At 70.8% G+C, this 197,666-nt stretch carries 168 protein-coding genes, 5 tRNA genes, 1 pseudogene and 1 riboswitch; of the genes and pseudogenes, 120 read left to right on the top strand and 54 right to left on the bottom strand.

Annotation, left to right across the window (positions count from 1 at the left end):
* The coding region (locus AB0F04_RS26435; protein ID WP_362045222.1) for a nitrate- and nitrite sensing domain-containing protein at positions 1 to 2,872 on the bottom strand (2,872 nt) is incomplete at its 3' end.
* Positions 2,873 to 3,473: 601 nt separating this feature from the next.
* Here AB0F04_RS26435 and AB0F04_RS26430 point away from each other — a divergent pair.
* The 9 genes from AB0F04_RS26430 (at position 3,474) to AB0F04_RS26390 (ending at position 7,670) form a co-directional block, all read left to right on the top strand.
* Positions 3,474 to 3,665, top strand: a complete 192-nt coding sequence (locus AB0F04_RS26430) for a hypothetical protein (RefSeq protein WP_344458990.1) — start codon at positions 3,474 to 3,476, stop codon at positions 3,663 to 3,665.
* Positions 3,666 to 3,858: 193 nt separating this feature from the next.
* Positions 3,859 to 4,635 carry a fumarylacetoacetate hydrolase family protein gene (locus AB0F04_RS26425; RefSeq protein ID WP_362045219.1) on the top strand — a complete coding sequence of 259 codons (777 nt, stop codon included), beginning with the start codon at positions 3,859 to 3,861 and terminating at the stop codon, positions 4,633 to 4,635.
* Positions 4,628 to 6,112, top strand: coding sequence for a glutamate--tRNA ligase (gltX, locus tag AB0F04_RS26420; RefSeq protein WP_362045216.1), 1,485 nt, complete (start codon positions 4,628 to 4,630; stop codon positions 6,110 to 6,112). The genes AB0F04_RS26425 and gltX overlap by 8 nt, the downstream gene beginning before the upstream one ends.
* A gap of 257 nt (positions 6,113 to 6,369) precedes the next feature.
* Positions 6,370 to 7,101, top strand: coding sequence for an HAD family hydrolase (locus tag AB0F04_RS26415; RefSeq protein WP_362045213.1), 732 nt, complete (start codon positions 6,370 to 6,372; stop codon positions 7,099 to 7,101).
* Positions 7,102 to 7,191: 90 nt separating this feature from the next.
* Positions 7,192 to 7,263, top strand: a tRNA-Gln gene (locus tag AB0F04_RS26410).
* A gap of 21 nt (positions 7,264 to 7,284) precedes the next feature.
* Positions 7,285 to 7,357: transfer RNA gene (locus AB0F04_RS26405), tRNA-Glu, on the top strand.
* Positions 7,358 to 7,404: 47 nt separating this feature from the next.
* A tRNA-Glu gene (locus AB0F04_RS26400) sits at positions 7,405 to 7,477 on the top strand.
* A gap of 20 nt (positions 7,478 to 7,497) precedes the next feature.
* Positions 7,498 to 7,569 (top strand) — tRNA-Gln (locus AB0F04_RS26395).
* 28 nt (positions 7,570 to 7,597) lie between these two features.
* A tRNA-Glu gene (locus tag AB0F04_RS26390) sits at positions 7,598 to 7,670 on the top strand.
* Between the two features lie 188 nt (positions 7,671 to 7,858).
* On the opposite strand, the gene ndgR is transcribed toward AB0F04_RS26390, so the two are convergent.
* Complete coding sequence (gene ndgR / locus AB0F04_RS26385) at positions 7,859 to 8,575, bottom strand: IclR family transcriptional regulator NdgR (RefSeq protein WP_003993203.1); 717 nt, start codon at positions 8,573 to 8,575, stop codon at positions 7,859 to 7,861.
* Positions 8,576 to 8,770: 195 nt separating this feature from the next.
* Between ndgR and leuC the strand changes: the two genes are divergently transcribed.
* From leuC to AB0F04_RS26365, 4 genes are all read left to right on the top strand, one after another.
* On the top strand, positions 8,771 to 10,201 hold the full coding sequence (leuC, locus tag AB0F04_RS26380) for a 3-isopropylmalate dehydratase large subunit (protein ID WP_362045210.1): 1,431 nt from the start codon (positions 8,771 to 8,773) through the stop codon (positions 10,199 to 10,201).
* Positions 10,202 to 10,207: 6 nt separating this feature from the next.
* The gene (gene leuD, locus AB0F04_RS26375) at positions 10,208 to 10,801 is read left to right on the top strand and encodes a 3-isopropylmalate dehydratase small subunit (protein ID WP_362045207.1); all 594 of its coding nucleotides are present in this window, start codon (positions 10,208 to 10,210) and stop codon (positions 10,799 to 10,801) included.
* Positions 10,802 to 11,078: 277 nt separating this feature from the next.
* Positions 11,079 to 11,309 (top strand): hypothetical protein, encoded by a 231-nt coding sequence (locus tag AB0F04_RS26370; RefSeq protein ID WP_053668772.1) that lies wholly within the window; start codon positions 11,079 to 11,081, stop codon positions 11,307 to 11,309.
* A gap of 135 nt (positions 11,310 to 11,444) precedes the next feature.
* On the top strand, positions 11,445 to 12,083 hold the full coding sequence (locus tag AB0F04_RS26365) for an HU family DNA-binding protein (protein ID WP_362045203.1): 639 nt from the start codon (positions 11,445 to 11,447) through the stop codon (positions 12,081 to 12,083).
* A 71-nt stretch (positions 12,084 to 12,154) separates the two neighbouring features.
* Here the strand turns inward: AB0F04_RS26365 and AB0F04_RS26360 are convergent, their stop codons facing one another.
* Together AB0F04_RS26360 and cofC are read right to left on the bottom strand one after the other, a co-directional pair.
* Positions 12,155 to 12,358: a hypothetical protein gene (locus tag AB0F04_RS26360; protein ID WP_184908503.1), complete on the bottom strand. Its 204-nt coding sequence runs from the start codon at positions 12,356 to 12,358 to the stop codon at positions 12,155 to 12,157.
* A 9-nt stretch (positions 12,359 to 12,367) separates the two neighbouring features.
* The gene (gene cofC, locus AB0F04_RS26355) at positions 12,368 to 13,006 is read right to left on the bottom strand and encodes a 2-phospho-L-lactate guanylyltransferase (protein ID WP_362045200.1); all 639 of its coding nucleotides are present in this window, start codon (positions 13,004 to 13,006) and stop codon (positions 12,368 to 12,370) included.
* Positions 13,007 to 13,164: 158 nt separating this feature from the next.
* On the opposite strand from cofC, the gene AB0F04_RS26350 reads away from it, so the two are divergent.
* The 3 genes from AB0F04_RS26350 to AB0F04_RS26340 are packed head-to-tail and all read left to right on the top strand — an operon-like array spanning position 13,165 to position 16,180.
* Positions 13,165 to 13,956 (top strand): lysophospholipid acyltransferase family protein, encoded by a 792-nt coding sequence (locus AB0F04_RS26350; RefSeq protein WP_362045197.1) that lies wholly within the window; start codon positions 13,165 to 13,167, stop codon positions 13,954 to 13,956.
* Positions 13,953 to 14,963 carry an NAD(P)H-dependent glycerol-3-phosphate dehydrogenase gene (locus AB0F04_RS26345; protein WP_362045194.1) on the top strand — a complete coding sequence of 337 codons (1,011 nt, stop codon included), beginning with the start codon at positions 13,953 to 13,955 and terminating at the stop codon, positions 14,961 to 14,963. Before AB0F04_RS26350 ends, AB0F04_RS26345 begins: the two co-directional genes overlap by 4 nt.
* A 59-nt stretch (positions 14,964 to 15,022) precedes the next feature.
* Positions 15,023 to 16,180, top strand: coding sequence for a D-alanine--D-alanine ligase family protein (locus AB0F04_RS26340; protein ID WP_362045191.1), 1,158 nt, complete (start codon positions 15,023 to 15,025; stop codon positions 16,178 to 16,180).
* Between the two features lie 81 nt (positions 16,181 to 16,261).
* Here AB0F04_RS26340 and AB0F04_RS26335 read toward each other — a convergent pair whose 3' ends face one another.
* Positions 16,262 to 16,780, bottom strand: coding sequence for a DUF3515 domain-containing protein (locus AB0F04_RS26335; protein WP_362045188.1), 519 nt, complete (start codon positions 16,778 to 16,780; stop codon positions 16,262 to 16,264).
* 20 nt (positions 16,781 to 16,800) lie between these two features.
* Positions 16,801 to 17,034: an Lrp/AsnC ligand binding domain-containing protein gene (locus AB0F04_RS26330; protein ID WP_029384521.1), complete on the bottom strand. Its 234-nt coding sequence runs from the start codon at positions 17,032 to 17,034 to the stop codon at positions 16,801 to 16,803.
* Positions 17,035 to 17,240: 206 nt separating this feature from the next.
* On the opposite strand from AB0F04_RS26330, the gene AB0F04_RS26325 reads away from it, so the two are divergent.
* A complete protein-coding gene (locus AB0F04_RS26325; RefSeq protein WP_362045185.1) occupies positions 17,241 to 18,206 on the top strand; it encodes a thiamine-phosphate kinase in 966 nt (321 codons plus the stop codon).
* Complete coding sequence (gene thiD, locus AB0F04_RS26320; RefSeq protein WP_362045182.1) at positions 18,203 to 19,000, top strand: bifunctional hydroxymethylpyrimidine kinase/phosphomethylpyrimidine kinase; 798 nt, start codon at positions 18,203 to 18,205, stop codon at positions 18,998 to 19,000. The genes AB0F04_RS26325 and thiD overlap by 4 nt, the downstream gene beginning before the upstream one ends.
* Positions 19,001 to 19,167: 167 nt before the next feature.
* Here the strand turns inward: thiD and rpmB are convergent, their stop codons facing one another.
* Positions 19,168 to 19,353: a 50S ribosomal protein L28 gene (gene rpmB / locus AB0F04_RS26315; protein WP_004924906.1), complete on the bottom strand. Its 186-nt coding sequence runs from the start codon at positions 19,351 to 19,353 to the stop codon at positions 19,168 to 19,170.
* 268 nt (positions 19,354 to 19,621) lie between these two features.
* Here rpmB and AB0F04_RS26310 point away from each other — a divergent pair, with 268 nt between their 5' ends.
* A complete protein-coding gene (locus AB0F04_RS26310; protein WP_362045179.1) occupies positions 19,622 to 21,361 on the top strand; it encodes a DAK2 domain-containing protein in 1,740 nt (579 codons plus the stop codon).
* Positions 21,362 to 21,371: 10 nt separating this feature from the next.
* Here AB0F04_RS26310 and AB0F04_RS26305 read toward each other — a convergent pair whose 3' ends face one another.
* Both AB0F04_RS26305 and AB0F04_RS26300 read right to left on the bottom strand, forming a co-directional pair.
* Positions 21,372 to 24,314 carry a tetratricopeptide repeat protein gene (locus AB0F04_RS26305; protein ID WP_362045177.1) on the bottom strand — a complete coding sequence of 981 codons (2,943 nt, stop codon included), beginning with the start codon at positions 24,312 to 24,314 and terminating at the stop codon, positions 21,372 to 21,374.
* Positions 24,311 to 26,149 carry an HSP90 family protein gene (locus AB0F04_RS26300; RefSeq protein WP_362045530.1) on the bottom strand — a complete coding sequence of 613 codons (1,839 nt, stop codon included), beginning with the start codon at positions 26,147 to 26,149 and terminating at the stop codon, positions 24,311 to 24,313. Before AB0F04_RS26300 ends, AB0F04_RS26305 begins: the two co-directional genes overlap by 4 nt.
* 187 nt (positions 26,150 to 26,336) lie before the next feature.
* On the opposite strand from AB0F04_RS26300, the gene AB0F04_RS26295 reads away from it, so the two are divergent.
* The 8 genes from AB0F04_RS26295 (at position 26,337) to mutM (ending at position 34,706) form a co-directional block, all read left to right on the top strand.
* Positions 26,337 to 29,570 carry a helicase-related protein gene (locus tag AB0F04_RS26295; RefSeq protein WP_362045175.1) on the top strand — a complete coding sequence of 1,078 codons (3,234 nt, stop codon included), beginning with the start codon at positions 26,337 to 26,339 and terminating at the stop codon, positions 29,568 to 29,570.
* 82 nt (positions 29,571 to 29,652) lie between these two features.
* The gene (gene rsmD, locus AB0F04_RS26290; protein ID WP_362045172.1) at positions 29,653 to 30,240 is read left to right on the top strand and encodes a 16S rRNA (guanine(966)-N(2))-methyltransferase RsmD; all 588 of its coding nucleotides are present in this window, start codon (positions 29,653 to 29,655) and stop codon (positions 30,238 to 30,240) included.
* 26 nt (positions 30,241 to 30,266) lie between these two features.
* A complete protein-coding gene (gene coaD, locus AB0F04_RS26285) occupies positions 30,267 to 30,746 on the top strand; it encodes a pantetheine-phosphate adenylyltransferase (protein WP_362045527.1) in 480 nt (159 codons plus the stop codon).
* Between the two features lie 99 nt (positions 30,747 to 30,845).
* The gene (locus tag AB0F04_RS26280; RefSeq protein ID WP_362045170.1) at positions 30,846 to 31,931 is read left to right on the top strand and encodes an ATP synthase F0 subunit B; all 1,086 of its coding nucleotides are present in this window, start codon (positions 30,846 to 30,848) and stop codon (positions 31,929 to 31,931) included.
* Positions 31,932 to 32,060: 129 nt separating this feature from the next.
* A complete protein-coding gene (locus AB0F04_RS26275; RefSeq protein WP_362045167.1) occupies positions 32,061 to 32,711 on the top strand; it encodes a YceD family protein in 651 nt (216 codons plus the stop codon).
* Between the two features lie 2 nt (positions 32,712 to 32,713).
* Entirely contained in the window at positions 32,714 to 32,887 is a 174-nt protein-coding gene (gene rpmF / locus AB0F04_RS26270) for a 50S ribosomal protein L32 (RefSeq protein WP_003951102.1), read from the top strand.
* A gap of 7 nt (positions 32,888 to 32,894) precedes the next feature.
* Positions 32,895 to 33,743, top strand: coding sequence for a ribonuclease III (gene rnc / locus AB0F04_RS26265; protein WP_362045164.1), 849 nt, complete (start codon positions 32,895 to 32,897; stop codon positions 33,741 to 33,743).
* A gap of 102 nt (positions 33,744 to 33,845) precedes the next feature.
* Entirely contained in the window at positions 33,846 to 34,706 is an 861-nt protein-coding gene (gene mutM, locus AB0F04_RS26260; RefSeq protein WP_362045161.1) for a bifunctional DNA-formamidopyrimidine glycosylase/DNA-(apurinic or apyrimidinic site) lyase, read from the top strand.
* Here the strand turns inward: mutM and AB0F04_RS26255 are convergent.
* Positions 34,696 to 35,094 (bottom strand): helix-turn-helix domain-containing protein, encoded by a 399-nt coding sequence (locus AB0F04_RS26255; RefSeq protein ID WP_362045158.1) that lies wholly within the window; start codon positions 35,092 to 35,094, stop codon positions 34,696 to 34,698. The two genes, mutM and AB0F04_RS26255, sit on opposite strands and share 11 nt — an antisense overlap.
* A 105-nt stretch (positions 35,095 to 35,199) precedes the next feature.
* The gene (locus tag AB0F04_RS26250; protein ID WP_362045155.1) at positions 35,200 to 36,342 is read right to left on the bottom strand and encodes a CAP domain-containing protein; all 1,143 of its coding nucleotides are present in this window, start codon (positions 36,340 to 36,342) and stop codon (positions 35,200 to 35,202) included.
* A 161-nt stretch (positions 36,343 to 36,503) separates the two neighbouring features.
* Here AB0F04_RS26250 and AB0F04_RS26245 point away from each other — a divergent pair, with 161 nt between their 5' ends.
* From AB0F04_RS26245 to AB0F04_RS26230, 4 genes are all read left to right on the top strand, one after another.
* Positions 36,504 to 36,785: an acylphosphatase gene (locus AB0F04_RS26245; protein WP_031108009.1), complete on the top strand. Its 282-nt coding sequence runs from the start codon at positions 36,504 to 36,506 to the stop codon at positions 36,783 to 36,785.
* 378 nt (positions 36,786 to 37,163) lie between these two features.
* Entirely contained in the window at positions 37,164 to 37,367 is a 204-nt protein-coding gene (locus AB0F04_RS26240) for a hypothetical protein (RefSeq protein WP_030852030.1), read from the top strand.
* Between the two features lie 212 nt (positions 37,368 to 37,579).
* On the top strand, positions 37,580 to 41,158 hold the full coding sequence (smc, locus tag AB0F04_RS26235) for a chromosome segregation protein SMC (protein ID WP_362045152.1): 3,579 nt from the start codon (positions 37,580 to 37,582) through the stop codon (positions 41,156 to 41,158).
* A 223-nt stretch (positions 41,159 to 41,381) separates the two neighbouring features.
* Positions 41,382 to 42,800, top strand: coding sequence for a sugar porter family MFS transporter (locus tag AB0F04_RS26230; protein WP_362045149.1), 1,419 nt, complete (start codon positions 41,382 to 41,384; stop codon positions 42,798 to 42,800).
* A 108-nt stretch (positions 42,801 to 42,908) separates the two neighbouring features.
* On the opposite strand, the gene AB0F04_RS26225 is transcribed toward AB0F04_RS26230, so the two are convergent.
* Entirely contained in the window at positions 42,909 to 43,880 is a 972-nt protein-coding gene (locus tag AB0F04_RS26225; protein ID WP_362045146.1) for an LLM class flavin-dependent oxidoreductase, read from the bottom strand.
* Positions 43,881 to 44,031: 151 nt separating this feature from the next.
* On the opposite strand from AB0F04_RS26225, the gene ftsY reads away from it, so the two are divergent.
* Positions 44,032 to 45,231: a signal recognition particle-docking protein FtsY gene (gene ftsY / locus AB0F04_RS26220; protein WP_355834917.1), complete on the top strand. Its 1,200-nt coding sequence runs from the start codon at positions 44,032 to 44,034 to the stop codon at positions 45,229 to 45,231.
* A gap of 128 nt (positions 45,232 to 45,359) precedes the next feature.
* On the opposite strand, the gene AB0F04_RS26215 is transcribed toward ftsY, so the two are convergent.
* Positions 45,360 to 46,022, bottom strand: coding sequence for a bifunctional DNA primase/polymerase (locus AB0F04_RS26215; protein ID WP_362045143.1), 663 nt, complete (start codon positions 46,020 to 46,022; stop codon positions 45,360 to 45,362).
* 444 nt (positions 46,023 to 46,466) lie between these two features.
* Between AB0F04_RS26215 and AB0F04_RS26210 the strand changes: the two genes are divergently transcribed.
* The 5 genes from AB0F04_RS26210 to ffh all read left to right on the top strand — a co-directional run bounded on the left by AB0F04_RS26210 (position 46,467) and on the right by ffh (position 54,148).
* On the top strand, positions 46,467 to 47,963 hold the full coding sequence (locus tag AB0F04_RS26210; RefSeq protein ID WP_362045140.1) for a hypothetical protein: 1,497 nt from the start codon (positions 46,467 to 46,469) through the stop codon (positions 47,961 to 47,963).
* Between the two features lie 338 nt (positions 47,964 to 48,301).
* Positions 48,302 to 49,642 carry an ammonium transporter gene (locus tag AB0F04_RS26205; protein ID WP_362045137.1) on the top strand — a complete coding sequence of 447 codons (1,341 nt, stop codon included), beginning with the start codon at positions 48,302 to 48,304 and terminating at the stop codon, positions 49,640 to 49,642.
* Positions 49,639 to 49,977, top strand: coding sequence for a P-II family nitrogen regulator (locus AB0F04_RS26200; RefSeq protein WP_030231663.1), 339 nt, complete (start codon positions 49,639 to 49,641; stop codon positions 49,975 to 49,977). The genes AB0F04_RS26205 and AB0F04_RS26200 overlap by 4 nt, the downstream gene beginning before the upstream one ends.
* Before the next feature lie 37 nt (positions 49,978 to 50,014).
* Positions 50,015 to 52,516 carry a [protein-PII] uridylyltransferase gene (locus AB0F04_RS26195; protein ID WP_362045134.1) on the top strand — a complete coding sequence of 834 codons (2,502 nt, stop codon included), beginning with the start codon at positions 50,015 to 50,017 and terminating at the stop codon, positions 52,514 to 52,516.
* A gap of 81 nt (positions 52,517 to 52,597) precedes the next feature.
* A complete protein-coding gene (gene ffh / locus AB0F04_RS26190; RefSeq protein ID WP_053668744.1) occupies positions 52,598 to 54,148 on the top strand; it encodes a signal recognition particle protein in 1,551 nt (516 codons plus the stop codon).
* 78 nt (positions 54,149 to 54,226) lie between these two features.
* On the opposite strand, the gene AB0F04_RS26185 is transcribed toward ffh, so the two are convergent.
* Together AB0F04_RS26185 and AB0F04_RS26180 are read right to left on the bottom strand one after the other, a co-directional pair.
* Positions 54,227 to 54,829 carry a hypothetical protein gene (locus tag AB0F04_RS26185; protein WP_362045130.1) on the bottom strand — a complete coding sequence of 201 codons (603 nt, stop codon included), beginning with the start codon at positions 54,827 to 54,829 and terminating at the stop codon, positions 54,227 to 54,229.
* Positions 54,830 to 54,966: 137 nt separating this feature from the next.
* Positions 54,967 to 55,821: a methyltransferase domain-containing protein gene (locus AB0F04_RS26180; protein WP_362045128.1), complete on the bottom strand. Its 855-nt coding sequence runs from the start codon at positions 55,819 to 55,821 to the stop codon at positions 54,967 to 54,969.
* A gap of 199 nt (positions 55,822 to 56,020) precedes the next feature.
* On the opposite strand from AB0F04_RS26180, the gene proS reads away from it, so the two are divergent.
* The 18 genes from proS (at position 56,021) to AB0F04_RS26090 (ending at position 70,602) form a co-directional block, all read left to right on the top strand.
* Positions 56,021 to 57,436 (top strand): proline--tRNA ligase, encoded by a 1,416-nt coding sequence (gene proS, locus AB0F04_RS26175; RefSeq protein ID WP_362045125.1) that lies wholly within the window; start codon positions 56,021 to 56,023, stop codon positions 57,434 to 57,436.
* Positions 57,437 to 57,686: 250 nt separating this feature from the next.
* A complete protein-coding gene (locus tag AB0F04_RS26170) occupies positions 57,687 to 58,289 on the top strand; it encodes a hypothetical protein (protein WP_104781425.1) in 603 nt (200 codons plus the stop codon).
* 294 nt (positions 58,290 to 58,583) lie between these two features.
* Positions 58,584 to 59,000 (top strand): 30S ribosomal protein S16, encoded by a 417-nt coding sequence (gene rpsP, locus AB0F04_RS26165; RefSeq protein ID WP_030852064.1) that lies wholly within the window; start codon positions 58,584 to 58,586, stop codon positions 58,998 to 59,000.
* 2 nt (positions 59,001 to 59,002) lie between these two features.
* Entirely contained in the window at positions 59,003 to 59,242 is a 240-nt protein-coding gene (locus tag AB0F04_RS26160) for an RNA-binding protein (RefSeq protein WP_003973401.1), read from the top strand.
* Positions 59,243 to 59,326: 84 nt separating this feature from the next.
* Positions 59,327 to 59,869 (top strand): ribosome maturation factor RimM, encoded by a 543-nt coding sequence (gene rimM / locus AB0F04_RS26155; RefSeq protein ID WP_362045121.1) that lies wholly within the window; start codon positions 59,327 to 59,329, stop codon positions 59,867 to 59,869.
* Positions 59,869 to 60,702 carry a tRNA (guanosine(37)-N1)-methyltransferase TrmD gene (gene trmD / locus AB0F04_RS26150; protein WP_362045118.1) on the top strand — a complete coding sequence of 278 codons (834 nt, stop codon included), beginning with the start codon at positions 59,869 to 59,871 and terminating at the stop codon, positions 60,700 to 60,702. The genes rimM and trmD overlap by 1 nt, the downstream gene beginning before the upstream one ends.
* Before the next feature lie 134 nt (positions 60,703 to 60,836).
* Complete coding sequence (rplS, locus tag AB0F04_RS26145) at positions 60,837 to 61,187, top strand: 50S ribosomal protein L19 (protein WP_053668736.1); 351 nt, start codon at positions 60,837 to 60,839, stop codon at positions 61,185 to 61,187.
* Between the two features lie 45 nt (positions 61,188 to 61,232).
* A complete protein-coding gene (lepB, locus tag AB0F04_RS26140) occupies positions 61,233 to 61,955 on the top strand; it encodes a signal peptidase I (RefSeq protein ID WP_362045115.1) in 723 nt (240 codons plus the stop codon).
* Positions 61,948 to 63,042 (top strand): signal peptidase I, encoded by a 1,095-nt coding sequence (gene lepB, locus AB0F04_RS26135; RefSeq protein ID WP_362045112.1) that lies wholly within the window; start codon positions 61,948 to 61,950, stop codon positions 63,040 to 63,042. The genes lepB (AB0F04_RS26140) and lepB (AB0F04_RS26135) overlap by 8 nt, the downstream gene beginning before the upstream one ends.
* Complete coding sequence (gene lepB / locus AB0F04_RS26130) at positions 62,930 to 63,799, top strand: signal peptidase I (protein WP_362045109.1); 870 nt, start codon at positions 62,930 to 62,932, stop codon at positions 63,797 to 63,799. The genes lepB (AB0F04_RS26135) and lepB (AB0F04_RS26130) overlap by 113 nt, the downstream gene beginning before the upstream one ends.
* A 114-nt stretch (positions 63,800 to 63,913) precedes the next feature.
* A complete protein-coding gene (lepB, locus tag AB0F04_RS26125) occupies positions 63,914 to 64,696 on the top strand; it encodes a signal peptidase I (RefSeq protein WP_362045106.1) in 783 nt (260 codons plus the stop codon).
* Positions 64,686 to 65,210 carry an NUDIX hydrolase gene (locus AB0F04_RS26120; RefSeq protein WP_362045104.1) on the top strand — a complete coding sequence of 175 codons (525 nt, stop codon included), beginning with the start codon at positions 64,686 to 64,688 and terminating at the stop codon, positions 65,208 to 65,210. The genes lepB (AB0F04_RS26125) and AB0F04_RS26120 overlap by 11 nt, the downstream gene beginning before the upstream one ends.
* 56 nt (positions 65,211 to 65,266) lie before the next feature.
* The gene (locus AB0F04_RS26115) at positions 65,267 to 65,575 is read left to right on the top strand and encodes a DUF2469 domain-containing protein (protein WP_003993268.1); all 309 of its coding nucleotides are present in this window, start codon (positions 65,267 to 65,269) and stop codon (positions 65,573 to 65,575) included.
* Positions 65,576 to 65,651: 76 nt separating this feature from the next.
* Entirely contained in the window at positions 65,652 to 66,053 is a 402-nt protein-coding gene (locus AB0F04_RS26110) for a YraN family protein (protein WP_362045101.1), read from the top strand.
* Complete coding sequence (locus AB0F04_RS26105; RefSeq protein ID WP_362045098.1) at positions 66,054 to 67,679, top strand: YifB family Mg chelatase-like AAA ATPase; 1,626 nt, start codon at positions 66,054 to 66,056, stop codon at positions 67,677 to 67,679. It abuts the gene before it with no gap.
* The gene (dprA, locus tag AB0F04_RS26100) at positions 67,676 to 68,836 is read left to right on the top strand and encodes a DNA-processing protein DprA (RefSeq protein ID WP_362045095.1); all 1,161 of its coding nucleotides are present in this window, start codon (positions 67,676 to 67,678) and stop codon (positions 68,834 to 68,836) included. The genes AB0F04_RS26105 and dprA overlap by 4 nt, the downstream gene beginning before the upstream one ends.
* 272 nt (positions 68,837 to 69,108) lie before the next feature.
* Complete coding sequence (whiG, locus tag AB0F04_RS26095) at positions 69,109 to 69,951, top strand: RNA polymerase sigma factor WhiG (RefSeq protein WP_190902793.1); 843 nt, start codon at positions 69,109 to 69,111, stop codon at positions 69,949 to 69,951.
* 93 nt (positions 69,952 to 70,044) lie between these two features.
* On the top strand, positions 70,045 to 70,602 hold the full coding sequence (locus AB0F04_RS26090) for a helix-turn-helix domain-containing protein (protein WP_362045524.1): 558 nt from the start codon (positions 70,045 to 70,047) through the stop codon (positions 70,600 to 70,602).
* Positions 70,603 to 70,736: 134 nt separating this feature from the next.
* Here AB0F04_RS26090 and AB0F04_RS26085 read toward each other — a convergent pair whose 3' ends face one another.
* A complete protein-coding gene (locus tag AB0F04_RS26085; protein ID WP_362045093.1) occupies positions 70,737 to 71,306 on the bottom strand; it encodes a M23 family metallopeptidase in 570 nt (189 codons plus the stop codon).
* A 274-nt stretch (positions 71,307 to 71,580) separates the two neighbouring features.
* Between AB0F04_RS26085 and rpsB the strand changes: the two genes are divergently transcribed.
* From rpsB to AB0F04_RS26055, 6 genes are all read left to right on the top strand, one after another.
* Positions 71,581 to 72,480: a 30S ribosomal protein S2 gene (rpsB, locus tag AB0F04_RS26080; protein ID WP_362045091.1), complete on the top strand. Its 900-nt coding sequence runs from the start codon at positions 71,581 to 71,583 to the stop codon at positions 72,478 to 72,480.
* 176 nt (positions 72,481 to 72,656) lie between these two features.
* Entirely contained in the window at positions 72,657 to 73,493 is an 837-nt protein-coding gene (gene tsf / locus AB0F04_RS26075; protein WP_362045089.1) for a translation elongation factor Ts, read from the top strand.
* A gap of 184 nt (positions 73,494 to 73,677) precedes the next feature.
* Positions 73,678 to 74,436 carry a UMP kinase gene (gene pyrH / locus AB0F04_RS26070; protein WP_053668723.1) on the top strand — a complete coding sequence of 253 codons (759 nt, stop codon included), beginning with the start codon at positions 73,678 to 73,680 and terminating at the stop codon, positions 74,434 to 74,436.
* Positions 74,437 to 74,600: 164 nt separating this feature from the next.
* Complete coding sequence (gene frr / locus AB0F04_RS26065) at positions 74,601 to 75,158, top strand: ribosome recycling factor (protein ID WP_053668722.1); 558 nt, start codon at positions 74,601 to 74,603, stop codon at positions 75,156 to 75,158.
* Positions 75,158 to 76,285 (top strand): phosphatidate cytidylyltransferase, encoded by a 1,128-nt coding sequence (locus AB0F04_RS26060; protein ID WP_362045086.1) that lies wholly within the window; start codon positions 75,158 to 75,160, stop codon positions 76,283 to 76,285. The genes frr and AB0F04_RS26060 overlap by 1 nt, the downstream gene beginning before the upstream one ends.
* Before the next feature lie 116 nt (positions 76,286 to 76,401).
* Complete coding sequence (locus AB0F04_RS26055) at positions 76,402 to 76,851, top strand: SRPBCC family protein (protein WP_362045085.1); 450 nt, start codon at positions 76,402 to 76,404, stop codon at positions 76,849 to 76,851.
* A gap of 27 nt (positions 76,852 to 76,878) precedes the next feature.
* Here AB0F04_RS26055 and AB0F04_RS26050 read toward each other — a convergent pair whose 3' ends face one another.
* Together AB0F04_RS26050 and AB0F04_RS26045 are read right to left on the bottom strand one after the other, a co-directional pair.
* On the bottom strand, positions 76,879 to 77,052 hold the full coding sequence (locus AB0F04_RS26050) for a hypothetical protein (protein WP_362045083.1): 174 nt from the start codon (positions 77,050 to 77,052) through the stop codon (positions 76,879 to 76,881).
* Between the two features lie 97 nt (positions 77,053 to 77,149).
* Complete coding sequence (locus AB0F04_RS26045; RefSeq protein WP_362045081.1) at positions 77,150 to 77,338, bottom strand: hypothetical protein; 189 nt, start codon at positions 77,336 to 77,338, stop codon at positions 77,150 to 77,152.
* Positions 77,339 to 77,703: 365 nt separating this feature from the next.
* Between AB0F04_RS26045 and rlmN the strand changes: the two genes are divergently transcribed.
* The 5 genes from rlmN (at position 77,704) to AB0F04_RS26020 (ending at position 83,585) form a co-directional block, all read left to right on the top strand.
* A complete protein-coding gene (gene rlmN / locus AB0F04_RS26040) occupies positions 77,704 to 78,810 on the top strand; it encodes a 23S rRNA (adenine(2503)-C(2))-methyltransferase RlmN (RefSeq protein WP_362045079.1) in 1,107 nt (368 codons plus the stop codon).
* Positions 78,811 to 78,834: 24 nt separating this feature from the next.
* Positions 78,835 to 78,941: riboswitch (TPP riboswitch) on the top strand.
* A gap of 124 nt (positions 78,942 to 79,065) precedes the next feature.
* Positions 79,066 to 80,103, top strand: a complete 1,038-nt coding sequence (locus tag AB0F04_RS26035) for a thiamine ABC transporter substrate-binding protein (protein WP_362045521.1) — start codon at positions 79,066 to 79,068, stop codon at positions 80,101 to 80,103.
* Complete coding sequence (locus AB0F04_RS26030) at positions 80,079 to 81,743, top strand: iron ABC transporter permease (RefSeq protein ID WP_362045077.1); 1,665 nt, start codon at positions 80,079 to 80,081, stop codon at positions 81,741 to 81,743. Before AB0F04_RS26035 ends, AB0F04_RS26030 begins: the two co-directional genes overlap by 25 nt.
* A complete protein-coding gene (locus tag AB0F04_RS26025) occupies positions 81,744 to 82,763 on the top strand; it encodes an ABC transporter ATP-binding protein (protein ID WP_362045075.1) in 1,020 nt (339 codons plus the stop codon). It begins immediately after the preceding gene.
* A gap of 24 nt (positions 82,764 to 82,787) precedes the next feature.
* Entirely contained in the window at positions 82,788 to 83,585 is a 798-nt protein-coding gene (locus AB0F04_RS26020) for a maleylpyruvate isomerase family mycothiol-dependent enzyme (RefSeq protein WP_362045073.1), read from the top strand.
* Between the two features lie 60 nt (positions 83,586 to 83,645).
* Here the strand turns inward: AB0F04_RS26020 and AB0F04_RS26015 are convergent, their stop codons facing one another.
* From AB0F04_RS26015 to AB0F04_RS25985, 7 genes are all read right to left on the bottom strand, one after another.
* The gene (locus tag AB0F04_RS26015) at positions 83,646 to 84,350 is read right to left on the bottom strand and encodes an LAETG motif-containing sortase-dependent surface protein (protein ID WP_362045071.1); all 705 of its coding nucleotides are present in this window, start codon (positions 84,348 to 84,350) and stop codon (positions 83,646 to 83,648) included.
* Positions 84,351 to 84,496: 146 nt separating this feature from the next.
* Positions 84,497 to 85,618 (bottom strand): LOG family protein, encoded by a 1,122-nt coding sequence (locus AB0F04_RS26010; protein ID WP_362045070.1) that lies wholly within the window; start codon positions 85,616 to 85,618, stop codon positions 84,497 to 84,499.
* Between the two features lie 24 nt (positions 85,619 to 85,642).
* On the bottom strand, positions 85,643 to 86,050 hold the full coding sequence (locus AB0F04_RS26005; RefSeq protein WP_362045066.1) for a VOC family protein: 408 nt from the start codon (positions 86,048 to 86,050) through the stop codon (positions 85,643 to 85,645).
* Between the two features lie 116 nt (positions 86,051 to 86,166).
* Positions 86,167 to 87,810 carry a hypothetical protein gene (locus AB0F04_RS26000; protein WP_362045064.1) on the bottom strand — a complete coding sequence of 548 codons (1,644 nt, stop codon included), beginning with the start codon at positions 87,808 to 87,810 and terminating at the stop codon, positions 86,167 to 86,169.
* Complete coding sequence (locus AB0F04_RS25995) at positions 87,792 to 88,541, bottom strand: ATP-binding cassette domain-containing protein (protein ID WP_362045062.1); 750 nt, start codon at positions 88,539 to 88,541, stop codon at positions 87,792 to 87,794. Before AB0F04_RS25995 ends, AB0F04_RS26000 begins: the two co-directional genes overlap by 19 nt.
* Positions 88,542 to 88,747: 206 nt before the next feature.
* Positions 88,748 to 90,115, bottom strand: coding sequence for an aspartate aminotransferase family protein (locus tag AB0F04_RS25990; protein ID WP_362045518.1), 1,368 nt, complete (start codon positions 90,113 to 90,115; stop codon positions 88,748 to 88,750).
* 13 nt (positions 90,116 to 90,128) lie between these two features.
* The gene (locus AB0F04_RS25985) at positions 90,129 to 90,668 is read right to left on the bottom strand and encodes an Lrp/AsnC family transcriptional regulator (RefSeq protein ID WP_053668710.1); all 540 of its coding nucleotides are present in this window, start codon (positions 90,666 to 90,668) and stop codon (positions 90,129 to 90,131) included.
* A gap of 164 nt (positions 90,669 to 90,832) precedes the next feature.
* Between AB0F04_RS25985 and AB0F04_RS25980 the strand changes: the two genes are divergently transcribed.
* On the top strand, positions 90,833 to 92,272 hold the full coding sequence (locus AB0F04_RS25980) for a gamma-aminobutyraldehyde dehydrogenase (protein ID WP_362045060.1): 1,440 nt from the start codon (positions 90,833 to 90,835) through the stop codon (positions 92,270 to 92,272).
* Between the two features lie 118 nt (positions 92,273 to 92,390).
* Positions 92,391 to 92,936: a hypothetical protein gene (locus AB0F04_RS25975; RefSeq protein WP_362045059.1), complete on the top strand. Its 546-nt coding sequence runs from the start codon at positions 92,391 to 92,393 to the stop codon at positions 92,934 to 92,936.
* A 50-nt stretch (positions 92,937 to 92,986) separates the two neighbouring features.
* Here AB0F04_RS25975 and AB0F04_RS25970 read toward each other — a convergent pair whose 3' ends face one another.
* Together AB0F04_RS25970 and AB0F04_RS25965 are read right to left on the bottom strand one after the other, a co-directional pair.
* A complete protein-coding gene (locus AB0F04_RS25970; protein ID WP_362045058.1) occupies positions 92,987 to 93,724 on the bottom strand; it encodes a glycerophosphodiester phosphodiesterase in 738 nt (245 codons plus the stop codon).
* Positions 93,709 to 94,770, bottom strand: a complete 1,062-nt coding sequence (locus tag AB0F04_RS25965; protein ID WP_362045057.1) for an adenosine deaminase — start codon at positions 94,768 to 94,770, stop codon at positions 93,709 to 93,711. The genes AB0F04_RS25970 and AB0F04_RS25965 overlap by 16 nt, the downstream gene beginning before the upstream one ends.
* 218 nt (positions 94,771 to 94,988) lie before the next feature.
* Between AB0F04_RS25965 and AB0F04_RS25960 the strand changes: the two genes are divergently transcribed.
* Complete coding sequence (locus AB0F04_RS25960) at positions 94,989 to 95,666, top strand: DUF4190 domain-containing protein (protein WP_362045056.1); 678 nt, start codon at positions 94,989 to 94,991, stop codon at positions 95,664 to 95,666.
* A 68-nt stretch (positions 95,667 to 95,734) separates the two neighbouring features.
* The gene (locus AB0F04_RS25955; protein ID WP_362045054.1) at positions 95,735 to 96,211 is read left to right on the top strand and encodes a DUF4190 domain-containing protein; all 477 of its coding nucleotides are present in this window, start codon (positions 95,735 to 95,737) and stop codon (positions 96,209 to 96,211) included.
* Between the two features lie 101 nt (positions 96,212 to 96,312).
* Here the strand turns inward: AB0F04_RS25955 and AB0F04_RS25950 are convergent, their stop codons facing one another.
* Complete coding sequence (locus AB0F04_RS25950) at positions 96,313 to 96,888, bottom strand: NADAR family protein (protein ID WP_362045052.1); 576 nt, start codon at positions 96,886 to 96,888, stop codon at positions 96,313 to 96,315.
* A gap of 199 nt (positions 96,889 to 97,087) precedes the next feature.
* Here AB0F04_RS25950 and AB0F04_RS25945 point away from each other — a divergent pair, with 199 nt between their 5' ends.
* The 7 genes from AB0F04_RS25945 (at position 97,088) to AB0F04_RS25915 (ending at position 104,917) form a co-directional block, all read left to right on the top strand.
* A complete protein-coding gene (locus tag AB0F04_RS25945; RefSeq protein ID WP_362045050.1) occupies positions 97,088 to 98,632 on the top strand; it encodes a gamma-aminobutyraldehyde dehydrogenase in 1,545 nt (514 codons plus the stop codon).
* 105 nt (positions 98,633 to 98,737) lie between these two features.
* Complete coding sequence (locus AB0F04_RS25940) at positions 98,738 to 99,985, top strand: spermidine/putrescine ABC transporter substrate-binding protein (RefSeq protein WP_362045048.1); 1,248 nt, start codon at positions 98,738 to 98,740, stop codon at positions 99,983 to 99,985.
* 5 nt (positions 99,986 to 99,990) lie between these two features.
* Complete coding sequence (locus AB0F04_RS25935) at positions 99,991 to 101,136, top strand: ABC transporter ATP-binding protein (RefSeq protein ID WP_362045516.1); 1,146 nt, start codon at positions 99,991 to 99,993, stop codon at positions 101,134 to 101,136.
* On the top strand, positions 101,136 to 102,065 hold the full coding sequence (locus tag AB0F04_RS25930; RefSeq protein WP_362045046.1) for an ABC transporter permease: 930 nt from the start codon (positions 101,136 to 101,138) through the stop codon (positions 102,063 to 102,065). The genes AB0F04_RS25935 and AB0F04_RS25930 overlap by 1 nt, the downstream gene beginning before the upstream one ends.
* On the top strand, positions 102,066 to 102,866 hold the full coding sequence (locus AB0F04_RS25925) for an ABC transporter permease (protein ID WP_362045044.1): 801 nt from the start codon (positions 102,066 to 102,068) through the stop codon (positions 102,864 to 102,866).
* An 18-nt stretch (positions 102,867 to 102,884) separates the two neighbouring features.
* Positions 102,885 to 104,303 (top strand): FAD-dependent oxidoreductase, encoded by a 1,419-nt coding sequence (locus tag AB0F04_RS25920; RefSeq protein WP_362045042.1) that lies wholly within the window; start codon positions 102,885 to 102,887, stop codon positions 104,301 to 104,303.
* Between the two features lie 143 nt (positions 104,304 to 104,446).
* Positions 104,447 to 104,917 (top strand): hypothetical protein, encoded by a 471-nt coding sequence (locus tag AB0F04_RS25915; protein WP_362045040.1) that lies wholly within the window; start codon positions 104,447 to 104,449, stop codon positions 104,915 to 104,917.
* On the opposite strand, the gene AB0F04_RS25910 is transcribed toward AB0F04_RS25915, so the two are convergent.
* Together AB0F04_RS25910 and gabT are read right to left on the bottom strand one after the other, a co-directional pair.
* Positions 104,899 to 105,570: a phosphatase PAP2 family protein gene (locus AB0F04_RS25910; protein ID WP_362045038.1), complete on the bottom strand. Its 672-nt coding sequence runs from the start codon at positions 105,568 to 105,570 to the stop codon at positions 104,899 to 104,901. The genes AB0F04_RS25915 and AB0F04_RS25910 overlap by 19 nt on opposite strands.
* A 408-nt stretch (positions 105,571 to 105,978) precedes the next feature.
* Positions 105,979 to 107,313 carry a 4-aminobutyrate--2-oxoglutarate transaminase gene (gene gabT / locus AB0F04_RS25905; RefSeq protein WP_362045036.1) on the bottom strand — a complete coding sequence of 445 codons (1,335 nt, stop codon included), beginning with the start codon at positions 107,311 to 107,313 and terminating at the stop codon, positions 105,979 to 105,981.
* Positions 107,314 to 107,564: 251 nt separating this feature from the next.
* Here gabT and AB0F04_RS25900 point away from each other — a divergent pair, with 251 nt between their 5' ends.
* From AB0F04_RS25900 to AB0F04_RS25890, 3 genes are all read left to right on the top strand, one after another.
* Complete coding sequence (locus tag AB0F04_RS25900) at positions 107,565 to 109,700, top strand: ATP-binding protein (protein ID WP_362045035.1); 2,136 nt, start codon at positions 107,565 to 107,567, stop codon at positions 109,698 to 109,700.
* A 119-nt stretch (positions 109,701 to 109,819) separates the two neighbouring features.
* Positions 109,820 to 111,493 carry a PucR family transcriptional regulator gene (locus tag AB0F04_RS25895; protein WP_362045033.1) on the top strand — a complete coding sequence of 558 codons (1,674 nt, stop codon included), beginning with the start codon at positions 109,820 to 109,822 and terminating at the stop codon, positions 111,491 to 111,493.
* A 248-nt stretch (positions 111,494 to 111,741) separates the two neighbouring features.
* Positions 111,742 to 113,187: an aldehyde dehydrogenase family protein gene (locus AB0F04_RS25890; protein WP_362045031.1), complete on the top strand. Its 1,446-nt coding sequence runs from the start codon at positions 111,742 to 111,744 to the stop codon at positions 113,185 to 113,187.
* A gap of 120 nt (positions 113,188 to 113,307) precedes the next feature.
* Here AB0F04_RS25890 and AB0F04_RS25885 read toward each other — a convergent pair whose 3' ends face one another.
* Positions 113,308 to 116,145, bottom strand: a complete 2,838-nt coding sequence (locus tag AB0F04_RS25885; protein ID WP_362045029.1) for a glycoside hydrolase family 3 C-terminal domain-containing protein — start codon at positions 116,143 to 116,145, stop codon at positions 113,308 to 113,310.
* Between the two features lie 321 nt (positions 116,146 to 116,466).
* Between AB0F04_RS25885 and AB0F04_RS25880 the strand changes: the two genes are divergently transcribed.
* The 7 genes from AB0F04_RS25880 to AB0F04_RS25850 all read left to right on the top strand — a co-directional run bounded on the left by AB0F04_RS25880 (position 116,467) and on the right by AB0F04_RS25850 (position 125,956).
* Entirely contained in the window at positions 116,467 to 118,158 is a 1,692-nt protein-coding gene (locus AB0F04_RS25880) for an extracellular solute-binding protein (RefSeq protein ID WP_362045027.1), read from the top strand.
* Between the two features lie 27 nt (positions 118,159 to 118,185).
* Positions 118,186 to 119,220 carry an ABC transporter permease subunit gene (locus AB0F04_RS25875; protein ID WP_362045025.1) on the top strand — a complete coding sequence of 345 codons (1,035 nt, stop codon included), beginning with the start codon at positions 118,186 to 118,188 and terminating at the stop codon, positions 119,218 to 119,220.
* A complete protein-coding gene (locus AB0F04_RS25870; RefSeq protein WP_362045023.1) occupies positions 119,217 to 120,152 on the top strand; it encodes a carbohydrate ABC transporter permease in 936 nt (311 codons plus the stop codon). The genes AB0F04_RS25875 and AB0F04_RS25870 overlap by 4 nt, the downstream gene beginning before the upstream one ends.
* Before the next feature lie 113 nt (positions 120,153 to 120,265).
* Complete coding sequence (locus AB0F04_RS25865) at positions 120,266 to 122,473, top strand: 1,4-beta-glucanase (RefSeq protein ID WP_362045021.1); 2,208 nt, start codon at positions 120,266 to 120,268, stop codon at positions 122,471 to 122,473.
* Positions 122,470 to 124,536, top strand: coding sequence for a beta-galactosidase (locus tag AB0F04_RS25860; RefSeq protein WP_362045019.1), 2,067 nt, complete (start codon positions 122,470 to 122,472; stop codon positions 124,534 to 124,536). Before AB0F04_RS25865 ends, AB0F04_RS25860 begins: the two co-directional genes overlap by 4 nt.
* Before the next feature lie 53 nt (positions 124,537 to 124,589).
* Complete coding sequence (locus tag AB0F04_RS25855) at positions 124,590 to 125,303, top strand: hypothetical protein (protein ID WP_362045017.1); 714 nt, start codon at positions 124,590 to 124,592, stop codon at positions 125,301 to 125,303.
* A gap of 35 nt (positions 125,304 to 125,338) precedes the next feature.
* Positions 125,339 to 125,956 carry a chorismate mutase gene (locus AB0F04_RS25850; RefSeq protein WP_362045015.1) on the top strand — a complete coding sequence of 206 codons (618 nt, stop codon included), beginning with the start codon at positions 125,339 to 125,341 and terminating at the stop codon, positions 125,954 to 125,956.
* Between the two features lie 57 nt (positions 125,957 to 126,013).
* Here AB0F04_RS25850 and AB0F04_RS25845 read toward each other — a convergent pair whose 3' ends face one another.
* Both AB0F04_RS25845 and AB0F04_RS25840 read right to left on the bottom strand, forming a co-directional pair.
* Positions 126,014 to 128,056: a glycoside hydrolase family 31 protein gene (locus AB0F04_RS25845; RefSeq protein ID WP_362045013.1), complete on the bottom strand. Its 2,043-nt coding sequence runs from the start codon at positions 128,054 to 128,056 to the stop codon at positions 126,014 to 126,016.
* 98 nt (positions 128,057 to 128,154) lie between these two features.
* Positions 128,155 to 129,168, bottom strand: a complete 1,014-nt coding sequence (locus AB0F04_RS25840) for a LacI family DNA-binding transcriptional regulator (protein ID WP_362045011.1) — start codon at positions 129,166 to 129,168, stop codon at positions 128,155 to 128,157.
* A 349-nt stretch (positions 129,169 to 129,517) separates the two neighbouring features.
* Here AB0F04_RS25840 and AB0F04_RS25835 point away from each other — a divergent pair, with 349 nt between their 5' ends.
* The 7 genes from AB0F04_RS25835 to AB0F04_RS25805 all read left to right on the top strand — a co-directional run bounded on the left by AB0F04_RS25835 (position 129,518) and on the right by AB0F04_RS25805 (position 138,892).
* Positions 129,518 to 131,458, top strand: a complete 1,941-nt coding sequence (locus tag AB0F04_RS25835; protein WP_362045009.1) for an acyl-CoA dehydrogenase family protein — start codon at positions 129,518 to 129,520, stop codon at positions 131,456 to 131,458.
* 96 nt (positions 131,459 to 131,554) lie between these two features.
* A complete protein-coding gene (dxr, locus tag AB0F04_RS25830; RefSeq protein WP_362045007.1) occupies positions 131,555 to 132,811 on the top strand; it encodes a 1-deoxy-D-xylulose-5-phosphate reductoisomerase in 1,257 nt (418 codons plus the stop codon).
* Positions 132,812 to 132,819: 8 nt separating this feature from the next.
* The gene (locus tag AB0F04_RS25825; RefSeq protein ID WP_362045513.1) at positions 132,820 to 134,112 is read left to right on the top strand and encodes a site-2 protease family protein; all 1,293 of its coding nucleotides are present in this window, start codon (positions 132,820 to 132,822) and stop codon (positions 134,110 to 134,112) included.
* 168 nt (positions 134,113 to 134,280) lie between these two features.
* Positions 134,281 to 135,438 (top strand): flavodoxin-dependent (E)-4-hydroxy-3-methylbut-2-enyl-diphosphate synthase, encoded by a 1,158-nt coding sequence (gene ispG / locus AB0F04_RS25820; RefSeq protein WP_362045005.1) that lies wholly within the window; start codon positions 134,281 to 134,283, stop codon positions 135,436 to 135,438.
* Positions 135,439 to 135,615: 177 nt separating this feature from the next.
* Positions 135,616 to 136,464, top strand: coding sequence for a GNAT family N-acetyltransferase (locus AB0F04_RS25815; protein ID WP_362045003.1), 849 nt, complete (start codon positions 135,616 to 135,618; stop codon positions 136,462 to 136,464).
* 89 nt (positions 136,465 to 136,553) lie between these two features.
* The gene (locus AB0F04_RS25810) at positions 136,554 to 137,084 is read left to right on the top strand and encodes a GNAT family N-acetyltransferase (RefSeq protein ID WP_362045001.1); all 531 of its coding nucleotides are present in this window, start codon (positions 136,554 to 136,556) and stop codon (positions 137,082 to 137,084) included.
* A 107-nt stretch (positions 137,085 to 137,191) separates the two neighbouring features.
* Positions 137,192 to 138,892 carry a proline--tRNA ligase gene (locus tag AB0F04_RS25805; protein ID WP_362044999.1) on the top strand — a complete coding sequence of 567 codons (1,701 nt, stop codon included), beginning with the start codon at positions 137,192 to 137,194 and terminating at the stop codon, positions 138,890 to 138,892.
* A gap of 70 nt (positions 138,893 to 138,962) precedes the next feature.
* On the opposite strand, the gene AB0F04_RS25800 is transcribed toward AB0F04_RS25805, so the two are convergent.
* Genes AB0F04_RS25800 through AB0F04_RS25790 form a run of 3 tightly spaced genes read right to left on the bottom strand, consistent with a single transcriptional unit; the run spans position 138,963 to position 140,905 of the window.
* Positions 138,963 to 139,862, bottom strand: coding sequence for an aminoglycoside phosphotransferase family protein (locus tag AB0F04_RS25800; protein WP_362044997.1), 900 nt, complete (start codon positions 139,860 to 139,862; stop codon positions 138,963 to 138,965).
* Between the two features lie 48 nt (positions 139,863 to 139,910).
* Positions 139,911 to 140,375 (bottom strand): ferritin-like domain-containing protein, encoded by a 465-nt coding sequence (locus AB0F04_RS25795; RefSeq protein ID WP_362044995.1) that lies wholly within the window; start codon positions 140,373 to 140,375, stop codon positions 139,911 to 139,913.
* Positions 140,372 to 140,905: a hypothetical protein gene (locus tag AB0F04_RS25790; RefSeq protein WP_362044993.1), complete on the bottom strand. Its 534-nt coding sequence runs from the start codon at positions 140,903 to 140,905 to the stop codon at positions 140,372 to 140,374. Before AB0F04_RS25790 ends, AB0F04_RS25795 begins: the two co-directional genes overlap by 4 nt.
* Positions 140,906 to 141,131: 226 nt before the next feature.
* Here AB0F04_RS25790 and rimP point away from each other — a divergent pair, with 226 nt between their 5' ends.
* From rimP to AB0F04_RS25745, 9 genes are all read left to right on the top strand, one after another.
* A complete protein-coding gene (gene rimP / locus AB0F04_RS25785; RefSeq protein WP_362044991.1) occupies positions 141,132 to 141,629 on the top strand; it encodes a ribosome maturation factor RimP in 498 nt (165 codons plus the stop codon).
* Between the two features lie 2 nt (positions 141,630 to 141,631).
* Positions 141,632 to 142,630: a transcription termination factor NusA gene (gene nusA / locus AB0F04_RS25780; protein ID WP_362044989.1), complete on the top strand. Its 999-nt coding sequence runs from the start codon at positions 141,632 to 141,634 to the stop codon at positions 142,628 to 142,630.
* A gap of 102 nt (positions 142,631 to 142,732) precedes the next feature.
* Positions 142,733 to 143,029 carry a YlxR family protein gene (locus tag AB0F04_RS25775; RefSeq protein WP_362044987.1) on the top strand — a complete coding sequence of 99 codons (297 nt, stop codon included), beginning with the start codon at positions 142,733 to 142,735 and terminating at the stop codon, positions 143,027 to 143,029.
* A gap of 145 nt (positions 143,030 to 143,174) precedes the next feature.
* Positions 143,175 to 146,294 carry a translation initiation factor IF-2 gene (infB, locus tag AB0F04_RS25770; protein WP_362044985.1) on the top strand — a complete coding sequence of 1,040 codons (3,120 nt, stop codon included), beginning with the start codon at positions 143,175 to 143,177 and terminating at the stop codon, positions 146,292 to 146,294.
* 133 nt (positions 146,295 to 146,427) lie between these two features.
* A complete protein-coding gene (locus AB0F04_RS25765; protein ID WP_030853207.1) occupies positions 146,428 to 146,721 on the top strand; it encodes a DUF503 domain-containing protein in 294 nt (97 codons plus the stop codon).
* A 32-nt stretch (positions 146,722 to 146,753) separates the two neighbouring features.
* Complete coding sequence (gene rbfA / locus AB0F04_RS25760; protein ID WP_053668669.1) at positions 146,754 to 147,206, top strand: 30S ribosome-binding factor RbfA; 453 nt, start codon at positions 146,754 to 146,756, stop codon at positions 147,204 to 147,206.
* On the top strand, positions 147,203 to 148,108 hold the full coding sequence (gene truB, locus AB0F04_RS25755; protein WP_362044983.1) for a tRNA pseudouridine(55) synthase TruB: 906 nt from the start codon (positions 147,203 to 147,205) through the stop codon (positions 148,106 to 148,108). Before rbfA ends, truB begins: the two co-directional genes overlap by 4 nt.
* A gap of 254 nt (positions 148,109 to 148,362) precedes the next feature.
* Positions 148,363 to 151,890, top strand: coding sequence for a trypsin-like peptidase domain-containing protein (locus tag AB0F04_RS25750; RefSeq protein ID WP_362044982.1), 3,528 nt, complete (start codon positions 148,363 to 148,365; stop codon positions 151,888 to 151,890).
* A gap of 170 nt (positions 151,891 to 152,060) precedes the next feature.
* Positions 152,061 to 153,014, top strand: coding sequence for a bifunctional riboflavin kinase/FAD synthetase (locus tag AB0F04_RS25745; protein ID WP_362044980.1), 954 nt, complete (start codon positions 152,061 to 152,063; stop codon positions 153,012 to 153,014).
* Here the strand turns inward: AB0F04_RS25745 and AB0F04_RS25740 are convergent.
* The 8 genes from AB0F04_RS25740 to eccE all read right to left on the bottom strand — a co-directional run bounded on the left by AB0F04_RS25740 (position 153,011) and on the right by eccE (position 165,756).
* Positions 153,011 to 154,084, bottom strand: a complete 1,074-nt coding sequence (locus AB0F04_RS25740; protein ID WP_362044978.1) for an ABC transporter ATP-binding protein — start codon at positions 154,082 to 154,084, stop codon at positions 153,011 to 153,013. The genes AB0F04_RS25745 and AB0F04_RS25740 overlap by 4 nt on opposite strands.
* The gene (locus tag AB0F04_RS25735) at positions 154,081 to 155,133 is read right to left on the bottom strand and encodes an ABC transporter ATP-binding protein (protein ID WP_362044976.1); all 1,053 of its coding nucleotides are present in this window, start codon (positions 155,131 to 155,133) and stop codon (positions 154,081 to 154,083) included. The genes AB0F04_RS25740 and AB0F04_RS25735 overlap by 4 nt, the downstream gene beginning before the upstream one ends.
* On the bottom strand, positions 155,130 to 156,044 hold the full coding sequence (locus AB0F04_RS25730; protein WP_362044974.1) for an ABC transporter permease: 915 nt from the start codon (positions 156,042 to 156,044) through the stop codon (positions 155,130 to 155,132). Before AB0F04_RS25730 ends, AB0F04_RS25735 begins: the two co-directional genes overlap by 4 nt.
* Positions 156,041 to 157,090: an ABC transporter permease gene (locus tag AB0F04_RS25725; protein ID WP_362044972.1), complete on the bottom strand. Its 1,050-nt coding sequence runs from the start codon at positions 157,088 to 157,090 to the stop codon at positions 156,041 to 156,043. Before AB0F04_RS25725 ends, AB0F04_RS25730 begins: the two co-directional genes overlap by 4 nt.
* Before the next feature lie 18 nt (positions 157,091 to 157,108).
* Positions 157,109 to 158,962, bottom strand: coding sequence for an ABC transporter substrate-binding protein (locus tag AB0F04_RS25720; protein WP_362044970.1), 1,854 nt, complete (start codon positions 158,960 to 158,962; stop codon positions 157,109 to 157,111).
* 295 nt (positions 158,963 to 159,257) lie between these two features.
* The gene (locus tag AB0F04_RS25715; RefSeq protein ID WP_362044968.1) at positions 159,258 to 163,352 is read right to left on the bottom strand and encodes an SCO5717 family growth-regulating ATPase; all 4,095 of its coding nucleotides are present in this window, start codon (positions 163,350 to 163,352) and stop codon (positions 159,258 to 159,260) included.
* A gap of 302 nt (positions 163,353 to 163,654) precedes the next feature.
* A complete protein-coding gene (locus tag AB0F04_RS25710) occupies positions 163,655 to 164,443 on the bottom strand; it encodes a hypothetical protein (protein WP_362044966.1) in 789 nt (262 codons plus the stop codon).
* Entirely contained in the window at positions 164,440 to 165,756 is a 1,317-nt protein-coding gene (gene eccE, locus AB0F04_RS25705) for a type VII secretion protein EccE (protein ID WP_362044964.1), read from the bottom strand. The genes AB0F04_RS25710 and eccE overlap by 4 nt, the downstream gene beginning before the upstream one ends.
* Positions 165,757 to 165,954: 198 nt before the next feature.
* On the opposite strand from eccE, the gene eccB reads away from it, so the two are divergent.
* The 8 genes from eccB (at position 165,955) to AB0F04_RS25665 (ending at position 173,758) form a co-directional block, all read left to right on the top strand.
* The gene (gene eccB / locus AB0F04_RS25700) at positions 165,955 to 167,481 is read left to right on the top strand and encodes a type VII secretion protein EccB (RefSeq protein WP_362044962.1); all 1,527 of its coding nucleotides are present in this window, start codon (positions 165,955 to 165,957) and stop codon (positions 167,479 to 167,481) included.
* Positions 167,482 to 167,501: 20 nt separating this feature from the next.
* Positions 167,502 to 168,764, top strand: coding sequence for a type VII secretion-associated serine protease mycosin (gene mycP, locus AB0F04_RS25695; protein ID WP_362045510.1), 1,263 nt, complete (start codon positions 167,502 to 167,504; stop codon positions 168,762 to 168,764).
* On the top strand, positions 168,752 to 169,363 hold the full coding sequence (locus tag AB0F04_RS25690) for a hypothetical protein (protein ID WP_362044960.1): 612 nt from the start codon (positions 168,752 to 168,754) through the stop codon (positions 169,361 to 169,363). The genes mycP and AB0F04_RS25690 overlap by 13 nt, the downstream gene beginning before the upstream one ends.
* A gap of 163 nt (positions 169,364 to 169,526) precedes the next feature.
* Positions 169,527 to 169,979, top strand: a complete 453-nt coding sequence (locus AB0F04_RS25685) for a hypothetical protein (protein WP_362044958.1) — start codon at positions 169,527 to 169,529, stop codon at positions 169,977 to 169,979.
* Positions 169,979 to 171,658 carry a hypothetical protein gene (locus tag AB0F04_RS25680; RefSeq protein ID WP_362044956.1) on the top strand — a complete coding sequence of 560 codons (1,680 nt, stop codon included), beginning with the start codon at positions 169,979 to 169,981 and terminating at the stop codon, positions 171,656 to 171,658. Before AB0F04_RS25685 ends, AB0F04_RS25680 begins: the two co-directional genes overlap by 1 nt.
* Positions 171,659 to 171,852: 194 nt before the next feature.
* Complete coding sequence (locus tag AB0F04_RS25675; protein ID WP_362045507.1) at positions 171,853 to 172,950, top strand: S8 family serine peptidase; 1,098 nt, start codon at positions 171,853 to 171,855, stop codon at positions 172,948 to 172,950.
* Positions 172,951 to 173,045: 95 nt separating this feature from the next.
* Entirely contained in the window at positions 173,046 to 173,384 is a 339-nt protein-coding gene (locus AB0F04_RS25670) for a WXG100 family type VII secretion target (RefSeq protein ID WP_362044954.1), read from the top strand.
* Between the two features lie 71 nt (positions 173,385 to 173,455).
* Entirely contained in the window at positions 173,456 to 173,758 is a 303-nt protein-coding gene (locus tag AB0F04_RS25665) for a WXG100 family type VII secretion target (RefSeq protein WP_361924034.1), read from the top strand.
* 501 nt (positions 173,759 to 174,259) lie between these two features.
* On the opposite strand, the gene AB0F04_RS25660 is transcribed toward AB0F04_RS25665, so the two are convergent.
* From AB0F04_RS25660 to eccCa, 7 genes and pseudogenes are all read right to left on the bottom strand, one after another.
* Entirely contained in the window at positions 174,260 to 174,997 is a 738-nt protein-coding gene (locus AB0F04_RS25660) for a hypothetical protein (RefSeq protein ID WP_362044952.1), read from the bottom strand.
* 188 nt (positions 174,998 to 175,185) lie between these two features.
* Positions 175,186 to 176,059, bottom strand: a pseudogene (locus AB0F04_RS25655) (IS5 family transposase).
* Positions 176,060 to 176,771: 712 nt separating this feature from the next.
* On the bottom strand, positions 176,772 to 177,449 hold the full coding sequence (locus tag AB0F04_RS25650; protein ID WP_362044950.1) for a hypothetical protein: 678 nt from the start codon (positions 177,447 to 177,449) through the stop codon (positions 176,772 to 176,774).
* The gene (locus tag AB0F04_RS25645) at positions 177,442 to 179,616 is read right to left on the bottom strand and encodes a hypothetical protein (protein ID WP_362044948.1); all 2,175 of its coding nucleotides are present in this window, start codon (positions 179,614 to 179,616) and stop codon (positions 177,442 to 177,444) included. Before AB0F04_RS25645 ends, AB0F04_RS25650 begins: the two co-directional genes overlap by 8 nt.
* A 5-nt stretch (positions 179,617 to 179,621) precedes the next feature.
* Positions 179,622 to 180,071, bottom strand: a complete 450-nt coding sequence (locus AB0F04_RS25640; RefSeq protein ID WP_362044946.1) for a hypothetical protein — start codon at positions 180,069 to 180,071, stop codon at positions 179,622 to 179,624.
* Between the two features lie 85 nt (positions 180,072 to 180,156).
* Positions 180,157 to 180,387, bottom strand: a complete 231-nt coding sequence (locus AB0F04_RS25635) for a hypothetical protein (RefSeq protein ID WP_362044944.1) — start codon at positions 180,385 to 180,387, stop codon at positions 180,157 to 180,159.
* A 20-nt stretch (positions 180,388 to 180,407) separates the two neighbouring features.
* Positions 180,408 to 184,379 carry a type VII secretion protein EccCa gene (gene eccCa / locus AB0F04_RS25630; protein WP_362044942.1) on the bottom strand — a complete coding sequence of 1,324 codons (3,972 nt, stop codon included), beginning with the start codon at positions 184,377 to 184,379 and terminating at the stop codon, positions 180,408 to 180,410.
* Positions 184,380 to 184,694: 315 nt separating this feature from the next.
* Here eccCa and eccD point away from each other — a divergent pair, with 315 nt between their 5' ends.
* Complete coding sequence (gene eccD, locus AB0F04_RS25625; protein WP_362045504.1) at positions 184,695 to 186,200, top strand: type VII secretion integral membrane protein EccD; 1,506 nt, start codon at positions 184,695 to 184,697, stop codon at positions 186,198 to 186,200.
* A 267-nt stretch (positions 186,201 to 186,467) separates the two neighbouring features.
* Here eccD and AB0F04_RS25620 read toward each other — a convergent pair whose 3' ends face one another.
* Positions 186,468 to 186,761, bottom strand: a complete 294-nt coding sequence (locus AB0F04_RS25620) for a DUF397 domain-containing protein (protein WP_351641746.1) — start codon at positions 186,759 to 186,761, stop codon at positions 186,468 to 186,470.
* 268 nt (positions 186,762 to 187,029) lie between these two features.
* Between AB0F04_RS25620 and rpsO the strand changes: the two genes are divergently transcribed.
* From rpsO to AB0F04_RS25595, 5 genes are all read left to right on the top strand, one after another.
* Positions 187,030 to 187,317, top strand: a complete 288-nt coding sequence (rpsO, locus tag AB0F04_RS25615; RefSeq protein WP_053668643.1) for a 30S ribosomal protein S15 — start codon at positions 187,030 to 187,032, stop codon at positions 187,315 to 187,317.
* 289 nt (positions 187,318 to 187,606) lie between these two features.
* Entirely contained in the window at positions 187,607 to 189,823 is a 2,217-nt protein-coding gene (locus AB0F04_RS25610; RefSeq protein ID WP_362044940.1) for a polyribonucleotide nucleotidyltransferase, read from the top strand.
* Positions 189,820 to 191,199: a pitrilysin family protein gene (locus AB0F04_RS25605; protein WP_362044938.1), complete on the top strand. Its 1,380-nt coding sequence runs from the start codon at positions 189,820 to 189,822 to the stop codon at positions 191,197 to 191,199. Before AB0F04_RS25610 ends, AB0F04_RS25605 begins: the two co-directional genes overlap by 4 nt.
* Before the next feature lie 28 nt (positions 191,200 to 191,227).
* The gene (gene dapB / locus AB0F04_RS25600) at positions 191,228 to 191,980 is read left to right on the top strand and encodes a 4-hydroxy-tetrahydrodipicolinate reductase (protein WP_362044936.1); all 753 of its coding nucleotides are present in this window, start codon (positions 191,228 to 191,230) and stop codon (positions 191,978 to 191,980) included.
* A 13-nt stretch (positions 191,981 to 191,993) separates the two neighbouring features.
* Complete coding sequence (locus tag AB0F04_RS25595; RefSeq protein ID WP_362044934.1) at positions 191,994 to 192,449, top strand: hypothetical protein; 456 nt, start codon at positions 191,994 to 191,996, stop codon at positions 192,447 to 192,449.
* Positions 192,450 to 192,522: 73 nt separating this feature from the next.
* Here the strand turns inward: AB0F04_RS25595 and AB0F04_RS25590 are convergent, their stop codons facing one another.
* Positions 192,523 to 193,077, bottom strand: coding sequence for a hypothetical protein (locus AB0F04_RS25590; RefSeq protein ID WP_362044932.1), 555 nt, complete (start codon positions 193,075 to 193,077; stop codon positions 192,523 to 192,525).
* 112 nt (positions 193,078 to 193,189) lie between these two features.
* A complete protein-coding gene (locus tag AB0F04_RS25585; protein ID WP_362045501.1) occupies positions 193,190 to 193,429 on the bottom strand; it encodes a hypothetical protein in 240 nt (79 codons plus the stop codon).
* 176 nt (positions 193,430 to 193,605) lie between these two features.
* Here AB0F04_RS25585 and thyX point away from each other — a divergent pair, with 176 nt between their 5' ends.
* The 3 genes from thyX (at position 193,606) to AB0F04_RS25570 (ending at position 197,295) form a co-directional block, all read left to right on the top strand.
* A complete protein-coding gene (gene thyX / locus AB0F04_RS25580; RefSeq protein WP_362044930.1) occupies positions 193,606 to 194,346 on the top strand; it encodes an FAD-dependent thymidylate synthase in 741 nt (246 codons plus the stop codon).
* 212 nt (positions 194,347 to 194,558) lie between these two features.
* A complete protein-coding gene (gene dapA / locus AB0F04_RS25575; protein WP_053668635.1) occupies positions 194,559 to 195,458 on the top strand; it encodes a 4-hydroxy-tetrahydrodipicolinate synthase in 900 nt (299 codons plus the stop codon).
* Between the two features lie 151 nt (positions 195,459 to 195,609).
* A complete protein-coding gene (locus AB0F04_RS25570) occupies positions 195,610 to 197,295 on the top strand; it encodes a ribonuclease J (protein WP_362044928.1) in 1,686 nt (561 codons plus the stop codon).
* The last annotated feature ends 371 nt before the right edge of the window (positions 197,296 to 197,666 follow it).

The raw sequence follows: 197,666 nt of genomic DNA, 5'->3' as shown, positions 1-197,666 counted from the left end.
GGCCCCCCCGCGGCCGGCCCGCCCGCGGGCCCGGCGCCCCCCCCCCGGGCGGGCGGGGGGCCCGCGGCAGCGACGACGTACGGGACAGGTCGGGCTCCTCGTGCCCGCGCGGGGCGTCCATCGAGGCGCGCGGCGCCGGCGGCTGGGCGTTCTCGTCGCTCCAGCTCGGCACGCGCGGCTGCGCGTCACCGCCGGGCAGTTCGGCACGCGGTCCGCCGCGCGGCGGCAGCTGCGGCCTGCGGCCCGTGCCCTGCTCGGGGTCGCCGCCCTGCTTCTTGCGGCTCCGGCCGCCGCCGAAGGCGTCCTGGCCCTGCGGCCCGTTGGTGCCGGCCGCCTGCAGACCCTGCGGGGCGCCCGGCGCCTGCTGGCCGAACCCGGTGCCCGCGGGAGCGGGACGGCCCTGCGAGGAACCACCCTGCTCGAACGACGAGGTCCCCGGACCCTGCGGTCCGCGCGCTCCACCCGGCGCTCCCGGACGGCCACCGTCCGCGTCGCGCCCGGGCAGCGCGGCCCGCGGACCCTGACCGGCAGCGAGCCGGCCGCCACCGGAGACACCGCCACCGAAGGCACCGCCGGACGCACCGGCGCCGAGGGCACCGCCGCCCTGGCCCGCCCCGGCGGCACGCCGGGCCGCGGCCGCACCGGCGGCGGCCTGCGCGGCGGCGGGACCACCACCGACGGGAGGCTGACCGGCCTGCTTGGGCTGGGGCTTCCTGCCGCCCTGGGCGACATCGACGGGCAGCATGACCAGCGCGGTCGTGCCACCGGAGTCGGACGGGCGCAGCTGGATGCGGATGCCGTGCCGCTGGGACAGCCGGCCGACCACGAACAGACCCATGCGGCGGGAGACGGAGACGTCCACCGTCGGGGGAGAGGCGAGCCGCTCGTTGATCGCCGCCAGGTCCTCCGGCGACAGACCGATACCGGTGTCGTGGATCTCGATGAGAACCCGGCCGTCGGGCAGCGCGTGACCGGTGACCTTGACCTTGGTCTGCGGCGAGGAGAAGGAGGTCGCGTTCTCGAGCAGCTCGGCGAGCAGGTGCACGAGGTCGTTGACCACGCGGCCGGCCACTTCGGTGGTGGGCACCGAGGCCAGCTCGATGCGCTCGTACTGCTCCACCTCGGACGCGGCGGCGCGGAGCACGTCGACCAGCGGGACCGGACGGGTCCAGCGGCGGCCGGGCTCCTCACCCGCGAGGACGAGGAGGTTCTCACCGTTACGGCGCATGCGCGTGGCGAGGTGGTCGAGCTTGAACAGCGAGGACAGCTGGTCCGGGTCGGCCTCGCGGGACTCCAGCTCGGAGATCAGCGACAGCTGGCGCTGGATCAGACCCTGGGAGCGGCGCGAGAGGTTGGTGAACATCGCGTTGACGTTGCCCCGCAGCAGGGCCTGCTCGGCGGCGAGGCGGACCGCCTCGCGGTGCACGTCGTCGAAGGCCGCGGCCACCCGGCCGATCTCGTCGCGGGAGTGCACACCGACCGACTCCACGGACGTGTCGACGTCCTGCGGGTCGGACTCGGAGAGCTGCTTGACCAGCTCGGGCAGACGGTCGGAGGCGACCTTGGTCGCGGTGTCCTCCAGGCGGCGCAGCGAGCGGATCATGGACCGCGCCACGACGAAGGCGCCGACCAGCGACACACCGAGCACGATCAGGATCAGGGCACCGGAGATGATCGCGTCGCGCTCGGTGGCGCTGCGCAGCTCGCGGGCCTTCTGCTCCATCTCCTCGAGCAGCGTGTGCTCGATGTTCTTCATCTGCTGGATCTTGGTGGAGCTGTCGTCCAGCCAGTCGCGGTAGGACCGCTTGTCCTGCTGGGCGAGACCGCTCGCGGACTTCAGGGCGCGGCCGGCGTAGGTGTCGGTCGCCTTGATCGTCGAGTTGCCGCCGTCCTCGATCGGCTTGAGCAGCTCGGCGGCGGCGTCCTCGCCGTAGATGCTCTTGAAGCTGCGGATCTCGGAGTCCTGGCTCTCCAGGGCCGACTCGGCGTAGAGCCGGTCGTTCGGCGAGAGCTTGCCGGTCGTGGTGTTGCTCGCGGGCAGTGCCGCGGCGAGGGCCGCGCGCTGGATCGAGGAGTACTCCTTGGCGGAGGAGAACGCCGCGAGCGCACGCGTGCGCTGGATCATGTCCGGGTTGCTGGTCGCCTCGGCCATGTCCTGGGAGAGGTCGATCAGGTTCTCGATCAGACGGTGGTACGCCTCGATCGTCTGCGTGGAGTTGTCCTCGGAGGCGTAGGCGCCCTTGCGGATCTGCTCCAGGTCGCCGAGCTCGCCGGCGAGCTGGACGAGGTACTCGCGGACGCCCTTGAGGTTGCCGTCCTTGCTGGCGCCGTCGATCTCCTCGGAGCTGTCGAGGAAGTTCTTCCTCGCCCGGTCGGTCTTCTCGCGAAGTCCCTTGACCGTGAAGTCGCTCGCCTTGCCGCCGTGCGCCAGCGGGCCCGCCGACTGGTCGCGCTCCTCCTGGAGCGCGGCCGACAGCTCGGTGGCCTGCTTGGTCATGTCGGTCAGCAGCTTCATGTTGTCGAGCTGCTGGATGTCGTCCATGGACTGGTCGATACGCAGCGCGCCCAGCGAGGTGGCCGCGACCACCGGGAGGGCGAGCAGCGACACCAGTCGCGTGGAGATGCGCCAGTTGCGCAGGGCTATTCGCGACCCCGGGCCGGTCGGGCCCGCCGGCGGCTTCAGCGCCGGGGAAGAACCCGCGGCCCCCGACGGCGCCGATGCACCGGCGCGCGCGGAGCGCTCACCGCCGTCACCTGCCGGGCCCTGGTTCTGGGCGTGCTGGGGCGCGGGGCCGCCTTTCACGGGGCCAGTCCCGCCGTGCGGCTCCGGCTCCGCCGAAGCGCTGCCATCCCTCTTGAAACGTCCCTGCACTAGCGTCGCAACCTCTGGACCAGGCACCCCGTCGCCTGAACGGCGGGGCACGGTGTCGGCGTTCTGGGGACGCCCTGAAAACGCCCCCGTGGTGGTCGTGAGTGACCGGCGCCGGCTTCCCCTTCTCACCGCCACTCGGCGCGTCTGTGCGCCCCCTGTGCGCCGGCTCGATCCTGCGGCGGTCCGTGAGATTCCAGCACAGCACAGGATCTCCAACAAGGCCCGTAGGCCGAGCCGTGATGTAGGTGACACCACGTGAGTGACGGATCACCGGTCGTAGAAAGCGAGTTCGCCCATTCCGGGCATAAGCCCGCGAGTCGACAGGCCATGCCCGGTGTCCCAGTCGCCATGATCAGCAGCGGAATGATGGCTTCAGTAAGCCAATGTCCGTTTCGTTGGGGTGGACCGAGAGTCCGAATTGACCGATTCGCCCTCTGATTCGTGAGAAAACTCACATGCCGATCATGATCCCTGCGCGACAGGGCCGGGGAATCGGATGTTTAGCCTGACGCTTTACAGCGATGGCACAACCGACAACCCGCGCCCGTACGGGGGTTCAGCACCCCCCGGGCGCCCGTCACAGGACAGGGTCAAGTAAACAGTGAAGACGACGACGATGTTCCACAAGATCGCCAACCCGCGACGCACGACGCTGGCACACCTGAACGACGCCGACGAACTGCAGACGCCGGAGCAGCCGGAGCACCCCGTCGAACTGCCGGCCCAGACCGCAAACCCCAAGCGCACCGTCCTCATGGAGATCCCCGTCGCGGCCGCCGCGGCCGCGGAGTGACACCACCCAGTACGCGTGCCGGCCGCCGGATGCTCACGGCGGCGGGACCGGATTTCCGAAAGGGCGCCCTGTGACGGGGCGCCCTTTCGCACGTGACGGGGCGCCCCCTCGTCATACGCGGGGCGAGTCCGCCTCCCCGCGTTAGCCTGGACCGTCAGACTCCAGCCGCTTCAGTCAAGGGGCCAAGCAACCCGTGCGCATCGCCAGGTTCTCCATCGACGGGAACGTCGCCTTCGGCGCCATCGAGGGCGACAAGCAGGACGAACTCGTCCTGAACATCATCAAGGGCATCCCGTTCGCGGACTTCGAGCTCTCCGGCACGAAGGTGCCGGTCGGCAAGGTCAGGCTGCTGCCGCCGGTGCTCCCCAACAAGGTCGTGGCCTTCGGCCGCAACTACGCGGAGCACGCGCGCGAGCTGGGCAACGAGGTGCCCGACGCCCCCTTCGCCTTCTTCAAGCCCTCCACCTCGGTGATCGGCCCCGGTGACGAGATCCAGTACCCCTCCTTCTCCGAGGAGGTGCACCACGAGGCCGAGCTGGCCGTGGTCATCGGCCGGATGTGCCGCGAGGTCCCGCGCGAGCGCGTCAAGGACGTGATCTTCGGCTACACCTGCGCCAACGACGTCACCGCCCGCGACGTGCAGAAGCGCGAGAAGCAGTGGGCCCGGGCCAAGGGCTTCGACAGCTCCTGCCCGCTCGGCCCCTGGGTGGAGACGGACCTGGACGCGAGCGACCTCACCATCCAGCTCACGGTCAACGGCCAGCAGCGCCAGCTCGGCCGCACCAGCGAGATGATCCACTCCGTCGAGGACCTGATCGTCAACATCTCCGAGGCCATGACGCTGCTCCCCGGCGACGTGATCCTCACGGGCACCCCGGCTGGGGTCGGCCCCCTCAACGTCGGCGACGAGGTCGCCGTCACCATCGAAGGCATCGGCACTCTCACCAACAAGGTTGTCAAGCGTGGCTAGCGCATCCGGCTCCCCCGTACGCGTCCGTTTCTGCCCCTCGCCCACCGGTAACCCCCACGTGGGCCTGGTCCGCACCGCCCTGTTCAACTGGGCGTTCGCCAAGCACCACCAGGGCACCCTGGTCTTCCGCATCGAGGACACCGACGCGGCCCGCGACTCCGAGGAGTCGTACACCCAGCTGCTCGACTCGATGCGCTGGCTGGGCTTCGACTGGGACGAGGGGCCCGAGGTCGGCGGCCCGCACGCGCCGTACCGCCAGTCGCAGCGCATGGACCTCTACAAGGACGTCGCGCAGAAGCTGCTCGACGCCGGCCACGCCTACCGCTGCTACTGCTCCCAGGACGAGCTGGACACCCGCCGCGAGGCCGCCCGCGCCGCCGGCAAGCCCTCCGGCTACGACGGCCACTGCCGCGAGCTGACCGCCGCCCGGGTCGAGGAGTACCGGGCGCAGGGCCGCGAGCCCATCGTCCGCTTCCGGATGCCCGACGAGACGATCACCTTCACCGACCTGGTCCGCGGCGAACTGACCTTCACCCCGGAGAACGTCCCGGACTACGGCATCGTCCGCGCCAACGGCGCCCCGCTGTACACCCTGGTCAACCCCGTCGACGACGCCCTGATGGAGATCACCCACGTCCTGCGCGGCGAGGACCTCCTCTCCTCCACCCCCCGCCAGATCGCCCTGTACAAGGCGCTGATCGAGCTGGGCATCGCCCAGGAGATCCCGTCCTTCGGCCACCTGCCGTACGTGATGGGCGAGGGCAACAAGAAGCTCTCCAAGCGCGACCCGCAGTCCTCCCTCAACCTCTACCGGGAGCGCGGCTTCCTCCCCGAGGGCCTGCTCAACTACCTCTCCCTGCTCGGCTGGTCTCTCTCGGCCGACCAGGACGTGTTCTCGATCGACGAGATGACCGCGGCCTTCGAGATCTCCGACGTGCAGCCCAACCCGGCGCGCTTCGACCTCAAGAAGTGCGAGGCGATCAACGGCGACCACATCCGCATGCTGGATGTGAAGGACTTCACGGAGCGCTGCCGCCCCTGGCTCCAGGCGCCGTTCGCCCCCTGGGCCCCGGAGGCCTTCGACGAGGCCAAGTGGCAGGCCATCGCGCCGCACGCGCAGACCCGCCTCAAGGTCCTGTCGGAGATCACCGACAACGTCGACTTCCTGTTCCTTCCGGAGCCGGCCGAGGACGAGGCCTCCTGGACGAAGGCCATGAAGGAGGGCTCGGACGCCCTGCTGCGCACGGCCCGCGAGAAGCTCGAGGCCGCCGACTGGACCTCGGCCGAGTCGCTCAAGGAGGCCGTCCTGGCCGCCGGCGAGGCTCACGGCCTCAAGCTCGGCAAGGCCCAGGCCCCCGTCCGCGTCGCCGTCACCGGCCGCACGGTCGGCCTGCCGCTCTTCGAGTCCCTGGAGGTCCTCGGCAAGGAGACCACCCTGGCCCGGATCGACGCGGCGCTGGCGAAGCTGGCCGCGTAGAGCGGAGCACCACACGGTGAGGGCGGCGTCCGGTCCCGGACGCCGCCCTCACCGCGTCCGCCCGCCCGCCCGTCGCCCGGGGGCGGGCCAACTCCCGTCCTCCGTCGCGCAGAGCGCGCCGTGGCCGTCGTCCGGGCGCGTGTCGTCATCAGTGGCAGCGGGCGAGCGGACCGCGTGCGTGACGGGGCGGCGCACCTCACCCTCACCGGCACCATGACCCCGGGCTGAGCCGGGGACGCGGTGGGTACGGTCGGAGCATGAGCATCCAAGCCGTGGTCTGGGACGTCGACGACACCCTCTTCGACTACACCACCGCCGACCGCCTCGGCATGCGCGCCCACCTCACCGCGGAGGGCCTGCTCGACGGCTACGCCAGCGTCGAGCAGGCCATCGAGCGGTGGCGGGAGATCACCCACCTGCAGTGGGCCCGCTTCTCGGCCGGCGAAGCCTCCTTCGAGGAACAGCGGCGCGACCGCGTACGGGTGTTCCTGGACCGGGACCTCACCGACGCCGAGGCCGACGCGTGGTTCCAGCGGTACGTCACCCACTACGAGGCGGTCTGGGCCCTCTTCCCGGATGTCCTGCCCGTCCTCGACGCCCTCTCGGCGAGCCACCGGCACGCCGTGCTCTCCAACTCCAGCCTCCACGTCCAGGACCGCAAGCTGCGCGCCCTCGGCGTCCACGACCGCTTCGAGACCATCCTGTGCGCAGCCGAGCTCGGCGTCTCCAAGCCCGAGGCCGGCGCGTTCCTCGCGGCCTGCGACTTCCTCGGGCTGCCGCCGCACCGGGTCGCCTACGTCGGCGATCACCCGGAGATCGACGGACGGGGCGCCGCCGAGGCGGGACTGCTGTCGGTGTGGATCGACCGCGGCGGCCTGTACGCCACGATCGACCCGCCCGTCGGGCCGCACCGCATCGCGTCCCTGGGCGAACTGCCGTCGCTGCTCGGCTCGGATAGTCGTTTTGGAGCCCCGTCCACCTTCGGGTAATGTTCTTCCTGCGCCGCGGGGAGCGGGCCGGAAGGCCGGAATCCCAGGCGCACAGCTAGAACACGAACCCCCTGGGGGCTTGCGTTCCAGTGGCCTATGGTGTAATTGGCAGCACGACTGATTCTGGTTCAGTTAGTCTTGGTTCGAGTCCAGGTAGGCCAGCTCGCAGAGCTCATCTGCATCGCCCCCGTTGTGTAGCGGCCTAGCACGCTGCCCTCTCAAGGCAGTAGCGCCGGTTCGAATCCGGTCGGGGGTACTGGTTCCGAAGATCGGCAGATCGACGATCATCTCGGGACTGCTAGGGCCCCCGTTGTGTAGCGGCCTAGCACGCCGCCCTCTCAAGGCGGTAGCGCCGGTTCGAATCCGGTCGGGGGTACTGTCTGGTCTAAACCACATTGGTCTATGGTGTAATTGGCAGCACGACTGATTCTGGTTCAGTTAGTCTTGGTTCGAGTCCAGGTAGACCAGCTCGGACCTGCGGAAACGCAGGCTCCACGCCCCCGTTGTGTAGCGGCCTAGCACGCCGCCCTCTCAAGGCGGTAGCGCCGGTTCGAATCCGGTCGGGGGTACATCGGCGAAAGGCCCTCCACTGCTGTGGGGGGCCTTTCACGTACGTACCTTCTTGGGGGCGCGGGGAACTGCGCGATCAACCGCGACGTGCCGGCACTCGACAGCAAAACCGCACGTCCCACGGCGAGTAGTCGGGGAAAGCCTGCCGCGGCGTTGAGGCGAGCCTCCCCGAAACTCCCCGTGTCGATCAGCCGGTACGCCGCAACGCCTCGGAGAGGCGCCCCGCGGCGTCGATCACAGCCTGCGCATGCATCCGCCCCGGGTGCCGGGTCAGCCGCTCGATCGGCCCGGACACCGACACAGCGGCCACCACCCGGTTCGACGGCCCCCGCACCGGCGCGGACACGGACGCGACGCCCGGCTCCCGCTCGCCGATCGACTGGGCCCAGCCCCGCCGCCGCACACCCGACAGCGCCGTCGCCGTGAAGCGCGCCCCCTGCAGACCGCGGTGCAGCCGCTCGGGCTCCTCCCAGGCCATCAGGATCTGGGCCGAGGAGCCGGCCTTCATCGTGAGCGTGGAACCGACCGGGACCGTGTCCCGAAGGCCGGACAGGCGCTCCGCCGCGGCGACGCAGATGCGCATGTCGCCCTGACGGCGATAGAGCTGTGCGCTCTCGCCCGTGATGTCCCGGAGGTGGGTGAGCACCGGTCCTGCGGTGGCGAGGAGACGGTCCTCGCCCGCGGCCGCGGCAAGCTCGGCCAGGCGAGGGCCGAGAATGAAACGACCCTGCATGTCGCGCGCCACCATGCGGTGGTGCTCCAGGGCCACGGCCAGGCGGTGGGCCGTGGGTCGTGCCAGTCCGGTGGCACCGACCAACCCCGCGAGGGTGGCCGGACCGGACTCCAGAGCGCTCAGGACGAGGGCCGCCTTGTCCAGAACGCCGACGCCGCTACTGTTGTCCATGAAACGATACTCGCGTCTCACTCTGTGAAACGCAAGTTCAATTTTCCGTGGAACGCGCCACCCTGGAATCACGAAGTCACAACGGCCCGTGACGTAAGGGCCTGGTGGTGCGTGCTCGGGTTCAGGGGTACGGGCACTGCCTCCTCAAGATCTCTAGTTGGGTCGGCGGACCGTCGCCGGCCGGAGGGAACAGCGATGGGTAGGACACTCGCGGAGAAAGTCTGGGACGACCATGTCGTCCGGCGCGCGGAGGGCGAGCCCGACCTTCTCTTCATCGATCTGCACCTGCTGCACGAGGTGACCAGCCCGCAGGCCTTCGACGGTCTGCGCAAGAGCGGCCGCACGGTGCGGCGTCTGGACCTCACCATCGCCACCGAGGACCACAACACCCCCACCCTGGACATCGACAAGCCGATCGCGGACCCGGTCTCGCGGGTGCAGCTGGAGACGCTGCGCAAGAACGCCGCCGAGTTCGGCGTGCGTCTGCACCCGCTGGGCGACGTCGAGCAGGGCGTCGTGCACGTGGTGGGCCCGCAGCTGGGTCTGACCCAGCCGGGCACCACCGTGGTGTGCGGTGACTCCCACACCTCCACGCACGGTGCCTTCGGCGCGCTGGCGTTCGGCATCGGCACCTCCCAGGTGGAGCACGTGCTGGCCACCCAGACGCTGCCGATGTCCCGCCCGAAGACCATGGCGATCACCGTCGACGGCGAACTGCCCGACGGCGTCACCGCCAAGGACCTGATCCTGGCGATCATCGCGAAGATCGGCACCGGCGGCGGCCAGGGCTACGTCCTGGAGTACCGCGGCGAGGCCATCGAGAAGCTGTCGATGGAAGCCCGCATGACCATCTGCAACATGTCGATCGAGGCCGGCGCCCGCGCGGGCATGATCGCCCCGGACGAGACCACCTTCGCCTACCTCCAGGGCCGTCCGCACGCTCCCGAGGGCGAGGACTGGGACGCGGCCGTCGCGTACTGGAAGACGCTCAGGACCGACGAGGACGCCGAGTTCGACGCCGAGGTGGTCATCGACGCCGCCGAACTGTCGCCGTTCGTCACCTGGGGCACCAACCCCGGGCAGGGCGCACCGCTTTCGGCGTCCGTCCCCGATCCTGCTTCGTACGAAGACGCATCGGAGCGCTACGCCGCCGAAAAGGCCCTGGAGTACATGGGGTTGGAGGCCGGGCAGCCGCTGCGCTCCATCACCGTGGACACCGTCTTCGTAGGCTCCTGCACCAACGGCCGCATCGAGGACCTGCGCGCCGCCGCCGAGCTGCTGAAGGGCCGCAAAGTCGCCGACGGCGTACGGATGCTGGTCGTCCCGGGCTCCGCGCGGGTGGGTCTGCAGGCCGTCTCCGAGGGCCTGGACGTGGTGTTCAAGGAGGCCGGCGCCGAGTGGCGGCACGCGGGCTGCTCGATGTGCCTGGGCATGAACCCCGACCAGCTCGCCCCCGGTGAGCGCTCCGCGTCCACCTCCAACCGCAACTTCGAGGGCCGGCAGGGCAAGGGCGGACGCACCCACCTGGTCTCGCCCCAGGTCGCGGCCGCCACCGCCGTCCTCGGTCACCTGGCCTCCCCGGCCGACCTGTCCGACGCCGCAACCCGCACGCCCGCTGGAGTCTGATCAGTCATGGAAGCCTTCACCACCCACACCGGCCGGGCCGTCCCGCTGCGCCGCTCCAACGTGGACACCGACCAGATCATCCCCGCCCACTGGCTCAAGAAGGTCACGCGCGACGGGTTCGAGGACGGGCTGTTCGAGGCCTGGCGCAAGGACGCATCGTTCGTGCTCAACCAGCCCGAGCGCAAGGGCGCGACCGTCCTGGTCGCCGGCCCCGACTTCGGCACCGGCTCCTCGCGTGAGCACGCCGTCTGGGCACTGCAGAACTACGGCTTCAAGGCCGTGATCTCCTCCCGCTTCGCCGACATCTTCCGCGGCAACTCGCTCAAGAACGGCCTGCTCACGGTCGTTCTGGAGCAGGGGACCGTGGACGCGCTGTGGGAGCTCACCGAGAAGGACCCGCAGGCGGAGATCACCGTCGACCTCCAGGCTCGCGAAGTGCGCGCCGAGGGCATCACCGCCGCCTTCGAGCTGGACGAGAACTCCCGCTGGCGGCTGCTGAACGGCCTCGACGACATCTCGATCACCCTGCAGAACGAGGCGGACATCGCCGCCTACGAGGCCAAGCGCCCCGCCTTCAAACCGCGCACCCTCCCGGTCTGACCCCGGGCACGGTCCGCCGCCTGAGAGCAAGGCGACTTTCGGCCAGAGCAACATCCCCTCTGTACCCCCGATCAGCCCGATCGGGGGTACAGCCGTGTCTGCACCCGAACGGCCCTGCCCACCCGCAGTTCGGCTGCCAACTTCCCGCGTTAAGCCCGTGGTTGCTGGGGTAAGCGAGGGGTACAGCCGTGACTTCCACGTGTGCCGGGAAGGCCGTTAGAGGCGGCAGTTGTCCCCTGCGCAGGCGACAACTCGCCCCAGATGGCACAATCTGTGCATGGAACACGACGGCCAACTCGAGCTCTATGCGGCAGTCGCGGACCAACTCAAGGAAGCGCACACAAGGGTGCGCGCACTGCAAGTCCCGGAGGGCGTACGGATGGCGCTGACCCGGAAGCTGCTGGTCATTACGGCCGCGGCCAAGCACGATCTCGCCGACGCGGCAAGGCGGCTTGAGCGGTTCAATACGGACCTCGACGAGGGACGTCTCCCCGTCGAGGAACGCTGAGCCTCTCGGCACCGTCGAGTCCGCTGCGGCACAAGGGTGATAAGCCCGTTTCGTGTTTGATTTGCGGTATATATCTGCCTAACGTGCGAAAAGCTTGAACACTTTCGTTCTGGCGATGTCTCCGAAGGGGAAGACGTGAACAAGGCGCAGCTCGTAGAAGCGATTGCCGACAAGATGGGCGGCCGTCAGCAGGCCGCCGACGCTGTCGACCATGTACTGGACGCCATCGTCCGAGCGGTCGTCTCGGGTGAGCGGGTCTCGGTCACCGGCTTCGGTTCGTTCGAGAAGGTCGACCGCCCGGCCCGGTACGCCCGTAACCCCCAGACGGGCGAGAGGGTTCGGGTCAAGAAGACCTCCGTTCCGCGCTTCCGCGCCGGTCAGGGCTTCAAGGACCTGGTCAGCGGCTCGAAGAAGCTGCCTCGTGGCGGTGAGGTCTCCGTCAAGAAGGCGCCGAAGGGCAGCCTGAGCGGCGGTGCCGGCGCGACGGTCAAGAAGGCCGCCGCGAAGAAGGCGACCACCAAGTCGGCCGCCGCCAAGAAGACCACCGCCAAGAAGACGACGGCGAAGAAGGCCACGACGAAGACCGCGGCGGCGAAGAAGACCACCGCGAAGAAGGCGCCCGCCAAGACCACGGCGGCGTCCAAGACCACCGCCGCGAAGAAGACCACCGCGAAGAAGGCCCCGGCGAAGAAGGCCACGGCCAAGAAGGCGCCCGCCAAGAAGTCGACGGCGCGCAAGACCACCGCCAAGAAGACCACCGCCCGCAAGAAGTAAGGGCAACGGGGTACTCACGCGCCGGGCCGGACTCCGCACGGAGTCCGGCCCGCGGCGTGTTCAGCCCGTGGTCAAAGGGTCTGCAGGGTCACCAGAGTGATCCGGAGCGCCTCCCGCGCCCCTTCCACCTCGATGCGTACCCGCTGGCCCGGGCGCAGCAGTCTGAGGCCACCCGCGTCGAACGCGGCCGCGTCGAAGGGCACCGGGGTGCCGTCGTCCAGGAGCACCTGCCCGCTGCGGCTTTCGGGGTCGTACGTGTACGCGGTCGCCTGCATGTCCGCAGCCTACTGCCCGGGTATCAGCAACCGCGCGGCGGCCGCGGCCGTATGAGGACCGACCCCCAGGGCCAGCGCGCTGCGCAGGTCGTCGCCGGTGTCCACGTCCTGGCGTACGGAATCGACCGCGGTCAGGGGCAGTTCCACGGCCCCGGATGCGCGGTGCCGGGCCCGGGAGTCCGTGCCGAAAGCGGGGCGCAATTCCCGGCCCGGGGCGGCGGACAGCAGGGTCGTTCCGATTGCGGCCGCGTCCGGGAGAAATGCGCGCGGGAATTCGGCGGCGGCATCCAGTACCCGGGACAATTCCGCTGGGCGCAGGGCCGGCAGATCGGCGTTCAGTGCGGCCACCGCCCGGGCCGGGCGGGCGGACCGTACGGCCCGCGTCGCGTGTGCGAGGGCGGCGTTGAGGCCGCCGCCCGGCTCGTCGGGGATGATCGCGGCGCCCAGCGCGGCCAGCTCGCGGCCCGCCCGGAGATCGTCCGTGACGACTGCCACATCTCCCACCCCGGGGCAGGCCAGCGCGGCCGCCACCGTGTCCTGGGCGAAGGCCAGCGCCAGGTCCGGCCGCAGCCCCTCGTCCGCGGTGTCCGCCAGCCTGCTCTTGGCCTGGGCCAGGGGCTTCAGGGGTACGACCAGGGTCCACTGCACGGGTGTTCCGTCCTCCTCTTGTCGCGCTCATTGTCACCCGGGGCCTCCGGCGGGCGGCGTGCCGGGGCGTACGGTGTTCTCGACAGACCGGCGGCCTGGGGCGACACTTGTGCGGCCCCCCGTGGCCCCGGCTTCAGGCCCTAGAGGAAGGTGTCCGCGTGCCCCGCCGCAGAATCGGCTTCTGGTACCGCTTCGCCGCGGTGATCTGCAAACCGCCGCTGGTGGTTCTGCTCAGGCGGGACTGGCGTGGAATGGAGCACATTCCGGCCGAGGGCGGATTTATCACCGCGGTGAACCACAATTCGCACGTCGACCCCTTCGCTTACGCACACTTTCAGTACAACACCGGGCGCGTCCCGCGATTCCTCGCGAAGAGCGGGCTTTTCAAGAAGGGATTCGTCGGAGCAGCGATGCGGGGCACCGGGCAGATCCCCGTCTACCGCGAGAGCACGGACGCGCTGAGCGCCTTCCGGGCCGCGATCGACGCCGTGGACCGCGGGGAATGCGTGGCCTTCTACCCGGAGGGCACCCTCACGCGCGACCCGGACGGCTGGCCCATGACCGCCAAGACCGGGGCCGCGCGCGTCGCCCTGCAGACCAAGTGCCCGGTCATCCCCGTCGCCCAGTGGGGCTGCAACGAGTTGCTGCCGCCGTACGCGAAGAAGCCGAATCTGCTGCCGCGCAAGACGCACCACGTGCTCGCCGGGCCGCCCGTGGACCTCGCGCGGTTCTACGACCGGGAGATGACCGCGGAACTGCTGAAGGAGGCCACGGAGGTCATCATGGCCGCCGTCACCGCCCAGCTGGAGCTGATCCGCGGGGAGAAGGCACCCACGACGCCGTACGACCCGCGCCGGGAGCGGATCGAGCAGCGGCGCCGCACACAGGCACAGACACAGACGCACCGGGAGGCCGGGCAGACCGTGCAGGAAGAGGGGCTGGGCAAGTGAGCAAGCCGGTCAAGGCGGCGGTCCTGAGCGCCGGTTCGTGGGGTACGGCCTTCGGCATGGTGCTCGCCGACGCGGGGTGCGAGGTCACCCTGTGGGCGCGCCGCCCGGAGGTCGCGGAGGCGATCAACTCCACGCGGACCAATCCCGACTACTTCCCGGGCGTCGAGCTCCCGGAGAACGTCCGGGCCACCACGGACCCCGCACAGGCCGCCGCGGACGCGGACTTCACGGTGCTGTCGGTCCCCTCGCAGACCCTGCGCGGCAACCTCGCCGAGTGGAGCCCGCTGCTGGCCCCGGACACGGTTCTCGTGTCGCTGATGAAGGGCGTCGAACTGGGCTCCGCGATGCGGATGAGCGAGGTCATCGACGACGTCGCCAAGGTCGGCCCGGAGCGGATCGCCGTGGTCACCGGGCCCAACCTGGCACGGGAGATCGCCGCGCGGATGCCGGCCGCGGCCGTGGTGGCCTGCACCGACGAGGCCGTCGCCCAGCGGCTCCAGGCCGCCTGCCACACGCCGTACTTCCGCCCGTACACCAACACGGACGTGGTGGGCTGCGAACTGGGCGGGGCCGTGAAGAACGTCATCGGTCTCGCCGTCGGCATCGCGGACGGCATGGGCCTGGGCGACAACGCCAAGGGTTCGCTCATCACCCGCGGCCTCGCCGAGACCACCCGGCTCGGCATGGCGCTCGGCGCCGACCCGCTGACCTTCTCCGGGCTCGCGGGCCTGGGCGACCTGGTGGCCACCTGCTCCTCGCCGCTGTCGCGCAACCACACCTTCGGCACCAACCTCGGCAAGGGCATGACCCTGCAGGAGACCATCGCGGTCACCAAACAGACCGCCGAGGGCGTCAAGTCCTGCGAGTCGGTGCTCGATCTGGCCCGCAGGCACGGCGTCGACATGCCGATCACGGAGACGGTCGTCGGCATCGTGCACGAGGGCAAGCCCCCGGTGGTGGCCCTCAAGGAGCTGATGTCGCGCAGCGCGAAGCCCGAACGACGCTGAGCGACGCGAGCCCGGCGGCGCTTACTAGCGGCCCTACCAACGGGTACTCTCAACGCGATATGAGCACCGAGAACCTCCCCCAGAGCCCCGAGCAGCCGCCTCGCAAGCCGCGTGTGGCCGTCGTGTTCGGCGGGCGCAGCTCCGAACACGGGATCTCCGTGGTCACCGCCGGCGCCGTCCTCAAGGCCATCGACCGGACGAAGTACGACGTCCTGCCGATCGGCATCACGCAGGACGGGCGTTGGGCGCTCACGGCGGACGAACCGGAGCGGATGGCGATCGTCGACCGGCGCCCGCCGAGCGTCGACGCCCTCGCCGAGTCCACCGAGGGCGGAGTGATCCTCCCGGTCGACCCCGCCAACCGCGAAGTCGTCTACAGCGAGCCGGGGTCGGTGCCCAAGGCCCTCGGCGAGGTCGACGTGGTCTTCCCGGTGCTGCACGGCCCGTACGGCGAGGACGGCACCCTCCAGGGCCTGCTGGAGCTCTCCGGCGTCCCGTACGTGGGTTCGGGCGTGCTCGCCTCGGCCGTGGGCCAGGACAAGGAGTACATGAAGCGGGTGTTCACCTCCTTCGGGCTGAAGGTCGGCCCGTACGTGGTGGTGCGCCCGCGCGAGTGGCAGCAGGACCAGGCGGCCGCCCGCAAGAAGATCGTCGACTTCGCCGGCGAGCACGGCTGGCCGCTGTTCGTGAAGCCCTCGCGGGCCGGCTCGTCGATCGGCATCACCAAGGTCGACGACCTCTCCGGCCTCGACGAGGCCATCGACGAGGCGCAGCGGCACGACCCGAAGATCCTCGTGGAGGCCGCGCTGCGCGGCCGCGAGATCGAGTGCGGCGTCCTGGAGTTCGAGGACGGCCCCCGGGCCTCCCTCCCCGCGGAGATCCCCCCGCCCGAGGCGCAGGCGTACTACGACTTCGAGGCCAAGTACATCGACTCCACCCCGGGCCTCGTCCCCGCGCCCCTCACGCCCGAGGAGACGGCCGAGGTCCAGCGCCTGGCGGTCGAGGCGTTCGAGGCGGCGTCCTGCGAGGGCCTGGTCCGTGCGGACTTCTTCCTCACCGAGGACGGCGAGTTCGTGATCAACGAGATCAACACCATGCCCGGCTTCACGCCCATCTCGATGTATCCGCAGATGTGGCAGGCGAGCGGGGTGAGCTACCCGGAGCTGGTGGACCGGCTGGTCCAGGCGGCGCTGCGGCGGTCGACGGGCCTGCGCTAGGTCGCGTTCCGCAGGGGCGCGGGGAACTGCGCGACCAGCCACACACGGCCCGCAGACTCAGGACAAGGGCACCCTCACGGCTCAGGAGGCGATTCCCTCGGGGATCGCCTTCTTCACAGCGGCAGCCAGATCGATCAGCACACCCGAGGTGTCCGCGCCCTCCGGGGCCCGGACCTCGACGTACGCCTCCCGGTTGGCGGTGGTGAACACGTACCCGCCGTCGTCCTGCTTCTCCATCAGCCAGTCGACCCCGTTCACGCCCCCGGCGACGGCATCCGGATCATGCCCGTCGGCGACCCTGGGATCGACCATCTTCGGCGGCTGCGGCACACCGCAGCGCAGTATGATCGCCGGGCTGCCCCAGCCCGCCGTCAGCGCCGAGGCGGGCTCGGGATCCGCACGGCGCTCACCGTCCACCTTCGCGGGCAGTACCTTGTCCAGGTTCCGGCACAGTCCCACGGCCTTCGCGTCCGGACTGGGAACCGCCGCCGACGCGCTGTCGTCTGCTGAGGAGCAGCCCGCAGCAGTGATCAACAGCGCGACAGCGGGCAGGCGGAACACGCGGAAGACACAACGGTGCCGGTGACGGAAAGAGTTCACCGGCACAGGGTAGACGGGGGCTACAGATGGACGACCGGGCAGGTCAGGGTGCGGGTGATGCCGTCCACCTGCTGAACCTTGGCGACCACCATGCGGCCGAGATCGTCGACGGTGTCGGCCTGGGCCCGCACGATCACGTCGTACGGTCCCGTCACGTCCTCGGCCTGGATCACCCCAGGGATCTTGCCGATCGTCTCGGCGACGGTCGACGCCTTGCCGACCTCCGTCTGGATCAGGATGTACGCCTGTACCACGGAACCTCCAGGGCGGCCACGAGGATCATGTGGGGAAAAGGAACGCCACGGTATCGCGTCGCCGCTCGCCGCGGGGAGACCCACGGGGACCGGGTTGTGCGCGCCGGGGTGCAGGTCCGGCAGAACTTGACGGTCACTTCGACCGTAGCGAGGACCGAGATGCCTCGCGACCGGGCACGGACAGGGACAGAAGGGGAGCAAGGGCAATGAAGGGCACTGTTGGTGAGCTCGGTGAGTTCGGGCTCATCAGGGAGCTCACCTCCCGTCTGACCACCACCCCGGCGGTCCGGGTCGGCCCCGGCGACGACGCCGCCGTGGTGGCCGCCCCCGACCGCAGGGTCGTGGCGAGCACGGACATCCTGGTGGAGGGCCGGCACTTCCGGCGTGACTGGTCGACGGCCTACGACGTGGGCCGCAAGGCGGCCGCGCAGAACCTCGCCGACATCGCCGCCATGGGCGCCGTGCCGACCGCGCTGCTGCTCGGTCTGGCCGTCCCGGCCGAGCTGCCGGTGACGTGGCCGAGCGAGCTGATGGACGGCCTGCGCGACGAGTGCCAGGTGGCGGGCGCCGCCGTGGTCGGCGGTGACGTCGTACGAGGCGACTCGATCATGGTGTCGATCACCGCGCTCGGCGATCTGCGCAACCAGGAGCCGGTGACGCGGGCAGGCGCCAGGCCCGGCGACCGCGTCGCGGTGACGGGCTGGCTGGGCTGGTCGGCCGCCGGGTACGCGGTGCTGTCGCGGGGGTTCCGTTCACCGCGGGCGTTCGTGGAGGCGCACCGGCGTCCGGAGCCGCCGTATCACGCGGGTCCGGCCGCCGCCGGCCTCGGGGCGACCGCGATGTGCGACGTGAGCGACGGGCTGATCGCGGACCTCGGTCACATCGCCGAGGCGAGCAAGGTGCGCATCGACATCCGCTCCGGGGCGATCGACATCCCCTCCCAGATGAACGACATCGGTCAGGCCGTCGGGGTCGACCCCATGCAGTGGGTGCTGACCGGGGGAGAGGACCACGCGATCGTGGCGACCTTCCCGCCGGACGTGAAGCTGCCCGCCCGCTGGAAGGTCATCGGCGAGGTCCTCAACCCCTCGGCGCTGCCCCAGGTGACGGTCGACGGGGCGCCGTGGACCAGCAAGGGCGGCTGGGACCACTTCGGGGACATAGAGCCATGATCCCGGGCGTCCTGACGGTGGCGGGCTCCGACTCCGGAGGCGGCGCGGGCATCCAGGCCGACCTCAAGACGATGCTCGCGCTGGGCGTGCACGGCATGAGCGTCGTGACGGCGGTGACCGCGCAGAACTCCCTCGGTGTGCAGGGGGCTTGGGAGCTGCCCGTGGAGGCCGTGCGGGCCCAGTACCGCAGTGTCGTCGACGACATCGGCGTGCAGGCGGTCAAGACGGGCATGCTGGCCTCGGCGGAACTCGTCGAGGCGGTCGCCGAGTTGATCGCGGGGACGGACGCACCGGCGGTCGTCGACCCGGTGGGCGTCTCCAAGCACGGTGACGCCCTGCTCGCCGCCTCCGCGCTGGACTCCGTCCGCACGAAGCTGCTGCCGGCGGCGACGGTCGCCACCCCCAACCTCGACGAGGTGGCCCAGATCGCGGGGGTACGGGTCGAGGCGGAACGCGACATGCGCACGGCCGCCGAGGCCGTGCTGGCGTACGGGCCGCGCTGGGTGCTGATCAAGGGCGGCCACCTGCCCGGGGACGCCGTCGACCTGCTCACCGACGGCTCGGAGGAGCACTGGCTGCGGGCGCCGAGGCATGACAACCGCCACACGCACGGCACCGGCTGCACCCTCGCCTCCGCGATCGCCTCCCAGCTCGCCAAGGGGCAGTCCGTGCCGGAGGCGGTGGCCGCGGCGAAGGACTACGTCACGGAGGCCGTCGCGGCCGGGTTCGCCCTCGGCGGGGGGATCGGGCCGGTGGACCACGGCTGGCGCTTCCGGACGGGCACCGAACGCTGACGACGCTGACGGTCAGGCGCGGTGAAGGGCCTGACCGTCGGAGAGGCCCGGCGCATATCAGGCAGGCGCATATCAGGCAGGCGGGAATCAGGCACGGCAAAGAGCCGGCCCACCAGAGGTGGACCGGCTCTGCAGCGAACCAGCAGTGGCCGCGCGCTAGCTGAGCGTCAGCGCGAGACCTTGCCGGCCTTGATGCACGAGGTGCAAGCGTTCACGCGCTTCGGCGTCCCGCCCACCACGGTACGCACACGCTGGATGTTCGGGTTCCAGCGACGGGGCGTACGGCGGTGCGAGTGCGAGATGTTGTTGCCGAAGCCCGGCCCCTTGCCGCAGACGTCGCAGTTGGCAGCCACGGGTCACTCCAAAGACTTCAGATGCACTTACGGTTGATCCCGGCAGGCCGGGATCAGGACTCTCGGGCTGTGAGCAGCCGGTCGAAATCTGAGTGGCGTTGCCAGGGGGAAGGCCCGATCAGATCGGGCAACCGGAGCAGCATACAACGGCTGCACCCGTAGAGCGAAACTACCATGGCAGCTCAGGGGCCCCGTCCCCTCCCACTTCCGGTGAACACGGCCCCGGGGTCTACGCTGCCTGCCACGTCCGGCAGCTCAGGGAGGCGTAGTGGCGCAGGTGCCGCAGACATTCTTCGATGCTCTCGCGGTGCGCACCTGGTGCGGTCTCGCGCTGGAGACACTGGGGCGGGCGCGTGAGGAGATCGACGCGATCAACGTCTACCCGGTGGCGGACGGCGACACCGGCACCAACCTCTATCTGACCGTGGAGTCCGCGGTCGCGGCCGTCGAGGCGGTGTTCGCGGGGCATGCGGCGGGCTCCGGCACCCCGGGAGGCCCGGGCGCCGCGCGCTTCGGTGCCACGGGCTCCGAAGGGCCGACGCTCGCCGACGCGGCCCGGGCGATGGCACACGGTGCGCTCATCGGCGCCCGCGGGAACTCCGGGACGATCCTCGCCCAGCTGCTGCGCGGCATGGCCCAGGTGCTGGCCGAGGGCGACCTCGCCCATGCCGACGGCCGGGGGCTGGGGCTCGCCCTGCGCCGCGCCGCCGACTTGGCCCGCGAGGCCGTCGCCCATCCCGTCGAGGGCACCGTCCTCACCGTCGCCTCGGCCGCCGCCGACGCCGCCGGCGGTGCGGAGGGCGACTGCGGAACCGTGGCCCGGGCGGCCTACGAGGGAGCCTGCACAGCCCTCGCCGAGACCCCGGGCCGGCTGCCCGTCCTGGAGCGCGCCGGGGTGGTCGACGCCGGCGGGCGGGGGCTGGTCGCGGTGCTCGGGGCACTGGTGGAGACGTTCACGGGGGAGAAGGCGAGGGGCCCTCGCCGCGCCCCCCACACGCGCGTGCATCCCGCCGCGGGCGCCCTGCCCGGCGACGGCGTCCTGGGCGAGTGCACGGACGGCGCCGCCGCCCCGCCCGGCGAGGAGGGGCCCGCCTTCGAGGTGATCTACCTCCTGGACGCCGAGGACGCGGCCGTGGAGCGGCTGCGGCAGCGGCTCGACGCCCTCGGGGACTCCCTGGTCGTGGTCGGCGGCGACGGACTGTGGAACGTCCACGTCCATGTCGACGACGCGGGTGCGGCCGTCGAGGCCGGCATCGAGGCCGGGCGGCCCCACCGCATCCGCATCACGCACTTCGGCGCCGGCGACGTGCACACCACCGGCGCCGAGCGGCCGCTGCGGGAGCGCGCCGAGCGGGCGGTCGTGGCCGTCGTGCCCGGCGAGGGCCTGGCCGGGCTCTACACCGAAGCAGGGGCGACGACCGTGCTCGCCCGCCCCGGGGAGCCGCCCGCGAGCGGCGAGCTCGTCCAGGCCGTACGGCGGGCCCACGCGCGCGAGGTCGTGCTGCTGCCCAACGACGCCGACCTGCGCCACACCGCTGCCGCGGCCGCCGAGCAGGTTCGCGCCGAGGGCGTCCGGGTGGCCCTGATCCCGACCCGCTCGGCGGTCCAGGGCATCGCGGCGCTGGCCGTCCACGCACCGGACCGCCGCTTCGACGAGGACGTCGTGTCCATGACCTCGGCCGCCGGCGCCACCCGTTACGCCGAGGTCACCGTCGCCGAACGGCAGTCCTGGACGATGGCCGGCATCTGCCAGGCCGGTGACGTCCTGGGCCTGATCGACGGGGACGTGGCCGTGATCGGCTCGGACGTCGCGGTCACCGCCGAGACCGTCCTGGACCGCATGCTCTCGGCCGGGGGTGAGATGGTCACCCTGGTCCTCGGCGACGACGTGCCCGACACCGTCGCCGAGCGTCTGGAGAGCCGGGTCCGCGAGCGGTACCTCGCCGTCGACACGGTCCTGTACCGGGGCGGACGGCAGGGGGCCCTGCTTCTCATCGGCGTCGAGTGAGCGGCGGCGGTCAGTCCTCCGACGCGATGCGGAGCATGTGCTCCGCCTCCGCCCGCCGGGCCCGTACGGCCGAGCGGCCCTCGCCTTCGGCCTCCGGGGCGGCGTCCGGCTCGTCGTCGTAGCCGTCGTAGGACGACAGCACCACGCGCGCCCGTGCCCTCGCGTCGGCCGGGCGGCCCAGCTCGATCTCCAGCCAGCCCGCGCTCAGTTCGGCGCCCGTGCGGCGGTGCAGGGCGCCCTCCCCGAGCGAGGAGAACACCTCGGCCGCCCGCTGCACCCGCACCAGGGCCTCCTCGAACACGGCCCGGGCCGCGGGTCCTTCGGAACCCTCGGAGACGGATCGGGTCAGCAGATCGGCGAACTGCCGGTGTGTGTCGCCGAGTTCGGCGACGAGGTGATGCCGGGACTCCTCGTCGGACGCCGCCTCCCGCGCCGCCTCGCACGCGTGGACCGCTTCCGTCATCAGAGCACGTGCCTCGTCCGGGCCGCCCTCGGTCTCCAACGCCAGCCAGGCGCGGGCGCGCAGGGAGCGGATCAGCCCGGGGGCGTCGCCGAGCGCGCGCCACAGGTCGCCCGCGCGGGCGTAGGCCCGGTCCGCCTCGACGGGCAGTCCGGCCTGCCCGAGGGACTCCCCGGCCAGGTGGGCGAGGGTGGCGTGGTCGTGCTGCTCGGGCCAGTGCCGGGCGATCCCGGCCGCCCGCAGACGACGTTCCGCGGCCGCGCGGTGCTCGCCGAGCTCGCTCAGGCAGTCGCCGAGCCACCACAGCGTCTGCACGAGAGCCCCGTCGCCGTGCGTCTCGGCGGTCAGGTCGGGCAGCGCCGACTCCAGCACCTCCGCGGCCTCCGCCCACCGACCCTGCCGCAGCAGGAACCCGCCCAGCTGCTGTCGCGCCCAGGCACCCAGCGTCGCCGACTCACCCGCCTCGTCGGCCCAGTGGGCGGCCTCCAGGGCGTGCCGGGCGGCCTCCACGGCATCACCCCGGCCGGCCACGACCTCGGCGAGCTGGAGGTACAGCTGGGCCCGGCCCGGTGCTTCCAGGTGCGCTCCGCCGTGCTCCAGGGCCGCACGCAGCGCCCGCTCGGTCTCCGCCGCGTCCCCGAGGTGGTGGGCCAGGGTGGCCAGGCGGGCCTCGTACTCCACCGCGTACCACGGCAGTCCCGCCGCGACGAACGCCGCCGCGCCCCGCGCCAACAGCTCCGCGGCCCTCTCCAGGTCCCCGGCGAGCCCCGCCAGCTCCCCGAGCATCGCCTGCGCCTCGGCGACCCGCGCGGCCAGCCGTACGTCCTCACCGGCCCGGCCGTCGACGAGCGCGAGAACCTCACGGACGGCCGTCTCGGCCTCGGCGAGAGCGGGCCCGTCGCCCTCGCCCTCGTGCGCCCGGCGGGCCAGGATGCGCGCCCGGCTCATCACGACGGACGCCGTCTGCCGCATCCCCGTGCCCTCCGCGGCGTACAACGCGAGGATCTCGTCGTACAGGCCGGTCACCGCGGCGACGGCGCCGTCCACGTCACCCGCGAGCGCACGGACGTACGCCCCCCGCGCGCGTGCCGCGAGTGCCTCGCCCGGGTCGCCCGCCTCGGCGTAGAGCTCCGCTGCCCGCTCGAAGAGCGCGGTGCCCTCGGGGCCGAGGGACATCGCCTCGTGGTCGGCCATCTCGGCACGGTCGCGCGGGTCCAGCTCGGCGCCTTCGGCGGCCTCGGCTGCCGCCGCCCACGCCTCCACCGCGTTCGGCCGCAGGGTGTCCGACAGCCGCCGTGCCTCGGCCAGCAGGGCGGGCAGATCCGGCTGCCCGGCGGCGCGGACCGCTGCGGCAGGCGGAACGGGCGGGGGAGCCGGGCGTACCGACCGCACGCCCAGCGTCAGGCGTTCCGCGAGCGGTTGCCGCGCCATACGCGCGCGTGCCCGCTCGCTCACGTGCGCCGTGCCGTTGCGCTCGTCGAAGCGCGCCGCCAGGGCGAGGGCCTCCCCGCGCGCGTGCACGCCGAGTTCACGGGCGGTCCACTCCCGGCCGGCCGGACCCGGCACCTGCCGCTCGCCCAGCCCGAGCCCGGTCAGCCGGTCCATGAGCAGGGCCACCACGCTCAGGAAGTCCAGCCTGCTCTGCGGATGCCCGTCGTCGGTGAAGTACGCCGGCCGCTCCGCGAGCAGCTCCAGGCCCCGGGCCTCGTTGCCCGTCAGTGCGCAGAACTCCACGTGCTCCGCGTACGCACCGCGCATGCTCTCCATCGTCCGGACGAGCCGGAAGCCCCGCAGGTGGTTGGCCCGGGCCTCGTCCAGGCGGCCCAGCCGAAGCAGCGGCACCAGGGAGGACGCGAAGGCTGTGTGGGGCTCGTGGGCGCAGGTGTACTCGCCCTCCAGCACCGGGCGCCACAGCCGAAGCGCCTCGGCGTCCCGCCCCAGTTCCGCCTGCCACCAGCCCTGCCCGTGCAGTTCGCAGGCGTGGCAGTCCGCCATGGTGTCCCGGTCGGCGGCCAGCCACGCGGCGTACGCCCGCTCGGCCCGCGCCATGTCCCCGACGTGCGCGGCGACACTGTGCTCGACGCTGCGCACGGCACGCTCGGAATGTCCGGCGAGCCGGTAGCGGTGCTCCATCTCGCCGAGCCACTTCTCGATCGACGCGAGCGGGATGTGCGGCTGGTCGAGCATGCCGGCCGAGACCCACTTGAAGACCCAGTGCAGCGAGTGGGTCTCGTACTCGTCGAAATCCTCGGGCCGTTCGTCCCACATCCGCAGCAGCCGCGCGAAGGGGACGAACATCTTCCCCTTCTCGGAGCTGTAGTTGTAGACCTTCACCTGATGCCCGAGCGCCTCGATCACGGCCAGCGGGACGTTCAGCCTCTCGGCCGCCGTCAGCAGCTCCTCCGCACGGGCGTTGCGGGCCGGGCCCTCCGGCTGCCCGGAGTTCTCCGCCATCGCCGCGCGCAGGGTGTCGAAGTCCGTGATCTCGCTCATGCCCGACCGTCCTCGCTGTGGGTGGCCCACTCCAGGAGGCCGATGAACGCGCGGTTGAGCAGCGCCGAGTCGGCCGGCCGCAGCGGCCGCTGTGCCATCAGCAGCGCCTGCCCGTAGAGCGACTCCGTGGCGGTGCCGATCAGCTCCGGGCCGGGCAGCGCGCTGATCCGCCGCACGAGCGGGTTGAGATGGTTGAGCACCAGCCGTGCACGGGGTGCGCTGCCGCGCAGCGAGCCGAGGATGCCCGCCCACAGGTCGTCGGCCCGCTCCTCGGCGTCTGCCCGGGCCTGCTCGTGCCGGGCGTCCCGGTCGTCGAGGTGCAGCGCGGGCACGGAGAGCGGGTGGAAGGCCCGCAGGACGACGTCACAGCCGAGCGGGTCGAGCCGGGCCCGGGCCGCCGCCAGGAAGCCGGACAGGGCCAGCTCCTCGGCCGGGTCGACCGCGTCCAGGTGCGCGGTGACCGTCTCCCCGTCCAGCTCGGCGACCACGGTGCCCGGCCGCACCGACGGCAGCGCCTGCACCAGCTCGCTGTCGTAGGTGTAACCGCCGTTGACCACGCCGATGCCCTGGGCGGACGCGATCGGCGCGACCTGCCGGTACTCCTCGACGGTCCGCGTGAAGTGCACCACCGGGTGCCGCTGCGCGAACTCCTCCAGGGAAAGCCGCCCGTCGGTCGTCTCGAACGGCAGCCACGGCAGCATCGTGCGCAGCATCTCCCGGTCGTGCCGGGCCAGCGACTTCACGCCCAGGTGGTGCACCGACAGGAACGCGGCCAGCCGGTCCGGATCACCGGCCGCCAGGCCCGTCAGCCAGGCCCGGATCCGCTCGCCCAGCGCCTCCCGCACGCCGGCCAGCGTCTCGTCCTCGTACAGCGACTCCCGTGACGCCGTGGGCCGCAGACTGTCCGTGTCGAGCACGCAGCGCACGAAGAACGCCCAGTCGGGCAGCAGTTGTTCGGCCCGCTCGGTCAGCAGCATGCCCTTCAGGTGCACCCGGTGACCCGAGCGCTGGGCCGGGCTGACCGCCGACGGCAGCACGTACGCCACCCCGCGGATGCCGGCCAGCGGCACGGACAGGTCGATCGTGTCCAGCGGGGTGAAGCCGAACAGGTCGTGGCAGTGCCGTGCGAGGGCCACGCGACGGGCGGCCGGGCCCGGATACGGACGGTCCCAGGGCGCCGGGAGGTCGGTGACCGCCTCGCCGCCGACCCGGACGTCGTACGGCAGCAACGACCCGAAGTCCCGGGCCAGCGCCTCGACCCGCCCGGGCGCGAGCCACTCCGCGGCACCTGCCCGGGCCACCAGGTGCACCGTCGTGCCCGGTTCGGGCCGCTCGGAGTCCGGCAGCGTCCGCACCGTGTACGAACCGTCGTCGGACGCCGTCCACTCCACCGGCGGCGCCCCGGGCGTTCGGGCGCTGCGGCTGACGACCCTGATCCGCTCGGCGACGACGAAACAGGCCAGCAGCCCGATGCCGAACTGCCCGAGGAAGTCGGACCGCGCCTCTTCCAGCCCCTCGGCCCGCTTGGAGCTGCGCCCGATGGTGGCCAGCAGGCTGTGCACGTCCGCCTCGGTGAGCCCCACGCCGGTGTCCTCGACGCGCAGGGCCCCGCCCTCGGCATGCAGCCGGATGCGGGCAGGGGCGTCCGGCTCGTCCACCAGCCGGGCCGTGACGGCGTCCACGGCGTTCTGCAGCAGCTCGCGCAGATACACCTTGGGACTGGAGTAGAGGTGGTGGGAGAGCAGGTCGACCAGACCACGCAGGTCGACCTGGAACGAATGAGGTGACGGGGGCGACTGGGGTGCCGGGGAGGGCTGTGAGATCTGGGAGTCCATCATCACGGCGCCGGTGGGGGACTCGCGACGGCGCGGGGTCGGGCGGTCCCGGTGGGGCGGTGACCGCGAAGAGGGCCGGGAGCGCGTCATCCTAAGGCCCTGGTGAGCCGTCTGACCAGGGGTTTCCGGGATCTTTACGACGATCCGGCCGCGGGCCTGGAAGCCATTGTCAGTGGCGTGGTGTGCAATGGATCTCGTGCCCGCACTGGAAGAACCCCTGCGCCAGCCGCTGAAGTCGGTGCTCGGCCCCGCCACCGCGAAGGTGATGGCCGAGCACCTCGGCCTGCTCACCGTCGGCGACCTCCTGCACCACTACCCGCGCAGATACGAGGAGCGCGGCCAGCTCACCCACCTCGCCGACCTCCCCATGGACGAGCACGTCACGGTGGTCGCGCAGGTCGCCGACGCCCGGCTGCACACGTTCGCCTCCGCCAAGGCCCCGCGCGGCAAGGGCCAGCGCCTGGAGGTCACGATCACCGACGGCAGCGGCCGGCTCCAACTGGTCTTCTTCGGCGCGGGCGTCCACAAGCCCCACAAGGAACTCCTGCCGGGCACCCGCGCGATGTTCGCCGGCAAGGTCTCCGTCTTCAACCGTCGTCTCCAACTGGCCCACCCCGCCTATGAGTTGCTGCGCGGCGATCCGGAGGAGTCCGTCGAGACCTGGGCGGGCGCCCTGATCCCGATCTACCCGGCCACCGCCAAGCTCGAGTCCTGGAAGATCGGCAAGGCGATCCAGACGGTCCTGCCCACCGCCCAGGAGGCCGTCGACCCGCTCCCGGACTCCCTGCGCCAGGGCCGCGGCCTGGTCCCGCTCCCCGAAGCCCTCCTCAAGATCCACCGTCCGCACACCAGGGCCGACATCGAGGACGCCCGCTCCCGCCTCAAGTGGGACGAGGCCTTCGTCCTCCAGGTCGCCCTGGCCCGCCGCCGGCACGCCGACGCCCAACTCCCCGCCGTCCCCCGCGAACCGTCCCCCGACGGCCTCCTCGCCGCCTTCGACGCCCGCCTCCCCTTCACCCTCACCGACGGCCAGCAGCGCGTCTCCCGCGAGATCTTCGACGACCTGGCCACCGACCACCCGATGCACCGGCTGCTGCAGGGGGAGGTGGGTTCGGGCAAGGCCCAGCCCCTCGACGCGCAGGTGCTCACACCCATGGGCTTCCGTCGCATGGGAGAGCTGAGTGTGGGCGACGAGGTGGTCGTACCGGATGGAGGCATCGGGCTGATCGATGGCGTCTTCCCACAGGGTGAGCGCGATGTGTGGCGCTTGGTCCTGTCCGACGGGAGTTCCGTCGAGTGCGACGACGAGCATCTCTGGATCGTCGGCACGAGCTGTGGTGGGCACGGCGGCCAGACGCCCAAGGTCATGACGACCCGGGAGATCCGTCTCGACACGTTCGAGGCCAACGGGGCCTCGAAGTGGTACATCCCGCCTGCGCGGCCGGTCGACCTCGGCGGTGACGCCGGGCTGCCCCTCGACCCCTACCTGATCGGGCTGCTGCTGGGGGACGGCTCATTCCGGCACAATGTCCGTCTTTCCACCACAGATGACGAGATCCGTGAGGCGGTGGCGGCGGCAGTGGCGCCTGATTGCTCGCTGGTACCGGTGAAGGGATCCCACTGTGACTACACGATCCAGCTCGGGCAACGTGCCGGAGGCGTGCGGAATCCCGTCATCCAGGTCCTGCGCGAGCTGGGCCTCTGGGGAAGGACGTCCTCTGACAAGTTCGTCCCACCGGTTTTCAAGAACGCTTCCATCAAGGACCGTCTCGCCGTCCTGCAAGGGCTTCTGGACACGGACGGCACCCTCCAGGCCGACGGCATGAGCATCTCCCTCTGCTCGGCTTCACGCCGGCTCGCGGAGGACGTCGCATGGCTCGTGCGCTCTCTGGGCGGCCGGGCGCGTGTGCTTCCGCAGGAGACCGCGTACAACGTGCAGGTGTCGCTGCCGGACGGGTACGCCCCGTTCCGGCTCACCCGCAAAGCAGAACGCGTGCGTCCGAGGCCGAAGCACAACACGTTCCGGCGCGGCATCCGGGCGGTCGAGTACGTGGGGCGCAAGCCTGTCCAGTGCATCAGCGTCGCCCACCCCAGCCATGCCTACGTCACCGACAACTTCACCGTCACCCACAACACCATGGTGGCGCTGCGCGCCATGCTCGCCGTGGTCGACGCCGGCGGCCAGGCCGCCATGCTCGCGCCCACCGAAGTGCTCGCGCAGCAGCACCACCGGTCCATCGTCGAGATGATGGGGGAGCTGGCCGAGGGCGGCATGCTGGGCGGGGCCGAACAGGCCACCAAGGTCGTGCTGCTCACCGGCTCCATGGGGGCGGCCGCCCGGCGGCACGCCCTGCTCGACCTCACCACCGGCGAGGCCGGCATCGTCATCGGCACGCACGCCCTGATCGAGGACAAGGTGCAGTTCCACGACCTGGGCCTGGTCGTGGTCGACGAACAGCACCGCTTCGGCGTCGAGCAGCGCGACGCCCTGCGCGGCAAGGGCAAACAACCCCCGCATCTGCTGGTCATGACCGCCACACCCATCCCGCGCACCGTCGCCATGACCGTCTTCGGCGACCTGGAGACCTCCGTCCTGGACCAGTTGCCGGCCGGCCGCTCGCCGATCGCCAGCCATGTGGTCCCGGCCGCCGACAAGCCCCACTTCCTGTCCCGCGCGTGGGAAAGGGTCCGCGAGGAGGTGGAGAACGGCCACCAGGCGTACGTCGTCTGCCCCCGCATCGGCGACGAGGAGGACGACCCGAAGAAGTCCGCGAAGAAGAAGTCCCCCGAGGACGAGGCGGAGAAGCGCCCGCCCCTCGCCGTCCTCGACGTGGCCGACCAGCTCACCAAGGGCCCTCTTCGGGGACTCGGGGTCGAGGTGCTCCACGGCAGGATGCACCCCGACGACAAGGACGCCGTCATGCGCCGCTTCGCCGCCGGCGAGACCCATGTCCTCGTCGCCACGACCGTCATCGAGGTCGGCGTCAACGTCCCCAACGCCACCGCCATGGTGATCATGGACGCCGACCGCTTCGGGGTCTCCCAGCTCCACCAGCTGCGCGGCCGCGTGGGCCGTGGCTCGGCCCCCGGCCTCTGCCTCCTGGTCACCGAGATGCCCGAGGCGAGCCCGGCCCGGCAGCGCCTGGGCGCGGTGGCCTCCACACTCGACGGATTCGAACTGTCCCGCATCGACCTCGAGCAGCGCCGCGAGGGCGATGTCCTGGGCCAGGCTCAGTCCGGGGCCAGGACCTCCCTGAAGGTCCTCGCCGTCATCGACGACGAGGAGATCATCGCGCAGGCGAGGGAAGAGGCGGCGGCGGTCGTGGCCGGGGACCCGGAGCTGACCCGGCTGCCCGCACTGCGGACTGCGCTGGACGCCCTTCTGGACGAGGAGAGGGAGCAGTACCTGGACAAGGGGTGACGGGTGTTGCCCCCAAGGGGCGCGGGGAACTGCGCGACCAGCCACACTGATACCTGAAGCCGCCCACGACCAAGGACCACAGATGACCCGCGTGATCGCCGGCACAGCCGGCGGACGTCGCCTGGCCGTGCCCCCCGGCACCGGCACCCGCCCCACCTCCGACCGCGCACGCGAGGGCCTCTTCTCCACCTGGCAGTCCCTCCTGGGCGGCCCCCTGGACGGCGAACGCGTCCTGGACCTCTACGCAGGCTCGGGCGCCGTGGGCCTCGAGGCCCTCTCCCGAGGCGCGAGCCACACCCTCCTCGTCGAGGCCGACGCCAAAGCCGTCCGCACGGTCCGCGACAACGTGAAGAACCTCGGACTCCCCGGCGCCGAGGTCAGATCAGGCAAAGCGGAACAGATCATCCGCACGGCGCCCCCCGGCAGCCCCTACGACCTCGTCTTCCTCGACCCGCCCTACGCCGTCACGGACGACGATCTTCGGGAGATCCTCCTCACACTCCGCACGGAAGGCTGGCTCGCCGAGGAAGCCCTCGTCACCGTGGAGCGCAGCACCAGAGGCGGTGAATTCCGGTGGCCCGAGGGTTTCGAACCCCTGCGGGCCCGTCGCTACGGCGAGGGAACGTTTTGGTACGGTCGCGCCGCCTCTACGTGCGAAGACGCACGATGACCGGACCGGAGAGCGAGGGATCACAAGTGCGCCGCGCCGTCTGTCCCGGGTCGTTCGACCCCATCCACAACGGACACCTGGACATCATTTCCCGCGCCTCCCGCCTGTACGACGAGGTCTACGTCGCGGTGATGATCAACAAGTCCAAGAAGAGTCTCTTCGAGATCGACGAGCGGATCGACCTGATCCGCCAGGTCACCGCCGACTACGGCAACGTCCGGGTCGAGGCTTTCCACGGTCTCCTCGTCGACTTCTGCAAGATGCGGGACATCCCCGCCATCGTCAAGGGCCTGCGCGCGGTCAGCGACTTCGACTACGAGCTGCAGATGGCCCAGATGAACAACGGCCTCTCGGGCGTGGAGACACTCTTCGTGCCCACCAACCCCACCTACAGCTTCATGTCGTCGTCCCTGGTCAAGGAGGTCGCCACCTGGGGCGGAGACGTCTCCCACCTGGTGCCGCCGCTGGTCCTGGAGGCGCTCACCCGGCGCCTGCGCAAGGACTGACGCTCTGACGGTCCGTCACCCGGTGTCCCGGGGCGACCTCATGGCCGTACAGTCGTCCCGTCCGTCTCCAACGCATCTGTAGAGAGTGGCGAGCACACGGTGGACGTGCAGAAGAAGCTCGACGAGATCGTCTCCGCGATCTCCGGCGCCCGGTCCATGCCCATGTCGGCCTCGTGCGTGGTCAACCGCGCCGACCTGCTCGCGATGCTGGACGAGGTACGCGCGGCGCTGCCCGACTCCCTGGCCCAGGCGCAGGAGCTGATCGGCGGCCGCGAGCAGATGGTCGAGCAGGCCCGCCAGGAGGCGCAGCAGATCATCGAGAGCGCGCACGCCGAGCGCGGTTCGCTGATCTCGGGCACCGAGGTCGCCCGCCGCTCCCAGGCCGAGGCCGACCGGATCCTCGCCGAGGCCCGCCAGGAGGCCGAGGAGATCCGCGCCGAGGCCGACGAGTACGTCGACTCCAAGCTCGCCAACTTCGAGGTCGTCCTCACCAAGACCCTGGGCTCCGTCGGCCGTGGCCGCGAGAAGCTCCTGGGCACCGGCCCCGGCACCGACGAGCAGGGCTACGAGGACGAGGACGCCCCCGAGCGCAGCCACGACCCGCAGACCCAGCGCCGCAGCGCCGACGAGTACGTCGACGTCAAGCTCGGCGCCTTCGAGGCGGTGCTCGCCAAGACCCTGGAGGCCGTCGGCCGCGGCCGGCAGAAGCTGCACGGCAGGATCGCCACCGACGACCTCGGCTCCCTCGCCGACGACGCGAGCACCGTCCAGCACTCCAGCGACGCCGACTACCTCGCGGACCTGGCCGCCCTCGCCGAGGAGAAGCCCCCGGCGGCGCAGCCCGCCCAGCAGCAGGACTATGCGCAGCCGGCCTACGCCCCGGCTGCCGACTACGCCCCTGCGGGAGGCGACACCGCCCGGCAGCCCGATCCGTACGGCGGCTACCCGCAGCAGGCCTACGCGGCTCAGCAGGATCCGTACGGCTACCAGCACGCCGATCCCTACGCGTATCAGGGCTACGACCCCCAGCAGGCCGCCTACGACCCGAACCAGGTCCAGCAGCAGCCGCAACAGGGTCACCACGCCCAGCAGGGGTACGCCCTGGACGAGACCAGTCTCTTCGACACCGGGATGATCAGCGCCGAGCAGCTGCGGGCCTACGAGCAGGGCCGCGGTCAGGGCTGAGCCCCGGATTGGGCCGAGAGCGAAAGGTCCAGTATCCTGGCTCTTCGGTCGCGCGTACGTCCGCGATCAACGCTGCCCGGGAACAACGAAAGGCAGCGTCCCCCAGAGCTCAGCAGACCGAAAGTTGGAATGGCCCTGAACGCCCGCCTCGACCACCGCAACCCCCTCGTGTTCGACACACACGAGCTGGGCCGGCGGCCTGGTGCGCTGCAGCGCCTGACCCGCACGGTCGACGCTCCCAAGGACTTCGGTATCAAGGGAGTCATCGGAGTGCCGGAAGGCGCCCCGGTGGAGCTCGAACTCCGCCTGGAGTCGGTCATGGAAGGGGTGCTCGTCACAGGCACCGCCCGTGCCGCGGCCGAGGGGGAGTGCGTAAGGTGTCTGGAGCCGCTCGAGCAGCAGCTCGAAGCGGAGTTCCAGGAGATGTTCTCGTACCCTGACGCCGACGACCGGGGCCGCGTGATCGCGGAACCGGGCGACGACGCCGAGGACGACGAGGACAGGCTCTTCCTCGAGGACGGCTTGTTCGACCTCGAGCCCGTGCTGCGTGATGCGGTGGTGCTCGCACTGCCGATGCAGCCGGTGTGCCGGGAAGACTGCCCCGGGCTGTGCGCCGAGTGCGGCGCGCGGCTGGCGGACGACCCGGACCACCACCACGACGCCGTCGACATCCGTTGGGCGGCATTGCAGGGACTCGCCGGCACCATGAAGGACGGCGAGAAGGACGAGATGAGCGGCGCTGACGCGGAAGCGGGCGTCGACGAGAAGCAGGAGAAGTAGCCGTGGCTGTTCCGAAGCGGAAGATGTCGCGCAGCAACACGCGCCACCGCCGGTCGCAGTGGAAGGCTGCGGTCCCCACCCTGGTTGCGTGCGAGCGCTGCCACGAGCCCAAGCAGCAGCACATCGCGTGCCCGTCGTGCGGCACCTACAACAAGCGCCAGGTCCTCGAGGTCTGAGCGGCTGGTGAGAGGCACTGTGTCCACGCCTAAGAACAAGTCTTCCCGTGCGAGCGGGAGTGCTCCGGCGGACAACCAGGCCTCGTCCCACACGCTTCTGGAAGGGCGGCTCGGGTACAAGCTCGAGTCCGCCCTTCTGGTGCGCGCACTGACCCACCGGTCGTACGCATACGAGAACGGCGGTCTGCCGACCAACGAGCGCCTGGAGTTCCTCGGGGACTCCGTCCTCGGCCTCGTGGTCACGGACACGCTGTACCGCACCCACCCCGACCTGCCAGAAGGCCAGCTGGCCAAGCTGCGGGCCGCGGTGGTGAACTCGCGTGCGCTCGCCGAGGTGGGCCGCGGGCTCGACCTGGGCTCCTTCATCCGGCTCGGCCGGGGTGAAGAGGGCACGGGGGGCCGGGACAAGGCGTCCATCCTCGCCGACACCCTTGAAGCGGTGATCGGCGCGGTGTACCTGGACCAGGGACTGGACTCGGCGGCGGAGCTCGTGCACCGCCTGTTCGACCCCCTGATCGAGAAGTCCTCGAACCTCGGAGCCGGCCTGGACTGGAAGACCAGTCTCCAGGAGCTCACCGCGACCGAGGGGCTCGGTGTGCCCGAGTACCTGGTCACGGAGACGGGCCCCGACCACGAGAAGACCTTCACTGCTGCCGCCCGCGTCGGAGGCGTCTCGTACGGCACCGGCACCGGCCGCAGCAAGAAGGAGGCGGAGCAGCAGGCCGCCGAGTCCGCATGGCGGTCCATCCGGGCCGCCGCGGACGAGCGCGCCAAGGCGGCGAAGGACGCCGAGGCGACGGCGACGGCCGCGGCTCAGGCCGCCCAGACGGTCAGCGACGGCAGCGCCGGCGGCTGACCGACCGCCGCCCGCACCCGGGCGGCACACAGCGCACCCGAGCGCCCGCCCCTGCCCGGGGCGGGCGCTCGCGTCATCCACAGGTCCGTGACGGGGGAGCCCATGCCCGAGTTGCCCGAAGTCGAGGTCGTGCGGCGCGGTCTCGAGCGGTGGGTCGCCCACCGCACCGTCGCCGAGGCCGAGGTGCTGCACCCGCGCGCGGTACGCCGCCATCTCGCGGGCGGCGACGACTTCGCACACCGTCTCAAGGGCCACCGCATCGGCGTCCCCAGCCGGCGCGGCAAATACCTGTGGCTCCCCCTGGAGGACACCGACCAGTCGATCCTCGCCCACCTCGGCATGAGCGGCCAGCTCCTGGTCCAGCCGAACACCGCGCCGGACGAGAAGCACCTGCGCATCCGCGTCCGCTTCACCGACGCCCTGGACACCGAACTCCGCTTCGTCGACCAGCGCACCTTCGGCGGCCTCTCGCTGCACGACAACACCCCCGAGGGCCTGCCGGACGTCATCGCGCACATCGCCCGCGACCCGCTCGACGAACGCTTCGACGACGATGCCTTCCACCGGGCGCTGCGCCGCAAGCGGTCCACGATCAAGCGGGCCCTGCTCGACCAGTCGCTGATCAGCGGTGTCGGAAACATCTACGCGGACGAGGCCCTGTGGCGCGCCCGTATCCACTACGAGCGCCCGACCGCGACCTTCACCCGCCCCCGCACCCTGATGCTGCTGGGGCACGTCCGGGACGTGATGAACGCGGCCCTCGCGGTGGGCGGTACCAGCTTCGACAGCCTGTACGTCAACGTCAACGGCGAGTCGGGCTACTTCGACCGGTCGCTCGACGCGTACGGGCGCGAGGGCCTGCCCTGCCGGCGCTGCGGCACACCCATGCGGCGACGACCCTGGATGAACCGGTCGAGCTACTACTGCCCGAAGTGCCAGCGGCCGCCCAGGATCACGCCCTAGCGGAGTCGTACCGCTCGCGCGCGGCCAGCACCTGCTCCATGCTGCCCTCCACGCAGTGGATCAGGGCGAGCAGCCGCTCGGCCACGTCCCGCCCGAGCGGCGTCAGTTCGTAGTCCACCCGGGGCGGATTGGTCGGCTGGGCCTCGCGGTGGACCAGACCGTCGCGCTCCAGGGCGTGCAGCGTCTGGGAGAGCATCTTCTCGCTGACGCCGTCGACGCGGCGGCGCAGCTCGTTGAAGCGCAGCGACCCCTCGTACAGGGCGCCGAGCGCGAGGCCGCCCCAGCGGCCCGTGACGTGCTCCAGCGTGCCGCGCGACGGGCAGGCCTTGGCGAACACGTTGAACGGGAGGTCGTCGAGGTCCTCCGTGGGTCCCTGGGTCGTGGTCATACGCCCAGCGTACGCCAGCGCAGCGCTAACCAACAGATCGCACTAACCAGAAGTAAGCGCTAGTGGGCCGCGGCTCCTCAGGCCGGCCGGTGCCGTCAGCAGGGCCTAGTAGCCGAAGTTCTGCGTCCACCAGGGGCCGCCGGAGCCGAACTCGACTCCGACGCCCAGCGTCTTGAAATCGCAGTTCAGTATGTTGGCGCGGTGGCCGGGGCTGTTCATCCAGGCGTCCATCACTGCTGCGGCGCTCGCCTGGCCGCGGGCTATGTTCTCCCCGCCCAGGTTGGATATCCCGGCCTTCTCGGCCCGGTCCCAGGGGGTGCGGCCGTCGGGGTCGGTGTGGTCGAAGAAGCCCCGCGCGGCCATGTCCTCGCTGTAGCTCCGGGCCAGGTCGGTGAGAGCGCTGTCGGCCGCGACCGGGCTGCAGCCCACCTTGGCCCGCTCCTCGTTCACGAGGCTGAGCACCTGGGCCGCGGCGGCCGACTCCCCGGTCAGGGCGGCGGAGGCGTTGGGGGTCCTCGGCGCCTTCGTGGCCGTACGGGAGGGCGTGGTGTCCGGCTTCTTGCTCGGGGTGGCCGTCGGCTCCTTCTTCTCCGGGGCCTTCTCCGGCGTCTTCTCGGGCTTCTCCGGCGTCTTCGTCGGCGCGGCCGAGGTCTTCGAGGCGGACGGCGAAGGTGAGCTGGAACGCTCGGCGTCCCGGCTGGTGGACGTCTCGTCCCGGCTCTCGGCGCTGCCGGCGGTGCCGCCCTGCTCGACCGGGGCGTTCGTCGGCGTGTCACCGGCCTGGACCTTGTCGGCCCCGCCGCCCCCGCCGAGCTTGTAGTTGTCGAGGCCGGGCACCGCGCCCGTGGCGACCGCGACCGTGCCGAGGGCGACGGCGGCGGAGACGCCGAGCAGGCCGGTGCGCACCGGCCGGGCGGCCTTCTTGCGGCGGCGGTGGGAGCCGGCGCGCCGGGTGCCGCCGTCGGGGGTGAAACCGTCGGAGCCGAAACCGTCGCTCGAGAACACGGCCGTGTCCGTGAAGCGGTCACCGGCCGCGGAGGCCTCCGCTCCGAACAGATAGGCCTCGCTCCGGGCACTGGTCTCGGCGTACGCCTCCGGGTTCAGATAGGGCGCGATGCCCATCGTCGGGGCGTCGTCCGCGGTGGGGTACAGCGGATCGTGCCCCTCCGCGAAACCGTCGGCGTGGGTGATTCCCGTGGCGCGGCCCGTGGCGGCGCGGCCGGCGTCGGAGCGTCGGTGGCGTCCCATGTCCTGGCCTTCCTCGTCCTGGCGGTCGACTCGTCCTCGAGATCAACACCAAACTCACTCGATCGTGTGAGTTTCATATGAGATTCGTTGAGGGGGGACGGTACCGCATGGCGCAAGTGGAGGAAGTGCCCGGAGAGAGTTTGGGCGGTTAGGTTGCAGTCATGAGCGAGGATGTGCGACTGGTCGCCTGGGTGCGTGGACGCGTCCAAGGTGTGGGTTTCCGCTGGTTCACGCGGGCCAAGGCTTTGGAGATCGGCGGCCTGAGTGGCTTTGCTCTCAATTTGGGCGACGGCCGAGTCCAAGTGGTCGCCGAGGGCGGACGCGAGGGCTGCGAGGGCCTGCTGGAGTGGCTCCAGGGGGACGACACGCCCGGCCGTGTGGACGGCGTCACCGAGATCTGGGACACACCGCGCGGCGGGTACGACGGCTTCGCCATCCGCTGATCACGCCCGCCGGGCCGCTTCAAAGGCGGCCTCCCGGCGGCGTGCCGACAGCCGGCCGGAGAGGAAACTCGCTGGTGATTGCCGGAACCGCTTGCCTTGGCACGCTCCACACGCAAGGATGATCGCCACGCCCCGAGGGCCCCGCAGAAGCCGCAGTACGGCCGTTCCAGGCCGCGCGTGCCCGGACCGCCCCCCAATACGGGGCGTGATCGTGTTGACCGTCAAACTTTTTGGTGAGACGCTGAAAGCCCCGCGCACCTTAGCTGTTTGGCATGGCTGAACGGCAGTACAACTCCAGGCCCTGCCAAGACTGCGGGTGCGAATCCCTCACGACCCACACCGCAGCGGTCGGTCACGCATTGTGGAGGACCATCCATCATGGCAAAGGCGCTTCTCGGTTACGTCGGCGGCTCCGACCCGCGACTCCTCGCCGAGATGCGACGGCTCCAGCAGCGCGTCCAGGACCTGGAATCCGAGCTCGGACGAATCCAGGCTGAGAACGAGGCGCTCACGGCTGCCGCTTCTCACGACAGGATCATGGAGAGCGTTGACGCACACCAGGCGGAGCCTGCGCTCACCTGATCACTGCACCGCTCCACAACAGCACAGCAGTGGTTGGGCCGCCCGTCACAACCGCCTAGTTGTCAGAAGTGCAAGGGACGCCCTGTCGGCGTCCCTTCTTTCTTGCCCCCGCATCCTTTCACCGTCTTTAACGTCTGATGTGCCCTGCGCGTTCAGCGGCGAAACCGCGGGTTCATGGAGTGAGACACACCCGGACGGTAGAGTCCGGCGGCGTGCACCTCAAGGCCCTGACCCTCCGCGGGTTCAAGTCGTTCGCCTCGGCGACCACCCTTCGGTTCGAGCCGGGGATCACGTGCGTCGTCGGACCGAACGGCTCGGGCAAGTCCAACGTCGTCGACGCTCTCAGCTGGGTCATGGGCGAGCAGGGCGCCAAGTCGCTGCGCGGCGGCAAGATGGAGGACGTCATCTTCGCCGGCACCACCGGCCGCCCCCCGCTGGGCCGCGCCGAGGTGTCCCTGACCATCGACAACTCCGACGGGGCCCTGCCCATCGAGTACGCCGAGGTCACCATCACGCGGATCATGTTCCGCAACGGCGGCAGCGAGTACCAGATCAACGGCGACACCTGCCGCCTCCTCGACATCCAGGACCTCCTCTCCGACTCCGGCATCGGCCGCGAGATGCACGTGATCGTCGGGCAGGGCCAGCTCGACTCCGTGCTGCACGCCGACCCCATGGGGCGCCGCGCCTTCATCGAGGAGGCCGCAGGGGTCCTCAAGCACCGCAAGCGCAAGGAGAAGGCGCTGCGCAAGCTGGACGCGATGCAGGCCAACCTCGCGCGCGTGCAGGACCTCACCGACGAGCTCCGGCGCCAGCTCAAGCCGCTCGGCCGCCAGGCCGCCGTCGCCCGCCGGGCCGCCGTCATCCAGGCCGACCTGCGCGACGCCCGCCTGCGCCTCCTGGCCGACGACCTCGTGCGGCTCCGGGAAGCACTCAAGGCCGAGATCGCCGACGAGGCCGCGCTGAAGGAGCGCAAGGAGTCCGCCGAGCAGGAGCTGCGCAAGGCGCTCCAGCGTGAGGCCCTCCTGGAGGACGAGGTCCGCCGTCTCGCGCCGCGCCTCCACCGCGCCCAGCAGACCTGGTACGAGCTCTCCCAGCTCGCCGAGCGGGTGCGGGGCACGATCTCCCTGGCCGACGCCCGGGTGAAGAGCGCCACCTCGACGCCACCAGAGGAGCGCCGCGGCCGCGACCCGGAGGACATGGAGCGCGAGGCCGCCCGCATCCGTGAGCAGGAGGCCGAGCTGGAAGCGGCCCTGGAAGCGGCCGAACGCGCCCTGGAGGACACGGTCGCCCACCGCGCCGAGCTGGAGCGCGCGCTCACCGAGGAGGAACGGCGCCTGAAGGACGCCGCCCGGGCCATCGCCGACCGGCGTGAGGGCCTGGCCCGCCTCAGCGGCCAGGTCAACGCCGCCCGCTCCCGTGCGGCCTCCGCCCAGGCCGAGATCGAACGCCTGGCCGCCGCCCGCGACGAGGCGCAGGAACGCGCCGTCGCCGCCCAAGAGGAGTACGAGGCACTCAAGGCCGAGGTCGACGGCCTCGACGCCGGAGACGCGGAACTCGCAGAGCGGCACGAGGCGGCCAAGCAGCAGCTGACCGAGGCCGAGGCCGCGCTCACGGCGGCCCGCGAGGAGGCCACGGCGGCGGAGCGGAAACGAGCCGCCACCCAGGCCCGCCACGAGGCACTGGCACTCGGCCTGCGCCGCAAGGACGGCACCGGGATCCTGCTCGCGGCGAAGGACCGCCTCTCGGGGCTGCTCGGCCCGGCCGCGGAACTCCTGACGGTGACCCCGGGCCACGAGGTCGCCGTGGCCGCGGCGTTCGGGGCGGCGGCGGACGCGATCGCGGTGACCAGCCCGTCGTCGGCCGCGGAGGCGATCAGGCTCCTCCGCAAACAGGACGGAGGCCGGGCGACCCTGCTCCTGGCAGGAGATGACGCCCTCAGGGGCGCGGGGAACCGCGCGACCAGCCCCGACGCACCCGCAGTCGCAGGTCACACCCTGGCCGCAGACCTGGTCCGCGGCCCCTCCGACCTCATGCCGGCCGTCCGCCGCCTGCTCCAGGGCATCGTCGTCGTCAGCACCCTCGAAGACGCCGAAGACCTCGTATACAGCCACCCCCACCTCACCGCGGTCACCGCCGAAGGCGATCTCCTGGGCGCCCATTTCGCCCACGGCGGCTCCGCCGGCGCACCCAGCCTCCTGGAAGTGCAGGCGTCCGTCGACGAGGCCGCTGCCGAACTGGAGGAGCTGGCCGTCCGCTGCGGGGCGCTCACCGAGGCACAGACCTCGGCCGTGGCGCGGCGCAGGGAATGCGCCGCGCTGGTCGAGGAACTGGGGGAGCGGCGCCGGGCCGCCGACCGGGAGAAGTCGGGCGTCGCGCAGCAGCTCGGTCGGCTGGGGGGCCAGGCGCGCGGTGCCACCGGTGAGGCAGAACGTGCCGCCGCCGCGGCGGCCCGGGCGCAGGACGCCCTGGACAAGGCGCTCCAGGAGGTCGAGGAACTCGCCGAGCGGCTCGCCGTCGCCGAGGAGATGCCGATCGAGGAGGAGCCCGACACCTCCGCCCGGGACCGGCTCGCCGCCGACGGTGCCAACGCGCGCCAGACCGAGATGGAGGCCCGGCTCCAGGCCCGTACGCACGAGGAACGGGTCAAAGCACTGGCCGGACGGGCCGACTCCCTGGACCGGGCCGCCCGCGCGGAACGCGAGGCACGCGCGCGTGCCGAGCAGCGGCGGGCCCGGCTGCGGCACGAGGCGGCCGTCGCCGAGGCCGTCGGCGCCGGTGCCCGGCAGCTGCTCGCGCACGTCGAGGTCTCCCTGGCCCGCGCCGACGAGGAGCGCACCGCCGCCGAGGCCGCCAAGGCCCGCCGCGAGCAGGAACTCGCCCGCGCCCGCACCGAGGGGCGTGATCTCAAGGGCGAGCTCGACAAGTTGACGGATTCGGTCCACCGCGGCGAGGTACTCGGCGCCGAGAAGCGGCTGCGCATCGAGCAGCTGGAGACCAAGGCGCTGGAGGAGCTGGGTGTCGAACCGGCCGGACTGGTGGCGGAGTACGGACCGCACCAGCTCGTGCCGCCCTCGCCCCCCGCCGAGGGGGAGGAGCTGCCGGAGGACCCGGAGCACCCGCGCAACCGGCCCAGGCCGTTTGTCCGGGCCGAGCAGGAGAAGCGCCTCAAGGCCGCCGAGCGTGCCTATCAGCAGCTCGGCAAGGTGAACCCGCTCGCCCTGGAGGAGTTCGCCGCGCTGGAGGAGCGCCACCAGTTCCTCAGCGAACAGCTCGAGGACCTGAAGAAGACGCGGGCGGACCTCCTGCAGGTGGTGAAGGAGGTCGACGAGCGCGTCGAGCAGGTCTTCACGGAGGCCTACCGCGACACCGCCCGGGAGTTCGAGGGCGTCTTCAGCCGGCTGTTCCCCGGTGGTGAGGGGCGGCTGATCCTGACCGACCCCGACAACATGCTCACCACGGGCGTGGACGTCGAGGCGCGTCCGCCGGGCAAGAAGGTCAAGAGGCTGTCGCTGCTCTCGGGCGGGGAGCGGTCGCTGACCGCGGTGGCGATGCTCGTGTCGATCTTCAAGGCGCGGCCCAGCCCGTTCTACGTCATGGACGAGGTCGAGGCCGCTCTCGACGACACCAACCTCCAGCGGCTCATCCGGATCATGCAGGAGCTCCAGGAAGCCTCCCAGCTGATCGTGATCACCCACCAGAAGCGCACCATGGAGGTCGCCGACGCCCTCTACGGCGTCTCCATGCAGGGCGACGGTGTGTCGAAGGTCATCAGCCAGCGCCTCCGCTGAATAGGTGTCACGTACACCGGTCTCACCTGCGTGATCCTGCGGCTTCAACACTTGAACACATAGCCGACACATCCCTGCCTCAGATTCACGGGTCATGACCTATTGACTTCGAAACTTGAAGGCATAGTCTCGGCAACGTTCCTTTTACCTTCAGGTACCTTCAGGTGGCACCTCGAAGGGCTGATCCCCTCCGGCAGCGTTGCCGGTGGCCCGAGGAGTACACGTGACCAGCACAGCGCAGGCACCCAAGTCAGGAGCCAGGACGGCTCACCCCGATCATCTCGGGCACGTCATCTTCATCGCGGCGGCGGCCGCGATGGGTGGTTTCCTCTTCGGCTACGACAGCTCCGTGATCAACGGCGCCGTCGAGGCCATCCGTGACCGCTACGACGTCGGATCCGCGGCCCTCGCCCAGGTCATCGCCATCGCCCTCATCGGCTGCGCCGTGGGCGCCGCGACCGCCGGCCGCATAGCCGACCGCATCGGCCGCATCCGGTGCATGCAGATCGCCGCGGCGCTCTTCACCGTCAGCGCCGTCGGCTCCGCGCTGCCCTTCGCGCTGTGGGACCTCGCCTTCTGGCGTGTCGTCGGCGGCTTCGCCATCGGCATGGCCTCCGTGATCGGCCCGGCCTACATCGCCGAGGTCGCCCCGCCCGCCTACCGCGGCCGGCTCGGCTCCTTCCAGCAGGCCGCGATCGTCATCGGCATCGCCGTGTCGCAGCTGGTCAACTGGGGTCTGCTGAACGCCGCCGACGGTGACCAGCGCGGCAAACTGATGGGCCTGGAGGCCTGGCAGGTCATGCTCGGCGTCATGGTCGTCCCGGCCGTCCTCTACGGCCTGCTCTCCTTCGCCATCCCCGAGTCCCCGCGCTTCCTCATCTCCGTCGGCAAGCACGAGCGCGCCCGGGAGATCCTCGCCGAGGTCGAGGGCAAGGACGTCGACCTGAACGCCCGTGTCGCCGAGATCGAGGGCGCCATGAAGAGCGAGCACAAGTCGAGCTTCAAGGACCTGCTCGGCGGCGGCTTCTTCTTCAAGCCGATCGTCTGGATCGGCATCGGCCTGTCGGTCTTCCAGCAGTTCGTCGGCATCAACGTCGCGTTCTACTACTCCGCGACGCTGTGGCAGTCGGTCGGCGTCGACCCCGCGGACTCGTTCTTCTACTCCTTCACCACGTCGATCATCAACATCGTCGGCACCGTCATCGCGATGATCTTCGTCGACCGCATCGGCCGCCGGCCGCTCGCGATCATCGGCTCGGTCGGCATGGTCGTCGGCCTGGCGCTGGAGGCCTGGGCGTTCTCCCACCACCTCGTCGACGGCAAGCTGCCGGCCACGCAGGGCTGGATCGCCCTGATCGCCGCGCACGTCTTCGTCCTCTTCTTCGCCCTGTCCTGGGGTGTGGTCGTCTGGGTCATGCTCGGCGAGATGTTCCCGAACCGGATCCGGGCCGCCGCCCTGGGTGTGGCCGCCGCGGCGCAGTGGATCGCCAACTGGGCCATCACCGCGAGCTTCCCGTCGCTGGCCGACTGGAACCTCTCCGCGACCTACGTGATCTACACCGCGTGCGCCGCGCTCTCGATCCCGTTCGTCCTGAAGTTCGTCAAGGAGACGAAGGGCAAGGCCCTGGAGGAGATGGGCTAGTCCTCCCGAGACTCGGGGAGACGGGCCAAGTCCCCGCTGCCCCTCTCCCCGTGACCCGCCGCCGCCCCGGTTCGGCCACTGCCCGAGCCGGGGCGGCGGTCCGTCGTCTCACCCGGCCAGCCGGGGCAGCACCTCCTCGCAGAACAGCTGCAGGCTGCGCCACCCCTCCTCCACCGGCATCCCGCCCGCCAGCGGATGCAGGACATAGGACTCCAGCCCCAGCGCCGCGCACGCCTCCGGGGTGAGGATCCGGTACACGCCCTCCGCGCGCAGCTCCTCGACCGTCGCCGCGGCCGACTTCACCGCCGAGCGCATCCCGCCCGGCTGCCAGGCGGCGTACGTCCGGGCCTCGTGCAGGAAGTGCCGCCCGTAGCGCGCCCAGGCCCGGTCCGGATCCTCCGCCACGTGCAGCAGGGGCGTCTCGGCGGCGGGCATCATCACCCAGCCCTCGGTGCCGTACTCGACCAGCCGTTCCTTGTAGTACGCCTCCAGCTCCGGCAGGTGCGCGCTCGGGAAGAACGGCAGCCCGAGCCGGGCGGCGCGGCGGGCGGCCGCCCGGGACGAGCCGCCGACCAGGAGCAGCGGGTGCGGTTCGGTGCAGGGGCGCGGGGTGACACGGACCGTGCGGCCCCGGTAGGAGAAGGGTTCGCCCGTCCAGGCCGCCAGCAGCGTCTCCAGCAGCTCGTCCTGGAGTCTGCCGCGCCGGGCGAAGTCCACGCCGAACTGCTCGTACTCCTCGGGCCGGTATCCGATCCCGGCGACCGTCACCAGCCGGCCGCCGCTCAGCAGGTCCAGCACGGCGATCTCCTCGGCCAGCCGCAGCGGGTCGTGCAGCGGGCCGATGATCGCCGAGACGGTCACCGCGACACGCCGGGTCGCACCGAAGACGGCCCCCGCGAAGGCGAACGGCGACGGCAGCCAGTTGTTGTCCGCCCCGTGGTGCTCCTCCGTCTGCACGGTGCTCACACCCCGGTCGTCGGCGTACGCGGCCATCTCCAGGGCCGCCCGGTAGCGGGCACCGAGCGCGGCGGGCGTCGCCCCGGGGGCGACGAGGTTGAAGCGTGCGACCGTGACGGGCATGGGGGCGTCTCCCTCCGCCGGGCGGGTGTCCGGGGGACGTTAGCTGACGGCACGTCAGACATCCAGGGGTGCGGAGATCCGGTGGCGCCCGGCCCGGCGGGGCGGTGCGCGCGGGGTGACCCGGGCGCCCATGACTGATACTGGACCCGTTATGGACATCGTCATCCTTGCTGTAGTCATCGCCGTGGTCGTGCTCGGCGCGCTCGGCGGGCTCATCGTCGGCAGCCGGCGCAAGAAGCAGCTGCCCCCGCCCCCGCCCGCAGCGCCCGACATCACCGCCCCACCGGCCGAGCCGCACGTCGGCGACGAGGCCGAGACGCCGCGGGAGGAACCGCGGCGCACCATCGAGGAGGTGGATCTCCCGGACGGCTCGGCTCCGGTCGTAGTCGAGGAGCCGCCCGCCGAAGCTCCCGAGATCGAGATCCCGGAACCCACCGCCGGCCGCCTGGTCCGGCTGCGGACCCGGCTCTCCCGCTCGCAGAACGCCCTCGGCAAGGGGCTGCTCACCCTGCTGTCACGTGAGCACCTCGACGAGGACACCTGGGAGGAGATCGAGGACACGCTGCTCACCGCGGACGTCGGCGTGCAGCCCACCCAGGAACTGGTCGAGCGGCTGCGCGAGCGTGTGAAGGTGCTCGGCACCCGCACACCCGAGGAGCTGCGCACCCTGCTCCGCGAGGAACTGGTCACCCTGGTCGGCCGCGACATGGACCGTGCGGTCAAGACCGAGCCGGAGGACCGCAAGCCGGGCATCGTCATGGTCGTCGGCGTCAACGGCACCGGCAAGACCACCACCACCGGCAAGCTCGCCCGCGTCCTGGTGGCGGACGGCCAGAGCGTCGTGCTCGGCGCCGCCGACACCTTCCGTGCCGCAGCCGCCGATCAGCTCCAGACCTGGGGCGAGCGCGTCGGCGCCCACACCGTGCGCGGTCCGGAGGGCGGCGATCCGGCCTCCGTGGCCTTCGACGCGGTCAAGGAGGGCAAGGAGATGGGCGCGAACGTCGTGCTCATCGACACCGCCGGCCGCCTGCACACCAAGACCGGACTCATGGACGAGCTCGGCAAGGTCAAGCGGGTCGTGGAGAAGCAGGCCCCCGTCGACGAGGTCCTGCTCGTCCTGGACGCCACCACCGGCCAGAACGGCCTGGTCCAGGCCCGCGTCTTCTCCGAGGTCGTCGACATCACCGGCATCGTGCTCACCAAGCTCGACGGCACGGCCAAGGGCGGCATCGTGGTCGCGGTCCAGCGCGAGCTGGGCGTCCCGGTCAAGCTCGTCGGGCTCGGCGAGGGCGCGGACGACCTGGCGCCGTTCGAGCCGGAGGCGTTCGTTGACGCCCTTATCGGAGAGTGAGCTCGGCACCCACCGAGGATTCACCTACGAAAGCCGTACGTGCACGGCGAAGCGCCCGCCCCCGGGATTTGGTCGGGGCCGGGCGCTTCGCCGTGTGTGTCCGTTCGCCGTGTGGGCCTGTGTCGCGGCTAGGCCCGCGACCGGTGGGCCACGTACGCCAGCGTGCCCAGGATCAGGCGGGCCTCCGGAGGCCGGGACGCCGAGTCCAGGGCGGGGGAGCGCAGCCAGCGCACGGGGCCCAGGCCGCCGCGGTCGGAGGGCGGTGCCGTGATGTACGCGCCCGGGCCGAGGCCGCGCAGGTCGAGGGAGTCCGGGTCGTCCCAGCCCATGCGGTAGAGCAGCCCGGGCAGATCGGCGGCGGCGCCGGGGGCGACGAAGAAGTGCGCACGGCCGTCCGGCGTCGCCGCGACCGGTCCGACGGGGAGACCCATACGCTCCAGCCGGGCCAGCGCGCGGCAGCCGGCGGGCTCGGCCACCTCGATGACGTCGAACGCCCCGCCGACCGGCAGCATCACCGAGGCCCCGGGGAACTCGCCCCACGTCTTCGTCACGACGTCCAGCGTCGCCCCCGCCGCGAGAACCGGCGCGAAGTCGAGCGGATGGGCGCCCGGCTCGGGGCAGTCGCCGCGGCCGCAGGAGCAGGCGCCGGACGAGGCCCGGGCGCCCGGCACCACGTCCCAGCCCCACAGTCCGGTGTACTCGGCCACAGCCGTGCAGTCCGACGTGCGGCGGCGGCGTGAGCCGGACCGGATGTCGCGCATGCCACGGTTGATGCCGATCGTGAAGCCCATGCCCCCTCCAACGGGTCCGGCGCCCGGTGGTTACGCAGCGGACGCGGTGCGTGACTCTCTGTTTCCGCCTTCCCGGTGGCGGCCCGCCCACTCGGCGCCCGGGTGTGCTCGGGGTGGCGTGTCCGGTGACGCGCGCCCCCAAGTGCATCGCTGCACCCACTCCTGGTGGTGCTGTGTCAAGTGAATCGCGCCCAGGCGTACGTGAGTTCATTCGAAGGGGTGGCGAATGGTGGCGTTTCCGTGTGAGCCGTGACTGGACGGGTGATCGTAGGATTACTGTGTGTGCACGAGTCCTGGGGGTACATGCGCTCGTGGGTATGCCGGAGGCAAGTCGTCATTCCGTTCGATGGGTGACAAGGGGCGGACGGGCGGCCGTACGAACCGGCATGCTGATAGGGCTTGGCGCACTCGGCGACAAGTGGTCTCAGGGATGGGGGCGTTCCAGTGAGCGGCAACGGCGGAAGCGGAACGAACGCTGCGAGCGCGACGCACACTGACAAGCGCCCCAACGAGCTGCTCACCTCCTGGTTCGTGCGCAGCGGTTGGTCCAAGGGCGAGCTCGCCCGCCAGGTCAACCGCAGGGCACGGCAGTTGGGCGCCAACCACATCTCCACGGACACCTCGCGGGTGCGCCGCTGGCTCGACGGAGAGAACCCCCGCGAGCCGATCCCCAGGATCCTGTCCGAGCTGTTCTCCGAACGCTTCGGCGTCGTCGTCTCCGTCGAGGACCTGGGCCTGCGCACCGCGCGCCAGTCGCCCTCCGCGACCGGCGTCGACCTGCCCTGGACGGGCCCGCAGACCGTGGCGCTGCTCAGCGAGTTCTCGCGCAGCGACCTCATGCTGGCGCGGCGCGGCTTCCTCGGGAGCTCGCTGGCCCTCTCCGCGGGTCCGGCCCTCATCGAGCCCATGCAGCGCTGGCTCGTGCCCTCGCCCCCGGCCCCGCGCTCCGAGCCCGGGTCCGCGGGCGGCTCCGGGCGCGCCCGCGGCCGGCTCTCCAAGCCGGAGCTGGACCTCCTGGAGTCCACGACGGTGATGTTCCGCCAGTGGGACGCCCAGTGCGGCGGTGGCCTGCGCCGCAAGGCGGTCGTCGGACAACTGCACGAGGTGACGGACCTCCTCCAGGAGCCCCAGCCGGAGTCGACCACCCGGCGTCTGTTCAAGGTCGCCGCCGAACTCGCCGAGCTGGCCGGCTGGATGTCGTACGACATCGGGCTCCAGCCGACCGCGCAGAAGTACTTCGTCCTCGCGCTGCACGCCGCCAAGGAGGCCGGTGACCGGCCGCTCGGCTCGTACGTGCTCTCCAGCATGAGCCGCCAGATGATCCACCTCGGCCGGCCCGACGACGCGCTGGAGCTGATCCACCTCGCGCAGTACGGCAGCCGCGACTGCGCGAGCCCGCGTACCCAGTCGATGCTGTATGCGATGGAGGCCCGCGCCTACGCCAACATGGGGCAGCCCGGCAAGTGCAAGCGGGCCGTGCGGATGGCCGAGGACACCTTCTCCGAGGCCGACGAGTGGGACGAGCCCGACCCCGATTGGATCCGCTTCTTCTCCGAGGCCGAGCTGCACGGCGAGAACTCGCACTCCTACCGCGACCTGGCCTACGTCGCCGGCCGCAGTCCCACGTACGCCTCGCTGGCCGAGCCCCTGATGAACCGGGCCGTGAAGCTCTTCGCCGAGGACGGCGAGCACCAGCGGTCGTACGCACTGAACCTGATCGGCATGGCCACGGTGCACCTCCTCCAGCGCGAGCCCGAGCGGAGCACGGTCTTCGCCACCGAGGCCATGCAGGTCGCCAAGAAGGTCCGCTCCGAGCGCGTCAACACCCGGATCCGGAAGACGGTCGACACCGCCGCCCGCGAATTCGGCGACCTCGGCGAGGTCGTCGACCTCACCGAGCGGCTCGCGGCGGAGCTGCCCGAGACCGCCGAGGCGGTCTGAGAAGCCGTCCGACCTCCTGAACCCCGGCCGCGGCCGGCCCTCCCGAACTGCCCGACTCGGCTCCCCCATGCCAGGTCATCGGAAGGCCGGCCGCGGTCGGCCTGTGCGCCCACGGCTGCCTGAAAGCCGAAGGTTGCGCCACGATAACGATCGGCTCGCCCGTCATCCGGCAGTTCATCGACGCGTAACACAGAACCCGCCTTCGTCACGGCCGCGAAACAACGAGGGGCTTCGACCGAAACCGCGCTGCGTCAATCTCGTGGCGCATAACCGGCCCACCCCTCATTCCGCTCGAGGCTTCGCCCGCACGGGGCCGTACCAATGACGAGGAGACGCCGATGGCACCAGCCATCACCCTTGCCGCAGAAGCGCCCAAGCTGTCTGCCGCGAACACAGGGTTCATGCTCATCTGTTCCGCCCTGGTGATGCTCATGACGCCGGGCCTGGCCTTCTTCTACGGAGGCATGGTCCGCGTCAAGAGCACCCTGAACATGCTGATGATGAGCTTCATCAGCCTCGGGATCGTCACCATCCTGTGGGTGCTGTACGGCTTCTCCATGGCGTTCGGCACCGACTCCGGCAGCCTCATCGGCTGGAACTCCGACTGGGTCGGCCTCAGCAAGATCGGCCTGACGGAGCTGTGGCCCGGTTACACCATCCCGGTGTTCGTGTTCCTGGTCTTCCAGCTGATGTTCGCGATCATCACGCCCGCCCTGATCAGCGGCGCCCTCGCGGACCGCGTGAAGTTCAGCGCGTGGGCGCTGTTCATCGCCCTGTGGGCCACCGTCGTCTACTTCCCCGTCGCGCACTGGGTCTGGGGCTCCGGCGGCTGGGCCTTCGAACTGGGCGTCATCGACTTCGCCGGTGGTACGGCGGTCCACATCAACGCGGGTGCCGCGGCGCTCGGCGTGATCCTCGTCATCGGCAAGCGCGTCGGCTTCAAGCGGGACCCGATGCGTCCGCACAGCCTGCCGCTGGTCATGCTCGGCGCCGGTCTGCTGTGGTTCGGCTGGTTCGGCTTCAACGCCGGCTCCTGGCTCGGCAACGACGACGGCGTCGGCGCGCTGATGTTCGTCAACACCCAGATCGCCACCGCCGCCGCCATGCTGGCCTGGCTCATCTACGAGAAGATCCGCCACGGTGCGTTCACCACGCTCGGTGCCGCCTCCGGCGCGGTCGCGGGTCTGGTCGCCATCACCCCCGCCGGTGGCGCGGTCACCCCGCTCGGCGCGATCGCCGTCGGCGCCATCGCCGGTGTGCTGTGCGCCATGGCCGTCGGCCTCAAGTACAAGTTCGGCTACGACGACTCCCTCGACGTCGTCGGCGTCCACCTGGTCGGCGGTGTCGTCGGCTCCCTGCTGATCGGCCTCTTCGCCAGCGGCAAGGGCCAGTCCACCGTCGAGGGCCTCTTCTACGGCGGCGGCCTGACCCAGTTCTGGAAGCAGTGCGCCGGTGTCTTCGCGGTCCTCGCCTACTCCCTGATCGTCTCCGCGGTCCTCGCCTTCATCCTCGACAAGACCATGGGCATGCGGGTCACCGAGGACGAAGAGGTGGCCGGCATCGACCAGGCCGAGCACGCCGAGACCGCATACGACTTCAGTGGCGCCGGTGGCGGCGCCGCCAAGACGGCCGTCACGGCCCCCGTCGCCGCAGCCGCGAGCAAGAAGGTGGACGCATGAAGCTCATCACCGCCGTCGTCAAGCCGCACCGGCTCGACGAGATCAAGGAGGCCCTCCAGGCCTTCGGCGTACACGGCCTGACGGTCACCGAGGCGAGCGGCTACGGTCGTCAGCGGGGCCACACCGAGGTCTACCGGGGCGCCGAGTACACGGTCGACCTGGTCCCCAAGATCCGCATCGAGGTCCTGGTCGAGGACGACGACGCCGAGCAGCTGATCGACGTCGTGGTCAAGGCGGCCCGCACCGGCAAGATCGGTGACGGAAAGGTCTGGTCGATCCCGGTCGAGACGGCCGTACGGGTCCGGACCGGCGAGCGCGGTCCCGACGCGCTCTGAAGACCCTCGAGGCAGGCAACGGAACAGGAGTCGCTGGGTGACGGGTACGGACGTGCAGAAGGAAGCAGAGGACTCGGGACCCAGCGGCTACGCGGCGGCCCGGCTGCGTCTCCTCACCGAGGAGACGCGGTCCGGGCCGCCGCGCCGTGCGGCCCTGTCCGAACTCACGGACGACTGGCTCACCGGTCTGTTCGCGGCGGGCGCCGAAGGGCTGCGCGGGGCCTCTCTCGTCGCCGTCGGCGGCTACGGGCGCGGTGAGCTGTCCCCGCGCAGCGACCTCGACCTGCTCCTGCTGCACGACGGCACCGACACCAAGGCCGTCGCCGCCCTGGCCGACCGGCTCTGGTACCCCGTCTGGGACCTGGGACTGGACCTCGACCACTCCGTCCGCACCCCCGCCGAGGCCCGCAAGACCGCCGGTGAGGACCTCAAGGTGCAGCTCGGACTGCTGGACGCCCGGCACATCGCCGGCGACCTCGGCCTCACCAGCTCGCTGCGCACGGCCGTCCTGGCCGACTGGCGCAACCAGGCCCCCAAACGCCTGCCCGAACTGCAGGAGCTGTGCGCCGAACGCGCCGAGCGCCAGGGCGAGCTGCAGTACCTGCTGGAACCCGACCTGAAGGAGGCCCGCGGCGGGCTGCGCGACGCCACCGCGCTGCGCGCCGTCGCCGCCTCCTGGCTCGCCGACGCCCCCCGCGAGGGCCTCGCCGACGCCCGGCGCCGGCTCCTGGACGTCCGGGACGCCCTGCACCTGGCCACCGGGCGCGCCACCGACCGGCTCGCCCTCCAGGAGCAGGACCAGGTGGCCGCCGAGCTGGGCCTGCTCGACGCGGACACCCTGCTGCGGCAGGTGTACGAGGCGGCCCGGGTCGTCTCGTACGCCAGTGACGTCACCTGGCGGGAGGTGGGGCGCGTTCTGCGGTCGCGCGCCGTGCGGCCCCGGCTGCGCAAACTGGTGGGGGAGCGAAGCGACTTCCTCAGAAGGGCGGTGGCGGGCGACGGGAGGGCGCTGGGCGGCGGGAAGCCGACCGCCGAGCGGTCCCCGCTGGCCGAGGGAGTGGTGGAGCAGGACGGCGAGGTGGTGCTCGCCCGCGCCGCGCGCCCCGAACGCGACCCCGTGCTGCCGCTGCGCGCCGCGGCCGCCGCCGCGCAGGCCGGCCTCCCGCTCTCGCTGCACGCCGTACGGCGGCTCGCGGCCACCGTGCGCCCGCTGCCGACGCCCTGGCCCGCCGAGGCCCGTGAACAACTCGTCACCCTGCTCGGCTCCGGCCGCCCCACCATCGACGTGTGGGAGGCGCTGGAGGCGGAGGGGCTGATCACCCGGCTGCTGCCCGACTGGGAGCGGGTCCGCTGCCGCCCGCAGCGCAACGCCGTGCACCTGTGGACCGTCGACCGGCACCTCATCGAGACCGCGGTGCGCGCCTCCGAGTTCACCCGCCGGGTCAGCCGCCCCGACCTGCTGCTGGTCGCCGCGCTGCTGCACGACATCGGCAAGGGCTGGCCGGGCGACCACTCCGTGGCGGGCGAGATCATCGCCAAGGACGTGGCCACCCGGATCGGCTTCGACCGTCACGACGTGAACGTGATCGCCACCCTGGTACGGCACCACCTCACGCTCATCGACACCGCCACCCGGCGCGACCTGGAGGACCCGGCCACCGTGCGCTCCGTCGCCGAGGCCGTCGGCTCCGAGGGCACCCTGGAGCTGCTGCACGCGCTCACCGAGGCCGACGCCCTCGCCACCGGCCCGGCAGCCTGGTCGTCCTGGCGCGGCTCACTCGTCGCCGACCTGGTCAAACGGGTCTCGGCGGTGCTCGCCGGGGACGCCCCGGACGACCCCGAGGAGGCCGCGCCGACGGCCGAGCAGGAGCGGCTCGCCCTGGAGGCCGCGGCGACGGGCAGCCCGGTGCTCTCGCTGCGGGCCCAGACCGAGCCGCCCGCCGGGCAGGAGCCGTCCGGCGACCCCGAGCCCCTCGGGGTGGAGCTGCTCATCGCCGTACCCGACCAGCCCGGGGTGCTGCCCGCGGTGGCCGGCGTTCTCGCCGTGCACCGGCTGACCGTACGCACCGCCGAGCTGCGCTCCCTGCACCTCCCGGACGGCGTGGACGGGTCCGTCCTGTTGCTGGACTGGCGCGTCGCCGCCGAGTACGGCTCGCTGCCGCAGGCCGCCCGGCTGCGCTCGGACCTCGTCCGGGCGCTGGATGGCTCCCTGGACATCGCCGGCCGCCTCGCCGAACGCGACGCGGCCTATCCGCGCCGCCGGGGCGTGATCGCCCCCGCGGCCCGGGTGTCGGTCCACCCGGCCGCCTCCCGGCTGGCCACGGTCATCGAGGTCCGCTCCCAGGACGCCCCGGGGCTGCTGTTCCGCATCGGCCGCGCCCTGGAGGACGCGAACGTGCGGGTGCGCAGCGCCCACGTCTCGACGCTCGGCGCCAACGCGGTCGACGCCTTCTACGTGACCGGCCCGGAAGGCGCGCCGCTGCCCGGGGACGAGGCGGCGGCCGTGGCGCGGAAGCTGGAGGAGACACTGCGCGGGTGAGGCCGACCCGGCGACTTGTCACGCCGGGATACCCTGGAGGGCGATTCCCTGTAGCCACCGACCCCGAGGACCGCGAGCGCCGTGTTCGATACTCTTTCCGATCGCCTCTCAGCGACCTTCAAGAACCTGCGCGGCAAGGGACGGCTCTCCGAGGCGGACATCGACGCCACGGCGCGCGAGATCCGGATCGCGCTGCTCGAGGCGGACGTGGCGCTTCCCGTCGTCCGGGCGTTCATCAAGAACGTCAAGGAGCGCGCCCTCGGCGCCGAGGTCAGCAAGGCGCTGAACCCGGCCCAGCAGGTCCTCAAGATCGTCAACGAGGAACTGGTCACGATCCTCGGCGGTGAGACCCGGCGCCTGCGCTTCGCCAAGCAGCCGCCCACCGTGATCATGCTGGCGGGTCTGCAGGGTGCCGGTAAGACCACCCTCGCGGGCAAGCTCGGCCGCTGGCTGAAGGAGCAGGGTCACTCGCCGCTGCTGGTCGCCTGTGACCTCCAGCGCCCCAACGCCGTGAACCAGCTGAGTGTCGTCGCCGACCGCGCGGGCGTCAGCGTCTACGCCCCCGAGCCGGGCAACGGCGTCGGTGACCCGGTCAAGGTCGCCAAGGACTCCATCGAGCACGCCAAGTCCAAGGTCCACGACATCGTGATCGTGGACACCGCCGGCCGTCTCGGCATCGACCAGGAGATGATGCAGCAGGCCGCGGACATCCGCGACGCCGTCTCCCCGGACGAGATCCTCTTCGTCGTCGACGCGATGATCGGCCAGGACGCCGTCAACACCGCCGAGGCCTTCCGTGACGGCGTCGGCTTCGACGGTGTGGTGCTCTCCAAGCTCGACGGCGACGCGCGCGGTGGTGCGGCTCTGTCGATCCGGCAGATCACCGGCAAGCCGATCATGTTCGCCTCCAACGGCGAGAAGCTCGACGACTTCGACGCCTTCCACCCCGACCGGATGGCCTCCCGCATCCTCGACATGGGTGACCTGCTCACCCTGATCGAGCAGGCGGAGAAGACGTTCAGCCAGGAAGAGGCCGAGAAGATGGCCTCCAAGCTGGCGTCCAAGAAGGGCCAGGACTTCACCCTGGACGACTTCCTGGCCCAGATGGAGCAGGTCCGCAAGATGGGCTCCATCTCCAAGCTGCTCGGCATGCTGCCGGGCATGGGCCAGATGAAGGACCAGATCGCCAACCTCGACGAGCGGGACGTCGACCGCACGGCCGCCATCATCAAGTCGATGACCCCGGCCGAGCGCCAGGAGCCGACGATCATCAACGGCTCGCGCCGCGCCCGTATCGCCAGGGGCTCCGGCGTCGAGGTCAGCGCGGTGAAGAACCTCGTCGAGCGGTTCTTCGAGGCCCGCAAGATGATGTCCCGGATGGCCCAGGGCGGCGGCATGCCGGGGATGCCGGGGATGCCGGGCATGGGCGGTGGCCCCGGCCGGACGAAGAAGAAGCAGAAGCAGGCCAAGGGCAAGCAGCGCTCGGGCAACCCGATGAAGCGCAAGCAGCAGGAGCAGGAGGAGGCCGCCCGCCGGGCCGCCGCGGCCGAGGGCGGCAGTGCCTTCGGGCTGCCGCAGCAGGGTGGCAAGGACTTCGAGCTGCCCGACGAGTTCAAGAAGTTCATGGGCTGACGCCCCGTCCGAACAGCACTGAGGGCGCCCCCTCCTCCGGGAAGGGGCGCCCTCAGTGGTGTGCCGGTGCTTCGCCGGTCAGCTGTTCGGGAACTTCCAGACGTACGGCTCGCCGTCCTCCTCCGACCAGTGGACCTCGACGCTCTTGGCGTTCGCCGGCACCACGTACGTCTCGCAGAAGACATGGCTCTCGCCCTGCTTCCAGCTCTCGACGTCGTAGGGGTCCTCACAGCCCGCGGCGTCCTCGGAGGCGCCGATGAGGACCGAGCCGCGCTGCCCGTCGGCGAAGACTGTGGTGCCGTCGTGCACGTCGGAGCCCTCGGTGAGGGCAGGCCCGCTCTTGTGCGTGTACTTCACGTACGCGACGGCAAGCGCCTTGCCCTTGACCTTGTCCGGCTCGGAGACGGCCTTCGCCGCCTCCGCCTCGGTGCCCACCTCGACCTTCTGCGCCAGGACCTCGTAGGTGACCTCGCCCGGGTCCTCCGCGACCTTGCCCGTGGCGCTCTCGCCGGTGCCCATCTCACCGCCGGAGGCGGGCTCCGGTGACGGCGAGGCCTTGGCCTGGGCGGTGGCCGTGCTCGTCGCGTCGGCAGTGTCGTCGCCGCCCCCGCAGGCGGTGAGCGTCAGGGCGAGAACGGCGACGGGCGCGACGAGGCGCAGCGCGGTCTGGTGGTGCGGCACAACAGCTCCTGTATGCAGATGTGATGGTTCCCCGAGCGGTGGATCACATTAGGGCTTCATGATCCACTTGGTGGAACCAAAAGCTCCCCTTGGTGTTTTCTTCACACCATTCACACCTGCATCGGGAGCGCTGTGCGTCAGGGCGTCCGGGCGATCAGATAGCGGAACACGTTCGACATCCACACCGTCCCGTCCTGCCTCCGGTGCGGATGGAGGGCCTCGGCCAGCTCCTTGTCGACCTGCACCTGGTCCGTCGCCGTCATCGCCGCGTCGAACAGACCCGTCGATTTCAGGCCCCGTACCGCGCTGTCCACGTCGGCGTAGCCGAAGGGGCAGGCCACCCGCCCCGACCCGTCCGGCCTGAGCCCGGCCCGGTGGGCGACATCCTCCAGGTCGTCGCGGCAGGCGGGGCGCCAGTTGCCCGGGGTGCGCAGCGGCTCCGCGAGCTTCGTGGCCACCCGCATCACGGACGCCGTGGCGCAACGCTCCGGCGGGCCCCAGCCCGCCAGCACCACGGCCGCACCGCGCCGGGCGAGCGGCGTCGCCTCCGCCAGGAGTCCGGCCAGCCCTTCCGAGTCGCCCGCCAGGCACCCGATCGGCTCGAAGGCGGTCACCAGGGTGTAGCCGGGAGCGCCCGGTTCCGCCGTGTCCCGGGGCGAACCGTCGACCAGCCGGGCCTCCGGACGCGCCTGGGTGCCCGACGCCTCGGAGAGCAGCCGCTCCCGCGCCAGGGTCATTCTTTCGGGGGAAGCGTCGACACCGGTGACCGCCGCTCCCCGGGCGGCGGCCATCAGCAGGGAGAGCCCGGAACCACAGCCGAGGCCGAGCAGCCGTGTCGTGGGACCCACGTCCAGTCGCTCGTAGACGGCCTCGTAGAGCGGTACGAGCATCCGCTCCTGGATCTCGGACCAGTCACGCGCGCGTGCACGCAGGTCCACGCGGGGTGCGGCCCCCGCGTGAGGCAGGTGCTGCCGCACGAGCGTAGGTGTCATAAGTAAGCGCCCCAATCCGCCGAGAGTTGCCTCTTGCCCGATTCCATGGCCCCCGTGACAGTGCGCTCGCACTACCCCCGTATGCCAGGAAACTCCCCCCTCGACCCGTCGTCCAGTGGAATGCGGCAGGGCTTGCGAGATGTCATGTGCCGGTGGCGAGATTTCACATGCCGGCAATCCGGGCCCGTAGCATCCCGCCATGGCGAAGGCACCTGTTCTCACCCCCCGGGCGGACGATTTCCCGCGCTGGTACCAGGACTTGATCACCAAGGCGGAGCTCGCCGACAACGGTCCGGTGCGCGGCACCATGGTCATCCGGCCGTACGGGTACGGGCTGTGGGAGAGGATGCAGGCGGAGATGGACGCCCGCATCAAGGAGACGGGCACCCAGAACGCGTACTTCCCCCTGCTGATCCCCGAGTCGTACCTCGCCCGGGAGGCCGACCACGTCGAGGGCTTCGCGCCCGAGCTGGCCGTCGTCACCCACGGCGGCGGCAAGGAGCTGGAAGAGCCGGCCGTGGTCCGTCCCACCTCCGAGATGATCGTCAACGAGTACTTCTCCAAGTGGGTGCAGAGCTACCGGGATCTGCCGCTGCTCATCAACCAGTGGGCGAACGTCGTGCGCTGGGAACTGCGCCCGCGCCTGTTCCTGCGGACCTCCGAGTTCCTCTGGCAGGAGGGCCACACCGCCCACCCCACGTACGAGGAGGCGCGTGACTTCGCCGCGCACATCCACCGGCGGGTCTACGAGGACTTCATGCTGAACGTCCTCGCGATGGACGTCGTCCCCGGCCGCAAGACCGTGAAGGAGCGCTTCGCGGGCGCGATCAACACCCTCACCCTCGAAGGCATGATGGGCGACGGCAAGGCCCTGCAGATGGCCACGAGCCACGAACTGGGCCAGAACTTCGCCAAGGCCTTCCACACGCAGTACCTCTCCAAGGAAGGCCGGCAGGAACTCGTCTGGCAGACCTCCTGGGGTTCCACCACCCGCATGATCGGCGCCCTGGTGATGATGCACGGCGACGACGACGGCCTGCGCGTCCCGCCGCGGCTGGCGCAGATCCAGGCCGTCGTGCTCGCGATCAAGGGCGAGGAGGCGGTTCTGGCCAAGGTCCGCGAGCTCGGCGACCGCCTGAAGGCGGCCGGTGTCCGCGTCCACGTCGACGACCGCACCGACACGCCCTTCGGCCGTCGCGCGGTCGACTGGGAGCTCAAGGGCGTGCCGGTCCGGATCGAGATCGGCCCGCGCGACCTGGGCAACGGCACCGCGATGCTCGCCCGCCGCATCCCCGGGGGCAAGGAGCCGGTGTCACTGGACGACCTCGCCGAACTGCTCCCGGGGATCCTCGAGGAGGACCAGGCCCTGCTGCTCAAGCAGTCCCGCGAGCGCCGCGAGTCACGGACGGCGGAGGTGTCCACGTTCGAGGAGGCCGTCGAGGCCGCCACCCACGGCGGCTGGGCGCGCATCCCATGGGCCGCGCTCGGCGAGGAGGGCGAGGCCAGGCTCGCCGATCACGCGGTGACCGTACGGTGTCTGATCGCCGAGGACGGGTCGGTGCCGGATGCCGACGACGCACCCGGTAACGTCGCGGTCGTCGCACGCGCTTACTGAGTGAGGCGCGAGGCGGCCGAAACGCCTCTTGCGGATCCACAGACCTCTGTCGCCCCGGCCCGCACGGTTCACATACGCGCCGGGGCGTACGCGGGACTACGCACCACCTTGTGGTGAGCTGTGAGGCTTCTCCACAGATCGGCGCACCCGCCCTCGTCGGGACGCATCAGAGGCAACTGACGGGTACGTGCAAATTATTTGGGATGGCCCGGAATCGGAACACTGGGGCACCCCGGCTCGTTGTCATTACGTGAGCACGACACAGACACCACCTGTTCTCGCCGCAGAGCTGGCACAGGCGTGGGCCGACATTCAGCGGTACCACCCCGAGCTGCCCGACCTTGCCGCGCCAGAGTCCCTGATCGGGGAGTCGTCGTCCGCGTGCGGTCACGAGCTCTCCTTCGAGCGACTGCTCCATGAGGCAGTCCATGGCATCGCCGCCTCGCGCGGCGTCCGCGACACCTCCCGCGCCGGCCGCTACCACAACCGCAGATTCCTCGCGATCGCCGAGGAGCTGGGCCTTGACCACCCCGAGGAGCCGCATCCCAGCAGCGGCTTCTCCCTGGTCACGCTCACCCCCGAGGCGAAGCGCCGCTACCGCCCGACGATGGAGCGCCTCCAGCGCGCCCTGAAGGCCCACACCGCCGCGACCTCCTCCGACACCTCACGCACCTTCCGGGGCCCGGCCGCCCGCCACGGCTCCTCGGGTGGCGGTGTACGCGTCAAGGCGGTCTGCGACTGCGGCCGCAACGTCCGGGTCGTCCCGTCCGTCCTCGCCCAGGCCCCGATCGTCTGCGGCGGCTGCGGCAAGCCGTTCCGGATCCCGGACATCGTGGGAGCCGTGGCGAGCTGACGCCCCGCACCGGCATCTCGTGGCTGCCGGTCGACGGCGCAGGGCTCGGGCCGCCGGCGCACCCGACGTGCTCACCTCTCACGCCGGGTGCGCCGTCGGCGTGCCCGCACAGCGGATCGGGCCCCCGGCCCGGGGCGACTCGCCGGGTGTGGCACAATGGCTAGCTGTACTCGACAGCCGCACAGGAACCCTCTCGCCTCCGGCTGACGCGTCCATCGGGCACTCGGGTACCGCAACCCCACGCGGCATTTCTCGCCGTGCCCAACCACGTCAAATCCAGGAGAACCCACTCCCGTGGCAGTCAAGATCAAGCTGAAGCGTCTGGGCAAGATCCGTTCGCCTCACTACCGCATCGTCGTCGCCGACTCCCGCACCCGCCGTGACGGCCGGGCCATCGAGGAGATCGGCAAGTACCACCCGACGTACAACCCGTCGGTGATCGAGGTCGACGCCGAGCGCGTGGCGTACTGGCTCGGTGTCGGCGCCCAGCCGACCGAGCCCGTGATGGCCATCCTCAAGAAGACCGGCGACTGGCAGAAGTTCAAGGGCGAGCCGGCTCCGGCCCCGCTCCTGACGCAGCCGGAGAAGGCCGCGCGTCCGTCGTTCGAGGCCATCGGCGGCGACGACGAGGGCAAGGGTGAGGCGATCACCCAGAAGAAGAAGGCCGAGAAGAAGGACGAGGCCGCCGAGTCCGCTTCGACCGAGGCCTGAGCATGCTCGAGGAGGCTCTCGAGCACCTCGTGAAGGGCATCGTCGACAACCCTGACGATGTGCAGGTCGCCTCGCGCAACCTGCGTCGCGGTCGCGTGCTCGAGGTCCGGGTCCACCCGGACGACCTCGGCAAGGTGATCGGCCGCAACGGCCGCACCGCACGCGCCCTGCGTACCGTCGTGGGCGCCATCGGCGGCCGGGGCGTCCGTGTCGACCTCGTCGACGTGGACCACGTCCGCTGACGCTTTCGCAGCAGCACCGGCTCGGGCCGGGGAGGGCCACTGGGCCGTCCCCGGCCCGCAGTCGTATGACAGGAGAATGGACACGTGCAGCTGGTAGTCGCACGGATCGGCCGTGCCCATGGAATCAAGGGTGAGGTCACCGTCGAGGTACGGACCGACGAGCCGGAGCTGAGGCTGGGCCCCGGTGCCGTACTCACCACCGACCCCGCATCCGCGGGACCGCTCACCATCGAGACGGGCCGCGTCCACAGCGGCCGTCTCCTGCTGCGCTTCGAGGGCGTCGGCGACCGCACCGCCGCCGAGGCCCTGCGCAACACCCTCCTGATCGCCGAGATCGACCCGGAGGAACTGCCCGAGGGCGAGGATGAGTACTACGACCATCAGCTCATCGACCTCGACGTGGTCACCGCGGACGGCACCGAGGTCGGCCGGATCACGGAGATCTCGCACCTGCCCACCCAGGACCTGTTCATCGTGGAGCGTCCCGACGGCAGCGAGGTGATGATCCCCTTCGTCGAGGAGATCGTCGCCGAGATCGACCTGGAGGAGCAGAAGGCCGTCATCACCCCGCCGCCGGGCCTGATCGACGACCGCGCCGAGATCGCGTCCAGCCGGGACGAGTCCTGATGCGCCTCGACGTCGTCACGATCTTCCCCGAGTACCTGGAACCGCTGAACGTCTCCCTCGTCGGCAAGGCCCGCGCGCGCGGACAGCTCGACGTGCACGTCCACGACCTGCGTTCCTGGACCTACGACCGTCACCACACGGTCGACGACACCCCCTACGGCGGCGGCCCCGGCATGGTCATGAAGACCGAGCCGTGGGGAGACGCACTGGACTCGGTCCTCGCCGACGGTTACGAGGCGGGCTCCCGGGCGCCCGCCCTCATCGTGCCCACCCCCAGCGGCCGGCCCTTCACCCAGGAACTCGCCGTCCAGCTCTCCGAGCGACCCTGGCTGATCTTCACCCCGGCCCGCTACGAGGGCATCGACCGCCGCGTCGTCGACGAGTACGCGACCCGGATGCCGGTGTACGAGGTGTCCATCGGGGACTACGTCCTGGCCGGCGGCGAGGCGGCCGTCCTCGTCGTCACGGAGGCCGTGGCGCGGCTGCTGCCCGGCGTCCTGGGCAACGCCGAGTCCCACCGGGACGACTCCTTCGCGCCCGGTGCCATGGCCAGCCTGCTGGAAGGGCCCGTCTACACCAAGCCCCCCGAGTGGCGCGGCCGGGACATCCCCGACGTGCTGCTCAGCGGCCACCACGGGAAGATCGCCCGCTGGCGCCGCGACGAGGCCCTCAAGCGCACCACCGCCCACCGGCCCGACCTCATCGAGCGGTGCGACCCCAAGGCCTTCGACAAGAAGGACCGCGAGATGCTTTCCATCCTCGGCTGGGCGCCCGACCCGGCGGGGGAGCCGTACGGCCGATTTTGGCGCAGGACCGACGGCGTGGAAGAATAGCCAGCTGTTGTGCGTCCGTCCGGCGTGCGCCCCTGCCACAGGGGGAGACGACGTCCGCCCCGACCCGCACACCCCTGATCCGAAACACCTAGTTTCCGTTGATGACCTGTGGCATCAGCGAGGAAAGCAGACTCATGTCTCACCTGCTCGACACCGTCGACTCCGCGTCGCTGCGCAGCGACGTCCCCGCCTTCCGTCCGGGCGACACCGTCAACGTCCACGTCCGCGTCATCGAGGGCAACCGCTCCCGTGTGCAGCAGTTCAAGGGCGTTGTGATCCGTCGCCAGGGCGCCGGCGTGCGCGAGACCTTCACGGTCCGCAAGGTCTCCTTCTCCGTCGGCGTCGAGCGCACCTTCCCGGTGCACACCCCGATCGTGGAGAAGATCGAGCTCGTCACCAAGGGTGACGTGCGCCGCGCCAAGCTGTACTACCTGCGCGAGCTGCGCGGCAAGGCCGCGAAGATCAAGGAGAAGCGCGAGAGCTGAGCGCTCTCCGGGGTTCGTGTCGGGGCCGGATAACATCTGGCTCCGATGGACACCGAAGCACAGCCCACGGAGCGCGACCGCTCCTCCCGCCCTTCCGGCTCCGAGACGACCTCGGGACCCGCAGGGCCGGAGGACCGGTCGCGTTTCGCGTTGGTGGCGCGTGCCGGCTCCTGGGTCCCGGGCGGCCGGATCACCCTCACCCTGCTTTTCTGCCTGGTCTTCCTGCTGTTGCTCAGCACGTTCGTGCTGCGGCCGTTCCAGATCCCCAGCGGATCCATGGAACCCGGATTGAGGATCGGAGACCGGGTTCTCGTAAATAAGTTGGCGTACCGTTTCGGTGCCGTGCCGCGGCGGGGAGACATCGTCGTGTTCGACGGGACCGGGTACTTCGGGCACGCGGACTACATCAAACGCGTTGTCGGTGTGGGGGGAGACCGCGTGGTCTGCTGCGACAGGGAGGGGAGGATCCAGGTGAACGGCCGGCCGGTCGACGAGTCGGGCTTCCTGCATCCCGGCGACAGCCCGTCCGCGGTGCCCTTCGACGTCGTCGTCCCCGGCGGCACCCTGTTCGTCCTCGGCGACCACCGCAGCGACTCCAGCGACTCCCGCGACCACCTCGGCTCGCCCGGCGGCGGCATGATTCCCGTCGGCGACGTGATCGGCCGCGCCGACTGGATCATCTGGCCGTCCGCTCACGCCACCCGGCTGCACCGGCCCGACGCCTACGCGCGCGTGCCCGACGCCGGCAGGACGGGCGCCCATGGGTAACCGCGGCAAACCGCGCGGCGTCCCTGCGGGCCCTGCGGAGAACCTGCTGCCCACCGGCGTCCGGCGCGCCGCCGGACCGTCCGGCAGTGGCCGTACGCGGGCCGAGCGCCGCAAGCTCCAGCGCAAGGTCAAGCGGCGCCGCAGGCGCGGCGCCGTGAAGGAGATACCGCTCCTCGTGGGCGTGGCGGTCCTGATAGCGCTCGTACTGAAGACGTTCCTCGTCCAGGCCTTCGTCATCCCGTCCGGCTCCATGGAGCAGACGATCCGGATCGGCGACCGCGTCCTGGTCGACAAGCTCACCCCGTGGTTCGGTTCGGAGCCGCAGCGCGGGGACGTGGTCGTCTTCAAGGACCCCGGCGGCTGGCTCCAGGACGAGCAGACCACCCCCAAGAAGGACGACCCCATCGTCGTCAAGCAGGTCAAGGAAGGGCTCACCTTCATCGGCCTGCTGCCGTCCGAGAACGAGAAGGACCTCATCAAGCGGGTCGTCGGCGTCGGTGGCGACCGCGTCAAGTGCTGCGACACGCAGGGGCGGGTGACGGTCAACGGCGTCCCGCTGAACGAGGACTATCTGTACCCCGGCGTCGCCCCCTCCGACACGCCGTTCGACATCAGGGTCCCTCAGGGACGGCTGTGGGTGATGGGCGACCACCGGAACAACTCGGCGGACTCCCGGGTGCACCAGGACACCGACTACGGGGGCACGGTCTCCGAGGACGAGGTCGTGGGACGAGCCATGGTCATCGCCTGGCCCCTCAACCACTGGACCACCTTGGACGAGCCGAACACCTACGCCACCGTGTCCGACTCGGACACCGGGTCGACCGCCGCTCCCCGGCTGTCGCATAGGGTTGCTTCCGACGATCCGAACGGAACGATCCGACTCCCGAGCCCTGCGGAACTCCCGCTCGTTATGGGAGTGGTGGGCCTGCGCCGCGTATGGGGCAGGCGGCGGCACAGAGTGAGGAGTTGGCGTGGGGGATGTGGCGGTTGGCGCACGGTCCGGACACGACGGGGAGGAGCACCGCGGACGCCCCGCGGAATCCGCCGTCCCTGCCGCGGACAGCGCCGTGACCCCCGGGAATGACTCCGGGGCGGCCGAGGACGGCAGGGTGACGGAAGAGCACACGACAGCAGAGGGCCAGGGACCGGGCGGCACGGCGAGGACGCCGAAGAAGCCGCGTTCCTTCTGGAAGGAACTGCCCATCCTGATCGGCATCGCCCTGGTGCTCGCGCTGCTGATCAAGACGTTCCTCGTGCAGGCGTTCTCGATCCCTTCCGACTCGATGCAGAACACCCTCCAGCAGGGCGACCGGGTCCTGGTCGACAAACTCACCCCTTGGTTCGGCTCCGAGCCCGAACGCGGCGAGGTGGTCGTCTTCCACGACCCGGGCAACTGGCTCAGGGGTGAGCCCACGCCCGACCCCAACGCGATGCAGACGTTCCTGAGCTGGATCGGCCTGATGCCGTCGGTGGAAGAGAAGGACCTGATCAAGCGGGTGATCGGGGTCGGCGGAGATACGGTCGAGTGCAACAAGACCGGTCCGCTGAAGGTCAACGGCAAGGCGCTGAACGAGCCGTACGTCTACCCGGGCAACACGCCGTGCAGTGTCGACGACCAGGGCGGCCAGTTCAAGGTGAAGGTCCCGAAGGGCTACATCTGGGTCATGGGAGACCACCGGCAGAACTCGCGTGACTCGCGCTACAACCAGGGCGAGAAGTACCACGGCATGGTCCCGGTCAAGGACGTCGTCGGACGCGCCATCGTGAAGGCCTGGCCTATCAACCGCTGGGACACGCTGCCGGTGCCCGACACGTTCGACCAGGCCGGGCTGAACCCCTGACCGTCCCCTGCGGGGCACGACGGGCCCCGCAGCCGGGAAGCCGCATCGTCGTTCCGCATTCGGGCGCATGAGCGGGCTGACCCCGGCCCGTACCCCCGGGTAGGGTGCGGACCCATGGGTGGCGAGAGCATGACGCACACAGCCCCGCGCAGCGGCGGCTCGGGCACGGGCCCGGTGGGCAGCCGGACCGGACAGCGGTTGTCCGGGCTGGCCGTCGCACTGGGCCTCGTGCTGTTTCTCGGCGGGTTCGCCTGGGGAGCGGTGGTCTACCGGCCGTACACCGTCCCCACCAGTTCGATGACCCCCACGATCGACGCGGGCGACCGGATCCTGGCGCAGCGCATCGACGGCGGCGAGGTGCGCCGCGGCGATGTCGTCGTCTTCAAGGACGCGACCTGGGCCAACGCGCCGATGGTCAAGCGCGTGGTCGCCGTCGGCGGCGACACGGTCTCCTGCTGCCAGGACGGCAGGCTGAAGGTCAACGGCAAGGAGATCGACGAAACGTACCTGCCCAAGGGCACACCGGCCGAGATGAGCAACTTCCCGACCGTGACCGTCCCCAAGGGGCGCCTCTTCCTGCTCGGTGACGAGCGGGGCAATTCCGTGGACTCCACGGCCCACCTGACCGACGCGGCCAGTGGCACGGTGGCACGCTCCGCGGTGGACGCCCGCGTCGACACCGTCGTGTGGCCGATGAAGGGCATGCTGCAGCGCCCCACCGGCTTCGAGCCGCTCGGCCCTCTCTCCTCGCCCGGACCGCTGCGGACGATCACCGCCCTCGTGATCGCCGGCGCCGTTCTCGTCCTGGGCGGAGGTGCCTACGGGCCTATCGCCAAGCGCGCGGGCGCCGCCCGGGCCCGGCGGGAGAGCGCCGCGGAGCCCTCAGGTGTCCGCTGAGGCCGGGGGAGCGGGCCAGGACACCTTCGAGGGCGGACTGCGCAGGGTCGCCCGGGTGGTGCTGCTCGACCCGCGGGACCGCATCCTGCTGCTGCACGGGCACGAGCCGGACGACCCGGCCGACGACTGGTGGTTCACCCCCGGCGGCGGTGTGGAGGGCGAGGAGACCCGTGAACAGGCCGCTTTGCGGGAACTCGCCGAGGAGACGGGCATCACCGAGGTCGAGATCGGCCCGGTGCTGTGGCGGCGCAGGTGCTCCTTTCCGTTCGCGGGCCGCCGCTGGAACCAGGACGAGTGGTACTACCTGGCGCGTACGGAGCGCACGGCGGTGGCCGCCACCGGGCTGACCGAACTGGAGCGGCGCAGTGTCGCCGGAGCGCGCTGGTGGACGTGTCCGGAACTGAGCCGGGCACATGAGACGGTGTATCCGACCAGACTCGCCGGGCTGCTGCGCACGCTGCTCGACGAAGGTCCCCCGGCCAGGCCAGTGATCCTTGACCCGGAAATCGTCTAGCGGCTCACCGGACTGGCGCACAATGGGGGGATCGCACGGCTGAAGGGGAACATGCCATGAGCGCCGAGGACCTCGAGAAGTACGAGACCGAGATGGAGCTGAAGCTCTACCGGGAGTACCGCGATGTCGTCGGTCTGTTCAAATACGTGATCGAGACCGAGCGGCGTTTCTACCTCACCAACGACTATGAGATGCAGGTGCACTCGGTCCAGGGTGAGGTGTTCTTCGAGGTCTCCATGGCGGATGCCTGGGTCTGGGACATGTACCGGCCGGCGCGGTTCGTGAAGCAGGTACGAGTGCTCACGTTCAAGGATGTGAACATCGAGGAACTGAACAAGAGCGATCTGGAGCTGCCGAGCGGCTGAGGTTCCTCGTGTGGGTGACGGAGTTGTCCACAGTCGCTGAGCCGTCCACCAAGATCCACTTCGTGGAGGCGGGTGCGTGATCGTTGGCGCCGGAGGTGGTGCCGACATGACCGCACACCTGGCACGCAGTGCCATGGGCAAGTACGGAGAGAGCCTGGCCGCACGGCGGCTGACCGAGGCCGGTCTGACGGTCCTGGAGCGCAACTGGCGCTCCGGCCGGACCGGCGAGATCGACATCGTGGCCAGGGACGGGGACGTCCTGGTCGTCTGCGAGGTGAAGACCCGCAGGGAGGGGCCCTTCCAGCACCCGATGGCGGCCGTGACCCCGCAGAAGGCGGAGCGGCTGCGGGGCCTGGCCGAACGGTGGATCCAGACGCACGGGGGCGCACCGCCCGGCGGGGTCCGCATCGACGTGGTCGGCGTGCTGTTGCCGGCCCGCGGAGCCGCCGTGGTCGAACACGCGCGGGGGGTGGCCTGAATGGCATTCGCCCGTACGTGTTCGGTGGCACTGGTCGGCGTGGAGGGCGTGGTCGTCGAGGTCCAGGCCGACCTCGAACCCGGCGTCGCGGCCTTCACGCTGGTGGGACTGCCCGACAAGAGCCTCACGGAGAGCAAGGACCGGGTGCGCGCCGCGGTCGTCAACTCGGGCGCGGCCTGGCCCCAGAAGAAACTTACCGTCGGCCTGAGCCCGGCCTCGGTCCCTAAGTCCGGCAGCGGCTTCGACCTGGCCGTCGCGGCGGCGGTCCTCGGCGCGGCGGAGCGCATCGACCCCAGGGTCCTGGCCGACATCGTGATGATCGGCGAACTGGGGCTGGACGGGCGGGTGCGACCGGTGCGGGGGGTGTTGCCGGCGGTGCTGGCGGCGGCTGAGGCGGGATATGAGCAGGTGGTGGTGCCGGAGTGTGCGGCCGCCGAGGCGTCCCTTGTGCCCGGGGTGTCGGTGCTGGGCGTGCGCAGTCTGCGGCAGCTGATCGCCATCCTGGCCGACGAACCTGTGCCCGACGAGGAACAGGACGAACTGGGCCGCCCGGACCCGCTCCTTGCCGGTCTCCGGGTGCCGGGCACCGGCGCGGCCACGGGCATGCACAGCATCGGAGCGGCTCAGCACGACCATGGTCACGACTTGGCCGACGTCGTCGGACAGACCTCGGCACGCACGGCTGCGGAGGTGGCCGCAGCGGGTGGGCACCACCTCTTCCTCGAAGGGCCGCCCGGCGCCGGCAAGACGATGCTCGCCGAGCGGCTGCCGGCCATCCTGCCGCGGCTCGGCCGACAGGAGTCGCTGGAGGTGACCGCGGTCCACTCCGTCGCGGGCCTGCTGCCTCCGGGCAAGCCGCTGATCGACGCCGCGCCCTACTGCGCTCCGCACCACTCCGCCACGATGCAGGCACTCGTCGGCGGCGGCCCGGGCATCGCGCGGCCCGGAGCGGTGTCGCTGTCCCACCGCGGAGTGCTGTTTCTCGACGAGACACCGGAATTCAACAGCCAGGCCCTGGACGCGCTCCGCCAGCCGCTGGAGGCCGGGCATGTGGTGATCGCGCGCAGTGCGGGAGTCGTGCGCTTCCCGGCGAAGTTCCTCATGGTGCTCGCGGCCAACCCCTGCCCGTGCGGCCGGTTCTCGCAGCGGGACGACCTCTGCGAGTGCCCGCCCTCGGCCATCCGCCGCTATCAGGCCAGGCTCTCCGGACCGCTGCTCGACCGCGTGGACCTGCGCGTGGAGGTGGATCGCGTCACCCGCTCCCAGCTGGCCGCTTCCGCCGCCCCGGGCGAATCGACCGTGACGGTCGCCGACCGGGTGCGAGCAGCCCGGGAACGGGCCGCGGAGCGCCTGGCCGGGACCCCGTGGTGCACGAACAGCGAGGTGCCCGGCCGGGAGCTGCGCAGCCGCTGGTACGCCGTGCCCGGTGCGATGGACGAGGCCGAGCGAAGCCTGGAACGGGGCGTCCTGACAGCGCGCGGCCTCGACCGCGTCCTGCGTGTGGCCTGGACCGTCGCCGACCTCGTGGGCCACGATCGGCCCGACGCCACGGACGTCGCCCTCGCACTGCAACTGCGCACCGGTGTTCCCCGCGGCGTACCCATGGCCATCGGGGCGTCGACATGAGCCCCCTCGGCGAACCGGACGACGACCTGCTCTCCCGGGTCCTCCTCACGCGCGTCCTCGAGCCCGGGGACGAGGCCGGCGGGCGGTGGGTGCGGGAGCTGGGGGCCCGGGAAGTGGTGCGGCGACTGATGAAGGGCGGGGCCGCTCTGCCGGGGGCGAGCCAGAAGCGCTGGGCCGGACTGGTGGCCAGGGCCGAGGCGGCCCGGCCACGCCGGGATCTCGCGGCCGCCCGGGACGCCGGCGTGCGGTTCGTGCCCCCCGGGGACGCGGAGTGGCCGGGACAGCTCGACGATCTCGGAGACGCCCGGCCCCTGGGGCTGTGGGTGCGCGGGCGGGCCGGTCTGCGCATGTGGGCGCTGCGGTCGGTCGCCGTGGTCGGCGCCCGGGCCTGCACCGAGTACGGGGCCCACATGGCCGCCACCCTCGCGGCGGGGCTCGCCGAGCGGGGCTGGGTCGTGGTGTCGGGCGGCGCCTACGGAGTCGACGGTGCCGCCCATCGCGGAGCCCTCGGGGCCGGTGGCGCCACCGTCGCCGTCCTCGCCTGCGGCGTCGACCGGCCCTACCCCCGGGGTCACGCGCAGCTGATCGGCAGAATCGCCGAACAGGGGCTGGTGATCGGCGAATTGCCACCCGGGGACCACCCCACGCCGAGCCGGTTCATCCTGCGCAACAGAGTGATCGCCGCCCTCACCCGCGGCACGGTCGTCGTCGAGGCGGCCCACCGCAGCGGATCCCTGGTCACCGCGCGGGCGGCACAGCGCCTCGGCCGGCACACGATGGGCGTGCCGGGCCCGGCCACCAGTGCCCTCTCCGCCGGGGTGCACGATCTGCTCCGCGGGGAGGCCGTCCTGGTCACCGACGTCGCGGACGTGGTGGAACTGGTCGGTGGCATGGGAGAGCTGGCTCCCGACCGTCGAGGCCCCGTCCTGCCCCGGGACCTGCTGGAGCCGGCCGCCCGGCAGGTGCTCGACGCGCTGCCGGGACACGGCACGGCCGCGCCGGACGAGATCGCGCGCTCCGCACAGACCGCACCGGACGACGCGATCGCGAGACTGTACGAACTCCGAGCACTCGGTTACGTCGAACGACATGGCGACGGCTGGAAGTTGACACGCCAGGCGGTGATGTCGGTCCGCGACGCTCGCGGACCGTGTTGACGTTCTGTGTTCGGCCGTCCGGGGGAACCCCGACATCCCTTGGAAATGCGCCCAGTTGAGGCCTCGCGGTGATCACACGGAGCGACTGCGTCACCCCGCGGGGGCGTCCTGAGGAACGTATCTGCGCCCACCCCGGCCTCCGCCCTTCGCTCACCGCGACACCACAGTCACGCTACGCTCGCGAGGATCCCGACAAGGACAGGCAACTCGACATCAGACAGACAGCTCACCCCGGCAGCACCACTTCGCAGCAGAACGGCACAAGGCGACGAATGCCCCAGCACACCTCCGGGTCCGACCGGGCGGCCATCCCCCCAGCCGCCCGTGACGGTGGCAGCGTGCGGCCGCCCGCTCCCTCGACGCTCGACGAGCTGTGGCGGTCGTACAAGGCGACGGGGGACGAGCGGCTGCGGGAGCAGTTGATCCTGCATTACTCGCCGCTCGTGAAGTACGTGGCCGGCCGGGTCAGCGTGGGCCTGCCGTCCAACGTGGAGCAGGCGGACTTCGTCTCGTCCGGGGTGTTCGGGCTGATCGACGCGATCGAGAAGTTCGACATCGACCGGGAGATCAAGTTCGAGACCTACGCGATCACCAGGATCCGCGGCGCGATGATCGACGAACTGCGGGCGCTGGACTGGATCCCCCGCTCGGTGCGGCAGAAGGCACGCAACGTGGAGCGGGCGTACGCCACGCTGGAGGCGCGGCTGCGGCGGACGCCGACGGAGGGCGAGGTGGCCTGCGAGATGGGCATCGCCGTCGAGGAACTGCACGCGGTGTTCAGCCAGTTGTCGCTGGCCAACGTGGTGGCCCTGGAGGAGCTGCTGCATGGGGGCGGCGAGGGCGGCGACGGGCTCAGCGTCATGGACACGCTGGAGGACACCGCCGCCGACAACCCCGTCGAGGTCGCCGAGGACCGGGAGCTGAGGAGGTTCCTGGCACGGGCGATCAACACGCTGCCCGAACGGGAGAAGACCGTGGTCACGCTGTACTACTACGAGGGCCTCACCCTGGCCGAGATCGGGAACGTGCTGGGGGTGACCGAGAGCCGGGTCAGCCAGATCCACACCAAGTCAGTACTCCAGCTGAGAGCGAAACTGGCGAGCTTCGGCCGCTGACCCGGCCGGACGCCCTCGGGCCGGGCTCGACCACTCCCGCGTGGCGGGGCGCGTCCGTAGAGTGTTGACGTGCCAAGGATTCGAGCGGCCTCCGTGGCCGAGCACCGGTCGATGCAGCGAGCCGCCCTGCTGGACGCGGCTCGTTCCTTGTTGTCCGAGGGCGGTACGGAGGCGCTGACCTTCCCGGCCCTCGCCGAGCGGACGGGCCTCGCGCGCTCGTCCGTCTACGAGTACTTCCGGTCACGGGCGGCCGTGGTCGAGGAGCTGTGCGAGGTCGACTTCCCGGTCTGGGCGGCGGACGTGTCGGCGGCGATGGAGCGCGCGGATACGGCCGAGGCCAAGGTCGAGGCGTATGTGCGCCAGCAGTTGGAGCTGGTCGGGGACCGGCGGCACCGGGCCGTGGTCGCGATCTCCGCGAGTGAACTCGACGCGGGGGCGCGGGAGAAGATCCGGGCGGCGCACGGCGGGCTGGTCGCGATGATCGTCGAGGCGCTGGGCGAGCTGGGCCACGAGCAGCCCCGGCTCGCGGCGATGCTGGTCCAGGGGGTGGTGGACGCGGCCGTACGCAGGATCGAACTGGGGGCGGCGGAGGAGCCCGCGACCATCGCGGACGCGGCGGTGTCCATGGCGTTGCGGGGTGTGCGGGGCTGAGCCACGTCCACCCGGGGCGGGTGGGTCCGCAGTCCGGTGGAGCCACGCGCGCCGCGCCCACCCTCACCCGAGCCCACGGCTTTACTCGAGCAGCGGCTCCCGTCGCCCCCGCGGCATGACCGCCCGCAGCCGGGTCAGTACACCGGCAGCAGCCTGGAGGGGCCCCGGCTGAGCAACCACGGCGGCAGGAGCGACAGCGGATTCAGATAGGTCTCCCCGCGCCGCAGGCCCCAGTGCACACAAGCAGCCGTGCAGTGCGAGCCGGTCGCGTCCACCGTGCCGATCACCTCGCCCGGTTCCACCTCGTCGCCCTCCGCCACCGACGCCGTCACGGGTTCGTAGGTCGTGCGCAGAGGCGGGTCGCCGGTGCCCGCCAGCTCCACGGAGACCACACCCTTTCCGGCCACCCTGCCCGCGAAGGAGACCCGGCCCGCAGCCACCGCCCGCACCGGCGTTCCCGGTGCCGCCGCCAGGTCGACACCCCGGTGGCCGCGGCCGTAGACCGTCGCCGGCGGTTCCCAGCCGCGCAGGACCGGAGGGCGCAGGCCGACGGGCCAGGCGCGGCCGACCGCCGGCACGGCGGGGTCCTCGAGGAGGGAACCCGCCGCGAGCAGCCGCGGCGGCGGGGCCAGCAAGGCCCACGCCGTGAGGAGCAGCAGCAGGATCAGACGCGTACACACGCGGACACACCGGTTCACTCGCATGGGCAAAGCGTCCCGGAACATCACCCTGCGCAGCCCCCGGCTGTGGATCACCCGCCGGTTGTGGACAACGGCGTCACCCGGGGCCCCGCGGGTCCCGTACACTTCTGGTGGCGACCCGAGCCATCGGGTCGACTTCGCACGCCCCGACACGAACCCCGGCAACGGGCCCGTGTCAGCGCCCCTCGGTCCCTCGTGGAACGGCGCGCAGTGGGCGTCAGGCGCGGAAGCCGTCCGGCATCCGCGGCACAACCGAGAAAATCAAGGAGATACGGCCATGGCCGTCGTCACGATGCGGGAGCTGCTGGAGAGCGGCGTCCACTTCGGTCACCAGACCCGTCGTTGGAACCCGAAGATGAAGCGCTTCATCTTCACGGAGCGCAACGGCATCTACATCATCGACCTGCTCCAGTCGCTGTCGTACATCGACCGCGCCTACGAGTTCGTCAAGGAGACCGTCGCCCACGGCGGCACGGTCATGTTCGTCGGCACCAAGAAGCAGGCGCAGGAGGCCATCGCCGAGCAGGCCACCCGCGTCGGCATGCCCTTCGTCAACCAGCGCTGGCTGGGCGGCATGCTCACCAACTTCTCGACCGTCTACAAGCGTCTGCAGCGCCTCAAGGAGCTCGAGCAGATCGACTTCGAGGACGTCGCCGCCTCCGGTCTGACCAAGAAGGAGCTTCTCGTGCTCTCGCGCGAGAAGGCCAAGCTGGAGAAGACCCTCGGCGGTATCCGCGAGATGCAGAAGGTGCCCAGCGCCGTCTGGATCGTGGACACCAAGAAGGAGCACATCGCCGTTGGTGAGGCCCGGAAGCTGAACATCCCGGTCGTCGCGATCCTCGACACCAACTGCGACCCCGACGAGGTCGACTACAAGATCCCGGGCAACGACGACGCGATCCGCTCCGTCACCCTGCTCACCCGCGTCATCGCCGACGCCGTCGCCGAGGGCCTCATCGCCCGCAGCGGTGTCGCCACCGAGGGCAAGGGCGAGAAGGCCGCGGGCGAGCCGCTGGCCGAGTGGGAGCGCGACCTGCTCGAGGGCGAGAAGAAGGCCGACGAGGCCGCCCCCGCCGCTGAGGCTCCGGTCGCCGAGGCCGCTCCGGCCGAGGCCCCCGCCGCCGAGGCCGAGAAGCCGGCCGAGGACGAGAAGCCGGCCGAGGCCGAGCAGGCCTGACCCCGTCAGTCCCGTGGTGACGGCGGGAGCGGTACTGCCTGCACAGCGCCCTCGGCGCGGTGAGGTCCGCTCCCGCCGTTCACCCGTAGGTCAGCGGAAGGACAGCGCGCTCCTGCTCCATGGAGCGCATCCGCAGATCTTCGATCTTCCAGACTTCGAGAGAGATTCACAGACTCATGGCGAACTACACCGCCGCCGACGTCAAGAAGCTCCGTGAGCTCACGGGCGCCGGCATGATGGACTGCAAGAAGGCGCTGGACGAGGCCGAGGGCAACGTCGAGAAGGCCGTCGAGGCGCTCCGCATCAAGGGCCAGAAGGGCGTCGCCAAGCGCGAGGGCCGCTCCGCCGAGAACGGCGCCGTGGTCTCGATCATCGCCGACGACAACTCCTCCGGCGTCATCGTCGAGCTGAAGTGCGAGACGGACTTCGTCGCCAAGGGCGAGAAGTTCCAGGCCGTCGCCAACCAGATCGCCGAGCACGTCGCCAAGACCTCCCCGGCCGACCTCGAGGCTCTGCTCGCCTCCGAGATCGAGGCCGGCAAGACCGTCCAGGCGTTCGTCGACGAGGCCAACGCCAACCTGGGCGAGAAGATCGTCCTGGACCGCTTCGCGCAGTTCGCCGACGGCTACGTGACGGCGTACATGCACCGCACGATGCCCGACCTGCCCCCGCAGATCGGTGTCCTCGTCGAGCTGGACAAGCCGAACGCGGAGATCGCCAAGGGCGTCGCCCAGCACATCGCCGCCTTCGCGCCGAAGTACCTCTCCAAGGAGGACGTGCCGGCCGAGGTCGTCGAGTCGGAGCGCCGCGTCGCCGAGGAGACCACCCGCGCCGAGGGCAAGCCCGAGGCCGCCCTGCCGAAGATCGTCGAGGGTCGCCTCAACGGCTTCTTCAAGGACGCCACGCTGCTCGGCCAGCCGTACGCGCTCGACAACAAGAAGTCCGTCCAGAAGATCCTGGACGAGGCCGGTGTCACCCTGAAGCGCTTCACGCGCATCAAGGTCGGCATCTGAGTCCGTACCGCGCTCGACGCCCGACCCGGATAGGGTCGACAGCAGTCGTCCGCGTACGCCGTCACACCAGTGGCGGACGACAGCAGATCTGACGAGGAGGCCATTGCCGTATGGGATGCGAAACACGCCCCACCGGCAATGGCCTTCTTGGTATGTGCAACACGTGAAAGAGGCGGGATCCCCCATGACCACCAAGGCCCAGAAGAGCGACGACGGCAAAGTGAGCGGCCGGTTTCTGCTGAAGCTGTCCGGAGAGGCCTTCTCCGGTGGCGGCGGCCTGGGCGTCGACCCCGACGTGGTGCACAAGATCGCCCGCGAGATCGCGGCCGTCGTGCGCGACGGCGCCCAGATCGCGGTCGTCATCGGCGGCGGCAACTTCTTCCGCGGTGCCGAACTCCAGCAGCGAGGCATGGACCGGGCCCGCTCCGACTACATGGGCATGCTCGGCACGGTCATGAACTGCCTCGCCCTCCAGGACTTCCTGGAGAAGGTGGGCGTGGACTGCCGGGTGCAGACCGCCATCACCATGGGCCAGGTCGCCGAGCCGTACATCCCGCTGCGCGCCGTACGGCACCTGGAGAAGGGCCGTGTGGTCATCTTCGGCGCCGGTATGGGCATGCCGTACTTCTCCACCGACACCACCGCCGCGCAGCGCGCCCTGGAGATCGACGCCGAGGCGCTGCTGATGGGCAAGAACGGCGTGGACGGGGTCTACGACTCCGACCCCAAGACCAACCCCGACGCGGTGAAGTTCGATCACCTCGGCTACGGCGAGGTCATCACGCGCGATCTGAAGGTCGCCGACGCCACGGCCGTGACCCTGTGCCGCGACAACAAGCTCCCGATCGTGGTCTTCGAGCTGCTGGCGGAGGGCAACATCTCACGTGCCGTCAAGGGTGAGAAGATCGGCACGCTGGTGGGGGACCCCGGCAGCCGGGACTGACACCCGGGTACAACCCCGTCCGGGGGACGGACGGGACGGAGCCGGGCCGGGGGATGGACAATGTCCCGCCGGTCGGGAACCGTGCAGAAAGAAGACGCGACGCAGCCGGCCGCCGCCCCACAGGAACCGCAGCCGGGCCTACTCAAGACACGCAGGAGCAAGTGGTGATCGAAGAGACCCTCCTCGAGGCCGAGGAGAAGATGGAGAAGGCCGTCGTGGTCGCCAAGGAGGACTTCGCCGCGATCCGCACCGGCCGTGCGCACCCGGCGATGTTCAACAAGATCGTGGCCGAGTACTACGGCGCGCCGACGCCGATCAACCAGCTGGCCTCGTTCTCCGTGCCCGAGCCGCGCATGGCCGTGGTGACCCCGTTCGACAAGACCGCGCTGCGGAACATCGAGCAGGCGATCCGCGACTCCGACCTGGGCGTCAACCCCAGCAACGACGGCAACATCATCCGTGTGGTGTTCCCCGAGCTCACCGAGGAGCGCCGCCGCGAGTACATCAAGGTCGCCAAGGGCAAGGGCGAGGACGCGAAGATCTCGATCCGCTCCGTTCGCCGCAAGGCCAAGGAGGCCATCGACAAGCTGATCAAGGACGGCGAGGTCGGCGAGGACGAGGGCCGCCGTGCGGAGAAGGAGCTCGACGACACCACCGCGAAGTACGTCGCGCAGGTGGACGAGCTCCTGAAGCACAAGGAAGCGGAGCTGCTCGAGGTCTGATGAACGACTCTTCCTGGGGGGCGCCGCCACAGGCCGGGTACTGGGGGCCCACCGACCAAGGGCATGGTCACGGGCACGTCCGGGGTCCGGGCCAGGGGCACGTCCAAGGGGCCGCTCCGGCGGGTCCCGCATACGATGCGTATGAAGCGCCTCAGACTCGCCCCATGCCCATCGTGCCCGACGTGACCGAATTCGGCGGTAACCAGGATGACGACCGGGGAGCTGCTCGGCTGAGCGGCACCCCGGTCCGAAACGACACGAATCCGGAGCCCATGCCCGACGCCTCGCAGCCGGCGCCCAAGCCGCCGAAGAAGAGCGCGGGTCGCGACCTGAGTGCCGCGATAGGGGTCGGCGTCGGGCTCGGTGTGGTGATCGTCGCCTCGCTGTTCGTCGTCAAGGCCGTGTTCGTCGGTGTCGTCGCGGTGGCCGTGGTCGTGGGCCTGTGGGAGCTGACCAAGCGGCTGGAGGAGCGCAGGGGCATCCGGGCGCCGCTCGTGCCGCTGGCGCTCGGTGGTGCCGCGATGGTCGTCGCCGGGTACGTGCGGGGTGCCGAGGGCGCGTGGGTGGCGATGGCGCTCACGGCCCTGGCCGTCCTGGTCTGGCGCATGACCGAACCGCCCGAGAACTATCTGAGGGACGTCACGGCCGGTGTCTTCGCGGCGTTCTACGTGCCGTTCCTCGCGACCTTCGTCGCGATGATGCTGACCGCGGACGACGGGCCGCAGCGGGTGCTCACCTTCCTGCTGCTGACGGTCGTCAGCGACACGGGTGCCTACGCCGTCGGCTGGCGGTTCGGCCGGCACAAGCTCGCCCCGCGCATCAGCCCCGGCAAGACCCGGGAGGGCCTGCTCGGCGCGGTGTCCTTCGCCATGGTCGCGGGGGCCCTGTGCATGCAGTTCCTCATCGACGACGGTGCCTGGTGGCAGGGACTGGTGCTGGGGCTCGCGGTCGCGGTCACCGCAACGCTCGGCGACCTCGGCGAGTCCATGATCAAGCGGGACCTCGGTATCAAGGACATGGGCACGCTGCTGCCCGGGCACGGCGGCATCATGGACCGGCTCGACTCGCTGCTGCCCACGGCTCCGGTGGTGTGGCTGCTGCTCGTGCTGTTCGTCGGATCCGGCTGAGACGAACTCCGTCAGCGAGCCCCCGCCCTTTCGGCCGGGGGCTCGCTGCCGTCTCGGGGAGACGTCCGGGGGCCTGAAGTGGGACGATGCAGATGTACCTCCCAAAGGAGGCCATCATGGCCATCATCCGAGAGAGCATCGTCGTCGACCGCCGTCCCGAGGAGGTCTACGAGTACGTCATGGACGCCGGGCACATGCCGGAGTGGCAGCTGAGCGCCGTGTCCGCGGAGCGCTTGGACGAGGGGCCCGTGGGCATCGGCAGCAAGGTCCGGGTCAGTCGGCACGTCGGCCGCCGTGTCATGCCGATGACCATGGAGGTCACCGAGTACGACCCGCCGCACAGCTGGGGCATGCGCGGTGTCGACGGCCCGGTCCGGGCCCAGGTGCACGGCGAGGTCGAGCCCTACGACGAGGGCCGCCGATCGCACGTCACGATCGACATCGACTTCGAGGGCCACGGCATGGGCAAGGTCCTGGTCCCACTGGTCGTGCGCCCCCAGGCCCGCAAGGAACTCCCACGCAACGAGCAGCTCCTCAAGGACCGACTGGAGCAGACGACCGGGTAAGGCGTCCCTCCGGCGGCTCGGCTCGGCTCAGCGCCGCCGGGGGAACTTCCAGCCGTTCTGCCGCAGCTTGAGCAGAACGAACACGCCGCAGAGTGCCCACACCCCGAGAAAGGCCCACTTGAACCACGGGGGGCCTTGCCGCTTCTCCGCGAGCTGCACCGGGGCCGAGTGGGCCGCGTACGTCAGGTAGAAGGCGGTCATGACTCGCGCGTGCCCCGTCCCTCGGGGGGAACGCAGGGTTTCGCAGGCTCGGGCCCGGTCCGCGCCCAAGCCGTACGAGTCCGCGCGGCGGGGACGCCTAGTCGTCCTCGCCGCTCTGCCGTGAGCGGGAACTCCGGCCCGCACTTTGGGCCAGTTCACTGCCGAGCAGCGTGGCCTTGGCCACACCACGCGCCCAGCGCGGGGCGTCCCCCCGGGCTGTCCAGAACACGCAGACACTGCCGCCGATGACGAGCAGGACGACGACCGACAATATGAGCACGAGCATGCTCGACCCCCGTTTCTTGTGATGGTCGGCCCATCCTGCCAGGCACGCCTCGCTGCGGGTGGCCTACCGGCTGTGCCGGCACCTCACAGGTCCGACCCGTTCGCGCAGGTCGGCGCCTGAGCGAGATGACCGGAGTCCAGGCGGGGGTCCGGCTCGACGAGTGGTACGGGACGACGCATGATCGCACCCGGGCCGTCTCCGGGCCGTCCCGAGGGGCGCTCAGCGGCGACCGGTGACGGCCACCGACGACAGCCGTAGCAGCCTGGCGGCAGCCGCAGCCACCTGACGACAGCCGCAGCCACCTGACGGCCGTAGCCACCGACGGCTGCAGGTCACCCGAGCGGATCTGCGACACTGGGAGGGTTATGCCTGCACCCGGAGAACTCACATTCGTCGCCCCCCGCGGAGCCAAGAAGCCGCCGAGGCATCTCGCCGATCTCACTCCTGCCGAGCGCAAGGAGGCCGTCGCCGCGGTCGGGGAGAAGCCGTTTCGTGCCAAGCAGCTCTCGCAGCACTACTTCGCGCGGTACGCGCATGATCCGGAGCAGTGGACCGACATCCCGGCCGGCTCCCGGGGGCGGCTGCAGGAAGCGCTGCTGCCCGAGCTGATGACCGTCGTGCGGCATCTGTCGACCGACCAGGGCACCACCCGCAAGACCCTGTGGCGGCTGTTCGACGGGACGCTCGTCGAGTCCGTGCTGATGCGCTACCCGGACCGGGTGACCATGTGCATCAGCTCGCAGGCCGGCTGCGGAATGAACTGCCCGTTCTGTGCGACCGGGCAGGCGGGCCTGGACCGGAATCTGTCCACCGCCGAGATCGTGCATCAGATCGTCGACGGCATGCGGGCGCTCAGGGACGGGGAGGTTCCCGGGGGCCCGGCCCGGCTCAGCAACATCGTGTTCATGGGCATGGGCGAGCCGCTCGCGAACTACAACCGGGTCATCGGGTCCATCCGGCGGCTCACCGACCCCGAGCCCGACGGCCTGGGTCTCTCACAGCGTGGCATCACCGTCTCCACCGTCGGCCTCGTCCCGGCCATCCACCGGTTCGCCGACGAGGGCTTCAAGTGCCGTCTCGCCATCTCGCTGCACGCGCCCGACGACGAGCTGCGCGACACCCTCGTGCCGGTGAACACCCGGTGGAAGGTGCGCGAGGTGCTGGACGCCGGCTTCGAGTACAGCGCCAAGTCGGGGCGCCGGCTGTCCATCGAGTACGCGCTGATCCGGGACATCAACGACCAGGCCTGGCGCGGTGACCGGCTCGGACGGCTGCTCAAGGGCAAGCCCGTGCACGTGAACCTGATCCCGCTGAACCCGACGCCCGGCTCCAAGTGGACCGCCTCGCGACCCGAGGACGAGAAGGCGTTCGTGGAGGCGATCGCCGCCCATGGTGTGCCGGTGACGATCCGGGACACCCGTGGCCAGGAGATCGACGGGGCGTGTGGTCAGCTCGCCGCCACCGAACGGTAGTCTGACCGCCGTAAGAACATCTGCATATTCCGACAGGGGAGCGCCACAGCGCTGAGAGTGCGGCACACGGCCGCAGACCCTCCGAACCTGGCCCAGGTCATTCTGGGTAGGGAGATCGGTCATCACTCGAGCTGTTGCGCCCTGCCCGGGACCCCGGAAGTCCCGGGCGGGGCCGCGTCTTCTCCTGGTCACTCCAGGAGGAATCCAGTGCGTAACAACATCAAGCGGCTGACGGCGGCGGTCGTCGGGCTCGGCATGGCCGGCACGCTCGCCGCCTGCGGGTCGTCCGGCGGCGGCCAGGAGTCCGGCGACTCCAAGACCGTGACGCTCGTCAGCCACGACTCGTGGGCCGCGTCCAAGGACGTCATCGCGGCCTTCGAGAAGCAGTCCGGGTACAAGGTCCAGGTCCTCAAGGACGGCGACGCCGGGCAGGCCGTGAACAAGGCCATCCTCACCAAGGACAACCCGCAAGGCGACGTCTTCTTCGGCGTCGACAACACGCTGCTGTCCCGCGCCCTCGACAACGGCCTCTTCCAGTCGTACGAGGCGAAGGGATCCGACCTGATCCTGCCCGAGTACCGCGTCGACCAGGACAAGCACCGGGTCACCCCCATCGACACCGGCGACATCTGCGTCAACTACGACAAGAAGTACTTCGCCGACCGCAAGCTGGCGCCTCCGCGGACTCTCCACGACCTGGTCAAGCCCGCGTACAAGGACCTGCTCGTCACCGAGAACGCCTCCTCGTCCTCGCCCGGCCTGGGCTTCCTGCTCGGCACGGTCGCGGAGTACGGCGACGACGGGTGGGAGGGCTACTGGATGAAGCTCAAGGCCAACGGCGTGAAGGTCGTCGACGGCTGGGAGCAGGCCTACAACGAGGAGTTCTCCGGCTCCAGCAGCGGCAAGAAGGCCAAGGGCGACCGGCCGCTCGTCGTGTCGTACGCCTCCTCGCCGCCCGCCGAGGTGCTGTACGCCGACCCGAAGCCGACGGCCGCCCCGACCGGGGTCGCCGAGGGCACCTGCTTCCGGCAGGTCGAGTACGCGGGGCTGCTCAGCAACGCCGAGAACACCAAGGGCGGCAAGGCCCTCCTCGACTTCCTCATCAGCAAGAGGTTCCAGGACGACATGCCGCTCAACATGTTCGTCTACCCGGTGCGCGAGGGCGCCCAGGTGCCGCCGGAGTTCGCGAAGTACGGGCCGCAGGCGAAGGACCCGGAGACCATGGCCCCGGCGAAGATCGCCGACCACCGTGACCAGTGGGTCAAGTCGTGGATTTCACTCGTTCTGAAGTAGCCCGCAGGAGGCGCGGAAGCGCGGCGCGGCTCGGTCTGCTCACCGTGCCCGTCGCGTTCTTCGCCGTCTTCTTCGCCTACCCCGTCGCCGCGATCGTCGCGCGCGGTCTCAAGGCGGACGGGACCTGGCACCTCGGGCGGATCGGGGAGGTGCTGGCGCAGTCCGACGTCCGGCACGTCCTGTGGTTCACCACCTGGCAGGCGCTGGTCTCCACCGCGCTCACGCTGCTCGTCGCCCTCCCCGGTGCGTACGTCTTCGCCCGCTTGGACTTCCCCGGCAAGCAGGTCCTGCGGGCGGTCGTGACCGTCCCGTTCGTGCTGCCGACGGTCGTCGTCGGCACGGCGTTCCTGGCGCTCGTCGGGCGGGGCGGGCTGCTCGACGAGCTGTGGGGCGTACGGCTGGACACCACCGTGTGGGCGATCCTGCTCGCGCACGTCTTCTTCAACTACGCGGTCGTCGTCCGGACCGTCGGCGGGCTCTGGGCGCAGCTCGACCCGCGGCAGGAGGAGGCCGCGCGCATGCTCGGGGCGTCCCCGCTGCGGGCCTGGCGGCAGGTCACCCTGCCCGCGCTCGCCCCGGCCGTGGCCGCCGCCGCGCTGATGGTCTTCCTGTTCACCTTCACCTCCTTCGGCGTCGTGCAGATCCTCGGCGGGCCCACCTTCTCCACCCTGGAGGTGGAGATCTACCGGCAGACCTCGGAGATCTTCGACCTGTCCACGGCGGCCGTGCTGACTCTCGTCCAGTTCGTCGCGGTGGGCGCGATCCTCGCCCTGCACGCCTGGACCGTGCGGCGGCGGGAGACCGCGCTGCGGCTGGTGGACGCGTCCGTGACCGGGCGCAGGCCACGGGGAGCGGGGCAGTGGGCACTGCTCGGCGGGGTGCTCGTCACCGTCGCCGTGCTGCTCGTGCTGCCGCTCGCCGTGCTGGTGCAGCGGTCCCTGGGCGCGCCGGACCTCGGCTACTACCGGGCGCTGACCCGCGAGGACGGGGGAGTGTTCCTGGTCGCGCCCATCGAGGCGATCGGCAACTCCCTGTCGTACGCCGTCGCCGCCACGCTCATCGCCGTGCTGATCGGCGGGCTCGCCGCGGCCGCGCTCACCCGCCGGGACGCCGGACGGTTCGTGCGCGGCTTCGACGCGCTGCTGATGCTGCCGCTCGGGGTGTCCGCGGTGACCGTCGGCTTCGGGTTCCTGATCTCCCTCGACGAGCCGCCGCTGGACCTCAGGGCCTCCTGGATCCTGGTGCCGCTCGCGCAGGCGCTGGTCGGGGTGCCGTTCGTGGTGCGGACCATGCTGCCCGTGCTGCGGGCGGTGGACGTGCGGCTGCGGGAGGCGGCCTCGGTGCTCGGGGCCTCGCCCTGGCGGGTGTGGCGGGAGGTGGACCTGCCGATGGTGCGGCGGGCGCTGCTGATCGCGGCCGGGTTCGCCTTCGCCGTGTCGCTCGGGGAGTTCGGCGCGACGGTGTTCATCGCGCGCCCCGACCGGCCGACGCTGCCGGTGGCCGTGGCCCGGCTGCTCGGGCGGCCCGGAGACCTCAACTACGGCCAGGCCATGGCCCTTTCGACGATGCTGATGGTGGTGTGCGCGGTGGCCCTGCTGGTGCTGGAGAGGCTGCGGACGGACCGGACGGGGGAGTTCTAGATGCTGTTGAGCCTGGAAGGCGCGACGGTCCGTTTCGGCGGGACTACGGTGCTGGACGCCGTCGATCTGGAGCTCGCCGAGCACGAGATCGTGTGTGTGCTCGGGCCGAGCGGCAGCGGCAAGTCGACCCTGCTGCGGGCGGTGGCCGGGCTGCAGCCGCTCGACGCCGGCCGGATCGTGCTCGACGGGCGTGACCAGGCAGGCGTGCCCGCGCACCGGCGCGGGGTCGGGCTGATGTTCCAGGACCACCAGCTCTTCCCGCAGCGGGACGTGGCAGGCAACGTGGCGTTCGGGTTGCGGATGCGCGGCGAGCCGAAGCGGCAAAGGGCAGAGCGGGTCCAGGAATTGCTGGACCTCGTGGGCCTGCCGGGTGCGGGCCGCCGGGCCGTCGCCGCGCTGTCCGGCGGGGAGCAGCAGCGGGTGGCACTGGCCCGGGCCCTCGCGCCGAACCCGCGGCTGCTGATGCTGGATGAGCCGCTGGGGCAGCTCGACCGGTCGCTGCGGGAACGGCTGGTGGTCGAACTGAAGGAACTGTTCGGCCGGTTGGGCACGACCGTGCTCGCCGTGACGCACGACCAGGGGGAGGCCTTCGCGCTGGCCGACCGGGTCGTGGTGATGCGGGACGGGCGGATCACCCAGTCCGGTACCCCCCTGGAGGTGTGGCAGCGACCCGCCGACGCCTTCGTGGCCCGCTTCCTCGGCTTCGAGAACGTGGCCGAGGCGACCGTCGGGACGGAGGCGGCGGACACGCCCTGGGGCAAGGTGCCGGTACCGGAGGGCGCCCCGCAGGGCACCCGTACCCTGCTGGTGCGGCCCGCCGGGGTGCGCCTGGTGGCCGCCGACACGGGCCTGCGCTGCACGGTGACCGCGCGCACCTTCAAGGGCACCCACGTCGCCCTCCACCTCCAGCCCCAGGACGCTCCGCGCCTGGAGGCGGCGTGCGCGCTGCGGGCGGCACCCGGGGTGGGGGACGAGGTCGGCGTGGCATTCGACGCGGCGGAAATCGTGGTGCTCGACTGATCGTCCCCGCCCTAGGGTGCGGGCATGACGCCACTCACACACGACCGCTACTGCGATGAAATCGCCTATCAGGTACGTCTGTTGAGATCTGTGGTCACTTCCGGTGCCGACCTGTCCGGCACGGTGCCGACCTGCCCGGACTGGTCACTGGAGGACCTCGTACGGCACCTGGGCGGTGCCCTGCGCTGGGTGGAGTTCATCGTGCGGACCCGAGCCGGTGAGGAGGTGCCCGAGGAGCGGGTACCGGGTCTCGCCGGGCCCGAGGCGCGGGGGGATGCCGTCGTGCTGGACGCCTGGCTGGCGGAGGCGGGGAAGCAGGTCGTCGCCACGCTGCGGGAGGCAGGCCCCGGTGCGGAGGTGTGGAGTTGGGCGGGAATCCGCAACTCCGGCTTCTGGGCCCGCCGGGTGACACATGAGATCACCGTGCACCGCGCCGACGCCGCACTCGCCGCCGGGCAGCCCTACGAGGTCGCGCCCGAGGTCGCCGCCGACGCGATCGACGAATGGCTGCAGATCGTGGCGTACGTGCAGCGGACCATGCCGCACGACTCGGCGGGGGAATTGCGCGGCGCCGGCCGCGGCATCCACCTCCACGCCACCGACACCGGGCCGGAACTGAACGCCGAGTGGCTCGTGGAACTCACCGACGACGGCATCGCCTGGCGCCGGGGTCACCGGAAGGCGGACGTGGCCCTGCGCGGGCCGCTCACCTCGGTCCTGCTGGCGTTCTACCGCCGGCTTCCGCTTGAGGCACCGGAGTTGGAGGTGCTGGGCGAGCGGGAACTGCTGGAGTTCTGGCTGGAGCGGGCGACGTTCGGATGAGACGTGACGTGGCCCGCCCCCCGGGTCGGGGGACGGGCCACGTCACGGTCGGCGCGGGCGTCAGCTGTCGCTGTTGGCTCCGCGGCGGCGCATGCCGAAGAACACCGCACCGCCACCGACGACGACCAGGGCCGCCGCGATGCCGGCGATGAGGCCGGTGTTGGAGTCGGCACCGGTCTCGGCGAGGTTGGAGTCACCGGCCGGAGCGGGCGCGTTGCCCGCCGGCGAGCTGCTCCGGCTCTCCGACGGCTCCGGCGCCGGGCTCTCGCTCTCCTCGGCGGGCTTCGACGGGGACGCCGACGGGGTCGGAGTCGCCGGGGTCGGAGTCGCCGGGGGAGTCGAAGCCGGGGGCTCCTCCTCCTTCTTGCAGGCCGTGGCCGGGGTGACGAGGTTCGGCTTGATGTCCTCGTCGACGTACGAAGCGGCCTTGACGTGGATGCGGTACTCGGCGTTCGCCTTCCAGTCGTCGGCGAAGGTGATGGTGGTGCCTTCGCGTGAGCCCTTGACGACCTGCTCGCCGACCTTCTTCGCGTCGGCGCCGTTGTTCTGCAGGTAGACGGTGACCGTCGCCGGGATGCCGGCGGGGTCCACGTCGGTGACCGTGATGACGCCCTTGTCGCCATCGCACTTCGCCTCGGCGGAGAACTCGCTGATGTCGCAGGCGAGCGCGTTGCCGGCGGTGCCGAGCGCGAGCGCGGCCGAGGCGGAGACGACACCGAGGACGCGCACGGCACGTGCGCGGCGGGATACGGACAGAACTGCCACGTTTGTCCTTTACAGGATCGCTAATGCGGGGGGCTGAGGCAGTGTTGACTGAGCATCAGCACTACCGTGAGACCCTCAGGTCTATAAGCGCCGCATAAGTAGTGTCAACGCATATGCAGCCTGCAAGCACTTGCTTTGCCTTCTTATTAACCGCCCAGACGTTTCAACGCCTCGGGCGCCTCCTCGATCCGCTCCACCAGCGCGATCCGCGCCTCCATCGAGCGCCCCCCGGCCAGCGACCGGAGCAGCGGCCACGCGGGCAGCTTCTCCGTCCAGTGCACGCGGTTCACCAGCACCATCGGCGTGGGTTCGCCGCGCGACTCGTAGTAGTTGGGCGTCGCGTTGTCGAAGATCTCCTGGACGGTCCCGGCGGCTCCCGGCAGGAACACCACGCCCGCGTTCGACCGGGCCAGCAGGCCGTCCTCACGGGTGGCGTTGGCGAAGTACTTGGCGATGTGGGAGGCGAAGGCGTTCGGCGGCTCGTGGCCGTAGAACCAGGTCGGGATGCCGACCGAACGGCCGCCCTGGGGCCAGCGGGTGCGGATCTCGAAGGCGGCCGCGGCCCACTGGGTGATCGACGGGGTGAAGTGCGGTGCCTTGCCCAGGAGTTCCAGCGACTCGGTGAGCATCGTGTCGTCGAAGGGGGCTGCGTAGGCGCCGAGGTTCGCCGCCTCCATGGCGCCCGGGCCGCCGCCGGTCGCGACCGTGAAGCCGGCCCTGGCCAGCTCCCGGCCGAGCCGTGCGGCGCCGGCGTACTCCTCGGTGCCGCGGGCCATCGCGTGACCGCCCATGACGCCCACGACCCGGGCCCCGGACAGGAGTTCGTCGAGCGCGTCCGAGACGGAGTCGTCGTGGATCGAGCGCAGCATGGACGCGTGGATGTCGCGGTCCGCCTTCGTGCGCTGGAACCAGGCGTAGGCGAGGGCGTCGGGCGTGGCCTCGTAGCCGTCGGCCAGCGACGCGAAGAGTTCCTCCGGCGAGTAGACGAGGCCGCGGTACGGGTCGAACGGCAGACCCGGTACCGGGGGGAAGACCAGGGCGCCGTCGCCGCGGACCTTGGCGGCCGCGTCCTCGCGCATCGCGCAGCCGAGGAAGACGGCGCCGGCGGTGTCGTGGGTGAGCAGTTCGCGCGTACGGTCCGTCAGATCGACGGCCTGGACGCGGTATCCGGCGAGGCTGCCGCGCGCCGAGACGGTCGCGTCGAACTCCTCGAGGCTCTCTATCTCACGGTCGTCGTGGTGGGCCGCATGGGCGGGCATCGTCTGCACGCGCCCATGCTGGCACAGCCACCGTCAGCCCTGGAGGGCCGCCGGGTCCATCCACACGACCTCGAAGGTGTGGCCGTCCACGTCGTCGAAGGCGCGGCCGTACATGAAGCCGTGGTCCTGGGTCTCGCCCGAGACGGAACCGCCCGCCGCGACCGCCTTCTCGACCAGCTCGTCGACCTTCTCGCGGCTCTCGGCGCTCAGCGCGATCAGCACCTCGCTGGTCCTCGTCGAGTCCGCGACCTCCTTCTTGGTGAACTGGAGGTACTTCTCCTCGGTGTGCACCATGACCACGATGGTCTCGCTGATCACGACCGAGGCGGTCGTGTCGTCGCTGAACTGCTCGTTGATCGTGAAGCCGAGCTCCGTGAAGAACTTCTTCGAGGCGTCGAGGTCGCCGGTGCACAGGTTCACGAAGATCATCTGCTGGTACATGCCAGGTCTCTCCCATCACGTCCGTGTCGTTACGCGGGATAGACCGGGGGCCGGACCGGAACTCATCGCCGCACGGAGATTTTTTTCGTACGAGTTTTCCGGCGGGGCCGCGGGCCTCAGCGTGCCAGGGGCAGCGCCGCCAGTTCCGCGACCGTCAGGGTGAGGGGACCGAACAGGGCGAGCAGGGCGCACGCGCGCAGGGCGGCGGCGCCGCGCAGCAGCGTTGCCGGGGCGCCGAGCCGCAGCAGTGCGGCGGTGGTGCCGGCGCGGGCCTGACGGGCTTCGACGGCGGCCGTCAGGAGCGTCGCCGTGGTGCAGCCGGTCACGAGGACCACGCCGAGGGTGGTGAGCGGACCGAGTGCGAGTCCGTCGGGGGCGTGCAGCAGCGCCATGGCCCACGCGGCGGACAGGACCGCGCAGACGACGCCCAGAGGGCGCCCGATGCGAACGGACTCCGCCATCAGGATGCGACCGGCCAGGAGCCGCCGGGCGCCGGGGCGGGCCGACTGGAGCAGCCGTCCGCACAGATGCGTCAGGCCCGGGCCGGCCAGGGCCAGGCCGGCGGCGGCCAGGGCCCAGCCCGCCATCACGCCGGGGGAGGCGCCGGAGAAGGACAGGTCGGGGGGCGTGGGGGAGGTGCGGCTCGTGTAGCTCTCCACCGCCAGGCCCGCGGCCAGCACCGTGAAGCCCCAGGGCAGACCGGAGGGGGCGGCGGTGGTGTCCGGCAGGGCCGCGTCGGGGGCGGTGAAGCCGTCGGGGGTGTCGAGGGTCGCGGTGGGTGAGCCCGGGTGCCTCGTCAGGGCCCCCGCTGGACTGATGGCGCCTGCCGCGTCCGGCTCCGCCGCGCGCGGGCTGAGCCACTGGGCGGGATCGACGGCCGGGGCGCTCGCGGCCGCTGCCTCCGGTGAGGCCGGGTGGGGGGCCGAGGGGAGCCGGGCGGGGTTCCCGGCGTCCGTCTGCGGGGTGGCCGGCTCAGCCGGTCCGGCGAGCGTGCGGCCCGGCACCCGGGCCGGTGGGTCCGCGACCGCGCTCACCCCGCCGGGACCCGCGACCGCCGCCGTGGCCGGCTCGGTCGTCCGGGCGGTGGGCGGGCCGCCCTTCGCGGCGGGCTCCGCGGCAGGGCCGCCCGTGGGCCGGACGATCTGCCGGCCGAACCTGCCGTACGCCCCGAACGTCTCGCGGGCGCTGGTGCGCCGGTACGCGCCGAAGCGGCCGTACGTCCGGGCCGGCCGGGGCTCGGCGGGCGCCGTCTCGCGCGGCCGCAGGGCCAGGGCCACCGCCACCGACGCGCCGACGGGCACGAGCGACAACAGGGTCAGGGCGGCCGGAAGCGGCAGGGGCAGGCCCGCGGCGAGGGACTCGGCGGCGGCGCCGTCGAAGGGCATGCCCATCAGGTCGCCCCGCAGATGCAGGAAGACCAGCAGGGCCAGCATCGAGCCGAGTGTGCAGGCCAGCGCCGTCGTCGTCGCCGACACGGCCATCAGGCGCACCGGGCCGAGGCCGATCGCCGAGAGAGAAGCGCGGGGCTTGGTGCCGGGGTCGGTACGGGCGACCGCCACCGCGAAGTACACGGTGGCGGCCGTCGGGGCCGCGCACCAGGCCAGCCGCAGCGCGGCGGAACCGGGAGCGCCGGGGTGTCCCAGCGCGTAGCCGAGGGCGCAGAGCAGCAGGAAGCCCGTGCCCGCCGATGCGGCCGCCACCAGGAGACGGCGCAGCTGGACGGCGGGGTGGGCGCCGCGCGTCAGACGGAGAGCGAGCACGCCGCCCGGCCTTCCGGCTCGTTGGTCTCGGCGACCGGCGGGAGGTGCACCGTCTGCACGCGCCGCCCGTCGAGCAGGGACACCGTGCGGTCGGCGAGGGCCGCGGTCTCCGGATCGTGGGTGGCCAGGACGACGGTGATGCGGTGGGAGCGGGCCGCGGTGGTGAGGGTGCGCAGCACATGGGCGCGGTCGGCGCGGTGCAGGGGCGCCGTGGGCTCGTCGGCGAACAGCACCGAGGGCGCGGGGGCCAGCGCGCGGGCGATGCAGACCCGCTGCCGCTGGGCCTGCACCAGCTGGTGGGGCCGCTTGCGGGCGCTGTCGCCGATGTCCAGGCGCTCCAGCCACTCCAGGGCCGCCTTCTTGGCGCGGCGCCGGCTGGTGCCGCGCAGCATCAGCGGCAGGGCGGTGTTCTCCCAGGCGTTGAGCTCCGGGACCAGGGAGGGGGCCGGGTCGATCCAGCCGAAGCGGTCGCGGCGCAGCCGCTCGCGGGTGAGGGGGCCCATGGTGTGCACGGGCACGCTGTTGAACCAGACCTCGCCGCGCCGGACGGGCACCAGGCCGGACAGGCACCGCAGCAGGGTCGTCTTGCCGCTGCCGCGCGGGCCGCTCAGGGCGAGGATCTCGCCCTCGCGCACGCCGAGCGACACGCCGCAGAGCGCGGGCGAGCCGTCGTCGTGCTGGAAGTGCAGGGCGCGTGCCCAGAGCACGTCGTTGTCCGGCGGGGCCTCCATGCGCGTACACCTCGGTTCAGATCCGTAGTTCCCGTGCCATCCCCCGTGCGGGGGAACGAAGGCAGGGCCGATCGGTCACTGGGCACGCTAGGCAGAAGGCGGCGGGACGCCGGACAGCACGCGGCCCCGGGCCGCCGTTTCTCACTCGAACGGGCGGCACCGGGGCCGGTGTTGATCATCCAGGCAGACGATCGGAGCGACACGCCTCAGAGCTTCGTCCACGCCTCCGTGAGGGTGGCGCGCAGGATGTGCTCGATCTCGTCGAAGGTCTCCTGGTTCGAGATCAGCGGCGGGGCGAGCTGGACGACCGGGTCGCCTCGGTCGTCGGCCCGGCAGTACAGGCCGTTGTCGTACAGCGCCTTGGACAGGAAGCCGTACAGGACGCGCTCGGTCTCCTCCTCGTCGAAGGACTCCTTGGTGTGCTTGTCCTTCACGAGTTCGATGCCGTAGAAGAAGCCGTTGCCGCGGACGTCGCCGACGATCGGCAGGTCGTGGAGCTTCTCCAGGGTGGCGCGGAAGTTGCCCTCGTTGTCCAGGACGTGCTGGTTGAGGTTCTCGCGCTCGAACAGGTCGAGGTTGGCCAGGCCCACGGCGGCGGAGACCGGGTGGCCGCCGAAGGTGTAGCCGTGCAGGAAGGTGTTGTCACCCTTGTAGAACGGCTCGGCCAGGCGGTCGGAGATGATGCACGCGCCGATCGGGGAGTAGCCCGACGTCATGCCCTTGGCACAGGTGATCATGTCCGGCACGTAGTCGAACTTGTCGCAGGCGAAGTAGGTGCCCAGGCGGCCGAAGGCGCAGATGACCTCGTCGGAGACGAGAAGTACGTCGTACCGGTCGCAGATCTCGCGGACGCGCTGGAAGTAGCCGGGCGGGGGCGGGAAGCAGCCGCCCGCGTTCTGCACCGGCTCCAGGAAGACCGCGGCGACCGTGTCCGGGCCCTCGAAGAGGATCTGCTGCTCGATCTGGTCGGCGGCCCAGCGGCCGTAGGCCTCCGGGTCGTCGCCGTGGATCGGGGCGCGGTAGATGTTGGTGTTCGGGACCTTGTGGGCGCCCGGGACCAGCGGCTCGAAGGGGGCCTTGAGGGCAGGCAAGCCGGTGATGGACAGGGCGCCCTGCGGGGTGCCGTGGTAGGCGACCGCGCGGGAGATGACCTTGTGCTTGGTGGGCTTGCCGGTCAGCTTGAAGTACTGCTTGGCGAGCTTCCAGGCGGTCTCCACCGCCTCACCGCCGCCGGTGGTGAAGAAGACCTTGTTCAGATCGCCCGGGGCATGGTGGGCCAGGCGCTCGGCCAGCTCGACGGCCTTGGGGTGGGCGTAGGACCACACCGGGAAGAACGCGAGCTCCTGCGCCTGCTTGAAGGCGGTCTCGGCGAGCTCGACCCTGCCGTGCCCGGCCTGCACCACGAAGAGGCCGGCGAGGCCGTCCAGGTAGCGCTTGCCCTTGTCGTCGTAGATGTACGTGCCCTCGCCCCGGACGATGGTGGGGACAGGGGCCTTCTCGTACGACGACATGCGCGTGAAGTGCATCCACAGGTGGTCGTACGCGGACTGGGAGAGGTCCTTGCTCACGGCTATCGGGTCCTCACGGTTATCGGGTTCCCCACATGTAGGTCTGCTTCTTGAGCTTGAGGTAGACGAAGCTCTCGGTGGAGCGCACCCCGGGCACGGCCCGGATGCGTTTGTTGATGACGTCGAGGAGGTGGTCGTCGTCCTCGCAGACGATCTCCACCATCAGGTCGAAGGAGCCTGCGGTCATCACCACGTACTCGCACTCGGACATGGCCGACAGCGCGTCCGCGACCGCCTCCACGTCGCCCTCGACGTTGACGCCGACCATCGCCTGTCTGCGGAAACCCACGGTGAGCGGGTCCGTGACGGCGACGATCTGCATCACGCCCTGGTCGAGCAGTTTCTGGACGCGCTGGCGCACGGCCGCCTCCGACAGGCCCACGGCCTTGCCGATGGCGGCGTACGGCCGGCGGCCGTCCTCCTGGAGCTGCTCGATGATGGCGAGGGAGACGGCGTCCAGCTGCGGCGAGCTGCCGTTCCTGGACTCGCGGGAGGGCTCGCGGGACTCCCGCGAGCCCTTCTGATCTGCGCTTCGACTGGCCACCAGGTCACTGTGCACGAGGTCTCGACACTTCCGCAAGCCTGGATCGATGAAATTCGTTGTTTCAGTGCTCTACTCCTGCGGATTCCGCACGATCGAAGGGAGCGGGGGTGTTGAAAACGTGGATCGGCCGACTAGGGTGGGTGTCTCAAGTACTGGACATCCGAACTGGAGGGCCGGCAGTGAGCACCGAGCTGCGTCGTCTGCGCAACTACATCGGCGGTGAGTTCAAGGACGCCGCCGACGGACAGACCACCGAGGTGGTCAATCCCGCGACGGGCGAGGCGTACGCGACCGCTCCGCTGTCCGGGCAGGCGGACGTGGACGCCGCCATGGCGGCGGCCGCCGAGGCCTTCCCCGGCTGGCGCGACACCACGCCCGCCGAGCGCCAGAAGGCCCTGCTGAAGATCGCGGACGCCTTCGAGGAGCGCGCCGAGGAGCTGATCGCGGCCGAGGTGGAGAACACGGGCAAGCCCGTCGGGCTGACCCGCTCCGAGGAGATCCCGCCGATGGTCGACCAGATCCGCTTCTTCGCGGGCGCGGCGCGGATGCTCGAGGGCCGCTCGGCCGGTGAGTACATGGAGGGCCTGACCTCCATCGTGCGCCGGGAGCCGGTCGGCGTCTGCGCGCAGGTCGCTCCGTGGAACTACCCGATGATGATGGCCGTGTGGAAGTTCGCCCCGGCGATCGCGGCGGGCAACACCGTCGTGCTGAAGCCGTCCGACACCACGCCGGCCTCGACGGTCCTCATGGCCGAGATCATCGGCTCGATCGTCCCCAAGGGCGTCTTCAACGTCATCTGCGGCGACCGCGAGACCGGTCGCATGATGGTCGAGCACGAGACCCCGGCGATGGCCTCCATCACCGGTTCCGTGCGGGCCGGCATCCAGGTCGCCGAGTCGGCCTCCAAGGATGTCAAGCGCGTCCACCTGGAGCTGGGCGGCAAGGCCCCGGTCGTGGTCTTCGAGGACACCGACATCGCCAAGGCCGTCGAGGACATCTCGGTCGCCGGCTACTTCAACGCCGGCCAGGACTGCACGGCCGCCACCCGCGTACTCGTGCACGAGTCCATCCACGACGAGTTCGTCTCGGCGCTGGCCAAGGCCGCCTCCGAGACGAAGACCGGGCAGCCGGACGACGAGGACGTGCTGTTCGGCCCGCTCAACAACCCCAACCAGCTCAAGCAGGTCGAGGGCTTCATCGACCGGCTGCCCGCGCACGCGCGCGTGGAGGCCGGCGGCAAGCGGGTCGGCGACAAGGGCTACTTCTACGCGCCGACCGTCGTCTCGGGCCTGAAGCAGACCGACGAGATCATCCAGAAGGAGGTCTTCGGCCCGGTCATCACCGTGCAGTCCTTCCGGGACGAGGACCAGGCGGTCGAGTGGGCCAACGGCGTCGAGTACGCGCTGGCCTCCTCGGTGTGGACCAAGGACCACGGCCGCGCCATGCGGATGTCCAAGAAGCTCGACTTCGGCTGTGTGTGGATCAACACGCACATTCCGCTGGTCGCCGAGATGCCGCACGGCGGCTTCAAGAAGTCCGGCTACGGCAAGGACCTCTCGGGCTACGGATTCGACGACTACACGCGCATCAAGCACGTGATGACGTCGCTGGACGCGTAGACCCCGCATCGCCGAACGGCCCCGGACGGTTTCTCTCCGTCCGGGGCCGTCCGCGTGCCGGGAGGCGAACCGGCCCCCGCTTTTGAACGTGTTCAATTACAGGCGTAGGGTGCGCCTCATGAGCGACAGAGCCGCCCTGCTGAAGGGCATCCGTGCGTGGCTGGTCTTCTTCGTGGTGTGTCTGGTGCTCAGCGGCGCCACCGCCTTCCCCCTGGTCCACGAGCTGCGGTGGACCGAGGACCTGTTGCGCGGGCTGTCCGCGGGTGAGCACCTGCCCGGGCTGACGGAGTGGATCGGGCGGGTGCGGGCCGGTCTCGACGAGGCCGACACCGCCTACCCGTTCCTCCTGTACGGCACGGACTGGCTGGCCTTCGCGCACCTGGTGATCGCAGTCGCCTTCTACGGGCCCTACCGCGACCCGGTCCGCAACGTCTGGGTCGTCGAGTTCGGGATGATCGCCTGTGCGGGCATCATTCCCCTCGCCCTGATCTGCGGGCCGATCCGGGGCATCCCCTTCTGGTGGTCGGTGATCGACATGGCTTTCGGCGTGCTCGGCGTGATCCCGCTGTACGTCGTACGGCAGCGGATCAAGCGGCTGGAGGCGCTGACCGTGCCGGCGGCAGCCCCGGTGCCGGGCGTCCGAGGAGAACCGTCATCCGGCTGAGAGGGTGCGTGCGGAGCGTCGGCGGCACCAGCGCGCCGGTGCCGCAGTACTCACGGGCGCGACCCCGGCCGATCCGGTGACGGTGCCGCAGCGCTCGCGCGTGCGGCGCACAGCACGTCGACGCGGTTCGTCGTGATCGAGTCCACGCCCGCCGCCAGCAGCCGTCGCATGGAGCGGCGGGTGTCAGGGGTCCAGACGGACAGCAGACAGCCGTCACGGTGCACGCGCGCGGCGAGGGGGCGGTCCACCAGGGAGAAGCGGTAGTTGAGCCAGCGCGGGCGGATCGCCTCCAGCAGCACCGGCCGGGGCGGGGCCAGTGTCGTCCACGTGAGGGCGATCTCGGCGTCCGGATCCGCCGCCCGCACGGCGAGCATGGCGTCGGCGCCCGCGCAGTAGTAGACGCGCTCCGCCGCCCCCGCCTCCGTCACGACGCCCATGATCCTTCGTACCGCCCGCACCTCGGGTGACCCCGGCAGGTCGATCATCACCCGGTGCCCGTCGGTCGCGCTCAGCGCCTCGGCCAGGGTCGGCACCCCGCCGCCGGTCAGCCCGCGCACCTCCTCGGACGACAGCGCGCGCAGGGGCCGCTCGTGCTCCCAGAGCCGCTTCAGCGTCGCGTCGTGCAGCAGCACCGGAACACCGTCCCGGGTGAGCCGTACGTCGATCTCCACCGCGTCCGCACCCCGGCGCAGCGCGGAACGCAGTGAAGCGAGGGTGTTCTCGCGGACGCGGTAGGGGTCGCCCCGGTGGGCCACGGCGACCGGGGCGGGTGTCACCGGCTCAGCCACTGCGCGGTGTACGTGTCGACCTCTCCGGCGATCCGCGCCTTGCCCGCCGCGTCCAGGAAGGACGCCTCGACGGCGTTCTTCGCCAGCTCGGCCAGACCCCGCTCGTCGAGGTCCAGCAGCCGGGCGGCGACGGCGTACTCGTTGTCGAGATCGGTGCCGAACATCGGCGGGTCGTCGGAGTTGACGGTGACGACGACCCCGGCGCGCACGAACTCCTTGATCGGGTGCTCGTCGAGGGTGCGCACCGCACGCGTGGCGATGTTGGAGGTCGGGCACACCTCCAGCGGGATCCGGTGCTCGGCGAGGTGCGCGAGCAGCTCCGGGTCCTGCGCGGAGCTGGTGCCGTGCCCGATGCGCTCGGCCCGCAGATGGGTCAGCGCGTCCCACACCGTCTGTGGACCGGTCGTCTCACCGGCGTGCGGTACGGAGTGCAGCCCGGCGGCGATCGCCCGGTCGAAGTACGGCTTGAACTGCGGCCTTCCCACGCCCACTTCGGGTCCGCCGAGACCGAAGGAGACCAGGCCCTCCGGGCGCAGCCGGTCGTCGGTGGCGAGCCGGGTCGTCTCCTCGGCGGCCTCCAGACCCGCCTCGCCGGGGATGTCGAAGCACCAGCGCAGTACGGTCCCGAACTCGGACTCGGCGGCCTTGCGGGCGTCCTCGATCGCGTCCATGAAGGCCTGCTCGTCGATGCCGCGCCGGGTGGACGAGAACGGGGTGATGGTCAGCTCGGCGTACCGCACCTGCTGCCGGGCCAAGTCCCGGGCCACCTCGTACGTGAGCAGCCGGACGTCCTCCGGGGTGCGGATCAGGTCGACGACCGAGAGATACACGTCGATGAAGTGCGCGAAGTCGGTGAACGTGAAGTAGTCGGCCAGGGCCTCGGGGTCGGTCGGCACCTTCGAGTCGGGGTGCCGCGCGGCCAGTTCGGAGACGATCCGGGGGGAGGCGGATCCCACGTGGTGCACGTGCAGTTCGGCCTTGGGCAGTCCGGCGATGAAGGCCTTCAGGTCGCGTGGGGCGCGGGGGTCGACAAGATGCTCGGTCAAGGGTTCCTCCCCGGAACGGCGCCGCTGCCGACAGGGGCCGGCCGGGCGCGGGTGATCGGCTGATCGATTGACGCGAATTCATCGTATGCCGTGGGCTGCGGCGCCCTTTCCGAGGGGCGCGGCCGACCGCGCGACCGGTCCCGCACGCACCCGCCCTGTGGTGCGCGCCGACCGGCCCGTAGCATGACGGGACGATCGACCCAGGGGGGACCGACAGGATGACGGACGCGACGCAGCCCGACGGAGGCAGCCACGACCCGTGGGCGCCGCCGGAGAGCAAGCCCTCGCTCGACAAGAACCAGACGCCGCAGCCACCGTCCGTCCACGACCAGGCCACGGTCACCTCCATGCCGGGCTTCACCCCGCCCACCGGCACGCCGCAGTACGACCCGTCCGGTGCCGGTGCCGGTGCCGGTGCCGGTGCCGGCGCCGTCCCGCCCCCGCCCGTGGCCCCGACCGGTCCCGGAGCGCCCGGCGGCTACGGCTACCCCGGCTACCCGCAGTCCGGCTACACGCAGTCCGGATACACGCAGTCCGGCTACGGCTGGCCCGGCATGCCCCCGGCCCCCCAGAACGGCCTGGGCATCGCCGCGATGGTGCTCGGCATCGTCTCCTGCACCCTCTTCTGCCTCTACGGCGTGGTCTCGCTGATCACCGGCATCCTCGCCGTCGTCTTCGGCATCAAGGGCCGCAAGCGCGCCGAGGCCGGGGTCGCCACCAACCACGGGCAGGCCCAGGCCGGTCTGATCATGGGCATCATCGGGATCATCCTCGGCATCACCGTGATCGTCCTGATCGCCGTCGGCATCACGGCCGCGATCAACAGCGACGGCTACGACGACGACTCGTCCTACGGCACCCTCGGCCCGGTGGCCACCGCCCCGTCCCACCGCTGAAACTCGGGCTCTGCGCGGCCGACTTGGCCACTACGATGCCCTGGTCTGACAACGAGGGGAGATCGTCCATGTCGCACACCAATCCACCCCCGGGTGGTTTCGGCCCACCGGCCCAGCCGCCGCAGCAGCCCCCGGGCACCCCCGGCTACGGCTATCCGCAGCAGCCCCCCGCGGCCCCGGGCTACGGCTACCCGCAGGGCGGCCCCGGCTACCCGGCCGCGCCGCCCGTGGGCTACCCGCAGGCGCCCGGCTACGGCGTGCCCGCGCAGCCGAGCAACGGCATGGGCACCACGGGACTGGTGCTGGGCATCATCGGCGTGGTGTGCAGCGTGACCTTCATCATGTGGTTCTTCGGCGTGATCCTGGGCATCCTCGCGATCATCTTCGGCGCCATCGGCCGCGGCAGGGCCACCCGCGGTGAGGCCACCAACAAGGGCGCGGCGACCGCGGGCCTGGTCTGCGGCATCATCGCCACCGTGATCCTTCCGCTGCTGGGCTTCCTGCTGTTCGCCGGCATCATGGGCGGGCTCGGCGCGGCGTCCTGAACGGGACGCGCGGAGCCGGAGGGGCCGGTCCCCGGGGCCGGCGACCTGACGGGGACCCACAGAGCCGGGAGGGGGCCGGTCACCGCGACCGGCCCCCTCGCTCATGCTCCGGCCGCCCGCAGCCGCGCCCGCGCCTCCATCAGCGCGAACCCCAGCAGATTGGGCCCCCGCCACCGCTGCGGATCGGCCGCCGCCTCGTCGTCCGCGGCCAGCCCGATGCCCCACACCCGGTCCACGGGGCTCGCCTCCACCAGCACCCGGTCGCCCGTGCCCAGCAGATACCCCAGCAGCTCGGGATGCGCGGCGAACTTGTGGACACTGCCCTCCACGACGATCCGGAACCGCTCCCGCGCCCAGGCCGCCTCGTCGAAGCCGCGTACCAGCCGCCCCGCCTTCTTCGCCTGGGCGGGATGCTCCGCGGCCAGCACGGCCCGCTCGGCCGCCGGGTCCTCGAAGAGCCGCGCCTTGCCCGCCATCATCCAGTGCTCGGCCGTCGCGTAGGCCACGCCGTCGACTGTGAACGGGGCCGGCCACCACTGGCTCAGACAGCTCGCCCCGATCCGGCCGTCCGGCCGCGGCCGGTGCCCCCAGAAGTGCAGGTACTTGATCCTGGCCCCCTCGCGGACCGCCCTGATCAGGGCCTCCTGCGAGCCGACCGCCCCCGTGATCTTCTCCATGCACGCGAGTCTGGCACGCACCAGTGACACAGCGTCCTGCCTTTTCGCGGCGAACTCGACACCTGGTCGACAGATTCCGTCGCGTAACCAAAAATCAACAACGGAATCACTTGTTGGAGTGGCATACCTCTGTCAGGATCGGCACTCAAATCGAGCCTGAGCCACGCCGGCCCCACCAGGGGACACGGAGGAGAGCGACATGCACAACCCGGGCATTGCCACCCCGGAACGATTTCCGGCCGAGGAACGCTTCGCGGAGGGCGCGCAGTACATCGCGGGCCGTCCGGCCAGGGGCACCTCCGGCCGCACGCACGCGGTCGTCGACCCGGCCTCGGGCGAGGAGGTCCTCACCTACGAGCTGGCGGGCCCGGCCGACGTCGACCGGGCCGTCGCCGCCGCCCGTGCGGCCTTTCCCGGCTGGGCGGGGACCACCCCCGGCGAGCGGTCCGACGCCCTGCACCGGTTCGCCGCGGTCCTCGCCGACCGGGCCGAGGACTTCGCCCGCGCCGAGTCGCTCCAGTGCGGCAAGCCGCTGAAGCTGACCCGCGAGTTCGACGTCCCCGGGACGATCGACAACGCCGCCTTCTTCGCGGGTGCCGCACGGCATCTCCAGGGCCAGTCCGCCGGTGAGTACTCCGGCGACCACACCTCCTACGTCCGGCGCGAGCCCATCGGGGTCGTCGGGTCGATCGCGCCCTGGAACTATCCCCTCCAGATGGCCGCCTGGAAGATCCTCCCGGCGATCGCCGCGGGCAACACGATCGTCCTGAAGCCCGCCGAGCTCACCCCGCTGACCTCGTTGCTCTTCGCGCAGGCGGCCACCGACGCCGGGATCCCGGACGGCGTGATCAACATTGTCACCGGCACCGGCCGGGAGGCCGGGGAGCACCTCGTCGGCCACCCCGACGTGGCCATGACCTCCTTCACCGGCTCCACCGCCGTCGGCAAGCGCGTCGCCGAGGTCGCCACCGCCACCGTCAAGCGCCTCCACCTGGAGCTCGGCGGCAAGGCGCCCTTCGTGGTCTTCGACGACGCCGACCTGGAGGCCGCCGCCCACGGCGCGGTCGCGGGCTCCCTGATCAACACCGGGCAGGACTGCACGGCCGCCACGCGCGCGTACGTGCAGCGGCCGCTGTACGAGGCCTTCGTGGAGCGGACCGCGGCGCTCATGGAGAGCGTCCGGCTCGGCGACCCCTTCGCCGCCGGCACCGACCTCGGCCCGCTGATCTCGCACGTGCAGCGGGACCGGGTGGCCGGGTTCGTCGACCGGGCGCGGGCCTACGCGCGCGTGGTGACCGGCGGCGAGGCCCCCGGCGGAGAGCTCGCCAAGGGCGCCTACTACCGGCCGACCCTGATCGCGGACGCCGCCCAGGACAGTGAGGTCGTCCAGTCGGAGATCTTCGGCCCGGTCCTGGTCGTGCTGCCGTTCGACACCGACGACGAGGGCCTCGCGCTCGCCAACGACACCCCGTACGGTCTGGCCGCCTCCGCCTGGAGCCGGGACGTGTACCGGGCCAACCGCGCCACACGCGAGATCAAGGCCGGCTGTGTCTGGATCAACGACCACATCCCGATCATCAGCGAGATGCCGCACGGCGGCTACAAGTCCTCCGGCTACGGCAAGGACATGTCCGCGTACTCGTTCGAGGAGTACACCCAGATCAAGCACGTCATGTTCGACAACACCGCGGTGGCCGCCAAGGACTGGCACCGCACCGTCTTCGGGGACCGAGGGGGCTTCTGATGGATCTCCGCGGCGTCACGACCACGGATATCCATCAGAAGCCCCCCAGCCGTACGCAGGCCGCCTGACCAACGGCCGTCCACCCTCCGAAAGGGCACCACGCGCATGGAGCAGTACGAGCCCGACCGCCTGTCCGCGGCCCAAAGGGCCGCCATGAGGCGCAGTTTCACCAACGGCAGGGCCTCCCTCACCCGGCGGTCCCTGCTGCGCGCCTCCGCGGGCGGGGCGCTCGCGGTCGGCGGACTGGGGACGCTGAGCGCCTGCGGCATCCCGGCGGCCGGCCAGTCGAAGGGCGGCGTCTCCGCCGAGGATCACTCGGCCAAGGAGAAGACGGTGAACTTCTCCAACTGGACCGAGTACATGGACGTCGACGACAGCGGCAAGCACCACCCCACGCTGGACCGGTTCGCCGAGCGGACCGGCATCAAGGTCAAGTACAGCGAGGACATCAACGACAACAACGAGTTCTTCGGCAAGATCAAGCCGCAGCTCGCCGCGGGCCAGGACACCGGCCGCGACCTGATCGTCCTCACCGACTGGCTGGCCGCCCGCCTCATCCGCCTCGGCTGGGTGCAGAAGCTCGACCCGAGCAACCTGCCGCACGCCTACGCCAACCTGTCGGCCCAGTTCCGCAGCCCCGACTGGGACCCGGGCCGCGCCTACTCGTACGTCTGGCAGGGCATCTCCACCGTCATCGCGTACAACAAGAAGGCCCTCGACGGTGTCGAGGTGACGTCGGTGTCCGACCTGCTCGACAACCCCAGGCTCAAGGGCCGGGTCGGCTTCCTGTCGGAGATGCGCGACAGCATCGGCATGACGCTGCTCGACATGGGCAAGGACCCGGCGGACTTCACCGCCGACGACTACGACGCGGCCGTCGCCCGTCTGCAGAAGGCCGTCGACAAGGGCCAGATCCGCCGCTTCACCGGCAACGACTACACCTCGGACCTGACCAGCGGCGACTTCGCCGCCTGCGTCGCCTGGGCCGGTGACGTCGTCCAGCTCAAGGCGGACAGCCCCGACATCGACTTCCTCATCCCGGACAGCGGATACGTGACGTCCACCGACAACCTGCTGATCCCCAACAAGGCCCGGCACAAGACCAACGCCGAGCTGCTCATCGACTACTACTACGAGCCGAAGCCGGCCGCCGAACTCGCCGCGTACATCAACTACGTGTGCCCGGTCGACGGCGTGAAGGCCGAGCTGGAGAAGATCGACGAGGACGCGGCGAACAACCCGCTGATCATTCCGGACAAGGCCATGGCCGCCAAGTCCCATGCCTTCCGCTCGCTGAGCTCGAAGGAAGAGACCGAGTTCGAAGCGAAGTTCGCGAAGCTGACGGGGGCGTGACCACCATGACGAACAAGACCGACCCCAACGGCGACGTCCGCCTCACCGGCATCGCCAAGACCTACGGCGCCTTCACCGCCGTCCACCCGCTCGACCTGACCGTGCCGCAGGGCTCCTTCTTCGCCCTGCTCGGCGCCTCCGGCTGCGGCAAGACCACCACCCTGCGCATGATCGCCGGTCTGGAGGAACCCTCCGCCGGCACCGTCCACCTGGGCGACCAGGACGTGACCGCGCTCCCGCCGTACAAGCGGCCGGTGAACACGGTCTTCCAGTCCTACGCGCTCTTCCCGCACCTCGACATCTTCGAGAACGTCGCCTTCGGCCTGCGCCGGCGCGGCCTCAAGTCCGTGAAGAAGCAGGTCGACGAGATGCTCGACCTGGTCCAGCTCGGCGAGCAGGCCCGCAAGAAGCCGCACCAGCTCTCCGGCGGCCAGCAGCAGCGCGTCGCCGTGGCCCGCGCGCTGATCAACCACCCCAAGGTGCTCCTGCTCGACGAGCCGCTCGGCGCCCTCGACCTCAAGCTGCGCCGCCAGATGCAACTGGAGCTCAAGCGCATCCAGACCGAGGTCGGCATCACCTTCATCCACGTCACGCACGACCAGGAGGAGGCCATGACGATGGCCGACACGGTCGCCGTGATGAACGGCGGCCGCGTCGAGCAACTGGGCGCGCCCACCGACCTCTACGAGAACCCGCGCACCACCTTCGTCGCCAACTTCCTCGGCACCTCGAACTTCATCGAGGCGGAGGTCGACTCGAAGAGCGGCGAGGAGATCGTGCTGAAGGCGGGCGGCGGCAAGCTCGTCCTGCCCGAGGCGCGCTGTTCCGCCCCCGCGACGACCGGCGGCAAGGTGCTGGTCGGTGTGCGCCCCGAGAAGATCTCCCTCACCCACGCCGACGACGCCGGTGAGATAGCCGAGGGCCGCAACCGCATCACCGGCAAGATCGCCGACTCCAGCTTCATCGGCGTCTCCACGCAGTACGTCGTCGACAGCCCGGTCTGCTCCGACTTCGAGGTGTACGCCCAGAACATCGACCGCGACCCGCGGCTCGTGCCCGGCGCCGAGGTCGTCCTGCACTGGAACCCGGCCCACACCTTCGGCCTGGACGCCGCCCAGGACGCCGACGCCGGAGTGGAAGAGGCGGCCTGATGAGCACACTCACCGAGGCGCCACCGCCACTCGCCCCCCAGGCGCCCGGACCGAAGCCGCGAAGGCGCCGGGGCCGCTTCACGCCGTACTGGCTGCTGCTGCCCGGCATCCTCTGGCTGGTCGTCTTCTTCGCGCTGCCGATGATCTACCAGGCCTCCACGTCCGTGCAGACGGGCTCCCTGGAGCAGGGCTACGAGGTCACCTGGCACTTCGCCACCTACTGGGACGCCCTGTCCGCCTACTGGCCGCAGTTCGTCCGCTCCGTGCTCTACGCGGGCACGGCGACGATCCTGTGCCTGCTGCTCGGCTATCCACTGGCGTATCTGATCGCCTTCCGCGCGGGCCGCTGGAAGAACCTGATCATGATTTTGGTGATCGCGCCCTTCTTCACCAGCTTCCTGATCCGCACCCTCGCCTGGAAGACGATCCTCGCGGACGGCGGCCCGGTCGTCGGCGCGCTGAACACGCTGCACGTCCTGGACGTCACCGACTGGCTCGGCATGACCGCCGGCGACCGCGTCCTGGCCACCCCGCTCGCGGTGGTGTGCGGTCTGACGTACAACTTCCTGCCGTTCATGATCCTGCCGCTGTACACCTCGCTGGAGCGCATCGACGGACGGCTCCACGAGGCGGCGGGGGACCTGTACGCCCGTCCCTCGACCACCTTCCGCAAGGTCACCTTCCCGCTGTCGATGCCGGGTGTCGTCTCCGGAACCCTGCTGACGTTCATTCCGGCGGCCGGTGACTACGTGAACGCCGATCTCCTCGGCTCCACCGACACCCGCATGGTCGGAAACGTCATCCAGACGCAGTTCCTGAGAGTGCTCGACTATCCGACGGCGGCGGCGCTCTCCTTCATTCTCATGGCGGCCATTCTGCTCATGGTGACGCTCTACATCCGCAGGTCCGGGACGGAGGATCTGGTCTGAATGGCTTTTGTCGACTGGCTCAAGAGAAATCTCGTCGTCCTGGCGGGACTGCTGACCCTCGGCTATCTGCTCCTGCCGAACGTCGTCGTGACGGTGTTCTCCTTCAACAAACCGAAGGGGCGCTTCAACTACGAATGGCAGCAGTTCTCCCTGGACGCCTGGAAGGACCCGTGCGGGGTCTCCGGACTGTGCGGGTCGCTGTCCCTCAGCCTCCAGATCGCCGTGTGGGCGACACTCGGCGCCACGCTCCTCGGCACCCTGATCGCCTTCGCCCTGGTCCGCTACCGGTTCCGCGCCCGCGGCGCCGTGAACTCGCTGATCTTCCTGCCGATGGCGATGCCCGAGGTCGTCATGGCCGCCTCGCTGCTCACCCTGTTCCTCAACATGGGCGCCCAGCTGGGCTTCTGGACGATTCTCATCGCCCACATCATGTTCTGCCTGAGTTTCGTCGTCACGGCCGTCAAGGCCCGCGTGATGTCGATGGACCCGAAGCTGGAGGAGGCGGCACGGGATCTGTACGCGGGCCCGTTCCAGACCTTCGTCCGGGTCACGCTGCCGATCGCGGCGCCGGGAATCGCGGCGGGCGCACTGCTCGCTTTCGCCCTCTCCTTCGACGACTTCATCATCACCAATTTCAACGCGGGCTCGACCGTCACCTTCCCCATGTTCGTGTGGGGCTCGGCGCAGCGCGGAACGCCCGTTCAGATCAATGTCATCGGCACGACGATGTTCATCGTCGCCGTACTGTTCGTCCTGATTTCCATGCTCGCCGGAAACCGTCGCAACAGACACAAGGCATAACCGTAGGGAGTTGACATCATGGCCCCGAGTGCCATGAATCAGTGGACCCGTTCGCTTTCCGACGCCCAGCCGGTCCCGTACTGGCTGGACGACCCCGGCAGGCCCCGCCGCGAACCCGCCCTCACCACCTCCGAGACCTGCGACCTGCTGGTCGTGGGCGGCGGGTACAGCGGCCTGTGGACGGCGCTCATCGCCAAGGAGCGCGAGCCGCAGCGGGACGTGGTGCTGGTGGAGGGCCGCGAGGTGGGCTGGGCCGCCTCCGGCCGCAACGGCGGATTCTGCGCCGCCTCCCTCACCCACGGCCTGCCCAACGGCCTCGCCCGCTGGCCCGACGAGATCCACCAGCTCCAGGAGCTGGGCGACCGCAACCTCGACGCCATCGAGGCCGCCGTCGCCCGGCACTCCCTCGACTGCGACTTCGAGCGCACCGGCGAGATCGACGTCGCCACCGAGCCCTACCAGGCGCGTGAACTGCGCGAGTGGCACGAGGAGATCTCCCGCCGGGGCCTGGCGGAGGGCGTCGAGTTCCTGGATGCCGACGCCGTACGGGAGCAGGTGAACTCACCCACCTTCCAGGCCGGCCTGTGGGACCGCAGGGGCGTCGCCATGCTGCACCCGGCCAAGCTCGCCTGGGGCCTCAAGCGCGCCTGCCGGGAGCTCGGCGTGCGCGTCTACGAGCACACCCCCGCCCTGACCCTCAGGCCCTACGGCGCGGGCATGGCCGTCCGCACCCCCTACGGCCGCATCCGCGCCCGCCAGGTCGCCCTCGGGACCAACATCTTCCCGAACCTCGTCCGACGCGTCCGCTCGTACACCGTCCCGGTCTACGACTACGCCCTGATGACGGAGCCGCTCACCGCCGGGCAGCTCGACTCGATCGGCTGGAAGAACCGCCAGGGTCTGGGCGACAGCGCCAACCAGTTCCACTACTTCCGGCTGTCCGCCGACCACCGGATCCTCTGGGGCGGCTACGACGCGATCTACCCCTACGGCGGCCGGGTGCGTGCCGAGTACGACGACCGGCCCGAGACCTACGCCAAGCTCGCCGGGCACTTCTTCACCTGCTTCCCGCAGTTGGAGGGCGTCCGCTTCAGCCACGCCTGGGGCGGCGCGATCGACACCTGCTCCCGCTTCTCGGCGTTCTTCGGCACCGCCCACCAGGGAAAGGTGGCCTACGCGGCCGGGTACACCGGCCTCGGGGTCGGCGCGACGCGCTTCGGTGCCGACGTGATGCTGGACCTGCTGAGCGGGCAGCGCACCGAGCGCACGGAACTGCAGATGGTCCGCAAGAAGCCCTTGCCCTTCCCGCCCGAGCCGTTCGCCTGGACCGGCATCGCCCTCACCAAATGGTCACTGGCCCGCGCGGACGCCCAGGGCGGCCGCCGCAACCTGTGGCTGCGCACGATGGACCGGTTGGGGCTGGGATTCGACAGCTGACCGACCGGGCGTGATCCGGTTCACTCCAACGAGGTTCCGGAACCCGCGTAATGGCCGGGGGGAGACCCCCTTCTCCCTCGTGATGCCCTCGCCGGCGCCCCGCGCGTCGGTGAGGTCCGCGAGAGAGAAGGGGGTCTTTGACGATGACCGGTGCGAAGACGGCGGTCGAGTGGCTCGCATCCGTCGCGCCCGATCCCGGGGCCTGCCGCTGGGAGTGGGAGCGCAGTCCGCTCGGCGTGGCGCTGCTGCCGGCCGGCCGTGCCTGGGACGTGCTCATCCTGCCCGGCGAACTGGGCTACGCCACGCTCGACGTGCTCGCCCGTGTCCTCGACCGGCCGGGCCCCGTGCTCGTCGACTTCGGGGACGCCCGCATGGGATTCTTCGTGCCGCCGGGCACCGCGGCCCGCTGGCTCGGCACGGGCATCCGCACGGCGGGCGCAGGCACCTGGATCGTCGTGCCGTACCCGGGCCGCTCCTCACCCGGCGGCGTCCGCTGGCTGGTCCCGCCGGACGGCTCGGGCATGCTGACGGACCCGGCACTGCTCGAACTGGCGATGCACGAGGCGGCGGCGGCCCTGGCGACGGGGAACGGGGGTCAGGACTCCGGTGGCTGAGACCGGCCGGGCGTCGTCACGGTCGGGACGAACCACCACAGCGCCGACAGCAGCACCGTGCACAGGCACCAGCTGCCCACCACGTCGAGTGGCCAGTGGTAGCCGCGGCGGACCAGGCCGTAACTCGCCCCGAGGATCAGCACGACACACAGGGCGACCAGGGCGCGGCGGGCCGGGGCGGTGCGGAGCCAGGGGAGCAGCAGCAGCGTGGCGCAGCCGTAGGCGACGACGGCGGTGGCGGTGTGGCCCGAGGGGTAGTAGCCGGTCGCGGGCGGGACGGCCGGGGTGCCGGGGCGGGCCGTGAGTTCCTTCAGCGGGACGACGAGCGCCGGGACCAGGGCCATGAGCAGCGCCGCGGCGGCGGCCGGCAGCCACCAGCGGTCCACGCCGGCGCGCCGGTGACGTACGGCGACGTACCCGAGCGCGAGGGCGAGGACCGGGACCGCGACCTGGACGTTGCCCAGGTCGGCGAGGAGCTCGGAGCAGCGGTCCGGGTTCACGAGCACCCGGCTGAGGCGTTCGTCGAGCCGGACGAGCGGGCCGTCCGCGACGACCTGCCAGGTGATCAGCGCGAAGAGGAGGGCCGGGAGGGCGAACAGGAGGGGGAGGGAGCCCGGGGGAGCGGCGCGGTCCTGGTTCGCGGAGATCGGCATGGGGCACAGCTTGGCACGAGCGCGGACGTCCGCTGCGGGCCTTGAAGGCCGCGACTCGCAGTGTCGTACCCGGGGCGGAGAAGAGAGGTCGGCCGCCCCGGAACAGGGGGGGAGTTCCGGGGCGGCCGTTCCGGACCGGAACGTCGCGCGCCCCGGGGGGTTTGGGGCGGGCGACTGTCCGATCGGTGAGGAGATCCAGAGCCTCAGGCTCCGGTTGTGTGCGCGAGGGCACGACCAGGTCGAAGCTGGGGAGGCCCCGGCCTGATGTCACCCACAGTCCCCTGTGGGCGGGGTGTATCTCTCATCTGGGTAGAACCTACGACAGGGGCGGGGCGCAGGACAGGCCGTGGGGCCCCCTGTCATCCACCTCGCACACCTTCTTCACACGCTCTGCCGGTCCTCGGAAGGTCAGATGCGGGAGAACGCCTGCTCGATGATGTCGAGACCCTCGTTCAGCAGGTCCTCACCGATCACCAGCGGCGGCAGGAAGCGGAGCACGTTGCCGTAGGTGCCACAGGTCAGGACCAACAGGCCCTCGGCGTGGCACGCCTTGGCCAGCGCGGCCGTCGCCTCCGGGTTCGGCTCCTTGGTGACGCGGTCCTTGACCAGCTCGATGGCGATCATCGCCCCGCGGCCGCGCACGTCGCCGATGATGTCGAACTTCTCGGCCATGGCGCCGAGGCGGGCCTTCATGACCGCCTCGATGTTCTTCGCCCTGCCGTTGAGGTCGAGCTCCTTCATCGTCTCGATCGAGCCGAGCGCACCCGCGCACGCGACCGGGTTGCCGCCGTAGGTGCCGCCCAGGCCGCCCGCGTGCGCGGCGTCCATGATCTCGGCGCGACCGGTGACGGCCGCGAGCGGCAGACCGCCGGCGATGCCCTTCGCCGTCGTGATCAGGTCCGGGACGATGCCCTCGTCCTCGCACGCGAACCACTGGCCCGTGCGGCAGAAGCCGGACTGGATCTCGTCGGCGACGAAGACGATGCCGTTGTCCTCGGTGAACTTGCGGATCGCCGGCAAGAAGCCCTTGGCCGGCTCGATGAAGCCGCCCTCGCCGAGCACCGGCTCGATGATGACCGCGGCGACGTTCTCCGCGCCGACCTGCTTGCTGATCTGGTCGATGGCCTGCGCGGCGGCCTCGGGGCCGGCGTTGCCGGGCCCGGTCGGCCAGCGGTAGCCGTACGCCACCGGAACGCGGTACACCTCGGGCGCGAAGGGGCCGAAGCCGTGCTTGTACGGCATGTTCTTCGCGGTCAGCGCCATCGTCAGGTTGGTGCGCCCGTGGTACCCGTGGTCGAACACCACGACGGCCTGCCGCTTGGTGTACGCCCGTGCGATCTTCACGGCGTTCTCGACGGCCTCGGCGCCCGAGTTGAACAGGGCGCTCTTCTTGGCGTGGTCACCGGGGGTCAGCTCGGCGAGCGCCTCGGCGACCTCGACGTAGCCCTCGTAGGGCGTGACCATGAAACAGGTGTGGGTGAAGTCGGCCAGCTGCGCCGACGCCCGCCGCACGACGGCCTCGGCGGAGGCGCCCACGGAGGTCACGGCGATGCCGGACCCGAAGTCGATGAGCCGGTTGCCGTCGACGTCCTCGATGATCCCGCCGCCCGCGCGCGCCGTGAACACGGGCAGCACGGACCCCACGCCCTGCGCGACCGCGGCGGTGCGGCGGGCCTGCAGCTCCTGCGACTTCGGACCGGGAATGGCGGTGACGACGCGGCGCTCCTGCGGAAGTGCGGTCATGCGGGGCTCCTGGGGTGGTGCGGATGGTCTCTGCGGACGCTTGGCTTCTCTTCTCGCAGGCTAGGGCGGGGAAAGGAGGGTGGGCATGCTCCATGTGGGCGTTGTCGGCGGGGCGCCTTGTCCGGGGTGGACATGGCACTCTGACGGACCGGTGCCCACGACCCGGCCGTGTAAGCGGTGAACTCCCCAGGAGAGGGCGTTAGATTGGCTCGCTGATGGTGGACGGAGCGGCTGGTCAGGGGGCAAGGGCGATGGACAGCGACGGGACGCAGGAGGCGCGGGGTACGCATGCGAGTCCCGTGCCGCGCCCGGCGGGGCCGCCGGAGGTGCCGGCGATGCCTTCCCTGCCGCCCCGGGCGGCGCCGGGGATGCCGCCGCCGCCGGACGGGTCGGCGTTCCTCACCTGGCTGCGGGCACCGCGCCCCGAGGCCGCGCCGGGCGTGTGGCGGTTCGGGCACCGGCCGCGGCCCGCGGAGGAACCCGAGGAGATCCCCACCCGGCAGCTGCTGAGCGGGGCGCTGATCGCCTTCCTCGTGGGATGGCTGATCTGGTCGCTGCTGCAGAACGGCTACCTCGGCACCTGGTGGTGGGTGCCGTTCGACCTGATCGTCCCCGACGCCTGGCGGGGCGGCGACAGCGATCTCGGGGAGACCGGGACGTACATCGTCTACCAGGGGTACGAGGTGCTCGTCGCCTTGGCGATCATGATCGGGGCGGCCCGGCTCGGCCGCTGGGGCGAGGTGTGGCGCCGCTTCGTCACCTCCCGCTTCCGCCGTCCGGAGACCCAGGAGGTCCGTACGGGCCCCGAGGACGACCCGGCCCAGTGGAACGAGCTGCGTGCCGCCGGGGCCCCCGACGCCGCCGAGCGGCTCGCCGCCGAGGCCCGCTCCGGGCTGATGCGGGACGTCGACCACGCCCGGATCCTGCGTGCCTGGCAGGGCGTGCGCACCGGGCGGCACAGCCTGGCCACCTTCAGCGGCGCCGTGCTCAAGGACGGAGCCGCCGCGTGCCTGCACCCCTCGGGGGAGCGCGACCTGCCCGCCCGGCTCGCCCGGCACGACCTCCTCACCGGACAGGTGCGGCTCGGCACCACCGTCGACGACGTCCGCAACCCCTACACCTACCGCGGCACGGGGCTCGCCCTCGGGCCCGACCTGCTCGGCACCTCGCTCGTCGCCGTCGGCCCCGCCGGATCCGGCAAGACCGGGACCGTCGTCCGGCCCCTCGCCGAATCGCTCTGCCTGCACGCTCTCGCCGGGCGGGCCGCCGTGGTCGTCGTCGGGGCGGCCGGTGCGGGGCTCGGGCCGGCCGACGCCTACGACGTGGTCGTGCGCATCGGGAACCAGGAGTCCGAGTACGACCTCGACCTGTACGGCGGCACCGGCGACCCGGACGAGGCCGCGGCGGTGCTCGCCGAGGCCCTCGTCGGGGATCTCGCCGACCCGCACCCCGGCAGTGACAGCCGCCGGTCCACCACCGTCCTCGCCCAGCTGCTCGGGCCGTTCCGGGCCGTGCACGGCCGTTTTCCCTCCGTACCGGAGCTGCGGCAGCTGCTCGACGGTGCGCCGGGGCCGTTCGCCGCGCTGCGGCAGGGGCTCCAAGAGGCCGGGCAGGAGTCACTGCTGCGGGAACTCGACGCCCGGGAGCGGCAGATGGGGCAGCCGGGCGACGTCGGCGGGGTACTGGGCGATCGCGTCGCCCTGCTCGACCGGCCCGCCTTCGCCGGGTTCTTCGACACCTCGGGGCGGTCTCGGCCCTTCACGCTCAAGGCCCTCGACCACCCGGTGCGGGTGCGCATCGACCTGCCCCAGCGCGGCCACGCAGACGCCTCCAAGATGCTGGCCCGGCTGGTGCTCGCGCAGTTCACGGCGAGTGTCGCCGTCCGCGAGGACCGGTCGCTGTTCGCCTGCCTGCTGCTGGACGACGCGACCGGGGTGGTGACGCCCGAGGCCGTGCGCGGCATCCAGCGGCTGCGGTCGGGCAACGCCGGGGTCGTGCTCACGCTGCGGACGCTCGACGACGTGGCCCGGCCGCTGCGTGGGCCGCTGCTCGGCGCGACCGGCTGCCGGATGGCGCTGTCGGGGCTCACGCCCTGGGACGGGCAGGACTTCGCCGAGGTGTGGGGCAAGGAGTGGACCGAGGCCCGGGACGTCACCGACCGGCAGATCATCGCGGAGACCCCGGCGGGCAAGGCCGTGCACATGCTGCGCCGGGTGATCACCGGCAAGGCCCCGACCGCGCGGGCGGTCACCGTGCGGCAGGTGGAGCGGGAGCGCTGGTCCGCCTCCGAGCTGGCACACGCCGTGCCGGCGGGCCACGCGGTGCTGTCCCTGACCGACGTGACGGGCGAGCACGCGCCTCCGCTGCTGGTGGACCTGCGGAGCTGACGCCTACCCGCCGGTGCGGGTACGCGGGGACCGTACGGTGAGGCAGAATCGTCACAGGTCGTTCATACGTGGCGGCCAAAAGACCGCAGAGACCACACAGTCCTGACGCAGAAGGCCTCATGCCCCCGACGCTCGCCTCGCTCGTCCACCACTCCGCGCTGAAACTGACCGTGCGGGCGGGCGAAGACCGCCTCGACGTGCCGGTCCGCTGGGCGCACGTCAGCGAGCTCGCCGACCCCGTCCCCTACATGGAGGGCGGCGAACTGCTGCTGATCACCGCGCTCAAGCTGGACGCCGAGGACCCGGAGGCCATGCGCCGCTACGTCCACCGGCTGGCGGGGGCCGGAGTCGTCGGGCTGGGCTTCGCCGTCGGCGTCAACTACGAGGAGATTCCCCGGGCGCTCGTCGACGCCGCCGTGAAGGAGGGCCTGCCGCTGCTGGAGGTGCCGCGCCGCACGCCGTTCCTCGCCATCAGCAAGGCCGTCTCCGCCGCGATCGCCGCCGACCAGTACCGGGCCGTCACCGCCGGGTTCGCCGCCCAGCGCGAACTGACCCGGCAGGCCCAGACGGGCGGCCCGGAGGGGTTGCTCGCCGCCCTGGCCGCGCAGGTCGACGGCTGGGCGGCGCTCTACGACGCCTCGGGCGCGGTCGTCGCCACGGCACCGGAGTGGGCGGGGCGGCGTGCCGCGCGGCTCACCGGCGACGTGCAGAAGCTGCGGGACCGCCCGGCGCCCGCCTCCTCCGTGTCCGGCGGGCCGGAGAACGAGGACCGGGTCGAGCTGCACACCATCGGCACCGGCCGCCGCCCCCGCGCGGCCCTCGCCGTGGGCACCGCCGCCGCCCCGGGCACCGCCGAGCGCTACGCCGTCCACTCGGCCATCGCCCTGCTGACCCTGACCACGGAACGCTCCCGCTCCCTCCAGGCGGCCGAGCAGCGCGTCGGAGCGGCGGTGCTGCGCATGCTGCTGGCCGGTGAGCCGGACCATGCGCGCGCGGTCGCCGGGGACCTGTACGGCGAGCTGCTGGACGCGCCGTTCCGGATGCTGGTCGCGGAGCGGGTGCCGGTGTCGGCGTCGGCCGCGCTGGCCCGTGCCGAGGCGCGCAAGGGCGTCCCGCCCGCCGAACGGCCCTCGGCCGCCGCGCTCGCCGCGGCCGACACCGGCGGCGACCCCCTCGCGGTTCTCGGCGACGTCATGGAGTCCGCGGCGGCCCGGGCCGGGGAGGCCGTGCTGGTTGTGCCGGAGGGGGAGCGGCTGGTGGTGCTGGCCGCGGACGGCGGCGCCGCCGCGGCGGCCTGCGGGGAGTACGCGGCCGCCCTGGAGACGACCCGGGCCGGCATGCGCGAGAAGGTACCGGGCGGCGAGGACGGCGAACTCGTCGTCGGCTTGTCGGCACCGGCCGGGCCGATAGCCGCGTCCGCCGCGTACAAGCAGGCCGAGCAGGCGCTGTCGGTGGCGAGGCGGCGCGGGCGCGTCCTCGTGGAGCACGAGCGGATGGCGGCCGGGTCGGTGCTGCCGCTGCTGGCGGACGATGCGGTACGGGCCTTCGCCGACGGCATGCTGCGGCCGCTGTACGAGCACGACGCCACGGGCCGCGGTGACCTCGTCTCCTCCGTGCGCGCCTGGCTGTCCAAGCACGGCCAGTGGGACGCGGCGGCGGCCGAGCTGGGCGTCCACCGGCACACCCTGCGCTACCGCATGCGCCGCGTCGAGGAGATCCTCGGCCGGTCCCTGGACGACCCGGACGTCCGGATGGAGCTGTGGCTGGCCCTGAAGGCGGCCTCCGGCGAATAGCCGAGCGCCTCGGCTCCACGGCCCAGCGGCCTGGGATACCTGAGGGCGCGGCCCCACTCTGCGTTGCCCACTCTGTGTCCGAGGGGCCCGGGGTGCCTGGTGGCGCGGCCCCACATTGGGGAATGTCCAAACCGGAGTATCTTCGTCCCCCACTGCTACGGCTCGGACAAACGTGCTTCGGCCACCTCGCGCCTACCGTTGGTCCGGTAGCACAGGATCACCCCCAACGCCGAAGGGCCGGAACCCACATGACCTCCACCCACGCCTTCTGGCTCGCCGGCCGCCAGGCCACCGGCGAGGAAACCTTCGACGTCACCTCCCCCTGGGACGGGCGGCTCGTGGGCGAGGTGAGCGTGCCGACGGACGCCCAGGTCGAACAGGCCGTGGCCGCCGCGCACGCCGTGCTGGACGAGTTCGCCGCCACCCCCGCCCACGTCCGGGCCGCCGCCCTCGACCACGTCAGCAAGCGTCTGGCCGAGCGCACCGAGGAGATCGCGCAGCTGATCTCCGCCGAGAACGGCAAGCCCATGAAGTGGGCGCGCGGCGAGGTCGGCCGGGCCGTGTCCGTGTTCCGGTTCGCGGCCGAGGAGGCCCGGCGGTTCAACGGCGGTGAGGCCCAGCGCCTCGACACCGACCTCGGCGGCCAGGGGCGGCTCGCCCTCACCCGCCGTTTCCCCAAGGGCGTCGTGCTCGGCATCGCCCCCTTCAACTTCCCGCTGAACCTCTGCGCCCACAAGATCGCCCCGGCCATCGCCGCCGGCGCCCCGATCATCCTGAAGCCGGCTCCGGCGACCCCGCTGTCCGGCCTGATCATCGGTGACCTGCTGGCCGAGACCGAGCTGCCGGCGGGCTCCTGGAGCATCCTGCCGGTCGCCAACGACAAGATGCCCGCCCTCGTGCAGGACGAGCGCCTGCCCGTGATCTCCTTCACGGGCTCCGAGAAGGTCGGCTACGCGATCATGGACTCGGTGCCGCGCAAGCACTGCACCCTGGAGCTGGGCGGCAACGGCGCGGCCGTCGTCCTCGCCGACTGGGCGAGCGACGAGGACCTGGACCGGGCGGCGAACCGCATCGCCACCTTCTCCAACTACCAGGGCGGCCAGTCCTGCATCTCGGTGCAGCGGGTCATCGCCGACGCCGCGGTGTACGACCGGCTGCTGCCGCGTATCGTCGCCGCCGTCGAGGCCCAGGTCACCGGCGACCCGGGTGACGACAAGACGGACGTCGGCCCGCTGGTCGACGAGAACGCCGCGAAGCGCGTCGAGACGTGGGTGCAGGAGGCGGTGGACGCCGGTGCCCGGCTGCTGACCGGCGGCAAGCGCGAGGGCGCCTCCTACGCGCCGACCGTCCTGGCCGAGGTCCCGTCCGACGTGACGATCTCCTGCGAGGAGGTCTTCGGTCCGGTCCTCACGGTGCAGAAGGCGGACGGCGAGGCCGCGGCCTTCGCCGCCGTCAACGACTCCAAGTACGGCCTCCAGGCGGGCGTGTTCACCCACGACCTGCAGACCGCCTTCCGCGCCCACCGGGCCCTGGAGGTCGGCGGCGTGGTCATCGGTGACGTGCCGTCCTACCGCGCCGACCAGATGCCGTACGGCGGCGTCAAGCAGTCCGGCGTGGGCCGCGAGGGCGTTCGGTTCGCGATGGAGGACTACACCTACGAGCGGGTGCTGGTCCTGACCGGCATCGAGCTCTGACCTGTAACCGCCCCACCCTCTATCTCATGGAAATCATTTTCATGTAGGCTCTGCGAAGGGGCCCGGCACCGCTGCCTTCCGGTGCCGGGCCCCTTCTCCGTGCCGGCCTGCTCCGGACCCTCAACCGGAGAAGCCGACGTGCGCGAGCCGCAGCGGGCCGCGCAGTCCGAGGCGCACGTCGTGGACGCCCGCGACGGCGACGGGCGCGCTCAGCCGGACGTAGTCGTATGGACCGGAGGACGGTGCGGCGGGCGACAGCACCGCCAGCGCCGGGCCCCCGTCGAGGGACAGCTCGACCGTGCCCGCGCCGGCCACCTCCACCGTCACCTCGCAGGCGCCCTGCCCGAAGTCGCAGGCACGGTAGAGGAGTTCGCCCGCCTCGCCGGCCCTCGGCGTCACGGCGTCGCCCGCGACCTTCGTCCGGTCGACGATCTCGATGCCGCTCTCCTCGTCGAACCCGGCCGCGGCCAGGCCCTGCGCGAGGACCGCGCGCGGCCGGGCCGGCTCGCCGTCGAGCACGACCGTCGTGCGCAGCCGGACGTCCTCACTGGACGCCCCGGCCAGCAGCTCATGCGCGCCCGGCTCCACCCGCCACCGGTCCTGGGCGACGTCCCAGAACGCGAAGGCGCTCAGGGGGACGTCGAAGCCGAGCTCGGCCGTCGCCCCGGGGGCGAGGGTGACGCGGCGGTGGTCGAGCAGTTCGCGGCGCGGGCGTGGCACGGACGCCTCGACGGCCCGGGTGTAGAGCTGGGCGACCTCGTCGGCCGTGACGTCGCCGGTGTTGGTGACGGTGAGGGAGACGCGCACCCTCTCGCCCTCGACCCGGGCCGTCAGGCCGCCGTACGCGAACGACGCGTACGACAGGCCGTGCCCGAAGGGGAACAGGGGCGTCCCCTCGAAGTACAGGTACGTCTGGCGGGAGCCGATCACGTCGTAGTCGAGCAGGCCCGGCAGGTCGGCGTCGTCGGCGTACCAGGTCTGCGGCAGACGGCCGGCGGGACAGACGTCACCGGCGAGGACGCGGGCCAGGGCGGTGCCGGCCGCCTGGCCGCCGTGCGCGGTCCACAGCACGGCGGGCAGCTCGGCCGGATCGACGGCGTACGGGTAGGCGGAGACCAGTGCCAGCACGGTGGCCGGGTTCGCCGCCCGGGCCGCCCGCAGCAGCCGCTCCTGCTGTTCCGGCAGACGCAGGGTCGTACGGTCCTCGGTCTCGCGGCCGTTGATGTGCGGGTCGTTGCCGGCGACCACCACGACCACGTCGGCCGCCGCGGCGGCACGCGCCACCGCCTCCTCGCCACGCTCGGCCACGACCAGCTCGAAGACCTCGGGATCCGCGTCGGCAACCTTCACGCCGTCGGCGGAGACACACACGTGGCGACCCGTCCCCAGGTGCTTCAGGAGGTGCCCCTCCCCGTGCGGTTCCAGACGGAACGTCTCCTGCACCACCCAGCCGCCCGGCTGGTCGGCGGAGGCGCGCAGGCAGCCGTCCTCGGCGACCGAGAGATAGCGGCCGTCGGGGGCGCGCAGGGTCAGCACCCCCTCGCCCCAGTCCACCAGCGCCAGTTCGGTGCCGGCCGCGTCCGTGGTGAGCGGGGGCAGGTCGGTGCGGCCCGCCAGCAGCGCCGGGTCGAGCGCGCCCTCGGCGCCGCGCACCTCGTCGGCGGCGTCCTCCACCACCGGCACGTGCAGGAACGCGCCCGCGGAGGTCTTCAGCCGGACCCGGTCCACGCCCTCGGCGAACTCCACCCGCTGCGCACCGAACCGCTCGTACAAGCCCTCCAGCGGGGTCGAGCGGTGGAGGAGCGTGCCGCTGTACCAGTCGAGCTTGCACTCGTCGGCGAGCAGCCCCACCACCGCGATCCGGGTGTCCGGGGCGAGGGGCAGCACCCCGTCGTTCTTGAGCAGCACGATCGCCTGCTCGGCCGCCTCCCGGGCGAGGTCGCGGTGCTCCGGGGTGTCGAACGCGCCGGTGGCGCCGTGCGGGTCGTCCTGCGGGTCGAACTCGCCGAGCCGGAAACGCACCGAGAGCTGACGGCGGACGGCCGTGTCCAGATCGGCCTCGGTCAGCAGGCCGCGCTCCAGGGCGCCGCGCAATCGCCCCGTCATCTGCGAGGAGTCCGTGCCGTGGTCGGTGAAGCTGTCGACACCCGCGACGAGGGAGGCGGCGGTGGCCTCCTCATGGGTGTCGAAGTAGTGCTCGGCGTCGACGAGGTTGCTGGGCGCGCCCGCGTCCGAGCAGACCAGAAGATCCTCGTCGGTCCAGGTCCGCAGGTGCTCGGCCAGGTACGGGGACACGTGGTTGGGACGGCCGTTGACCAGGTTGTACGCCGGCATCACCCCGGCCACCGCGCCCGCCTCGACCGTCTCCCGGAAGGCCCGCAGGTCGTACTCGTGCAGCACGCGCGGGCGTACCGAGCTCGATGCGGTGGCGCGGTCCGTCTCGTTGTTGTGGGCCAGCCAGTGCTTCAGCACGGGTGCGGTGCGCCAGTGGACGGGGTGGTCACCGCGCAGACCGTGCGTGTAGGCCGTGGCGATCGCCGAGGTGAGCTTCGGGTCCTCCGAGTAGCCCTCCTCGTTGCGGCCCCACAGGGGGTGGCGCAGCAGGTTGACCACCGGGGCCCAGACGTTCAGGCCGACCCGGTCGTCCTTGGCGCGCATCGCGCGGACCTCCCTGGACACCGCGTCGCCGACGCGCCGCACCAGCTCCGGGTTCCAGGTCGCGCCCAGGCCGACCGCCTGCGGGAACACCGTCGCCGGGCCCATCCACGCCACGCCGTGCAGCGCCTCCTGGCCGGTGCGGAATGCGGCGACGCCGAGCCGCTGGACGGCGGGCGCGAACTGGTGCAGGAAGGAGATCTTCTCGTCCGGGGTGAGCCGCCCCAGCAGATCGTCGACGCGCTTCGCGAAGGGCAGCCGGGGGTCGCGGAAGGGTGCGGTGGGTGGCATGGGTGCGGTCACGTGGGGATCCCCCTGTGCTGGAACGACGAGGCGCTTTCGAAGCGCTTCGATGCTGGTCGGCCACGCGTCGGGTGTCAAGAGAGGGGGGGCGTCCCTTCAGGCCGGGCATGAGGAATGGTCCCTTCTGGTGCCCGCGAGGAAGTTTGGGAACGACCCTTGTGCACCTATGGGTGTTCACTTAACCTCACAGCAACATCGAAGCGCTTCGACTGCAGAGGTTCTCTGGTCGAAGTTCCGCTTCTGCTCAGCCAGTTCCACTCGAGACACCGCAGCCGACGGCCTTCCGCCGGGTGTCCTGGTGCGCCACGAAGGGTTGACGCAATGACGCCGAACGCCGCCTCCACCTCCTCCGGACCGAGCCGGAGAAGTTTCCTCGCCTCCACGGCGGTCGCCACCGCGGCCGTGGCGGGCGGGATGCCGCTGCTCGCCGCGTGTGGCGGGTCGGAGGGCGGGTCGCGGGACGGCACCACGTCGGGCAAGGACGCCGCGAAGATCCTGCCGGCGTACGTGGCCGGCAACGTGGTGACGCCGGACATCCCGTCCAGGAACGGCTCCGCGATCGGCTTCACCGGCAAGCTCGACCTGGCCGGACTGAAGACCTCGGTCTCGAAGAAGCTCGGCAAGGGCGGCAAGGTCACCGTCATGTCGCCGTTCTGGGGCTCACCGCCGAAGCAGAACAACGCCTACTACAAGGCGATGAACGACCTGATCGGCGTCGACGTCGTCTGGCAGAACCAGGACGGCAACACCTACGACCAGAAGCTCGGCGCGGTCCTCGCCTCCAGCGACGTTCCGGACGTCGTGGTGGTCCCCGGCTGGAACATGGGCGGCAAGATACCGAGCGCCATCATCAGCAAGTTCGCCGACCTCGGCCCCTATCTCTCCGGGGACAAGGTCAAGGAGTACCCGAACCTCGCGGCGATCCCCACGGATGCCTGGCGGCGCTCCATCTTCGGCGGCAAGCTGCGCGGCCTGCCGATGCCGGCGCCGTCCGCCCCCTCCATGGTGCCCCTGTACCGGCAGGACATCTTCGAGAAGGAGGGCTACGAAGTTCCCAAGTCCTGCGACGAGTTCATGGACTTGGCCAAGGAGATCACCAACGCCAAGGCCAGGCGGTGGGCCTGCCTGGACATGAAGTGGACCGCCTTCCAGGCCTTCGGTGTGCTCTCGGGGTCCGAGAAGCCGCTCGGCTGGCACCTCGTCGACGGCAAGCTCGTCAACCGCGTCGAGACCGAGGAGTTCCTCGAGGCGCTGGAGTGGTCCCGCAAGCTCTTCGCCGCCGGGGTCGTCCACCCCGACTCCAGGATGGGCAAGAACGCCCCCGACGCGGGCCCCAAGTTCGCGGCGGGCGAGTTCCTGATCTACCCCAACAACATCTCCCAATGGTGGGGCCGAACCGCTGAACAGGCCGCTCAGAACCCGGAGTTCAAGATCTGGGGCATGGACATATGGGGCCACGACGGCGGCGACCCCGTCCTGTGGGCCGATCAGCCCGCCGGCATCTTCGCCTTCGTCAACAAGAAGGCCTCCGAGTCGGTCATCCGCGACGTGCTGGCCGTCGCCAACGTCACCGCGGCGCCGTACGGCACCAAGGAGTACATGATGACCAACTACGGCGTCGAAGGGACCCACTACACCGTCAAGGACGGCGTCCCCGTCAAGACCGACCAGGGCAACATCGAGGTGATGAACGCCTACGTCATGGTCGCGAGCCCCGCCGCGACCCTCGCGCACCCCGACTTCCCCGACGTGGCCAAGGGCCAGGTCGAGTGGCAGCAGCGCATGGGCGCCTTCGCCAAGAAGTCCTCCTTCTGGGGCATGCAGATCACCGAGCCCGCCCGGTACACCAACCTCTCCAACAACTTCGAGCAGCTCGAGGACGACATCGTCCGCGGCCGCAAGAAGATCAGCGACATGCAGCAGGCCGTCGCCGACTGGAAGAGCAAGGGCGGCGACAAGCTCCGCGACTGGTACCAGAAGCTCCTGGACGAAAACGGCTCGGCGGCGAGCTGACCGGACTCTGAGGCAAGGAGAACTGCCGTGTCCCACAGCACGGTGCCTCGGAGCAGCACCGAGGCCGAAGCGCCCGAGAAGGTCCCGGTGGCGTCCGGTGACGTCACCGGACCCCGGGAGAAGCCGCCTGCGGGCAAGCTGAGCTTGCGGCACAGGTTCCGACGCGACCGCGTCCTGGTCCTCATGACGCTGCCGGCCGTCCTGCTGGTGCTGGTCTTCAACTACCTGCCCATCCTCGGCAACGTCGTCGCCTTCCAGGACTACGACCCCTACATCAGCGACAACGGCATCGTCTCCATCCTGAACAGCCCCTTCGTGGGCATGGAGAACTTCCAGCGGATCTTCGAGGACTCGGACTTCTGGAACGCCGTCGAGAACACGCTGGTGCTGTTCTTCGTCCAGCTCGTGCTGTTCTTCCCCATCCCGATCCTGCTCGCGCTGCTCATCAACAGCGTGGTCCGGCCCCGCGTGCGGGCCGTCGCGCAGGCGGTGCTCTACCTGCCGCACTTCTTCTCGTGGGTGCTGGTCATCGCCGTCTTCCAGCAGATGTTCGGCGGCGCGGGGATGCTCTCCCAGCTGCTGCGGCAGAACGGGTACGACGGCATCGACATCATGACCAACCCGGGCACCTTCCCCTTCCTGCTGACCGCGGAGAGCGTGTGGAAGGACGCCGGCTGGGGGATCATCGTCTTCCTCGCCGCCCTGGCGTCGGTCAGCCCGGACCTGTACGAGGCCGCCGCGATGGACGGCGCCGGACGCTGGCGCCGCATGTGGCACGTCACGCTGCCCGCCCTGCGCCCGGTGATCGCCCTTCTCCTCGTACTGCGCGTCGGCGACGCCCTGACCGTCGGGTTCGAACAGATTCTGTTGCAACGCGACGCCGTCGGGCCGGGTGCGGGAGAGGTCCTCGACACCTTCGTGTGGTGGAACGGCGTACGCAACCAGGACTTCAGCTACGCGGCCGCCGCCGGTCTCATCAAGGGCGTGGTCAGCATCGGCCTGGTCCTCGCCGCGAACAAGGTGGCCCACCTCATGGGCGAGCAGGGGGTGTACAAGAAATGACCGCCGTCATCGAGAAACCGGCGAGCAAGCCGCGCCCGTGGGCCGCTCCGCCACGCCCGCCGTGGGAGGAGGCTCCGTCCAAGGCCGGCCTCGCGGGCAAGGGCATCGCCCTGTCCTTCGCCTGCCTGGCGATCCTCTTCCCGCTGTGGATCGTGATCGTCACCAGCCTCTCCTCGCGGAAGACCATCGACGAGGCGGGCGGCCTGGTGCTGGTGCCCAAGGGCATCACCTTCATCGCGTACCAGGAACTGCTCAGCGGCGGTCAGGTCACCCGCGCCGCGATCGTCAGCGTCCTCGTCACCCTGGTCGGCACGCTGTTCTCCATGGCGGTGTCCGTGCTGTGCGCCTACGGCCTCTCCCGCAGCGGGTCCCTCGGCCACCGCTGGATCCTGATGACGCTGCTGGCGACCATGTTCTTCAGCGCCGGCCTCATCCCCACGTACCTGCTCGTGCAGTCCCTCGGCCTGATGGACAGCTATCTCGCGCTGATCCTGCCGAGCGCGATCAGCGTCTTCAACATCCTGGTGCTGCGCGGTTTCTTCATGGGGATCTCGCAGGAACTCATCGACAGCGCACGCATCGACGGTGCGGGAGACTTCCGCATCCTGCGGCAGATCGTCATGCCGCTGTCGCGGGCCGTCCTCGCGGTGATCACGCTGTTCTACGCCGTCGGGTACTGGAGCGCCTGGTTCAACGCGTCGCTCTACCTGAACGACCAGGACATGATGCCGCTGCAGAACGTCATGATCCAGCTGGTGCAGAAGCAGGAGGCCCCGGTGGGACTGGGGCAGGCCATCAAGACGGGGCAGCTGTCGGGGCTGGCGGTGCAGATGGCCGTGATGGTGATGGCGCTGCTGCCCGTCGCCGTGCTGTCCCCCTTCGTCCAGAGGCACTTCAAGAAGGGCATGCTCACCGGGGCCGTCAAGGGGTGATCGCGACGCCGGCCGTCGGTTGTCGCCTGCCGCCGCGTCGTGGCTTGTCACGCAGTTCCCCGCACCCCTGAAGCCTCTCTCCCACCCCCCCCTTGCAGGAACCGAGGTCTGTCATGCGTGCGTTTCCCCTCAGCAGACGTTCCGTGCTCGCCGCCACCGCCGTCACCGCTGCGGCCTCCGCCCTTCCGGCGGCCCAGCAACGTGCCCATGCCGCGCCCCCTGCCGCGCCGGGCGGCTACCGCTGGCGCAACGCCGTCCAGGGCGGAACCGGATTCATCACCGGCGTGCTGTTCCACCCCTCCGTCGAGGGGCTCGTCTACCTCCGCACCGACATCGGCGGTGCCTACCGCTGGGACGACCGGACCGACCGGTGGATCCCGCTGACCGACCACATCGGCTGGGACGACTGGAACCTGCTCGGCGTGGAGGCCATGGCCGTCGACCCGGCGCACCCGGACCGGGTCTACCTCGCCCTCGGCACGTACACGCAGTCCTGGGCCGGCAACGGGGCCGTGCTGCGGTCCGAGGACCGGGGCGCGACCTGGCAGCGCACCGACCTCACCGTGAAGCTCGGGGCCAACGAGGACGGGCGCGGCTGCGGTGAACGGCTGCTCGTCGACCCGCGGGACAGCGACACCCTGTGGCTGGGCACCCGGCACGACGGACTGCTCAAGTCGACCGACCGCGGCGTCAGTTGGCACGCCGTGAGCTTCCCTGCCACCCCGAGCGCGACCGGCCAGGGCGTCACCCTCCTGGTCGCCGCCGGCCGCAGTGTCTACGCGGGCTGGGGCGACTCCGACGGCACCGCCGGGAAGCCGAGCCTCTACCGCACGTCCGACGGCACCACCTGGGAGGCCGTCCCCGGGCAGCCCACCGGCACCGCTGCCAAGGTGCCGGTCCGGGCCGCGTACGACCGGCACACCCGCGAGCTGTACGTCAGCTACGGCGACGCCCCCGGCCCCAACGGCCAGTCCGACGGCAGCGTGCACAAGCTGCGGACGACGACCGGGAAGTGGACCGAGGTCACGCCGGTGAAGCCCGGCGGGCCCACGGGCGACGGCGGGACCGACTCCTTCGCCTACGGCGGTGTCGCCGTGGACGCCCGGCGCCCGGGCACCGTCGTCGTCGCCACCAACAACCGCTGGTCGCTGGTGGACACCGTGTACCGGACCACCGACGGCGGCCGCACCTGGACGTCCCTCAAGGAGAAGGCCGTCCTCGACGTCTCCGAGACGCCGTACCTCACCTTCGGCGCCGACAAGCCCAAGTTCGGCTGGTGGATCCAGGCCGTCGGGCTCGACCCGTACGACTCCCGGCACGTCGTGTACGGCACCGGCGCCACCCTCTACGGCACCCGCGACCTCAGGCACTGGGCCCCGCAGATCCGCGGAGTGGAGGAGGCGTCCGTACGGCACCTGATCTCGCCCCCGGCCGGCAAGGCGCACCTGCTCAGCGGATGCGGGGACGTCGGCGTGATGTACCACGAGCGGCTCACGGCGTCGCCCTCGCGCGGCATGGCGACGAACCCGGTCTTCAGCACGGCGACAGGCCTGTCGCTGGCCTCGGCCAGACCGTCGTACGTGGTCCGGTCCGGGTGGGGCGACCACGGCAACGGCGCCTTCTCGAACGACGGCGGCCGGAGCTGGGCCCCCTTCGCGACCCAGCCCGCCGTCGCCAAGTCCGCGCCCGGCCCGATCGCCACCAACGCCGACGGCAGCGTGCTGCTGTGGTCCTTCGGCACGGCCGACCCGGGCCACCGCTCGGCGGACAACGGCGTCACCTGGTCCGAGACCGCCACCTTCCCGAAGGGCGCCAAGCCGGTCGCGGACCCCGTCGACCCGGCCCGCTTCTACGCCTTCGACACCACCACCGGCACGCTGTTCGCCAGCACCGACAGCGGCCGGACCTTCACCGCGCGGGCCACCGGCCTGGCTTCCGGCGACAGCGAGTTCCAGCTGGTCGCGGCACCGGGGCGCTCCGGTGACCTGTGGCTGAGCCTCAAGTGGAACGGGCTGTACCGCTCGACCGACGGCGGCGCGAACTTCACCAAGGTCAGCAGCTGCTGGGCCTCGTACACCCTCGGCTTCGGCAAGGCCGCCGAGGGTGCCTCCTACCCGGCGATCTACATGGTCGGCGCCACGGAGACCGTCACGGCCGTCCACCGCTCCGACGACGAGGCGAAGACCTGGACGCGGATCAACGACGACCGGCACCAGTGGGGCTGGACCGGAGCCGCCATCGCGGGCGACCCGCGGGTCCACGGCCGGGTCTACATCGCCACCAACGGACGCGGCGTGCAGTACGGGGACCCCGTCCGGTGAGCGAGGGGAAACGGCCCCGGCTGAGCGACGCCACCCGGGGCCGCCTCCTCTACGGCGGCGACTACAACCCCGAGCAGTGGGCCGAGGAGACCTGGCACGAGGACGTCCGGCTGATGAAGGACGCCGGCGTCAACTCCGTCACCCTCGGGGTGTTCTCCTGGTCGACGCTCGAACCGGAGCCCGGTGCGCGCGCATTCGACTGGCTGGACACACTGATGGACCTGATGCACGACAGCGGTATCGGCGTCGTCCTCGCCACGCCCACCTCCTCGCCCCCGCCCTGGATGGGCCGGCTGCACCCCGACACCCTGCCCGTCACCGAGGACGGCCGCACCGAGTGGTGGGGCGGGCGGCAGCACTTCTCGCACTCCAGCGCCACCTACCGGCGCTACGCCGCCGCCATCACCGAGGACCTGGCCGCCCGCTACGGCGGTCACCCGGCCCTCACGATGTGGCACATCAACAACGAGTACTGCACCTACGACCACGGCGACCAGGCCGCGGCCGCCTTCCGCCGCTGGCTGCGCGCGAAATACGGCACGCTCGACGCCCTCAACACCGCCTGGGGCACCGCCTTCTGGAGCCAGGGCTACGACACCTGGGACGGCATCCTGCCGCCCCGCCTGCCCCACTACCTGCGCAACCCCGGCCAGGTCCTGGACTTCCGCCGCTTCACCTCCGACATGCTCCTGGAGTGTTACACCGCCGAGCGGGACATCGTCCGGCGGCACACCCCGCACCTGCCGGTCACCACCAACTTCATGCCGCTGTGGTCCGGGCAGGACGCGTGGCGCTGGGCCGAGGAGGAGGACGTCGTCTCCGTCGACCTCTACCCCGACCCGCGTGATCCGTTCGGCGCGCAGCACGGCGCCCTCGTCCAGGACATGACCCGCTCCCAGGCGCGCGGGCCCTGGATGCTGATGGAACAGGCGGCCGGGCCGGTCAACTGGCGGGGCGTGAACCACCCCAAGCCACGCGGCCTCAACCGGCTGTGGTCCCTCCAGGCCGTGGCCCGGGGCGCCGACGCCGTCTGCTACTTCCAGTGGCGGCAGTCCCGGCAGGGCGCGGAGAAGTTCCACTCCGGCATGGTCAGCCACGCGGGGGAGGAGGGCCGGACGTACCAGGAGGTCAAGCGGCTCGGCGCCGACCTGGAACGCATCGCCCCCGAGGTGACCGGCCGGCACCTCACCGCGAGCGTCGCCGTCCTGCACGACTGGCACTCCTGGTGGGCCGGTGAACAGGACGGCCGCCTCTCCAGCCGGGTGGACTACCCGGACGTGCTGCGCGCCTGGCACCGGGCCCTGTGGCAGGCGCACCTCACCACCGACTTCGCCCACCCCGAGCACGACCTGACGCGGTACCCGCTGGTCGTCGTACCGCAGTTGTACGCCCTCACCGACAGCGCGATCGACAACCTCCTCTCCTACGTGCGGCAGGGCGGCACCCTCGTCTGCGGCTTCCTCACCGGTGTCGCCGACGAGGACGACCGCGTGCGCCCCGGCGGCATGGACGCCCGGCTGCGGGCCCTGTTCGGCATCCGCACCCTGCAGGAGTGGTGGCCGCTGGACGCGGGGGAGACCGTGGCCTGCGAGGGCTTCACGGGCACGCTGTGGTCCGAGGAGATCGAGTCCGCCGATCCCGATGACACGACCCGCTACAAGGGCGGCGAACTCGACGGCATGCCCGCCGTCCTGCGCAGGGGCCGCGCCTGGTACGTCTCCACGCTCCCGGAACCCGAGGCGCTGCGCGACCTGCTGGCCTCGATCGCCGCCGGCGCGGGCGTCCGGCCGGTGCTCGACGGCCTGCCCGGGCAGGTCGAGGCCGTACGCCGGGGCGAGGTGCTGTTCGTGCTCAACCACGGCCGTGAGCCGGTGACCGTCGAGGTGCCCGGCATCCACCACGACCTGCTGACCGGTACGGACGTCACCGACCGGGTCACCCTCGGCCGCCACGGGGCGGCGGTGCTGCGGCCGGGGCCCCGGCCGCCGGAGCTCGACCCGAGGACTTCCACCGGCGCCGAACGCTCGACCCGGTCGCCGGAGAAGACCGCGTCCTCGCGCTGAGGGCGTGGTGAACCCCCCACCTCCGCAATCCCCCCACCCATGGAAGGGACACCATGGCATCACACACGCTGAGCAGGGTCACCAAGGTCCTGCTGGCTCCCGCCCTGGCGCTCGGCGCCACGATCGGTCTCGCCTCCGCCCCCGCCTCCGCCGCCGTCTGGAACACCTGCGACCAGTGGGGCCAGACCAACCTGAACGGCTACACGCTCTACAACAACATCTGGGGCGGCGGCGCCGGCAGCCAGTGCATCTGGGCCAACTCCGGCACCAACTGGGGCATCTGGGCCAACCACCCCAACACCGGCGGCATCAAGTCCTACCCGAACCAGACGAAGGCGATCAACAAGTCGATCACCTCGCTGGGCTCGCTCTCCAGCAGCTACAACGTCAGCGTCCCGTCGTCCGGCGCGTACAACACGTCGTACGACATCTGGGACACGGACCACGACTACGAGATCATGCTCTGGGTCAACAAGACCGGACCCGTCGGTCCGCTCGGCAGCTCGCAGGGCACGGTCAGTGTCGGCGGACACTCCTGGAACGTCTTCAAGGGCACCAACGGCTCCAACGAGGTGTTCTCGTTCATCCGCACCTCCAACTCCAGCTCCGGCACGGTGAACATCCTGTCGATCCTGAAGTGGATCAAGGACACCAAGAAGTGGATGGGGAACGAGACGATCGGTGACGTGCAGTTCGGCTACGAGGTCACCTCGTCGTCCGGCGGTCTGAACTTCACCACCAACAACCTGACCGTGAACAGTAGTTGACCTGATCCTGGGGATGCGTCGGGTTTGATGGGGACATGCGTACCACCACCCCCCTTCGACGTGCCCTGATCACCGTGACCGCGACCGCGGCCGTCGTCCTCACGGCGACGGGTTCCGCGGTCGCGGTTCCGCTCTCCGGCACCGCGACGGCCCCTCGTGCCGCCGCCCTCTCCCTGTCCCCCCTGCACTCCGTCGCCGAGCTCGCCGCCGAACGCCTGGCCACCGCCGACCTGGTCGCCGCGGCCAAGTGGGGCACCGACAGTCCCATCGACGACCCGGCCCGCGAACAGCAGGTCCTCGACAACGTCGCCGCCCAGGCCCGGCAGCTCGGCGCCGACCCGGACGAGATGCGTGTCGTCTTCCGCGACCAGATCGAGGCCAACAAGATCGTCCAGCGAGGCCTGTTCCAACGCTGGACCGACCATCCGGACGAAGCACCGACGACCAAGCCGGACCTGAACGTCGTACGGCAGACGATCAACCAGGTCACCGGCTCGCTCGTCGAAGCCCTCGCCGACACCTCCGCGGACCGCGGCGCCTTCACCTGCCGCCCCGAACTGGCATTCGCCGGCCTCCAGGTCCACCACGAGAACCACCTCGACGCCCTGCACACCCGGGCCCTGGTCCGCGCGCTGGCCTCCGTCTGCCGCTGAGCCCATGAGAACGCGGCCGGTCCCTCCCCCCGGAGGGGACCGGCCGCGCAGCCGAGATCAGTCCGCGATCGGCAACTCCGCCCCGTCCCGCAGGAACAGCGGGATCCGGTCCAGCGGTGCGTCGACCGTCACGGCCTGCCCGCCCTCGTACGTCTCACCCGTCCACGCGTCCGTCCAGGCGGCCCCGGCCGGCAGGTACGCCGTACGGGCCGTGGCGCCGGCCGTCAGCACCGGAGCGACCAGCAGATCGGGGCCGAACAGGTAGGAGTCGTCGACCGGCCAGGCCGCCGGGTCGTCCGGGAACTCCAGGAACAGCGGCCGCATCACCGGCAGCCCCTCCTCGTGGGCGGCGCGCATCACGTCCAGCACATACGGCTTCAGCCGCTCGCGCAGCCGCAGGTACCGCTCCAGGATCGCCCCGGCCTCCTCGCCGTAGGACCACACCTCGTTGGGCCCGCCCGTCATCTCCGGGCCCAGCGGCATGCCCGGGTCGCGGAAGCCGTGCAGCCGCATCAGCGGGGACAGCGCGCCGAACTGGAACCAGCGGACCATCACCTCCCGGTACGCCGGGTCGTCCGGGTCGCCGCCGTGGAAGCCGCCGATGTCGGTGTTCCACCACGGGATGCCCGACAGGGCCGTGTTGAGTCCGGCCGCGATCTGGCGGCGCAGGGTCGGGAAGTCGGTGCCGATGTCACCGGACCACAGGGCGGCGCCGTAGCGCTGACTGCCCGCCCACGCCGAGCGGTTGAGGGTGACGATCTCCTCCTCGCCGGTGGCGGCCAGGCCCTCGTAGAAGGTGCGGGCGTTCTCCGCCGGATAGGCGTTGCCGACCTCCAGGCCCGGACCCGCCCAGTAGCGCAGGTTCTCCTGGAAACCCGGCTTCAGCTCCGGCTCGCAGGCGTCCAGCCAGAACGCCGTGATGCCGTACGGGTCGAGGTAGTTCTCCTTCACCTTCGACCACACGAACTCCCGGGCGTCGGGGTTGGTGGCGTCGTAGAAGGCCACCTGGACCGTGGAGGCGACCTCCTTGTCGGGCCAGTCCGCGTGCGCCATCGGCCCGTACTGGGTGCCGATGAAGTACCCGCGCTGCTCCATGACCGGGTGGTTCTCGCTCAGCGGCGACACCGAGGGCCAGACGCTCACCACCAGCTTGATGCCGAGCTCGTCCAGCTCGCGCACCATCGCCGCCGGGTCCGGCCACTCCTTCGGGTCGAACTTCCACTCGCCGAGGTGCGTCCAGTGGAAGAAGTCGCAGACGATCGCCGAGATGGGCAGCCCGCGCCGCTTGTACTCCCGGGCCACCGCCATGAGCTCGTCCTGAGTGCGGTAGCGCAGCTTGCACTGCCAGAAGCCCGCCGCCCACTCCGGCAGCATCGGGCTGCGGCCGGTCACCGCGCTGTAGCGGCGCTGGCCGGCGGCCGGGTCGCCCGCGGTGATCCAGTAGTCGATCTGCCGGGCCGAGTCGGCGACCCACCGGGTGCCGTTGTGCGCCAGCTCCACGCGGCCGATCGCCGGGTTGTTCCACAGCAGGGTGTAGCCGCGGCTGGAGGTCAGCACCGGGATGCCGACCTCGGCGTTGCGCTGGACCAGGTCCAGGACCAGGCCCTTCTGGTCGAAGTGCCCGTGCTGGTGCTGGCCGAGCCCGTACAGCTTCTCGTCGTCGTAGGCGGCGAAGCGCTGCTCCAGGCGGTGGTGGCCGTTGCCGACGGCCGTGTAGAGGCGGGAGCCCGGCCACCAGAAGTGGGCGCGGTCCTCGGCGAGGATCTCGGCGCGGTCCTCCGTCCGCAGGAAGCGGATCAGGCCCTCGGCACTCACCTCGACGGTGAGCGCGCCGACGGTCAGCAGCCCGGTGCCCTCCTCGACCTTCACCGTGGCCGGCGTCGCGGGGACCTCGTCGAGCAGGGCGCCGGGGAGTCCTTCCAGGACCGGACCGCCGAGCCGGGCACGCACCCGGACCGCGTCCGGGCCCCACGGCTCGATCCGGAGGGTCTCCTGGCGGCCGCTCCACTCCAGGGCACCGCCCCGCTCTCGGAAGGTGCCGACGGTGGGGGAGGACTGCGCCAGACTCACCTGGGGCTGGGTTTCAGCAGGCTGGTTCACGCGTGCTCCTGTGCTCCTGGAGGAGGGCGGACATGGGGTGCAGGCATGGGGGTGCCCTGCGCGGAGGGCGGTGTTCAGGACCGGTGCGGACGGGGCGCCTACGACCGGCTCGGCGCCGGGCCCGTGCTCCCCCGTACCGTCAGCTCGGGCGCGATCAGCACGACCTCGTCGCCGCCGCGCCCGTCGAGCTTGGCGACCAGGTGGTCCACGGCGTGCCGGCCCATCTCCTGCGCGGGGATGGCCACCGAGGTGAGCCGCACCGAGGCCTGCATCGCGACCTGGTCGGGGCAGATCGCGACCACGGACACGTCCTCCGGAACGGCCCGGCCCTGCTGCCGCAGCAGCGCGAGCAGCGGCTCGACCACCGACTCGTTCTGCACGATCAGTCCCGAGGTGTCCGGGCGTTCGTCGAGGATCCGGGCGAGGGTGACCGCCATCGCGTCGTAACCGCCCTCGCACGGCCGGTGCAGCAGCCGCACCCCCAGCTCCCGGGAACGGGTCCGGAGCCCGTCGAGGGTGCGCTCGGCGAAGCCCGTGTGCCGCTCGTACACGGCCGGGGCCTCGCCGATGACCGCGATGTCCTGGTGCCCCTGCTTGGCCAGGTGCTCCACGCACAGGGCGCCCGTCGCGCGGAAGTCCAGATCGACGCAGGTCAGCCCGGTGGTGTCGGCGGGCAGACCGATCAGCACGGACGGCTGGTCCGTCGCGCGCAGCAACGGCAGCCGCTCGTCGTCGAGTTCGACGTCCATGAGGATCATGCCGTCGGCGAGCCCGCTGCCGGCCACGCGGCGCACCGCGTCGGGGCCCTCCTCGCCGGTGAGCAGCAGCACGTCGTACCCGTGGGCGCGGGCGGAGGTGGCCACGGCGATGGCGATCTCCATCATCACGGGCACGTACATGTCCGTGCGCAGCGGGACCATCAGCGCGATGATGTTCGACTTGCTGCTGGCCAGGGCGCGGGCCCCGGCGTTCGGGTGGTACCCGAGCTCACGGATGCTCCGCTCGACCCGCTGCCGGGTGGTCGCGGAGATGGACCGCTTGCCGCTGAGGACATAGCTCACCGTGCTCGCCGAGACTCCGGCGTGCTGGGCGACCTCGGCGAGGGTGACCATCCAGCTCTCCAAGCTTTTGTGAAGCGCTTCGACAGTGCGCCTGGCTGATACGGGTGCGTGGGGGTGGTTCGACAGTAGCCCCAGCAGGAGTGGGTGTCCATAGGTTATCGAAGCGCTTCGATACCGTTTTCCCGGAGCGCTCTCAAGGCCGGATCCGTCACGGTCCCGGCATCTCGATGCAACACTGTCGTCAGGCGGCCGACAAGTGCCGGGGACGCTCCGCCCCCCTTCGGCTGAACGGACGCGCGAGGACTGGTGGGAGCGTCCGGATTCGGGTACCAACGATCCAGTAGCACTGGTCGGTAACGAAACGGTCCTCCATCTTCCTAGTTGCGGCGAGGTGCCCCTCATGTCCGCTTCCACCACCCCCTCTTCCCGTCCCGCCGTCACCGAGCGGGAGGCCCGTGAGGTGGCGGAGGCCGCCCGGGAACAGCACTGGCGCAAGCCCAGCTTCGCCAAGGAGCTGTTCCTCGGCCGCTTCCGGCTCGACCTCATCCACCCCCACCCCCTCCCCGCCGACGAGGCGGCCGAGCGCGGCGAGGAGTTCCTCGCCAAGCTCCGCGACTTCGTCGAGACCAAGGTCGACGGGGCCCTCATCGAGCGCGAGGCCCGGATCCCCGACGAGGTGATCGACGGCCTGAAGGAGCTCGGCGCCTTCGGCATGAAGATCGACACCAAGTACGGCGGGCTCGGCCTCGGACAGGTGTACTACAACAAGGCGCTCGCCCTGGCCGGCTCCGCGAGCCCCGCGATCGGCGTCCTGCTCTCCGCGCACCAGTCGATCGGCGTGCCCCAGCCCCTGAAGCTGTTCGGGACGCAGGAGCAGCGGGAGCGGTTCCTGCCGCGCTGCGCCCGCACGGACATCAGCGCCTTCCTGCTCACCGAGCCCGACGTCGGCTCCGACCCGGCCCGCCTGGCCACCACGGCCGTGCCCGACGGGGACGACTACGTCCTCGACGGGGTGAAACTGTGGACCACCAACGGCGTCGTCGCCGACCTGCTGGTCGTCATGGCCCGGGTCCCGAAGAGCGAGGGCCACCGCGGCGGCATCACCGCCTTCGTCGTCGAGACCAACTCGCCGGGTGTCACGGTCGAGAACCGCAACGCCTTCATGGGCCTGCGCGGCATCGAGAACGGCGTCACCCGCTTCCACCAGGTCCGCGTCCCCGCCGCCAACCGCGTCGGCGAGGAGGGGCAGGGCCTGAAGATCGCCCTGACCACCCTCAACACCGGGCGGCTGTCGCTGCCGGCCTCCTGCGTCGCGGCCGGCAAGTGGTGTCTGAAGATCGCCCGGGAGTGGTCGGCGGCCCGCGAGCAGTGGGGCAAGCCCGTCGCGCACCACGAGGCGGTCGGCTCCAAGATCTCCTTCATCGCCGCCACCACCTTCGCCCTGGAGGCCGTGACGGACCTGGCCTCCCAGATGGCCGACGAGGACCGCAACGACATCCGTATCGAAGGCGCCCTGGCCAAGCTGTACGCCTCCGAGATGGCCTGGACGATGGCCGACGAGCTGGTCCAGATCCGCGGCGGACGCGGTTTCGAGACGGCCGAGTCCCTGCGGGCCCGCGGCGAGCGCGGCGTCCCGGCCGAGCAGCTGCTGCGCGACCTGCGCATCAACCGCATCTTCGAGGGCTCCACCGAGATCATGCACCTGCTGATCGCGCGCGAGGCCGTCGACGCCCACCTCTCGGTCGCCGGTGACCTCATCGACCCCGAGAAGTCCCTGGGCGACAAGGCCAGGGCCGGCGCGAACGCGGGCGTCTTCTACGCCAAGTGGCTGCCGAAACTGGTCGCGGGCCCGGGCCAGCTCCCGGCCTCGTACGGCGAGTTCAAACACGACGTGGACCTCTCCGGCCACCTGCGCTACGTCGAGCGCACCGCCCGCAAGCTGGCCCGCTCCACCTTCTACGCCATGTCCCGCTGGCAGGGCCGGATGGAGTCCAAGCAGGGCTTCCTCGGCCGGATCGTCGACATCGGCGCCGAGCTGTTCGCCATGAGCGCCTCCTGCGTGCGGGCCGAGCTCCTGCGCAGCCAGGGCGACCACGGCCGCGAGGCCTACCAGCTGGCCGACGTCTTCTGCCGCCAGGCCAGGATCCGCGTCGAGGAGCTCTTCACCCGCCTGTGGACCAACACCGACGACCTCGACCGCAAGGTCGTCAAGGGCGTCCTGTCCGGCACCTACGAGTGGCTGGAGCAGGGCATCGTCGACCCCTCGGGCGAGGGCCCCTGGATCGCGGACGCGACACCGGGACCGAGTCAGAAGGAGAACGTCCACCGGCCCATCCGGTAACCCCGGCCTCTCCGGGGGCGCACACCGAGGTGGCGCGCGCCCCCAGGAGGGGGATGCGCTGTCCTCACACACCGGCCTTACGGCAACAATGGAGCAATGAGCGACAGTCCAGCCCCCCTCGCCGACCCGCACCTCGTCTATGACCCGGTCGCGGGCGACGGCCCCAAGGACGTGGTGATCCTCGGTTCCACCGGGTCCATCGGCACCCAGGCCATCGACCTGGTGCTGCGCAACCCCGACCGCTTCCGCGTCACGGGCCTGTCGGCCAACGGCGGCCGCATCGCCCTCCTCGCGGAGCAGGCGTACCGGCTGCGGGTGCGGACGGTCGCGGTCGCCCGTGAGGACGTCGTACCGGCCCTGCGCGAGGCGCTCACCGCGCAGTACGGCCCCGGTGAGCCGCTTCCCGAGCTCCTCGCCGGCCCGGACGCGGCCACCCACCTGGCGGCGTCCGACTGCCACACCGTCCTGAACGGCATCACCGGCTCCATCGGACTCGCCCCGACCCTGGCCGCGCTGGAGGCGGGCCGCACCCTCGCGCTCGCCAACAAGGAGTCGCTCATCGTCGGCGGCCCGCTGGTCAAGGCCCTCGCCAAGCCCGGGCAGATCATCCCGGTCGACTCCGAGCACGCCGCCCTCTTCCAGGCCCTGGCCGCGGGCACCCGCGCCGACGTCCGCAAGCTGGTCGTCACCGCCTCCGGCGGCCCGTTCCGCGGCCGCAGCAAGGCCGAGCTCGCGAGTGTCACCGTCGAGGACGCCCTCGCCCACCCCACCTGGGCCATGGGCCCGGTCATCACGATCAACTCCGCGACACTCGTCAACAAGGGCCTGGAGGTCATCGAGGCGCACCTCCTCTACGACATTCCCTTCGACCGCATTGAGGTGGTCGTGCATCCCCAGTCGTATGTCCACTCGATGGTTGAGTTCACGGATGGATCGACACTGGCCCAGGCGACCCCGCCCGACATGCGCGGGCCCATCGCCATCGGCCTCGGCTGGCCCGAGCGCGTGCCCGACGCCGCCCCCACCTTCGACTGGAGCAAGGCCTCGACCTGGGAGTTCTTCCCGCTGGACGACGAGGCCTTCCCCTCGGTGAACCTCGCCCGGCACGTGGGCGAGCTCGCGGGCACCGCCCCGGCGGTGTTCAACGCGGCCAACGAGGAGTGCGTGGAGGCGTTCCGCCAGGGCGCGCTGCCCTTCAACGGGATCATCGACACCGTCACCCGGGTCGTCGAGGAGCACGGCACCCCGCGTGCGGGAACCTCGCTCACCGTGTCGGACGTCCTCGAAGCGGAGACCTGGGCGCGGACCCGGGCCCGGCAACTGGCGGCACAGACGGCGGAGGCCCGTGCATGACGACCCTGATGTTCATCCTCGGCATAGTCCTCTTCGTGGTCGGCCTGCTCGTCTCGATCGCGTGGCACGAGCTGGGGCACCTCTCCACCGCCAAGCTCTTCGGCATCCGCGTGCCGCAGTACATGGTCGGCTTCGGCCCCACGCTCTTCTCGCGCAGGAAGGGCGAGACGGAGTACGGCATCAAGGCCATCCCGTTCGGCGGCTACATCCGCATGATCGGCATGTTCCCGCCCGGTCCCGACGGCCGTATGGAAGCGCGCTCCACCTCCCCGTGGCGCGGCATGATCGAGGACGCCCGCACCGCCGCCTACGAGGAGCTCCAGCCGGGCGACGAGAAGCGCATGTTCTACACGCGCGCCCCCTGGAAGCGCGTGATCGTCATGTTCGCGGGCCCCTTCATGAACCTCGTATTGGCGGTGGCGCTGTTCCTCACCGTCCTGATGGGCTTCGGCATCACCCAGCAGACCACCACGGTCAGCTCGGTCTCGAAGTGCGTCATCGCGCAGAGCGAGAACCGCGACAAGTGCGAGAAGGGCGACCCGGCCGCCCCCGCCGCCGCGGCGGGCCTGAAGGCGGGCGACAAGATCGTCTCCTTCGACGGGGTGAAGACCGACGACTGGAACAAGCTCTCCGACCTCATCCGCGCCACCCCCGGCAAGGAGGTGCCGATCGTCGTCGAGCGGAACGGGCAGGACGTCACCCTGCAGGCGAAGATCGCCACCAACCAGGTCGCCAAGAAGGACGCGAGCGGCCAGATCGTCGAGGGCCAGTACGTCCAGGCCGGCTTCCTCGGCTTCAGCGCCGCCACCGGCGTGGTCAAGCAGGACTTCGGCGACTCCGTGACCTGGATGGGCGACCGCATCGGCGAGGCCGTCGACTCCCTCGCCGCGCTCCCCGGCAAGATCCCGGCCCTGTGGAACGCGGCCTTCGACGGCGCCGAGCGCGAGGCCGACTCCCCGATGGGCGTGGTCGGCGCGGCCCGCGTCGGCGGTGAGATCTTCACTCTCGACATCCCGCCCACCCAGCAACTGGCCATGGCCCTGATGCTGGTCGCGGGCTTCAACCTCTCGCTGTTCCTGTTCAACATGCTCCCGCTGCTGCCGCTCGACGGCGGTCACATCGCGGGCGCGCTGTGGGAGTCGCTGCGCCGCAACACGGCCAAGGTGCTGCGCCGGCCGGACCCGGGCCCCTTCGACGTGGCGAAGCTCATGCCGGTCGCCTACGTCGTCGCGGGCATCTTCATCTGCTTCACGATCCTGGTTCTGATCGCGGACGTGGTGAACCCGGTGAAAATCTCCTAGTCATACGGCGTTCACGGCGGCCCGGCAGGCTTTTCGCCGGGCCGCCTCCCATCGAGTGGCACAAAGGGTGGGATGTGCTCGCCCCGAGGCACGTGCCGTAATCTCGAAGCTCGGAGCCCGCTGCTCACGGGACCGGACCTTGATCCACGACTTGGGGTTGCACAGCAGATGACTGCGATTTCTCTCGGCATGCCGTCCGTTCCGACCAAGCTCGCCGAGCGCCGGAAGAGCCGCCAGATCCAGGTCGGGACCGTGGCCGTCGGCGGAGACGCCCCCGTGTCGGTGCAGTCGATGACCACGACGCGTACCTCCGACATCGGCGCGACCCTCCAGCAGATCGCCGAACTCACCGCCTCCGGCTGCCAGATCGTCCGCGTGGCCTGCCCGACCCAGGACGACGCCGACGCACTGGCGACCATCGCCCGCAAGTCGCAGATCCCGGTCATCGCCGACATCCACTTCCAGCCGAAGTACGTCTTCGCCGCCATCGAGGCCGGCTGTGCGGCGGTCCGCGTCAACCCGGGCAACATCAAGCAGTTCGACGACAAGGTCAAGGAGATCGCCAAGGCGGCCCGGGACCACGGCACCCCGATCCGCATAGGCGTCAACGCCGGCTCCCTCGACCGCCGCCTGCTCCAGAAGTACGGCAAGGCCACCCCGGAGGCCCTCGTCGAGTCGGCCCTGTGGGAGGCGTCCCTCTTCGAGGAGCACGACTTCCGCGACATCAAGATCTCCGTCAAGCACAACGACCCGGTCGTCATGATCGAGGCCTACAAGCAGCTCGCCGCCCAGTGCGACTACCCGCTGCACCTCGGCGTCACGGAGGCGGGCCCCGCCTTCCAGGGCACCATCAAGTCGGCCGTCGCCTTCGGCGCGCTCCTCTCCCAGGGCATCGGCGACACGATCCGCGTCTCGCTCTCCGCACCGCCCGCCGAGGAGGTCAAGGTCGGCCTCCAGATCCTGGAGTCCCTGAACCTCAAGGAGCGCGGCCTGGAGATCGTCTCCTGCCCGTCCTGCGGCCGCGCCCAGGTCGACGTCTACAAGCTCGCCGAAGAAGTCACGGCCGGCCTCACCGGCATGGACGTCCCCCTCCGCGTCGCCGTCATGGGATGCGTCGTCAACGGCCCCGGCGAGGCCCGCGAGGCCGACCTCGGCGTCGCCTCCGGCAACGGCAAGGGCCAGATCTTCGTCAAGGGCGAGGTCATCAAGACCGTGCCCGAGTCCAAGATCGTGGAGACCCTCATCGAAGAGGCCATGAAGCTCGCCGAGCAGATGGAGAAGGACGGCGTGGCCTCGGGCGAACCGTCGGTGGCGGTCGCGGGCTGATCACTTGACGACGAGGGTGACCGCGCCCCGCTCTTCAGGGGGCGCGGGGGACTGCGCGAACGGCCACGACGCACCCGCAGACGCCGTCATACCGTCACTCCCGAGCTCCGGGGCGTCCCACCCAGACAGCGCAGCTATAGTGCGGAGACCAGCAACCCCAGTTCGTGAGGCCCGCACGTGTTGACGCAGACCACCTCACGGGTCCTCGAACCGAGCGACCTGGACGCCGCGCTCGCCGTCCTCGACCGTGAGCCGGTCGCGAACGCCTTCGTGACGTCCCGCGTGCAGATCGCCGGACTCGACCCGTGGCGGCTCGGCGGTGAGATGTGGGGCTGGTACGAGGACGGCGTACTCACCTCCCTGTGCTACGCCGGCGCCAACCTGGTCCCGATCTGCGCCGGTCCGCGCGCCGTCCGCGCCTTCGCCGACCGAGCCCGCCGGGCCGGTCGCCGCTGCTCCTCCATCGTCGGCCCCTCCGGCCCCACGTCCGACCTGTGGCGGCTCCTGGAACCCCAGTGGGGCCCGGCCCGCGACGTCCGCCGCCACCAGCCGCTCATGGTCACCGACCGCCTCCCGGCCGGCGTCACCCCGGACCCCTACGTCCGTCGCGTCCGCAAGGACGAGATGGAGACGATCATGCCGGCGTGCGTGGCCATGTTCACCGAGGAGGTCGGCGTCTCCCCGCTGGCAGGCGACGGCGGCCTGCTCTACCAGGCCCGCGTCGCCGAACTCGTCGGCTCCGGCCGCGCCTTCGCCCGTTTCGACGCGGACGGCAAGGTCGTCTTCAAGGCCGAGATCGGCGCCGCGACGGACCGCGCCTGCCAGATCCAGGGCGTCTGGGTGGCCCCCGAGTACCGGGGCACCGGCATGGCCGCCCCGGGCATGGCGGCCGTACTGCGCTACGCCCTCGCCGACGTCGCCCCCGTGGTCAGCCTCTACGTCAACGACTTCAACACGCCGGCCAGGCGGGCCTACCAGAAGGTGGGCTTCCGGGAAGTGGGCGCTTTCATGAGCGTCCTGTTCTGAAGCGCCCTCAGGGGCGCGGGGAACTGCGCGCTCAACCGAAGACCACCAGCACCCGGCTGACAACCGAAACCCCCCTGTAGGCTCCCCGCATGGACCTCGTGATCGGCCCACTCGACCTCTCCGCCCACGTCGACGAGGCCCTGGCCGTCCAAGCCGTGGCCTTCGGACTCGGCCCGGACGAAGTCGCAGTCCGCCGCCAGATCGTCCTGCGCCACATGACCTACCCGGGCGCCAGGGCCCTAGGTGCCAGCACCGCCGAACGCCTGGTCGGCTTCGTCTACGGCATGCCCAACGACCGCACCCACTGGTGGTCCACCGTCGTCGAGCCCTACCTCCGCGCCCAGCACAACGACCACTGGCTCGACGAGTCCTTCGTGATCACCGAACTGCACGTCCACCCCGCGTACCAGAACCGCGGCCTGGGGCGTTCCCTGATCACCACGATCACCGACGGCGCCGACGAACCCCGCTCGATCCTCTCCGCGATCGACACCGACAGCCCGGCCCGCTCCCTCTACCGCTCCCTCGGCTACCAGGACCTGGCCCGCCAGGTGCTCTTCCCCAGCGCGCCCAAGCCGTACGCCGTGATGGGCGCCCCTCTGCCCCTGCGCCGCGCATAACCGATTTCCACCGCCCCGCACCCCCCGGATAACCTCCTGCCATCACCTTCCCCCCGCTCTCGGCTCCGCTCGAGCGGGGGACCCCCAGCAGCAGGAGCAGAGGAACCATGGCAAACGCACCGGTCCAGCGCATGTCCCAGTTGTTGGCGAAGACGTTGCGCGACGACCCGGCGGACGCCGAGGTCCTCAGCCACAAGCTCCTCGTCCGCGCCGGCTACGTACGCCGCACCGCCGCCGGTGTCTGGAGCTGGCTGCCCCTCGGCAAGAAGGTGCTGGCCAACGTCGAGCGGATCGTCCGGGAGGAGATGGACGCCGTCGGCGCCCAGGAGGTCCTGCTCCCCGCGATCCTGCCGCGCGAGCCCTACGAGGCCACCGGCCGCTGGGAGGAGTACGGCCCCGAGCTGTTCCGCCTCCAGGACCGCAAGGGCGGCGACTACCTCCTCGGCCCCACCCACGAGGAGATCTTCACCCTCCTGGTGAAGGACCAGGCGTCCTCCTACAAGGACCTGCCGGTCATCCTCTACCAGATCCAGAACAAGTACCGCGACGAGGCCCGCCCCCGCGCCGGCATCCTGCGCGGCCGCGAGTTCCTGATGAAGGACTCCTACTCCTTCGACACCGAGGACGAGGGCCTCGCCAAGTCCTACGCCCTGCACCGCGAGGCCTACCAGAAGATCTTCGCTCGCCTGGGCCTCGACTACCGCATCTGCGCCGCGACCGCCGGCGCGATGGGCGGCTCCAAGTCCGAGGAGTTCCTCGCCCCGGCCGAGGCGGGCGAGGACACCTTCGCCGACTGCCCGAACTGCGACTTCGCCGCCAACACCGAGGCGATCGCGTACGAATTGAAGCCCGTCGACGGCTCGGACGTGCCGGCCGCCGAGGACATCCCGACCCCCGACACCCCGACCATCGAGACCCTCGCGGCCTTCCTCGACGTCCCGGCCTCGGCCACGCTGAAGAACCTCCTCGTGAAGGTCGACGGCGAGATCGTCGCCGTCGGCGTCCCCGGGGACCGCGAGGTCGACATGGACAAGGTCGAGGCGCACTTCGCCCCGGCCGCCGTCGAACTGGTCACCGAGACGGACTTCGCCGCCCGCCCCGACCTGGTCCGCGGCTACGTCGGACCGCAGGGCCTGGACAAGGTCACGTACATCGCCGACCCGCGCGTCGCCCCCGGCACGGCCTGGATCACCGGCGCCAACAAGGCCGGCACCCACACCGGGAACGTCGTCGCGGGCCGTGACTTCGAGGTCGACACGTACGTGGACGTCGTGGTCGTGCAGGAGGGCGACCCCTGCCCGAAGTGCGGCACGGGCCTGGTCCTGGACCGCGCCATCGAGATCGGCCACATCTTCCAGCTGGGCCGCAAGTACGCGGACGCCCTCAAGCTCGACGTCCTCGGCCAGAACGGCAAGCCGGTCCGCGTCACCATGGGCTCCTACGGCATCGGTGTCTCCCGCGCGGTCGCCGCCCTGGCCGAGCAGAGCGCCGACGACAAGGGCCTGTGCTGGCCCGCCGAGGTCGCCCCGGCCGACGTCCACGTGGTCGCCGCCGGCAAGGCCCTCCAGACCGAACTGGCCCTGGACATCTCCCAGAAGCTGGCCGCCGCCGGTGTCCGCGTCCTGGTCGACGACCGCCCCGGCGTCTCCCCGGGCGTCAAGTTCACCGACTCCGAGCTGATCGGCGTACCGCAGATCCTCGTCGCCGGGCGGCGGGCGGCCGACGGCGTGGTGGAACTGAAGGACCGCCGCACCGGCGAGCGCGAGGAGCTCACCGTCGAGGAAGCCGTCGCCCGCCTCACGGCGTAGCCCGACAAGGGCCGTTGAACGGCCCGTGGCCCGCACCCACCTGGCTGTGGGCGCTCCCGTCGCGGAGCGCTCACAGCCAGGCCGCGAACTCCAGCAACAGCTCCGCATCCGTCGGCCGTCCGACCCGCCCCGCCCGCACGCCCGACTCCACGGCCCGGAACAGCGTCCAGCCCCGCAGCCGGTCCTGGTCCACGTCCAGGGACTCGGCGAGCCGCTTCACCCGGCGCCGGGTCGTGGCAGCGCCGGACGGCTGGGCGATCAGGTCCTCCACCCGGTCCCGGACCAGGCGGGCCAGGTCGAAGGCGCACTCGCCGACCACCGGGTCCGGTCCCACGGCCAGCCACGGCATCCGCTCCCCGGCGAGCACCTTGCTCTGCCGGAACGTGCCGTGCAGCAGCCGGTGCTCGGGCGGCGCGGCCAGCAACTCCTCGCGCGCCGCGAGCGCCAGATCGACCAGCGCGGCCACCTCGGGCTCGGCCCGGGCCCGTGCCCGCATCGCCTCGGCCTGCCGCCCGGTCCGCTCGGCGACCGTCTCGAAGGGGAAGCCGGAGGGCGGCTCCACCCACAGCCGCCGCAGCGTTCCCGCCGCCTCCAGCAGCGCCTTCGCCTCCGGCAGCGACCGCACCGACACATCCGGATGCAGCCGCTCCAGCAGCAGCTCGCCCTCCGCGGGCACGGGTTCGAGCAGCTGTACGGCGCCCCGCCCGGCCCAGTGCGCGAGCGCGGCCCGCTCCGCCTCCGGACGGGCCCGGCCCGGCGCCAGCTTGAGTACGGCGGGCGTACCGTCGGCCCTCCGAACCAGCAGGACCAGGCTGCTGCGCCCACCGGGCACCTGCACCCGCTCGACGGTCAACTCGCGTAGCGCGACGGCCCGCTGCGCCGCCTCGGGCAGCTCATCCAGCCAGTCGTCACCGTCCGGCGCCGTCTCACCGAGCGCCCTCACCAGACGCTTCGGCGGTTCGAAAACCATGAGCGAGTCGTTCCCTTCGTGCTGTCCGCGGTGCGTGCCCCGCGGGGGTCACGCCGTCGGCGCCGCCGAGGGCGGGGCCGTCCCGGCCCGCTCGGCGAGCCCAGGGAAGGCTACGCTCTCGCCGCGCCAGCGCACCGCCCGCACCGCCGCCTCCCGCAGCGCCTCGGCGGCCAGGGCCCGGCGCACGCCACCCGCCGCGCGCACCAGATCGGCGTACACCCCGGCCACCCGGTCCTCCAGTTCGGCGGCGAGCCGCACGGCCGCCGCCGCGTCCGGCACGGGGAAGGGCAGCGCGTAACCGGCGGACGCGGCCACCGGCCGGCCCCCCAGATCCTTCACTTCGCGCACCAGGGCGTCCCTGCGTGCCCGGTGCGCGTCGTACGCCGCGACCGCCTCGGTGCGCTGCCCCTTGCCGATCCGCCCGCCGACGACGCCGTATCCGTAGACCGCCGCGTGCTCGGCCGCCAGCGCCGCCTGCAGAGCCCGCAGCTCCCGGTCCTTCTCCGCGCTCACGCGCCACCCTCCGTCAGCAGATACACGTGCGCCGCCCCGGCCGCCGCCACCGACGCCAGCAGCCGCGCCAGCTCACCCGGAACCCCGCCCAGCGCCCTGACCCGCCGGTCGGCCAGCTCCCGCTCCGCCGCGGCGAGCCCGGCGAGGGCGTCCTTGTCGTTCCCCGGCACGGACGGGGAGGGCGAGGGCGAGGCCGACGCGGACACCGAAGCCGACGGGGACGCCGAGGGCGATGCTTTCCGGCCACCGCCGAACGCCTGCGCGTGCCGTACGACCTCCTCGCGCAGCGGCCGCAGCCGGTCCGCGAGCCCCGGCCGGGCCGCGATCACCGCGTCGTAGCGCTCCGCCAGCCCCTCGCTGTCGCGGGCGGCGCGCGCGCGTGCCCGGTCGGCGGCCGCCCCGCCGTCCGCGGTCGGGCCGCCGGAGTCCCCGCCGGTGCAGCCCGTCAGGGCGAGGGCCGCCGGGGCGGCGGCCAGCAGACTCCTTCTGCGCGGCCCCGAGCGGGTACGCGGCGATGGGGGGAACGGCACGTCAGACGTCCTCGGGGCTCGTGTCGAGAAACTTCGAGAAGGATGCGGGAAAGAAGGGACCGCACGGGCTGCGCGCCCGTGATCACGGTACCCGGGCCGCGGTGCGGCATCACTCAGCGGCACCGTTCGTGACCGGGTGGACGGCAACACTCCCCGCGACCGGATACCCTTTGACCAGACACGCGACCCATCCCACAACAGCACACGCGGCCGAGGAGTCACCCGGATGAGCACCACCCAGAGCGAGAGGCTGCGAGAGCTACTGGAACCGCTCGTCAGCTCCCAGGGCCTGGATCTCGAGGAGATCGAGGTGGACTCCGTCGGACGCAAGCGTGTGCTGCGCGTCGTCGTCGACTCGGACACGGGCGCCGACCTGGACCAGATCGCCGATGTGAGCCGCGCGCTCTCGGCGAAACTCGACGAGACGGACGCGATGGGCGAGGGCGAGTACACCCTCGAGGTCGGCACCCCCGGCGCGGAGCGCCTCCTCACGGAACACCGCCACTACGTCCGCGCCACGGACCGGCTGGTGAAGTTCCAGCTGGCCGAGGGCGGCGAGCTGGTCGCCAGGATCCTGAAGGTCGACGACGAGGGTGTCGACACCGAGGTGCCCGGCGTGAAGGGCCGCAAGGCCACCACGCGCCGGATCGCCTTCGACGACATCACCCGGGCGCGTGTACAGGTCGAGTTCAGCCGCAAGGACAAGAAGGAAGAGGAGGCGTAGCCGTGGACATCGACATGAGCGCCCTGCGGGGCTTGGTTCGGGAGAAGGAGATCTCCTTCGACCTGCTGGTCGAGGCGATCGAGTCGGCCCTCCTCATCGCCTACCACCGCACCGAGGGAAGCCGCCGCCACGCGCGCGTGGAGCTCAACCGGGAGACCGGCCATGTGACCGTGTGGGCGAAGGAGGACCCCGACGACCTCGAGGAGGGCCAGGAGGCCCGCGAGTTCGACGACACCCCGTCCGGTTTCGGCCGTATCGCCGCCACCACGGCCAAGCAGGTCATCCTGCAGCGCCTGCGCGACGCCGAGGACGACGCGACGCTCGGCGAGTACGCCGGCCGCGAGGGCGACATCGTCACCGGAGTGGTCCAGCAGGGCCGCGACCCGAAGAACGTGCTCGTCGACATCGGCAAGCTCGAGGCCATCCTGCCCGTGCAGGAGCAGGTGCCGGGGGAGACCTACCCCCACGGCATGCGCCTGCGCACCTACGTCGTCCGGGTGGCCAAGGGCGTCCGCGGGCCCTCCGTCACCCTCTCGCGTACGCATCCCAACCTGGTGAAGAAGCTCTTCGCCCTGGAGGTGCCGGAGATCGCCGACGGGTCGGTGGAGATCGCCGCGATCGCCCGAGAGGCCGGTCACCGCACGAAGATCGCCGTCCGGTCCACCCGCTCCGGCCTGAACGCCAAGGGCGCCTGCATCGGCCCCATGGGCGGCCGTGTGCGCAACGTCATGGGCGAGCTGAACGGTGAGAAGATCGACATCGTCGACTGGTCGGAGGACCCGGGGGAGATGGTGGCGAACGCGCTGTCCCCGGCCCGGGTCTCCAAGGTGGAGATCGTGGACATGGCGGCCCGGTCGGCCCGGGTGACCGTGCCCGATTACCAGCTGTCCCTGGCCATCGGCAAGGAGGGGCAGAACGCCCGCCTCGCGGCCCGGCTGACCGGCTGGCGGATCGACATCCGCCCGGACACCGAACCGGCCGCGGCCGGCACCCAGGAATAGATCCAAGCCGCGCGCCGTTCAGATCACGACAGGTTCCCGCGCGGCAACTGTTCGAATCCTGCCCCAAAGGGGTGAGGAGCGTACGGGGAGGTAGACTTAGCAGTGTCTGGCCGGACGCGCGCCCGCGCATGCCCTGAACGCACCTGTGTGGGGTGTCGGGAGCGAGCGGCCAAGGCCGAACTGCTGCGGACCGTGGCGATCAAGGACGAGTGCGTCCCTGATCCACGCGGTACGCTGCCCGGCCGGGGTGCGTACGTTCACCCCGCACCGGTCTGTCTCGACCAGGCGGTTCGCCGCCGGGCGTTCCCGCGGGCACTGCGCGTCCCGGGGCCGCTCGACACAAAGGCGTTGCGCCGATACGTCGAGCAGACGACAGTTGCCGAGCAGGCAACACCGTAAGACGTGCCGCACGGAATCCCGTGCGGCTAGGTACCTCGCGAGTCGAAAGCAGGTCGAGATTGCGATGAGCACTCGATGAGTACGCGATGAGTACGCCCATGAACTAGCGACGGTCCGGACGCAACCCGGACCTCAAAGGAGCGAAGTGGCTAAGGTCCGGGTCTACGAACTCGCCAAGGAGTTCGGCGTCGAGAGCAAGGTCGTCATGGCCAAGCTCCAGGAACTCGGTGAATTCGTCCGTTCGGCGTCTTCGACCATCGAAGCGCCCGTTGTACGCAAGCTGACGGACGCCCTCCAGCAGGGCAGCGGAGGCGGCAAGCCCGCCCCCGCCCGCAAGGCTGCCCCGGCGAAGCCGGGTGCCCCCTCTCCCGCGCAGGCCGCCCGTCCGGCCGCCCCGCGCCCGCCGGCCCCCAAGCCGGCCGCCGCCGAGAAGCCCGCGGCTCCGGCCGCGCCGGCCACTCCCGGCCCCCGTCCCACCCCGGGCCCGAAGCCCGCGCCGCGGCCCGCCCCGGCGTCTCCGGCTCCGACCACGCCCGAGTTCACGGCGCCCCCGTCGGCTCCCGCCGCCCCGGCCGCCTCTCAGGGCCAGGGCCAGGGTCAGGGCTCCGGACCGCGTCCGGGCGCCCCGCGTCCGGCCGGCCAGGCCCCGCGTCCGGGTGCCCCGCGTCCGGGCGGTCCCGGCCAGGGCGGCCAGGGCCGTGGTGACCGCGGCGACCGTCCCGGCGCTCCGCGTCCGGGTGGCGGCGCCCCGCGTCCCGGCGCCCGTCCGGCGGGTCCCCGTCCGGGCAACAACCCCTTCACCTCCGGCGGCTCCACCGGCATGGCGCGCCCGCAGGCGCCCCGTCCGGGCGGTGCCCCGCGTCCCGGCGGTCCCGGTGCGCCCGGTGGCGCCCCGCGTCCGCAGGGCCAGGGCGGCCAGGGCGGTCCCCGTCCGCAGGGTGCCGGCGGCGGTCCTCGTCCGCAGGCTCCCGGTGGCGCGCGTCCGACCCCGGGCGGCATGCCCCGTCCGCAGGGCGGCGGCCCGCGTCCCGGCGGCGGTCCTGGCGGTCCGCGTCCGAACCCCGGCATGATGCCGCAGCGTCCGGCTGCCGGCCCGCGTCCCGGCGGTGGCCCCGGCGGCCGCGGTCCCGGTGGCGGCGGTCGTCCCGGTGGCGGCGGCGGTCGTCCGGGCGGCGGCGGCTTCGCCGGCCGTCCCGGTGGCGGCGGTGGCGGTTTCGCCGGTCGTCCCGGTGGTCCCGGTGGCGGTGGCGGCGGTTTCGCCGGTCGTCCCGGTGGTCCCGGCGGCGGTGGCCGTCCCGGCTTCGGTGGCCGTCCCGGCGGTCCCGGTGGCCGTGGTGGCACGCAGGGTGCCTTCGGCCGTCCCGGTGGTCCCGCGCGTCGTGGCCGCAAGTCGAAGCGGCAGAGGCGCCAGGAGTACGAGGCCATGCAGGCCCCGTCGGTCGGCGGTGTGATGCTGCCTCGCGGCAACGGCGAGACCGTTCGCCTGTCGCGCGGTGCTTCCCTCACCGACTTCGCGGAGAAGATCAACGCCAACCCGGCGTCGCTCGTCGCGGTCATGATGAACCTCGGCGAGATGGTCACGGCCACGCAGTCCGTCTCCGACGAGACGCTGCAGCTCCTCGCCGACGAGATGAACTACACGGTTCAGATCGTCAGCCCGGAGGAGGAGGACCGCGAGCTCCTCGAGTCCTTCGACATCGAGTTCGGCGAGGACGAGGGCGACGAGGAGGACCTGATGGTCCGTCCGCCCGTCGTCACCGTCATGGGTCACGTCGACCACGGTAAGACCCGGCTCCTCGACGCCATCCGCAAGACGAACGTCATCGCGGGCGAGGCCGGCGGCATTACCCAGCACATCGGTGCCTACCAGGTCGCGACCGAGGTCAACGACGAAGAGCGCAAGATCACCTTCATCGACACCCCGGGTCACGAGGCGTTCACCGCCATGCGTGCCCGTGGTGCGCGGTCGACCGACATCGCGATCCTGGTCGTCGCGGCCAACGACGGCGTCATGCCGCAGACGGTCGAGGCGCTCAACCACGCCAAGGCGGCCGACGTCCCGATCGTCGTCGCGGTCAACAAGATCGACGTCGAGGGCGCCGACCCGACCAAGGTGCGCGGTCAGCTGACCGAGTACGGCCTGGTGGCCGAGGAGTACGGCGGCGACACGATGTTCGTCGACATCTCCGCCAAGCAGGGTCTGCACATCGACTCCCTGCTGGAGGCCGTGGTCCTCACCGCCGACGCCTCGCTCGACCTGCGGGCCAACCCGAACCAGGACGCGCAGGGCATCTCGATCGAGTCCCGCCTCGACCGCGGCCGCGGTGCCGTGTCGACGGTCCTCGTCCAGCGAGGCACGCTGCGGGTCGGCGACACCATGGTGGTCGGCGACGCGTACGGCCGAGTCCGGGCGATGCACGACGACAACGGCAACAGTGTGGCCGAGGCCGGCCCGTCGACGCCGGTCCAGGTCCTCGGCCTGACCAACGTCCCGGGTGCGGGCGACAACTTCCTGGTGGTCGACGAGGACCGTACGGCCCGTCAGATCGCCGAGAAGCGCGCCGCCCGTGAGCGCAACGCCGCGTTCGCCAAGCGCACGCGCCGCGTCTCGCTCGAGGACCTGGACAAGGTGCTCAAGGCCGGCGAGGTCCAGCAGCTGAACCTGATCATCAAGGGTGACGCTTCCGGATCCGTCGAGGCGCTCGAGTCCTCGCTGCTCCAGCTGGACGTCGGCGAAGAGGTCGACATCCGCGTCCTGCACCGCGGTGTCGGTGCGGTCACGGAGTCCGACATCGACCTGGCCATGGGCTCCGACGCCATCGTCATCGGCTTCAACGTGCGCGCCGCCGGGCGTGCGCAGCAGATGGCCGAGCGCGAGGGTGTCGACGTCCGGTACTACTCGGTCATCTACCAGGCGATCGAGGAGATCGAGGCGGCCCTCAAGGGCATGCTCAAGCCGGAGTACGAAGAGGTCGAGCTCGGTACGGCGGAGATCCGCGAGGTCTTCAAGTCGTCCAAGCTGGGCAACATCGCGGGTGTTCTCATCCGCTCCGGCGAGGTCAAGCGCAACACCAAGGCGCGCCTCATCCGCGACGGCAAGGTGGTCGCGGAGAACCTCAACATCGAGGGTCTGCGTCGCTTCAAGGACGACGTCACCGAGATCCGCGAAGGGTTCGAGGGCGGTATCAACCTCGGCAACTTCAACGACATCAAGGTCGACGACGTCATCGCGACGTACGAGATGCGCGAGAAGCCGCGCGTCTGACCTGAGCCACGATCGGGGCCGGTCGGCGGGAGTTATTCCGTCGATCGGCCCCGGCCGTTGCGTGTACGGTTCCCGTATCGGCGTCGAAGCGTGGCGCCCGTACCCCGAACCGGCGGGACATCCGGATACACACATGTATGTGGGGACTCTGTCCTTCGACCTCCTCCTCGGCGACGTCCACTCGCTCAAGGAGAAGCGCTCTCTCGTCCGTCCGATCGTGGCCGAACTCCAGCGCAAGTACGGGGTGAGCGCGGCCGAGACGGGTAACCAGGACCTCCACCGCAGGGCCGAGATCGGGCTCGCGGTGGTTTCAGGGGAGACGGGTCACCTCACCGACGTCCTGGACCGCTGTGAGCGGCTCGTCGCCGGGCGGCCCGAAGTCGAACTGCTCTCGGTTCGACGCAGGCTCCACAGCGACGAAGACTGAAGCAACAAGTAAGCACTTAAGGAGACGGACCAGTGGCCGACAACGCGCGCGCCAAAAGGCTGGCGGACCTCATCCGAGAGGTGGTGGCCCAGAAGCTGCAGCGCGGGATCAAGGACCCGCGGCTCGGCTCGCACGTCACCATCACGGACACCCGGGTCACCGGTGACCTGAGGGAGGCGACCGTCTTCTACACGGTGTACGGGGACGACGAGGAGCGCAACGAGGCCGCAGCAGGCCTGGAGAGCGCCAAGGGCATCCTGCGCTCCGAGGTGGGCCGGGCCGCCGGCGTGAAGTTCACGCCGACCCTGACCTTCGTCATGGACGCCCTCCCGGACAACGCCCGCACCATCGAGGACCTCCTCGACAAGGCGCGCCAGTCCGACGAGAAGGTGCGCGAGGCGTCCGCGGGCGCGAAGTACGCCGGCGACGCCGACCCGTACCGCAAGCCCGACGAGGACGACGAGACGGACGACAGCGCCGAATGACCCAGAAGCCCACCACGCCCGACGGCCTTGTCATCGTCGACAAGCCGTCGGGCTTCACTTCGCACGACGTCGTCGCCAAGATGCGCGGCATCGCCAGGACGCGACGCGTCGGGCACGCCGGCACCCTCGACCCGATGGCGACGGGTGTCCTCGTCCTCGGCGTCGAGAAGGCCACCAAGCTCCTCGGCCACCTCGCGCTGACCGAGAAGGAATACCTGGGCACCATCCGGCTCGGGCAGAACACCCTCACGGACGACGCCGAGGGGGAGATCACCTCCTCCGTGGACGCCTCCAAGGTCACCCGCGACGCCATCGACGCCGGCATCGCCGCGCTGACCGGCGACATCATGCAGGTGCCCTCCAAGGTCAGCGCCATCAAGATCAACGGCGTGCGGTCGTACAAGCGGGCCCGGGAGGGCGAGGAGTTCGAGATCCCGGCCCGGCCGGTCACGGTCTCGTCCTTCGGCGTGTACGACGTCCGGGACGCCGTCGCCGACGACGGCACGGCCGTCCTCGACCTGGTCGTCTCGGTCGTCTGCTCCTCCGGCACCTACATCCGGGCGCTGGCCCGCGACCTGGGCGCCGGTCTGGGGGTCGGCGGCCACCTCACCGCGCTGCGCCGCACCCGCGTCGGCCCCTACAAGCTGGACGCGGCCCGCACCCTCGACCAGCTCCAGCAGGAGCTGACCGTGATGCCGATCGCCGAGGCCGCCGCTGCCGCCTTCCCCCGGTGGGACGTCGACGCACGGCGGGCCAAGCTGCTCACCAACGGCGTCCGGCTGGAGATGCCCGAGACCTACGCGGGTTCCGGCCCCGTCGCCGTCTTCGACCCCGAGGGCCGCTTCCTCGCGCTCGTCGAGGAGCAGCGGGGCAAGGCCAGGAGTCTGGCCGTCTTCGCCTGACGGCCCGGGAGCGGGTGTCCGCCCGTGGAGCGGCGGCCACGGGTACCTCCACTGCCGCCGCTCCACGGTCCCCCCTCGGTTCCCCCACCTCTAGGCGTATCCAGCCGTGCCCGTTCCTTCACCCGTTTGTGCGGGCGCTCGGAGTGAACCGGGGGAGCGGAAGGGGGCGCTTTCACAGAGCGGTCTGTCCCGCTGATCATCTCGCCCCTACCGTCGAACACGAGGGCAGGGGTGTACGGCGGGGAGGCTCGACGATGGCGTCGCGGAACCGGTCGCGGGAGCGGGACGGCAGCTCCCAGGACTTCCCGGACCGTCCCGGAACAGCAGAGCACGAGGGCGGGGCGGTGCCCGGCCCCCGAAGAGTCATGCGCGAGGGCGGAGCGTTCCTCGACTCCGGGACGGCAGGGCATGAGGAAGGGGCGGCCCCCGACGACCGCCTCGTCCGTGTCCGCGACCTCGCCGGCCGCCCCCGCGGCACCGGCTTCCTGGCCGACCACCACGGCACTCTGATCACCAGCCACGAGGCCGTCGACGGCCTGTCCCGGCTCGTGCTGCAGGGGCCCGGCGACCGCCGCCGGGTCGTGTCCGCCGACGCGGTCACCCCGCTGCCCGCGCTGGACCTGGCCCTCGTGCGGACCGAGGGGCTCGGCGTGCCGCCGCTGCCCGTCACCGTGCGGGACGCGGCGGCGACCGGCGCCTATGTGCGGATCCCCGCGGGCGGCTGGCGCGAGGCGCGGGTGCTGGGCCCGGCCTCCGTGACGTACACGGCCACGGACCGCTCCCACCGCCTCGACGGCGCGCTGGAGCTGGCGGTCGGCACGGCGGGGCGGGACGCGCTGCGGCTGGGCGGTGGAGCGGCCGGAGGCCCCGTGCTCGACGCCGCCACCGGCGCCGTCGTCGGAGTCCTCGGCACCGCGCTCAGCTCCGGCCATCGCGACGTCGGATTCGCCGTACCGCTGCGAGCGGGGGTCGCCGGAGCGGCGGGCCCGCTCGCCGGACTGCTCGCCGAGAACGCCGCGACGGTACCCGCCTACGGCGTAGATCTGAACCTCGCCGGAGTGCTGGAAGTGACCGGCGCAGCGGTGGTTCTGGACGGTCCGCCCGGCGGGACCGGAGTGCCGGAACCGGTCGAACGGGCGGGCGTGTCCGCCCGGTTCGACGCCTTCGCGGCAGGCACGGCGGCCGTCCTCGGTCTCGTCGGAGCCCCCGGCAGTGGTCGCACGACGGAACTCGCCGCGCTCGCCGCCCGCCGCGCCCGCGGCGGGCATCCCACGCTCTGGCTGCGCGGCTGCGACCTGCGGGAGGACGACACGTCGGTGGCGGACGCGGTCCGCAGGGCGTTGACCCGGGCCGTCCCCGTCGTGGCCGGTGCGCAGGCCCCGCCTCCGCCCTCCCTGCCCCGGCCCGCCGGCCCGCAGGACATGACACCCGAGCGCCTCGCCCGCCTCGCCGGTGCGTCCGGCCGGCCCCTGCTGCTGCTCCTGGACGGCCCCGAGGAGATGCCCCCGGCGGCGGCCCGCCGCTTGGCCGACTGGGCGGACGGGACCCTGCGGTGGCTCGGGAAGACGGGAGCGCGGCTGGTGGTGGCCTGCCGGCCGGAGTACTGGGAGGAGGTGTCCGGCCTGCTGCGCCGTCCGGAGTGCGTGCGGCTCGGCGACCTCGGCGAGGACGAGGCCCGGGAGGCCCGGCTGCGGTACGGCATCGCCGAGGGCGCCCTCGACGGCACCGGCGCCCGGCACCCCCTCACCCTGCGTCTGCTCGCCGAGATCAGGGACGAGCTCACCGACGCGTCCGACACGCCGGTCCTGCTCGCGGGCCCCGTTGGCCGGGACGAGGTCTTCTCCGCCTACCTGGACCTGATGGCGCTGCGCATCGCCACCCGGCTGGCCACCGGCAACGGCCTGCACGGCACGGCCGTACGCCGGCTGGCGGCCAAGGTCGCCGGGCAGGTGCACGAAGCCGCCCGGCGCGGCCTCGGCCCGGGGCAGGGCGACCTGGACCGGGAGGCGTTCGAGGCGGTGTTCCCGTGGGGCACCGGTCCCGAGCGGCTCGGCGGCTGCTCCGGCTGGGCGCCGGCCGTGCTCGCCGAGGGACTGCTCGTGCCCGCCGGGCCCGGCTACCGCTTCGCCCACGAGGGGCTCGCCGACTGGCTCCAGGGCATGCACCTCGACCTCGACGAGGCGCTGCACGCCCTCGTCCACCGCGGCGAGGACGCGCAGCCCGGCCCCGTGCCGCGGCACCGCATCGGGCCGGTGATCCAGGCCCTGCTGTGCCTCGCCCGCCAGCACGGCGCGGATCACCTGGCCTCCCGCCTGACGGACCTGGTGCACGCGCTGGACGCCGACCCGCGGTCCTGGTGGGCCGTGCGGCTGCTCGCGGGGACCCTGTCGGCCCTGCCCGACGCGGCACCGTACACGGAGGTGCTGCACCGGCTCGCCGACCGGATCGTGGCCTGGCGGCGGCAGGAGCGGCCCGTGCCGGAGGAGCTCGGGCCCCCCTTCTGGACCGGCGTACGGCTCCCGCAGGCGACGCGCTGCGCACTGCTACGGCGGCTGGTCCATGCCGACGGGCCGCCGTGCGAGGCCGGGCCCCGGTTCCTGGACGCCGTCGCCGGACTCCTCACCGCCGACCCCACCGCAGTGCAACCCCAGCTCGCCCGCTGGTTCGACGACGAGCAGCCGCTGCCCGCCACCCCGCACGCGACCGCGGCCACGGCCGCGCAGGCGCTGCTGCACACCCACCGCCACACCGCCCTGGACGAGCTGACGGACGTCCTCGTCGACCGCGCGCACCCCCGGGCCGACGAACTGCTCGCGGTGCTCGCCGAGGAGGAGCCGTCCGCGGTGTGCCGGGCCGCCGACCGGTGGGCGCGCGACGAGCGGCCCGCGCGGCGGAGCGCCGCGGTCGCGCACGGACTGCGCGTCGCGCCGCACGTGAGCACGGGCGGCGACCGCGCCCTGCTGCGCTACGCGGCCCTCACCCTGCTCGCCCGCCCCGCCGACCGCGCCCTGCACGGCGGCGCACTCGCCCTCCTCGTCCAGGACCCGCACACCCGGGCCCGCTACCTCCCACGGGCGCTGGAGCACTTCGCGGCGGGCGACCCGCGGTTCTCCCCGGACGCACTGGCCGGAGCCCTCCTGACCGACCCGGAGCCGGTCCTCGGGGCCTTCACGGCCCGGCTGGAACGCCCGGACGCACAGGAGGCACTGCGGGCACTCGCCGACGCGACCCCGCCGGGCCTGGCCCGGCGGATCGCCGCGCTGCTGTGCCGGGCGGCGCGCGGGCGGCCGGAACTCGCCGGGCAGGTGGCCGCGTACGCGGACCAGCGGCTCGACCGCGGCCCCGACGCCCGGCCCGTGCTCCTGCCGCTGGTCACCGGCCTGCTGGAGGACGGTGACGTGCGGCTGCGCTGCGCCCTCGCCCCCGTCCTCACCCCGCCCGGCATCCCCGCCTCACGTCCGCTGCGCCGCGAACTGCGCGACGTGCTCCTCGCCCGTGAGCACGACACCGACGTCCTGGACGCGCTGCTGCACGCCGCCGCCCGCAACGGCGGCGACGACCTGCGCGACCTCGTCCACCGCGTCGGACTGCTCCTCGTGCGCACCCCGCAGGGCGCCACCCGCTTCGACCGCGCCCTGGTCGACCTGGGCCGGCACGTGCCCGGTTTCGCCGCCCGCGCGGCCGGCTGGCTGGCCGCCGCACCCGGGGAATGGGCGGCGCTGGTCGGGCCGAGTTCCCGCCGGACGATCGAGAGCCTGGCGGGCACCACCGTCCCCGTGTGACCGGCCCTCCGGGGCCGGGCCGCAGGCCGGTGCCGTGCGCCCTGTCACAGCCCCCATGCCGATGCGGGCACGAGGCACCCGGCATGGCACCCTTAGACCTGCGCACGAGGCAACGACGGAAAAACCGACCGGACACGGGTTCGACGAGTTTTCGACAAGGAGCAGGCACAGTGCAGCGCTGGCGTGGCTTGGAGGACATCCCCCAGGACTGGGGGCGCAGCGTCGTCACCATCGGCTCCTACGACGGAGTGCACCGCGGTCACCAGCTGATCATCCGGCATGCCGTGGACCGCGCCCGGGAACTGGGCGTGCCCGCCGTCGTCGTGACCTTCGACCCGCACCCCAGCGAGGTCGTCCGCCCGGGCAGTCACCCGCCGCTGCTCGCCCCGCACCACCGCCGCGCCGAACTCATGGCGGACCTGGGCGTGGACGCGGTGCTCATCCTCCCCTTCACGACCGAGTTCTCGAAGCTGTCCCCGGCCGACTTCGTCGTCAAGGTCCTGGTCGACAAGCTGCACGCCAAGGCCGTCGTCGAGGGCCCCAACTTCCGCTTCGGCCACAAGGCCGCCGGGAACGTGGAGTTCCTGTCCACGCAGGGCAAGACCTACGACTTCGAGGTCGAGGTCGTCGACCTGTACGTGACGGGGGAGGCGGGCGGCGGGGAGCCGTTCTCCTCGACGCTGACGCGGCGGCTGGTCGCCGAGGGCGACGTCCGGGGCGCGGCGGAGATCCTGGGGCGTCCGCACCGGGTGGAGGGCGTCGTCGTCCGGGGCGCGCAGCGCGGGCGCGAACTGGGCTTCCCCACGGCCAACGTCGAGACGCTGCCGCACACCGCCATTCCGGCCGACGGGGTGTACGCCGGCTGGCTGCACGCCCAGGGCGAGGCGATGCCGGCGGCGATCTCCGTGGGGACGAATCCGCAGTTCGAGGGGACCGAGCGGACGGTGGAGGCGTACGCCATCGACCGGGTGGGGCTCGATCTGTACGGCTTGCATGTCGCGGTCGACTTCCTGGCGTTCGTGCGGGGGCAGGCGACGTTCGACACGTTGGATGCGCTGTTGGTTCAGATGGGGCAGGACGTCGAGAAGTGCAGGGAGTTGGTGGCGGCCGAGGGGGCTGCCTAGTCTCCTAGCGGGCCGTCTGCGGGTGCGTTGTGGCTGGTCGCGCAGTTCCCCGCGCCCCTGAGGGGCGAAGACGAAACCGCCCAGTGACAAGCGACCTGCGAGTCACCGCCCCCGCTGAGCACCTCCAAGTCCTGGTGTCTGCACGCGTCCGCCACGCCCGCCCGCTCCGCCTCGCCGCCCGCCAGGATCTGGCATCGCACGTGGAAGCGGCACCCCGACGGGATGCGCGAGGGGTCCGGGGGCTCGCCCGTGAGGACCACCGGGGTGCCCGGAGCCTCCGGGAGGACGGACAGAAGCGCCTGCGTGTAGGGGTGCCGGGGCGCTGTCAGGACCTGCTCCACCGCTCCCGTCTCCACGATCCGGCCCAGGTACATCACGGCGACCCGGTCGGCGATGTTCCACGCCAGGCCCAGGTCGTGCGTGACGACCAGGGCGGACAGACCCAGCTCGGTGCGCAGTCGCAGCAACAGGGCGAGGATCTCCCCGCGTACCGAGGCGTCGAGGGAGGCCACCGGCTCGTCGGCGACGAGAAGTTCGGGCGCCAGGACCAGCGCGCCCGCGATGACCACCCGCTGGCGCTGCCCGCCGGACAGTTCGTGCGGATAGCGCAGGAAGAAGCGCTCCGGGGGACGCAGCCCGGCCCGGGACAGGGCCTCGGCGACCGCGGTGCGTTCGTCGCCCCCGTGGCCGTGGATGCGCAGCCCCTCGGCGACCGCGTCGTACACCGTGTGACGGGGGTTGAGGGAGCCGCTCGGGTCCTGCAGGACCAGCTGGACGCGTTTGCGGTAGGCCTTCAGGGACCGGCCGGAGTACTGAAGCGGGCGGCCGTCGAAGGTGACCCGGCCCGCCGTCGGGGCGACCAGGCCGAGCAGACTGCGCGCCAGGGTCGTCTTGCCGCATCCGGACTCACCGACCAGCGCGACGATCTCGCCGGGGCGGATGTCGAGGTCGACGCCGTCCACCGCCCGGGCCCGCGGGCCGCCGTGCCGTCCGGGGAAGGTGACATGGAGGCCCCGGGCGCTCAGCAGCGGGGCCGTGGTGACCTCGGGGGCCGTGGGGGACGTGGTCATGGCGTGCCGGGCCTCGCTTCCTCCAGGGCCCCCGGTGTCCCGGACGGCCGTTCACCACGGTCCCGCGCGTCCCGAACCGCCTCACGATCCTCCGCTCCCGGCGGCCCGGCCAGCACACACGCCGCCCGCCGCTCCGGCCCCGCGGCCCGCAGCACCGGGTCCTCCTCGGAACACGACTCCAGCGCCACCGGGCACCGGGGATGGAATGTGCAGCCGGACGGCAGCGCGGCCGGGTCGGGCGGGTCGCCCGCCAGCCCCTGTGGCGCGAACCGGGACGCCGGGTCGCCGATGCGCGGGAAGGCCGCCGACAGGGACCGGGCGTACGGGTGCCGGGCGTCCTCGTACACCTGCCGGGCGGGTCCCTCCTCGACCACCCGGCCCGCGTACATCACCGCCAGCCGGTCACAGGTGTCGGCGAGGACCGCCAGGTCGTGGCTGATCATGATCAGGCCGAGGTCCTGGTCCGCGACCAGCTGCTCGATGAGCCGCAGGATCTGGGCCTGGATCATCACGTCGAGCGCGGTCGTCGGCTCGTCGGCGATGATCAGCCGGGGGTCGCAGGCCAGCGCCATGGCGATCATGACGCGCTGGCGCTGGCCGCCGGACAGTTCGTGCGGGTAGGCGTCCGCGCGGGCGGCCGGCAGCCCGACCTGCTCCAGCAGCTCGCCGGTCTTCCTCCTCGCCCCGGCGGCGGTCGCCTTCCGGTGCAGCAGGATCGGCTCGGTGATCTGGTCGCCGATGCGGTGCACGGCGTTGAGGGAGTGCATCGCACCCTGGAAGACGACAGAGGCCCCGGCCCAGCGGACCGCCCGCACCCGGCCCCACTTCATGGTCAGCACGTCCTCGCCGTCGAGGAGCACCTCCCCGGTGATCCGGGCGCCCGCCGGCAGCAGCCGCAGCAGGGCCAGCGCCAGCGTGGACTTGCCGCAGCCGGACTCGCCGGCCAGGCCCAGCTTCCGGCCCGCCTCCAGGCGCAGATCCACCCCGCGCACGGCGGCCGCCCCGCCCGCGTACGTCACGGTCAGGTTCCTGACGTCGAGCAGACTCAACGCGACACCCCCAGCCTGGGGTTGAGGACGGACTCCACGGCCCGGCCGCAGAGCGTGAAGGCCAGCGCCACCACGGCGATGGCGATGCCCGGCGGCACCAGATACCACCAGTCCCCGGCACTGACCGCGCCCGCCTCCCGCGCGTCCTGGAGCAGCCCGCCCCACGACACGACCGTCGGATCGCCGAGGCCGAGGAAGGCGAGGGTCGCCTCGGCGAGGATGGCCGAGGAGATGATCAGGGTCGTCTGGGCCAGCACCAGCGGCATCACATTGGGCAGGACGTGCCGGGACATGATGTGCCAGTGGCCGCCGCCCAGCGCCCGCGCCCGCTCGATGTACGGCCGGGTCTCCACGGCGAGGGTCTGGGCGCGCACCAGCCGGGCCGTGGTCGGCCAGGTGGTCACGCCGATCGCCACGACGGTCGTGGTCAGCGAGCGGGACATCACGGTCGCCAGGGCGATGGCGAGCACGAGCGTCGGCATCACCAGGAACCAGTCGGTGATCCGCATCATCACCGTCGCGTACCAGCCCCTGAAGTGCCCGGCCGTCACCCCGATCAGGGTGCCGATCGCCACCGACAGCACGGCGGCGAGCAGCCCGACCAGCAGCGACACCCGCGAACCCCAGATGACCAGGCCCAGCAGGTCCCGGCCGAACTGGTCGGTGCCGAGCGGGAACCCGGCGCTCGGGCTCTGCATCGGACGCCCCGGCGCGTCGGTCACGCTGCTCACGTCGGAGCCGACGAACAGCGGCGCGAACAGCGCCAGCAGCGCGCACAGCGACAGCGCGGCCAGCCCGTAGAGCCCCGCCCGTTCGGAGCGGTACTGCCGCCAGAAGCGGGCGACGGACGCCCGGCGCCGCTGCCGGGCCAGGGCGCGTGGGCTCGAGGCCGGCCCGGTCGTCGTCGTCATCGGGCCACCCGGGGGTCCAGCAGCGGATAGACCAGGTCGGCGAGGGTGTTCATCAGGATCACCGCGGCGGCGAACACGAAGAACAAGCCCTGCACCAGCGGCAGATCGGGCACGCTCAGCGCCTGGTAGAACAGCCCGCCGAGCCCCGGCCAGGAGAAGACCGTCTCCACGAGGATCACGCCCGCCACCGTCCGGCCGAGGTTGATGAAGATCAGCGTCACGGTCGGCAGCAGCGCGTTCGGCACGGCGTGGCGACGGCGTACGAGGTCGTCGCGCAGCCCCTTGGCCCGCGCCGTCGTCAGATAGTCGCTGCCCATCTCGTCCAGCAGCGCCGACCGTGTGACCAGCAGCGTCTGCCCGTACTCCACGGCCACCAGCGTCACCACCGGCAGCACCAGATGGTGCGCCACGTCGAGGACGTATGCGAAGCCCTCCTCGCCCCCCGACTCCATGCCGCCGGTCGGGAACATGCCGGGCAGCGGGCCGATGCCCACCGACAGCACGATGATCAGCAGCAGCCCCAGCCAGAAGGACGGGATGGAGTACAGCGTCAAAGCGAGGCCCGTGTTGAGGCGGTCGCCCAGCCTGCCGTGCCGCCACGCCGAGCGCGTGCCGAGGAAGATGCCCAGCGCCGTGTAGAGGACGAACGCCGTGCCCGTGAGCAGCAGCGTGTTCGGCAGCGCCTCGGTGATCTTGTCGACGACCGGGGCGCGGAACTGGTACGACGTCCCGAAATCACCCGTGAGCGCCTTGCCGCAGTAGTCCGTGAACTGCCGCCACAACGGCAGGTCGAGACCGAACTCCCGGCGATAGGAAGCAAGTTGCTCCGCCGACACCTGACGGCCGCCCGTCATGGTCTTCACCGGGTCGCCGGGGATCAGGCGGAAGAGGAAGAAGCTGGTCACGAGGACGGCGAGCAGGGAAACGGCGGCACCGGCCAGCTTGCCCGCCAGATACCGCGGGTACGCGGAGCTCCCGCGCACCCGCGGCCCGGCCGCCGCCTGCTGCTTGTCCTCGACCAGCGCGGGGGTCGCGTCAGCGGTCATGAGTACCCGCTCGCCGCTTCACTCGCGTTCCTCGGCGGTGGCCCGTCGCCGCATCGCCGCGAAGGCGCCGAGCCCGCCGAGGATCAGGACACCCGCGACGATCCCGACCACGACCCCCGTCGACGAGGCGGTGTCGGAGGAGCCGCCGGAGTCCGCGGGGACCGCCGACCACCAGCTCCAGTAGCCGTCCTGGCCGTAGATGTTGCCCGCCTTCGCCGGCATGGTCGTGATCGACTTGATCTGGTCCGTCCGGAAGGCCTCGACCGCGTTCGGATACGCCATGACGTTCATGTACCCGAGGTCGTACAGGCGCGACTCCATCTGCTTGACGATGTCCGCCCGTTTGGCGGGGTCGTACTCGCTCAGCTGCCGGGCGTAGAGCTCGTCGTACTTCTTGTCACAGATGAAGTTGTCCGTCGCGCCGGTGTCCTTCGGGGTCGCCGGGAGCGCGCCGCACGTATGGATCGACAGGACGAAGTCCGGGTCGGGGTTGACCGACCAGCCGTCGAACGCCAGGTCGTACCTGCCGGCCAGCCACGGGTCGGTCACGTTGTCCAGGCAGTTGAGCCGCACCCCGATGCCGAGCTTGCCCCACCACTCCTGGAGGTACTTGCCGACCGCCTTGTCGTTCGGGTCGGTGGCGTGGCACAGCACGCGGTAGGTGATCGGCTTGCCGTCCTTGCCGACGCGCTTGCCGTCGCCGTTCTTCTTGTACCCCGCCCGGTCGAGCAGCCGGGCCGCCTCGGCCGGGTCGTACGCCAGCTTCCGGTCCGCGGAGGGCTTCCAGAAGTAATCCTGGAAGCGGGGCGGGATGTAACCCTCGCCCTCGACCGCGTGGCCCCGGAACACCTTGTCGATGATGGCCTCGCGGTCCACGGCCCGGAACAGCGCGTTGCGCACCCGCTGGTCCAGGAGGGAGGGGTGGCCGTCGCCGAACTTCTCGCCGTTCTTCGCCTTCGCGCCCGGGTTGGTGGCGAGGGCGTAGAAGCGGCGGCCGGGGGCGTCGTTGACCTGGATGTCGTCCGCGCCCTTCAACGACTCCGCCTGAGCGGGCGTCAGGGACGGGGACCCGGCGACGAAGGACACCTCGCCCTTGCGCAGCGCCGACACGGCCGCGTCCTGGTCCTTGTAGTAGCGAAAGACCAGCTCGTCGAACTTCGGCGACCCGCGCCAGAAGCTCTTGTTGGCCTTGAGCCGGACGTAGCTGTCGGCCTTGTACCCGCTCAGCACGAACGGCCCGTTCCCCACCACGGGGAAACTCGTGTCGTTGTTGAACTCGGAGAAGTCCGAGACCTTCTCCCACACGTGCTTCGGCACGATCGGCACGTCCAGCGCGGCCATCGTGGCCTGCGGCTTCTTCAGCTCGATGACCAGCTCGGTGGGGTTCGGGGCCGTCACCCTCCTGAAGTTCCCCACGTAGCTGCCGTTCGCCGTGGCCGCGCCGGAGTCGGTCATCATCTTGTTGAACGTCCACGCCGCGTCCTCGGCGGTGGCCTGCTCGCCGTCCGACCACGTGGAATTGGAGCGGATCGTGTACGTCCAGGTCAGCTTGTCCGCCGACGGCTCCCACTTGGTGGCCAGGCCCGCGATGGCCCGGTTGTCCTTGGGGTCGTAGTTCGTCAGGTACTCGTACATGAGCCGGTGGATGCTCGTACTGAGCAGCCGGACGGCCAGGAACGGGCTGAGCGAGTCCACGCTCTGCGCCACGGCGACGGTCAGCACCTTCTTGCCGTCGTCGGCCGCCCGGGCCTGCTGGGGCGCCGGGGCGAGCGGGGTCGCGAGACCGGCGGTGAGGGTGAGCGCCGCCGCCCCGGCCAGGGCGACGAGCCGGAGGCCGTGCGGGAGGCTGCGTTTCTGATCGTTCGTGCCCATGGTCGGACCTCGCGTCATCGCTCGGACGGGAAGGACGGGTTGATCAGCTGTCAGATGCGTGATGTGTGTGTACCAGCGGCCCATCCACCCGTCAACGCCGCATTCACCCCTTGTGGCCTGCGGAAATAACGAATTGGCGAGCTTTCCGCACCCATTGGTCGAGACCACTGACGCGCCCCTGGCCAGGGCCTGGCAACGGAATTCGCCCCTGAACGCGCCGAGGCCCGCGCCGGGTCGAAGCGGCGCGGGCCCGAAGGGGATCGGCCCCTGAGAAGGGGCCGATCGGGTGAGGCGATTACTGCGTCGGAGGCGGGGGCGGCGGGGTCTGCCCGTCCGGCTGGGCCGGGTACCCCGGCTGCCCCGGCTGGCCGGGCTGGGGGTAGCCGTAACCCGGCTGCCCGGACTGGGGATAGCCGTAACCCGGCTGCGGGGGAGTGGCCGGGGGCTGACCGGGCTGGGGGTACGGCTGGCCGGGGTGGACCGCCGGCTGCCCCGGCTGCTGCGCCGGCTGTCCCGGCTGACCGGACTGGCCGGGCTGCGGGTAAGGCGGCTGTCCGGCGGCCTGCGGGTACGGCTGACCGGGCTGGGCCGGGGGCTGGCCCGGCTGGGCATAGGGCTGCCCCGGCTGCGGGTACGGCTGTCCCGGCTGCGGGTACGGCTGACCGGGCTGGGCGTACGGCTGCCCGGGCTGCGGCTGCGGCTGCGGCGTCGGCTGCTGCGGGTACTGGCCCGGCTGGCCGGGAGCAGGCTGTTGCTGGCCGGGAACGGGCTGCTGGCCGGGAGCAGGCTGTTGGCCGGGAACGGGCTGCTGCTGTCCGGGATACGGAGACTGACCGGGCTGGGCGTAGGGCTGACCCGCCCCGGCCTGGCCCGGCATCGGCGGGGCCGCGACCGGCGGCGGATTGCCGTCGGAGGTCCACAGCCCGTGCGACTGCTGGTGCCGGACGAAGTCCTCGGCGACCATCGCCGCCAGGTTGAAGTACGCCTCCCGCACCTTCGGCCGCATCATGTCGAGGTCGACCTCGGCACCGGCGGCGAGATGCTCGTCGAAGGGCACGACGACGACACCCCGGCAGCGCGTCTCGAAGTGCGTCACGATGTCCTCGACCTTGATCATCTTGCCGGTCTCGCGGACCCCGGAGATGACGGTGATGGACCGCGAGACCAGGTCGGCGTATCCGTGCGCGGACAGCCAGTCCAGCGTCGTGCTCGCACTGCTCGCACCGTCCACGGACGGCGTCGAGATGATGATGAGCTGGTCGGCGAGGTCCAGCACACCGCGCATGGCGCTGTACAGCAGACCGGTACCGGAGTCGGTGAGGATCACCGGGTACTGCTTGCCCAGCACGTCGATCGCGCGCCGGTAGTCCTCGTCGTTGAACGTCGTGGACACGGCCGGGTCGACGTCGTTGGCGATGATCTCCAGGCCGGAGGGCGCCTGGGACGTGAACCGCCGGATGTCCATGTATGAGTTGAGGTACGGGATCGCCTGGACCAGGTCACGGATGGTGGCCCCGGTCTCGCGCCGCACGCGGCGTCCGAGGGTGCCCGCGTCCGGGTTGGCGTCGATCGCGAGGATCTTGTCCTGCCGCTCGGTGGCGAGGGTGGAGCCGAGCGCGGTGGTCGTGGTCGTCTTGCCGACACCGCCCTTGAGGCTGATGACCGCGATCCGGTAGCAGGACAGCACGGGCGTGCGGATCAGGTCGAGCTTGCGCTGCCGCTCGGCCTCCTCCTTCTTGCCGCCGATCTTGAACCGACCGCCACCGGCCGCCGGACGGCTGCTCTTCGCCTTCTGCTTCTTGCTGTTGAGCAGCCGGTCGGACGACAGTTCCACGGCAGCGGTGTAACCGAGCGGCGCGACCCCGGGGTTGGTCGGCTGCCGCTGGTCGTGCTGCATGGGCTGCGGCCAGGCGGCGCCGGTACGGGGGTCGACGGGCTGCTGCGGTTGCTGCCCCGGCTGCGGCTGCCCCGAGGGGCCGGGCTGCGGGGCCTGGCCCTCGGGGTGGGGCTGGGCCTGCGGCGGGATGTGAGGCTGCGGCTGGACCTGCTGGTGCGGCGGCTGGGCGCCGGGGTGCGGGAAACCGTATCCGCCTTGCGGGGTGGGCGGGGTGCCCTGCTGCGGGAAGCCGTAGCCGCCCTGTGCATCCGGCATGGCGGCCGGCGCGCCCTGGGGCTGCTGAACCGGAGGCTGCTGGTCGTCCGGGGCCGGAGCGCCCGGCTGCGGGAAGCCGTAGCCGCTTTGCGGGGTGGGCGGGGCGGTGGGCGGGGTGCCCTGGTGCGGGAAGCCGTAGCCGCCCTGAGCGTCCGGCGCGGCGGCCGGCGCGCCCTGGGGCTGCTGAACTGGAGGCTGCTGGGCGTTCGGGGCCGGAGCGCCCGGCTGCGGGAAGCCGTAGCCGCCCTGGGGGCCGGGTGCGGCCGGGGCGGGTGCGCCCTGGTGCGGGAAGCCGTAGCCGGTGGGCTGCGGTGTCGGCTGCGCCGGTGGCGTCGGCGCGGCAGGCTGGTTCCAGGCCGCGGGCGCGGGCTGCGGCGCCTGCGGCTGGAACGGCGGCTGCTGTACCGGCGGCTGCTGTACCGGCACGGAGGGCTGCGGAGGCACCGGGGGCTGTCCCTGTGCGGCCGTCGGCTGCGGCTGAGCGTGCGTGTTCGGGTCCGAGGGCTGCGCCTGCGGCTGCTGCTGCGGCGGCTGGGCGGGCCACTCGCTCGCCGGGGCCGGAGCGGCCGGCTGGTACGACGGCGGCAGCGGCGGCACGCCCGGCGGGGGCGGGGGAGTGAAGTCGGACGGCGTGGTGGGCGGGGCATCGGGGGAGGCCGGGACGGCCGGTACGGCGTCCTCCTGCTCACTCTGCGCGGACGCGCGGTCGGCGGGAGGCGCTTCGGCCGGCTCGGCAGCGGGCGCCACCGAGTCCTCACCCTCGTGCTCGGCCCCGGCCGGTACGGCGTGCACAGGCTCGTCGGAGCCGGGCACCGCGTGCTCGGGCTGAACGTCCTCAGACTGTGCTTCCTCGGGCTGTGCGTCCTCGGGCTGCGCGTCCTCGATCCGTGCCTGCTCGGATTCAGGCTCGTCGGCCTCGGCGTCCGATGACTTCGCGTCCTCCGGCCCGGCGTCATGGGCCTCGGTGCCCTCGGTCTCAGCGCCCTCGGGTGTTGCAACCTGCGGCTCGATGGCCTCGGGTGCCACATCCTCCGCTTCGGGCCGCGTGTTCTCCGACTCGGCCTCATCGAGGGGCGGCACATCGGCGAAGGAGTCCGCGTCGAGCGCGTAGTCCGAAGCCGCAGCGGAGTCGTCACCCTCCACGCCAGGGGTGCCGTCCTCCGCGTCCTCGGTACGGACACCGCCACCGGCCTCGTCGGCGTCCTTCGCTTCGGTGACCTCGGTGACCTCGGTGACTTCGGGCGCCTGGGGCGTGGAAGCCACCTCCGCAGCGGCACGCTCCTCCATCTCCCGCTTCAAGGCGACGGCGGAGAAGCGCATGGTGGCACCGCTCTCCAGATCGCCGCTCTCCGGTTCCGCGGCATCACCGGAAGCCGCCACGGCCGAAGCCTCGGCAGTGGCCGGAGCCGCCGGAGGGACAGGCGGAGTCGCCGGGGCGGCAGGCGGAGTCGCCGGACTCTCGGGAACGGCCGGGGCCTGCGGCGGAGCCGGCGGCGTCCACTGCGACTGGTACCCACCGACGGGGATGTGCGGCATGGCCGTAGGAGAGGCCGCATCCCCCGCGGGCGCCTCGGGCTGCCCCGGAGACTGGTCCCCGCGCGGCGCCCCATGCGGCTCGAACCCGCTCCCCATCGGAAGCCTGGGCACGCCCGAAGGACCCCCCGAAGAGGGCGCGGACGGCGCAGGCGGCGCGAAGGGCGCACCCGGCGCGGGCGCGGGCGGCGTGAACGGGGCGCCCGGAGCGGGAGCCGGAGCGGGAGGAGTGAAGGGCGCCCCGGGCGCCGGAGTCGGTGCGGAGGCCTGTCCCGGCAGGGACGTCGGAAGGGACGAAGGCCCGCCGTCAGGATTGGCATGGGCCGGTCGGGTCAGCCCGGGCAGCGGCGGCACGGGCCCCTTCGGCACGGCCGGACCCCCAGGCGCCCCGGCGGCTCCGGCGCCACCGGGCACGCCGGTGGAGCTGTTCGCCCCGGAGCCCCCTGGCGCACCGGAAGCCCCCGGCCCGGAACCGGGAGCCCCGGAAGCACTGGAGTCCTCGGACGCCCCTTGCCCCGAGGACGAATTCCCCGAGGCGTTCTGCGTGTACCAGGCGGGCGGGGCGTAGTCGATGGTGAACTCGCCCGTCATCTCCGCTGCGGACTCCGCGTCGGGCTGGTCATCGCCGGGTGTCGCCCAGCCCCCGCGGATCCCGTCCCGATCGCTGCTCACAGTGTTCCTCCTGGTGTGGTCGAGCACCCTCATGCCGTGCTGGGGCGACCCTTGCTTGTCGTCCGGCGTCGTGCGACGTCGTTTGAGGCTTTCGAGGGGTCGTCCGAGGTCGTCCGCTCCACAGGCTCCCCCGCCTCCCCCTGGGGCGCCGACGCCTACTCCACGGGGTCTGACGTCGAGCCCTGTCCCAGCCTAATCACCACACGCCCCGACCCGGCAGGCCCGTCTGCCCCTCCACAGCAACGCTGGACCTCGAAAATTAGTCAAATATGGCGTAATTGCTGACGCAACAGCTGACAAACCGGGTGCTGCGAGCGGTTTCGCTACGAGGCCCGTCAGTCCATCCGACGTGGCGTACCCAACAGCCCGGTCTCCGCATCAGTGGGCTGTGTCATCACGTACTGCCGATCGCGGTCGGTACACCACAGGGTGAGACCGTCGGAGAGCCCCGGCAGGGAGTCCATCTCGGTCCGGGTGAGCGCCATCGTGCGGCCCAGTTCCGTGGCCTCGTCGGGCGACACCCTCTGAATCCCGACCAGCCGCGCCTGCCGCACGAGCCGCGGAGCGACCGGGCTGACGTACGGCAACAGGGTCAGCACCGACTGCCAGGGGCCGGAGACCACGCGACCGCGAGGTGGCCGCATCCCGCAGTCCCGCACCACCAGCACCGGCGTACCGGCCGAGGCACCCAGCGGCGGCACGCGCCCGACGTCGTACACGGACATCCCGTTCTGACCGCCCCCCATGGCGTGCACCATCGGCATCCAGGCTTGCCCCCGCGCCGTCTCCACGGCGACCCGAGTCCCCGTCGCCGCCGCCCTGAGCGCGACGACCTGCACGGTCCACAGCCCGCCGATGAGCACGACGTCGTACGGCAGCGGCCGATTGAGCCCCAGTACCGCGGGCCGGTTCTCCGCGTCCACGCCGATGACGACGCCGTCGTCGGCCACGGGAAGGGCGAGAGTGCCCAGTTGGTCGACGGTCAGGAAGTGCCGCGGGTGTCTCGGGCCGATCAACCCGAAGCCGCGGCGCAGCAGTTCACGCGCCCGCTCGGGGGCAGAGGTCTGCGGCTCGCCCCGTCCGGTGGCCGCCGCCTGTCCTACGCGCGGGGTTGTCGCGGTCACCGGGCACCTCCGAGGGGCAGCGTGGCGAGCATGCCGGGCACCTGTTCCCGGTCGAGCCGGGCGAGCCCCATGCCCGTGTGCCGGGCCGCAGCCTGCACCGCGCGCCGGGCGGCGACGAGTTCGTCGTCGCTGCGCCCGGTCACCCGAAGGTGCCCGCAGACGGACACCTCCTTGCGCTCCCCCCGCCTGAGCGTGAGGCTGAAGGTGGTGGCGAGGGACGGGACGGCCGTGACCAGGGCGACCAGCTGCGGCAGCGACGGCGCCCTCTCCCCGCCCAGCGCGGGCCACCGACGGATCCAGTAGGTGGTGTGTCTGCGGTTGTCGCAGCGCCAGTTGCGGCCCGACTCCTCGGTCCGCCGCTCCCGCGTGTCCGTCCGCCCGGCCTCCGCGGTCACCAGCGGGTTGGCGCAGGCCGACGTGGCGATGGCGGAGGTCAGCTGCTCCTCGTCGAGGAGGGTCGCCCGGAATCCGGATCCGGTGAGTCGGCTCGCGAGATGATCGGCGACACGCACGACGCACTTCTGCGCTCCGACCAGCCCGCCCCCGCGCGCGGCCACTGCTTCCGGGCACAGTTCCGGGTCGAGCTTCAACGCGATCCACGTGATGCGTACGGCCGGCGCACCCGTCTGCTCCTGCAGGGGCGCATAGTTGGCGACGGCCACGGACTGCCGGGGCAGATGGATCGCGGGCGCGGGCTGGGTGTGGAGCACGACCTGCGCCGACTCCAGCCGGATGCCGTCCACCTCCAGGGCGTCGTGCACCAAAGAGAGCGGCAACGGCTGTGTGTTCCGCTCGGCCCGCAGCGCCGTGGCGTCGGCCTCGACATGCAGAACCGCGGTGACGAACGTACCGTCGCCGACGATTCCGACTGGTCGGCGGTCACGGCCGGTGTACGTGTACGTCCGTAGGCTCGGGTCGCACTCCACGGCCGGCGCCAGCCCTGGCTCCGTGCCCTCCGGTACCGGCGTACTCGCGGCCCGCCGCTGCCGTGCACGCAACGCCTGCGCCGTGGCCAACCATTCGGGCAGGGAACGCCCACGGCGACGGAGGAAGGAGAACAGCACCAGACAGCCGGCGAGGACGGCCGCAGGCACCACGGCCACGGGATCGATCACCCATCCGACGAGCAGGACGGCCGCCGCGACCTCGAACAGGACAAGGCGTTGCAACCGGAATGCCCCGAGCTGCCCCGAACGGACCCTGGAGTGGAGTGCTCCCGGCGAGGCCGGCCGTCGCGCCGGTCCCTGCCCGGACGCCGAAGCACCCCGTGTCCGCGATCGGTCACGGGACCGGGCGCGCGTTCCGGAAGCCATCACTCCATCCCCCCGTTCTGCTGACACCTCACTGGTGTTTCAGCACCGCACCGTGCCCTGAAGGCCCGGGCACCCTACCCGCTCCACAAGTCCCCGCGGATACCAGGCATAGTAGGGGGCCGCTCTGACACCGGGGCGGTCGGCCATGACACACCAGGCGAGCGCGGCACATCTGAACACGGGGAGAAACAAGCAGAGATGGCATCTCGGCGCGACCAGCTCAATGCCTACACCTTCGCGAAGCGCCGCATGCTCGCGGCCTTCCTTCAGTCGTCGCCCGACGGTTCGGAGGAGGGGGCGCCCCGGCCACTACGCGCGGTCATCCCCGGCGCCATCGTGGGTGTGGTCGTCATGGCCGTGTTCGGGGCATGGGGCATGTTCAAGCCCGCTGCCCCCAAGGGCTGGGACGAGCCCAACGCCAAGGTGATCGTCGCCAGCGACTCGACCACGCGCTACGTAGTCCTGAAGACCGGCAAACAGGTCCAGCTGCACCCGGTCCTCAACATGGCGTCCGCGAAGCTGCTCCTCAACGAGGGCCAGGGGGACGTGGTGACCGTCGCCGAGTCCGTCCTCGACAACGGCAAGATCCCGCACGGAGCCACCATCGGCATCCCGTACGCGCCCGACCGTCTCCCCTCGGCGTCCGAGGCGGGCGGTGAGAAGCGCTGGGCCGTCTGCGAACGCCCCAGCGCCGGCGGCGAGTCCATCCAGAAGGCGGCCCTGGTCCTCGCCTCCCGCGACTTGAAGGCGACCGAGGGCAAGGGCGAGAAACTGGCGGGCGGGCAACTGCTCTACGTCGTGGCCCCGGACGGGAAGCACTACGTGGTGGACGCGAGCGGACGCTCGTACGCCATCGACAAGAGCAACGAACTGCTGCTGCGCGCCGTCGTCGGCTCCGGACGCAAGCCGCAGAAGGTGTCCAGGGAGTGGCTGGAGACCTTGCACACCGGCGACCCGATCTCCTTCCCGAAGATCCCCGACCAGATCGGTATCGCGGCCGACGCCCCCGGCCAACTGGACGAGAAGACCGACAAGGTCGGCATGGTCCTCAAGGCGTCCGACCTCAACAGCGACCAGTACTACGTGGTGCTGCCCGGCCGTGTCGCCCCCATCTCGGCCTTCGTCGCGCAACTCCTGCTGTTCAGCCAAGACCTGGTCTCCCTCGGCCAGGCCGGTCAAGCCAAGGGCATGAGCCCCGGCGCGATCGTCCCCGGCAAGCCGTTCGGCACCGAGCACCGCTGGCCGGCCGAGGACCCCCAGCCCGTCAACGAAGGCTCCGGCACGGCAGGAAGCCGCAACACCGTCTGCAACGTCCTGCGCGGCGTCGACGCCGGCTCGGGGGCCACGACCCTGAGCACCTGGGCCGGCACGGACTTCCCGGCTAAGCTCCCCACCGGCTCCTCCAGCGCCTACGTCACGCCCGGCTCCGGCCAGCTCTACCGCCAGTTCCAGGGCAGGGAGACGAAGGCCGGCCCCGTCTTCCTCGTCACCGACACCGGCCTGCGCTACGTCCTGCAGTCCAACGCCGACAGCGGCGCGGACGACGCCGGCATCGGTACGACGGCCGAGGCCCGCCGGCAGGCCGAGCAGGAGGCCCGGCAAGCCCAGACCCGGCTCGGCTACAAGGACGTGGACCCGGCGCCGATCCCCGTCGCCTGGTCGGAGTTCCTGCCCACCGGCCCACGCCTGTCGACGACGGCGGCACGCCAGCCGCAGGGTTCCTGAGGAGGCCGGACGTGCCACACATGCCCTCCTTCGTCCGCAGGGCGACCGCGGTGGCGGCGGCGGCCCTGCTCACGACCGCCCCCGTCGCCCTCGCACCCCCCGCGTCTGCGGCCGACCTCCCGTACTCGGACCAGTGCGCGTTCCCCAACGGCAAGTACCCGGGCCGCCCCTGGTCCCTGCAGCGCGTCCTCCTGGACGAGCTGTGGAGCCAGTCCACGGGCAAGGGCATGCGGGTGGCGGTCATCGACACCGGCGTCGACGTGACGAACCCTCAACTCACCGACGCCGTGGACGTGAAGAGTGGCCGCAACTTCCTACCCGAGAACCTCGAGGACGATGACGGCAACCCGATCGAGCGGGGCAAGGAGAACGGCACCACGGACACGGTCGGCCACGGCACCACGGTCGCCGGCATCATCGCCGCCCGGCCCGCCAAGGGCACCGGCTTCGTGGGCCTGGCCCCCGATGCGACGATCATCCCGATCCAGCAGAACGACGCGGAGGGCAACGGCGACGTCGGCACCCTGACCAAGGCGATCCGCTACGCCGTCCAGGCCCGGGCCGACGTCATCAACATCTCCCAGGACACCACGAGGCCGATGACGTCGACGTCCGATCTCAAACTGGCGATCGACCAGGCTCTGAACAGGGGGATCGTCGTCGTGGCCTCGGCGGGCAACGACGGCCTCGGCGGCAACGTCAAGGAGACCTACCCGGCTTCCTACGAGGGCGTCCTCGCCGTCGGAGCCTCGGACCGCAACAACGAGCGTGCCGCCTTCTCCCAGTCCGGCGAGTTCGTCGGCGTCGCGGCCCCCGGTGTCGACATGATCTCCACCGTCCCCAAGGGCGGCCACTGCTCCGACAACGGTACGAGCTTCTCGGCACCGTACGTCGCCGGTCTCGCGGCGCTGATCAAGGCGAAACACCGCGACTGGACGGCCCGGCAGATCGTCGCCCAGATCGAACAGACCGCGGAGCGCACCACCGCGGGCCACGACCGCCTGGTCGGCTGGGGAGTGGTCGACCCGGTACGCGCCCTGACCGATGACGAGCACCCCATCGAGTCCCCCAGCCCCCAAGCGGGCCTCGGCAAACCGGAAGCCCCTACTCCGGCCAAGTTCCAGATCGGCGAAACCGCCGAGGAACGCAACGCCCGCCTGGCCACGTACGTGGCCGTGGGCGCGGTGGTCCTCGTCGCGGGGATGGGCGGCACGGCAGTGGCGCTGCGGGACGCGCGGCGCGGGCAGAGGCGACGGGGGGACGGCGGATCATGGACGCGCTGACCGAACTGAATGTCATCGGCCTCATCCTGTCCGCCGTGCTGCTGGCGATGGCCTGCGTCAAGGCGGACCGCGTCCGGGCCTGGCGCGCCGGCATCAACCCGTCGGCCGAAGAACTGCCCGACGCCGCCTTCGTAGCCGCCCGCGTCGTGTTCGTCGCTCTCGCCGGCGTCGGCATCTACCTGTGTGTGCAGGGCTTCCAGGTCTCCGATGACACGACGTGGGACGACGCCGAGTTCACGACTGCGGTGCAGGGGGCCACGGACGCCTTGGACGGCAGTTCCGGTTTCGGCGACATCTACGCCGAGGACGACGACACCGGCTGGATCGACGAATACGCGACAAAGATCGAGCAGAAGGTCGTCCAGTACGGCGGCGGCGATGCCCCGCAGTACGGCGTGACCGCGAGGCCCGCCGACTCGAACACGCCCTCCGAGGCGCGTTACACGGTCACCGGCGGCGGCTCGGCCTTCTGCATGCAGGTCACCCGCACCCGGTCGAAGGACGGGGACTATGAGCCTCCGGGAATCGGCGGAGGTGAGGGGACGGTGACAGTCCCCGCGTACGACTTCGCGGTGACGACGCGTGAGGGCGGGTGCTGACTCCGCGGCTCGGCCTGATCTTGTCCGCCTCGCAACTCGCATACCCAGAGAATCAGTTGGTCGTGTCTGACCCGCTGACTACAGTGGTCATCGAGTGTGCCGATCGGGTCATCACCTGTACACCGCTCAACGACTTCACCAACGGGGAACGGGGAGGAAAGGCATGCTGCCTGCGGAGGGTTTCAAAGTCGGCTTGGAGGCGCTGGGAACCTTCAAGAAGCGTGTCGACGCCGTGCTCTCCACATTCGAGGGTTCACCCGGCAGCCCTCAGAAGATCGCGGCGCACGCCCTCTCCGAGGCCTCCTTCAGCGGCTCGGGCGGCTTCGCCGAGGCCAAGGGCCTCCACAGCCAGTACGAGCGCGTCCACGAACGTCTGACCGCACTCTCCAAGAACCTCGGCCTTCAGATCGAGGCGATGCAGATCGCCGTCATGGGCGCGGGCGGAAACTTCAGCAACGTCGACGAGGAGGAGCGGCGGCGGTTCTGGGAGATCACGACTGACATCGGCCGTCAGCACGAGGAAGCGGAGCGGGAGAGGGCAGCGGCGGAGGCTGCGAAGCAGGGCGAGACCGCGCCAGAACGTTCCGATGACGACCAGGCAGGTGACCTGTACTGATGAGCGAAGAGCAGGAACGCCCGGTACCGCACCAGGCGGAGAGGGAACAGGCCGCGGCGCAGGTCAACGTCATCGACATGGTGAGTGGCGCGACAGGGGTGGCCCAACTCCTCCCCTTCGGCTGGAAGGTCCCCCGTGTCTTCGGCAAGACGAACTTCGAGGGCCACGCCCTGAACGCCATGATCGACATGGTCGAGTCCGCAAAACCGGAGGAGCTGGAACTCGCGGGCACTGCTCTGCTGAACGCCCAGACCGCCATCGAAGAGGCCGCCGAGGAACTCGAAGGCCACATCACCCGGGTCGACTGGGAAGGTGAGTCGGGCGAGGCCTTCCGCAAGTGGGGGGCCAATCTCGTCCTCCACGCCCGCAAGCTCGCAGCCTTCGCCGACGCCGCCGGCACCCAGATCACGGCAGCGGCCACGGGCCTCGCCTCCGTCCGCAGCGCCATGCCGCCCCGCGACACCCGAGAGGACCCCAAGGCGGTCGCGGACATTCCGACGCCCAAGCAAACCGAAAGCAACGCGGAGTACGCGGCTGCGGTCAAGGCCGAGAAGGACCGCCAAGAGGCGATCAACCAGATGAACCGGCTGGCGTCCTTCTACGCGGTATCGGAAGAGATCATGGCGGGACAGGAGCCGCCCACGTTCGAGCCTATGCCGGATGTGGGGGTGCCCAAGCCCGATCCGACGTATGGGAATTACAGGAACGTCGGAGAGCAAGGCATTGGAGGGCTAGGGGTCCCCCACCAGCCCGTGGCGGCCGGACATGACTCTTCGAGTACGGCGACCGGGCACGCGCATTCGGGAGAACCTACGCCGCCGCTCAAGCATGTGGACGCTCCGACCGCTTCCTCGGATGCGAACGTCGGCACGAAGATCGACAGCGTGGGCACCCTGCCGCCCCAGGAAGCCACGAGGCCGTCGACCAGTGTGGCGCCGACGATGACTGGTCCCATGGGCGGAAACGGAGGCACAGCCCCTCCCTATCCCTCCGGCACAGTTCCTCCCGCCTTCAGTAAGCCGGCCGGCCGTACCTCAACCTTCGGCGGAGCGAACGGCAACAGGGCCCCGATCTCGGCTCAAGGTCGTACAGGCACTCCAAGTGGGACCGTCGGCGGTCGCGGTGCCACAGGCCCGATGGGGCACGCCACCACCACAGGGCAGTCAGGTGCTCGGGGCGGCAACGCTTCCCCCATGGGCCGAGGCGTCTCCGGCGGAATGCCACGCACTGTCGGAGGGTCAACGAGCGACCGCGCGGGCAGTTCGAGTGCCACAGGTGCGGCGCACGGTAATGGAGTTGTCGGAGGAAGGCCCGTCACAGGTCCTCAAGGAACGACCGGTTCCAAGGTCCCGCGCGGTACGGTCGTGGGCGCCGGCGGCACCACCGGCTCCGGTGCGCCCGCCGGCCGCATCGGGCAGCGCGGAGTGATCGCGGCGCCGAACTCCACCCCTGGCGCTCGTCCGGGACGAACAGCGCGTCCAGCCGCGAGCAATGCCGACGGCGTCGTCGGTACACCCAAGGGGCGAGCTCCAGCAGGGAGAAGCGGTGGACCGGTCGGAGGCGGTACAGGCGCGCCGCACGGTCCGACGGGAAATCGACGAAACACGAGCCGCACGGATCGTGAGGGTGAGTCTCAACCGGAGACCCCGCGACGCAACACGCCACCAGTGACTGACTGATAAGAACGAGGATCTGCAGAGGCATGACAGGGACCAGCCAACGTGGCGGATTGACGGCGTTCTTCGCAGGACCTGCCGGAAGACGGGTGTCCACCGCGTGCGCGGCGTTCGGCGCTTTCGCAATCATGTCCTCTGGGCTGGCTCCGAGTGCGGCCGCCGCAGACGTTCAGTCGAAGCAGTGGTACTTGGACGCGATGGACGCCGAAGGCATGTGGAAGGCCAGCACCGGCAAAGGCGTCAAAGTTGCCGTGCTGGACACCGGCGTGAATCCGGATACATCTTCCCTCAAGGGCCAGGTGCTCGGAGATGAGGTGCCGGAGGCGGTCTCGCACAACGCCACTGAGGACTACAACGGCCACGGCACCAGCATGGCGGAGTTGATCGCCGGTACCGGCGCAGGAGGCGGCATGCAAGGCCTGGCCCCCGGTGCGAAAATCGTCCCCTATCGTGTGCTCTCCGAAGGCGTGAGCAGCACCGACAGGAAGAAGACACCGTCAGTTGCCGATGCGATCAAGGCTGCGGCTGACAGCGATGCTCGGATCATCAACATGTCGTTCGGCAGTGACATCATCGACCCAGACGTGGAGAAGGCCATCAAGTACGCCCACTCCAAGGGCAAACTGATGTTCGCTGCTACCGGAAACGACGCCGAATCGAAGAACTTCATCGGCTATCCGGCCGCCTATCCTTATGTAGTGGGGGTGGCTGCCGCTGACGACAAGGGGAAGGTGGGCGCCTTCTCGGAATTCGGCAACTATGTCGATCTTGCGGCTCCAGGCCTCAACGTGCCCTATTGGTGCGACGCGACACTCCGCTCGTATTGCGACGAGGGAGACGGAACAAGTATGGCCTCCTCCATCGCCTCCGCCTCAGCCGCCCTCATCTGGTCCGCCCACCCCAACTGGACCGCGAACCAGGTCCTCCGCACTCTGATCGACACAGCGAGCCGTGACTGGCCGAAGAACAAGCCGAGCAATTACCTGGGCTACGGCTTGGTCCGCCCCCGCAAGGTGCTGGAGAACAGCGACATCAACCCGGGTTCGGCCGCCACCGACCCTCTCAGCTTCGAGAACGGAACCGGCGTCACGGGCTTCACCGCCTCACCCTCCGCTCCCGCATCAACCTCGTCACAGGCTCCCAAGAACCCTTCTGGCGGCCAGACTTCGGCGGCAAGATCGACCTCGGAGTCGTCCGACAACACCACGATGTGGGTCGCTCTCGGAGCCGTAGGGGCGGTTTTGGTGATCGGGGGCGGCGCCTTCGCGGTGACCCGCTCGCGGCGAAAAGCATGACGACTTACCCGGGTCAACGGGTCACACGCGACCTCTCCGGCGCGATGACGCGCTCGGAGTCATGAACCACAGCTCTAACGAAGGGGAGTGCCGAAATGGTCGACCGCAAGCTTAATGAAGGCGACGTACAGAGGCTTCAGACCGAGGTCGTCGATCGGTACGACAACATCAGGGGATCCCTCGCGAAGCTGCAGGGCACGATCGACATGATCGAGAAGGCCTGGAGGGGGCAGGGCGCCCAGGCGTTCAACACGAAGCAGACGGAAATCAACCAGCACATGGTCGCGATCGGCAAGATGCTCGACGACTTCCTCGAGGGCATCAACCTGAACAAGACCGACAAGCGCAACCTCGAAGACCAGATCGAGGCGGACCTCAAGCAGATCGCGGTGGACGATCTCGGTGGAAAGACTTCGGCGCTCAACAGTTACTGAGCCTACTGACGATCCGCACCACTGTCCGGGCTGCGCAGTCCGGCTGACTTCTGCACAGAAACGAGGGAAACATGTCCGGAGCCCACTACGACGAACTTGCCGTCACATACGGCACGATGGACGCGCTCGCCACGGAACTCGGCAATCAGGCAAAGAAGCTCGAGGAGGACCTCGAGGCCCTGAAGCAGGCTGTGCTCAACGTGTCCGCGGGCTGGGGCGGCGAGGCGTACGAGGAGTTCCAGAAGAAGACCAAGCAGTGGGACACGCACGCGCGCGGCATCCACCAGGCGCTGGTCAACATCTCGCAGCGAGTCCGCACCGCCGGCGGTGACTACCGAGGCGGCGACCTGAAGGGCGCCAGCTACTTCCAGTAGGAACGCACGGTCTGCAAAACCAGGGTGGGCACGCACGGGAGGTGCCCACCCTGCATTGCATTGATCAGCCGCGTTTTTCCATGGTGTGAGGAGAGAAGACCAGCTCGGTGCACTTCCTGTGGCGCAACGATCAGGATCGTGTCCAGGGCGACGGGCCTTAGGTAGGTCTAACGCTTGGACTTCCGGCCGGTTTCAAGATTTCGTCTGAACTCGCACCAAAGCGTAATGGGATTCATTTTTCATGCTGTCCGTGGAGCCCCTGCTTGCCGTAGACCTGGTGGCCGTTGGCCCCCATGGGGGCGGAAAGGCTAGGAATCCACTACTCGGCACCATCTCTTTTGCGCCGATGCTGAGGCCAAATCTCCCAATGCTGCCTGCTTCTCTGTCGGACCGCTCACAAGATCCGCCTTCGCGCTCGCGTGGGCCCGCTTAGGGCCCGTTGCGAAAGTCTCGGCATCGCCTGCGGCTGTAGGCCACGGCCGCAGGGAGCGTCTCCGTCTCCTATTGCGGTCTCATGAGGTCCAGGTCCTCGCCCCATGCATCCAGTACCTCGCTGTGTCCGGCCTCTCGGGCCGCCGCCTCGACAAGGGCGAACAGATCCCGCTGCAGGGACGGGTCGCCTGTTGCCGAGATATGGTCCACGGCACGGAGCAACACGTCGGTGTCCCAGCCCGGCAGCGGATGTCGGGCAAGCTCCCACTCCAGGTACTTGTTGTAGGGGCGGGGGCGGCGGTCGATGGCGAAGAGCAACTCGAGCAGGAACCCGATGCTGTCGGCGGCGTCCAGGCGAGCGGCCAGGTCCTGGCCGTCCCGGTGGTTCTTGATGGAGCGGTAGAGCGAGTTGGCGTAGGCGTCGAGCCAGCCACTGGCGTTTTGGAATGCTTCATCTGCATCCAGGCGCGCCTTGTCGGCGAGGATCCGGGCGATGCCTCCATCGAGTCGGTCGAGCACGACGTGGGCTCGGGCGAGGGCGTAGCGTTCAAAGCCGGGCATTCCGGCTGCGCGGAACTCGGTGAGGGAGATGATGACGAGGTCCAGCTCGGTGGTGCGGTGGCCAGCCAACCGGGTGAGATCGGTCGTGGCGTCGTCGGAGAGGACCACGTACAGATCGTGGTCGGAGTGCCGAGTGATCATGCCGTCGTGGGCTCGGGAGCCTTTGAGGACGAGGCCGACGACGGCTGGGTCGGTGGCGGCGAGTTCGACGAGTGCGTCGTAGGTGAGAGGCTGCTGAGCAGTCATGGTGTAGATCTCCGCTGGAGTGATGACGGGTATGCCTGCTGGGGCGGCCCCTTGTTCGAGAGGCGCCCTGCACCGTCTGCGGCTGCACAGGGCCGCCGCCCGGGAGATCAACGCACATCCGGACCCTACCTCCGGCCGGGCCGTGGGGCAGGGCATTCGGGGAGACATCAGCACGCCGGCCCCCTTGGTCACAGCCACTCGTTGAGGACTGCGACCAGCACGGTCGCCTCGTATCGGACTGCAAGCTTGTCGTACCTCGTGGCCACAGCCGGTGACGCTTGAGGCGATTGATCCCGCACTCGACAGCATGCCGCTCGCGGTAGTCGGTCTTGTCGAACTTCGGAGGCCGACCGCCCCGGGAGCCGAGCTCGTGGCGGTTGCGGACCCGGTCTGCCGGTACCGGGATGGTCGCTTTGATCCCGCGTCTGCGCAGGTAAGCCCGGTTGCTGCGGGAGTCGTACGCCTTATCGGCCCGCACCCGGTCCGGTCGCCGACGAGGCCGTCCAGGGCCGAGTCGGGGCACCCGGATCGCCTCTAGGACCGGCTCGAATTGCGGGGAATCGCCCCGCTGACCGGCCGTGATCACGATCGACAGCGGCTTCTGTCCCTGCTCGACGGAGAGGTGGATCTTTGTCGTTAGCCCACCCCGGGAGCGTCCGAGACCATGGTCCGCCGGTTCAACGGCGATGCCGCCGGGCGGCTCCTTCTGCAGGTCCCCCTTTTCGACGCCCCGGCGGCGTGCTGGTGAGCCCGGCAGACGGTGGAGTCGACGTTCACCTCCCACGTGATCAGACCCGTCGCGTCGGCCTGGGCCTGGAGTTGGGTAACGATCCGCGTCCAGGTACCGTCCCGCTGCCACCGCCGGAACAAGTCGTACACCCGGTCCCAGGGCCCATAGCGTTCTGGCACATCACGCCAAGGGGCGCCGGTCCGGGTCCGCCACCGTATGCCGTCTATCAGCTGCCGCCGCGTCCACAGCGGCGGACGGCCCGGCTTGATGCCCTTCGGCAGCAACGGCTCCAGCCGGGCCCACTGGTCGTTCGTCAGATCACCGCGTCCCACAGGCCGTGATCATTAACGACTAAGATCCACTTTCGCAACAGACCCTAGTGGCGCGGTCACGCGGGGAGAGGGGCGGGTGCGGAGCCGCCCCGCGCCTTTCCGCCGCGACAGCTCGCGAATCCGCCGCAGTACGCAGCGCAGTCTCAGTAATTCGGGATCGAGCGGGGGAAGGGCCTTGTCGCTATTCCGTCAGCTCCACCGCTCCGCGCATGCGAGTGCCGGAGAGCGCGCTACCTCCCGGTGAGGCCTAGTTTTGAACGTTGTTACGACGAAGAGTCCGGGGCAATGGAAGGCGGGGGTGGTGGCGGAGGCGGATAGGCTGGCCGGGACGGGATCCGAGGCCTTGAGGGACCCGGCGGTGGAGGCGGTCTGGGTTCCAACGACTGCCGGGGGCGCAATGGTGACTGGTGCGGGGTGAGTGGTGGGACCGGCGGAGGTGGAGGTGGAGGCGGCTCTAGCGCCGGCAATACTGGGCCGCCCGCGCGCAGCCGTTCGATCGTCTGCTCTGCCCGGCGGCGGGCATCGGGAGTGTCGTCGCGTTCGTAGAAGCGGGGAAAATCGCGGCGGCCGAGAGTGTCGGTGAACAGCGGCTTGTAGCCGAGCGCGTGGGCAATTGCCACCATACGGCGACATCGTTCGGCACTCGTGGTGTAAGGGAACTGCAGTTGTACGCGGCCGCGTCCGTCGAAGTGCCTGATGATCTCCTCGTCTGTCATGTGTGGTCCTCGTAACGGGGCAGCTTTTCAGGGAAGGTGCGGGGGTTCTGGCATTCAGCCAGTTCGTAAGTGTGTTTGGTAAGTTGATAGGTGAAGTCGGTTACCGCTTGGCGAAGCGTTGCTCCAGAAACTCTTCCGTGCCCGATCACGCCGGCTTCGGCGATGATCGCGTACGATTCGTTCGCGTCCTTGGCTCGAACTCCCCGAGGGACGCAGGGGATGTAGACGGAGGAGCTGCCGCTACTCGAGTCGAGTTCGGCCAAGGCCTCGACGTCACCGACGGAAACATGTACGGCATCGCCACGGGTACTTGTCCCGTAGTGGTTGAGCCACTGCCGCACTGAAGCGTCTTCGACGCGCGCCATGCCGGAGAGAATCGATCCGGCGCTGGTGTGTATGTGGCAGGAGAACATAATGTTCTCCCTCTCGTGCCGCTGGCTGGCGCCCTCATCCGCTGTGCGTGTGCGCGGAAGTGTCCTGATCACCACTTGGCGATCGACGGCCCCGTCGCACACCTTGGGCGGCAGGCGCTCAAGTCCTTTGGTGAAGATCTGTACGTATCCGAACCAGGCGGCAGCGCCTACGAGACAGAGCACCGTCAGGGAGATGACAAATCCTTTGGGGGTGTACTCAGAGGTCGCAAACCGTTCCTTACTCGCGGCGATCCTAGCCACTCGGGCGCTCCTTGGATCGGCTTAGGAATTCACTGGCGTCGTCCCAACCCTGATTGACTGCGACGCGCACGGTGTCGCTGGTCCCGTCCTTGGGGAGATCAACGTGATGCTGCTCAAGAGCGTCCTCGGTCGACCATTGTGTCTGCTGGCTGACCGAATCCCTCATATCATAGAGGTCCTTGGCGCTCGCATACAGGGCCTCATCCCGAGCGCCTTTCAGTTCCTGGCCCTCAATGAAGCGATCGACGGCCAAGCCGACGACCCCGCCAGCAAATCCTCCAACTGCGGCACCGGCCGCCGCGTGACTACCAGGGAAAAGGGAGACGGATCCATATCCCAAGCCGGTCGCGATCCACGTCTTAATGAAATCTCCCTTCTTCTGCAGGGCGTCATTGTAGTCGGACTCCCCGTCAACGGCGGCTTGAACGCTTGCATCTGCCACGGAATGCCCGACAATTCCCTCGATGATGCCTGCATTTCTGCCGATGTTTTCAAGGACTTGGCCGCGAGGGCCATCGAATAGAGATGGGTCAGAGAGGTGTGCATCCAAGAGGCCACTGGTGTAGACGCTTTCGCCAATGATAATCCCGGCTCTTCCGGCAGGATCTAGAGATACCGCCGAAAGGAATCGCGTCACGTCCGCCGTTTCCAGCGCCTCAGGAGATTCGCTGTTGGTGAGGAACACCTCCGAGTTGGGGCCTCCGAAGGCCCGGCTCATCTCCGGCATATAGGAAGCCGCCATGTCCCCGAGACTTTCACCGAGTCCGTTGCCCACCAGGTCCGAGCCTCCGCCGGGCTGTGCCACCGCGTTCATGATGTTAGCCATGATCTGGACTTGCTGGGTGTTGTGAGGAGGGGCCGCTGATGTGTAGTCACCGGCGGCGACCCCTGTCACCGCGGCCTCGAGAGCCCGCCCGAGAGCCTCGCCCCGGTCCGTGTACCTGGTCGTACCCAGCATGTGATCCAGGTCCGACTTGGACTCGAACGCGTGCACCGCCGCCTCGGGATTGTGGGACAGGCCCTCGAAAAGCCCCTCCAAAGGATCTCGTCCGTTGCCGTCGCCGAAGACGAGGTCCAGTGAGTCGTATCCCTTGACCCAGAGGTCGCGGGTGCCGGCGTCCCCCGCTCCCTTGTCCGCTTTGAACAGCTTTTCCCGGTAGCTGTCGAGGAACTCTGTGTCGTACTCGCCCTTGCGCATGAGGCTGCTGATGACCTGGGAGCCTAGGGCGCCGACAGGGTTAGATGAGTTTGCGGCGATGAAGTTTGTGTTGCGCTCGGCGACAAGGTCCTTCTTCCAGTGCTGCATGGCGTCCGAGTCCGAGAAGGACGCCGTGGCCAGGGTCAGGCCGAGGTTTTGCTGCAGGCTCTTCATTGTCTCGAGTTCCGAGCCCCTGGCGCCGGCGTGGGCGGTAGTCATCTCGGTCCAGAACTGGAGCGCCCCCTTGGCCCCGAGACTCTTCGCGAACTGCTCCGCGAACAGAGGGTCGGCCTTATAATTCTCCATCGTGCGATTGAAGTTGGCGATGTCAGTGAGGCTCATGTCGGATGGCTTCTTGGCCATGCCTGCCAGCTTTTCCGCGGCCGCGACAGCCTTGGCGGCGGAGTCTCGGTCAGAGTAGGAGGCGTCGCTGAATCCGTACTTCGCCTGGTCGACGATAAGCCTTAGGGCCTTCGCGGCACTGTTGTCGCTTTGCGTCGCCTTGGTCAGGATGCCTTCGATCTCCTCACGGAGGGCGTTCACTGCCTTCTGGTCCGCCGCTCCAGTCTTTCCGCTGGGGTCGGATGCCCAGTCAGGCCGGGTGTTCCCCGTGACAGTGAACGTGCCCTCACCGGTATCGATCACGGTCATGTTCTCCCGTGTACCGCGCGCGATCGCCTCGTTTAGCTGGGTGCGGTATCCGATGAGCTCACCACGGGTGTCGCTAAGGATCTTGGTGATGGAGTCGGCCTGAGTGTGGGCATCGGCGAACTCGGCGGCGGTCTTGGCGATGAACTCGCGGCTGACGGTGGCGTTGACACCCACCCAATTGGCTTTGTCGGCCTTGGACTTCAGGTTCGTCTCGGCTTCCTTCTGCAGCTCCGCCAGCTTCTTCGTCATCTGTTCCCAGTCGGTGATCGCTTCACCGAGCTTCGAGAATTTGCCGTGGCGCAGCGCGTCGAGGTCCATCGGTGTCAGTGGTCCTTCCGGTCGTCGAAGCCCTCATCGAGCAAGGCGATGCTGCTGACCGTGCCGGCGATGTATGACTCGTCGGCAGCGTGCTGGTTCTTGGTGAACCGCAGGTGGTTGGAGATATGGGCACAGGCGTCCAGCAAGGTCTTGGTCTGCTCGCTCCAGCGCTCTGTCACATGCTCCAGCGCGCCTCCCAGGGCGAATCCCTCCCCTTTGAGTCCGCCAGCGGCCGCCTCAGAGGCCACACGCGCGTGGCCGCTGTAGTCCGTGAAGTCCGTGAAGAGGTCATGGGCCGCCTTACCGACCGCCGCGAGATCCTTCTGACTTGCTACGAGGTCTCCCTGGGTGCCGTTGCCCCCTTGGTCGGCCGGATACTGGTTCAGCTGCATCTTCGTTTTCGACTGCTGCTCAGCCGCCTCGGACTTCAGCTGTTCCCACTCATCCCACGCCATCAATGTTCCCTGCCCCCCGGAGTGTCGTCGCCCTTCCGAGTCGCTACTCGCACCTGCACAAGGGCTTGTGACTGGTCCGCTCGTCTCAACCCTCAAGCCCACCAGACTCGAGGTAATCAATGCTGGTGAACCACCACACGGCCATCACGACCATCACCGCCGCGAGTGACAGCAGGAGAATTCGTCGGGCTCTGTACCCTGCTTCTGACGGTTCGTTCGCCTCTGGGTCACCGAAGCGGCGTGCCTGGAAGCGCCACCAGAGCGCCTTTTGATCGAGCATGCCCATCCCGCCGAGCCAGACGGCGAGCAGGAGCATGAAGATTCCTACCCCGACCATCAAATTGTCCCTTCCGGTGTCAAACCAATCTGCACCAACGGCCTCCCCCTCCGCCGAGACACGAAGACCCCCCGCCCCGCAGGCATGGGCCGCGGCCGCACCCCACCGAGCAGATCCCCCTCACCCGGATCGCCGGCCAGCACAACCCCCTGCGCCCCCAGCTCCTTCACCCGCTGCATGAACGCCTCGTACGACGCCCGCCCTGCACCCGCCGTAGACCGCGCGATGATGAACCGCACCCCCACATCCCGGGCGAACGGCAGGAGCTCCGTCAGTCCCGCCAGCGGGTTCCCGCTCGACGTGGCCACGAGGTCGTAGTCGTCGATGACGACGTACACCGTGGGTCCGCGCCACCAGCTGCGGTCCCGCAGCTGCTGGGCCGTGACGTCGGCTGTCGGCGTGCGGCGTTTCATCAGGTCCGCCAAGGCCGCCATGTGATGGTCCATGGAGTTGGACATGGGGATGTACTCGGCGAGGTGGGACGACGGCGTCACGTCCAGCAGCGAGCGCCGGTTGTCGATGACGAACAGCTTGGCCTCGTCGCCCGAGTACCGCTGCGTCAGCTGGTGGATCAGCAGCCGCAGCAGGTTCGACTTGCCCGACTCGCTCTCGCCGAAGACGAGGAAGAACGGGTCCTGCTCGAAGTCCACGAAGACCGGTTCGAGGTTGTCCTCGTCGAGAGCGAAGGCGACGCCGCGGCGCGGGAAGCGATCGCCCGGAGGAAGCTGATCGGCCGGGAACTCGCGCGGCAGCAGCCGGACTTCGGGAGCGCCGGGGGCCTGCCAGTGCCGGGAGACCTCGGTTGCGAGAGCGGCCGTGGCGTCCGCCAGGTCCGTGTCGGAGGTGAGCCCGTCTATGCGCGGCACCGCCGCCATGAAATGCAGCTTCTGCGGTGCCTGCCCGCGGCCCGGCACCCCCGCCGGGACGTTCGCGGCCACCTTGCGGTCCAGCTCGGAGTCCATCGTGTCGCCGAGCCGCAGCTCCAGGCGGTTCATCAGGTGGTCCTTGAGGTTGGCCCTGACCTCCATCGAACGAGACGCCGTCAGGATCAGGTGGACGCCGTAACCGAGACCCCGCGCCGCGATGTCGTGGATTACCTGGTCCAACGCCTCGTAGTCCGCACGGAAGTTGCCCCAGCCGTCGATGACCAGGAACACGTCGCCCCAGGGCTGATCCGTGACCGAGATCTCGCCCCGGGCACGCCTGGCCCGGAAGTCCGCGATCGACGCGATGCCCGCGGAGCGGAAGTATTCCTCGCGGCGGTTCAGCACGCCGTACACCTCGGCCACCGTGCGCCGCACCCGCTCCGGATCCAGGCGCGAGGCGACCCCGCCCACGTGCGGCAGTCCGGCCACGGCCGACATGCCGCCACCGCCGAAGTCGAGGCCGTAGAACTGCACTTCGTACGGGGTGTGGGTGAGCGCGAACGCCGAGATCAGGGTGCGCAGCAGCGTCGACTTGCCGGACTGCGGGCCGCCGATGATCTGCATGTGGCCGGCCGCGCCGGAGAAGTCGACCCACAGCGGGTCGCGGCGCTGCTCGTAGGGTTTGTCCACCAGACCCGCCGGTACGACCAGGCGGCCGGCGCCCTCGTAGCCCGGCTGTGTGAGGCCGCGGCCCTGCACCGCTGTGAGGCCGGGCAGGAGCCCGTCGAGCGGCGGCGGACTGTCCAGCGGCGGCAGCCACACCTGGTGAGCCGCCGGGCCCTGGGCCTCCAGCCGGCGCACGATCACGTCGAGCACGGTGTCGGCGAGTGCGTCGTCGACCTCCGGACCGTCCGAAGCCGCAGGGCGCTGGGGCGGCACAGCCACGTACTGCACCGGCACCTCGGCCGCCGTGAACAGCACCGGCCGCCGGTTCATCGGCAGCGGCCCGCCGCCCAGCGCGGCTCGCTGCGTGCCCGAGCGGTACACGCCGGAGACGTAGGCCGCCTTGAAACGCACCATTTCGTCCGTACCGAACTTCAGAAGGCCGGAGCCGGGGACGTTCGGCAGCTCATAGGCGTCCGGGACGCCGATCGCCGCGCGGGACTCTGCCGCGGAGAAGGTGCGCAGCCCGACCCGGTACGACAGGTAGGTCTCCAGACCGCGCAGGCGGCCTTCCTCCAGGCGCTGCGAAGCCAGCAGCAGATGCACTCCGAGCGACCGGCCGATGCGGCCGATCTGCACGAACATCTCGATGAAGTCGGGCTTCGCCGTCAGCAGCTCACTGAACTCGTCGATCACCAGTACCAATGACGGGATGGGCTGCAGGGCCGCACCGGCCGCGCGGGCCTTCTCATAGTCGTGGATGTTGGCGTAGTTGCCCGCGTCGCGCAGCATCTCCTGGCGGCGGTTGAGTTCGCCGCGGATGGAGTCGCCCATGCGGTCGACCAGGGTGAGGTCGTCCGCGAGATTGGTGATGACTGCTGCCACGTGGGGCATCTGCGCCATACCGGCGAAGGTCGCGCCGCCCTTGAAGTCCGCGAGGACGAAGTTCAGGGTCTCCGACGAATGGGTGACCGCGAGGCCCAGTACCAGTGTGCGCAGCAGCTCCGACTTGCCGGAGCCGGTGGCGCCGACGCACAGGCCGTGCGGGCCCATGCCCTCCTGCGCGGCCTCCTTGAGGTCGAGCATCACGGGGCGTCCGTCCTCGCCGACACCGATCGGCACCCGCAGCCGCTCGGCCAGCGAACGCGGCCGCCAGGTGCGCTGGGGGTCGACGGATGCCGCGTCGCCGAGGTTTAGCAGGTCGGTGAACTCCAGGTTGGCGAGCAGCGGTTCGTCGTCGTCCCCGCCCGAGGCCATCCGCAGCGGGGCCAGCTGCCGGGCGAGGGCTTCGGCGGACTCGTAGGAGAGGACGTCGGGAGTTCCTTCGTAGACGACACCGTGCCCCGACTCCAGGTGCAGCGCTTCGGGCTGTACGACGATGGAGAGCTCGCCGCCCGTGCTCAGATCGCCGGGAACCACCTCGAGGACGGTGACGCCCTGGAGGCCTTCGGGATTGGCCAGGACCGAGTCCGGCGGCAGGGAGAGGCCGTCGAGTACGACGACGATGTGGGGCTCCTCCGGCAGGGGCGCCGCGTTCGGATGGAAACGCGGGCGGCCGGTCAGCCGGCCGGCGAGCAGGTTCTCCAGCTCGCGGCTGTCGCTGTCGATCAGCCTGCGGCTGCCCGCTCCGTCCACGGCACCGGGCGCCTGGACGTGCGGCAACCACTTGGTCCACTCCCAGTGGGGCAGCGCCTCGCGGCCCGCGGCCACCACGATGAGCAGATCCTCCGGAGAGTGCAGCGCTGCCAGCGAGCCGGCCATGGCCCGGGCGGAGGACCGTACGGACTGCGGATCGCCGCTGATCGTGACGTGGTAGAACGCACGCAACGAGACCGCCATCGGCAGGTCGTCCAGAGTGCTGTGGACGGAGAGGAAGCGCTGCATGGCACCCGCCGTCAGCGGTTCGAGCTGCTCGACAGGGCCGGTCTCGGGCGCGACGAGGGTTCTGGCGAGGGCCTGGGAGCCGAGGCCGATGCGGACCTGGGCGAAGTCCTCGTCCCCGGGGCGTCGTTCCCACACCCGGCTGCCCTCGGCGACCAGGGCCCACAGCTGTTCGGGGGAGGGGTGGAGGAAGTACTGCGCGTCACGCTGAGCTTTCGCCGTGTCGACGGCCGTGCGCCGGGTCTGTGCCAAATAGCTCAGGTAGTCGCGGCGCATGTCCGCCAACTCCCCCTGGGAGCCGCGGCGGAAGCGGATCACCATCGCGACGGACATGGCGATCGTCGAGGCGATCATGACCATGCCCATAATCCTCATGAACGGCTGCCCGCTCGTGAAGAAGAAGACCACCGAGCCACCCATGCCCAAGGTCGGCAGGAGTTGCATCAGCACGCTCTCCCGGTGGCCCCGGGGTAGTTCCGGTGGAGGCTGCAGGACGATGTCCTGCGTGGACACTTCGGACGGCAGCACCCGAGGCGGGCGCTTCACGACGATGTGGCTCACTGGTATCCATTCCCTCGACCAGCCCGAGAGTCCGTCCGCCGCCCCGTGTCAGGCGGACGCAGGCCGCCGCGCGATCCTACTGACTCCCCTGGACGCAAGGGGCGATAGGGTGCCGGAAGTTCGCTTGGGCACACGTGAGTTGAGCCGAAGTAGATGGAGCACCCGTGAGTCCCGGCGGGCCGCGGGACCCCGGCGACGGCCTCCGCCGTTCCCAGGACCTCCCCGCTTGACGGTCACACGGGACCGGGGAGAGCTGCGCAGGACTTCCACGACCGCAGGTAAAGATTCATCACTGAGGGGGAGCAGCAGGTGAGCATGACGGCCTCCGCGGCAGCCACCGGAAGAGGACCCGGTACGGGAACTCCCGCCGGGGCGGGCACGGGTCTCGGTTTCTGCCGCGTGACCATCGTCGCGCCCGACAGCCGGATCGACGTGGCGCTGCCCGACGACATCCCGGTCGCCGACCTCTATCCGGAGGTACTCACCCTCACCCGGCAAAGTCCCGCCGAGGGCGCGCCCGTCGGCTACCACCTGGTCCGCCGGGACGGCGCCGTCCTCGACAGTGCCCGTTCCTTCGCAGCCCAACGCATCCTCGACGGCGAACTCCTCTCGCTGCGCCCGTTCTCCGAGTCGCTGCCGCCCGCCGTCTTCGACGACGTCTCCGAGGCGGTCGCCTCCGCCGTGACCAGCGAGCGCATCTTGTGGAGCGGCGACCTGACGCGCGCGGCGGGTCTCGTCGGGGGAGGCGTACTGCCGGTCCTGCTGGCCTTCGTGGCCTGGATGGGCGACCCGCGTCACGACATGAACAGCCTGCCCGGCATCCTCGCCGGCGTCACCGGTGTCGTCCTGGTGGTCCTGGCCTGCGTGCGCGCCCGGGTCTACGACGACCGGGCCGGGGCCATCGCCTTGGGTCTCGGCGCCCTCCCCAACGTCGGCGTGGCCGGTTCGGGTCTCCTGCCGCTCGCCGACGGACAGGGCATCGGCAGACTTCAGTTCCTCCTCGCCTGCGCGGCGGTGCTGCTGGCCTCGGTCCTGCTCACCCTGTGCTCGCCGAGCGGGGACAGCCCGTTCGTCGCCTTCCTCGTGGCCGCCGCCATCGGCTTGCTCGCCGTGTTCGCGGCGACCCTCGCCGACTGGACGCCTTCCGAGATCGCTGCCCTGTGCAGCCCGATCGCCGTCGGAGGCCTGGCCTTCCTGCCGGGGCTGTCGATGCGCTTCGCCCGGCTCCCGATCGGCTTCGACACCCCGAACACCGTGCCGCGCAGCGCGTACGACCCAGACCCCTCCCCTCAGGAGCCGATCGACGCCGAGCGGGTCGCCGCCAAGGCGCGGCGCGGACACGAACTCCTGGTCGGCCTGGTGGGTGGCTGCGCGCTGATCGCCGTCGGTTCCTCGGCGGTCCTCGGGTTCTCCTCGAACGTCTGGGCCCAGCTACTCGCCCTGGCGACCGGCCTGGCCATGCTGATGCGCGCCCATCTCTTCCGGTACACCGGCCAGGTGGCTCCCGTCCTGGCCGCCGGTCTCGCCTCTCTCGTGCTGCTCGGTCTCGGGCTGGCACTCGATCCACCGAACTCGGTCGTCCGCGACGCCCTCACGGGCGACCGCGCCGACCTCGACATCCGGACCATCTGGCTCGTCGCGGCGATCGCCGCGACGACCGCGCTCGTCACGGCGATCGGTTTGATCGTCTCGCGCGGCGGCCTCACTCCGTTCTGGGGACGCTTCCTGGAGATCGCCGAGGGCTTCGTGCTGCTGACCCTGGTGCCGCTGGCCTTGGCGGTGTTCAACGTGTACTCGACAGTGCGCTCGTTGACCAGCTGAGCGACCCGCTTCCCCAAGCGTTGCCCGGTCCATCCGGACGGCGGATCCACCAGGCCAATGGGAAGCGTCCGACGGCACTGCGGGCACCGGTCCGCCGGCCGGCGTGGTGGCGGCGGCCGCAGGTGCGGGCTGCTACAGGACCCGTTGTCCGCTCAGCGGGACACGCCGCCGACCGCCACCCCGCAGAGCCGCATCGAGGCTCATAGGCTCGACCACCGGGTCATCGAGGAGTGCTCGACGACCCGGTCAGGCCTCCCGTACCACCCGTCACTCCGGGGCAAGCCCTCCATCGCGTGGCGTCGGCTCGAGATCGAACTCCCCGTCCCGCGCCCCCAGCACGAACGCCCGCCACTCCGCCTCCGTGTAGCGCAGCACCGTGCCCGGGTCGAGCGACGACCGCATCGCCACGGCTCCCTCGGGCAGATAGGCGATCTCGACCCGCTCCTCGTGCGCCTCGGTGCCCGGCGCGCTGTGCCACTCGACACCGGAGATGTCGAGGGCGTAGAGCTCGTCCCGCTCCCGCTCCTTGCGTGCCTTGATCTCCTCAGCCGTCTCCGCCATGCCGCAGCGACCCCTTCCCGACGTACGAACGATCCGAATCTGCTCACCCTAGTGGCCGCCCCCGCCCCGGCCGGGAGGTTCGAGAGACCAGGGCAAAGGGGACCCCGGTCGCCTGGTACCCTGGTCGACGGCCGTTTGTGTACGCACCCCCGGAGCCCACCGCTCTGGAGGCCGCGCTCAGCGGATCCCCGCCTTCCGAGTCATGGAAGCTCCCCCGAGACACAGACCGGGGGCACTCGGTGGCCACCACAGACTACGAGGAGTACGCGTGCCGCTCGACGCCGCTACGAAGAAGCAGATCATCACCGAGTTCGGCCAGAAGGAGGGCGACACCGGCTCCCCCGAGGTCCAGGTCGCCATGCTCACGCGCCGCATCTCGGACCTGACCGAGCACCTCAAGACCCACAAGCACGACCACCACTCCCGCCGTGGTCTGCTGATCCTGGTGGGTCAGCGTCGCCGCCTTCTCCAGTACCTGGCGAAGAAGGACATCCAGCGCTTCCGTACGCTGGTCGACCGCCTCGGCATCCGCCGCGGTGCGGCGGGCGCCAAGTAAGACGCCGTGAGGGGAGCGGTTCCCGAAGAAAGGGGACCGCTCCCTTTGCTGTACGTGCGGAGTGTCACCGCGGCTTTGTAGTGTGGTAGCACAACGCAATACGGACGACACGCACAACAAGAAGAGGAGAGGCGCACCTAGCCGCCGCCGGTCCTCGGTAGTGGCCCCCGGGGGAAGCGAGCCCCGGGTGCTTCGATCGAAGACCGGCCCGCACAGCCCGGAGCGCTTCTCCGCGACCGTCCCCCTGCCACACGGGCAGCGACGGGACGAAGACGAGGAGATAACGCTAGTGGAGAACGAGACCCACTACGCCGAGGCCGTCATCGACAACGGCGCCTTCGGCACCCGCACCATCCGCTTCGAGACGGGCCGCCTGGCCAAGCAGGCCGCCGGCTCCGCCGTGGCGTACCTGGACGACGACACCATGGTGCTGTCGGCCACCACCGCCTCCAAGAACCCCAAGGACCAGCTCGACTTCTTCCCCCTGACGGTGGACGTCGAGGAGCGGATGTACGCCGCCGGCAAGATCCCCGGCAGCTTCTTCCGCCGTGAGGGCCGTCCCTCCGAGGACGCCATCCTCACCTGCCGCCTGATCGACCGCCCGCTGCGCCCCTCCTTCAAGAAGGGCCTGCGCAACGAGATCCAGGTCGTCGCCACGATCATGGCGCTCAACCCCGACCACCTGTACGACGTCGTGGCGATCAACGCCGCGTCCGCGTCCACGCAGCTGGCCGGCCTGCCCTTCTCCGGCCCGATCGGCGGCGTCCGCGTCGCGCTGATCCGCGGCCAGTGGGTGGCCTTCCCGACGCACACCGAGCTCGAGGACGCCGCGTTCGACATGGTCGTCGCGGGCCGCGTCCTGGAGGACGGCGACGTCGCGATCATGATGGTCGAGGCCGAGGCCACCGAGAAGACCATCAAGCTGGTCGAGGGCGGCGCCGAGGCGCCGACCGAGGAGGTCGTCGCCGCCGGTCTGGAGGCCGCGAAGCCCTTCATCAAGGTCCTGTGCAAGGCCCAGTCGGACCTCGCCGCCAAGGCCGCCAAGCCCACCGGCGAGTTCCCGATCTTCCTCGACTACCAGGACGACGTCCTGGAGGCGCTCACCGCCGCCGTCAAGCCGGAGCTCGCCTCCGCGCTGACCATCGCCGGCAAGCAGGAGCGCGAGGCCGAGCTGGACCGCGTCAAGGGTCTGGCCGCCGAGAAGCTCCTCCCGGAGTTCGAGGGCCGCGAGAAGGAGATCTCCGCCGCGTACCGCTCGCTGACCAAGACCCTGGTCCGTGAGCGCGTCATCAAGGAGAAGAAGCGCATCGACGGCCGCGGTGTCACCGACATCCGCACCCTGGCCGCCGAGGTCGAGGCCATCCCGCGGGTCCACGGCTCCGCCGTGTTCGAGCGTGGCGAGACCCAGATCCTGGGCGTCACCACCCTGAACATGCTCCGCATGGAGCAGCAGCTGGACACCCTCTCCCCGGTGACCCGCAAGCGCTACATGCACAACTACAACTTCCCGCCGTACTCCACCGGCGAGACCGGCCGCGTCGGCTCCCCGAAGCGCCGCGAGATCGGCCACGGCGCCCTCGCCGAGCGCGCCCTGGTGCCGGTCCTGCCGACGCGCGAGGAGTTCCCCTACGCGATCCGCCAGGTCTCCGAGGCGCTGAGCTCCAACGGCTCGACGTCCATGGGCTCGGTGTGCGCCTCCACCATGTCGCTGCTGAACGCCGGTGTGCCGCTGAAGGCCCCCGTCGCCGGTATCGCCATGGGCCTGATCTCCCAGGAGATCGAGGGCGAGACGCACTACGTCACCCTCACCGACATCCTCGGTGCGGAGGACGCCTTCGGCGACATGGACTTCAAGGTCGCCGGCACGAAGGACTTCGTGACCGCCCTCCAGCTCGACACCAAGCTGGACGGCATCCCGGCCTCCGTCCTGGCCGCGGCCCTCAAGCAGGCCCGTGACGCCCGCCTCCACATCCTCGACGTGATGATGGAAGCGATCGACACGCCGGACGAGATGTCCCCCAACGCCCCGCGGATCATCACCGTCAAGATCCCCGTGGACAAGATCGGCGAGGTCATCGGCCCCAAGGGCAAGATGATCAACCAGATCCAGGAGGACACCGGCGCCGAGATCACGATCGAGGACGACGGCACCATCTACATCGGTGCCGCCGACGGCCCCTCCGCCGAGGCCGCCCGCGCCACGATCAACGGCATCGCCAACCCGACGATGCCCGAGGTCGGTGAGCGCTACCTGGGCACGGTCGTCAAGACGACCACCTTCGGCGCGTTCGTCTCCCTGCTGCCCGGCAAGGACGGTCTGCTGCACATCTCGCAGATCCGCAAGCTGGCCGGCGGCAAGCGCGTGGAGAACGTCGAGGACGTCCTCGGTGTGGGCCAGAAGGTCCAGGTCGAGATCGCCGAGATCGACTCCCGCGGCAAGCTCTCCCTGATCCCCGTCATCGAGGGCGAGGACGGCGACGAGACGAAGGACGACGGCGACAAGTGACGCCCCGTGGCTTCCAGGCGACGGCCCGCACCTCCTCGGAGGCGCGGGCCGTCGCCCGTACCCAAACCCTCATCAAGGGCGAGAACGGCATCGGCACGGTCCGCAAGACCACCCTCCCCGGCGGCCTGCGCATCGTCACCGAGACCCAGCCCTCGGTCCGCTCCGCGACCTTCGGCATCTGGGCGCACGTCGGCTCCCGCGACGAGACCCCGGCCCTGAACGGCGCCACCCACTACCTGGAGCACCTGCTCTTCAAGGGCACCAGCCGCAGGTCGGCCCTGGACATCTCCGCCGCGCTGGACGCGGTCGGCGGCGAGATGAACGCGTTCACGGCCAAGGAGTACACGTGCTACTACGCACGCGTGCTCGACAACGACCTGCCGCTGGCCATCGACGTCGTCTGCGACATGCTGACCGGCTCGCTGATCCGCGAGGACGACGTCGACGTCGAGCGGGGCGCGATCCTCGAAGAGATCGCCATGACCGAGGACGACCCGGGCGACTGCGTGCACGACCTGTTCGCGCACACGATGTTCGGTGACAACCCCCTCGGCCGCCCGGTCCTCGGCACGGTCGACACCGTCAACGCCCTCACCGCCGACCGCATCCGCCGCTTCTACAAGAAGCACTACGACCCGACCCACCTGGTCGTCGCCTGCGCCGGCAACATCGACCACGCCAAGGTCGTACGGCAGGTCCGCACCGCCTTCGAGAAGGCCGGTGCCTTCAAGGACGCGGCCGCCGACCCGGTCGCCCCGCGCAGCGGCACGCGCGCCCTGCGCACCGCGGGCCGCGTGGAGCTGATCGACCGCAAGACCGAGCAGGCGCACGTCGTGCTCGGCATGCCGGGCCTGTCCCGCACGGACGAGCGCCGCTGGGCCCTGGGCGTGCTGAACACCGCCCTCGGCGGCGGCATGTCCTCCCGCCTCTTCCAGGAGGTCCGCGAGAAGCGCGGCCTGGCCTACAGCGTGTACTCGTACACCTCGGGCTTCGCCGACTGCGGCCTGTTCGGCGTCTACGCCGGCTGCAGGCCCTCGCAGGTGCACGACGTGCTGAAGATCTGCCGCGACGAGCTCGACCAGGTCGCCGCGCACGGCCTCTCGGACGACGAGATAGGGCGTGCGATCGGTCAGCTCCAGGGGTCCACGGTCCTCGGCCTGGAGGACACCGGAGCGCTGATGAACCGCATCGGCAAGAGCGAGCTGTGCTGGGGCGAGCAGATGTCCGTCGACGACATGCTGTCGCAGATGGCGTCGGTCACCCCGGACGACGTCCGCGATGTCGCCCGCGAGATCCTGGGACGGCGGCCCTCCCTGTCGGTCATCGGCCCGCTGAAGGACAAACAGGCGGCCCGCCTCAACGACGCCGTCGCCTGACGATCCCCTGGTGAAGGAAGCACAAGAGATGAGCAAGCTGCGCGTGGCGGTCCTCGGTGCCAAGGGCCGGATCGGCTCGGAAGCCGTACGAGCCGTCGAAGCCGCCGAGGACATGGAACTGGTCGCCGCCCTCGGCCGGGGCGACAAGCTTCAGACGCTGACCGAGGCCGGCGCCCAGGTCGCGGTCGAACTGACCACGCCCGACTCGGTCATGGCCAACCTCGAGTTCTGCGTGGGCCACGGCATCCACGCCGTGGTCGGCACGACCGGCTGGACCGACGAGCGCCTCGCGCAGCTGAACGGCTGGCTGTCCGCCTCCCCGGAGACAGGCGTGCTCATCGCGCCGAACTTCTCCATCGGGGCCGTACTGAACATGAAGTTCGCGCAGATCGCGGCACCGTACTTCGAGTCGGTGGAGGTCATCGAGCTCCACCACCCGAAGAAGGTCGACGCCCCGTCGGGCACCGCCACGCGCACCGCCCAGCTCATCGCGTCGGCTCGTGCCGAGGCGGGTTCGGCCCAGGCACCGGACGCCACGGAGACGGCCCTGGCCGGAGCGCGGGGCGCGGACGTCGACGGCATCCCCGTGCACTCCGTCCGCCTGCGCGGTCTGCTGGCCCACCAGGAGGTCCTGCTCGGCGGAGAGGGCGAAACGCTCACCATCCGCCACGACTCGCTCCACCACAGCAGCTTCATGCCGGGCATCCTGCTCGGCGCCCGCCGCGTGGTGAGCACCCCGGGCCTGACGTTCGGCCTGGAACACTTCCTGGATCTGAACTGAGCCCCTGACCGTCATGCGCGCGAAGCTCACCTACGCCCTCACCGCCGCCGTCCTGGTCGTCTACTTCGTCCTGGTCGGCAGCCGCGGCGTCCTGCTCATCGAGATCGGCACGCCCCTCACCGTCACCTTCGGTGTCGCCGTGCTGATCCTGCCGGTCATCGGCCTGTGGTTCCTGTGGAAGAACACCCAGTTCGCCCGCAAGGCCAATCAACTCGCCGCCGAACTCGACGCCGAGGGCGGTCTGCCCGTCGACGAACTGCGGCGCACCCCCAGCGGGCGCATCGACCGGGACTCGGCCGACGAGGTCTTCGCCCGGCGCAAGGCCGAGACGGAGGACGCCCCAGAGGACTGGCGCACCTGGTTCCGCCTCGCCGTCGCCTACCACGACGCCCGTGACACCCCGCGTGCCCGCAAGGCGATGCAGCGCGCGATCGCCCTGCACGACGGCAAGCAACCCGAAGCGGCCTGAACCGCTGCCCACGCATGACGGAGGGGCCGGACCGTTCTTTCACGGTCCGGCCCCTCCGTCATACGGCTCGGCGTCAGCGCGGGCCGTAGTCCTCGGCCCACGCCTCGACCGAGTCGGCCGCCCGGTCGAAGGCCTCCGCCCGGCCCAGGAAGTCCGCGTTGTGCGTGGTCATCAGAGGCGGCAGATCGCCCGCCTCCCGGCCGTGGCGCCCCAGCAGCAGCGCTTGCCCCTGCACGGTCCGGGGCAGTCCCAGCCACCGCACCGGCTGCTGCACCGTCCGCACGGAGACGACCTGCTCCCAGGACGCCGTACGGGTCGTGAGGAAGCCCACGTGCCGCAGTCCGCGTGCGCTGACCCACACGCCCACGCGCAGCAGCCGCAGCGCCGCGGCGATGACGAGCAGCGCCAAGCCGAACACCAGCGCCGCAGAGGCGAGTTGTGCCGTCGCGGCGATGATGACCGCGGCGAACAGCACGAACGAGGCGAGCAACAGCGCGAGCGCGGCCACCACGACCCGCCACGGCCCGGGCCGGTACGGACGCCGCCAGCGGTCACGGTCTTCGTGGGGCAACGGAACGTCGTCCGCCGCCTCGAAAACACGGTCGGCCGTCAGGAAGGGCAGGGGCACGGCTGGTCCTCACTCGATCCATGCGTGGGCTGTGCCCGGTGAGGCTACCGATCTGTGTCCCCGGTCACCACTGGCGGGGGGCCGGATGGAGTCACCGCCGGCCCGGTGCGGGTCAGCGCCTTTCGGACGCCTGCGACTGCTGAGGCTGATCAGCCGTCTTGTCGGGCGTCAGCGCGGGCGTCCCGATGACCAGGGACCCCACGAGCCCCGCCACGATGGTGAGCCCCAGCAGCCAGCGCCCGGCCATCTGGCCGGCGGTCGACCGCTCACGCGGTGGGGGAGTGACATTGCTGCGGAACCTGTCGGCCTCGGCGACGAAGGCAAACGGTACGGGTTCACGCCGACCGAACATCAGGGGTACGTCTCCTTCAAGGGTGGAACGGATCACTTTCGTCTGTAGAGACGAACGAACTCCCTCAGAGGTGCCCTGTTTCACCGACTTCATTGCGGCACGGCACCGATCGTGCTGAATCGGCCGGGCCGTAGAGTGGCGTCGCCACACGACGAGATGGGAAGGCCCTGCCAACCGTGACCGACACCCCCGCCGACGACCTCAAGCCCAGCTACCGCAGCGACGTCACCGTCGAGCTGGTCAAGCACACCGCGTCCGACGCGGACGTCCTTTTCGCGGCCCGGGTCTCGACCCTGGGCGAGCAGTCCCTGGACGAGCTGCGGAAGGACCCCGAGCGTTCCAAGGGCCTGATCAACTACCTGATGCGGGACCGGCACGGCAGCCCCTTCGAGCACAACTCGATGACCTTCCTCATCAGCGCCCCGATCTTCGTCTTCCGCGAGTTCATGCGGCACCGCGTCGGCTGGTCGTACAACGAGGAGAGCGGCCGATACCGCGAGCTGCAGCCCGTCTTCTACGTCCCCGACGAGTCCCGCAAGCTGGTCCAGGAAGGCCGCCCGGGCAAGTACGTCTTCGTCGAGGGCACCCAGGCCCAGCAGGAGCTGGTCGGCCGCGTCATGGAGGACTCGTACCGGCAGGCGTACGAGGCCTACCAGGAGATGCTCGCCGCCGGCGTCGCCCGTGAGGTCGCCCGCGCCGTCCTCCCCGTCGGCCTGTACTCCTCGATGTACGCCACCTGCAACGCCCGCTCGCTGATGCACTTCCTCGGCCTGCGCACCCAGCACGAGCTGGCGAAGGTCCCGTCCTTCCCGCAGCGCGAGATCGAGATGGTCGGCGAGAAGATGGAGGCCGAGTGGTCCCGCCTCATGCCACTCACCTACGCCGCCTTCAACGCGAACGGACGCGTGGCGCCGTAACGCGTCCCGGATTCGCCGATCAGGTACAGATGTGCGGTTCAGCCGCGCGAAGTGTCCGTATTGCGGCATTTAGAGAAGTTCATCTAGCCTGATCAAACGGGTCCGGCACTGCTTGAACCCCCGAGCAGGCAGTGCCGGGCTCCACCTTTGTCACGACTTGTCGCCTGCCCCATGGGCAGACCCGGTCCTGAGCAACGAGTAGCGTGTAACCCATGGCTCCGACCTCGACTCCGCAGACCCCCTTCGGGCGGGTCCTCACCGCCATGGTCACGCCCTTCACGGCGGACGGCGCACTCGACCTCGACGGCGCGCAGCGGCTCGCCGCCCACCTGGTGGACGCAGGCAACGACGGCCTGGTCATCAACGGCACCACCGGCGAGTCCCCGACCACCAGCGACGCGGAGAAAGCGGATCTCGTACGGGCGGTCCTGGAGGCAGTGGGCGACCGCGCCCACGTGGTGGCCGGAGTCGGCACCAACGACACCCACCACAGCATGGAACTCGCCCGGACAGCGGAACGCACCGGCGCACACGGCCTGCTCGTCGTGACCCCGTACTACAACAAGCCGCCGCAGGAAGGCCTCTACCGGCACTTCACCGCCGTCGCCGACACCACCGGCCTTCCGGTGATGCTCTACGACATCCCCGGCCGCAGCGGCGTCCCGATCAGCACCGAGACGCTCGTCCGCCTCGCCGAGCACCCGCGCATCGTCGCCAACAAGGACGCCAAGGGCGACCTCGGCCGCGCCAGCTGGGCCATCGCCCGCTCCGGCCTCGCCTGGTACTCCGGCGACGACATGCTGAACCTGCCCCTGCTCTCGGTCGGCGCCGTCGGCTTCGTCTCGGTCGTCGGGCACGTCGTCACCCCCGAGCTGCGCGCCCTGGTCGAGGCGTACACCTCCGGCGACGTCCAGAAGGCCACCGAGATCCACCAGAAGCTGCTCGCCGTCTACACGGGCATGTTCCGCACCCAGGGCGTGATGACGACGAAGGCGGCGCTCGCCCTGCAAGGACTGCCCGCCGGGCCGCTGCGCGCCCCCATGGTCGAATGCGCGCCCGAAGAGATCGAGCAGCTCAAGATCGATCTTGCTGCCGGCGGGGTACAGCTCTGACATCAGACTTCGCGCGGACCCCCGCGCACCTGCTTCACAACTGAATAAGCGGGCCACCGGTGCCCGCACCCCACACACAACTGCTTCTGCACGAACGTCACGCGCGCCACGTGCCCCACCGGTACGTGGCGCGCGTGGTGAGGAGAGTCTTTTGAGTCATCCGCATCCCGAACTCCGCACGCCCCCGCCGCTCCCCGAAGGCGGCCTGCGTGTCACCCCGCTCGGCGGCCTCGGCGAAATCGGCCGGAACATGACGGTCTTCGAATTCGGCGGCCGCCTGCTGATCGTCGACTGCGGAGTGCTCTTCCCCGAGGAGGAGCAGCCCGGAATCGACCTGATCCTGCCGGACTTCTCGTCTATCCGGGACCGCCTCGACGACATCGAGGGCATCGTGCTCACGCACGGGCACGAGGACCACATCGGCGGCGTCCCCTTCCTCCTGCGGGAGAAGCCGGACATCCCGCTGATCGGCTCCAAGCTGACCCTCGCCCTCATCGAGGCCAAGCTCCAGGAGCACCGCATCCGCCCCTACACCCTCGAAGTGGTGGAGGGGCACCGCGAGCGCATCGGTCCCTTCGACTGCGAGTTCATCGCGGTCAACCACTCCATCCCGGACGCGCTGGCCGTGGCCATCCGCACCCCCGCGGGCATGGCGGTGCACACCGGCGACTTCAAGATGGACCAGCTCCCGCTGGACAGCCGCCTCACGGACCTCCACGCGTTCGCACGTCTGAGCGAGGAGGGCATCGACCTCCTGCTCTCGGACTCGACCAACGCCGAGGTGCCGGGATTCGTCCCGCCCGAGCGGGAGATCTCCAACGTCCTGCGGCAGGTCTTCGCGGGCGCCCGCAAGCGGATCATCGTCGCGAGCTTCGCCAGCCACGTGCACCGCATCCAGCAGATTCTCGACGCGGCGCACGAGTACGGCCGCCGCGTCGCCTTCGTCGGCCGCTCCATGGTCCGCAACATGGGCATCGCGCGGGACCTGGGCTATCTGAGAGTGCCCCCGGGCCTGGTCGTGGACGTCAAGACGCTCGACGACCTCCCGGACCACGAGGTCGTCCTGGTCTGCACGGGTTCCCAGGGAGAGCCGATGGCGGCCCTGTCCCGTATGGCCAACCGCGACCACCAGATCCGCATCGTCCAGGGCGACACGGTGATCCTGGCGTCGTCCCTGATCCCCGGCAACGAGAACGCGGTCTACCGCGTGATCAACGGCCTCACCCGCTGGGGCGCCAACGTGGTCCACAAGGGCAACGCCAAGGTCCACGTCTCCGGCCACGCCTCCGCGGGCGAGCTGCTGTACTTCTACAACATCTGCCGCCCGAAGAACCTGATGCCGGTGCACGGCGAGTGGCGGCACCTCCGGGCCAACGCCGAGCTGGGCGCCCTGACCGGTGTCCCGCACGACCGCATCGTCATCGCCGAGGACGGCGTCGCCGTCGACCTCATCGAGGGCAAGGCGAAGATCTCCGGCAAGGTCCAGGCGGGGTACGTCTACGTCGACGGCCTCTCGGTCGGTGACGTGGGCGAGCCGGCCCTCAAGGACCGGAAGATCCTCGGTGACGAGGGCATCATCTCGGTCTTCGTGGTCATCGACTCGTCCACCGGGAAGATCACCGGCGGCCCGCACATCCAGGCCCGCGGCTCCGGCATCGAGGACTCCGCCTTCGGCGACGTCGCCCCCAGGATCACGGAAGTGCTCGAACGCTCCGCCCAGGACGGCGTGGTGGAACCCCACCGGCTCCAGCAGCTCGTGCGCCGCACGCTGGGCAAGTGGGTCTCGGACACCTACCGGCGCCGGCCGATGATCCTGCCCGTCGTGGTGGAGGTCTGACGGTCCGTCGGGCCTGAGCCCGGGCCAACTGGGAGCGGGGCGCCTCGATTTGCATCGAGGCGCCCCGCTCCAGTAGGTTTACAACTCCTCCCGACGGGGCACCCGCGCCAACTCAGGCACGGTGACCATGCCCGGCCGGGGTGGAAATTCCGACTCAGAACTTCTGATAAAGTCGGAGCCGCCGGAAAGGGAAACGCGAAAGCGGGAACCTGGAAAGCACCGAGGAAATCGGATCGGAAAGATCTGATAGAGTCGGAAACGCAAGACCGAAGGGAAGCCCGGAGGAAAGCCCGAGAGGGTGAGTACAAAGGAAGCGACCGTTCCTTGAGAACTCAACAGCGTGCCAAAAGTCAACGCCAGATATGTTGATA

It is taken from the genome of Streptomyces sp. NPDC029041, from assembly GCF_040637515.1.
Lineage (GTDB): Bacteria > Actinomycetota > Actinomycetes > Streptomycetales > Streptomycetaceae > Streptomyces.
The sequence above is the reverse complement of the archived record's forward strand: the minus strand, read 5'-3'. Positions and strand labels throughout refer to the sequence as shown.

Bases quoted from the DNA above. Each gene is read 5' to 3' on its own strand.
- pyrH (WP_053668723.1), top strand. From the start codon at position 73,678: ATGACCACCAAGGCCCAGAAGAGCGACGACGGCAAAGTGAGCGGCCGG.
- AB0F04_RS25825 (WP_362045513.1), top strand. From the start codon at position 132,820: ATGTTCATCCTCGGCATAGTCCTCTTCGTGGTCGGCCTGCTCGTCTCG.
- AB0F04_RS25635 (WP_362044944.1), bottom strand. From the start codon at position 180,387: ATGCTCCTGCTCGCCGTCTGGCTCGGCGGGATGGGCATGCTCGATCAA.
- rplS (WP_053668736.1), top strand. From the start codon at position 60,837: ATGTCTCACCTGCTCGACACCGTCGACTCCGCGTCGCTGCGCAGCGAC.
- AB0F04_RS26215 (WP_362045143.1), bottom strand. From the start codon at position 46,022: ATGGGCTTCACGATCGGCATCAACCGTGGCATGCGCGACATCCGGTCC.
- AB0F04_RS25925 (WP_362045044.1), top strand. From the start codon at position 102,066: ATGGCTTTTGTCGACTGGCTCAAGAGAAATCTCGTCGTCCTGGCGGGA.
- AB0F04_RS26205 (WP_362045137.1), top strand. From the start codon at position 48,302: ATGGCACCAGCCATCACCCTTGCCGCAGAAGCGCCCAAGCTGTCTGCC.
- trmD (WP_362045118.1), top strand. From the start codon at position 59,869: ATGCGCCTCGACGTCGTCACGATCTTCCCCGAGTACCTGGAACCGCTG.
- AB0F04_RS25920 (WP_362045042.1), top strand. From the start codon at position 102,885: ATGGCCCCGAGTGCCATGAATCAGTGGACCCGTTCGCTTTCCGACGCC.
- proS (WP_362045125.1), top strand. From the start codon at position 56,021: ATGGCGAAGGCACCTGTTCTCACCCCCCGGGCGGACGATTTCCCGCGC.
- AB0F04_RS26305 (WP_362045177.1), bottom strand. From the start codon at position 24,314: ATGAGCGAGATCACGGACTTCGACACCCTGCGCGCGGCGATGGCGGAG.
- lepB (WP_362045106.1), top strand. From the start codon at position 63,914: ATGGGTGGCGAGAGCATGACGCACACAGCCCCGCGCAGCGGCGGCTCG.
- AB0F04_RS25840 (WP_362045011.1), bottom strand. From the start codon at position 129,168: ATGGTCACCCTCGCCGAGGTCGCCCAGCACGCCGGAGTCTCGGCGAGC.
- mycP (WP_362045510.1), top strand. From the start codon at position 167,502: ATGCCCTCCTTCGTCCGCAGGGCGACCGCGGTGGCGGCGGCGGCCCTG.
- leuC (WP_362045210.1), top strand. From the start codon at position 8,771: ATGGGTAGGACACTCGCGGAGAAAGTCTGGGACGACCATGTCGTCCGG.
- AB0F04_RS26255 (WP_362045158.1), bottom strand. From the start codon at position 35,094: ATGACCACGACCCAGGGACCCACGGAGGACCTCGACGACCTCCCGTTC.
- thiD (WP_362045182.1), top strand. From the start codon at position 18,203: ATGATCCCGGGCGTCCTGACGGTGGCGGGCTCCGACTCCGGAGGCGGC.
- AB0F04_RS26025 (WP_362045075.1), top strand. From the start codon at position 81,744: ATGCTGTTGAGCCTGGAAGGCGCGACGGTCCGTTTCGGCGGGACTACG.
- AB0F04_RS25690 (WP_362044960.1), top strand. From the start codon at position 168,752: ATGGACGCGCTGACCGAACTGAATGTCATCGGCCTCATCCTGTCCGCC.
- rsmD (WP_362045172.1), top strand. From the start codon at position 29,653: ATGACCCGCGTGATCGCCGGCACAGCCGGCGGACGTCGCCTGGCCGTG.
- AB0F04_RS26035 (WP_362045521.1), top strand. From the start codon at position 79,066: ATGGCCGGCACGCTCGCCGCCTGCGGGTCGTCCGGCGGCGGCCAGGAG.
- AB0F04_RS25940 (WP_362045048.1), top strand. From the start codon at position 98,738: ATGGAGCAGTACGAGCCCGACCGCCTGTCCGCGGCCCAAAGGGCCGCC.
- AB0F04_RS25945 (WP_362045050.1), top strand. From the start codon at position 97,088: ATGCACAACCCGGGCATTGCCACCCCGGAACGATTTCCGGCCGAGGAA.
- AB0F04_RS25720 (WP_362044970.1), bottom strand. From the start codon at position 158,962: ATGGGCACGAACGATCAGAAACGCAGCCTCCCGCACGGCCTCCGGCTC.
- AB0F04_RS26020 (WP_362045073.1), top strand. From the start codon at position 82,788: ATGACGCCACTCACACACGACCGCTACTGCGATGAAATCGCCTATCAG.
- AB0F04_RS25955 (WP_362045054.1), top strand. From the start codon at position 95,735: ATGTCGCACACCAATCCACCCCCGGGTGGTTTCGGCCCACCGGCCCAG.
- dapA (WP_053668635.1), top strand. From the start codon at position 194,559: ATGGCTCCGACCTCGACTCCGCAGACCCCCTTCGGGCGGGTCCTCACC.
- ndgR (WP_003993203.1), bottom strand. From the start codon at position 8,575: ATGGACAACAGTAGCGGCGTCGGCGTTCTGGACAAGGCGGCCCTCGTC.
- AB0F04_RS26360 (WP_184908503.1), bottom strand. From the start codon at position 12,358: ATGCAGGCGACCGCGTACACGTACGACCCCGAAAGCCGCAGCGGGCAG.
- AB0F04_RS25975 (WP_362045059.1), top strand. From the start codon at position 92,391: ATGAGCGACAGAGCCGCCCTGCTGAAGGGCATCCGTGCGTGGCTGGTC.
- rimP (WP_362044991.1), top strand. From the start codon at position 141,132: ATGAGCACCACCCAGAGCGAGAGGCTGCGAGAGCTACTGGAACCGCTC.
- eccB (WP_362044962.1), top strand. From the start codon at position 165,955: ATGGCATCTCGGCGCGACCAGCTCAATGCCTACACCTTCGCGAAGCGC.
- AB0F04_RS25995 (WP_362045062.1), bottom strand. From the start codon at position 88,541: ATGGAGGCCCCGCCGGACAACGACGTGCTCTGGGCACGCGCCCTGCAC.
- AB0F04_RS25675 (WP_362045507.1), top strand. From the start codon at position 171,853: ATGGACGCCGAAGGCATGTGGAAGGCCAGCACCGGCAAAGGCGTCAAA.
- rpsB (WP_362045091.1), top strand. From the start codon at position 71,581: ATGGCCGTCGTCACGATGCGGGAGCTGCTGGAGAGCGGCGTCCACTTC.
- AB0F04_RS25680 (WP_362044956.1), top strand. From the start codon at position 169,979: ATGAGCGAAGAGCAGGAACGCCCGGTACCGCACCAGGCGGAGAGGGAA.
- AB0F04_RS26005 (WP_362045066.1), bottom strand. From the start codon at position 86,050: ATGTACCAGCAGATGATCTTCGTGAACCTGTGCACCGGCGACCTCGAC.
- AB0F04_RS26415 (WP_362045213.1), top strand. From the start codon at position 6,370: ATGAGCATCCAAGCCGTGGTCTGGGACGTCGACGACACCCTCTTCGAC.
- AB0F04_RS25895 (WP_362045033.1), top strand. From the start codon at position 109,820: ATGCCCCCGACGCTCGCCTCGCTCGTCCACCACTCCGCGCTGAAACTG.
- AB0F04_RS25865 (WP_362045021.1), top strand. From the start codon at position 120,266: ATGCGTGCGTTTCCCCTCAGCAGACGTTCCGTGCTCGCCGCCACCGCC.
- AB0F04_RS25765 (WP_030853207.1), top strand. From the start codon at position 146,428: ATGTATGTGGGGACTCTGTCCTTCGACCTCCTCCTCGGCGACGTCCAC.
- AB0F04_RS25950 (WP_362045052.1), bottom strand. From the start codon at position 96,888: ATGGAGAAGATCACGGGGGCGGTCGGCTCGCAGGAGGCCCTGATCAGG.
- AB0F04_RS26045 (WP_362045081.1), bottom strand. From the start codon at position 77,338: ATGCTCGTGCTCATATTGTCGGTCGTCGTCCTGCTCGTCATCGGCGGC.
- AB0F04_RS26225 (WP_362045146.1), bottom strand. From the start codon at position 43,880: ATGCCCGTCACGGTCGCACGCTTCAACCTCGTCGCCCCCGGGGCGACG.
- AB0F04_RS25660 (WP_362044952.1), bottom strand. From the start codon at position 174,997: ATGACTGCTCAGCAGCCTCTCACCTACGACGCACTCGTCGAACTCGCC.
- AB0F04_RS25665 (WP_361924034.1), top strand. From the start codon at position 173,456: ATGTCCGGAGCCCACTACGACGAACTTGCCGTCACATACGGCACGATG.
- lepB (WP_362045112.1), top strand. From the start codon at position 61,948: ATGGGTAACCGCGGCAAACCGCGCGGCGTCCCTGCGGGCCCTGCGGAG.
- AB0F04_RS25595 (WP_362044934.1), top strand. From the start codon at position 191,994: ATGCGCGCGAAGCTCACCTACGCCCTCACCGCCGCCGTCCTGGTCGTC.
- AB0F04_RS25740 (WP_362044978.1), bottom strand. From the start codon at position 154,084: ATGACCACGTCCCCCACGGCCCCCGAGGTCACCACGGCCCCGCTGCTG.
- gabT (WP_362045036.1), bottom strand. From the start codon at position 107,313: ATGACCGCACTTCCGCAGGAGCGCCGCGTCGTCACCGCCATTCCCGGT.
- AB0F04_RS25670 (WP_362044954.1), top strand. From the start codon at position 173,046: ATGGTCGACCGCAAGCTTAATGAAGGCGACGTACAGAGGCTTCAGACC.
- dxr (WP_362045007.1), top strand. From the start codon at position 131,555: ATGAGCGACAGTCCAGCCCCCCTCGCCGACCCGCACCTCGTCTATGAC.
- AB0F04_RS25930 (WP_362045046.1), top strand. From the start codon at position 101,136: ATGAGCACACTCACCGAGGCGCCACCGCCACTCGCCCCCCAGGCGCCC.
- AB0F04_RS25915 (WP_362045040.1), top strand. From the start codon at position 104,447: ATGACCGGTGCGAAGACGGCGGTCGAGTGGCTCGCATCCGTCGCGCCC.
- AB0F04_RS25910 (WP_362045038.1), bottom strand. From the start codon at position 105,570: ATGCCGATCTCCGCGAACCAGGACCGCGCCGCTCCCCCGGGCTCCCTC.
- AB0F04_RS26060 (WP_362045086.1), top strand. From the start codon at position 75,158: ATGAACGACTCTTCCTGGGGGGCGCCGCCACAGGCCGGGTACTGGGGG.
- AB0F04_RS26240 (WP_030852030.1), top strand. From the start codon at position 37,164: ATGGCAAAGGCGCTTCTCGGTTACGTCGGCGGCTCCGACCCGCGACTC.
- whiG (WP_190902793.1), top strand. From the start codon at position 69,109: ATGCCCCAGCACACCTCCGGGTCCGACCGGGCGGCCATCCCCCCAGCC.
- AB0F04_RS25850 (WP_362045015.1), top strand. From the start codon at position 125,339: ATGCGTACCACCACCCCCCTTCGACGTGCCCTGATCACCGTGACCGCG.
- AB0F04_RS26085 (WP_362045093.1), bottom strand. From the start codon at position 71,306: ATGCGAGTGAACCGGTGTGTCCGCGTGTGTACGCGTCTGATCCTGCTG.
- AB0F04_RS25855 (WP_362045017.1), top strand. From the start codon at position 124,590: ATGGCATCACACACGCTGAGCAGGGTCACCAAGGTCCTGCTGGCTCCC.
- AB0F04_RS25685 (WP_362044958.1), top strand. From the start codon at position 169,527: ATGCTGCCTGCGGAGGGTTTCAAAGTCGGCTTGGAGGCGCTGGGAACC.
- AB0F04_RS25715 (WP_362044968.1), bottom strand. From the start codon at position 163,352: ATGAGGGTGCTCGACCACACCAGGAGGAACACTGTGAGCAGCGATCGG.
- AB0F04_RS26180 (WP_362045128.1), bottom strand. From the start codon at position 55,821: ATGACACCTACGCTCGTGCGGCAGCACCTGCCTCACGCGGGGGCCGCA.
- mutM (WP_362045161.1), top strand. From the start codon at position 33,846: ATGCCCGAGTTGCCCGAAGTCGAGGTCGTGCGGCGCGGTCTCGAGCGG.
- AB0F04_RS26370 (WP_053668772.1), top strand. From the start codon at position 11,079: ATGGAACACGACGGCCAACTCGAGCTCTATGCGGCAGTCGCGGACCAA.
- AB0F04_RS26105 (WP_362045098.1), top strand. From the start codon at position 66,054: ATGGCATTCGCCCGTACGTGTTCGGTGGCACTGGTCGGCGTGGAGGGC.
- AB0F04_RS25585 (WP_362045501.1), bottom strand. From the start codon at position 193,429: ATGTTCGGTCGGCGTGAACCCGTACCGTTTGCCTTCGTCGCCGAGGCC.
- AB0F04_RS25890 (WP_362045031.1), top strand. From the start codon at position 111,742: ATGACCTCCACCCACGCCTTCTGGCTCGCCGGCCGCCAGGCCACCGGC.
- AB0F04_RS26340 (WP_362045191.1), top strand. From the start codon at position 15,023: ATGAGCACCGAGAACCTCCCCCAGAGCCCCGAGCAGCCGCCTCGCAAG.
- AB0F04_RS25640 (WP_362044946.1), bottom strand. From the start codon at position 180,071: ATGGCGTGGGATGAGTGGGAACAGCTGAAGTCCGAGGCGGCTGAGCAG.
- dprA (WP_362045095.1), top strand. From the start codon at position 67,676: ATGAGCCCCCTCGGCGAACCGGACGACGACCTGCTCTCCCGGGTCCTC.
- AB0F04_RS26250 (WP_362045155.1), bottom strand. From the start codon at position 36,342: ATGGGACGCCACCGACGCTCCGACGCCGGCCGCGCCGCCACGGGCCGC.
- AB0F04_RS25880 (WP_362045027.1), top strand. From the start codon at position 116,467: ATGACGCCGAACGCCGCCTCCACCTCCTCCGGACCGAGCCGGAGAAGT.
- AB0F04_RS25800 (WP_362044997.1), bottom strand. From the start codon at position 139,862: ATGGTTTTCGAACCGCCGAAGCGTCTGGTGAGGGCGCTCGGTGAGACG.
- AB0F04_RS25835 (WP_362045009.1), top strand. From the start codon at position 129,518: ATGTCCGCTTCCACCACCCCCTCTTCCCGTCCCGCCGTCACCGAGCGG.
- eccD (WP_362045504.1), top strand. From the start codon at position 184,695: ATGACGGCCTCCGCGGCAGCCACCGGAAGAGGACCCGGTACGGGAACT.
- AB0F04_RS26325 (WP_362045185.1), top strand. From the start codon at position 17,241: ATGAAGGGCACTGTTGGTGAGCTCGGTGAGTTCGGGCTCATCAGGGAG.
- AB0F04_RS25620 (WP_351641746.1), bottom strand. From the start codon at position 186,761: ATGGCGGAGACGGCTGAGGAGATCAAGGCACGCAAGGAGCGGGAGCGG.
- AB0F04_RS25645 (WP_362044948.1), bottom strand. From the start codon at position 179,616: ATGGACCTCGACGCGCTGCGCCACGGCAAATTCTCGAAGCTCGGTGAA.
- AB0F04_RS25750 (WP_362044982.1), top strand. From the start codon at position 148,363: ATGGCGTCGCGGAACCGGTCGCGGGAGCGGGACGGCAGCTCCCAGGAC.
- leuD (WP_362045207.1), top strand. From the start codon at position 10,208: ATGGAAGCCTTCACCACCCACACCGGCCGGGCCGTCCCGCTGCGCCGC.
- AB0F04_RS26245 (WP_031108009.1), top strand. From the start codon at position 36,504: ATGAGCGAGGATGTGCGACTGGTCGCCTGGGTGCGTGGACGCGTCCAA.
- AB0F04_RS25810 (WP_362045001.1), top strand. From the start codon at position 136,554: ATGGACCTCGTGATCGGCCCACTCGACCTCTCCGCCCACGTCGACGAG.
- rlmN (WP_362045079.1), top strand. From the start codon at position 77,704: ATGCCTGCACCCGGAGAACTCACATTCGTCGCCCCCCGCGGAGCCAAG.
- AB0F04_RS26115 (WP_003993268.1), top strand. From the start codon at position 65,267: ATGAGCGCCGAGGACCTCGAGAAGTACGAGACCGAGATGGAGCTGAAG.
- tsf (WP_362045089.1), top strand. From the start codon at position 72,657: ATGGCGAACTACACCGCCGCCGACGTCAAGAAGCTCCGTGAGCTCACG.
- AB0F04_RS25870 (WP_362045023.1), top strand. From the start codon at position 119,217: ATGACCGCCGTCATCGAGAAACCGGCGAGCAAGCCGCGCCCGTGGGCC.
- AB0F04_RS26200 (WP_030231663.1), top strand. From the start codon at position 49,639: ATGAAGCTCATCACCGCCGTCGTCAAGCCGCACCGGCTCGACGAGATC.
- AB0F04_RS26050 (WP_362045083.1), bottom strand. From the start codon at position 77,052: ATGACCGCCTTCTACCTGACGTACGCGGCCCACTCGGCCCCGGTGCAG.
- AB0F04_RS26055 (WP_362045085.1), top strand. From the start codon at position 76,402: ATGGCCATCATCCGAGAGAGCATCGTCGTCGACCGCCGTCCCGAGGAG.
- ftsY (WP_355834917.1), top strand. From the start codon at position 44,032: ATGGACATCGTCATCCTTGCTGTAGTCATCGCCGTGGTCGTGCTCGGC.
- AB0F04_RS25725 (WP_362044972.1), bottom strand. From the start codon at position 157,090: ATGACCGCTGACGCGACCCCCGCGCTGGTCGAGGACAAGCAGCAGGCG.
- lepB (WP_362045115.1), top strand. From the start codon at position 61,233: ATGGACACCGAAGCACAGCCCACGGAGCGCGACCGCTCCTCCCGCCCT.
- eccE (WP_362044964.1), bottom strand. From the start codon at position 165,756: ATGGCTTCCGGAACGCGCGCCCGGTCCCGTGACCGATCGCGGACACGG.
- AB0F04_RS25960 (WP_362045056.1), top strand. From the start codon at position 94,989: ATGACGGACGCGACGCAGCCCGACGGAGGCAGCCACGACCCGTGGGCG.
- AB0F04_RS26275 (WP_362045167.1), top strand. From the start codon at position 32,061: ATGGCCCTGAACGCCCGCCTCGACCACCGCAACCCCCTCGTGTTCGAC.
- AB0F04_RS25935 (WP_362045516.1), top strand. From the start codon at position 99,991: ATGACGAACAAGACCGACCCCAACGGCGACGTCCGCCTCACCGGCATC.
- AB0F04_RS26295 (WP_362045175.1), top strand. From the start codon at position 26,337: ATGGATCTCGTGCCCGCACTGGAAGAACCCCTGCGCCAGCCGCTGAAG.
- truB (WP_362044983.1), top strand. From the start codon at position 147,203: ATGACCCAGAAGCCCACCACGCCCGACGGCCTTGTCATCGTCGACAAG.
- AB0F04_RS25730 (WP_362044974.1), bottom strand. From the start codon at position 156,044: ATGACGACGACGACCGGGCCGGCCTCGAGCCCACGCGCCCTGGCCCGG.
- AB0F04_RS26300 (WP_362045530.1), bottom strand. From the start codon at position 26,149: ATGGACTCCCAGATCTCACAGCCCTCCCCGGCACCCCAGTCGCCCCCG.
- AB0F04_RS26160 (WP_003973401.1), top strand. From the start codon at position 59,003: ATGCTCGAGGAGGCTCTCGAGCACCTCGTGAAGGGCATCGTCGACAAC.
- ispG (WP_362045005.1), top strand. From the start codon at position 134,281: ATGACTGCGATTTCTCTCGGCATGCCGTCCGTTCCGACCAAGCTCGCC.
- AB0F04_RS25805 (WP_362044999.1), top strand. From the start codon at position 137,192: ATGGCAAACGCACCGGTCCAGCGCATGTCCCAGTTGTTGGCGAAGACG.
- AB0F04_RS25900 (WP_362045035.1), top strand. From the start codon at position 107,565: ATGGACAGCGACGGGACGCAGGAGGCGCGGGGTACGCATGCGAGTCCC.
- dapB (WP_362044936.1), top strand. From the start codon at position 191,228: ATGAGCAAGCTGCGCGTGGCGGTCCTCGGTGCCAAGGGCCGGATCGGC.